General features: G+C 71.9%; 207 protein-coding genes and 2 pseudogenes (1 of these 209 cut by a window edge). 99 read left to right on the top strand and 110 right to left on the bottom strand.

Translation table 11 applies throughout. The annotated features are described in order from the left end of the window. The first annotated feature begins 136 nt into the window (after positions 1-136). Complete coding sequence (locus tag ACZ7OU_RS27010) at positions 137-955, top strand: CPBP family glutamic-type intramembrane protease (RefSeq protein ID WP_470257241.1); 819 nt, start codon at positions 137-139, stop codon at positions 953-955. Here the strand turns inward: ACZ7OU_RS27010 and ACZ7OU_RS27005 are convergent. Then, entirely contained in the window at positions 922-1818 is an 897-nt protein-coding gene (locus tag ACZ7OU_RS27005; RefSeq protein WP_470257239.1) for an SAM-dependent methyltransferase, read from the bottom strand. The genes ACZ7OU_RS27010 and ACZ7OU_RS27005 overlap by 34 nt on opposite strands. Before the next feature lie 48 nt (positions 1819-1866). On the opposite strand from ACZ7OU_RS27005, the gene ACZ7OU_RS27000 reads away from it, so the two are divergent. Then, a complete protein-coding gene (locus ACZ7OU_RS27000; protein WP_470257238.1) occupies positions 1867-2400 on the top strand; it encodes a TetR/AcrR family transcriptional regulator in 534 nt (177 codons plus the stop codon). A gap of 120 nt (positions 2401-2520) precedes the next feature. On the opposite strand, the gene ACZ7OU_RS26995 is transcribed toward ACZ7OU_RS27000, so the two are convergent. Then, positions 2521-3081 (bottom strand): TetR/AcrR family transcriptional regulator, encoded by a 561-nt coding sequence (locus ACZ7OU_RS26995; protein ID WP_470257237.1) that lies wholly within the window; start codon positions 3079-3081, stop codon positions 2521-2523. A 37-nt stretch (positions 3082-3118) separates the two neighbouring features. Here ACZ7OU_RS26995 and ACZ7OU_RS26990 point away from each other — a divergent pair, with 37 nt between their 5' ends. Then, positions 3119-4147: an epoxide hydrolase family protein gene (locus tag ACZ7OU_RS26990; protein ID WP_470257236.1), complete on the top strand. Its 1029-nt coding sequence runs from the start codon at positions 3119-3121 to the stop codon at positions 4145-4147. Positions 4148-4181: 34 nt separating this feature from the next. On the opposite strand, the pseudogene ACZ7OU_RS26985 reads toward ACZ7OU_RS26990, so the two are convergent. After that, positions 4182-5120 (bottom strand): annotated as a pseudogene (locus ACZ7OU_RS26985) (helix-turn-helix transcriptional regulator). Between ACZ7OU_RS26985 and ACZ7OU_RS26980 the strand changes: the two are divergent. Together ACZ7OU_RS26980 and ACZ7OU_RS26975 are read left to right on the top strand one after the other, a co-directional pair. After that, positions 5076-5519: a RidA family protein gene (locus tag ACZ7OU_RS26980; RefSeq protein WP_470257661.1), complete on the top strand. Its 444-nt coding sequence runs from the start codon at positions 5076-5078 to the stop codon at positions 5517-5519. The pseudogene ACZ7OU_RS26985 and the gene ACZ7OU_RS26980 sit on opposite strands and share 45 nt — an antisense overlap. Before the next feature lie 101 nt (positions 5520-5620). Next, positions 5621-6439: an IclR family transcriptional regulator gene (locus tag ACZ7OU_RS26975; protein WP_470257235.1), complete on the top strand. Its 819-nt coding sequence runs from the start codon at positions 5621-5623 to the stop codon at positions 6437-6439. A gap of 52 nt (positions 6440-6491) precedes the next feature. Here the strand turns inward: ACZ7OU_RS26975 and ACZ7OU_RS26970 are convergent, their stop codons facing one another. The 9 genes from ACZ7OU_RS26970 to ACZ7OU_RS26930 are packed head-to-tail and all read right to left on the bottom strand — an operon-like array spanning position 6492 to position 16040. Then, complete coding sequence (locus ACZ7OU_RS26970) at positions 6492-7961, bottom strand: dihydroorotase (protein ID WP_470257234.1); 1470 nt, start codon at positions 7959-7961, stop codon at positions 6492-6494. 8 nt (positions 7962-7969) lie between these two features. Further along, the gene (locus ACZ7OU_RS26965; RefSeq protein ID WP_470257233.1) at positions 7970-9349 is read right to left on the bottom strand and encodes an FAD-dependent oxidoreductase; all 1380 of its coding nucleotides are present in this window, start codon (positions 9347-9349) and stop codon (positions 7970-7972) included. Then, positions 9346-9978, bottom strand: a complete 633-nt coding sequence (locus ACZ7OU_RS26960) for an aspartate/glutamate racemase family protein (protein ID WP_470257232.1) — start codon at positions 9976-9978, stop codon at positions 9346-9348. Before ACZ7OU_RS26960 ends, ACZ7OU_RS26965 begins: the two co-directional genes overlap by 4 nt. After that, on the bottom strand, positions 9978-11327 hold the full coding sequence (locus ACZ7OU_RS26955; protein WP_470257231.1) for an MmgE/PrpD family protein: 1350 nt from the start codon (positions 11325-11327) through the stop codon (positions 9978-9980). The genes ACZ7OU_RS26960 and ACZ7OU_RS26955 overlap by 1 nt, the downstream gene beginning before the upstream one ends. Next, complete coding sequence (locus tag ACZ7OU_RS26950) at positions 11324-12025, bottom strand: ABC transporter ATP-binding protein (protein WP_470257230.1); 702 nt, start codon at positions 12023-12025, stop codon at positions 11324-11326. The genes ACZ7OU_RS26955 and ACZ7OU_RS26950 overlap by 4 nt, the downstream gene beginning before the upstream one ends. Then, positions 12012-12746 carry an ABC transporter ATP-binding protein gene (locus ACZ7OU_RS26945; protein WP_470257229.1) on the bottom strand — a complete coding sequence of 245 codons (735 nt, stop codon included), beginning with the start codon at positions 12744-12746 and terminating at the stop codon, positions 12012-12014. The genes ACZ7OU_RS26950 and ACZ7OU_RS26945 overlap by 14 nt, the downstream gene beginning before the upstream one ends. Further along, positions 12743-13789 (bottom strand): branched-chain amino acid ABC transporter permease, encoded by a 1047-nt coding sequence (locus tag ACZ7OU_RS26940; RefSeq protein ID WP_470257228.1) that lies wholly within the window; start codon positions 13787-13789, stop codon positions 12743-12745. Before ACZ7OU_RS26940 ends, ACZ7OU_RS26945 begins: the two co-directional genes overlap by 4 nt. Further along, on the bottom strand, positions 13786-14799 hold the full coding sequence (locus ACZ7OU_RS26935; protein WP_470257227.1) for a branched-chain amino acid ABC transporter permease: 1014 nt from the start codon (positions 14797-14799) through the stop codon (positions 13786-13788). Before ACZ7OU_RS26935 ends, ACZ7OU_RS26940 begins: the two co-directional genes overlap by 4 nt. Further along, the gene (locus ACZ7OU_RS26930) at positions 14796-16040 is read right to left on the bottom strand and encodes an ABC transporter substrate-binding protein (RefSeq protein WP_470257226.1); all 1245 of its coding nucleotides are present in this window, start codon (positions 16038-16040) and stop codon (positions 14796-14798) included. Before ACZ7OU_RS26930 ends, ACZ7OU_RS26935 begins: the two co-directional genes overlap by 4 nt. 262 nt (positions 16041-16302) lie before the next feature. Between ACZ7OU_RS26930 and ACZ7OU_RS26925 the strand changes: the two genes are divergently transcribed. The 5 genes from ACZ7OU_RS26925 (at position 16303) to ACZ7OU_RS26905 (ending at position 21588) form a co-directional block, all read left to right on the top strand. Continuing rightward, entirely contained in the window at positions 16303-17490 is a 1188-nt protein-coding gene (locus tag ACZ7OU_RS26925) for a CaiB/BaiF CoA transferase family protein (protein ID WP_470257225.1), read from the top strand. After that, a complete protein-coding gene (locus ACZ7OU_RS26920) occupies positions 17487-18308 on the top strand; it encodes an HpcH/HpaI aldolase/citrate lyase family protein (protein WP_470257224.1) in 822 nt (273 codons plus the stop codon). Before ACZ7OU_RS26925 ends, ACZ7OU_RS26920 begins: the two co-directional genes overlap by 4 nt. Next, positions 18305-19126: a cyclase family protein gene (locus ACZ7OU_RS26915; RefSeq protein WP_470257223.1), complete on the top strand. Its 822-nt coding sequence runs from the start codon at positions 18305-18307 to the stop codon at positions 19124-19126. Before ACZ7OU_RS26920 ends, ACZ7OU_RS26915 begins: the two co-directional genes overlap by 4 nt. Continuing rightward, positions 19123-20526, top strand: coding sequence for an MmgE/PrpD family protein (locus ACZ7OU_RS26910; RefSeq protein WP_470257222.1), 1404 nt, complete (start codon positions 19123-19125; stop codon positions 20524-20526). The genes ACZ7OU_RS26915 and ACZ7OU_RS26910 overlap by 4 nt, the downstream gene beginning before the upstream one ends. A 126-nt stretch (positions 20527-20652) precedes the next feature. Continuing rightward, the gene (locus ACZ7OU_RS26905; protein ID WP_470237312.1) at positions 20653-21588 is read left to right on the top strand and encodes an acyl-ACP desaturase; all 936 of its coding nucleotides are present in this window, start codon (positions 20653-20655) and stop codon (positions 21586-21588) included. Between the two features lie 6 nt (positions 21589-21594). Here ACZ7OU_RS26905 and ACZ7OU_RS26900 read toward each other — a convergent pair whose 3' ends face one another. After that, on the bottom strand, positions 21595-22032 hold the full coding sequence (locus ACZ7OU_RS26900) for a MarR family winged helix-turn-helix transcriptional regulator (RefSeq protein WP_470257221.1): 438 nt from the start codon (positions 22030-22032) through the stop codon (positions 21595-21597). Between the two features lie 64 nt (positions 22033-22096). Here ACZ7OU_RS26900 and ACZ7OU_RS26895 point away from each other — a divergent pair, with 64 nt between their 5' ends. The 3 genes from ACZ7OU_RS26895 (at position 22097) to ACZ7OU_RS26885 (ending at position 28573) form a co-directional block, all read left to right on the top strand. Further along, positions 22097-22822: an SDR family NAD(P)-dependent oxidoreductase gene (locus ACZ7OU_RS26895; RefSeq protein WP_470257220.1), complete on the top strand. Its 726-nt coding sequence runs from the start codon at positions 22097-22099 to the stop codon at positions 22820-22822. Between the two features lie 93 nt (positions 22823-22915). Continuing rightward, a complete protein-coding gene (locus ACZ7OU_RS26890; protein WP_470257219.1) occupies positions 22916-27598 on the top strand; it encodes a DUF6531 domain-containing protein in 4683 nt (1560 codons plus the stop codon). Between the two features lie 225 nt (positions 27599-27823). Further along, entirely contained in the window at positions 27824-28573 is a 750-nt protein-coding gene (locus tag ACZ7OU_RS26885; RefSeq protein WP_470237316.1) for an ATP-binding protein, read from the top strand. Between the two features lie 6 nt (positions 28574-28579). Here the strand turns inward: ACZ7OU_RS26885 and ACZ7OU_RS26880 are convergent, their stop codons facing one another. Further along, positions 28580-29044, bottom strand: a complete 465-nt coding sequence (locus ACZ7OU_RS26880; RefSeq protein ID WP_470257218.1) for an ATP-binding protein — start codon at positions 29042-29044, stop codon at positions 28580-28582. Between the two features lie 33 nt (positions 29045-29077). After that, complete coding sequence (locus tag ACZ7OU_RS26875) at positions 29078-29458, bottom strand: STAS domain-containing protein (RefSeq protein WP_470237318.1); 381 nt, start codon at positions 29456-29458, stop codon at positions 29078-29080. Positions 29459-29645: 187 nt separating this feature from the next. On the opposite strand from ACZ7OU_RS26875, the gene ACZ7OU_RS26870 reads away from it, so the two are divergent. Next, the gene (locus ACZ7OU_RS26870) at positions 29646-30059 is read left to right on the top strand and encodes an STAS domain-containing protein (protein WP_470237319.1); all 414 of its coding nucleotides are present in this window, start codon (positions 29646-29648) and stop codon (positions 30057-30059) included. Positions 30060-30065: 6 nt separating this feature from the next. Here the strand turns inward: ACZ7OU_RS26870 and ACZ7OU_RS26865 are convergent, their stop codons facing one another. Beyond that, the gene (locus ACZ7OU_RS26865) at positions 30066-31019 is read right to left on the bottom strand and encodes a GlxA family transcriptional regulator (protein ID WP_470237320.1); all 954 of its coding nucleotides are present in this window, start codon (positions 31017-31019) and stop codon (positions 30066-30068) included. Positions 31020-31090: 71 nt separating this feature from the next. Between ACZ7OU_RS26865 and ACZ7OU_RS26860 the strand changes: the two genes are divergently transcribed. Continuing rightward, positions 31091-31726, top strand: coding sequence for an HD domain-containing protein (locus ACZ7OU_RS26860; protein WP_470237321.1), 636 nt, complete (start codon positions 31091-31093; stop codon positions 31724-31726). On the opposite strand, the gene ACZ7OU_RS26855 is transcribed toward ACZ7OU_RS26860, so the two are convergent. The 8 genes from ACZ7OU_RS26855 to ACZ7OU_RS26820 all read right to left on the bottom strand — a co-directional run bounded on the left by ACZ7OU_RS26855 (position 31633) and on the right by ACZ7OU_RS26820 (position 41188). Next, a complete protein-coding gene (locus ACZ7OU_RS26855) occupies positions 31633-32508 on the bottom strand; it encodes a helix-turn-helix domain-containing protein (RefSeq protein ID WP_470257217.1) in 876 nt (291 codons plus the stop codon). The two genes, ACZ7OU_RS26860 and ACZ7OU_RS26855, sit on opposite strands and share 94 nt — an antisense overlap. Beyond that, positions 32501-33058: a carboxymuconolactone decarboxylase family protein gene (locus ACZ7OU_RS26850; RefSeq protein WP_470237323.1), complete on the bottom strand. Its 558-nt coding sequence runs from the start codon at positions 33056-33058 to the stop codon at positions 32501-32503. Before ACZ7OU_RS26850 ends, ACZ7OU_RS26855 begins: the two co-directional genes overlap by 8 nt. Before the next feature lie 59 nt (positions 33059-33117). Beyond that, the gene (locus ACZ7OU_RS26845; protein WP_470257216.1) at positions 33118-34827 is read right to left on the bottom strand and encodes an ABC transporter ATP-binding protein; all 1710 of its coding nucleotides are present in this window, start codon (positions 34825-34827) and stop codon (positions 33118-33120) included. Continuing rightward, positions 34824-36497, bottom strand: coding sequence for an ABC transporter substrate-binding protein (locus tag ACZ7OU_RS26840; RefSeq protein WP_470257215.1), 1674 nt, complete (start codon positions 36495-36497; stop codon positions 34824-34826). Before ACZ7OU_RS26840 ends, ACZ7OU_RS26845 begins: the two co-directional genes overlap by 4 nt. Before the next feature lie 10 nt (positions 36498-36507). After that, positions 36508-37503: an ABC transporter permease gene (locus ACZ7OU_RS26835; RefSeq protein WP_470257214.1), complete on the bottom strand. Its 996-nt coding sequence runs from the start codon at positions 37501-37503 to the stop codon at positions 36508-36510. Further along, entirely contained in the window at positions 37503-38426 is a 924-nt protein-coding gene (locus tag ACZ7OU_RS26830; RefSeq protein WP_470237327.1) for an ABC transporter permease, read from the bottom strand. Before ACZ7OU_RS26830 ends, ACZ7OU_RS26835 begins: the two co-directional genes overlap by 1 nt. Positions 38427-38717: 291 nt before the next feature. Next, positions 38718-40898, bottom strand: a complete 2181-nt coding sequence (locus ACZ7OU_RS26825; RefSeq protein ID WP_470257660.1) for a heavy metal translocating P-type ATPase — start codon at positions 40896-40898, stop codon at positions 38718-38720. 83 nt (positions 40899-40981) lie between these two features. Next, positions 40982-41188 carry a heavy-metal-associated domain-containing protein gene (locus tag ACZ7OU_RS26820; protein ID WP_470237328.1) on the bottom strand — a complete coding sequence of 69 codons (207 nt, stop codon included), beginning with the start codon at positions 41186-41188 and terminating at the stop codon, positions 40982-40984. Positions 41189-41331: 143 nt separating this feature from the next. On the opposite strand from ACZ7OU_RS26820, the gene ACZ7OU_RS26815 reads away from it, so the two are divergent. Next, the gene (locus tag ACZ7OU_RS26815) at positions 41332-41907 is read left to right on the top strand and encodes a sigma-70 family RNA polymerase sigma factor (RefSeq protein ID WP_470257213.1); all 576 of its coding nucleotides are present in this window, start codon (positions 41332-41334) and stop codon (positions 41905-41907) included. Between the two features lie 41 nt (positions 41908-41948). Continuing rightward, the gene (locus ACZ7OU_RS26810) at positions 41949-42668 is read left to right on the top strand and encodes a zf-HC2 domain-containing protein (RefSeq protein ID WP_470257212.1); all 720 of its coding nucleotides are present in this window, start codon (positions 41949-41951) and stop codon (positions 42666-42668) included. 70 nt (positions 42669-42738) lie between these two features. Here the strand turns inward: ACZ7OU_RS26810 and ACZ7OU_RS26805 are convergent, their stop codons facing one another. The 3 genes from ACZ7OU_RS26805 to ACZ7OU_RS26795 form a co-directional block, all read right to left on the bottom strand. Continuing rightward, the gene (locus tag ACZ7OU_RS26805) at positions 42739-43341 is read right to left on the bottom strand and encodes a DUF5134 domain-containing protein (protein ID WP_470257211.1); all 603 of its coding nucleotides are present in this window, start codon (positions 43339-43341) and stop codon (positions 42739-42741) included. After that, positions 43338-44657, bottom strand: a complete 1320-nt coding sequence (locus ACZ7OU_RS26800; protein ID WP_470257210.1) for a PepSY-associated TM helix domain-containing protein — start codon at positions 44655-44657, stop codon at positions 43338-43340. Before ACZ7OU_RS26800 ends, ACZ7OU_RS26805 begins: the two co-directional genes overlap by 4 nt. A gap of 200 nt (positions 44658-44857) precedes the next feature. Further along, positions 44858-45034 carry a hypothetical protein gene (locus tag ACZ7OU_RS26795; protein ID WP_470237333.1) on the bottom strand — a complete coding sequence of 59 codons (177 nt, stop codon included), beginning with the start codon at positions 45032-45034 and terminating at the stop codon, positions 44858-44860. Between the two features lie 114 nt (positions 45035-45148). On the opposite strand from ACZ7OU_RS26795, the gene ACZ7OU_RS26790 reads away from it, so the two are divergent. Continuing rightward, on the top strand, positions 45149-46120 hold the full coding sequence (locus tag ACZ7OU_RS26790; protein ID WP_470257209.1) for an LLM class flavin-dependent oxidoreductase: 972 nt from the start codon (positions 45149-45151) through the stop codon (positions 46118-46120). Continuing rightward, positions 46117-47388, top strand: coding sequence for an LLM class flavin-dependent oxidoreductase (locus ACZ7OU_RS26785; RefSeq protein ID WP_470257208.1), 1272 nt, complete (start codon positions 46117-46119; stop codon positions 47386-47388). Before ACZ7OU_RS26790 ends, ACZ7OU_RS26785 begins: the two co-directional genes overlap by 4 nt. Positions 47389-47391: 3 nt before the next feature. Here the strand turns inward: ACZ7OU_RS26785 and ACZ7OU_RS26780 are convergent, their stop codons facing one another. Continuing rightward, on the bottom strand, positions 47392-47733 hold the full coding sequence (locus ACZ7OU_RS26780; protein WP_470237336.1) for a VOC family protein: 342 nt from the start codon (positions 47731-47733) through the stop codon (positions 47392-47394). Between the two features lie 109 nt (positions 47734-47842). Here ACZ7OU_RS26780 and ACZ7OU_RS26775 point away from each other — a divergent pair, with 109 nt between their 5' ends. Then, the gene (locus ACZ7OU_RS26775; protein WP_470257207.1) at positions 47843-49258 is read left to right on the top strand and encodes an FAD-dependent monooxygenase; all 1416 of its coding nucleotides are present in this window, start codon (positions 47843-47845) and stop codon (positions 49256-49258) included. Between the two features lie 7 nt (positions 49259-49265). On the opposite strand, the gene ACZ7OU_RS26770 is transcribed toward ACZ7OU_RS26775, so the two are convergent. From ACZ7OU_RS26770 to ACZ7OU_RS26760, 3 genes are all read right to left on the bottom strand, one after another. After that, positions 49266-49541 carry a DUF3253 domain-containing protein gene (locus ACZ7OU_RS26770; RefSeq protein ID WP_470257206.1) on the bottom strand — a complete coding sequence of 92 codons (276 nt, stop codon included), beginning with the start codon at positions 49539-49541 and terminating at the stop codon, positions 49266-49268. Between the two features lie 83 nt (positions 49542-49624). After that, positions 49625-50419, bottom strand: a complete 795-nt coding sequence (locus ACZ7OU_RS26765) for an SDR family NAD(P)-dependent oxidoreductase (RefSeq protein WP_470237339.1) — start codon at positions 50417-50419, stop codon at positions 49625-49627. 4 nt (positions 50420-50423) lie between these two features. Next, a complete protein-coding gene (locus ACZ7OU_RS26760; protein ID WP_470257205.1) occupies positions 50424-51227 on the bottom strand; it encodes an alpha/beta hydrolase in 804 nt (267 codons plus the stop codon). Positions 51228-51368: 141 nt separating this feature from the next. On the opposite strand from ACZ7OU_RS26760, the gene ACZ7OU_RS26755 reads away from it, so the two are divergent. Continuing rightward, positions 51369-52328: a LysR family transcriptional regulator gene (locus ACZ7OU_RS26755; RefSeq protein WP_470257204.1), complete on the top strand. Its 960-nt coding sequence runs from the start codon at positions 51369-51371 to the stop codon at positions 52326-52328. A gap of 1 nt (position 52329) precedes the next feature. Here ACZ7OU_RS26755 and ACZ7OU_RS26750 read toward each other — a convergent pair whose 3' ends face one another. The 5 genes from ACZ7OU_RS26750 to ACZ7OU_RS26730 form a co-directional block, all read right to left on the bottom strand. Beyond that, entirely contained in the window at positions 52330-53232 is a 903-nt protein-coding gene (locus tag ACZ7OU_RS26750; RefSeq protein WP_470257203.1) for a trypsin-like serine peptidase, read from the bottom strand. Between the two features lie 14 nt (positions 53233-53246). Next, a complete protein-coding gene (locus ACZ7OU_RS26745) occupies positions 53247-53837 on the bottom strand; it encodes a LutC/YkgG family protein (RefSeq protein WP_470257202.1) in 591 nt (196 codons plus the stop codon). Next, positions 53834-55264: a lactate utilization protein B gene (locus tag ACZ7OU_RS26740; protein ID WP_470257659.1), complete on the bottom strand. Its 1431-nt coding sequence runs from the start codon at positions 55262-55264 to the stop codon at positions 53834-53836. The genes ACZ7OU_RS26745 and ACZ7OU_RS26740 overlap by 4 nt, the downstream gene beginning before the upstream one ends. Positions 55265-55281: 17 nt before the next feature. After that, on the bottom strand, positions 55282-56007 hold the full coding sequence (locus tag ACZ7OU_RS26735) for a (Fe-S)-binding protein (RefSeq protein ID WP_470257201.1): 726 nt from the start codon (positions 56005-56007) through the stop codon (positions 55282-55284). Positions 56008-56105: 98 nt separating this feature from the next. Next, complete coding sequence (locus ACZ7OU_RS26730) at positions 56106-56615, bottom strand: DUF6630 family protein (RefSeq protein WP_470257200.1); 510 nt, start codon at positions 56613-56615, stop codon at positions 56106-56108. Between the two features lie 196 nt (positions 56616-56811). On the opposite strand from ACZ7OU_RS26730, the gene ACZ7OU_RS26725 reads away from it, so the two are divergent. Continuing rightward, positions 56812-57861, top strand: a complete 1050-nt coding sequence (locus ACZ7OU_RS26725) for a glycoside hydrolase family 43 protein (protein ID WP_470257199.1) — start codon at positions 56812-56814, stop codon at positions 57859-57861. 6 nt (positions 57862-57867) lie between these two features. Here the strand turns inward: ACZ7OU_RS26725 and ACZ7OU_RS26720 are convergent, their stop codons facing one another. Beyond that, positions 57868-58404, bottom strand: a complete 537-nt coding sequence (locus ACZ7OU_RS26720; RefSeq protein ID WP_470257198.1) for a TetR/AcrR family transcriptional regulator — start codon at positions 58402-58404, stop codon at positions 57868-57870. Between the two features lie 117 nt (positions 58405-58521). On the opposite strand from ACZ7OU_RS26720, the gene ACZ7OU_RS26715 reads away from it, so the two are divergent. Further along, entirely contained in the window at positions 58522-59544 is a 1023-nt protein-coding gene (locus ACZ7OU_RS26715; protein ID WP_470257197.1) for an SDR family oxidoreductase, read from the top strand. A gap of 47 nt (positions 59545-59591) precedes the next feature. Continuing rightward, positions 59592-59948, top strand: coding sequence for a hypothetical protein (locus tag ACZ7OU_RS26710; RefSeq protein WP_470257196.1), 357 nt, complete (start codon positions 59592-59594; stop codon positions 59946-59948). 9 nt (positions 59949-59957) lie between these two features. On the opposite strand, the gene ACZ7OU_RS26705 is transcribed toward ACZ7OU_RS26710, so the two are convergent. Next, positions 59958-61037 (bottom strand): DUF5937 family protein, encoded by a 1080-nt coding sequence (locus ACZ7OU_RS26705; RefSeq protein WP_470257195.1) that lies wholly within the window; start codon positions 61035-61037, stop codon positions 59958-59960. Positions 61038-61136: 99 nt separating this feature from the next. Between ACZ7OU_RS26705 and ACZ7OU_RS26700 the strand changes: the two genes are divergently transcribed. After that, a complete protein-coding gene (locus ACZ7OU_RS26700; RefSeq protein ID WP_470257194.1) occupies positions 61137-62318 on the top strand; it encodes an MFS transporter in 1182 nt (393 codons plus the stop codon). 241 nt (positions 62319-62559) lie between these two features. Next, complete coding sequence (locus ACZ7OU_RS26695) at positions 62560-63201, top strand: GNAT family N-acetyltransferase (protein WP_470257193.1); 642 nt, start codon at positions 62560-62562, stop codon at positions 63199-63201. A 10-nt stretch (positions 63202-63211) separates the two neighbouring features. On the opposite strand, the gene ACZ7OU_RS26690 is transcribed toward ACZ7OU_RS26695, so the two are convergent. Then, positions 63212-64036, bottom strand: a complete 825-nt coding sequence (locus ACZ7OU_RS26690; protein WP_470257658.1) for a DUF72 domain-containing protein — start codon at positions 64034-64036, stop codon at positions 63212-63214. Between the two features lie 93 nt (positions 64037-64129). Here ACZ7OU_RS26690 and ACZ7OU_RS26685 point away from each other — a divergent pair, with 93 nt between their 5' ends. Both ACZ7OU_RS26685 and ACZ7OU_RS26680 read left to right on the top strand, forming a co-directional pair. Next, positions 64130-64654 carry a hypothetical protein gene (locus ACZ7OU_RS26685; protein WP_470257192.1) on the top strand — a complete coding sequence of 175 codons (525 nt, stop codon included), beginning with the start codon at positions 64130-64132 and terminating at the stop codon, positions 64652-64654. A gap of 7 nt (positions 64655-64661) precedes the next feature. Further along, positions 64662-65540: an aminoglycoside phosphotransferase family protein gene (locus tag ACZ7OU_RS26680; RefSeq protein WP_470257191.1), complete on the top strand. Its 879-nt coding sequence runs from the start codon at positions 64662-64664 to the stop codon at positions 65538-65540. Here the strand turns inward: ACZ7OU_RS26680 and ACZ7OU_RS26675 are convergent. The 5 genes from ACZ7OU_RS26675 to ACZ7OU_RS26655 form a co-directional block, all read right to left on the bottom strand. After that, entirely contained in the window at positions 65521-66744 is a 1224-nt protein-coding gene (locus tag ACZ7OU_RS26675; RefSeq protein WP_470257190.1) for a putative PEP-binding protein, read from the bottom strand. The genes ACZ7OU_RS26680 and ACZ7OU_RS26675 overlap by 20 nt on opposite strands. A 74-nt stretch (positions 66745-66818) precedes the next feature. Further along, positions 66819-68630 (bottom strand): FAD/NAD(P)-binding protein, encoded by a 1812-nt coding sequence (locus ACZ7OU_RS26670; protein WP_470257189.1) that lies wholly within the window; start codon positions 68628-68630, stop codon positions 66819-66821. Between the two features lie 108 nt (positions 68631-68738). Further along, entirely contained in the window at positions 68739-69305 is a 567-nt protein-coding gene (locus ACZ7OU_RS26665) for a hypothetical protein (protein WP_470257188.1), read from the bottom strand. Between the two features lie 338 nt (positions 69306-69643). Further along, positions 69644-71263, bottom strand: coding sequence for a beta strand repeat-containing protein (locus ACZ7OU_RS26660; RefSeq protein ID WP_470257187.1), 1620 nt, complete (start codon positions 71261-71263; stop codon positions 69644-69646). A gap of 55 nt (positions 71264-71318) precedes the next feature. Then, positions 71319-72266: a hypothetical protein gene (locus ACZ7OU_RS26655; RefSeq protein WP_470257186.1), complete on the bottom strand. Its 948-nt coding sequence runs from the start codon at positions 72264-72266 to the stop codon at positions 71319-71321. Positions 72267-72569: 303 nt separating this feature from the next. On the opposite strand from ACZ7OU_RS26655, the gene ACZ7OU_RS26650 reads away from it, so the two are divergent. Both ACZ7OU_RS26650 and ACZ7OU_RS26645 read left to right on the top strand, forming a co-directional pair. Further along, positions 72570-73532 (top strand): ferritin-like domain-containing protein, encoded by a 963-nt coding sequence (locus tag ACZ7OU_RS26650; protein WP_470257185.1) that lies wholly within the window; start codon positions 72570-72572, stop codon positions 73530-73532. Positions 73533-73634: 102 nt separating this feature from the next. Further along, positions 73635-74099, top strand: coding sequence for an ATP-binding protein (locus ACZ7OU_RS26645; protein WP_470257184.1), 465 nt, complete (start codon positions 73635-73637; stop codon positions 74097-74099). 213 nt (positions 74100-74312) lie between these two features. Here the strand turns inward: ACZ7OU_RS26645 and ACZ7OU_RS26640 are convergent, their stop codons facing one another. Next, positions 74313-74984 (bottom strand): fasciclin domain-containing protein, encoded by a 672-nt coding sequence (locus tag ACZ7OU_RS26640; RefSeq protein WP_470237361.1) that lies wholly within the window; start codon positions 74982-74984, stop codon positions 74313-74315. 113 nt (positions 74985-75097) lie between these two features. Beyond that, positions 75098-76684: a molybdopterin-dependent oxidoreductase gene (locus ACZ7OU_RS26635; RefSeq protein ID WP_470257183.1), complete on the bottom strand. Its 1587-nt coding sequence runs from the start codon at positions 76682-76684 to the stop codon at positions 75098-75100. A 206-nt stretch (positions 76685-76890) separates the two neighbouring features. Here ACZ7OU_RS26635 and sigK point away from each other — a divergent pair, with 206 nt between their 5' ends. After that, entirely contained in the window at positions 76891-77487 is a 597-nt protein-coding gene (gene sigK, locus ACZ7OU_RS26630; protein WP_470257182.1) for an ECF RNA polymerase sigma factor SigK, read from the top strand. Then, positions 77484-78158, top strand: coding sequence for an anti-sigma factor (locus ACZ7OU_RS26625; protein ID WP_470257181.1), 675 nt, complete (start codon positions 77484-77486; stop codon positions 78156-78158). Before sigK ends, ACZ7OU_RS26625 begins: the two co-directional genes overlap by 4 nt. Before the next feature lie 27 nt (positions 78159-78185). On the opposite strand, the gene ACZ7OU_RS26620 is transcribed toward ACZ7OU_RS26625, so the two are convergent. The 5 genes from ACZ7OU_RS26620 to ACZ7OU_RS26600 form a co-directional block, all read right to left on the bottom strand. Continuing rightward, entirely contained in the window at positions 78186-79397 is a 1212-nt protein-coding gene (locus ACZ7OU_RS26620) for an MFS transporter (RefSeq protein ID WP_470257180.1), read from the bottom strand. Between the two features lie 99 nt (positions 79398-79496). Further along, the gene (locus ACZ7OU_RS26615; RefSeq protein ID WP_470237366.1) at positions 79497-79895 is read right to left on the bottom strand and encodes a DUF6294 family protein; all 399 of its coding nucleotides are present in this window, start codon (positions 79893-79895) and stop codon (positions 79497-79499) included. Between the two features lie 67 nt (positions 79896-79962). Further along, positions 79963-81780, bottom strand: coding sequence for a RiPP maturation radical SAM C-methyltransferase (locus ACZ7OU_RS26610; RefSeq protein ID WP_470257179.1), 1818 nt, complete (start codon positions 81778-81780; stop codon positions 79963-79965). Further along, positions 81777-82043 (bottom strand): hypothetical protein, encoded by a 267-nt coding sequence (locus ACZ7OU_RS26605; protein WP_470257178.1) that lies wholly within the window; start codon positions 82041-82043, stop codon positions 81777-81779. The genes ACZ7OU_RS26610 and ACZ7OU_RS26605 overlap by 4 nt, the downstream gene beginning before the upstream one ends. Further along, positions 82040-84856 (bottom strand): AfsR/SARP family transcriptional regulator, encoded by a 2817-nt coding sequence (locus tag ACZ7OU_RS26600; protein WP_470257177.1) that lies wholly within the window; start codon positions 84854-84856, stop codon positions 82040-82042. The genes ACZ7OU_RS26605 and ACZ7OU_RS26600 overlap by 4 nt, the downstream gene beginning before the upstream one ends. A gap of 135 nt (positions 84857-84991) precedes the next feature. On the opposite strand from ACZ7OU_RS26600, the gene ACZ7OU_RS26595 reads away from it, so the two are divergent. Continuing rightward, positions 84992-85591 carry an RNA polymerase sigma factor gene (locus ACZ7OU_RS26595; protein ID WP_470237370.1) on the top strand — a complete coding sequence of 200 codons (600 nt, stop codon included), beginning with the start codon at positions 84992-84994 and terminating at the stop codon, positions 85589-85591. An 11-nt stretch (positions 85592-85602) separates the two neighbouring features. On the opposite strand, the gene ACZ7OU_RS26590 is transcribed toward ACZ7OU_RS26595, so the two are convergent. Genes ACZ7OU_RS26590 through ACZ7OU_RS26580 form a run of 3 tightly spaced genes read right to left on the bottom strand, consistent with a single transcriptional unit; the run spans position 85603 to position 88264 of the window. After that, complete coding sequence (locus tag ACZ7OU_RS26590) at positions 85603-86466, bottom strand: hypothetical protein (RefSeq protein WP_470257176.1); 864 nt, start codon at positions 86464-86466, stop codon at positions 85603-85605. Positions 86467-86471: 5 nt separating this feature from the next. Beyond that, positions 86472-87056, bottom strand: coding sequence for a hypothetical protein (locus ACZ7OU_RS26585; RefSeq protein ID WP_470237372.1), 585 nt, complete (start codon positions 87054-87056; stop codon positions 86472-86474). Beyond that, positions 87053-88264, bottom strand: a complete 1212-nt coding sequence (locus ACZ7OU_RS26580) for an MFS transporter (protein ID WP_470257175.1) — start codon at positions 88262-88264, stop codon at positions 87053-87055. Before ACZ7OU_RS26580 ends, ACZ7OU_RS26585 begins: the two co-directional genes overlap by 4 nt. Before the next feature lie 83 nt (positions 88265-88347). On the opposite strand from ACZ7OU_RS26580, the gene ACZ7OU_RS26575 reads away from it, so the two are divergent. Then, positions 88348-88767: a winged helix-turn-helix transcriptional regulator gene (locus tag ACZ7OU_RS26575; RefSeq protein ID WP_470257174.1), complete on the top strand. Its 420-nt coding sequence runs from the start codon at positions 88348-88350 to the stop codon at positions 88765-88767. On the opposite strand, the gene ACZ7OU_RS26570 is transcribed toward ACZ7OU_RS26575, so the two are convergent. Genes ACZ7OU_RS26570 through ACZ7OU_RS26560 form a run of 3 tightly spaced genes read right to left on the bottom strand, consistent with a single transcriptional unit; the run spans position 88753 to position 90847 of the window. Then, on the bottom strand, positions 88753-89976 hold the full coding sequence (locus ACZ7OU_RS26570) for an alpha/beta fold hydrolase (RefSeq protein ID WP_470257173.1): 1224 nt from the start codon (positions 89974-89976) through the stop codon (positions 88753-88755). The genes ACZ7OU_RS26575 and ACZ7OU_RS26570 overlap by 15 nt on opposite strands. Beyond that, the gene (locus ACZ7OU_RS26565; protein WP_470257172.1) at positions 89973-90221 is read right to left on the bottom strand and encodes a hypothetical protein; all 249 of its coding nucleotides are present in this window, start codon (positions 90219-90221) and stop codon (positions 89973-89975) included. Before ACZ7OU_RS26565 ends, ACZ7OU_RS26570 begins: the two co-directional genes overlap by 4 nt. After that, positions 90218-90847: a VOC family protein gene (locus ACZ7OU_RS26560; RefSeq protein ID WP_470237377.1), complete on the bottom strand. Its 630-nt coding sequence runs from the start codon at positions 90845-90847 to the stop codon at positions 90218-90220. Before ACZ7OU_RS26560 ends, ACZ7OU_RS26565 begins: the two co-directional genes overlap by 4 nt. Before the next feature lie 116 nt (positions 90848-90963). On the opposite strand from ACZ7OU_RS26560, the gene ACZ7OU_RS26555 reads away from it, so the two are divergent. Further along, entirely contained in the window at positions 90964-91803 is an 840-nt protein-coding gene (locus ACZ7OU_RS26555) for a hypothetical protein (RefSeq protein WP_470257171.1), read from the top strand. A gap of 46 nt (positions 91804-91849) precedes the next feature. On the opposite strand, the gene ACZ7OU_RS26550 is transcribed toward ACZ7OU_RS26555, so the two are convergent. From ACZ7OU_RS26550 to ACZ7OU_RS26535, 4 genes are read right to left on the bottom strand one after another with little or no spacing between them, the layout of a single operon-like run. Continuing rightward, a complete protein-coding gene (locus ACZ7OU_RS26550) occupies positions 91850-92563 on the bottom strand; it encodes a TetR/AcrR family transcriptional regulator (protein WP_470257170.1) in 714 nt (237 codons plus the stop codon). Next, positions 92560-93309, bottom strand: coding sequence for a maleate cis-trans isomerase family protein (locus ACZ7OU_RS26545; RefSeq protein WP_470257169.1), 750 nt, complete (start codon positions 93307-93309; stop codon positions 92560-92562). The genes ACZ7OU_RS26550 and ACZ7OU_RS26545 overlap by 4 nt, the downstream gene beginning before the upstream one ends. Next, entirely contained in the window at positions 93306-94952 is a 1647-nt protein-coding gene (locus tag ACZ7OU_RS26540; protein ID WP_470257168.1) for a (2,3-dihydroxybenzoyl)adenylate synthase, read from the bottom strand. The genes ACZ7OU_RS26545 and ACZ7OU_RS26540 overlap by 4 nt, the downstream gene beginning before the upstream one ends. Further along, entirely contained in the window at positions 94949-96424 is a 1476-nt protein-coding gene (locus ACZ7OU_RS26535) for an FAD-dependent monooxygenase (protein ID WP_470257167.1), read from the bottom strand. Before ACZ7OU_RS26535 ends, ACZ7OU_RS26540 begins: the two co-directional genes overlap by 4 nt. Positions 96425-96564: 140 nt before the next feature. Here ACZ7OU_RS26535 and ACZ7OU_RS26530 point away from each other — a divergent pair, with 140 nt between their 5' ends. After that, positions 96565-98661: a hydantoinase/oxoprolinase family protein gene (locus ACZ7OU_RS26530; RefSeq protein ID WP_470257166.1), complete on the top strand. Its 2097-nt coding sequence runs from the start codon at positions 96565-96567 to the stop codon at positions 98659-98661. Continuing rightward, the gene (locus ACZ7OU_RS26525; protein WP_470257165.1) at positions 98658-100952 is read left to right on the top strand and encodes a hydantoinase B/oxoprolinase family protein; all 2295 of its coding nucleotides are present in this window, start codon (positions 98658-98660) and stop codon (positions 100950-100952) included. Before ACZ7OU_RS26530 ends, ACZ7OU_RS26525 begins: the two co-directional genes overlap by 4 nt. On the opposite strand, the gene ACZ7OU_RS26520 is transcribed toward ACZ7OU_RS26525, so the two are convergent. The 6 genes from ACZ7OU_RS26520 to ACZ7OU_RS26495 form a co-directional block, all read right to left on the bottom strand. Beyond that, positions 100953-101552: a TetR/AcrR family transcriptional regulator gene (locus tag ACZ7OU_RS26520; protein ID WP_470237385.1), complete on the bottom strand. Its 600-nt coding sequence runs from the start codon at positions 101550-101552 to the stop codon at positions 100953-100955. 28 nt (positions 101553-101580) lie between these two features. Beyond that, entirely contained in the window at positions 101581-102615 is a 1035-nt protein-coding gene (locus ACZ7OU_RS26515) for a hypothetical protein (protein ID WP_470257164.1), read from the bottom strand. Then, entirely contained in the window at positions 102612-104051 is a 1440-nt protein-coding gene (locus tag ACZ7OU_RS26510; protein WP_470257163.1) for an FAD-dependent oxidoreductase, read from the bottom strand. Before ACZ7OU_RS26510 ends, ACZ7OU_RS26515 begins: the two co-directional genes overlap by 4 nt. A 90-nt stretch (positions 104052-104141) precedes the next feature. Next, complete coding sequence (locus ACZ7OU_RS26505) at positions 104142-105071, bottom strand: GNAT family N-acetyltransferase (RefSeq protein ID WP_470257162.1); 930 nt, start codon at positions 105069-105071, stop codon at positions 104142-104144. 20 nt (positions 105072-105091) lie between these two features. Beyond that, positions 105092-105610, bottom strand: a complete 519-nt coding sequence (locus ACZ7OU_RS26500) for a hypothetical protein (RefSeq protein WP_470237389.1) — start codon at positions 105608-105610, stop codon at positions 105092-105094. A gap of 134 nt (positions 105611-105744) precedes the next feature. Further along, positions 105745-105948 carry a hypothetical protein gene (locus ACZ7OU_RS26495; protein ID WP_470237390.1) on the bottom strand — a complete coding sequence of 68 codons (204 nt, stop codon included), beginning with the start codon at positions 105946-105948 and terminating at the stop codon, positions 105745-105747. A 320-nt stretch (positions 105949-106268) separates the two neighbouring features. Here ACZ7OU_RS26495 and pdxR point away from each other — a divergent pair, with 320 nt between their 5' ends. Continuing rightward, positions 106269-107651 (top strand): MocR-like pyridoxine biosynthesis transcription factor PdxR, encoded by a 1383-nt coding sequence (pdxR, locus tag ACZ7OU_RS26490; protein WP_470257161.1) that lies wholly within the window; start codon positions 106269-106271, stop codon positions 107649-107651. 203 nt (positions 107652-107854) lie between these two features. Here pdxR and ACZ7OU_RS26485 read toward each other — a convergent pair whose 3' ends face one another. Together ACZ7OU_RS26485 and ACZ7OU_RS26480 are read right to left on the bottom strand one after the other, a co-directional pair. Further along, entirely contained in the window at positions 107855-108706 is an 852-nt protein-coding gene (locus ACZ7OU_RS26485) for an NAD-dependent epimerase/dehydratase family protein (RefSeq protein WP_470257160.1), read from the bottom strand. Positions 108707-108708: 2 nt separating this feature from the next. Further along, a complete protein-coding gene (locus ACZ7OU_RS26480) occupies positions 108709-109110 on the bottom strand; it encodes a cupin domain-containing protein (protein ID WP_470257159.1) in 402 nt (133 codons plus the stop codon). 103 nt (positions 109111-109213) lie between these two features. On the opposite strand from ACZ7OU_RS26480, the gene ACZ7OU_RS26475 reads away from it, so the two are divergent. From ACZ7OU_RS26475 to ACZ7OU_RS26465, 3 genes are all read left to right on the top strand, one after another. Continuing rightward, the gene (locus tag ACZ7OU_RS26475; protein ID WP_470257158.1) at positions 109214-110098 is read left to right on the top strand and encodes a sigma-70 family RNA polymerase sigma factor; all 885 of its coding nucleotides are present in this window, start codon (positions 109214-109216) and stop codon (positions 110096-110098) included. A gap of 80 nt (positions 110099-110178) precedes the next feature. Then, positions 110179-110910, top strand: a complete 732-nt coding sequence (locus ACZ7OU_RS26470; RefSeq protein ID WP_470237395.1) for an SDR family oxidoreductase — start codon at positions 110179-110181, stop codon at positions 110908-110910. After that, positions 110907-111308, top strand: coding sequence for a hypothetical protein (locus ACZ7OU_RS26465; protein WP_470237396.1), 402 nt, complete (start codon positions 110907-110909; stop codon positions 111306-111308). Before ACZ7OU_RS26470 ends, ACZ7OU_RS26465 begins: the two co-directional genes overlap by 4 nt. Here the strand turns inward: ACZ7OU_RS26465 and ACZ7OU_RS26460 are convergent. Next, on the bottom strand, positions 111256-111933 hold the full coding sequence (locus tag ACZ7OU_RS26460; RefSeq protein ID WP_470257157.1) for a hypothetical protein: 678 nt from the start codon (positions 111931-111933) through the stop codon (positions 111256-111258). The two genes, ACZ7OU_RS26465 and ACZ7OU_RS26460, sit on opposite strands and share 53 nt — an antisense overlap. 113 nt (positions 111934-112046) lie before the next feature. Between ACZ7OU_RS26460 and ACZ7OU_RS26455 the strand changes: the two genes are divergently transcribed. From ACZ7OU_RS26455 to ACZ7OU_RS26430, 6 genes are all read left to right on the top strand, one after another. After that, complete coding sequence (locus ACZ7OU_RS26455; protein ID WP_470257156.1) at positions 112047-112481, top strand: type VII secretion target; 435 nt, start codon at positions 112047-112049, stop codon at positions 112479-112481. Continuing rightward, entirely contained in the window at positions 112474-113598 is a 1125-nt protein-coding gene (locus ACZ7OU_RS26450; protein ID WP_470257155.1) for a hypothetical protein, read from the top strand. Before ACZ7OU_RS26455 ends, ACZ7OU_RS26450 begins: the two co-directional genes overlap by 8 nt. A 205-nt stretch (positions 113599-113803) precedes the next feature. Beyond that, entirely contained in the window at positions 113804-116689 is a 2886-nt protein-coding gene (locus tag ACZ7OU_RS26445) for a helix-turn-helix transcriptional regulator (RefSeq protein ID WP_470257154.1), read from the top strand. A 68-nt stretch (positions 116690-116757) separates the two neighbouring features. Further along, positions 116758-119214 carry a PEP/pyruvate-binding domain-containing protein gene (locus tag ACZ7OU_RS26440; protein ID WP_470257153.1) on the top strand — a complete coding sequence of 819 codons (2457 nt, stop codon included), beginning with the start codon at positions 116758-116760 and terminating at the stop codon, positions 119212-119214. A gap of 31 nt (positions 119215-119245) precedes the next feature. Continuing rightward, complete coding sequence (locus tag ACZ7OU_RS26435; RefSeq protein WP_470257152.1) at positions 119246-119590, top strand: hypothetical protein; 345 nt, start codon at positions 119246-119248, stop codon at positions 119588-119590. A 37-nt stretch (positions 119591-119627) separates the two neighbouring features. Next, a complete protein-coding gene (locus ACZ7OU_RS26430) occupies positions 119628-120158 on the top strand; it encodes a hypothetical protein (RefSeq protein ID WP_470257151.1) in 531 nt (176 codons plus the stop codon). Between the two features lie 39 nt (positions 120159-120197). Here ACZ7OU_RS26430 and ACZ7OU_RS26425 read toward each other — a convergent pair whose 3' ends face one another. The 5 genes from ACZ7OU_RS26425 to ACZ7OU_RS26405 all read right to left on the bottom strand — a co-directional run bounded on the left by ACZ7OU_RS26425 (position 120198) and on the right by ACZ7OU_RS26405 (position 133227). Next, a complete protein-coding gene (locus ACZ7OU_RS26425; RefSeq protein ID WP_470257150.1) occupies positions 120198-122618 on the bottom strand; it encodes a beta-L-arabinofuranosidase domain-containing protein in 2421 nt (806 codons plus the stop codon). Beyond that, a complete protein-coding gene (locus tag ACZ7OU_RS26420; RefSeq protein ID WP_470257149.1) occupies positions 122615-125530 on the bottom strand; it encodes a glycosyl hydrolase in 2916 nt (971 codons plus the stop codon). Before ACZ7OU_RS26420 ends, ACZ7OU_RS26425 begins: the two co-directional genes overlap by 4 nt. Continuing rightward, a complete protein-coding gene (locus ACZ7OU_RS26415; protein WP_470257148.1) occupies positions 125527-128832 on the bottom strand; it encodes a glycosylhydrolase-like jelly roll fold domain-containing protein in 3306 nt (1101 codons plus the stop codon). Before ACZ7OU_RS26415 ends, ACZ7OU_RS26420 begins: the two co-directional genes overlap by 4 nt. 11 nt (positions 128833-128843) lie before the next feature. Further along, positions 128844-132032: a family 78 glycoside hydrolase catalytic domain gene (locus ACZ7OU_RS26410; RefSeq protein ID WP_470257147.1), complete on the bottom strand. Its 3189-nt coding sequence runs from the start codon at positions 132030-132032 to the stop codon at positions 128844-128846. Between the two features lie 334 nt (positions 132033-132366). Continuing rightward, entirely contained in the window at positions 132367-133227 is an 861-nt protein-coding gene (locus tag ACZ7OU_RS26405; RefSeq protein ID WP_470257146.1) for a LysR family transcriptional regulator, read from the bottom strand. 69 nt (positions 133228-133296) lie between these two features. On the opposite strand from ACZ7OU_RS26405, the gene ACZ7OU_RS26400 reads away from it, so the two are divergent. Then, positions 133297-134325 (top strand): nitronate monooxygenase, encoded by a 1029-nt coding sequence (locus ACZ7OU_RS26400; protein ID WP_470257145.1) that lies wholly within the window; start codon positions 133297-133299, stop codon positions 134323-134325. An 11-nt stretch (positions 134326-134336) separates the two neighbouring features. Continuing rightward, positions 134337-134837: a YybH family protein gene (locus ACZ7OU_RS26395; RefSeq protein ID WP_470257144.1), complete on the top strand. Its 501-nt coding sequence runs from the start codon at positions 134337-134339 to the stop codon at positions 134835-134837. 11 nt (positions 134838-134848) lie between these two features. Here ACZ7OU_RS26395 and ACZ7OU_RS26390 read toward each other — a convergent pair whose 3' ends face one another. The 3 genes from ACZ7OU_RS26390 to ACZ7OU_RS26380 all read right to left on the bottom strand — a co-directional run bounded on the left by ACZ7OU_RS26390 (position 134849) and on the right by ACZ7OU_RS26380 (position 137954). Further along, complete coding sequence (locus tag ACZ7OU_RS26390) at positions 134849-135859, bottom strand: phenylacetaldoxime dehydratase family protein (protein ID WP_470257143.1); 1011 nt, start codon at positions 135857-135859, stop codon at positions 134849-134851. A 4-nt stretch (positions 135860-135863) separates the two neighbouring features. Beyond that, entirely contained in the window at positions 135864-136856 is a 993-nt protein-coding gene (locus tag ACZ7OU_RS26385) for a carbon-nitrogen hydrolase family protein (protein ID WP_470237412.1), read from the bottom strand. A 141-nt stretch (positions 136857-136997) separates the two neighbouring features. Continuing rightward, complete coding sequence (locus ACZ7OU_RS26380) at positions 136998-137954, bottom strand: AraC-like ligand-binding domain-containing protein (protein ID WP_470257142.1); 957 nt, start codon at positions 137952-137954, stop codon at positions 136998-137000. Between the two features lie 171 nt (positions 137955-138125). Between ACZ7OU_RS26380 and ACZ7OU_RS26375 the strand changes: the two genes are divergently transcribed. Then, complete coding sequence (locus tag ACZ7OU_RS26375; protein WP_470257141.1) at positions 138126-139118, top strand: LuxR C-terminal-related transcriptional regulator; 993 nt, start codon at positions 138126-138128, stop codon at positions 139116-139118. Between the two features lie 4 nt (positions 139119-139122). Here ACZ7OU_RS26375 and ACZ7OU_RS26370 read toward each other — a convergent pair whose 3' ends face one another. From ACZ7OU_RS26370 to ACZ7OU_RS26355, 4 genes are all read right to left on the bottom strand, one after another. After that, positions 139123-139917 (bottom strand): alpha/beta fold hydrolase, encoded by a 795-nt coding sequence (locus tag ACZ7OU_RS26370; RefSeq protein WP_470257140.1) that lies wholly within the window; start codon positions 139915-139917, stop codon positions 139123-139125. 71 nt (positions 139918-139988) lie between these two features. After that, positions 139989-140639, bottom strand: coding sequence for an FG-GAP-like repeat-containing protein (locus ACZ7OU_RS26365; RefSeq protein WP_470257139.1), 651 nt, complete (start codon positions 140637-140639; stop codon positions 139989-139991). Between the two features lie 114 nt (positions 140640-140753). Next, the gene (locus tag ACZ7OU_RS26360; protein WP_470257138.1) at positions 140754-141521 is read right to left on the bottom strand and encodes an SDR family oxidoreductase; all 768 of its coding nucleotides are present in this window, start codon (positions 141519-141521) and stop codon (positions 140754-140756) included. Positions 141522-141584: 63 nt separating this feature from the next. After that, entirely contained in the window at positions 141585-142259 is a 675-nt protein-coding gene (locus tag ACZ7OU_RS26355; RefSeq protein WP_470257137.1) for a DUF4190 domain-containing protein, read from the bottom strand. 340 nt (positions 142260-142599) lie between these two features. Between ACZ7OU_RS26355 and ACZ7OU_RS26350 the strand changes: the two genes are divergently transcribed. After that, on the top strand, positions 142600-143334 hold the full coding sequence (locus tag ACZ7OU_RS26350) for a hypothetical protein (RefSeq protein ID WP_470257136.1): 735 nt from the start codon (positions 142600-142602) through the stop codon (positions 143332-143334). On the opposite strand, the gene ACZ7OU_RS26345 is transcribed toward ACZ7OU_RS26350, so the two are convergent. The 4 genes from ACZ7OU_RS26345 to ACZ7OU_RS26330 all read right to left on the bottom strand — a co-directional run bounded on the left by ACZ7OU_RS26345 (position 143313) and on the right by ACZ7OU_RS26330 (position 146552). After that, positions 143313-143693: an SgcJ/EcaC family oxidoreductase gene (locus ACZ7OU_RS26345; protein WP_470257135.1), complete on the bottom strand. Its 381-nt coding sequence runs from the start codon at positions 143691-143693 to the stop codon at positions 143313-143315. The two genes, ACZ7OU_RS26350 and ACZ7OU_RS26345, sit on opposite strands and share 22 nt — an antisense overlap. Beyond that, positions 143690-144139, bottom strand: coding sequence for a cupin domain-containing protein (locus ACZ7OU_RS26340; protein ID WP_470257134.1), 450 nt, complete (start codon positions 144137-144139; stop codon positions 143690-143692). The genes ACZ7OU_RS26345 and ACZ7OU_RS26340 overlap by 4 nt, the downstream gene beginning before the upstream one ends. A 13-nt stretch (positions 144140-144152) precedes the next feature. Then, a complete protein-coding gene (locus tag ACZ7OU_RS26335; protein ID WP_470257133.1) occupies positions 144153-145643 on the bottom strand; it encodes a flavin-containing monooxygenase in 1491 nt (496 codons plus the stop codon). Positions 145644-145724: 81 nt separating this feature from the next. Further along, complete coding sequence (locus ACZ7OU_RS26330) at positions 145725-146552, bottom strand: IclR family transcriptional regulator (RefSeq protein ID WP_470257132.1); 828 nt, start codon at positions 146550-146552, stop codon at positions 145725-145727. Positions 146553-146573: 21 nt separating this feature from the next. Here ACZ7OU_RS26330 and ACZ7OU_RS26325 point away from each other — a divergent pair, with 21 nt between their 5' ends. The 5 genes from ACZ7OU_RS26325 (at position 146574) to ACZ7OU_RS26305 (ending at position 150620) form a co-directional block, all read left to right on the top strand. Next, positions 146574-147365 (top strand): SDR family oxidoreductase, encoded by a 792-nt coding sequence (locus ACZ7OU_RS26325; protein ID WP_470257131.1) that lies wholly within the window; start codon positions 146574-146576, stop codon positions 147363-147365. 13 nt (positions 147366-147378) lie between these two features. Beyond that, positions 147379-147885, top strand: coding sequence for a cupin domain-containing protein (locus tag ACZ7OU_RS26320; RefSeq protein WP_470237425.1), 507 nt, complete (start codon positions 147379-147381; stop codon positions 147883-147885). Continuing rightward, positions 147882-148775: an alpha/beta fold hydrolase gene (locus tag ACZ7OU_RS26315; protein ID WP_470257130.1), complete on the top strand. Its 894-nt coding sequence runs from the start codon at positions 147882-147884 to the stop codon at positions 148773-148775. Before ACZ7OU_RS26320 ends, ACZ7OU_RS26315 begins: the two co-directional genes overlap by 4 nt. Then, complete coding sequence (locus tag ACZ7OU_RS26310; RefSeq protein WP_470257129.1) at positions 148775-149704, top strand: DODA-type extradiol aromatic ring-opening family dioxygenase; 930 nt, start codon at positions 148775-148777, stop codon at positions 149702-149704. The genes ACZ7OU_RS26315 and ACZ7OU_RS26310 overlap by 1 nt, the downstream gene beginning before the upstream one ends. A gap of 127 nt (positions 149705-149831) precedes the next feature. Further along, positions 149832-150620, top strand: coding sequence for a glycoside hydrolase family protein (locus tag ACZ7OU_RS26305; RefSeq protein WP_470257657.1), 789 nt, complete (start codon positions 149832-149834; stop codon positions 150618-150620). On the opposite strand, the gene ACZ7OU_RS26300 is transcribed toward ACZ7OU_RS26305, so the two are convergent. Genes ACZ7OU_RS26300 through ACZ7OU_RS26290 form a run of 3 tightly spaced genes read right to left on the bottom strand, consistent with a single transcriptional unit; the run spans position 150605 to position 152604 of the window. Then, complete coding sequence (locus ACZ7OU_RS26300; RefSeq protein ID WP_470237428.1) at positions 150605-151042, bottom strand: VOC family protein; 438 nt, start codon at positions 151040-151042, stop codon at positions 150605-150607. The two genes, ACZ7OU_RS26305 and ACZ7OU_RS26300, sit on opposite strands and share 16 nt — an antisense overlap. After that, on the bottom strand, positions 151026-151733 hold the full coding sequence (locus ACZ7OU_RS26295) for an SDR family oxidoreductase (RefSeq protein WP_470237429.1): 708 nt from the start codon (positions 151731-151733) through the stop codon (positions 151026-151028). The genes ACZ7OU_RS26300 and ACZ7OU_RS26295 overlap by 17 nt, the downstream gene beginning before the upstream one ends. Before the next feature lies 1 nt (position 151734). Then, positions 151735-152604 carry a DUF427 domain-containing protein gene (locus ACZ7OU_RS26290; RefSeq protein ID WP_470257128.1) on the bottom strand — a complete coding sequence of 290 codons (870 nt, stop codon included), beginning with the start codon at positions 152602-152604 and terminating at the stop codon, positions 151735-151737. 93 nt (positions 152605-152697) lie between these two features. On the opposite strand from ACZ7OU_RS26290, the gene ACZ7OU_RS26285 reads away from it, so the two are divergent. The 3 genes from ACZ7OU_RS26285 (at position 152698) to ACZ7OU_RS26275 (ending at position 158269) form a co-directional block, all read left to right on the top strand. Then, the gene (locus ACZ7OU_RS26285; protein ID WP_470257127.1) at positions 152698-153198 is read left to right on the top strand and encodes a CGNR zinc finger domain-containing protein; all 501 of its coding nucleotides are present in this window, start codon (positions 152698-152700) and stop codon (positions 153196-153198) included. 11 nt (positions 153199-153209) lie between these two features. Next, positions 153210-154886 (top strand): MOSC domain-containing protein, encoded by a 1677-nt coding sequence (locus tag ACZ7OU_RS26280; RefSeq protein WP_470257126.1) that lies wholly within the window; start codon positions 153210-153212, stop codon positions 154884-154886. A gap of 254 nt (positions 154887-155140) precedes the next feature. Continuing rightward, a complete protein-coding gene (locus ACZ7OU_RS26275) occupies positions 155141-158269 on the top strand; it encodes a helix-turn-helix transcriptional regulator (RefSeq protein WP_470257125.1) in 3129 nt (1042 codons plus the stop codon). Here ACZ7OU_RS26275 and ACZ7OU_RS26270 read toward each other — a convergent pair. The 3 genes from ACZ7OU_RS26270 to ACZ7OU_RS26260 all read right to left on the bottom strand — a co-directional run bounded on the left by ACZ7OU_RS26270 (position 158247) and on the right by ACZ7OU_RS26260 (position 160097). After that, positions 158247-158816, bottom strand: coding sequence for a GNAT family N-acetyltransferase (locus ACZ7OU_RS26270; RefSeq protein WP_470257124.1), 570 nt, complete (start codon positions 158814-158816; stop codon positions 158247-158249). The two genes, ACZ7OU_RS26275 and ACZ7OU_RS26270, sit on opposite strands and share 23 nt — an antisense overlap. A gap of 39 nt (positions 158817-158855) precedes the next feature. Continuing rightward, a complete protein-coding gene (locus ACZ7OU_RS26265; protein WP_470257656.1) occupies positions 158856-159521 on the bottom strand; it encodes a nitroreductase in 666 nt (221 codons plus the stop codon). A gap of 99 nt (positions 159522-159620) precedes the next feature. Then, positions 159621-160097, bottom strand: a complete 477-nt coding sequence (locus ACZ7OU_RS26260; RefSeq protein WP_470237435.1) for a MarR family winged helix-turn-helix transcriptional regulator — start codon at positions 160095-160097, stop codon at positions 159621-159623. Between the two features lie 484 nt (positions 160098-160581). Between ACZ7OU_RS26260 and ACZ7OU_RS26255 the strand changes: the two genes are divergently transcribed. The 3 genes from ACZ7OU_RS26255 (at position 160582) to ACZ7OU_RS26245 (ending at position 162646) form a co-directional block, all read left to right on the top strand. Further along, a complete protein-coding gene (locus ACZ7OU_RS26255; protein ID WP_364524664.1) occupies positions 160582-161019 on the top strand; it encodes a helix-turn-helix domain-containing protein in 438 nt (145 codons plus the stop codon). Beyond that, positions 161016-161522: a hypothetical protein gene (locus tag ACZ7OU_RS26250; RefSeq protein ID WP_470257123.1), complete on the top strand. Its 507-nt coding sequence runs from the start codon at positions 161016-161018 to the stop codon at positions 161520-161522. Before ACZ7OU_RS26255 ends, ACZ7OU_RS26250 begins: the two co-directional genes overlap by 4 nt. An 80-nt stretch (positions 161523-161602) precedes the next feature. Continuing rightward, positions 161603-162646: an MAB_1171c family putative transporter gene (locus ACZ7OU_RS26245; RefSeq protein WP_470257122.1), complete on the top strand. Its 1044-nt coding sequence runs from the start codon at positions 161603-161605 to the stop codon at positions 162644-162646. On the opposite strand, the gene ACZ7OU_RS26240 is transcribed toward ACZ7OU_RS26245, so the two are convergent. From ACZ7OU_RS26240 to ACZ7OU_RS26225, 4 genes are all read right to left on the bottom strand, one after another. After that, positions 162647-163603, bottom strand: coding sequence for a VOC family protein (locus ACZ7OU_RS26240; protein WP_470257121.1), 957 nt, complete (start codon positions 163601-163603; stop codon positions 162647-162649). 10 nt (positions 163604-163613) lie between these two features. Further along, positions 163614-164633 (bottom strand): 4-oxalomesaconate tautomerase, encoded by a 1020-nt coding sequence (locus tag ACZ7OU_RS26235; protein ID WP_470257120.1) that lies wholly within the window; start codon positions 164631-164633, stop codon positions 163614-163616. Then, the gene (locus ACZ7OU_RS26230; protein WP_470237441.1) at positions 164630-165334 is read right to left on the bottom strand and encodes a 4-carboxy-4-hydroxy-2-oxoadipate aldolase/oxaloacetate decarboxylase; all 705 of its coding nucleotides are present in this window, start codon (positions 165332-165334) and stop codon (positions 164630-164632) included. Before ACZ7OU_RS26230 ends, ACZ7OU_RS26235 begins: the two co-directional genes overlap by 4 nt. Positions 165335-165578: 244 nt before the next feature. After that, on the bottom strand, positions 165579-166256 hold the full coding sequence (locus ACZ7OU_RS26225; RefSeq protein WP_470237442.1) for a GntR family transcriptional regulator: 678 nt from the start codon (positions 166254-166256) through the stop codon (positions 165579-165581). A 75-nt stretch (positions 166257-166331) separates the two neighbouring features. On the opposite strand from ACZ7OU_RS26225, the gene ACZ7OU_RS26220 reads away from it, so the two are divergent. The 5 genes from ACZ7OU_RS26220 to ACZ7OU_RS26200 all read left to right on the top strand — a co-directional run bounded on the left by ACZ7OU_RS26220 (position 166332) and on the right by ACZ7OU_RS26200 (position 172010). Then, entirely contained in the window at positions 166332-167117 is a 786-nt protein-coding gene (locus ACZ7OU_RS26220; protein WP_470257119.1) for an NAD(P)-dependent oxidoreductase, read from the top strand. 74 nt (positions 167118-167191) lie between these two features. Beyond that, positions 167192-168523: an MFS transporter gene (locus ACZ7OU_RS26215; RefSeq protein ID WP_470257118.1), complete on the top strand. Its 1332-nt coding sequence runs from the start codon at positions 167192-167194 to the stop codon at positions 168521-168523. Positions 168524-168686: 163 nt separating this feature from the next. Continuing rightward, positions 168687-169712: an amidohydrolase family protein gene (locus tag ACZ7OU_RS26210; protein WP_470257117.1), complete on the top strand. Its 1026-nt coding sequence runs from the start codon at positions 168687-168689 to the stop codon at positions 169710-169712. Beyond that, the gene (locus ACZ7OU_RS26205; protein ID WP_470257116.1) at positions 169709-170623 is read left to right on the top strand and encodes an amidohydrolase family protein; all 915 of its coding nucleotides are present in this window, start codon (positions 169709-169711) and stop codon (positions 170621-170623) included. Before ACZ7OU_RS26210 ends, ACZ7OU_RS26205 begins: the two co-directional genes overlap by 4 nt. Before the next feature lie 28 nt (positions 170624-170651). Next, positions 170652-172010, top strand: coding sequence for an MFS transporter (locus tag ACZ7OU_RS26200; protein WP_470257115.1), 1359 nt, complete (start codon positions 170652-170654; stop codon positions 172008-172010). A gap of 6 nt (positions 172011-172016) precedes the next feature. On the opposite strand, the gene ACZ7OU_RS26195 is transcribed toward ACZ7OU_RS26200, so the two are convergent. Continuing rightward, the gene (locus tag ACZ7OU_RS26195) at positions 172017-172808 is read right to left on the bottom strand and encodes an HTD2 family dehydratase (RefSeq protein WP_470257114.1); all 792 of its coding nucleotides are present in this window, start codon (positions 172806-172808) and stop codon (positions 172017-172019) included. Positions 172809-173001: 193 nt separating this feature from the next. On the opposite strand from ACZ7OU_RS26195, the gene ACZ7OU_RS26190 reads away from it, so the two are divergent. From ACZ7OU_RS26190 to ACZ7OU_RS26155, 8 genes are all read left to right on the top strand, one after another. Beyond that, a complete protein-coding gene (locus ACZ7OU_RS26190; protein WP_470257113.1) occupies positions 173002-174165 on the top strand; it encodes a carbohydrate-binding protein in 1164 nt (387 codons plus the stop codon). Between the two features lie 105 nt (positions 174166-174270). Beyond that, the gene (locus tag ACZ7OU_RS26185) at positions 174271-175554 is read left to right on the top strand and encodes an extracellular solute-binding protein (RefSeq protein ID WP_470257112.1); all 1284 of its coding nucleotides are present in this window, start codon (positions 174271-174273) and stop codon (positions 175552-175554) included. Between the two features lie 70 nt (positions 175555-175624). Further along, positions 175625-176566 (top strand): carbohydrate ABC transporter permease, encoded by a 942-nt coding sequence (locus ACZ7OU_RS26180; protein ID WP_470257111.1) that lies wholly within the window; start codon positions 175625-175627, stop codon positions 176564-176566. Further along, positions 176563-177381 (top strand): carbohydrate ABC transporter permease, encoded by an 819-nt coding sequence (locus ACZ7OU_RS26175; RefSeq protein ID WP_470257110.1) that lies wholly within the window; start codon positions 176563-176565, stop codon positions 177379-177381. Before ACZ7OU_RS26180 ends, ACZ7OU_RS26175 begins: the two co-directional genes overlap by 4 nt. Continuing rightward, positions 177381-178904 (top strand): beta-N-acetylhexosaminidase, encoded by a 1524-nt coding sequence (locus tag ACZ7OU_RS26170; RefSeq protein ID WP_470257109.1) that lies wholly within the window; start codon positions 177381-177383, stop codon positions 178902-178904. The genes ACZ7OU_RS26175 and ACZ7OU_RS26170 overlap by 1 nt, the downstream gene beginning before the upstream one ends. A gap of 95 nt (positions 178905-178999) precedes the next feature. Then, positions 179000-179698: a GntR family transcriptional regulator gene (locus ACZ7OU_RS26165; RefSeq protein WP_470237454.1), complete on the top strand. Its 699-nt coding sequence runs from the start codon at positions 179000-179002 to the stop codon at positions 179696-179698. A gap of 590 nt (positions 179699-180288) precedes the next feature. Continuing rightward, a complete protein-coding gene (locus tag ACZ7OU_RS26160) occupies positions 180289-182676 on the top strand; it encodes a DUF7617 domain-containing protein (RefSeq protein ID WP_470257108.1) in 2388 nt (795 codons plus the stop codon). 61 nt (positions 182677-182737) lie between these two features. Continuing rightward, positions 182738-183124, top strand: coding sequence for an ester cyclase (locus ACZ7OU_RS26155; protein ID WP_470257107.1), 387 nt, complete (start codon positions 182738-182740; stop codon positions 183122-183124). Here the strand turns inward: ACZ7OU_RS26155 and ACZ7OU_RS26150 are convergent. Genes ACZ7OU_RS26150 through ACZ7OU_RS26135 form a run of 4 tightly spaced genes read right to left on the bottom strand, consistent with a single transcriptional unit; the run spans position 183114 to position 187563 of the window. Next, positions 183114-183887: an MHYT domain-containing protein gene (locus ACZ7OU_RS26150; protein WP_470237457.1), complete on the bottom strand. Its 774-nt coding sequence runs from the start codon at positions 183885-183887 to the stop codon at positions 183114-183116. The genes ACZ7OU_RS26155 and ACZ7OU_RS26150 overlap by 11 nt on opposite strands. 18 nt (positions 183888-183905) lie before the next feature. After that, the gene (locus tag ACZ7OU_RS26145; RefSeq protein ID WP_470237458.1) at positions 183906-184298 is read right to left on the bottom strand and encodes a DUF742 domain-containing protein; all 393 of its coding nucleotides are present in this window, start codon (positions 184296-184298) and stop codon (positions 183906-183908) included. Continuing rightward, positions 184295-184804, bottom strand: a complete 510-nt coding sequence (locus ACZ7OU_RS26140) for a roadblock/LC7 domain-containing protein (protein WP_470237459.1) — start codon at positions 184802-184804, stop codon at positions 184295-184297. Before ACZ7OU_RS26140 ends, ACZ7OU_RS26145 begins: the two co-directional genes overlap by 4 nt. Beyond that, on the bottom strand, positions 184801-187563 hold the full coding sequence (locus tag ACZ7OU_RS26135) for a sensor histidine kinase (protein ID WP_470257106.1): 2763 nt from the start codon (positions 187561-187563) through the stop codon (positions 184801-184803). Before ACZ7OU_RS26135 ends, ACZ7OU_RS26140 begins: the two co-directional genes overlap by 4 nt. Before the next feature lie 460 nt (positions 187564-188023). Here ACZ7OU_RS26135 and ACZ7OU_RS26130 point away from each other — a divergent pair, with 460 nt between their 5' ends. Then, positions 188024-189355: a low temperature requirement protein A gene (locus tag ACZ7OU_RS26130; RefSeq protein ID WP_470257105.1), complete on the top strand. Its 1332-nt coding sequence runs from the start codon at positions 188024-188026 to the stop codon at positions 189353-189355. 43 nt (positions 189356-189398) lie between these two features. Beyond that, positions 189399-190319, top strand: a complete 921-nt coding sequence (locus ACZ7OU_RS26125; RefSeq protein WP_470257104.1) for an anti-sigma factor RsbA family regulatory protein — start codon at positions 189399-189401, stop codon at positions 190317-190319. A gap of 202 nt (positions 190320-190521) precedes the next feature. Here the strand turns inward: ACZ7OU_RS26125 and ACZ7OU_RS26120 are convergent, their stop codons facing one another. Beyond that, the gene (locus ACZ7OU_RS26120) at positions 190522-191193 is read right to left on the bottom strand and encodes a TetR/AcrR family transcriptional regulator (RefSeq protein ID WP_470257103.1); all 672 of its coding nucleotides are present in this window, start codon (positions 191191-191193) and stop codon (positions 190522-190524) included. Between the two features lie 123 nt (positions 191194-191316). Here ACZ7OU_RS26120 and ACZ7OU_RS26115 point away from each other — a divergent pair, with 123 nt between their 5' ends. Continuing rightward, on the top strand, positions 191317-192243 hold the full coding sequence (locus ACZ7OU_RS26115; protein WP_470257102.1) for an NAD-dependent epimerase/dehydratase family protein: 927 nt from the start codon (positions 191317-191319) through the stop codon (positions 192241-192243). On the opposite strand, the gene ACZ7OU_RS26110 is transcribed toward ACZ7OU_RS26115, so the two are convergent. Continuing rightward, a complete protein-coding gene (locus ACZ7OU_RS26110; RefSeq protein ID WP_470237465.1) occupies positions 192240-192662 on the bottom strand; it encodes an STAS domain-containing protein in 423 nt (140 codons plus the stop codon). The genes ACZ7OU_RS26115 and ACZ7OU_RS26110 overlap by 4 nt on opposite strands. Positions 192663-192966: 304 nt before the next feature. Here ACZ7OU_RS26110 and ACZ7OU_RS26105 point away from each other — a divergent pair, with 304 nt between their 5' ends. Genes ACZ7OU_RS26105 through ACZ7OU_RS26080 form a run of 6 tightly spaced genes read left to right on the top strand, consistent with a single transcriptional unit; the run spans position 192967 to position 199210 of the window. Beyond that, the gene (locus ACZ7OU_RS26105; RefSeq protein ID WP_470257101.1) at positions 192967-194532 is read left to right on the top strand and encodes an acyl-CoA synthetase; all 1566 of its coding nucleotides are present in this window, start codon (positions 192967-192969) and stop codon (positions 194530-194532) included. Next, positions 194529-195305 carry a crotonase/enoyl-CoA hydratase family protein gene (locus tag ACZ7OU_RS26100; RefSeq protein ID WP_470237467.1) on the top strand — a complete coding sequence of 259 codons (777 nt, stop codon included), beginning with the start codon at positions 194529-194531 and terminating at the stop codon, positions 195303-195305. The genes ACZ7OU_RS26105 and ACZ7OU_RS26100 overlap by 4 nt, the downstream gene beginning before the upstream one ends. Continuing rightward, entirely contained in the window at positions 195302-197182 is a 1881-nt protein-coding gene (locus ACZ7OU_RS26095; RefSeq protein ID WP_470237468.1) for an acetoacetate--CoA ligase, read from the top strand. The genes ACZ7OU_RS26100 and ACZ7OU_RS26095 overlap by 4 nt, the downstream gene beginning before the upstream one ends. Beyond that, positions 197179-198066 carry a 3-hydroxyacyl-CoA dehydrogenase NAD-binding domain-containing protein gene (locus ACZ7OU_RS26090; protein WP_470237469.1) on the top strand — a complete coding sequence of 296 codons (888 nt, stop codon included), beginning with the start codon at positions 197179-197181 and terminating at the stop codon, positions 198064-198066. Before ACZ7OU_RS26095 ends, ACZ7OU_RS26090 begins: the two co-directional genes overlap by 4 nt. Before the next feature lie 13 nt (positions 198067-198079). Beyond that, complete coding sequence (gene couO / locus ACZ7OU_RS26085) at positions 198080-198946, top strand: 4-hydroxyphenyl-beta-ketoacyl-CoA hydrolase (RefSeq protein WP_470257100.1); 867 nt, start codon at positions 198080-198082, stop codon at positions 198944-198946. A gap of 54 nt (positions 198947-199000) precedes the next feature. Then, positions 199001-199210 carry a DUF2188 domain-containing protein gene (locus ACZ7OU_RS26080; protein WP_470237471.1) on the top strand — a complete coding sequence of 70 codons (210 nt, stop codon included), beginning with the start codon at positions 199001-199003 and terminating at the stop codon, positions 199208-199210. A gap of 69 nt (positions 199211-199279) precedes the next feature. Here ACZ7OU_RS26080 and ACZ7OU_RS26075 read toward each other — a convergent pair whose 3' ends face one another. Next, positions 199280-200029: an ATP-binding protein gene (locus ACZ7OU_RS26075; RefSeq protein WP_470257099.1), complete on the bottom strand. Its 750-nt coding sequence runs from the start codon at positions 200027-200029 to the stop codon at positions 199280-199282. A 15-nt stretch (positions 200030-200044) separates the two neighbouring features. On the opposite strand from ACZ7OU_RS26075, the gene ACZ7OU_RS26070 reads away from it, so the two are divergent. Then, positions 200045-200812, top strand: a complete 768-nt coding sequence (locus ACZ7OU_RS26070; RefSeq protein WP_470257098.1) for an HAD family hydrolase — start codon at positions 200045-200047, stop codon at positions 200810-200812. Between the two features lie 40 nt (positions 200813-200852). Here the strand turns inward: ACZ7OU_RS26070 and ACZ7OU_RS26065 are convergent, their stop codons facing one another. Together ACZ7OU_RS26065 and ACZ7OU_RS26060 are read right to left on the bottom strand one after the other, a co-directional pair. Further along, the gene (locus ACZ7OU_RS26065) at positions 200853-205832 is read right to left on the bottom strand and encodes an NACHT domain-containing protein (protein WP_470257671.1); all 4980 of its coding nucleotides are present in this window, start codon (positions 205830-205832) and stop codon (positions 200853-200855) included. 417 nt (positions 205833-206249) lie between these two features. Beyond that, a pseudogene (locus ACZ7OU_RS26060) lies at positions 206250-206459 on the bottom strand (helix-turn-helix domain-containing protein); the annotation flags it as partial. Positions 206460-206551: 92 nt separating this feature from the next. Here ACZ7OU_RS26060 and ACZ7OU_RS26055 point away from each other — a divergent pair. Continuing rightward, the gene (locus ACZ7OU_RS26055; RefSeq protein ID WP_470257097.1) at positions 206552-207130 is read left to right on the top strand and encodes a hypothetical protein; all 579 of its coding nucleotides are present in this window, start codon (positions 206552-206554) and stop codon (positions 207128-207130) included. A 113-nt stretch (positions 207131-207243) separates the two neighbouring features. Here the strand turns inward: ACZ7OU_RS26055 and ACZ7OU_RS26050 are convergent, their stop codons facing one another. Then, complete coding sequence (locus tag ACZ7OU_RS26050; protein WP_470257096.1) at positions 207244-207867, bottom strand: class I SAM-dependent methyltransferase; 624 nt, start codon at positions 207865-207867, stop codon at positions 207244-207246. A gap of 57 nt (positions 207868-207924) precedes the next feature. Further along, positions 207925-208398: a carboxymuconolactone decarboxylase family protein gene (locus ACZ7OU_RS26045; RefSeq protein WP_470257095.1), complete on the bottom strand. Its 474-nt coding sequence runs from the start codon at positions 208396-208398 to the stop codon at positions 207925-207927. 142 nt (positions 208399-208540) lie between these two features. On the opposite strand from ACZ7OU_RS26045, the gene ACZ7OU_RS26040 reads away from it, so the two are divergent. Beyond that, on the top strand, positions 208541-209419 hold the full coding sequence (locus ACZ7OU_RS26040; RefSeq protein ID WP_470257094.1) for an RNA polymerase sigma-70 factor: 879 nt from the start codon (positions 208541-208543) through the stop codon (positions 209417-209419). Between the two features lie 248 nt (positions 209420-209667). Here ACZ7OU_RS26040 and ACZ7OU_RS26035 read toward each other — a convergent pair whose 3' ends face one another. Further along, on the bottom strand, positions 209668-211008 hold the full coding sequence (locus tag ACZ7OU_RS26035; RefSeq protein WP_470237477.1) for an MFS transporter: 1341 nt from the start codon (positions 211006-211008) through the stop codon (positions 209668-209670). 100 nt (positions 211009-211108) lie between these two features. Here ACZ7OU_RS26035 and ACZ7OU_RS26030 point away from each other — a divergent pair, with 100 nt between their 5' ends. The 7 genes from ACZ7OU_RS26030 (at position 211109) to ACZ7OU_RS26000 (ending at position 217768) form a co-directional block, all read left to right on the top strand. After that, positions 211109-211591 (top strand): MarR family winged helix-turn-helix transcriptional regulator, encoded by a 483-nt coding sequence (locus ACZ7OU_RS26030; protein WP_470257093.1) that lies wholly within the window; start codon positions 211109-211111, stop codon positions 211589-211591. A gap of 71 nt (positions 211592-211662) precedes the next feature. Then, on the top strand, positions 211663-212595 hold the full coding sequence (locus tag ACZ7OU_RS26025; protein ID WP_470257092.1) for a hydroxymethylglutaryl-CoA lyase: 933 nt from the start codon (positions 211663-211665) through the stop codon (positions 212593-212595). Beyond that, a complete protein-coding gene (locus ACZ7OU_RS26020; protein WP_470257091.1) occupies positions 212592-213311 on the top strand; it encodes an enoyl-CoA hydratase/isomerase family protein in 720 nt (239 codons plus the stop codon). Before ACZ7OU_RS26025 ends, ACZ7OU_RS26020 begins: the two co-directional genes overlap by 4 nt. Further along, positions 213308-214492, top strand: a complete 1185-nt coding sequence (locus ACZ7OU_RS26015; RefSeq protein WP_470257090.1) for a CaiB/BaiF CoA transferase family protein — start codon at positions 213308-213310, stop codon at positions 214490-214492. The genes ACZ7OU_RS26020 and ACZ7OU_RS26015 overlap by 4 nt, the downstream gene beginning before the upstream one ends. After that, positions 214489-215241: an enoyl-CoA hydratase/isomerase family protein gene (locus tag ACZ7OU_RS26010; RefSeq protein ID WP_470257089.1), complete on the top strand. Its 753-nt coding sequence runs from the start codon at positions 214489-214491 to the stop codon at positions 215239-215241. The genes ACZ7OU_RS26015 and ACZ7OU_RS26010 overlap by 4 nt, the downstream gene beginning before the upstream one ends. Continuing rightward, positions 215238-216815 (top strand): AMP-binding protein, encoded by a 1578-nt coding sequence (locus ACZ7OU_RS26005; RefSeq protein WP_470257088.1) that lies wholly within the window; start codon positions 215238-215240, stop codon positions 216813-216815. The genes ACZ7OU_RS26010 and ACZ7OU_RS26005 overlap by 4 nt, the downstream gene beginning before the upstream one ends. Then, positions 216812-217768 carry an NAD(P)H-dependent flavin oxidoreductase gene (locus ACZ7OU_RS26000; protein WP_470257087.1) on the top strand — a complete coding sequence of 319 codons (957 nt, stop codon included), beginning with the start codon at positions 216812-216814 and terminating at the stop codon, positions 217766-217768. Before ACZ7OU_RS26005 ends, ACZ7OU_RS26000 begins: the two co-directional genes overlap by 4 nt. Positions 217769-217811: 43 nt before the next feature. On the opposite strand, the gene ACZ7OU_RS25995 is transcribed toward ACZ7OU_RS26000, so the two are convergent. After that, entirely contained in the window at positions 217812-218516 is a 705-nt protein-coding gene (locus ACZ7OU_RS25995) for an alpha/beta fold hydrolase (protein WP_470257086.1), read from the bottom strand. Positions 218517-218638: 122 nt separating this feature from the next. On the opposite strand from ACZ7OU_RS25995, the gene ACZ7OU_RS25990 reads away from it, so the two are divergent. The 5 genes from ACZ7OU_RS25990 to ACZ7OU_RS25970 form a co-directional block, all read left to right on the top strand. Next, positions 218639-219196, top strand: coding sequence for a TetR/AcrR family transcriptional regulator (locus ACZ7OU_RS25990; protein WP_470257085.1), 558 nt, complete (start codon positions 218639-218641; stop codon positions 219194-219196). 78 nt (positions 219197-219274) lie between these two features. After that, positions 219275-221248 (top strand): DNA ligase D, encoded by a 1974-nt coding sequence (ligD, locus tag ACZ7OU_RS25985; RefSeq protein ID WP_470237487.1) that lies wholly within the window; start codon positions 219275-219277, stop codon positions 221246-221248. A gap of 275 nt (positions 221249-221523) precedes the next feature. Continuing rightward, entirely contained in the window at positions 221524-222375 is an 852-nt protein-coding gene (locus tag ACZ7OU_RS25980) for a geranyl diphosphate 2-C-methyltransferase (RefSeq protein WP_470237488.1), read from the top strand. Positions 222376-222382: 7 nt separating this feature from the next. Further along, positions 222383-223516: a family 2 encapsulin nanocompartment cargo protein terpene cyclase gene (locus tag ACZ7OU_RS25975; protein WP_470237489.1), complete on the top strand. Its 1134-nt coding sequence runs from the start codon at positions 222383-222385 to the stop codon at positions 223514-223516. A gap of 27 nt (positions 223517-223543) precedes the next feature. Then, positions 223544-224432 carry the 5' portion of a family 2B encapsulin nanocompartment shell protein gene (locus ACZ7OU_RS25970; RefSeq protein WP_470257655.1) on the top strand. Its footprint extends 515 nt past the window's final position, so 889 of the gene's 1404 nt are visible here — the first part of the coding sequence; the start codon lies at positions 223544-223546; the stop codon falls past the right edge of the window.

Here is a 224432-nt window from a genome sequence, read left to right as displayed (position 1 = left end):
GGCCGCTCCCCCGGCAGCGGGAAAACCCTGGCGGCCACCGGGAAAACCCTCATCGCCGAACCGGAGTCAGCCCGCTACCGGCGCTCCCGTCGCGGGCGCACCGTGGACCGGAACCCACTGCCCCCAGGAGGATCCGATGTCAGCGATCACCGCGTGGACCCGCCGCCACCGCCTCACCGCGTTCTTCGGTCTCGCGTTCACCCTGTCGTGGTGGGCGTGGCCGTTCTACGCCGCCGGCATCGCTCCGACGCCGTTCTTCGCCTGCGGCCCCGTGCTCGCGGCACTCGTCGTCATCGCCGTCACCGACGGCCGGGCCGGCTACCGCGACCTGTTCGCGCGGCTGACCCGCTGGCGCGTCGGCTGGACGTGGTGGGCGGTGGCCGTCGCGCTGCCGCTCGCCGTGCTGGCCGTCGCGGTGGCGGCAAACGTGACCGTGTGGGACGCTCCCGCCCCCGACCTCGGCGCCGTCGCCTGGGCCGACGTCGGGCTGTTCGCGGCGGTGCGGTTCGTCAACCCGCTGGACGGGCCGATCGGCGAGGAGCCGGGCTGGCGGGCCTACGCCCTGCCGCGCCTGCAGGAGAAGTGGTCCCCGCTGCGCGCCGGTGTCGTCCTCGGCGTGGTGGTGGCGCTGTGGCACCTGCCGCTGGTCACCTCGGGCATGCTCGCGCCGTTCGGTCTTCCGGTGACCTTCGCGATCACCCTCGTCTACGTGTGGCTGGTCAACCGCACCGGCGGGAGTGCCCTGATGGCGGTGGTCTTCCACGTGTCGCAGGGCGCGATCAGTGCCGCCGCGCTCGGCTTCTCCGGCGCCGACGCCGATCGGCTGGGCTGGCTCACCGGCACGCTGTGGTGCCTGGTCGCGGTCGCCGTCGTGACCGCCGACCGCGCGGCTTGGCGGTCACCTCGCCCGATCCGCCGTCACTACGCGGTCTCGCCGAGAATGCCGCTGACGTAGCGCAGTTCGCCCATGCGCAGGTCGTCGTCCGGCAAGGGCGGCAAGTCGTGGGCGGCGAGCAGGTCCCGGGTGCTGACCGCGGTCAGCGTCCAGCCCCGGGCCGCCAGGTAGGGACCCGCTTCGTTGCGCTCGCCGAAGTGCCGCAGCCGCGTCATGTCGGTGTCGAAACCGTGCTCGCGCCAGAGTGCGGAGATGCTGTCGAGGCGGTGCTTCGTCTTGGTTTCGGTGCCCGGTCGCGGGTTCGGCCGGCTTTCGGTGGCGACCCGGCTCCCCGGCGCGCTGAACGCGGTGACGTTGTCCAGCAAGCGATCCTGCGCCTCGGGCGGCAGGTAACCCAGCAGGCCTTCGGCGCTCCACGCGCTCGGCCGGGCCGGGTCGAAGCCCGCGGCGCGCAGGGCGGCGGGCCAGTCGTCGCGCAGATCGACCGCCACCGCTCGCCGGTCAGCGGTCGGCTCGGCACCCAGCTCGGCCAGCGCGCGGGTCTTGAACCCGACGATCCGCGGCTGGTCGAGCTCGTACACGACGGTCCCGGCCGGCCAGGGCAGCCGGTACGCGCGGGAGTCCAGGCCCGAAGCCAGGATCACGACCTGGGTGATGCCCGCGTCCGTCGCCGCGAGGAAGAAGTCGTCGTAGAACCGGGTCCGCACCTTGGCCCCGTCGATCGCCGTCCGGTCGACGAGGTCGCCGGGCGGCAGTTCGCCGGTGGCCAGCCGGGTGAGGAGCTCGATGCCGACCGCCCGCACGAGCGGCGCGGCGAACGGGTCGTCGATGAGCGAATCCGTCCGCGTCGCGATGGCGCGGGCCATCGCCGCCATGGTCGCGGTCGCGCCGACACCGGACGCGGGGTCCCCGTTCGAAGTCATCGGCGGACCGTAACGGAGGCTCCCGGCCGGCTGGCTAAAGTGAGAGCGGTGACCGCCCGTTTGCCTCGCGACCGCATCCTCGAAGCGGCGCGCGCGGTGTTCGTCACCGAGGGCCTGACGGTCCCGGTCCGCGAGATCGCCCGGCGCGCCGAGGTCGGGCCCGCGACCGTCTACCGCCACTTCCCCACGAAGGAAACACTCGCCGCGGCGGCGTTCACCGAGCAGGCCCGGGCTTGGCAGTCCACTGTGGACGAGGGGCTCGCCGACCCCGACCCGTGGCACGGTTTCCGCAGCACGGTCCGGAAGCTTTGCGCACTGCAGGCCCGCGACCACGCCTTCACGACGGCGGTCAAGGCCACGTTCCCGCGCGCGGTGGACCTCGCGGCGATGCGCACGACGTCGCTGACCTCCGCGACCCGGCTGATCCACCGCGCCCAGGAGAGCGGCCACGTACGCCCCGAGGTGACCCTGGCCGACCTGCAGGTGGTGCTCATGGCCGGCACCGGCATCCACGGGAGTACCCCGGCGGCGAGGCGGCGGTTCGCTGCGCTCTTGACCCGGGGATTCCGCCGATCGGGGTGAGTTTCAGCCGTCGGCGAGCCGCTGGATCACCGCCGCCAGCGCGCCGGGGTCGCCGAGTCCGGAGCGCAGCCACCCCGGCCACGCCTTGAACTCGGCGGCGGCGCCCGACCGGTCTGAGCCTCATCCGTCGGCAAGCCGCTGGATCACCCCGGCCAACCACGCCTCGAGCGCACCCGGGTCACCCAACTCCGAACGCAGCACCCGGCGGCGGGTCGAGACACCGAGCACGAACGCATCGATCGCAGTGGCCCGGGCGCGCGCGTCGGCATCGGCCAGCCCGCTGTCGCGCAGGTAGCGGTGCAACGGCTCCAGCGACTTCGCGTCCAGGAACGCGGCCAGCGCCTCCGCCGCTTCCGGGCGCTCGCCCGACGCGCGTTGCAGCACCAGCAGCGGATCCTCCCCCGGATCGCCGGACCAGCGCCGGACGATGCTCGCCGCGAGCCGCGCGCCCAGCTCGGCGCGGTCGCCGTCGAAGGAGTCCTCGACCGGGATCTCGACCCGGGTCGCCGCCAGGAAAAGGCCTTCCTTGCCGCCGAAGTAGCGCGTGATCAGGTTGGGTGACACGCCGGCCGCGTCGGCCACGCCCTTGACGGTGATCGCCGTGTAGCCGTGCCGGGCGAACTGGCGCCGGGCCTGGTCGAGGATCCGCTGCCGGGTGGCCGCCGCGTCGCGCGAAGTCATGTGTACGAGCATACACATCATGTGTATCGTCGTACACATGATGGACGAACTGCGGGACAGACTCCGGCGGACCCGGCGGGTCACGACCCCCTGGAGCACCGACGGGACACGCGGCATCACCGCCACCCGGCTCGACGAGCTGCTCGAACGCTGGGCCGGCGGGTACGACTGGGACGAGCACGAGCGCCGTGTCCGCGCGCTCCCCTGGGTCACGGCGGGTGGCCTGCGCCTGATCCACCGGCGGGCCACGGACCCCGGCGCCCCGGTCGTCGTGCTGCTGCACGGCTGGCCCGACTCGGTGCTGCGGTTCGAACGCGTCCTGCCCCTGCTCACCGACGTGCACGTGGTGGTCCCCGCGCTGCCGGGCTTCCCGTTCGCGGCCCCGCTCACCACGCCCGGCGTGTCCGCCGGCCGGATCGCCGAACTCGTCGCGGACGCGCTCGCCGAACTCGGGTATCCGCGGTACATGCTGTCAGGCGGCGACGTCGGCGGCACCGTCGCGGAGGTCCTGGCGGGCCACCACCCGGACCGGGTGACGGCCCTGCACCTGACGAACGTCGCCCCACAGCGCGCACTCACGGCGGACCCGGCGACGCTCGCCCCCGACGCGGTCGCCTACGTCGGCCAGGCGGCGCGGTGGTTCCGGGCGGAGGGCGGCTACATCGCCGAGCAGTCGACGCGGCCGAACACCCTGTCCGTCGCCCTCGGCGACTCCCCCGCCGGCCTCGCGGCGTGGATCGTCGAGAAGCTCGAGTCCTGGTCGGACAAAGCGGCCTTCACCGACGACGAACTGCTCACCTGGGTCACCGTCTACTGGGCCACCGGCACGATCGGCACCTCGTTCACCACCTACACCGAACCGGTCACGCTCCCCGCCCGGATCGACACGCCGACGGTGCTGTCGGTGTTCCCGCGGGACATCAAGCCGGAGCCGCGAAGCTACGCCGAAGCGTTCCTGAACATCGTCGAGTACGAGGAACACCCGGCCGGCGGCCACTTCGCGGCGTGGGAGCAGCCCGAGGCCTACGTCCGCGACCTGCGCCGCGCGGTCGAGCTGGGCGCTTAGTCGCCGCAGCAAGGGTGGGCCGCGAAAGGCCACCTCAGTCCTCGTAGCGGGCAACGATCGCGGCAGCACGGTCACGCAAAGACTGCGGCGCCAACGCTTCCACGTGGGCGCCGAGCTGCCACAGCGCCCACTCGGCGTGCCACGCGTCCTAGTACGTCGCCTCCAGGCGCAGCCGGCCGGTGGCGTCGGGCTCGGCCGCGCGGACCGCCACCGCGGTGCGCAGCACTTCCTCCCGCCGCGCCGGGTCCACCCGGAGCTGCACCGCTATGTGGCCGCCCGCGAGGAACTGCGCGCAGCGCTCCCGCCAGACCCGGTCCAGGTCGACGCGGGCCGGTCGCCGTGCCGGTTCGGGAAGTCCTTCCGCGGCCAGCACCCGCGACAGCCGGTAGGTGCGGTCCTCGCCCGATCGGATGGCCAGCAGGTAACCCCGTTCGCGCACCGTGACCAGGCCGATCGGGTCCACCGTGCGCCACTCCGGCTGCTGGCCGGCGGCCGCGTAGTGGAGGCGCAGCCGGCGTCCGGCGAGGACCGCGCGCCGGATCTCGAGCATCGCCGGGGCGGACGCCTCCCCGGCGGCCGGACGGCGGGGAAGCAGGTCGGTCTCCGGCTCGACGAGGAACCGGCCGGCCGCGTCGCTCGTGGTGGCGCGGTGGCTTTCCGGCAGCGCGTCGAGCACCTTGCGGCGGGCCGACGCGAGCGCCGGGCCGAGGCCGAGGCCCGATCCGGTGGCGAGCAGCGCCAGCGCCTCGTCGTGGTTCAGCCCGGTCAGCTCGGTCCGGGACCCGGGCAGCAGCGCGAACCCGCCGTGCCGGCCGCGTTCGGGGTAGACCGGGACGCCGGCCGTCGACAGCGCCTCGATGTCGCGCAGCACGGTCCGCGTCGACACGGCCAGCTCGCGGGAGAGCGCGTCCGCGGTCAGCCGGCCGCGCTGCCGCAGCAGCAGTACCAGCGAGACCAGCCGGTCGGCGCGCATGGGGAACGAACGGCGGTCAACCCGACGACGTGGTCGGCGGAGCTGAGGTTCAACCAAGGGGAGCTCGTCGCCGGGCACACCCGGACCCTGTACTGCTCCGGGCAGACCGCGACGAACGCCGAGGGCAAGCCCGAGCACGACGGCGACGTGGCCGCGCAGCTGGCGCTGACCCTCGACAACCTCGAGGCCGTGCTCGCCGAGGCCGGCATGACGCTGGCGAACCTCGTCCGCCTCAACGTCTACACCACCGATGTGGACGGTCTGTTCCCGCACTACGGCGTGCTGGCGGCCCGGCTCGGCGCCGCCGGGGTGGCACCGGCGACCACGATGCTCGGGGTGACGCGGCTGGCCGTCCCCGGCCAGCTGGTCGAGCTCGAAGGCACCGCCGTCGGGCAGTGACGTATCGCTGGCCGGAACGGTTTACTCTAAGCACGGCACCAAAGTGCTATGATTCGAACCGAACCGTTCCTGTCAGCGAAACGAAGTCGAGGACCACGAGCGTGGCCGTCAACAGTACCGCCGGGCGCAAGCCCGCCGCCCCGTCGGACAACACCGGCACCGAGGCCGCCGCCCGGGTGGCCGACGTGCTGCTGCTCTTCACCGGTGGCCCCCGGTACCTGGGCGTCAGCACGATCAGCCGGGAGCTCGACCTGTCCAAGGCGGTCGTCTACCGGATCCTGCAGTCGCTCGTCTCGCGCGAGGTGCTGGCCACCGACGCCGGTGTCGCCGGCTACCGGCTCGGCCCCGCGGCCGTCGCGCTCGGGGCGAGCGCCCTGCGCCGGTTCGACGCCCGGGTCGCGGCGCTTCCCGTCCTGCGGCGGCTGCGGGACGAGACCGGCGAGACGACCACCCTCTCCGGCCTGGTCGGAGACGAACGCGTGTACCTCGACCAGTTCGAAAGCCCGCGCGAGATCAAGATGACCGTCGAGCTCGGCCGCCGGTTCCCGCTGCACGCCGGTTCTTCCGGCAAGGTGATCCTCGCGTCGCTGACCGAAGACCACCGGGAAGCCTTGCTGCACCGGGAGCTCCCCGCGCTGACCGAGCACACGATCACCACCGCCGAGCAGCTGCGCGAGGCCCTCGCCGAAGTGGCCCGTGACGGCGTCGCCGTCTCGCTCGGCGAACGCCAGCCCGGCGCGGGATCGGTCGCCGCTCCCCTGTTCGGCCCGGACGGCGAGGTCCACGGCTCCGTCAGCATCTGCGGACCGCAGTACCGCTTCACGCCCGACGCCGTGGCCCGCTACCGCGACCTCGTGCGCGACGCGGCCGCGGAGATCCGGCAGAGCTGGGCCTGGCTGCAGGAGCAGGGTGGCCGGTAGGTCGTGAGTGAGAAACAGGGTTAGAACACTGTTTCTCACTCACGACCGGCGTTCAGCGGCCGCGCTTGAGGTAGCGGCCCACCGGGTCGCCGGTGATCTTGCCGTCGGCGAACACGTGGTTCCCGCGCACGAACGTGTCGGTCACCTTCGCGGTCATGTCGAAGCCCTCGAACGGCGTGTACTCCTGAGTGGACTCCGACTCGGCCGCGCGCACGGTCCACCGGACGTCCGGGTCGACCAGCGCGAAGTCGGCGTCGAAGCCCTCGGCGATCGTGCCCTTCTTCAGCAGGCCGTAACGGCGAGCCGGGTTCTGCGACGTCAGCTGCGCGATCCGCTGCAGCGACAGACCGCGCTTCGTGCCTTCACCGACCAACCCCGGCAGCAGGTACTCGGCACCGCCGAAGCCGGACTTCGCCAGGAAGACGTCGTCGCGGTCCGAGCCGAACTTCAGCTCGTCTCGGCAGCACGCGTGGTCGCTGACCACCCAGTCGACGTCGCCGGCGAGCACGTGCCGCCACAGCGCCTCGACGTCCTCGCGCTCGCGCAGCGGCGGGTTGACCTTGCCGCCGATGCCCGACGCGGTGTCGACGTCGGCCAGCAGGTGCCCGATCGTCACCTCGCGCCGGAAGTCGATGTGCGGGAACGCCTTCCCCATCGTCAGCGCGGCCGAGAGCGCCTTCTCCGACGACAGGTGCAGCAGGTTAATGTTCGGCAGCCCGGTCTCGTGCGCCAGGTAGGACGCGATGGTGACGGCGAGGCCTTCGGAGTGCGGCGGCCGCGACGCGCTGTAGGCCCGCAGGCCCGACAGCGAGCCGTCCTGCTCGACCAGCTTCGTGTACGCCGTCATGATTTCCGCCGTCTCGCAGTGCAGCGAGAGCGACAGGTGCGGCGCGTACTCGGTCAGCACCTCGCGCGCGTGCTGGACCCCGCGCATGACGAACTCGAAGTGCGCGATGTCGTAGCGCTCGTCCGGCGGGATCATCAGGAAGTCGCTCTGGCTGGTCGAGCGCCCGTGCAGGCCGTGGCTGCCGTAGAACATGAAGATCTTGAACGACGTGACGCCGAATTCCTCGACCAGGTAAGGGATTTCGGAGATGTGCTCCGAGCTCATCGGCGCGAGGTGGAAGGCGTAGTCGACGTAGGCGTTGCCCTCGGACGCGCTCAGCACCTCGGGGAAGAAGTCGCGGTAGCTGCCGCCCTTGTTCAGGTAGTACTGGCCGGTCCGCATGTACGTCAGCGACGTCGTGACACCGCCCTGTGCGCTCGCGCGGCTCTCGGTGCGGGTGTCGGTGGCCAGTTCGTTGTAGATGCCCCAGTGCTGGTGCGCGTCGACGACACCGGGGAACGCCAGCAGCCCGCGGCCGTCGACGACCTGCGCGACGTCGTCAGTCGGCAGGTCCTTCGCGACGCGGGTGATGGTGCCGTCGTTCACGGCGATGTCCAGTAGCTCGGGCTCGGATCCGTCGGCGTCGTCGGGGCGGACGACCCGGACGTTCTTCACGAGCAGTTCCGTCGTTGCCATTTCTCTCCTCAGCTTGCGGGGTCGGGGGTGCGGCGCCGGGCGACGTCGCCGGCGGCCAGGTAGGCCAGCCCGAAGGCGGGCAGGAGTCCGTTGCCGGGCAGGTAGCCGGCGGCGCCGTGCCCGGAGATGCTCGCCGCGGCGCCACCCGCGGCGTAGAGCCCGGGGATCGGGCGGTCCTGGGTGTCGACGACGTTGGCGTGCTCGTCGACCAGCAACCCGCCCTGGGTGTGGAACAGCGCGGGCACCACGCGGACCGCGGCGAGCCGGCCGGTCAGCGGACGCTCCCAGTGGGTGCGGCCGTGTACATCGGCCTGTGAGCCGCGCGCGATGGCGGCCGCGGTGGCGAGTTCGGCTTCCAGGGCGTCCGGCGGCAGGCCGGTCGCCTTCGCGAGCGCGGCGGCGTCGTCGGCCCAGACCAGCGCGCCGGCCGACACGACGTCCCGGAAGTCCTGGAACGGCTGGCACTGCTCGAAGATCGTCTCGTCGAGCACGATCCAGCCGGTCGACCCGGGCCGCGCGGCCAGCTCGGCGGCGTACTCGGAGTAGCCGCGGGTCTCGTTGCCGAAGCGGCGGCCTTCGAGGTCGACGAGGATCGCGCCGTGGATGATCGTCGCCCAGCCGACGAGCGTGCCCGCGCTCGCGGACACCGCGCCGTGGCCCTGGTAGGCGTCGAGGAATCCGGTGGCGGCCCCGAGCTTCTCACCGATGCGCAGCGCGTCGCCGAGCGACTGGTCGCTGCCCTGGTAGAGCGAGCCCGAGATCTCCGGCAGGTGCTTCGCGACGAGGTCGGCGTCGGCGCCGAAGCCGTTAGTGGCCAGCAGGACCGCCCGGGTCGGGATCTCTTCTTCGGTCCCGTCGGGGTACCGGACGACGGCCGCCCGGACACCGTCCACATCGGACCGCACGTCGACCAGCCGGGCTGGTGCGAGCAGCTCGATGTTCTCGTGTTCGGTCACGCGCCGGGCGAGGTGGTCGATGACGCCGGAGCCGTGCCGGCCGGGGATCGTGTGGCACCGGGGCACGGCGTGACCCGGGTAGTTGAAGTCGGTGACCAGCGACAACGGCAGCCCGGCGGAGTCGGCGAGCCACTCGACCAGCGGCGCGCTGACCTCGGCGACGGTCCGGGCCAGACGCGGATCGGCCTGGCCGTGCGTCTTGGCCATGATGTCGGCGACGAACTTCTCGGGCGAGTCGTCGACGCCCTGCTCGGCCTGCCAGCGGGAGCCGGCGCCGGGGAACATGGCGGTGGACATCGAGGTGTTGTTGCCCCGCCGGAAGTGCTCGCTCGCCTCGACGACCAGAACGCTGAGGCCCAGCTCGGCCGCGCGCAAGGCCCCGGCGAGCCCGCCGCCCGCGCCGGCGACGACGAGGTCCGGTCCGTCGGTCACCGCTCCTCCACAGCCAGCAGCCGCATCGCGAGCTCCGTCGGGTCGACGATGCGCGCGGGCAGGTCGGCGGGTTCGACGTCGACGGCCGAACAGCCGTTGATCACCGCGGTGGCACCGGCTCCGGCGAGTTCGCCGACGGCCGTGCCGAGGGCGGCGTTCCACGTCTCGGTCTCGGCGATGGCGGAGAACGGCAGGTCCAGCACGCGAACGCCGACGAAGTACTCGGTGAGCCGGTAGGCGGCGATGCGCTTCGCGAACTCCTCGGCGATGGCGTCGTTGCGCACGACCGCGCCGAACCGGACGCCCTTCGCGGCGAGGTGGCTCGCGGACAGCTTGAGCAGGCCGTGCACCGGCAACGGCGGTTCGGCGACGGCGTCGGGAACGGCCGGGTCCAGCACGCAGTCCGGGAAGGCCAGGTCCCAGCCCTCACCGGCGCCCGCGATGGCCGCGGCGACTTCACGCTCGGAGGCGCGCACGGACTCGCCGGTGTCGAGGGTCTCCGGCGCGGTCGGGCCGACGTCGCGTAGCTCGATGGTCAAGCCGGGCGGGGCGAGCCGGTCGTAGCGCTCCTGCCGCCGCCGGATCTCCTCGGGCGGCAGGTGGATGGGCGTCACCGCGAGGGCACGCATCAGTTCGGCTCCTTCTCTTCGGTTCCGGCCAGCCCGCGCAGCGCCGCGCCGACGCGGGGCAGGCCGGGCAGGTCGCGGCCCAGCGCCGCCGCGCGAGCGACGACGTCCGCGGGCAGCCAGTTCGCGAGCATGCCGACCAGGTCGGGCTCGGTCAGCGGGTGGTGGTCGGCGTCCCCGACCGGGTTGGGCACCTCGCAGGTCAGCGACGTTCCGTCGTCGAACGCGACGGTCACTCGCGCCGCGCGCTCGTCCGGGAGACGGGCCGTGAGGTCCGCGGCCTCGACCACGCGCACGCGGCTCGCCAGAGAACGCACGTCCGCGTCGCAGAGCGGGCTCTCCGGCCCGACCTCGCCGCTCAACGCCGCGGTCGCCACCACGAACGGCGTCGAGAACATCGCCGAAAGCCGGTTCGACCAGTCCACCGAGGACAGTCCGGCCCCCAGGACGTGGCTCTCCACCAGGACGTGCGTGATCCCGGCAGCGCGGAACTCCGGACGGGACCGCAGTTCGAGCACCGCGTCCGCCGCCGGGTGGGTGAACGAGCACGACGCGTGCCGCTTGAAGTAGCCGCGGGTGATGTCCCAGCGGGTGCCCAGCTCCGCGGCCAGCTCCGCCGCGTCCAACGAGCCGAGCAGCGTGCCGAGGGAGAGCGCGGCGGTTCCGGTCGTGCGGGCCATCCCGGCCGCCGCCATCCGGGCCGCGGCCAGTCCCGACGTCGCCGAGGCGCCCAGCCATGCGTTGCGCACCGGGTTGCCCTGGGTCGCCGAGTCGAAGTGCCCGGCGATCACCAGGCCGGCCGCGGTGTCGATGGCCGCCGCGGCCGCGCCCGGTGGGAGGCCGAGCAGCCGCGCGCAACCCGCCGCCGCGCCGGGGACGCCCCAGCTGCCGTGCGGGTGCGCGCCCGCGCGCAAGGTGGTCGCGCGGCCGAACCGCGCCGCGACCTCGTACGCGGCCAGCAGCGCCGCCGCCGTGTCCGCGCCCGTGCTGTCCAGCTCGGCCGCCAGCGCCAGCACCGCGGGGAACCCGTGCGCCGCGGGGTGGCCCTTGGCGTACTTGTGGCCCTCGTCCAGCTCCAGCGACACCAAAGCGACCCCGTTGAGCCACGCCGCCGCGTCGGTCGTCACCAGCCGCCCGCCGCCGATCAGCGGCGCCGGGCCCGCCGGCGCGCGCCACGCGTCGGCCAAGGACCGCTGCTCCGGCAGCGAAGCACCCAAAGCGGTGACGCCGACGACGTCGAGCAGGACGAGGGAAAGCCGGTCCAGCACCGCACCCGGGACGGCCGCGATGTCCAGTTCGGACACCCAGGCTCCGAGCGAGGCTGTCGCCGCCGCCGCTTGTTCGCGTTTCACAGTCCCAAGTACGCCTTCCTGACGCGCTGATCGCCGGCCAGCTCGGCGCCGGTGCCCTGCAGCACCGTCGACCCGCTTTCCAGCACGTACGCCCGGTCGGCGATGGCCAGCGCCTGCTTCGCGTTCTGCTCGACCAGCAGCACCGCCACCCCGTTGTCCCGGATGCGCTGGACCGCTTCCAGCACCGTCCAGGTCAGTTTCGGGGACAAGCCGGTCGACGGCTCGTCGAGCATCAGCAGCCGCGGCCCGGCCATCAGCGCGCGACCGATCGCGAGCATCTGCTGCTGGCCGCCGCTGAACGTCTGGGCGAGCTGCGTCCGGCGCTCGGCGAGCACCGGGAACAGCTCGTACACCTCGTCCAGCGACGAAGCGGCCTGCTCGGACGTGCGGGTCCACGCGCCCATCCGCAGGTTCTCCTCGACGGTGAGCGTGCCGAACAGCGCCCGGTCCTCGGGCACGTGCACCAGGCCGTCGCGCACCAGCTGGTCCGGACGGCGCCCGGCGGTGGGCGCGCCGTCGAGCGTGATCGTGCCCGACAGCGGCTTCAGCTGCCCGCAGATGCTGCGCAACGTCGTGGTCTTGCCGGCGCCGTTCGCGCCGACCAGCGCGACGATCTCCCCGGCGTCGAGGTGCAGGTCGACGTCGTGCAGGATCCGCATCCGCCCGTACCCGGCGCACACCTTCTCAAGCGTCAGCATGGGTCGGCTCCTCACCGAGGTAGGCGTCGATGACGCGCGGATCGCTGGTGACCTCGGCGGGCGACCCGACGGCCAGGACGCGGCCCTGGTCGAGCACGAGGACGCGGTCGGCCAGCCGCATCACCGCGGCCATGATGTGCTCGATGAACACCAGCGTGACGCCCTCCTGCTCGCGCAGCGTGGCGAGCAGGTCGAGCACCGGTTCGCGCTCGGCCGGCACCAGCCCGGCCAGCACCTCGTCGAGCAGCAGCACCTTCGGCCGCGTCGCCAGCGCCCGCGCCAGCTCGAGGCGCTTGAGCCCGGCGGTCGGCAGGTCGGTCGCGTTGCGGTGCGCCCACGGTCCGAGCCCGACGCGGTCGACGACGTCGAGTGCGTGCTCCCGCAGGGCTTTCGCGCTCAGCCGGTGGTGCTGCGCGGCGAGGCCGACGTTCTGCGCCACCGTCATGCTCGCGAACGGCCGCATCAGCTGGAACGTGCGGACCATCCCGGCCCGCGCGATCCGGTCGGGCGCGCGCCCGGTGACGTCGTCGCCCGCCAGCCGCACCCGGCCGGTGTCCGGGGACAGCGCTCCGGAGATCACGTTGAACAGCGTGGTCTTGCCCGCGCCGTTGGGCCCGATGACGCCGAGGATCTCTCCTTCGGCGACCGCCAGGTCCACATCGGACAGTGCGTGCACGCCGCGGAACGCCTTGCCGACGCCGGTGACTTCCACGATGCTCATCGACGCCACCTCGCAGCGAGAGTTCCGACGATCCCCTTGGGCAACAGCCGCACGATCAGGATGACCAGCACCGCGTACAGCACGACGTCGAGTCCGCTGCGGCCCTGCAGGAAGCCCAGGAACTCCGGTGGCGTGCGCAGCAGCGTGGCGGTGACGTCGGTGAGCGAGCCGATGATGATCGCGCCGACCACCGGGCCCCACACCGTGCCGATGCCGCCGATCACGACGGGCACGATCGCCTGGATCGAGATGGCCGAGCCGAACCCGAGATCGGGGTTCACGAACAGGTAGTACTGCGTGTAGAAAGCGCCCGCCACGGCGGTGATCGCCGCCGACAGCGCGACCGTCAGCAGCTTGTGCCGCAACACCGGGGCGCCGAGTGACGCCGCCGCCAGCTCGTCGTCACGGATCGCCGTGACGTACCGGCCGGCGCGCGAGTGCAGGAAGACGATGCTGATCGCGACCGCCGCCCCGGCCAGGACCAGCGCCACCCAGAAGTACGCGGGCGAGTCGGCCGGGAACTGGATCAGCCACAGCGACGAGTCCTGGATCAGCGGGACGCTGAACCCGACGGACTTGTTGGCGAACGCGCTGCTCGTGACGATCAGCCGCAGCATCTCCGCGAACGCGAAGGTCGCCAGCGCGAAGTACGCGCCTTGGAGCTTGTAGCGGAAGGAGAAGTAGCCGATGACGACGGCGACCGCGGCGGCCACCGCCATCCCGGCCAGCATCCCGATCCACGGTGACACGTTGTGCTTCACCAGCAGGTACGCGCTGGTGTAGGCGCCGAGGCCGAAGTAGGCGGCGTGCCCGAAGCTGAACATCCCGCCGAAGCCGCTCATGATGTTCCAGCCGACGGCCATCAGCAGGAAGATCAGGATCCGGACGGCGACCGCGCCCTGGGCCGCCGGGAGGATCAGCGGCAGCGGGATGGCGACCAGCACGAGGATCGCGAGGATGGCCAGCTGCTTGTTCTGCGGCCGCAGCGGCGGTGCCTTGACGGCTTCCGAAAACCCCGCCGGTGCCTCGATCGTGATGCTCATGCGCGCCTCCCGAACAGGCCCTGCGGACGCAGGAACAGCACCAGCACGAACACCACGAACACGCCGAGCAGGGAGCTCTGACCGCCGAGGTAGATGGTCGTGAGCTGCTCGACCAGGCCGATCAGCAGGCCGCCGACGAGCGCGCCCACGACGTTGCCCATCCCGCCGAGCACCACGACCACGAACGCCGTGATGTTGAACTGCTCCCCCAGCGTCGGGGTCACGGTGACGAGCGGGCCGGCGAGCACCGCCGCCGCACCCGCGCACGCCGTGCCGATGGCGAAGGTCAGCGTGTGCATCCGGCGGACGTTGATGCCGACCAGCGACGCGCCGGACGCGTTCGCGGCGACCGCGCGGATCGCCGTGCCCAGCCGGGTCCGCCGCAGCAGCCAGTACAGCAGCCCGCCGAGCACGATCGCACCGAGGAACGCGTAGAGCCGAGAACCCGCGACGACCGCGCCCAGCAGCGGGAACTGGAAGTCGCCGGGCAGCGCGATCGTCTTCGGCTCGGCGCCGAAGAACATCAGCAGCCCGTTCTCCAGCAGGAGGGACAGGCCGAGCGTGATCAGCAGCTGGTTCTCCAGCGACCGGCCGCCGGCCCCGGACAGCAGCCCGCGGTGCACGGCCGCGCCCAGCAGGAACAGCGCCGGGACGGCCACGACGAGCGTCAGGTACGGGTGGAGCCCGGTCGCCTGGACCATGCCGAACGACAGGAACATGGCCACCGCGAGGAACGCGCCGTGGGCGAAGTTGACGATGTCGAGCACGCCGAAGATCAGCGTCAGGCCCATCGCGATGAGGCCGTAGAGCCCGCCGGTCAGGAGGCCGGTGACCACCGACTGCCAGACCACCAGGCCGCTGCCGGACTGCACCAGCGCGAGCACGATCGCGACGACGAGGACGGCGGCCACGATGCCGGCGCGGCCGAGGAAACCCTTGTCCGCTCTGGTCTTCCGGTCGGGTGGTGCGGTTTGGGGGACGACGGGCGCCCCGGTGTCGAGTTCGGTCATGGTCGCCACGCCACCCTGTAGTCGGGCCGGGATTCGGCTTTTTCGGGGGGATACACCTGCTGGACCCGCCCGTCCCGGACCTGCATCAGCACCGGGAAGGCGTTGCGGTTGTCGCCGTTCGGGGCGAACTGGATCTGCCCGCGCCCGACGGTCAACGGCGAAACCTGCGCGCCGGCGATCGCGTCCCGGACCTTCTCCGGGTCGGTGCTCGCGGCCTTCTCGACGCCGTGCGCGATCACCTGGACCGCGTCGTAGGACAGGACCGCGCCGGTGCGCATCGGGTCGCCGTAGCGCTTCTGGTACTTCTCGCGCAGCGCGACGGTCTCGGGGTTGGTCGCGTCGTAGTGGTAGTTGGTGCTGAAGTACAGGTTGCCGACGGCGGCGGCGTCGGTGACGAACTTCGGCTGGTCGTACGCGCCGTTCGAGACGCCCCAGACCGCGTTGAGGTCCGGCTTCACCGAGGCGATCGCCTTGGCCGCCAGCAGGCTGTCGCGGTAGTAGCCGGCGACCGCCAGCACGTCCGCGCCCGCCGCCTTGACCTGGGTGATCTGGGCGGTCAGGTCGCTGACGGTGGTGGCGTCGTAGCTGATGTTCGGGCCGACCTCGATGCCGAGCTGCTTGGCCGCCGCGGTGAAGGCGTCGGCCGCGCCGCTGCCGAAGTCGCTCTGCTCGTGCAGGAACGCGACCTTGCGGACGGGCTTGCCGGCCTGTTCGGACACCGCCTTGAGGTACTGGGCGGCGGCCGTCGCGATCGCCTTGCTGCCGGGCTGCACGCGGAAGGAGTACTTGTAGCCGTGGGAGAAGATCGCGTCGGAGGCGGTCACGTCCATGACGAACGGGACCCGGTTACGTTCGGCCACGACGGCGACGTTGGTGCTCACCGCGCTCTGGTAGGTGCCGACCAGGCTGACCGCGCCGGCCGAGATCAGCCGCTGGGCCTCGCTCTGCCCGATGTCGGCCTTGCCCTGCGTGTCCCCCGTGACCAGCTCGACCTTGCGGCCGCCGAGCGACTTGATGCCGCCGGCCGCGTTGATCGCGTCGACCGCCAGCTGCGCACCGCGGCGCATCTGCAGGCCGTCGACCGCGTTCGAGCCGCTGACCGGGTGCAGTGCCCCGATCTTGACCGGGCCCTCGTCCCGCCCCGCGGCGGCGCCCCCGGCCCCCATCGGAGCCGATCCCCCGCACCCGGTCGCGAGCAGGGCCAGCGCCCCGAGTCCCGCGACGAGCATTCGTGCGGACATGTCACCTCTTCCCACTGGAAGGCTGTGCACCCTAGAAGGACTGGCGTTCCGCTTAGCGAAACGCCAGGTTTGTTGCCGGTCATCGTGACACCCGCCCCGACTTCAGGTCAACATCTGCGCATAACTTGACGGACACGTGCGATCAGTGCGAACTTGGAAAACACCGAGAGACGCCACTACGAAACTCGGCGTTCACAAGTGTTCCCCCCGGCGAAACGGTGCTCGAACCCCGCTCGCCGGACGAGAAAGGCAGGTAAGCCCCATGACGGGCGCTTTGTCCGGGATCCGGGTGCTCGACACGGCCACCCTGTTCGCCGGCCCGCTGGCCGCGACGCTGCTGGGCGACTTCGGCGCCGAGGTGATCAAGATCGAGCACCCGAACGGCGACCCCGTCCGCAGCCACGGCGCGCAGCGCGACGGCGTCGGCCTCTGGTGGAAGATGCTCGGCCGCGGCAAGAAGGCGATCACCCTCTACCTCGGCTCCCCCGAGGGCCAGGAGATCTTCAAGAACCTCGTGGCCGACGCGGACGTCGTCGTCGAGAACTTCCGCCCCGGCACGCTGGAGCGCTGGGGTCTCGGCTACGACGTTCTGAGCGAGATCAACCCCGGCTTGGTGCTCACGCGCGTCACCGGGTTCGGGCAGATCGGCCCGTACGCCAAGCGGCCCGGCTTCGGCACGCTCGCCGAGGCGATGAGCGGGTTCGCCGCGATCACCGGCGAACCGGACGGCCCGCCGACGCTGCCGCCGTTCGGGCTCGCCGACGGGATCGCCGCGCTGACCACCGCGTACGCCGTGATGACCGCGCTGCGGGCACGCGAGCAGACCGGCCGCGGGCAGGTCGTCGACCTCGCCATCATCGAGCCGATCCTGACGCTGCTCGGGCCGCAGATCATCGCCTACGACCAGCTCGGCACGCTGCAGCCGCGCACCGGCAACCGCTCCACGAACAACGCGCCGCGCAACACCTACCGCACCCGCGACGGCAGCTGGGTCGCCATCTCCACCAGCGCCCAGTCCATCGCCGAGCGCGTGATGCGGCTGGTCGGACGCCCCGAGCTGATCGACGAGCCGTGGTTCGCCAGCGGCGCCGAACGCGCGCAGCACGCCGACCTGCTCGACGACGCCGTCGGGTCGTGGATCGCCGACCGCGACCGCGACGACGTCGTCAAGGCGTTCGAGGAGGCCCAGGCCGCGGTCGCGCCGATCTACACCGCCGCCGACGTCATGACCGACCCGCAGTTCGCGGCGCTGGGCACCATCGCCACGCTCGACGACGAGGAACTGGGCCCGGTGAAGATGCAGAACGTGCTGTTCCGGCTGTCCGAAACCCCCGGGCAGCTCACGTCGGCCGGCGCACCGCTCGGCGCGCACACCGCCGAGGTGCTCGGCCGCCTCGGCCTCGGCGAGCCGGAACTGGCTTCGCTGCGCGAAAAAGGCGTGATCAAGTGAGCGAGGTCCTGCGCAGCTGGCTCTACGTGCCCGGCGACCGGCCGGACCGGATCAAGAAGGCGCTCGACGGCGAAGCGGACGCCGTGATCATCGACCTCGAGGACGCCGTCGCCGCGGCGGCCAAGGACGAGGCACGGCGGAACGCGCAGTCCGCTTTGGACGATGGCGCGCAGGCCTTCGTCCGGATCAACGCGCCGGGCACCGACGCCGGCGAGGCCGACATCACGGCCTTGCGTGGGGCCGCGGGCGTCCGCGTACCGAAGTGCGAGGACCCGGGCGAGCTGCGCCGGGTCGCCGACGCACTCGGCGTGCCGGTGTACCCGGTGCTGGAATCCGCGCTGGGCGTGGAAAACGCCCTCGCGATCGCCACCGCGCACCCGCTCGTCGCCGGGATCTCCCTCGGCGAGGCCGACCTCGCCGCGGACCTGCGCGTCGCCGGTGGGGACGCGCTGACGTGGCCGCGGTCCCGGGTTGTCGTGGCCGCACGGGCGGCCAGGCTGCCGAGCCCGGTACAGAGCGTCTGGACCGCCGTGCGCGACCTCGACGGCTTGCGCACGAGCACCGAAGCCGGGCGGGCGGCCGGGTTCTTCGGCCGGTCGGTGATCCACCCCGCCCAGATTCCCGTGGTGCACGAGGTCTGCGCCCCCGATCCGGCCGAAACGGCCTGGGCGAGCGACCTGCTCGGCCACCTGGAAACGACCGGGTCGGCGGCCTGGATCGACCACCACGGACAGTTCGTCGACGCCGCGATCGTGGCGCGCGCCCGGTGGGTGCTCGCGCTCGCGGCGCCGGCAGAAAAGGAAGGCCAGCACTCATGACACGTCCCCAGGATCCGCTGCTGTCGGCGATCGCCGGCGGGGTCCGGCTGATCGAGCTCGGGCAGCCGTTCTTCACCGGCATGCCCTGCTCGCCGAACCACCCCGGGTTCCGGATGACCCTGATCCGCCGCCACGGCGACATGCGCCGCCCGGACGGCGGGTCGGCCGCCAACGAGATCATCGTGACCGGCGGGCACGTCGGCACCCACATCGACGCGCTCTCGCACGTCAGCCACGACGGCAAGCTGCACGGCGACGTCGATGCCGCCGAGGCCCAGCAGGGCGGCGTGTTCCGCACGCACGGCGCGGAGAACCTGCCCGGCCTGCTGCGGCGCGCGGTCCTGCTGGACGTGGCGGCCGTGCACGGCGTCCCGACGCTGGAGCCGGGGTACGGCGTCACGGCCGACGACCTCGACGCGGCCGCGAAGCGGGCCGGTACCGAGCCCGGCGACGGCGACGTCGCGCTGATCCGCACCGGCTGGGCGCGCAACTTCGACGACGCCACGACGTACATGGGCAAGGAAACCGGCGTCCCCGGCGCCACGACGTCGGCCGCGGAGTGGCTGGCGGAGCGTCGTGTCGTCGCGACCGGCGCGGACACCACCGCCTACGAGCAGATCCCGGCCGGGGCCGGGCACGCCGTGCTGCCGGTGCACCGGATCCTGCTGGTGGAGTCGGGCATCTTCATCATGGAACACCTGAACCTCGAGGCGGTGGCGGCCGAAGGCATCCACGAGTTCGTGTTCGTGCTGGCGCCGCTGCGGATCGTCGGCGGCACCGGCTCCCCCGTGCGGCCCCTCGCGGCGGTGAGCGCATGACCGCGACGATCGTCCAGCAGCTGGCCGCGTTCGCGACGTCGGTGCGGGCCAAGGGTCTGCCGCCGGAGCTGCGCGACGACGCCGCGCGGCGGGTGCTCGACGTGCTGGGCAACAGCCTGGCCGCGACCGCCGAACGACCCGCCGCGGCCGTCGGCGCGCTGGTCCAGGAGTGGGGCGGCACCGGCCGGGCGACGGCGATCGGGACCGGCGACCGCCTGCCCGAGCCGAGCGCGGCCCTGCTGAACGGGACCCTCGCGCACTCGCTCGACTTCGACGACACGCACCTGCCGTCGGTGCTGCACCCGTCGGCGTCGGTGGTGCCGGCCGCGCTGGCCGTCGCGGAGTCCCGGGGCGCGACCGGGGCCCAGCTGCTCGACGCGATCGGGGTCGGCGTCGAGATCACCGTGCGGCTCGGCATGGCCGGGTACGACGAGGAACTGGGCAACTCGGTGTTCTTCGAACGCGGTCTGCACGCGACGGCGATCTGCGGTGCCCTGGGTGCCGCGGCGGCCGCGGCGATGCTGTCCGATGTGGACGCCGAGGGGATCGCCGACGCGATCGGCATCGCGGCCAGCATGGGTTCGGGGCTCTTGGAGGCCAACCGCACCGGCGGCACGGTGAAGCGCATCCACTGCGGCTGGGCCGCTCACGCCGCGGTGACGGCGGCGGGCATGGCGCGTCACGGCATCACCGGCCCGCCGACAGTCCTGGAGGGCCGGTTCGGGCTGCTGCAGGCGTTCTGCGGCGACCAGTCCGATGTGGACGCGATCGTCGACGGCCTCGGCGAGCGCTGGGAGCTGCCGGGGATCTTCTTCAAGCCCTATCCCTGCAACCACTTCACCCACGCGGGCATCGACGCGGCCCGGCGGCTGCGGTCCCGCGGGGTCGATCCGGCGGAGATCGCCGAGATCGAGCTGGGCGCGCCGACGGCGGTCTTGCGCACGATCGGCGAGCCGCGCGAGGACAAGATCCACCCGAAGTCGGGCTATCACGCGGCGTTCTCCGGCCCCTACACGGTGGCGGCCGGGCTGCTGGGCGGCGGCGGGCTCGGCGTCTTCCACGACGACTTCACCGACGAAGCCGCCGCGGACCCCGCGCGCCTGGCGCTGGCGGCGAAGGTGCACTGCGTGCCGGACGCCCGGTGCGACGAGATCTTCCCCCACCAGTTCCCGGCGGTCCTGCGCGTGCGGCTGACCGACGGCACCGAACTGGCGGAACGCGTCGACGTGAACCGGGGCGGACCGGACAACCCGCTCTCGGCGGACGAGCTGGCGACGAAGTTCCGCCTGAACGCCGCCCGGGTCCTCCCGGCCGAGGTCAGCGCCCGGATCACGGAGCTGACGTACGGCCTCGCCGAGCTGGGCGACCTGTCGGAGCTGACCCGCTTGCTGCGCGTCTGACCGCCGGTGGTGCCGGCCGGAATTTCGTGACCGGCACCACCACGGGAACCTCTGGGGGCCACTGTCCGTTTACCCTTACCTACGGCACCGTAAGTTACGGTCGCGTAGGTACGGAAGGACGTCCCCATGCCGGTTCCGGAAAGCACGCGCCTGTTGTACGAGCTGGAAGGGACGGTCGAAGAGAACCTCAACCGGCACCTCGCCGCCGCCCAAGAGTGGATGCCGCACGAGTACGTCCCGTGGAGCCAGGGGCGCGACTTCGCCGAGCTCGGCGGGGAGGCCTGGGACCCCGAGCAGTCCCGGGTCAGCCCGATCGCGCGGACGGCACTGGAGGTCAACCTCCTCACCGAGGACAACCTGCCCAGCTACCACCGCGAGATCGAGCGCGCGTTCGGCCGCGACGGCGCGTGGGGCACCTGGGTGCACCGCTGGACGGCCGAAGAGGGCCGCCACGGCATCTGCATCCGCGACTACCTGCTGGTCACCCGCGCCGTCGACCCGGTCGAGCTGGAGCGCATGCGGATGGAGACGATGCAGGCCGGCTACGAGACCGGTGACAAGCCGCTGCTGCACGTCTGCGCGTACGTCTCGTTCCAGGAGCTGGCCACCCGGATCTCGCACCGCAACACCGGCCGCTACACCCAGGACCCGCTGGCCGAACGGCTGCTGGCCCGGGTGTCCACGGACGAGAACCTGCACATGGTGTTCTACCGGAACCTGGTCAAGGCCTCGCTGGAGATCTCCCCCGACGCCATGATGCGCGCGATCACCGACGAGGTCGTGTCGTTCGCGATGCCCGGCGCGGTGATCCCGAGCTTCGCCCGGAAGGCGGCGCTGATCGCCAAGGCGGGCATCTACGACCTGCGCATCCACCACGACGACGTCGTCCTGCCGCTGCTGCGCTACTGGAAGGTGTTCGACCTGGCCAACCTCGGCCCGGAGGGCGAACGCGCCCGCGACGAGCTGGCGACCTTCCTCAAGACGCTCGACGCCCAGGCGGCCCGCTTCGAAGAACGCCGTGACGCCGCCGAGGCCCGCCGCGCCAAGCTCAAGAACGGCTGACGGTCTTCAGGCGGGCGGCTCTCCGAAGGCCTTGAGCAGCAGGCGGTGCAGGGTTTCCCGCTCCCCCGGGCTCAGCGCGGAGAGCAGCTCGCCGGTGACGGCGGCCGAGACGTCCTCGACCTTCGCGACCGCGGCCCGGCCGGCGTCGGTCAGGGTGAGGAGGTGCCGCCGCCGGTCCTCGGTGTCGCGTTCCCGCAGCACCCAGCCCGCGGCCTCGAGCCGGTCGAGGACCTTCACCAGGTCACTGCGGTCCAGGCCCAGCCGGTCGGCGACGCGCTGCTGGGCCAGCGGCCCGAACTCGCCGACGCAGACCAGGACGTAGTAGTCGCGCAGGGCCACCCCGAAGCCGGCCAGCGCCTCGTCGATCCGGGCGACGCCGCTGCGGTGCAGGTTGCCCATCACGTACGTGGGCCAGCGCAGCAGCGCTCGGGGACGGTCCGTCATGGTCACGATCCTACGTGGAAAAAGCGGGTTGGCACAATTGTAGGAAGTCCCTACAGTAGGTCTCATGAACGAAAGCAAGGTCGCCCTCGTCACCGGCGCGAGCCGTCCGCAGGGCCTCGGTTTTGCCGTCGCCCGTGAGCTCGCCACCCGCGGCTACCACGCCGTCCTCGCCGGCCGTGACCTCGACCGGACGCGCGCGCTGGCCGGGAAGCTCGTCGCCGAAGGGCTCTCCGCGGACGCGGTGCGCCTCGACGTCACGGACCCGGCGGACGCCGCGGCCTGCGCCGAGTTCGTCCGCTCGGCCACCGGCCGGCTCGACGTGCTGGTCAACAACGCCGCCGCGATGCCCGACTTCACGACGCTGTCCGTGCTCGACGTGGACCTGAGCGAGGCCCGCACCGCCTACACCGTCGACGTCCTCGGTGCCTGGGGCCTGGTCCAGGCCTGCCTGCCGCTGCTCCGGGCCGCTCCGGCGGCGCGGATCGTCAACATCTCCAGCGCCGCCGTCACGCAGTTCACCGGGACCGCGGGGGTCCGGTCGCCCGGCTATTCCCTCGCCAAGTACGCGCTCAACGCGCTGACCTCGTCGCTGGCCGCGGAGCTGCGCGATACGGGGATCCTGGTCAACGCCGTCGACCCCGGCTCGGTGGCCACGCACCCCGAGCGCGGCGACGACGCCGACGACCGCTCGCCCGCCGAGGCCGCACTCGGCGTCGTCTGGGCGGCGACCCTGCCCGCGGACGGCCCCACCGGCGGTTTCTTCCTCGACGGCGAGCCTGTTCAGGGCTGAGTTGCCCGCCCGGCACAGTGATCGCCGGATTTTCGGGCATCTCCGGTTCACCTCCGCGACACCCGGCGTTCTCGCGCTGCTACTTTCGCGCGGGTGAGCAATCCGTTGGTCGCGGAAACCAAGGACTCCACCAAGGCGTACTCGGGGATTTCGCTGCTGGAGTCGGCGAACGACCTGAAGTCCGCGATCGAAAGCGGCGACTGGGCGTCGGTGGCGATGGGTGCCGTCGGCACCGCCCTCGACGCGCTCTCGATGGCCATGGACCCGTTCGGCGCGATCCTCGCCGCCGGCGTCGGCTGGCTCATCGAGCACGTCGGGCCGCTCAAAGAAGCTCTCAACGGACTCACCGGCAACGCCGATGAGATCGCGGCGCAGTCCGAGACCTGGAAGAACGTCGCGAACGAGCTCGGCAGCATCGGCCAGGACCTCACCGGGATGGTCAAAACCGACATCTCCTCCTGGACCGGCACCGCCGGCGACACCTACCGACAGCGCGCCCAAGACACCGTCGTGCTGCTGGAAACCGCCCAAAAGGGCTGCGAAGGCGCTTCCAGCGGCGTCAAAACCGCCGGTGAGGTCGTCGCGGCGGTGCGGGCGCTGGTCCGCGACATCATCGCCGAACTCGTCGGGCACCTGATCAGCTGGGCACTCCAGGTGATCTTCACCCTCGGCATCGGTATGACCTGGGTGGTGCCGCAGGTCATCGGTGCGGTGGCGAAGACGGCGTCGAAGATCGCGGACCTGGTCAAGCGACTCGTCACGGCGCTCAAGGCGCTGGTGCCGCTGCTCAAGCGGGCCGGTGATCTGTTCGGTGACGCGGCCAAGGCGCTCAAGAACATCAAGCCGGGCAAGGCCGCGCCGCCACCGAAGCACGCCGACATCAAGGGCAACCCCAAGGGACTCGACGGCCCCAAGGGCAAGGGCGACCCCGACGCCCCGCCACCCAAGACCGACCCGCCGCCCAAAGACGGCGACAGCACCACCGCGTCGGGCGCGAAGGGCGACCCGCCGCCGAAGAACGACCCACCGCCCAAGACCGATCCGCCACCGAAGAACGACCCGCCGGCCGACGGCCCGCCGCCTGGAGGCACCCCGAAGGGCGGGCCCGACGGCGGCGGAGGAAAGCCGATGGGCGACCCCAAGGGCGACGGCCCGCGCGACCGCGCGATGCCGGACGACAAGAAGGTCTGCGTCTCCGACCCGGTGGACGTCGCGACCGGCGAGGTCGTGCTGACCCAGGTCGACCTGACCCTGCCGGGCGACGCAGGCGAGCTGATGCTGTCCCGCACGCACCTGTCGTCCTACCGCGCCGGCCGGTGGTTCGGCCGGTCGTGGGCGTCCACTTTGGACCAGCGGCTGGAGGTCGGCCGCGACGGCGTCCGGTTCTTCGCCGAGGACGGCACGGTGCTCGTGTACCCGCTGCCCGGCGGCGACCGGCCCGTGCTGCCGATCGACGGACCGCGCCACCCGCTGCGCCGGACCGCCGGGGGCTACCGGCTGTCGACGGGCGTCCGCGACCTCGTGTTCGCCGACGGGCGCGGCGGGGTGCTGCCGCTGACGCAGATCGAGCAGGGCGGCTCCCGCACCACGATCGACCACGACGGAACCGGCATCCCGCGGCTGCTGCGCCGCGACGACGGCACCGAGATCACCATCGACTCGACGTCCGGCCGGATCGCCGCGCTCGCCGTGCCCGGCGGCGCGCCGGTCGTGCGGTACGGCTACAACCGCCTCGGCCAGCTCACCCAGATCGCCGGCTTCACCGGGCGCCCGGTGAACCTCGACTACGACGTCGACGACCGGATCGTCGGCTGGCAGGACCGGGCGGGCACCTGGTACCGGTACGTCTACGACGCCCAGGGCCGCTGCGTCCGCAGTGTCGGCGCCGAGCGCTACCTCAACGGCGCGTTCGCCTACGACACCGGCACCCGGACCACCCGGCACACCGACGCGCTGGGCCACACCTGGACCTACCGGATGAACGAGGCGGGCCAGCTCGTCGAGCGCACCGACCCGCTCGGGCACACGCGCCGGTACTCGTGGACCCGCTACGACGACCTGCTGTCGCAGTCCGACGAACTGGGCCGGATCACGTTCTACGGCTACGAGAACGACGTGCTGGCGACGGTGACGCGGCCCGACGGTTCGGTGGTGCGGCTGACGCCGACCCCGACGGGCGAGGTGGAGCTGCGGGCGGGCGACGCGCGGACCGTGACCGCGGCCGCCGACCCCTACACCGCCCTCCCGGGTGTCTCCACGCGGTTGCGCGTCGACCGCGCGGCGGACGCACTCGGCGACGAACCGGAGATCACCGCGGCGGCGCGGCCGGGCGACCGCGACCCGTTCGGCCGGCCCCGGCTGGTGCACACCGCGTCCGGCGGCCCGGCCCGGCTGGGCTGGACGGCCGAAGGGCAGCGCTCCTGGCGGATCGGCCCGCACGGCGAGCGGGAGAGCTGGCGCCACGACGCCGAAGGACGCGTCGTCGAACACCGGGACGCCGGCGGGCGGACGATCCGGCGCACGTACGGCCCGTTCGGGCTGCCGATCGAGGAGTCCGACGCCACCGGCGCGCGCACGGTGTACGGCTACGACGCCGAGCTGCGCCTGGTCGCGGTGACGAACCCGCGCGGACTGACCTGGCGCTACACCTACGACCCGGCCGGCAGGCTGGTGGAGGAAACCGACTTCGACGGGCGCCGGCTGACCTACGCCTACGACGAGGCCGGGCAGCTGCGCCGGATGACCAACGGACTCGGCGAAGTCACCGAGTACGCCTACGACGCGCTCGGCAACGTCGTCGAGCGCCGCACGGCCACCGGGGTCACCGGGTACGCCTACGACGCGCTGGGACAGCTCGAGTACGCGGTCGACAACGACTCGGTCCTGCAGATCGTGCGCGACGAGCGGGGACGCGTGCGCGAGGAGACGCTCAACGGGGTCGGCGTCCGGTGGACCTACGACGCCGCGGGCGTCCACCGCACCACCGTGTCCGGTGTGGACAGTGAGTGGCGGTACGACGGCGAGCTCGGGACGTCGCTTCGCATCGCGGGTCACGAAATCGCGTTCGAGTACGACGAAGCCGGCCGCGAGGTCCGCCGGACGGTCGACGGCGCGGAGGTCCTGCGCCAAGCCTTCGACGCCGCCGATCGGCTCGCCGAGCAGGTGATCACCGGCCTCGGCCGGCGCGCCTACACGTACACGCCGGACGGCAGGCTCGCCGCGCTCGACGACGCGCGGCCGGTCCGGTTCGGGTTCGACCCGGCCGGGCGGGTCACCGAGGCGCACGCACCCGAAGGCGTCGAACGCTTCACCTACGACGCGGCCGGCAGGCTCCTGCCGCCGGCCGGGACGCGGTACGGCCACGACCCGCAGGGCCGGGTGACCGGCCGGGTGCGCGCGACTCCCACCGGGCCGGAGGAATGGCGGTTCGTCTGGGACGAGCTGGACCGGCTGATCGCCGTCATCGCCCCGGACGAGTCGTTCTGGACCTACCTCTACGACCCGCTCGGGCGGCGGTTCGCCAAGCGGCGCTGGGTGCTCGGCGACGACGGCTCACCGCGGCAGACCGCCGAGACGTGGTTCGTCTGGAGCGGCGCCGAGCTCGTCGAGGAGATCGAGCTGACCGACGACGGCAAGTCGCGCGTGCTCACGTGGGAACGCCGTCCCGATGACGGCCGGCCCGTGGTCCAGGTCGAGCAGCGGGGCCCGGAGGTGCGGTTCCACACGGTGGTCACGTCGCCCGCCGGCACCCCGACCGAGCTGATCGGCGCGGACGGGACCCTCGGCTGGCAGGCGCGCACGAGCTTCTGGGGCGAGCTGCTGCCGTCGACGACGGGCACCGCGCCGATGCCGCTGGCCTTCCCCGGCCAGTACCGCGACGCCGAGACCGGGCTGCATTACAACGTCTACCGCTACTACGACCCGCGGACGGGGCGGTACCTGAGCCAGGACCCGCTCGGCCTGGCCGCGGCGCCCGACCCGGTGGGGTACGTGGCGCAGCCGCACCTGCAGAGCGACCTGCTCGGCCTGGTCGGCAGCCCGTGCGGCAAGACGGGCGGGTCGAAGGCCCCGGACAACCCGGCGGGCGGCGGCGACGCGGCGAAACTGCCGCCGGGCGCCAAGAAGCCGGACGGGCTGGGCGAGTTCCGCGACCCCGACGGCAAGATCCGCCCCCACAACATGACCGACGAGCAGTACGCCAAGTTCTCGAAGAAGTGGGACGAGATGATGGCGCCGGGCAAGGACAAGTCGTGGTTCTGGTCGGGCGGCCACATCAAGGACTCGGAGTTCTCCAGCGTCCCCCACTGGGGCAAGGACGTGGACTCGTCGAAGCCGAACTCGCACCTCTACGACCCCGTCACCGGCAAGAACATCACTGAGCAGAAGTACCACGGCTCGCTCGAGGACCCGGCGATCGACATGGCGAAGAAGAAGGGTGGCAACACCCTCGAAGGCATCTTGAAGGACAACGGTGTCGAGATGCCCAAGTTCGCCGACAAGCACCCGAACGGCGAGAAGGTCTGGAAGGACGCGTCGAAGGCACTGGCGCACAACGCGGAAGGCGACGTCCACATCGCCCTGCCGAACACACCGGGCAAGTCGAGCGGCTGGCCGAACATGGGTGACGAGCTGGGGTCGCGGCGGCCCAACAACGTGTTCGACATGGACGAGTTCCCGATCCTGCGCCACAACCCGAAGGTCGACAAGGTCTGGGCCCACGACGCCGACTACCCGGACGCGCCCCCGGTGCTGCTCTGGGACAAGACCAAGCGCTGACCTCAACCGGCCGGAGGTCTTCACCACGATCCTGCTCTCCGAAGACAGCTGACCACCTCCGCCCGGGTCAGGCCGCCCACCGCTCACGGCGCGAACGGCCGGTGCGCCACGATCGGATGACGGCCCAGCCGAGCACGCACGCGGGTGGCGGGCCTACCGGATCCGGCGCCTTCGTCCTAGCGTGGACCGTGCCGCATGGCACCGCGGATCGCCTGAGGAGAGACGATGCTGGGCACGCTCGACCTCGAGGTGGCGTCACAGCCGCTGTACACGCTGGTCACCGTGACCGGCGGCCTGCACCTCGGCAGCTACCGGCGCCTGCGCGACGGCCTCCTGGAGGTCGCGGCGGACGAGCCGGAAGCCGTGATCGCCGGCATCGACGGTCTCGACGTCGGCGCCGTCGCGCCGGTCGGGGTGTTCGGGGTGGTCGCGCGGCGGCTCGGGACCTGGCCCGGGATCCCGTTCGCGCTGGCCGGTGCCGCGAGCCGGACCCGGGCGCTGCGGGAGCACGGCATCCACCGTCAGGTCGCCATCGGCGAGGACGTCGGCAGTGCCGAACGCGCGTTGTGCAAACCTTCGCGCCAGCAGACCGAACTGGTCCTCCCCCGCGGCCTCGAAGCGTCGGCGATGGCGCGGGCCGCCGTGCGCGAGGCCTGCGCGCAGTGGGAAGCCCCGCAGTTCGTCTACGACGGCATCCTCGTCGCCGGCGAGCTCGCGGCCAACGCCGCCCAGCACACCAGCTCCCCGGCCACCCTGCGGCTGGACCTGCGGCGCGGGCGGCTGACCATCGCCGTGCTCGACGACGATCCCCACCCGGCCGTCCTTCTTCCCCGGCCGCGGCCGGGCGCCGCCGGGCTGGGACTGCACATCGTGGCGCGGTCGGCGGAGGCGTGGGGCTGCAGTTCGCGGTGGTCCGGCGGCAAGGTCGTCTGGGCCGTCCTCACCAGCGAGCGGCACAGCGGCGACCCGGGCTGAGCCGGTTCAGCACGGTTCCGGGTCCATCGCGATCGGCTCGGCGCGCACCGCGCACGCGGCGAGCGTCCCGGTAGCGCAGTCGATGCGCGCCCACACCGTCTTCCCGGGCTCCTCGGACCGCACGCCCCACTCCCGGGAGAGGTCCCCGACCAGCACCAGCCCGCGGCCGCGGCCGCGGCCGGCCGCCGGACCCGGGGCGACGACCTCCGGACGGCCTTCGCCGTCGTCGTGGACCTCCAGCAGCACCGAGCACGGCACGAGCGTGGCCGACGCCGTGACCGTCACCGGGCCGGCGCCGTGTTCGCAGGCGTTCGTGGCCAGTTCGGTGACGACCAGCTGCACCGCCCACAGGTGATCGGCGTCGAGCCGCGGCAGCGCGCCGGCGATCCACCGCCGAAGTGCGCTGAGCGGCGGGAGCGGGCCCCGCTCGATCGTGAACACGAGCCGCTCGCCCGTTTCCGGGGACTTCATGGGACCAGTGTGCTCCGGCGGCGCCGGGTCCGTTCACCCCGGCTCGGCCGGGTTCGCCCGCAGCGCCTCGGCCAGCGTCGGGTACAGGAACACGCGGTCGTCGTTCCAGAACGTCAGCAGCACGATCGACACGGGGTGGGCCGGCGTGACGAGGCACAACCGCCGCCCGGCGTGGCCGCGCCGCGCCGCCTGGCCCAGCGCCCGCAGGCCGGCCGCGCCGAGGAAGGTCACCCGGGACAGGTCCACCACCGTGACCGCGGCCAGGTCCTGCCACAGCGCCCGCCGCAGCAGCCCGACGGAAAGAGCGTCGATCTCCCCGGCCGCGCTGATGACCAGCAGGCCGGGACGCACGTCGTGCCGGGCGACCGAAAGGATCTTCGCCGCCGTCTGGCGCGGGCCCGGATTCGAGGACACGACCGTCCTCCTCTCGCCCGGGCCGGGCTGCGACGCGAGTACCCGGCGGAGTCCGCCCGGCCCGGTTCCAGGGTATCCACCCGAAGCCTTCCGCGTCCGGACGATTGGCCGCGCCCGGTACCGGGTAGCCGACTTCGGAACGGCTCCACGCCGGAGCCGTCCGAAGGCTGAGCGGAGCGTGGTGGCCGTGGCCGATTCCTTCCAGCCGGAACGTCTCCAGGTGGTCCGGACGCTCGGTGCCCCCGGCGTCGTCGTCCTCGCGCTTTCCGGTGAGCTCGACGCCGGCACGACCCCCAAGCTCGCGCAGGCGACGGCCCTGGTCCTGGCCGGCGAACCGCGGCCGGAGGTGCTGGTCCTGGACCTGTCCGAGCTGGCGTTCCTCTCCGTCGCCGGGATCCGGGAGGTCCGCGCCGCCCACGACCGCAGCGGCGCCGACCGCCTGCGCGTGGTGACCGGCGAACGCCCCCTCGTGCGCGACTTCCTGCACGCGACCGGTTTCGAAGCGGTCCTCGACTGCTACCGCACCCGGTTCGGGGCGATCGCCGCGGGCAGCCGCGCCGACTTCGTGAACCGCGCGGAAGCCGTCTGGAACGCCGGCTGACGGGGATCATCCGGTCGTGACGTCCGAAGCGCTCCGGTGGCGGAACAACGCCCGGTAGTCCCGCGGTGAGGTGCCGAGGTGCCGGTGGAACGCCGCCCGCACGGTGGCCGTGCCGCCCAGTCCCGTGTGCCGGCCGAGGTGTTCCACCGGGATGTCGGACGTCTCCAGCAGCTCCCGGGCCCGGTCCAGGCGCGCACTCGTGAGCCAGGCCATCGGGGACGTCCCCGTCTCCTCCCGGAACCGCCGCAGGAACGTGCGGCGCGACAGGTGGACGCGGGCGGCGAGCGTGTCGACGTCGAGCTGCCGCGTGAGGTCGCCGAGCATCCATTCGCGCAGCGGGCCGAGCTCGTCGCCCGTCGCGTCCGGGCGAAGCCGCTCGATGTACTGCGCCTGGCCGCCCGCGCGCCGCGGCGGGGCGACGAGGTCCCGCGCGCGGGAGTTGGCCGCGGCGGCTCCTTCGTCGGTGCGGATCAGGTGCAGGCAAAGGTCGAGCCCCGCCGTCACACCGGCCGAGGTCAGGATGTCGCCGTCGTCGACGTAGAGCCGGTTGGGCAGCACGCGCACGCGTGGGTAGCGGGCGCGCAGGGCGGCGGTGCGCTGCCAGTGCGTGGTCGCGGGCCGTCCGTCGAGCAGGCCGGCGGCGGCGAGCGCGAACGCGCCCGTGCAGATCGAGACGATCCTCGCGCCGCCGTCGTGGGCGGCCCGCAGCGCCGCCAGGACCTCGGCGGGCGGTGGTGTGTCGACGTCGTCGTAGCCCGGGACGATCACGGTGCCTGCCCCTTCGAGGGCCTCGAGCCCGGCCTCCGCCGTGATGGTCAGGCCGCCGCCCGACACCGGCACCGGGCCCCGCCGCGCGCACACCGTCAGCTCGTAGTGCGGGTCCGAGCCGAAGACCTGCACCGGGATCCCGACGTCCAGGGCGAGCACGCCCGGGAGAGCCAGCACCGTGACGCTCTTCATGGCACGATCCTAGCGGTGAACGACCCTCGGGCCACTGTCCCGCGGGTCCGCCGACTCCTAGCGTCGACGTCGTGACCGACTTCCTCGCACTGCCGGCCGGACCGCTCGCCGCCACGATCCTCGCCACCGTGCGGGGTTCGGAGAGCCCTTCGGTGGCCAACCACAGCATCCGCAGCTTCCTGTTCGCCCGGCTGCTCGCCGAGCACGAAGGCTGCCTGGACGACGCGGCCTACGACGACGGGCTGCTCTTCGCCGCGACCGTCCTGCACGACCTCGGCCTGGGCACGCTGGCGCCGGGCCGGACGCGCTTCGAGGTCGAGGGCGCCGACCTCGCCGCCGAACTGCTGACGAGCCACGGCGTCGGCCGTCCCGACGTCGACCGGGTCTGGGAGGCGATCGCCCTGCACACCTCGCCGGGCATCGCCGAACGCCGCGGCCTGCTCGCTTACCTGACCCGCGAAGGCGTGGGCATCGACTTCGGCCGCAACGCCCACGTCGTCGCCGACCGGCACGAGCGGATCCACGAGGAGCACCCCCGCCTGTCCATGGTCGCTTCCCTCGTCGACGCCATCGTCGAGCACGCGGGCCGCGCGGACGGGGCGGCGGCACCGCGCTATTCGATCGCGGGCGAGCTCGTGCGCGAGCGCCGGGAGGCCGGGGTCACCGAGCTGGAACGCGCCACCGCCGGCGCCCCCTGGGCGAGCTGATCCCGGACGTTCGCCCGGGTTTCGTCGTCCATCGGGTGGAAGCACTCGATGCGCAGCTCCTGCAGCGTCACGTCCTGCGGCGTGCCCAGCGTGGTCACCGTCGAGAAGAAGCCGAACCGCAGGCCGTCGCGGGCGTAGCGGATCGGGACGATCGGCAGCAGCGGGCCGGTCGCGTCGAGGGTCCGCAGCGAGGCCGGCACCCCGGGGTAGTGCAGCACCTCGTCGAGGATCCGCTGGGCGCGTTCGTCGGTCACGCCGCCGAGCGCTTCCCGGCGCACGCGGCCGACGAGGGCGCCGGCCACCTCCGGCCAGTTCGTCACGTGCGGCCGCACGCCGTCCGGGTGGAACATCCGCCGGAGCACGTTGGGCGGCCCGGGCGGCTCTCCGTCGTGTCCATTGTGGAGGAAGGCGAAGAACCGCCGCGCGGCGCCGTTGACGTGCCGGATGTCCCAGCTCCGGTCCATCACGAGCGCCGGATACGGCTCCTGCTGCGCGAGAATGGCGTCGAGCGCGTCACGCACCGCGGCCAGGGCCGGAGCGTCCAATGCGGACTCCGCGTACTCGGGCGAGAACCCGGCGCTGAGCAACAGGGCGTTGCGGTCCCGCAGCGGCACGTCGAGCACGCCGGCGAGCTTGAGCACCATGGCCCGGCTGGGTTTCGCCCGCCCGGTCTCGAGAAAGCTCAGGTGGCGCAGGGAGACGGCCGCCTCGGCGGCCAGCGCCACCTGGCTCAGCCGCCGGGCGGCGCGCCAGTGCTTCAGCAGCGGCCCGACGTCAGCCACCCGCGCTCCACGCGTGCGGTTCGACGACGGGTTCGAGCGGCGGCCGGGCGACGTTCGCGGCGTAGTTCGTCATCGCCGAGATGCCCACCCCGGTGATCACCTCGAACAGCTGCGCCTCGGTGAACCCGGCCGCGGTGAAGGCTTTGACGTCCACCTCGCCGAGGTGACCGCGCTTTTCGATGTACGCGGTCGTCAATGCGGACAGCGCCGCCATCCGCGGGTCGGCGGGCAGCTCACCCTTGCGCACGGCGTCGACGGCCTCCGGAGCGACGCCGTCGGCCAGCGCCTCCAGGGTGTGGAACGCGACCGCCCATTCACTGGCGTTCGCGACGGCGTTGGACAGCAGCAGGACCTGCCGCTCCGCCGGGGTGAACGTGCCGCCGCCGCGGAAGTGGCCGAAGGCGGAGAAGAACGAGTTCAGCAGCGGCGGCGAGCCGGCCATGACGGCCGCGGCGCCGGGCACGAACCCGAACGTCTCCCGCAGGACGGTGAGCGGCGTCTTCGCCTCGGTCGGGGCGGTGTCCACGGTGTGCATCGGATAACTGGTCATGCCGGAAGCTTGGCCCAGCCGGGTCATGGAAACAATTCCCTCGGAGGTAAGCACGCGGGTCAGCGCAGCCGCCGCCAGGCTTCGCGGCGCCGGCGCTGGGCCTCCGGGTCCGCCACCGGCGCCGCCGACAGCAGCCGCCGCGTGTACGGGTGCGCCGGTCCCGTCAGCACCTCCTTCGTCGGGCCCTGCTCGACGACGTGCCCCCGGTGCATCACCGCGACCCGGTCGGCCAGCTGCTCGATCACCGCCAGGTCGTGGCTGATGAACAGGCACGCGAACCCGAACTCGCGCCGCAGGTCGCGGAGCAGGTCGAGGACCTTCGCCTGGATGGTGACGTCGAGCGCGCTCGTCGGTTCGTCGGCCACCAGCAGGTCCGGGCGCAGCGACAGGGCCCGCGCGATGCACGCGCGCTGGCGCTGGCCGCCCGACAGCTCGTGCGGGTACCGCCCGGCCAGCGACGGCGAGAGCTGGACCGCCGACAGCAGCTCCGCCACCCGTCCGTCCACTTCGGACGAGCGCACGGCCTTGTGCAGCCGCAACGGCGTCGCGACGCTCTCCCCCACCGTCGTCCGCGGGTTGAGCGAGGACAGCGGGTCCTGGAACACCACGCCGATCCGGCGCCGCAGCGCCTTCGCCGCCCGGCCGCGCACCCGGGTGATGTCCGTGTCTCCGATGTGGACGGACCCCGCGGTGGGGGCGAGCAGCCCCGTGACGGCCCGCGCGACGGTGCTCTTGCCCGACCCGGACTCCCCGACGAGCCCGAGCACCTCCCCCGCGCCGACGTGCAGGCTCACGCCTTCGGCGGCGCGGACGGCGATCGCGCGGAACCGGCCGCGGTAGGTCACCGACAGGTCCGCCACGCGCAGCAACGGAGTCTCGGCGGGAACGTCCGGGACTGACGCCGTGGCCGGGTGTTCGGCCGCCGCGACGTGGCCCGGCCCCACCTCGATGTCCGCGGACAGCGCGCGTTCGAGCCCGGTCGTGGCCGTGCTCGACAGCGAGACGACCGAGCCGAGCAGCTGCCGCGTGTAGTCCTCGGCGGGCGCCGAGAAGATCGCGGCGGCGGTGCCCTGCTCGACGACCCGGCCGTCGTGCATCACCACCACGCGGTCGGCCAGGTCGGCGACCACGCCCATGTCGTGCGTGATGAGCAGGATCGCCGTGCCCAGCCGCGAGCGCAGGTCCCGCAGCAGCTCGAGGATCTCCGCCTGCACGGTGACGTCCAGCGCGGTGGTCGGTTCGTCGGCGATCAGCAGCTTCGGCTCGTTCACCACCGCCATCGCGATCACGACCCGCTGCAGCTGCCCGCCGGACAGCTCGTGCGGGTACGACCGGAAGCGCTCGCGCGGGTCCGGCAGCCCGACCAGGCCGAGCAGCTCGATGGCGCGGTCCCGGGCCGCGGCGGCGGTCAGCTCCCGGTGCGTGCGGATCGCCTCGACGAGCTGGTCGCCGACCGTGAACACCGGGTTCAGCGCGCTCATCGGCTCCTGGAACACCATGCCGACGTCGCCGCCGCGGACCGCGCGCAGCTCCGCCGGGGTCATGGCGTAGAGGTCCCGCCCGGCCAGCTCCGCGCGGCCCGTCACGCGGGCCGTGGGCGGGAGCAGGCCGAGCAGGGACATCGCGGTGACCGTCTTGCCGGAGCCGGACTCCCCGACCACCGCGACGACTTCCCCCGCGTCCACGGAGTAGCCGACCCCGCGGACGGCTTCGACGTCCCCGAACGAGACCGCCACGTCGTGCAGCCGCAGGAGCCCGGCTCCGGTCACTGGGCGATCCCGAACTTGCGGTAGTCGACGTAGGCCGGGAAGCGCCCGATCTGGACGTCCCCGACCTGCGACCCGCGCAGGAACGAGTTGCGGGTGTAGATCAGCGGCACGACCGGCGAGTCGGCCAGGATCTTCTTGTCCAGCGCCGCCCACTTCTTGCCGGCCTCGGCCGGGTCCACAGTGGCCTGTGCTTCGGCGATCAGCCTGTCGACCTCGGGGTTGCTGTAGCGGGACTCGTTGTACCCGCCGTTGCCGATCTCGGTCGACTGGAACAGCGGCTGGATGTTCGCGTTGGCCGACGGGATGTCGGGCTGCCACGAGGTGAGCGTCAGGTCGTAGTCCGACAGGCCCTTGGTGTCCACTTCGGACGTGTAGGTGTCCGTGTCGAGCGGCTTGATCGTCACCTTGATGTTCGCCCGCGCCAGGGACGCCTGGATCGCCGCGGCCTTCTCCGGGTAGCCGTTTTCGTTGTGCGTGGCCAGGACCAGGCCGTCGATCCCGTTCGGGAAGCCCGCCTCGGCGAGCAGCTGCTTCGCCTTCGCCGGGTCACCGGACGGCGGCGCCGGGAAGAGGTCGTACTGCTCGCGGCCCTGCAGGCCGGGCGTGATCAGCGTCGTGGCGACGTCGCCGGCCAGCTGCGCGCTGCCCGCGCTCGCGACCTGGTAGGCGGCCTTGTCCACGGCGTACTGGAACGCCTCGCGCACCTTCGGGTTGGTCAGGTTCCCGCGCTGGGTGTTGAGCGAAAGGTAGGCCAGCGCACCGGATTCCGACGTCACGAGCCGGGACTTCGCCGACGCGTTGCCCTGGATCTGGGCCAGCTGGGCGGGCGAGGCGAACGACATCCCGAAGGCGTTCCGGTCCTTGCCGGTGTCGTCGATGAGCCGCTTCGAGATGACGCTGGTGTCCTGCCCGAGCTCGAAGTCGATGGTGTCCGGGTACGCCTTGCGCGTGGTGTCCTCGTCGCGGCTCCAGTTCGGGTTGCGCACCAGCTTGGCCGACTTGCCGCGCTCGTAGCTCTGCAGCTGGTACGGCCCCGACGCGACCGGGTGGTCGTTGTAGTTCGCTTCGGCGCCCTTGCCCTTGGGCACCGGCGAGAACGCCGGCGTGCTGGCGACCCAGTTGAAGTCGCCGTACGCGCGGGCGAGGTGGAAGACGATCGTCTTCGCGTCCGGCGTCTGGATGGTGTCGAGCTCCTTTCCGCCGTCGAACGGGCCCTTGTAGGCGAGGCCCGGCGAGAGCAGGTCCTTGTGGTAGGCCAGCCCACCGGAGAAGGCAGGGGCGAACGAACGCTCGAGGCCCCACTTGACGTCTTCGCTCTTGATCGGCGTGCCGTCGGCGTACTTGAGGTTGTCCTTGAGGGTGAACGTCCAGGTCTTGCCGCCGTCGCTCGGCTTCCCGGTGTCGGTGGCCAGGTCGGGCACGATCGTGGTGTCCTTGCCCGGCGCGACGTCCCACGACGTCAGGCGCCGGTGGATCAGCCCGAGCGTGGTGACGACGAGGTTGGAGCTCTTCGCCGGGTCCCAGGTGATCGACGGCGCGTCGTTGAGCAGGACGAGGTTCCCGCCCGGCTTGACGGCACCGCCCTGGGCGGCCGGCGTGTCGTTGGCCCCGCACGCCGTCAGCAGCGTGACGGCGGCCAGCACCCCCGCGGCGAACCGCAGCTGTTTCATCGTGTCCCCTTCAGACGAGGCGGGCTCGCGGATCGAGCGCGCCGTAGCAGAGATCGACCAGGAAGTTCAGGAGCGTGACCAGCAGCGCGGAGAACAGGGTCACGCCCAGCAGCACCGGCAGGTTGAGCGACGAGATCGCGTCGACGAGCAGCCGCCCGACCCCGGCCATGCCGAAGATCCGCTCGGTGATCACGGTGCCGGCCAGCAGCGCGCCGAGGTCGACGCCGAACACGGTGATCACCGGCAGCAGGACGTTGCGCAAGGCGTGGCGCCCCACCACCTTCCGCTCGGTGAGCCCCTTGGCCCGCGCGGTGCGGATGTAGTCCTCGCCGAGGGTTTCGAGCATCTGGCCGCGCGTGAGCCGCGCGTAGATCGCCGCGTGCAGGAAGGCCAGCACGAACCACGGCAGCACGAGGTGCCACGCCCACTGCACGGGATCCTCGGTCAGCGGCACGTACCCGTTCTTCGGGACGACGTCGAGGGCGAACGCGAAGATCGTGATGCCGATCATCCCGGCCAGGTAGGCCGGCATCGACACGCCGGCCATCGCGGCGGCCATGGTGACGCGGTCGACGGCGGATCCCCGGCGTAGCGCGGAAAGCACGCCGAGCCCGACCCCGAGGACGATCCAGATCACGGCCGCGCCCAGTGCGACCGAGAAGCTGACCCCGACCCGGCTGCCGATCTCGCTCAGGACGTCGACGTTGTTCTGGAAGTCGTAGCCGAAGCACGGCGCGGCGCAGTGGATCGCGGCGGCGCCGGTGCCGAACGCGCGGCCGCCGAAGATGCCGCCGAGGAAGTCGAAGAACTGCTGGTACCACGGGCTGTTGTAGCCCATGAACTCCCGCGCCATGGCGAGGCTCTCCGGCGAGCACGGGCGGCCGCAGGCCATCCGCGCCGGGTCGGCGGGCAGGACGTAGAACACCACGAACGTCACGAAGGCGACGACGAGCAGGACCAGCAGCATCCCGGCGAAGCGGGTCGCGACGAAGCGGGCGGTGCGCATCAGGCGGTACCCCCCGACCGCGGGTCGAGGGTGTCGCGGATCGCGTCGCCGACGACGTTGAAGGCCAGGGTGACGAGGAACAGCATCAGCCCGGGGAAGACGAGGTACATCGGGTCCGTCTCGAAGAAGTCGATGGCCGCGCTGATCGTGCGGCCCCAGCTCGGGGTGGGCGGCAGGACACCGACGCCGAGGAACGAGAGCGCGGCTTCGCTGCCGATCATCGACGGGATGGACAGGCTGGCGACGACGATGATCGGCGCCCAGAGGTTGGGCAGCAGCTCCTTCGTGAGCACGTGCCACGGACCGCCGCCGACGGCCCGCGCGGCGGCGACGAAGTCGCGCTTGGCCAGCGTCAGGGCCTGGGCCCGCACGATGCGGGCGATGCGCGGCCAGCCGAAGAGCCCGAGGACCACGACGAGCGTGATCTGACGCGGGAAGTCCACCGGCAGGACCGCCCCGAGCGCGATCATGAAGATCAGGTAGGGGAAGCCGAGGATGACGTCGGCGGTCCAGGTGACCGCCCGGTCCCACCAGCCGCCGAGGTAGCCGGCGCTCACCCCGACCACGACGCCGAGCGCGGTGGCCAGCACGGTCGCGCCGAGCCCGACCAGCAGCGACGTCCGGGCACCGTGCGCGACGAGCGCGAAGAGGTCGACGCCGGTCAGCGGCTCGACGCCGAACCAGTGCGCACCGCTGACCCCGCCGAGCGTGCCCGCGGGCAGCCCGGTGGGACCGAGCGTGGCGATGTCCGGGGTGAGGCTCTGGCCTTCGACCAGGACGAACAGGTCGGCACCGGCGGCGACGAGCACGATCAGGACGGCCAGCACCGCACAGGCGGACGTCCACCGCCCGGACCGGACGGCGCGCCACACGGCGGCGGGCAGCGAGCGCGCCGCGAGTGGCGGGAGGGAGGGGGCGGACACAGCACCTCAAGTTCAGCCGATCGAGTGACGATCGGGACCTTAAGGAGTTTTTCCGTGATCGATCCACCGTCTCACCATGTGGACGGCAAGTCCCTCACGGGTGTGGGGTTTTGTCTTGTTCGCCCCGGTTTTCGGTCAGGATGCGGACGCGTCCCGCGTACGAGGTCAGCGCCGGCAGTGGCGACGGGAGTCCGGGCACCGCTCGAGTGCCGGCCCGGACCGGCAAACCGGTACCCGGTCGCCACGTCGGTGCTGAACCTGCCGGCCGCCAGGTCACGCGGAGACCTTCGGTCAGGATGCGGACGCGCTCCCCCGGAACCGGGTCAACCGCAGGCTGTTCGACACCACCAGGCAGCTCGACATCGCCATCGCCGCGCCCGCGATCATCGGGTTGAGCAAGCCCGCCGCGGCCAGTGGGAGCGCCGCCACGTTGTACGCCAGTGCCCAGAACAGGTTCGCCTTGATCGTCGCCAGCGTGCGGCGGCTCAGGCGGATCGCGTCCACCGCCGCCAGGAGGTCGCCGCGGACCAGGGTCAGGTCGCTCGCCTCGATCGCCGCGTCCGTGCCCGTGCCGATCGCCAGGCCCAGGTCCGCCGTCGCGAGCGCCGCCGCGTCGTTGACGCCGTCGCCGATCATCGCGACCACCCGGCCCTCGGCCTGCATCCCCTGGATCACTTCGACCTTCTGCTCCGGGGACACGCCCGCGATCACGTCGGTGATCCCGGCCTCGCGGCCGATCGCGCGGGCGACCGTCTCGTTGTCGCCGGTCAGCAGCACCGGGTTCAGGCCGAGCCGGCGCAGCTGGAACACCGCGGGCGCCGACGTCGGCTTGACGCTGTCCGCCACCACCAGCACCGCGTGCGCCAGCCCGTCCCAGGCGAGGATCACCGCGGTGTTCCCCTCCTGCTCGGCCCGTTCCTTCGCGCGCAGCAACGACTGCGGCAGCCGGACGTTCAACCGCCGCAACAACTCCGGGCGGCCGATGACGACGCGGTGGCCCTCGACCCGGCCCAGCACACCGAACCCGGCCACCGTGCGGAACTCCCGCACCTGGCCCACCCAGCCGAACCGCTTGACCGCCGCGGCCGTGACGGCGACCGCGATCGGGTGCTCCGACGCGTTTTCCAGCGCCCCGGCCAGCTGGAGCGCGAGGTCGCGCGGCGTGCCATCGTCGGTCCGGACGGCGGCCAGGCTCATCTTGCCCGTGGTGACGGTGCCCGTCTTGTCGAGCACGACGGTGTCGACCCGCCGCGTCGACTCGAGCATCTCCGGGCCCTTCACCAGCACGCCGAGCTGCGCGCCGCGGCCGGTGCCCACGAGCAGCGCGGTCGGCGTCGCCAGCCCGAGGGCGCACGGGCACGCGATGATCAGCACGGCGACGGCGGCGGTGAACGCGGCCGCGGTCTCCGCGCCGGAGACGAGCCAGAACACCAGCGTGGCCAGGGAAAGCGCCATCACCACCGGTACGAACACCGCCGACACGCGGTCGGCGAGCCGCTGCACGTCCGCCTTGCCGCTCTGGGCCCGCTCCACCATGGCGGCGATCCGCGCCAGCCGCGTGTCGCCGCCGACGCGGGTGGCGCGCACGACGAGCCGGCCGCTCATGTTCACCGTCGCGCCCACGACTTCAGCGCCGGCCGCGACTTCGACGGGCACCGCTTCCCCGGTGACCAGGCTCAGGTCGACCGCCGACGTCCCGTCTTCGATGACGCCGTCGGTGGCGATCTTCTCACCCGGGCGAACGACGAACCGATCGCCGACGCGCAGTTCGTCGATCGGGATCCGCTCTTCGCGGCCGTCGCGCAGCACGCAGACGGACTTCGCGCCGAGATCGAGCAACGCCCGCAACGCGGCTCCGGCGCGCCGGCGTGAGCGCGCTTCGAAGAACCGGCCGGCCAGGATGAACAGCGTGACGCCGGTGGCGACCTCGAGGTAGATCCCGTCGACGTCGTGGTCGGCGGCGAGGGTGAAGTCGAACTCGTGGCGCATCCCGATCTCACCCGCGCCGCCGAGCAGCAGCGCGTACAGCGACCAGAGGTAGGCCGCGGCGACCCCGATCGAGACGAGGGTGTCCATCGTCGCCGTCCGGTGCTTCAGGTTCGCCCACGCCGCCCGGTGCAGCGGCCCCGCGCCCCAGATCACGACGGGCGTCGCGAGCACCAGCGACACCCACTGCCAGGCCGGGAACTGCAGCACGGGCACCATCGCGAGCACGATGACCGGCACCGCGAGGACGGCCGACACGAGCAGCCGCCGCCGCACGGGATCGTGCGCCGGAATGGGAACCGCCGCCGGTTCCGGCGGGCGGGCGGTGTACCCGGCGGCTTCGATCGTCGCGACGACGTCCTCGACCGTGAGCGACGCCGGAACCGAGACGACGGCCTTCGCGGTGGCGTAGTTGACGGTCGCGCGGACGCCGTCGACGCGGTTGAGCTTGCGTTCGATCCGCGCGGCGCACGAGCCGCACGTCATGCCGCCCACCACCAGCTCCACGTCGCGCGGCGGCCGCAGCGCGGCGATGGGCGCGGTGACCGGGTCGCGCAGGTACCCGCTGGTCATCGGACGAGCTGGTAGCCCGCGACCCGGACGGCGCTCTCGACGTGCTCGAGGACCAGGGCCGATTCACTGGTGACGACGACGCGGCCGGCCGGCACGTCGACGTCGACCGCCCGGACGCCGGGCAGCTCGCCGAGCTCTTCGCGGACCGAAGCGGCGCAGTGCCCGCAAGTCATCCCTGTCACCGCGTACGTACTCTGAGTCATCATCGCGCCTTCCGGCCGTGGCCTTCCCGAGATCGGGCAGTGGCCTTGCCGTAACAAGGTCGGGCGGTGGGCTCGGATGGTTCCCGCGAATTTCGCCCAAGATCATCTTCAACCGTTCCGGCCCGGCAGCCGTATCAGCGGGTGTGAGGCCACTGCGTGCGGATGACGACGAAATCACGTCCTGGGCCCGGCTCGCCGGCCGCGGCGACCAGGTCGCGCTGGAGCACTTCGTGCGCGCGACGCAGCCGCACGTCCGGCGATTCGTGGCGAGCCTGGGCGACGCGCAGACCGCGGACGACCTGGTCCAGGAGACCTACCTGCGGGCGCTGGGCTCGTTGAGCCGCTTCAAGGGCGAGTCGTCGGCCCGCACGTGGCTGCTGTCGATCGCCCGCCGAGCGGTCGCCGACCACATCCGCGCGGCTCGCTGCCGCCCGCGCTCGGCGTCCGCGGCCGACTGGCAGACCCTGTCCGAACGCGACGAGCCGTCGACGCGGTCGCTGCTGGAGGAGCAGGTGGTCCTAGACCAGCTGGTCGGGGCGCTGGACCCCGAGCGGCGGGACGCGTTCGTGCTCACCCAGGCCCTCGGGCTGTCGTACGCGGACGCCGCCCAGGTGTGCGGGTGCCCGGTCGGCACGATCCGCTCGCGCGTCGCCCGGGCCCGCGACGACCTCCTCGCCGCGATGGCCGACGCGCCCTCCCGGCGCAGCGCCGTCGTCTGATCCGCGGGAACCGGGCCGGGCTCATGAGCGACTATCTAGGCGTGGACTGCGCACTTTTCCGGGAATCGCTGTCGGCCGCGATGGACGGCGAGACCGGCCCCCTGCCCGAGGCCGAAGTCGACCGCCACCTGCGGAGCTGCGGCGCGTGCCAGGCCTGGCGGGACCAGGCCCAGCGGTTGCGCCGCTCGATGGTGCGCCAGGCGCCCGCGGTGCCGGACCTGACGGCCGCGATCCTCGAGCGAGCACCGCTGCCGTCCCGCGAGAAGTGGGCGGCGCGGGTCGCGCTGGGTCTGGTCGGGCTCGTCCAGTCCGGCCTCGGGTTCGCCGAGTTCCTGGTCCCCGCGGACGCGCACGCGGCACACGCGGGGGCGATCCACCTGAGCAACGAGAGCGCGGCGTGGAACCTGGCCCTGGGCATCGGACTGCTGTGGGCGGCCCTCCGACCCTGGACCGCGGGGGCGCAGTTGCCGCTGGTCGCCGGTTTCGCGCTGGTGCTGGGGGTGGCGTCGGTGATCGACGTGTCCGACGGCCAGGTCGGTGCCGGGCGCCTGCTGACGCACAGTCTGCTGGTGGTGGGGCTGGTGCTGATGTTCGTGGTCCACCGCGAACACCGCCGGCAGCCGGCGCCCGCGCCGTTGAACGCCGACGCGCTGGGGACCGAGGAGGAGGTGCGGCTTCCGTCGCAGGACGCGCCGGCGCCGCTCGCTCCGGTCCGCAGCCGGTTCCCCCGCAGGCCGGCGAGCCGCCACCGCGCGGCCTGACGCCGTCAGCTTCCACCGCGGCCGGTCGTGAGTGAGAAACAGGGTTAGAACACTGTTTCTCACTCACGACCTACAGCATCGCCAGCAGCATCACGGTCGTGCCGAGGCCCATCAGGGCGTCCGCACCCCACCCGGCCGTCCGGACCGGCGGCAACGCGACGCGCACCCCGTCGATCGCCCGGGCCAGGAACGCCAACCCCGCCAAGCAGAACGCGATCGCGAGCACCACCGCGACCACCACGACGTCGACCGGCACCCCACCCCCGGCCGACGGCAGCGCCATCGCCATGCCTTCCATCCCCGGCATGTCCATCGTCGTCGCCGCGCCGCTGCCCACCATCGCGCGGGGCATCGCGAGCACCATCCACGCCATCGCCGCCATCATCACCGCGTGGTAGCCCGGGTGCCACCGGTCGCCGTGGGCGGTGCCCCGGAAGACGGCCACCGCGAACCACGCCGTGGCGACGCCGAACAGGGCCAGCTGCGGCAGCCGGGCGAAGCTCATCGTCGCCGGCCACACCATCGCGACCATGCCCGCGCACATCGCCGCGTGCAGCACGTCGCCGAAGCGGCTCGTCGCCGGTCCCTGCCGGAAACACCGGTACACGCAGAAAACCCCCGTCGCCACAAAGACAATCGTCAGGATCCACCGCAACCCCGTCGCCTCGATCACGACGCCACCTCCTGACGACGAGCCGCGACGATCAGGTCCACGACGAGCAAACCCAGCAGGGACAAGCCGAACACCGGCAGGTAGTAGCCGACGACCGCGGTCACGACCAGCACGGGCGCGAGCACCCGGCCCGGGATCCGCCGCCAGGTCCCGCGCGACGGCGGACGGCCGGCGCGCGCGTCGCCTCGGGTCGGGCGGCGCAGCCACCACATCCGGTAGCCCCAGACGATCACCGCGATCAGCCCGAGCGCCAGCGCCGTCAGCACGATCTGGTTGGCGACGCCGAACAGCAGGCCCATGTGCGCGTCGATCCCCCACCGCGCCAGCTTCGCCGCCAGCGAGTAGTCGGCGAACGGCAGCGTGTCGGTGATCCGCCCGGTCGCCGGGTCGACGGCCATCGAATCCGCCTTCGTCGGCCAGTCGCGGCCGACCTGTTGCACCACATAAGCCTTGCCCGGCGCGGACGGCGGGCGGATCTCCACCGGGTCCGCCAGCCCGGCCCGCGCCGTCGCCGCGCGCACCGCGTCCACGCCGACGTCCTGGCCCGGGGACTCAGGAAGCGCCGTGGACACCGACGGCGTCGTCCAGTCCAGCTGCGAGCGCAGCTCGCTGATGCTCGCGCCCGCGTGCTCGGACCACGTCAGCCCGGTGGCCGACAGGACCAGCAGCCCGGCCGCGATCACCAGGCCGGTCGTGCGGTGCCACGACAGCAGCCGCCCTCGCGCACTCCGTGACGACTTGCGCTTCCCCAGCCACAGCACCAGCCCGGCCAGCACGACCACCCACAGCCAGCTGGCCGCGAGCTCGCTGTACCACCGGCCGACGTCGCCCAGGTGCAGGCTGCGGTGCAGGGTGTCGACCCAGCCGCGCACCGGCATCGCCTGCCCCGAACCGTAGGTTTCCAGCTGCCCGCGCACCTCCGCGGTGTGCGGGTCGACGAAGACCGTCCAGTGGTAGCTGGCCTCGAGCCCGGGACGGTTGAAGATCACTTGCGTCGCGTCGGTAGGCGTGGGCCCGGGCCGGATGCCGGTCACGGTCCCGTCGGGCACGGCGGCCCGCGCGACGGCGGCCTGCCGCTCCAGCGGGACGACGCCGGGCGCGGCCGGGACGTGCAGTTCGTGGTCGTAGACGGCCTGCTCCAGCTGCGGCGTCCAGACGTAGGCCAGCCCCGTCACGGCGGCGACCAGCAGGAACGGCCCGATGAACACCCCGGCGTAGAAGTGCAGGCGCAGCACCAGCGGCCGGATCGCCGCCCAGGTGACCCGCGGTGGTGTCGCCGGCTCGGCCGTGCGCTCGTCGCTCTGGTCGATCGACATCGAGCTCCCTTCTCCTCGAGCGGCGCACCGCTCCAGTAGAAGGTCGGCTGGACCCGGCCATCGGTTCCCGGGAATCCCGGCGCACCACGTCAAGCCGTTCCACCCGCCGGGCGGAGGCCCGCGACGCCGCGCTCGACGGGATCGTTCACCGCTTCGAAGGTTCGGCGCCGGTCACGCCGACCCGACCGTCCTTTGTAGACTCAGCCGACGATTCGCCAGAACGCTTCCCGTTCCCGGCGCGACAACGGCACTCTCGGCACGTCCGCCGGCCGCGGGACCGGCACGGCCACGCCGGGCTCGAACGGCGGGACCGGCGGCACCAGCACCCACCCGAAGCCGGTGAACGCCCGGGTCAGCGCGTCGATCATCCGCTTCATCGTGCACCCCTTCCGCCGTCCGGACATTGTCGGCCCCGCGGGCCCGCCGGCCCAGTGCGTCCACATCCTGAAAGCAGGTGCGCCGCGGCCCGGGCACCGGATAGCTGTGGAGCCATGACTTCTCGCAGCCTGCACGTCGCGGTGGAGATCGACGGCGCCGACCCGGTCGCCGACGTCGTCACCGCCGCCGAACGCGGTGGCTTCACGTTCGTCACCTTCGACGACTCGCCCGCCGGTGGCCGGCGGGCCGAGGCGACCACCCGCGCCGCCTACGTCTCGACGCTGACCGACCGGATCGGGCTCGCGCCGGCCGCGAACGTCACCACCGCCGAGCCGTTCCACCTGGCCGCCCAGCTGGCGAGCCTCGACCACGCTTCGCACGGGCGCGCCGCCTGGGTCGTCGGCGCCGACAGCTCGGCCGAAGCGCTGGCCACCGTCGGCGGGTCGCGGCTCGACCCGGACGCACTGCACCACGAAGTCGCCGAAGTCGTCGAGGTCGTGCGGCGGCTGTGGGACTCCTGGGACGACGACGCCGTCATCAAGGACGTCGCCACCGGGCGGTACCTCGACCCGGACAAGGTGCACCACGTCGACTTCACCGGCACGCGGTTCTCGGTCAAGGGCCCGCTGATCACGCCCCGGCCGCCGCAGGGCAGGCCCGTCGTGCTGGCCGACGGCTCGCTGGCCGAAGCCGCCCGCCCGGACATCGTCCTCGTCGGCGGCACCGGCCTCGACGACGTCCGCACCCGCGCCCGGCAGGCCCGCGAGACCGGCGCTCCGCTCGTCTTCGCGGAGGTCGAGGTCGTTCTCGGCGCCGCCGAGCGCCGGCCACCCGGGGATCGCCTGCGCTACACCGGATCCGCACCCGGACTCACCGAGCTGCTCGGCTGGCTGGCCACCAGCGTCGACGGCGTCCGGCTGCACCCCGCGGACCTCGCCGCCGACCTGCCGGTGCTGACCGGCGAGGTGCTGCCCGCGCTGCGCACCGAAGGACTGCTCTGCTCACCGGAACCGGGCGCCACCTTGCGCACTTCGCTCGGCCTCGCCCGTCCGGTGAGCCTGTTCGCGACCGGCGGTGCCGCATGAGCGCGCGGCTGCACCTGGGCGTGTTCTACACCGGCGTCGGCCCGCACTACCTGTGGGACGACCCGTCGAACGCGGCGCACACCGAGATCGAGACCTACGTCTCCGTCGCGCGGACGCTCGAACGCGGCCTGTTCGACGCCTTCTTCCTCGGCGAAGGGCTGCGGGTGCGGGAGAACCGCGGCCGCGTGCACGCCCTCGACGTCGCCGGCCGCCCGGACGCGATCACCCAGCTGAGCGCGCTGGCCGGCGCGACGACCCGGATCGGGCTGGTCGCCACGCAGAACACGACGTACAACTTCCCCGCCGACCTCGCCCGCCGGCTGTCCTCTTTGGACCACCTCTCCGGCGGCCGGGCGGGCTGGAACATCGTCACCACCGACAACGCCTGGACGGGCGCCAACTTCCGGCGCGGCGGCTGGCTGGCGCACGAACGCCGCTACGAGCGCGCCGAGCAGTTCGTCGAGGCCGCGCTGGCGCTGTGGTCCGACCGCGGGCCGGTCGCGCGGCACACCGACCTGGTGAACCTGCGCGCGACGCCGACGGTGCCGCCGAGTCCCCAGGGCCGGCCGGTGCTGTTCCAGGCCGGGGACTCCCCCGGCGGCCGCGAGCTGGCGGCGAAGTACGCCGACGTCGTCTTCTCCGCGAACACCGCCTACGACAAGGCCGTCGCCTACGCCGAGGACCTGCGCGCCCGGCTCGCGCGCCACGGCCGGCCCGCCGACGCGGTGCGGATCCTGCCCGGCGCGACCGTCGTCCTGGGCGACACCCCGGCCGACGCTGCCGAGCGGGCCGAGGACATCCGGCGCCGGCAGATCACGCCCCAGCGCGCGCTGGCGTTCCTCGAGCAGTACTGGGGCGAGGACCTCTCGGCGTACGACCCGCACGGCCCACTGCCGGAAATCGAGCCGGCTGACGGGGAGCTCGACCCGTCACGCGGCACGATCTCGATCGAGGACCGGACGGGCAAGTCCGACCGGATCCGCCGGTGGCGGGAGCTGGCCGAGGCGAAGAACCTGTCGATCCACCAGCTCGTCCTCGAGGTGCAACCCCGTCAGCACGGCTTCGTCGGGACGCCGGGGCAGGTCGCCGACGAATGGGCGCGGTACGTGCGCACCCGGGCGGTGGACGGGTTCAACCTCAGCCCGCACCTGGTGCCGGCCGCGCTGGACGACGTCGTCGACCGGCTGGTGCCGGAGCTGCAGGACCGCGGCGTCTACCGGACGGAGTACGAGGGCACGACCCTGCGGGAGCACCTCGACCTGCCGTGACCGCTATTTCTCGTGGAGCTCGATCGCGTTCCCCGCGGGGTCGGCGAGGAAGGACTGGCGCGCGGCGCCGACGGGGACGGGATCGCTGACGTCGAACCCCTCGCCCCGCAGCCGCCGGACCTCCGCGTCGAGGTCGTCGACGAGCACGGCGAAGTGCTGCCCCCGCGCGGGACCCGGCTCCCCGACGACGAGGTGGACCTGCTGGCCCCCGACGTCCAGCCAGGCACCGGGGCGGAGGTTGCCGGGCCGGCCGGTGGAGAGCCGGAAGCCCAGCGCGCGGGTGTAGAAGCCGACGGCCTGGTCGAGGTCGTCGACGACGACCGCCACGTGGTGGATCGCTGGCATAGCGGGGTTTCCGTTCTTCCCGGCCGGTACTCTTTCGTGCACCATATATCGCTTGCCGGTGGACCCGGGGTACCGCAGACTGGGCGGCCGCTGAGCGAATGGGTGGTTCATGCTCGATGTGATCATTGCCGGTGGCGGGCCGACCGGTGCCATGCTGGCCGCGGAACTGCGGCTGCACGACGTGCGGGTCCTCGTCGTGGAGAAGGAGCCCGTGCCGGTTTCGTCGTTCGTCCGCGTGGTGAGCCTGCACGTGCGCAGCCTCGAGCTGATGGCGATGCGCGGACTGCTGGATCGCCTGCTCGAGCACGGAAGACAGCGTCCGGTCGGCGGTGTCTTCGCGGCCATCCCGAAACCCGCGCCCGAGGGCCTGGATTCCGCCTACCAGCTGGGCATCCCGCAGCCGGTCGTCGACCGTCTGCTCGGTGAGCACGCGCTCGACCTGGGCGCGCAGATCCGGCGCGGCAGCGCGGTGACCGGGTTCGAGCAGGACGCCGAGGGGGTGACCGTCGAGCTGGCCGACGGCGAGCGGCTGCGCGCGCGTTACCTAGTCGGCTGCGACGGCGCGCGCAGTGCGGTGCGCAAGCTCCTCGGCGTCGGCTTCCCCGGTGAGCCTTCGCGGACCGACACGCTGATGGGCGAGCTGGAAGTGGGGGCGTCGCCGGCGGAGATCGCGGCCAAGACGGCCGAAGTCCACGAGACCGACAAGATGTTCAGCCTCCGGCCTTTCGGCGAAAGGGTCTACCGCGTGGTCGTCCGCGCCGAGGGAGTCAGCAAGGAGCCGCCCACCCTCGAGGACTTCAAGCAGCAGCTGCGCGCCACCGCCGGAACAGATTTCGGCGTGCACTCCCCGCGCTGGCTGTCCCGCTTCGGCGACGCCACCCGGCTGGTCGAGCGGTACCGGACCGGGCGGGTCCTGCTGGCCGGCGACGCGGCCCACATCCACCCGCCCGCCGGCGGCCAGGGGTTGAACCTGGGTGTCCAGGACGCGGTCAACCTGGGCTGGAAGCTGGCCGCGCACATCAGCGGCCGGGCGCCGGAGGACTTGCTGGACACGTACCACGGCGAACGTCATCCGGTCGCCGAAGACGTCCTGAACAACACGCGGGCGCAGGTGGAGCTGAGCGCGACCGGGCCGGGCCCGCGGGCTGTGCGCAGGCTCCTGACCGAGCTGATGGACTTTGACGAGGTGAACCGGCACCTGATCGAGAAGATCACCGCGCTGGGCATCCGTTACGACTTCGGCCCGGGGCCCGACCTGCTCGGCCGCCGCCTGCGCGACCTCGACCTGAAACAGGGCCGGCTCTACGACCAGCTGCGCGAGGGCCGCGGACTGGTGCTGGACCGCACGGAGAGGCTGGCGGTCGAGGGCTGGTCGGACCGGGTGGACCTCATCGCGGACCCGACGGCGGCTGTGGACGTCCCGGCGGTGTTGGTCCGCCCTGACGGCTACGTCGCCTGGATCGGCGAGGACCAGGAGGGGCTGAACGGTCAGCTGGCCCGCTGGTTCGGCGAGCCTGACGGCTGATCCGCCGCTAGCCGTCCGCGGGGCGAGGCAGCCGGATCCTGATCGGTCCCCGCCACTCGCCGTCCGGGTCGAGTGGCCGGCCGCGCTGGGTCAGCTGCACCCGGCCCGCGCGGGCCAGCTCGCGAGCCACCTCCCGTGCCTCCGGCAGCAGCGGACGCCACTCCTCGGCCACCGCTCTCGCCGCGTCCGACGGGCACGTGCTGCTCTCCGCGCCGCGCCCCGTGGCCAGGGCCAGCACCGCCGCCCGCAGCCGGTCCGCGGAACTCCCCGCGGTCAGCGCCACGGCGGCCTCCTCCGCGCCCGGACCACCGCCCGCGCGGATTCGCTCCAACTCCCGTCGTGGCGCCGATCGCACAGCGTCCGACCCTAGTGCGTCTCCGTGGAATACCCGCCGTCGATCGCGAACGTCGCACCCGTGATGTTTCCCGCCACCCGGTCGCTCGCCAGGAACGCCGCCAGGTTCGCGACCTCCGACGGTTGCGTGAATCGCCCGGTGACCGCGTGCGAAGCCGCTTCCTCCGCGACCGCCTCGGGGTTCGCGCCCGTGCTCGCCGCGATCGTTTCGGCGACGCCGCCGCTGCCGAGCCACAGTCGCGTCGCCACCGGGCCCGGGTTGATCGCGTTGGCGCGGATGCCGTGCGGGCCGAACTCCTTCGACACCGACTTCGTGAAGTTGACCAGCGCCGCCTTCGCCGCGCTGTAGTCGATGACGCCGGGGTCGGGCAGGCTCGCGTTGATCGAGGCGATCGTGACGACGCTGCCGCGACCGGCCGTCACCATCGCCGGTAGCACCGCCCGCGTGGCCCGGATCGCGCTGAGGAGGTTCAACGTCAGCGACCGGGTCCATTCGTCGTCGGTGACCAGCAGGAAGCCGTTCGGCCTCGGCGTGACCGCGCCGACGTTGTTGACCAGGACGTCGATCCGGCCGAACTCGGTCAGCGCCAGCTCCGCGAGCCGGCCCGGCCCCTCGGCGGTGCCGAGGTCGACGGCCAGGGTGTGCGCCTTCCCGGCCCGGGCGAGGGCCTCCAGGTCCGGCCCCGGGTCGCGGGCGCCGGCGACGACGTGGGCTCCCTCGGCGGCCAGGGTTTCGGCGACGGCCAGGCCGATCCCCCGGCTCGCACCGGTGACGACGGCGACCGCGCCGTCCAGTCCGAGATCCACCCGCCTAGATCCCGTGCTCGCGCAGCCAGCCGAGCACGGCGTCGGCGACCTCGCGCCAGCCGTTGTCGATGGTGAGCGAGTGGCCGCGGCCCTCGAACTGCTTAAGCTCGGTGACGGCGGTGGAATCCCGGTACTGCTTGAGCGTGGAACGCGTGACGACGTCCGGGACGGTGTGGTCCGCGGTGCCGGAGATCAGCAGGAGCGGGCCGCGGTCCTCGCGGTGGGTGTCGACCTTCGCCTCGGAGTGCATCACGAAGTTGGCGGCCGCGGCCTGGAACAGCGGCCGGGCCGGCGACGGGATCGTCCAGCGCCGGAAGAGCTCCGAGGACTCCTCGTCCGACAGCGCGTTGCCGAAGCCGAACCGGAACTCCTTCTCGGTCAGCGAAACGGCCCGGTGCAGGTTGGCGGGGTTGCCCAGCGCCGGCAGCCCGGCGCGCAGCTGCGCCAGCGGCAGGGGCAGGACGCCCTTGATCTGGGCGGGGTCGATGGCGACGCCGGCCAGGCCGATGCCCTGGCCCAGCAGCTTCTCGGTGATCAGGCCACCGAACGAGTGGCCGATGATCACCGGCGGCCGGCCGAGGCCGGCGATGATCGAGGCGTAGTGGCCGGTGGCGTCGTCGATCCCGATGTCCGCGACGGCGTCGGGGTTCTCCCTGGCCTGTTCGACGGTTTCGGGCTCCTGCGGCCAGCCCGGGGCGACCGGCTCGTACCCGGCCGCCCGGAAGTGCTCGATCCAGGGCGTCCACGAGGTGGCGTGCAGCCACAGTCCGTGGATGAACACGACAGGGGTGCGGCCCGGCTCGGCCATCGGATCCTCCAGTTCGCGGGGGCTTTCCCCCAAGCCAACACGACCCGCGGCCCCCGCGTCCAAGACCTGTCGGGTCCGCATCGATAGCCGTGGTGGCATCGTTGACGCACTGCCTCACTCCCTTCGCGCCGGAAGGCCCGCATGGACCTCGACCTCAGGCTGGTGCGGTACTTCGTCACCGTCGCCGACGAGCTGCACTTCGGACGGGCCGCCACCAGGCTGTTCATCAGCCAGCCGACGCTGTCCAAGCAGATCCGCCGGCTCGAAGCCGACGTCGGCGCGCCCCTGCTGGTGCGCGACAGCCGCCACGTCGCGCTGACCCCGCGCGGCGAGCGGTTCCTGCAGCTCGCCCGGCAGCTGCTGGCCACCGCCGACCAGATGCTGCGCGAACCCGCGCCGGACCACCTGCGGGTCGCCCACATCTTCGAGCTGGACACCAGCCGGGTCGTCGCCGACGCCTTCCTCGCCGCCCACCCCGGGGTCCGGCTCGTGCAGAGCCAGATGGACAGCGCCCGCCAGCTCACCGCGCTGCTCGAGGACCACCTCGACGTCGCGATCATCCGCGTCACCACCGGCCTCAAGACCGAATACCCGGCCGGCTGGCGGCACGCCCTGCTGCGGCTCGAGCCGTTCTGGCTGGTCGGCAGGCCCGGCGACCCGAGCCGGCCGGCCGCGTCGCTGCACGAGCGGCCCCTCGAGGTCTTCGCGGACGGCCCGGGCACGGCGCTGTACAACGTGCACGGCCGGTACCTGAGCTCCTGGGAGCAGCACACCGGCGTCGCCCTGCGCTGGCTGGGCAACCCCGGCACGTTCGACAACTGCCACGCCGCCGTCAGCCGCGCGCGGGACAGCGCTTACCTGCTCGAGTTCGACAGCTACGCCCGCCGCTACGCCGACCGCGGCCTCCCGGTCCACCGGCCCCGCGAGCTGCAGCCGGTCTACCCGTGGTCGCTGGCCTGGCGGGACGGCGAGCCGCCGGAGACCGTCCGGGCCTACCTGCGGATCGCGCGGGAGACCGCCGGGCAGCGCGGCTGGCTCCACCCCGAGCACGCGGACACCGCTCCGCTGTGGGTCCCGCCGGAAGACCTCACGACCGCCTAGCTCAGAGCTCCCCCGCGCGCTCGTACAGCGCCCGCACGGGGTCGGTGAACGCGGCGCCGCTGAGGTCCGTGGTCACGCCGTCCTCGGTCATCGTTCCCCGGCTCGTGACGCTGAAGATCGTCCCCTTGCCTGTCGCGGGGTCGAAGTCCCGCAGCCACGGGCCGCCGCTGGAGCCGCCGGCGAGGTCGCAGCCGGTGTTCCACGTCGTCGTGACCGAGTTGGACTCGAGCGTGGCGGGCCGGGCGCAGGAGAACAACGCCTCGCCGCCGGCCGCCTTCGAGACCGGGTAGCCGAGCATGGTGGTGTCCACAGGGGACGGTGGCCGCTCGAACGAGACGTCCTGGGTGCCCGCGACGTCGGCGGCGTGGTGCCCGTCGACCGGGTCCAGGGCGAGCACGGCGTCGTCGTCGGTCCCGCTCGTCGGGCCCGAATAGGTGCTCGACCAGGCGAAGGCCCGGACCGGGAACACCCCGTGCGGCGCCTTCCCGTGGTCGTAGCCCGGGACGAACACGACGTTGACGATCTTGATCGGGTTGTCGAACCGGTCCAGGCCGCCGTTGACGCAGTGCCCGGCGGTCAGCGCGACGTCCTGGGTGGCGCTGGGAACCACGGTCGCGGTGCAGGACTCGTCGACGCCGGGTACGGCGGTGAAGAACAGCCGCCCGACGCCCGCCGGCACCGCCCCCGGCCATTCCCGGCCGATCTTCTCGGCCGGGGGCAGCCAGTCGGCGCCCACCCACTGCCGCATCCGCTCCGGCGTCCAGTGGGCCAGCGCGGCGGCGCGGTCCGCCGCGCTCACCCGGGTCACCACCTGGTCGCCGGCCGCGTCCACCGGCGGGGCCACCGCCGTGGCACCGATGGCGACCAGCAGGGCCAGGACGAGACGCCGCTTCGTGAAGATCATGAACGGTGGACGGTTCAGCCGGCGGCGAGGTTGCCCGCGACCACGATGACGTGCAGCGTCCGCGGCCCGTGCACGCCCTCCACCCGGGTCAGCTCGATGTCGCTGGTCGCGCTCGGACCGCTGATCCACGTCTGCGGCCGCGCCGGGTCCAGCGCGGCCACCGCTTCCGGCACCCCGGCCACGATCCGGTCTTCCGGCAGCACGCAGACGTGCACGTCCGGCACCAGGCTCAGCGCCCGCCGGCCCTGGCCGGGGCCGTGGTCGAGCACGATGGTCCCGGTCGTCGCGATGCCCAGCGCGGCCGTGGTGACGACCGCGTCGGCCTCGGTCAGCCCGGCCTGCGACGCGGCCACGCCGATGTCGAACGGAAAGCCGTCCGGCACCAGCACTTCGCGCGCCGATCCCAAGGCCGAGCGGATGGCGTCCGGCACCTCGGCGACCGTGCAGCGGGTCAGTGCCGCCCGGTAGTCGACCACGCGCTCGGCGAAGAGGTCGACGTCCGCGGCGGCGCCGGACCGGTATCCGCGCGGGACCGCCGCTTCCGTCCGGTCCGCGTCCCGCAGGGCGCCGCGGACCGCCGCCAGGATGTCCTCGCGTGCCGTCATCGCCGCCGCCACCAGGCGCGGAACGCCTCCCGCGGCGGGGCCGGGAGGTCGCGCGCGGTCGTCCACAGCGAACCGGGCCACGGCAGGCGGGACAGTCCGCGACGGCCGCCCGGCAGCACGCGGCGGCCGAAGCGGTGCGCGAGGCCGAGGCCGCGTTCGGCCAGCCCCAGCCTTCGCGCGTCGGACAGCACCCACGACGCCGATTTCATCGCCACCGCCTCGGGTTTCGGTGCTCCGCCGCGATGCGCGTCGACCACCTGGGACCGCAGGTGCACCAGGACCTCGGGGATGTCGATGCGCACCGGGCAGGCCTCGAAGCAGGCGCCGCAGAGGCTGGAGGCGTACGGCAGGGAGTCGGTCTGCTCATCGACGCCGACGCCCTTGAGCAGCGGGTTGAGGATCGCGCCGATCGGCCCGGGGTAGACCGAGCCGTAGGCGTGCCCGCCGGTCCGCTCGTACACCGGGCAGACGTTGAGGCACGCCGAGCAGCGGATGCAGCGCAGCGCCTGCCGGCCGACCTCGTCGGCGAGCGCGCGCGTGCGGCCGTTGTCGAGCAGCACGACGTGCGTCTCCCGCGGCCCGTCGCCGGGCGTGACACCCGACCACGTCGAGGTGTACGGGTTCATCCGCTCCCCCGTGCTGGAACGCGGCAGGAGCTGGAGGAACACGTCCAGGTCGGACCACGTGGGCACGACCTTTTCGATGCCCACCACCGAAACGAGCACCTCGGGCAGCGTCAGGCACATGCGGCCGTTGCCCTCGGACTCGACGACCACGAGCGTGCCGCTCTCGGCGACGGCGAAGTTCGCGCCCGAGACGGCCATCTTCGCCCGCAGGAACTTCTCCCGAAGGTGCAGCCGGGCCGCGCCGGCGAGCTCGGCCGGGTCATCGGTGAGCCCGTCGGGCGCCGGACGGCCCGCCGCGGCCATCTCACGGCGGAAGATCTCCCGGATCTCCGCGCGGTTGCGGTGGATCGCCGGCACGAGGATGTGGCTGGGCAGGTCGTCGCCGAGCTGCACGATGAGCTCGGCGAGGTCGGTTTCCCACGCGGTGACGCCGTGTTCGGCGAGGGCCTCGTTGAGCCCGATCTCCTGCGTCGCCATGGACTTGACCTTGACGACCTCGTCGACGCCGTGGTCGCGCGCGATGCGGGCGACGATGTCGCAGGCCTCCCGGGCGTCGCGGGCCCAGTGGACGGTCGCTCCCCCGGCCCGCAGGGCGGCTTCGAGCGTCAGCAGGTGCTCGTCGAGGCGGCGCAGGGTGTTGTCCTTGATCGCCGCGCCCGCCAGGCGCAGCTCCTCCCACTCGGCCACCTCGCCGACGACGGCCGCGCGCTTGGCGCGGATCGTGCCGGTGGCGTGGGCGAGGTTGCGACGCAGCTGGGTGTCGGCAAGCGCTTCCCGGGCCGCCGATGGGAACGCGGGCATGCCGACGAACGTGGCGCTCACGCGTCCCCCTCGGTCGAAGCCAGCACGTCGGCCAGGTGCAGCACGCGGACGCCGGAGCGCTGCCGCGACAGCAGGCCGCCGATGTGCAGCAGGCAGGAGTTGTCGCCGGCGACGAGCACCTCGGCGCCGGTGTCCTGGACGTGCCGCGCCTTGTCCGAGCCCATCGCGGTGGACGTCTCGGCGTTCTTGAGCGCGAAGGTGCCGCCGAAGCCGCAGCATTCGTCGGCCCGGGGCAGCTCGACCAGGTCCAGTCCGCGCACCTTTCGCAGCAGCCGCAGCGGCTTGTCGCCGACGCCGAGCATGCGCAGCGAATGGCAGGTCGGGTGGTAGGTGACGCGGTGCGGGAAGTACGCGTCCACGTCGGTCACGCCGAGGACGTCAACGAGGAACTCGCTCAGCTCGTAGACCTTCGGCCCGCTCTCGGCCAGCCGGGGATCACCGGCTCGGCGCGCGACCAGGCCGTGCTGGTGACGCGCCGAGCCCGCGCAGGAACCGGACGGCGTGACGATGTAGTCGTAGCCGGCGAACGCCCGCGCGAAGGCGCGGACCATGGGCACGGCTTCGTCGAGGTAGCCGGTGTTGACCATCGGCTGGCCGCAGCAGGTCTGCGCCTCGGGGAAGTCCGCGTCGACGCCGAGGCGGCGCAGCAACCGGAACACCGCCTTGCCCGTGTCCGGGAAGAGCGAGTCGTTGATGCAGGTGACGAGCACGGCGACCTTCATGCGTGCCCTCCGGATCGAAACGTTTCAACACCTCGTGCGGCGACGCTACTACGTGCTCGCCGGACAAGTCAACGCGCTGATTTCTACGTTTCAATAGATCACGGGCGACCGAGCACCGCGGCCGTGAACCCGGCCGCCTCGGCGAGCGCCACGAGGTCGCCGGACCGGGCGGCCGGCAGGAGCACGAGCGGGTAGCAGTCGGACTCGATGTCGAGGACGGCGAGCGCGGTGCCGGTGCCGCGCAGCCGCTCCCCCGCCTGCTCGAGGAACTCGTACGTCGGCAGGTCGCTCTCCCCCAGTGACGCCCACAGCTCGTCCGCGCCCGGCGCGGAGCGCAACGCCCGCAGCCGACCCGCGATCTCGTCGGGCGCTTCCTTCCAGTCGACCTCGGCCAGCAGGCCGTGGTCGGCGAGCGCGTCCACGAGCGCGATCCACGGCAGCCCCGGGAAGGGCTCGTCGATGCCGCGGTCGTCGAGCCGGTCGGCGTGCTCCACCAGGTAGGCGCCGGGGTCGTCGTGGGCGGCCGCCGCACGGGCGGGCACCCGCGGGGCGTCGGGCGCCAGCAGGGTGGCCACCGCCACGAGCGCGTCGCGAGCCGGTGTGGTCATCGATGTCCTCCAGGGGTGCTCGGCCGCAGGGATGATCGCACGCCGCCGAACCACCGGACCCGCTGACCGGGACCTCACCGGTTCAGACCAATTTCACCCGAGCTTGATCGAGCAAGATCCCGCGGCGCTACCGGACCGACCCGATCACGGGTGATCCTGTCGGTTCCCCGCCCCGGATCGACCGAGGGATGTGGCCATGAAGGTCTCCCGGTTCCTTTGTCTCACCGTCGTTTTCGCGCTCCTGACCGCACTCGTCGCACCGGCCGCCGAAGCGGGGCAGACCGCGTTGCGCGCGGCCGATCCCAGCGTGCTGCGGGTCGGCTCCACCTACGTCGCCGTGCAGTCGTCCGGGGGTGGGATCGTGGTGCGGCAGGCCACGTCACCCGACGGCCTGGCCGGTGCGCCCGCCCGGCGGATCTGGTCGGACAGCCGCGGCCGCGGCGAGGTGTGGGCGCCGGAGATCGTCACCGACGGCGGCCGGTTCTACGTCTACTTCTCGGCCGGAACCGGTGCGGCGCACCGGATGTACGTGATCAGCTCCGCCGTCGCCGACAGCGGCTACACGGCCGAGACCCAGCTCGCGCTGCCCGACGGCAAGTGGGCCATCGACGGCACGCTGTTCACCTTCGGCGGGCAGCGGTGGTTCGTCTGGTCGGGCTGGGCCGGCGACACCAACGTCGAGCAGAACCTCTACATCGCGCGGATGAGCTCCCCGACGACGCCGACCGGCGCACGGTACGTCATCTCCCAGCCGCGGGAGAGCTGGGAACGCGTGGTGGGCAACCCGTTCATCAACGAGGCCCCTTCGGTGATCAAGGATCCCGGCGGGCAGCTGCACATCGTCTACTCGGCCAACGGCAGCTGGAGCGACCAGTACTGCCTCGCCGAGGTCCGGCTGCGCGCCGGCGGCGACCCGACGTACGTCTGGGACTGGTACAAGTCGAACGGCTGCCTGTTCGGCTCGCATCGCGAGACGATGATGGCCGGCTGGGACCCGACGCTGTACGTCGACGGGCCGGGCAGCCACAGCTTCGTCCTGCTGAACGGCGACATCGCGACCAGCCCGCCGGCCGGGCCGAAGTTCCCGCTGATGTTCCACGCCGTCCCCAAGGGCACGCCGTACTCGTGGGCCAACCGCTACTGGTACACGGGGACGTTCTGCTGGTGGGGTTCGACGACGTACCGCCGCGCCAACGTCCCCGGCGCGAACACCGACACCGGCTGGAGCCTCAAGTTCTTCGAGTGAGCGGACTCACCGGCGCACGCTGAGGCCGTCGAGGATGAGGGCCAGCATCGACGGCGACCGGTCCTCCGGCCCCGACGCGGCCCGCCAGAGCGCGCCGGTGAGCTGCAGGAAGTCGCGGGGGTCGGCGTCGGCGCGGATGGTGCCGTCGCCCTTGCCGGCGTCGAGCAGCCGCGTGATGGCGGCGATGACCGGGCCGTAGGTCTGCTCGCTGATCGCCTGGTGCGCGCCGGGGCTGAGCGCGTCGCCGAGGCCGTGCTTCTTCCGCATGGCGACCACCAGGTCGACCGTCCACTGCCGCAGCGCCTCCAGCGGGGCCAGCTCGGCGAGCAGGTCCGGGACGGACGCGATGAGCCGGTCGACTTCGTTCTGGTAGATGGCCAGCACGAGGGCCTCACGGGTCGGGAAGTTGCGGTACAGCGTGCCGGGCCCGACGCCGGCGAGCTGCGCGATCCGGTTCATCGAGACGTCGCTGCCCTCGGCGAAAGCTTCGCGCGCGACCTCCAGGATGCGAGCCCGGTTTTCCCGCGCGTCCGAGCGAACCATGTGCCGTCCTTGCTATCCGGAGAAGTCTCCACTAACGTATGTGGAGAGCTCTCCGGAAGCTTAGACGAGCGGCGCGCGCGACGCCAACTCCCACTCCCATCCTTGTGAGGTTCAACCATGGCTGAAGTACTGGTCACCGGCGGCTCGGGCTACATCGGCAGCTGGTGCGTGCTCGCACTGCTGGCCGAAGGGCACACGGTCCGCACCACGGTGCGCGACCTGAAGAAGGAGCCCGAGGTGCGGGCGATGCTGAGCGCCGGCGGGGCGCCCGAGGACGCGAAGCTCACCGTCCTGCGGGCGGACCTGCAGCAGGACGCCGGCTGGCGCGAGGCGGTGGCAGGCTGCGACTACGTGCTGCACGTCGCCTCCCCGACGCTGACCAGCGTGCCGAAGAACGACGACGAGATGGTCGTGCCCGCCCGCGACGGCGTCCTGCGCGTGCTGCGGGCCGCGCGCGAGGCCGGGGTGAAGCGGGTCGTGCTGACCTCGGCGTTCGGGGCGATCGGCATGGGGCACCCCGAGAAGTCGCGGGTGTTCACCGAAGCCGACTGGTCCGATGTGGACGCCGGGATCCCGCCGTACCAGAAGTCCAAGACCTTGGCCGAGAAAGCGGCGTGGCAGTTCGTCGCCGAGCACGGCGGGATCGAGCTGGCCGTCGTCAACCCCGTCGGCGTGTTCGGGCCGGTGCTCGGCTCCGACTACTCGCCGTCGCTGGGCCTGATCCGGCGGATGCTGGCCGGGCAGATGCCCGCGCTGCCGAAGTTCGGCATGGGGTACGTGGACGTCCGCGACGTCGCGGACCTGCACCTGCGGGCGATGACCGACCCCGCCGCGGCGGGCGAGCGGTTCCTCGCGATCTCCGGCCACAGCCTGTGGGTGCGCGAGATCGCGGCGATCCTGCGCGACCGCCTCGGCGACCGGGCGTCGAAGGTACCCACGCGCGAACTGCCGGTGTGGACGGCGCGAGCCCTCGCGCGCATCAACCCCCGAATGCGCATCCTCGGCCCTCAGCTGGGCCGCGACTACGACGCCACGTCGGAGAAGGCCCAGCGGGTGCTGGGCTGGTCACCGCGGCCGATCGGAGACACCATCGCCGAGACCGCGGAGAGCCTGCTCGCCCTCGACGCCGCGACGGTCTGACGGCCGCGCGCCGGGCTCAGCCCGCGACCTTCGACGGGTGCACCGAAGTGCTCCTGCGGACCACCACCGGCGCGGGCGACTACGCGATGATGCGCGTGCCGGGCCTGCTGGCACGGGCCCACCTCGCCGAGGCCCGCGCCGACTCCGCCGGCGTGCTGCGCGCGCTGTACCCGCTGACCCGGCCGGCGCCGGGTGCCGGCACCGACGAGCCCGGCCACTGGCCGTGGCCGGACATGTACGCCCAGGCCCTCGTCGTGCTCGGCCGCCTCGACGAAGCCGCCGACTTCCTTGCCCCGCACGAGAAACTGGCCGTCAAACGCGACCACGTCTCGGCCCGCGCCCGGCTCGGAGCGGTCCGCTCGCGAACGGAGCTCACAGCCCGGCGCACCCCTTCGGAGGACTGACGGCGGGTCTCAGCGCAGGACGGCCGCCAGCAGGTCGGCCCCCAGCGCCGTCACGTCGGGCACGTTGAGGGTGTAGCGGACGAACCGGCCGTGCCGGCGGGTCGTGAGCAGGCCCGCGCGGCGCAGGACGGCCAGGTGGCGGGAGACCTCCGGCGGCGAGAGTTCCCAGGCGTGGGCCAGTTCGCTGGTGGTGTGCGGGCCGCGGGCCAGGGTGCGCAGCAGCCGCAGCCGGACCGGGTGCGCGAGCGCCTCCAGCCGCAGCGTGACCGTCTCCAGCGAAACCGGCTTCGGCGGGCTCGCCTCGGCGACGGGGTACTGCAGCACCGGCTGCCACCCGCGCGCGTGGACCGCCACCAGGTGCGGGCGGCCGAAGACGCTGGGCACGAAGGTGACGCCGCGGCCGGCCGTCGCGTTGTCCTGCAGCTTGTCGACGACGATGCTGGTGCCGTCGGGCGCCAGGGTCACGGCGCCGGAGACCGACGCGAGGGCCGCCCCGATGCCCTGGCGCTTCAGCAGGTCGTTCTTGAGCCGCAGGTCGGTGGCGAGCTGCCCGGCGATGCCCGTCCAAGCCGCGTCGAAGAAGGCCTCGGCGCACTGTTCGAGGGTGTCGCGCACCCGCGCCCGCACGGCGGCCGGGTCCGCGAGCAGCCGTTCTGCGAAGGCCTCCTGGAGCGCGCCGCGGGCTTGGGCGAGGTCCAGGGCTCGCTCGCGCACCGTCGCGTCGGCGAGCGGTGACGGCCCGGCGAAGTGGACCCGGTTGCTGCCGCACGTGGTGATGAGCGCGGCGGTCACGTAGGTTTCGTCGTCGATCCGGTCGACGTCGTCCAGCTCTTCGACGAGGGTCGGCCGGGGACGCGCGGGCACCAGGAAGTCGGCTCGCGAGGAACGCCAGAGGAACTCCGCCTCCTTGAGCCGCTCGGCCAGCTCCGGCCGCAGCCCGGCCCAGACGTCCCCGGCCCAGCCGGCGAGCTGCGGGTGGTGCCCGGGTTCGGCCAGCACGTGCAGCATCGCGGTCAGCTCGGCCAGCGGCGAGGCGGCGAACCGCAGCCGCCCCGGCGGCAGGCCGCCGATGTCGATCCTCAACGTCACCCCGTCATTCTCGCTGGTCGGACGGCCGATGACCGCGCCGGTTGACGGTGTCCGTCAATCGACGAGGCCAGGGCGGCGGCCGGCCGCACCGTGGACGCCATGGCAACCCTCACCAAGATCCGGCCTCGTGCCCTGGTCCGTGCCTCCGGCGGGCCCCGCTATGCCGTCGCGCTGGTCGTGGACGCGCTCGGCACCGGCATGCTGCGGCCGTTCCTGCTGCTCTACGGGGTGACGGTGCTGAGGCTGTCCCCGTCGGTGACGGGCATCGCCATGACGGCCGGCGTCGTCACGGGCCTGGTGTGCATGCCGGCGGTCGGCCGGTGGCTGGACCGGGGCGCGCGCAGCACGGTCGTGGCGGCGTCGATGCTGGTGCGGGTGCTGGGTGTGGCGCTGCTGCTGGCCGCGCCACCGGGGCACGTCTGGCTGTTCACGACGGCGGCGCTCTTCCTGGGCATCGGCAACCAGGCGTGGCCGGCCGCCCACGCGGCCCTGGTGGCCACGGTCGCCCACGGCCGCGAACGCGACGCGGCCCTCGCGGGCGGGCGAGCGTTGCGCAACGCCGGCCTGGGTGTGGGCGCGCTGATCGCGACGGCGTGCCTGGCGGGCGGCACCACGGCGTTGCAGGTGCTGGCGGCCTGCACCGGGCTGGCGTACCTGGCCGCGGCGACGTTGGCGTGGTCGGTCCACCTCCAAGCCCACCCGAGCACGACCCGGCCCGAGGACGACGGCCCCGCACCCCGGATGCGCGCGCTGCTGGCGGCCAACGTGATCTACGTGTTCTGCCTCAACGTCCCTGAAATCGCACTGCCGCTGGTCCTGCTGACCGAGCTGCACGCGTCCCCGGTGTGGGCGGCGGCGATCTTCGTGGCGAACACGGTGCTGGTGGTCACCCTGCAGGTGCCAGTCACGGTCTTGCTGTCCCGCTTTGCCCGGCGGACGGTGCTGTCGCTGGCCGGGGTGGTGATCGCGGCGTCGTATCTGGGTTTCCTGGCGGCCACGTCGTGGGGAGGCTGGGGTGCCGCGGCGGTGGCGGCGGTGTCTGTGGTGTGCACTCTTGGCGAGATCGTCTACGCGGGCAGTGCCACGGCGCTCGTCGCTGCTCTTGCTCCGGCTCCGGTCTTGGGTCGCGCTCTGGCGCGGTTTCAGCTGTCCACGGGCTTTGGTCTGGCTGTGTCTCCGGCTGTTATCACGAGTCTTGCGTCTCAGGGTTCGGTTGTTCTCTGGGGAAGTCTTGCCGCTGCGACGCTGGTGTCCGCGTCGGCCGTTGCGACCGAGAAGTGAGCGCTCGGCCCGCGATAGAACGTCAGCTGCAGGTCTTCGTCGGGTGGGCAACTCGGTATGCACCCGTCGTCGCCCGCGGCGGTCAGCGCTTGGGCGGTGCAGGCGATGAAGGCTTCGTCGACGTCCAAGTCAGCCGGGCGGCAAGAACTGCATCGCGGTACTGCGTCGCGGTGTGCCGCACATCACTCACGCCGGACAAACCAGTAGCGGACGAAAGGCCCATTGAGCAGGATCAACCCCCGTGCTCTCCGATCTGTGGCCTCAGTACGGCCTCGCCATCCTCACGCCGCGGCTCGAGCTTCGGCTCCCTCGCGACGACGAACTGGCGGACCTCGCCCACCTCGCCGCCATCGGGGTGCACGCCCCAGATGAACGTCCGTTCCTGACGCCCTGGACCGACGGCGGCCCCGACGAACGCGCACGGTTAGTGCTCCAGGGCCACTGGAGCAGGCTCGCAAACTGGACCGTCGAAGCCTGGCAACTAGGCCTGGGCGTCTTTCGCGACGGTGACCCGCTCGGCGTCGTCACGCTCCGGGCGCGCGACTTCACGGTCGTCCGGGAGGTCACGACCTCCGCGTGGCTGGGCTTGGCCCACCAGCGCAAGGGCTACGGCACCGAGGCCCGCGCCGGGCTGCTGACGCTCGCCTTCGACCACCTCCGCGCGCGGGCCGCGCTCACCGAGGTGTTCCAGGACAACCACGCGTCGCAAGGAGTATCCCGCCGGCTCGGCTACGAGCCCGACGGCATCTCCGTAGACGCCCGAGGCGACGAGGCCCTCGTCTCCGACCGGCTACGGCTCACGCGGGACACGTGGACCCGGCAGGCGCGAACCGGCACCCGGGTGGAAGGCGTGACGGCCTGCCTGCCGATGTTCGGCCTCTGACCAGCACCGCTCAGAACAGCGTCGCCGGCTCGATCGGCTCCGGCTCGGGCAGTGGGTCGAGGCCCGGTACCAGCGCTCGCACGTCCGCGTGGAAACGGCGGGCGAGCGCCGGGGCGTCGTTGTTGTCGGGGGTGTGCACGAACACCGTCGGCGATCGGCCCTCGCGCAGCCAGCCGGCCACCTCCTCCGTCCACGGCCGCCAGCCCCCGACCGTCTCCTCGACCGAATCCCGGCCCAGGTAGCGGACGATCGGCTGGTCGGTCAGTGCCCGCGTCCGCCGGGGGAGCCGCGGTTTCTTGCCCCACGCCTCCTGCTCGGCCTCGCTGGTCGGCGGGGTCCGGAAGAAGACCGTCGTGTCGAACGGCACCCACTCGGCGTCCGCGCCGGCGAGCGCCCCCTCCAGCAGCGACGTCGACGCGGCGTCGGTGAAGAACTCCGGGTGACGCACCTCCACGGCGCGCCGGCGGTCGGCGGGGAGCCGGCGCAGGAAGCGGACGAGGGCGTCGACGTCCGCGGGGCCGAACGAGCCGGGCAGCTGCGTCCACAGGACCGCGCGTTCGCCGAGCGGTTCGATCGCGTCCAGGAACGCCCGCATCTCCGTCTCGACCCCGGCGAACCGGCGCTCGTGCGTGACGACCTTGGGCACCTTGACCACGAACCGGAAGCCGGGGTCGGTCTGCTCCGCCCACGTCACGACGGTGCTCCGGGCGGGAGTCGCGTAGAAGGTGGTGTTGCCCTCGACGGCGTTGCACCAGCCGGCGTAGGCCCGCAGCCGTTCCTTGGCCGGCAGCGGCTGCGGCAGGAACCGCCCGGGCCACGCCTTGTGGGTCCACATCGCGCAGCCGACGTGAAGACGTCCCACCGGCGTCACCTCCCCTCGATCGTAAATGAAAACTACTACCCGGCCCGCGGCCTTTACCCTCGACGGGTGGACGACGCTTCGACGCGAATGGCGCTCTCGATCGCGAGAGCTGCCGAACACCGCGGTTGCTTCGCGCCCGCCGACTGGCCGGACGTCGCGGTCAGCCTGCTGCTGGAAGGCAACGACGATCCGGAGATCGCCGAACTGGCCGGCCTCAGCCGCCGGGTGAACGGGTGGGACACCGAACCGCTGGTGGCCGCCGTGTGCGAGCGGCACGGGATCTCGCCCCTCGGCGCGGACGAGGCGACCGATCTCCTCGCCCGCCTGCTGGCCGACGACCTCCGCGCCCGGCCGGCCGCGGTCACCGCACCGATGATCCGCGCGCTGGCCCGGCTCGCGCCCCCGGACTTCGCCTCGGACCTGGCCAGCCGATGCTTCGCCGCGGAGGAGTACCTGGACTGCGGCTGCGCCCAGCCCGACTTCGACCTCGAGGCGGAACTGCGACGGTCGCCGACGCTGCGACTGCCCGCCGCCGTCGTCGAGGCCCTCGCGCGACCGCTGCGCCCGACTCAACCCGCTCGCGGGCACTAGCCGACGCATGGAAGACCTGAACACGCGGCTGGTGCGTCGATTCGGTCCCGAGGCCGAAGCCTGGCTCGCCGACGTCCCGGCCCTCGCCGCGCGGCTGGCCTCGCGATGGGGACTCGTGCTCGGTGAGATGTTCGGCAGTGGGGCCTCCTCGGTCGTCTTCCGCTGTCGGCCGCCTGACGGGACGCCGGCCGTTCTCAAGCTCAGTCTCGACCGCACATTGCTGGCCAGGCAAGAAGAAATGGCACGCCTGTTCGCGCCGTCGGGGCGGGTGCCGGCCGTGTTGTGCGCCGACGCGGACGCCGGGGCGATGGTCATGGAGGAGGTCCTCCCCGGCACCGAAGCCGAAGACCTGCCACCGGCATCGCTGCCGCAGCTATGGGGCGACCTGCTCGCCGACCTGCACGCGGTCACCCCGCCCGCGCGATGGCCGTGGGATCTGCGGGGGCGGTGCGACGAGGCGTTCGCCCGGATTGGCCGGCGACTGGCCGAACCCGCCATCGGCGCGCGGATCAGCCGCGCCGACTGGCAGCGGGCGATCCGGCGCTGCGAGGCATTGCTGGACACTCAGCACAGAATCGTCCTGCTGCACGGCGATCTCCACCTCGGCAACGTCCTCGACGGCGGCCCGTCGCGGGGCCTGGTCGCGATCGATCCGAAGGCGTGCCTGGGTGATCCGTGCTTCGACGCCGTCGACTACGTCGTCGCCGGTGCCGGGCACGAGGGTGTCGACGCGCGTTGCCAGCAGGTCGCGCGCGCATGCGGGCTCGACGGGGACCGGTTGTTCGCCTGGAGCCGGGTGATCGCGCCGATGTTCGCCATCGCCCACCTCACGAACGGCGGTCCCGAAGCGACGATCGACGAACTCCTCACTCTGTCCTTCGGCTGAGGTCCGCCAGTTCGGCGGTGCACATCATGAGCGTGCGGGTCGGCAGGTGCCGGAGGTAGTGGTCCACATCGGCCCCCAGCACGAACACGTGCAGCGACAACCCGCTCTCGTGACACGACTCGACGGCCTGGCGCAGCGCGGCCAGCACCGCCGGGTGCCGGGTACGGTACGACGACGCGACGAGGTGGTTGCCGCGGTCCGCGGCGAGGTAGAACTGGATCAGGTCCTTGGTGCCGATGAACAGCTCGCTGGCTCCCGCGGCGCGGAACCCGGCCGTCGAGTGCACGGCGGCCGGGGTTTCGAGGAAGACGCCGAGGGGTGTGTCACCGGTCAGGCCGAGGTGCTGCCGCAGCCTCAGGAACTCCTCCTCGTCGTTGATGAACGGCACCGCGAAGCCGACGCGATCCGCGTCCCAGCCGAGACGGTCCTGCAGGTACGCGCGCAGTGCCCGGAACGCGCGCGGATAACGCTCCTCCGCCAGTAGCCACCGGGCGCCGTGGAGACCGAGCTCCGGGTTGGGTTCCGCCGGCACCGTCACCCCGGTCGTGATCCGGGCGGCGTCGTCCGAACGGAGGTCGAGCAGCCTCATGACCAGGCGCTGGCCGGGGAGGAGCTCCTTCACCATCGAGCACAGCTCCGAGGCGATCGCTTCGCCGTACCGCTCGGCCTCGCGATCCCCGGCCCGGAGCGCGTCGACCGGGCTCAGATCGGCGGCGAAGCAGACGAACTCCTCGCGGACGAAGAAGCAGCTCGCCTGCTCGACGCGCGGCACGAGGTCGTTCGTGGACCGGATGTCGGCGGCGTCGGCGATGACCACGCAGATCGACTCCAGGTCGTCGACGCCGGTACCCGGGACTCGCGCCGGCCGCGGCGCGACGTCGACACCGCCGAGGACGACCGACTCGCGATCGACCCGGATGGTGACTTCGCCGGCGAACACGGCCGCGTCGAACTCGTCGACGCGCAAAACGGGGATTCCCCGCGAGCGGCACAGCGACTGCATGTGGCCGGTCCGGCCGCCTCGGGCGCAGATCACGGCGGACGAGACGACGATGGCGTCGTAGCAGTCGGGGCTCAGCGTCTCGACCACCAGAATGGCGCCCTCGACCGGTTTCCCGGTGGGGTTGCAGACACCGCGAACGCTCGCTCGTGGCGAGCCGACGAGCAGGGAACCCGGTATCTCACGCAAGCCCGGCCGAGGCATCACACCAGGCTGAACGACCATCCGCCGCCGGCGCGTCTTCCCCCTTGCGGCTCCCGGTGGTCCACTGTGGACACTCAGCCGAGCGACTCCACCGGCTCGTCGAGCCCGAGCAGGCCACGGAGTTCGCGCGGGGTGACGGACAGGTCGTTGAGCTTCGTCATGGCGGCCGTGTTCACGGCGGTTCGCACGCCGCGATCGGTCCCGCCGGAGGTGTCACCCCTGAGGCTCGCCTCGAGCCGGGTCGTCAGTGCGTCCCGGTCGCGCTTGCGGCGCGCGGTCAGCCGACGCACCTCGAGCATGACCGAACGGGAGAACGGCTCCCCCGCCCCGAGGTCCTCGGCACGCTCGCCGTAGCACGATTCGAGCCGGCGCAGCACGGTCGCGGCGACGCCGACCGAATGGTTCTTGATCGCGGCGAGGTTGAACGTGAACGCGCCGATCCGGCCGTACCGGACGATCTCGTCACCCTCGCGCGGACCGCCGATCACGGAGATCGGGCCGGACGCCGCCCCGGACGGTCCGAGGAGGGCACCCGACGCGTCGACCTCCACGCCGCGCCCGGTCCGCCGGTGCCGCACGGCGATCTCCTTGCGCAGAAGGGCCGCCCAGAGCGCCGACCCGGTCCGGCCGTAGTCCGGCTCCCGCCCGAAGTTCGAGATCACGAGGTCCGCTTCGAGCGTCCGCGCCGGCGACCCGGCCACCGACACCCTCAGTGTGCCGGCCTCGGCGCCGACGATCCGGTCCACCTTCCCGGTGACGAGGGTGATCGGCCCGCCGCCGTCGATCGCAGCGTCGACGATCCCGGTCGTGTACGCGACCGCGCCGACCCGCAGGGTGGCCAGCAGCGTCCCGTACTGGTCGAGCAGGGCCCGCAGGTCGGCGGCGGGGATCCGGGCCAGCACCGCGGGCAGGTGGGGTTCCCACGCTTTCGAGACCCGTTCCGCCACGACCACCGGCGCCACCTCCGGGTGTTCGCGGACGACGCTCGCGCACGCCCGTTCCCATTCGGCCGTGACGCGCCGAAGCAGGGCTTCGCGGCCCTCGTAGCTTTCGCTGTGCAGCCGCGGGGCGGGCAGGCCGAGAACGCGGTGCCGGTGGTCCGGCGGGTAGGTCCGCAGCATCCGGCCCGACCGGGAGATCATCGCGATCTTTCCCGTGTGGCCACGCCGCAGCAGCAGCGCGGCCGAGTCGTACGCGGTGAGCAGCGTGCCGATGATGGCGACCGTGGCGTCCTTCCGGATGCCGAGAATGCGCGCGGTTCCCGCTTCGGAATAGGGGTGCCGCACGAAGGACGGGTGGTTCGTCACGTCGGTCGCGAACGGAAGGTCCCGTTCTTCGAGGCCCGTCGCGACGACGACGTGGTCGGCGCGGAGAGTCACGCGGTCGGGTTCGGTACCGTTGTGCGGCAAGGAGAACCGGTCGACGACGACGTGCGCGTCGCCGGCGCCGATCGCCACATCGACGACTTCACCGTCGGCTTCGACCAGGGTCACGCCGTCCGCCGCTTCGCGCGCGGCTTCGGCGAGGCGGCCCGCGAGGTAGTCGGCGTAGATCCGGCGCGGCGCGGGCCCGGACTCGGTGAACGTGAAGCCGCTCCACTGCGCGGGCCAGCCGGTGCGGTCGGCCTCGGTGTTCGCCCAGGACAGGAAATCGTCGACGTCCTCACGGAACATCGACATCCGGCCGGCCTGGATGTTGAAGACGTGGTGCCAGTGGTTGCCCGCCCGGTGGTAGGCCACGCCGGCGCTGCGGTACTCGGGATGCCGCTCGATCAGCAGAACCTGCAGGGGTTCTCGCGCGAACTGGAGGAGCCTGACCGCGGTGGCGGTCCCGCCCAAGCCCGCGCCGACGATGACCACCCTGCGAAAACCGTCCGAGAACCGCATCTGTGCCACTCCTGCGCTTCGACAGCGAGCGATGAGATTACCTGGTGCCGCCCCGGATACGCGGCGTCCGATCGTGTCCGCGCATTCACCCGACCGGGGGCGAATCGGTCACCGGCCGGTCGTCGCCCCGGTGGCGGACGCGATGAGGGTCATCGGCCAGCGGATATCTTCGGTCGTTTCCTGGAGAATCGACACCCCGTCCCCGTGCGAACCGGTGAACCGGCCGCCGGTGGCGAGGCAGTTGCGAACCAGGGAAAGCAGTTCGTCATTCGCGAACCCCGGTTGAAGGTCGCGCTCCCAGAGTTTCAGCGCGTGCAGCGCCGCGCGTCGCGAGACGTCCGGGTTCTCCGCGTACCAGTGCCCGCCCATTCTGCTTTGGGGCGCGTCGCCGGGCGACGGCACACGCCGGCCGAGCCGCTTCTGCCGCACGCGCGCGTTCGTGTACTGAGTGGCCTCCGCGCGCCACACCGCGCGGCTGGCCTCCAGCTCCTCCAGCGCACGCACCAGCGCCCGCTCGTGCCGCTGGTACGGCCCGGCCAGCTCCTCGAGAAAGCTCAACGTCGCCCGGTGGCCGATCGGGTGGTACAGACTCACGCACGAACACAGCGCCGCGACCCGCCGGCCGTGCGCGAGCCGTCCGTCACGCACCCTCCGCGCCCGCTCTCCGAACCCCATCAGCCGACCCTACCCACCGGCGCGCTCGAGCTACGGGCCGTCCCGATCTCCGCCGCGCCTCGACGGCCGCCCCTCGCCCTCGATGGGCTTCGGCCTGCTGCCGAAGATCGGACGCGCCGCCGAGCCGGGCGGCTCGCTCGTCGCGCTCGGCGGCGCGGTCGTGCGTCAGTGCGGCGCGCAGCAGTCCCTTCCGGGCCCGGACCCACGCGGCCCGCTCACGCTGCTGTGCCTCGAAGAGCGCGGCCGCGGGCCTCGACTACGGGGCCGCCCTCATCCCGCGACGAAGAGCGGGGGCACCGGATTTCCGGTGCCCCCGCTCCCCTGTCTCCCGCGAACCGTCAGACGGTGTGCGGGCTGTGCGCGACGGTGTTCCAGCCCGAGGCGTGGACGCCGGCGTCGCCGCCGTTGCCCGCCCAGCCGGAGTTCCCGCCGGTGGTGGTGCTGTCGTTCCCGGCGTCACCGGTCCAGCCGGTGGCACCCGTCGTGCCCGAGTCGCCCGAGGTCACCGCGGTGTGCGACTTCGTGCCACCCTGGTGCCAGCCACCGCAGTGGTGGCGGCCCGGCTGCTCGTGCCCGCGGGCCGACGTGACGGCGGTGTTGCCGCCGGTCGAGCCCGAGTCACCCGAGTTGCCGGACATGCCGCTCACCGCGTTGTCGCGGCTGGTGGCGTTCCCGGCGTCGCCGGAACTGCCACCGTTGCCGCCCTTGGCTGCGCCGGACACGGCACCCAGGACGCCCTGCTGGTGCCGGTTCCAGCTGCTGCCACCGGCGTTCGTGCCGGACGCGATCGCAGTGGCGTCGCCACCGTTGCCCGCGTTGCCGGAGTTGCCGCCGGTCGTGGTGCTCCAGTTGCCCGCGTCACCGGTCGAACCGGTGGCGCCGGTGTCACCCGAGTCGCCCGACGTCACCGTGGTGGCCGACTTCGAGCCGCTCTCGTGGTGCCAGCGGTTGCCCTGGCCACCCAGAGTCCAGACGACGGCGGTGTTGCCGCCGGTGGAACCGGAGTCGCCCGAGTCGCCGGAGTTCCCGGTCACCGCGCTGTTGTGGCTGGTGGCGTTCCCGGCGTCGCCGGAATTGCCACCGTTGCCGCCGGTGGCGGTGCCGGTGACCGAGCCCAGGACGCCCGTCTTGCCGCCCTGGTCGTGACGCTTCCAGCTGCTGCCACCGGAGTTCTTCCCGGACGCGGCCGTGGTGGCGTCGCCACCGTTGCCCGCAGTGCCGGAGTTCCCGCCGGTGGTGGTGCTGGTGTTCCAAGCGTCGCCGGTCGAACCGGTGGCGCCGGTGTTCCCGGAGTCACCCGAGGACACGGTGGTGCTGCACTGCGCCAGCACGCACAGGCCATAGGCGCTGTTGCCGCTGGTCGAACCGGAGTTCCCGGAGTCGCCCGAGTTGCCCGACACCGCGGAGTTGCCGCTGGTGGCGTTCCCGGCGTCGCCGGAATTGCCACCGGTGCCGCCCTTCGCGGTCCCGGTCACCGAGCCGAGGACGCCGCGGGCGCCCCGCGAGTCCGCGGTGTTCTTGCCCGACGCCGCCGTCGTCCCGGAGCCGCCGTGGCCGGCGTTCCCGGAGTTGCCGCCGGTGGTGGTGCTGGTGTTCGAGGCGTTCCCGGTCGACCCGGTCGCGCCCGTGTTCCCGGAGTTGCCCGAGGACACCGAGGTGCTGCACTGGGCCAGCACGCAGACGCCGTAAGCGCTGTTGCCGCCGGTCGAACCGGAGTTGCCCGAGTTGCCGGAGTTCCCGCTGACAGCGTTGTTGCCGCTGGTCGCGTTCCCGCCGGAGCCCGAGTCGCCGCCGTTACCGCCATTCGCGGTGCCGGAGACGACCGAGTGCAGCGTGGTGCCGAGCCCGCCCAGCGGGCCCTGGTTCCCGGTGTCCGCACTTGCCACCGCTGACCCCAGCAGGACGAACCCGCCGGAGATGAACGCGGCGGTCAGGCCGCGTCGCACGTACTTGTGCATGACTTCCCTTTCCTACTCTCTGTCCATTGTGGATTTTGAGGGTGGAAAGGGTTTGTCAGCTCGGATGGTCGTTGCCGTAGTACTCGAGCCAGTGCAACGACCACGCCCCGGCGGGTGGTGCCCGCCACGTGCGATCGGTACCGGGAACGGCGCTCCCGGCCGTGGTCACGGCGTACTCGCCGCCGTGCTGACCACCCGGACTCGCCGACATCGCCCCGCTCGTACCGGAGACATCGGCGGGTAGCCCGCCGCCCGAACCGGACCACGGACCGGCCACCCCGGAAATCGTCTCCCGGGTGACGTGGCGATGGTGCGCGTCCCCGTGCCCGTGCCCGGCAACGGCCGGAAGGCCCGTCACCTGGGCCGGAGAACCGGTCTCACCGGGCGCCGACGACGGTACTGGCTGCCCGGTCACCGGCGACAGCACACGGTCGGTCCCGATCGGCCGCACCACGGGTGCGGTCAGCGGAGCCGTCGCGGCCAGCACCGGCTCGGTCACCGGCGACAGCGCGTGCAGCACCGGCTCCACCGCGCGCGACACCGGCGCGACGACGGGCTCGAGCCCATCCGTCACCGGCTTCACCACCGGAGCCAAGCGCGACGTCACGGCGTGCAGCGTGCCCGCCACCGGCTCGACCACTGGAGCCACGCGCGATGCCACCGCGTGCACCGTGCCCGCCACCGGCTTCACCGCCGGAGCCAGGCTCGTTGTCACCGAATGCACCGCGCCCGCCATCGGCTCGACCACCGGAGCCACCTGCGACGTCACCACATGCACCCCGCCCACCACCGGCTCGACCGGCTTCACCACGCCATGCGCGGCGTCGCCGGCCCGATCGAGCAGGCTCGGCCGGTCCGGCGGCGGCGCTCCCGGAGAAGCGTCCGCGGCCTGCGACACGGCCAAGGCCAGCAGGGTGAACCCGAACAACGCGCCGGCCACCACGAGCACCCGCAGCAGCACCGGATGCCGGACCAGCGCGTCGTCCGTCTGGGAAGTATCCATCCATTTCACCCCCTTTCGAGTCTGGACTTCACCGTCAGTCGTGTTTCGGCGCGACAGCGATCACCGGATTGGGTCTAAATCAATGTTTTTCTTTTCACCCCAACGTGTTTACTACCTCTGAGTAGCGGGTAACTGCGTCCGTTTTCGGGTGTCCCGTCCGGACACTTCACCCACTCGGGAAATCGACCCATCCGCGGCGCGCCCGGCCCCGAACGCGCACTGTCCACGAAGGATCCGTCCCGCCGCCGGGGTCCGGCAGCGGGCAACGTCCGCCGTCCGTGCGGGCGGGTTAGGAGATCACCCGTGTTTGGCAAGCGCTATGCCGCGTCGATGATCAACCGCAGTGCCGAAAACGACCAGGACCGCCGCCGCTTCCTCAAGGCGGCCGGCATGACCGGCCTCGGGGTTGTCGGAGCGGGCGCCCTCGGCGGCCTCACCGCCGGGACCGCGTCCGCCGCCGGCGCCCGGCCCGCCGCCGCGGCAGCCGCCCCGAGCGGGGTGAGCGACGGCGCCGTCCTGAACTTCGCCCTCAACCTCGAGTACCTCGAAGCCGAGTTCTACCTGCACGCCACGACCGGCAAGGGCCTGGCCGACGCGATGACCACCGGCACCGGCACCCGCGGCGGTGTCACCGGTGGCCGCGCCGTCCGGTTCCAGACCAAGGCCGCCCGCCAGTACGCGCAGGAGATCGCCGGCGACGAGAAGGCCCACGTCCAGTTCCTGCGCACCGCGCTCGGCTCGGCCGCGGTCAGCCGCCCCGCGATCGACCTGCAGTCCAGCTTCACCGCCGCCGCCCAGGCCGCCGGCCTGGTCAAACCCGGCCAGACCTTCGACGCGTTCTCCTGCGAGGAGAACTTCCTGCTCGCCGCGTTCCTCTTCGAAGACGTCGGCGTGACGGCGTACAAGGGCGCCGCCCCGCTGATCACCAACAAGACCTACCTGGAAGCCGCGGCGGGCATCCTCGCGGTGGAGGCATACCACGCGGCCAACATCCGCAGCGCGCTCTACCAGCGTGGCGACGGCAAGGCGACCGTCAAGCTCTCGAACGCCCGCGACAGCCTCGACGGCTCGAGCGACGACGACCAGGGCGTCATCGACAGCCACGGCAACGCCAACATCGTCCCCACCGACGCCAACGGCATCGCCTACAGCCGCTCCCCCGGCCAGGTCCTCAACATCGTGTACCTGACCAACAAGGCCGCCAAGTCCGGCGGGTTCTTCCCGAAGGGCGTCAACGGCGAAGTGAACACCAGCGCCGCCAACTGACTCGGCGCTCGAACCCGGCCGGCTCGGCGATCGACCAATCCGATCGCCGGGCCGGCCCGAACCATGAACCGGGCCGGTGTCGAGGGAAGGTCGGTTTCAGCGATGGATTTCGACAACGAGCTGGCGCGGCTCACCCGCCGGGTCGCCGGGGCGGCCGAAACCACCGTCGGGCTGGGTGAGCTTCCGGACCTGCGGCACGTGCGGAACCTCGTCGCCGACGCGCTGATGTTCGGTGCGTGCCCCGGTGACCGGTTCGGCGGGGTCCTGCTCGTCATCGACGAGCTGGTCGGCAACGCCTACCGGCACGCCACCGCGGTGCGGGAACTGCACGTCACCCGCGCCGCCGGGAACCTGCTGGTCGAGGTGAGCGACCGCGATCCGGACGTCACCGCGGTGCGGGCTCTCGGCCCGGGATCGGGCCGGTTCGGCCTGCGGCTGGTGAGCCAGCTGTCCCTCGACTGGGGCATGCGCGCCGACGGCGACGGCAAGGTGGTCTGGGCACTCGTGCCGATCAGGCTCTTCCCCGCGCCTCTCGAAGGGCCGGCCGCCGCCACGACCCTGGAGTGATCCGGCGGTGGCGGCGACCGGCGGGACGCCGCCGCTGTTCGGCGTCCCCCGACGGCGGATCCCCTGCACCCCGCCGTCAGACCGGACCGCCTCCCGAGACCCGTGCAGGAAGCGGAAACACGGCCGTCGCAGCTCCCCGGGATCGAGGAACTGCGACGGCCGTTCGTTCACCGGGCCACCCGCAAGGGAAGGCTGACAGCCCGGGAGCCGGTGTTACTTGTTGGTGCCGGGGGTCAGCACCTTGTCGATCACGAAGACCGTGGCGTTCTTCGTGGGGATGTTGCCGCACAGGATCTTCGCGCCGTTGACGGTCATGTTCTCGCCCGAGCCCTCGATCTTCAGCTGACCGCCGGCGGCGTTCAGCGAGTCGAGCATGCCGGCCGACTCGAGACCCTTGGCGTCGTACCGCTTGCCGACGACGTGGTACTGCAGGATCGGCGACAGCTCGGCCGGCTTGCCCGCCAGCTCGGCGAACTTCGCGTCGCCCAGCGCGGCGAACGCCGGGTCGGCCGGCGCGAACACGGTGATCGCCGGGGCGCTGTTGAGCGTGTCGACCAGGTTGGTCGCCTTGACCGCCGCGACCAGCTTGGTCAGCAGCGGGTTCGTCGACGCCGCCGACGCGACCGGCTGCGGGCCCATCGAGTCGAGCGAACCGGGCGCGGAGCCCTGCGGCAGCTGCGAACAGGCCGGGCCGAAGACGTCGGCGTTGGTGGTCACGCCGTTGGACGCGGCGGAGTCGGCGGAAGACGACGGCGCGGCCATCGACGACGACGGAGCCGGGGCGCTGGAGCTGCCCGAGGAGGCGGTGTCGCTGCCGCTGCACGCGGTGAGGGTGAGCGCGGCGGCCGCGGTCAGGCCGATGCCGGCAATACGAAGGTTACGCACGAGAATTCACTCCAATTGATTACGCGGCTGAGGCGACCGGTTTCGGTATCCGCCTCTGTTACTGGGTATTCGGGGCTCCGAGCCGACCGGATTGGTGGATCGGAAAAGAATTTTCAGGCGGCCGTGAACGTGACGTTGTGCCAGCCGGTCGCGCCGTCGGGCACGGTGCCCGCGCGCATGTCGGTCTGGGTGTAGCCGGACTTGTCGGTGGCGCGGCAGAACACCTGGTGGACACCCGAGGGGATGTCGATTTCGGTCCACCACATCCGCCAGGTGTTCAGGTTGACCTCCTTCGACAGCGTCGTCTCCTGCCACGGACCCTGGTCCATGCGCACTTCGACCTTCTCGATCCCGGTGTGCTGCGCCCACGCGACCCCGGCGACGCGCACCTTTCCCTTTTGGACGTTCGCGAAGCCGCGGTGGGAGTCGATCCGCGACTCCGTCTTGATCGGCGCCTCGCGGGCCCAGCTGCGCTTGAGCCAGTACGCCTGGCGTGCGTCCCACGTCGTGACCTCGATGTCGACGACCCACTTCGTCGCCGACACGTACCCGTAGAGACCGGGCGTGACCAGCCGCGCCGGGAACCCGTGCTCCAGCGGCAGCGGCTCGCCGTTCATCCCGATCGCGAGCATCGCGCCGCGGGCGCGGTCCTGCCCCGCGGCGACCGGCGTGCCCGACGTCCAGCCGTCGACGCTGGTGCAGAACAGCTGCTCGGCGCCGGGTTTCACGCCGGCTTCGGCGAGCAGGTCGGCCAGGTCGACGCCGATGAAGTTCGACGTCGACACGTAGTCCCCGCCGACCTCGTTGGACACGCAGGTCATCGTGACGGTGCGTTCGACCAGGGGCCGGTTGCGGATGTCGTTGTAGCTGAAGCGGACTTCGCGGTCGACCATGCCGTGCAGGCGCAGGCTCCAGTCCTCGGTGCGCACCTGCGGCACCGACAACGCGGTGTCGACGCGGTAGAACTTGTCGTTGGGGGTCAGGAACGGCGGCGTGCCCAGCTTCGCGAAGTCCGCGTCGGCCGGGATGGTCGGCGCGGTGCGTGCCGGGACCAGCTTGCCGACCGCCGCCCGCGACGCCGTGGCGTCCCGGGACGAGCTGATCAGCTGCCCGCCCAGGCCCGCCGCGCCGGCCCCGACGACCACGCCGGCGCCCCCGAGCAGGAACGCCCGCCGTGACGTGCCGCTCTTCTCGTCGGAGTCCGCTTCCCGCCAGACGCGGGGCGCGATGCGGTGCAGCAGCAAGAACACGGCGATGCCCACGACCAGGCTGGCGATCGGGGCCAGCAGCGCGACGAGCGTCAGGTCCGGCCGCTGGGACACGGCGAACGCGCCGACGAGCCCGAACAGCGCCACGATCACCGTCCCCGGCACCGGGGACCGTCGCGAAAGGACACCCGCCAGCGCTGCGGCCAGCACCATGACCGCGGCCATGCTGCCCAGGAGCACCAGCTTGTCGTAGGTGCCGAAGGTGCGGACGGCGAAGTCCTTCAGCTCGACCGGGGTGAGGTCGATGGCGCCGTTGCCCACCGCGAGGTAGGGCGAGGCGTTGATGCTGATGAAGCCCGCCACCAGGTGCCCGGCCGCCAGCGCGGCGGCGAGTGCGAGGACTCCGGTGAACGCCGCCGCGAAGAAGCGCAGCCGCGTCGGCGTCGGCGGAGCGGGGGTGTCCGGCGGGTGAGTCACTTCGGTAGCGGCCATACCCGTTGTTCGGGCCTGAGGCGGCGCGGTATGGGTCTGTGACCGCGACGACACCCGGAACACGCCCGAACAGGTGACGGCCGGGCCGGTCCGGATATCCGGACCAATACGCGGGGCCTCGACCGACGAATCAACGGCGACAGGTCGTCCACGGCGCACTCCGTTCGCCGTGGGCGCGGCTCGGCTCCGGCCGGGAAGGATTCGCCATGGCCGCCGCGCGCGCCACGTTGACCGCTCTCCGCCCACTACCCGATGCGCCGGCGACGTCCGAGGAACTCCTCGGGCGCGTGGCACTCGGCGACGAGCACGCGTTCTCCGTTCTCTACGACCGGCTCGCCGGTCCGGTCTTCGGGACCGTGCTGCAGGTGCTGCGCTCCCGGCCGTACGCGGAGGAGGTGACGCAGGAGGTGCTGCTCGAGATCTGGCGCAAGGCCGCGCGGTTCGACCCGGCCCGCGCGAAGGTCACGACGTGGGCGCTGACCATCGCGCACCGCCGGGCCGTCGACCGGGTCCGCTCCGAGCAGTCGGCACGCGACCGCGAGGACCGCGTCGAACTGCTCGACGTGCGCCAGCCGTATGACGACGTCGTCGAGACCGCACTGTCCACAGAGGAACACCAGCAGGTCCGCGACGCCCTGTCCGCGCTGACCGAGCTGCAGCGGGAATCCCTGCTGCTCGCCTATTACCACGGACTCACCTGCCGCGAGGTCGCCGAAAAGCTCGGCGTCGCGCTCGGCACCGTCAAGACCCGCGTGCGCGACGGCATGATCCGCCTGCGGGACGCGTTGGGAGCGACCCGATGACCACGGCCGACGTCCACACCCTGACCGGCGCGTACGCCCTCGACGCGGTCACCGACGTCGAGCGGGCCGCGTTCACCCGGCACCTGGCCGAGTGCCCGGTCTGCGCGGGCGAGGTCGCCGAGTTCCGCGCGACGGCCGCGAAGCTCGGACTGGCGGTGACGGCGTCTCCCACGTCCCGGCTGCGCAGCCGGGTCCTCACCGCGGTCGCCACGACGCGGCAGATCCCGCCGTCGGTCCCCGCCAGGCGCAAGCGCGCGACGGTCGCGCTGGCCGCGGTCGCCGCCGCGGCCGCTGTGCTCCTCGGCGGGATCGGCATCGGTGCGCTCCAGTCGTCGTCCCCGACGGCTCAGGTCGCCGAGCCCGCCCCGGACGCGATCACGATCCGCGCGAGCGCGACCGCGGGCGGCGCGGCGACCGTGAGCTTCTCGCGGCAACACGGCGAAGCTGTCGTCACGGCGGAGTCGCTGCCCGAGCTCGACGCGGGTCACGCGTACCAGGTGTGGCTGATCGGGCGCCGCGGCGCACAGTCCGCCGGACTGCTGCACACCGGATCCGGCACGGTCATCGCGGCGCTGCCGGCGGACGTCGACCGCGTCGGCATCACGACAGAGCCCGCGACGGGGTCGCCGCAGCCGACGACGCCGGCGGTGGTCCGGGTGCCGATCACCTGATCCCGGGCGCGCACCGCATCGGCGGGATCAGCGAGCCGAGCAGTCCGCGTCCGCTCGGTGGGGTCTCGGGATCCATCTCCACAGCGCCCCCGCCGCCGCGAAGCCGACCAGGCCGCTCGCCACGATTCCCGCGCCGAGGCCCGCCAGTGCCGTCACCGCCGACAGCACCAGGGGGCCCACCCCCGTGCCGATGTCCGCCAGCTCGTTCCAGATCCCGATGTGCGTCGGCCGGCCCACCTTCGGGGACACGTCGGCGCCGAGGGTCATCACGATGCCCGAGCCGATTCCGTTGCCGAAGCCCATCAGCATCGCCACCACCGTCAGCAGTGCCGCGCCGCTCGCGAGGGGCATCACCAGGAACGACACGCCCAGCACCAGCGTCGCCGGCACCGCCACCCAGCGCCGGCCGTAGCGGTCCATCACCTTGCCGGCCGGGTAGAACGTCAGCGCGTCGACGGCTCCGGCGATGCCGTAGATGATCGAACTGGTCGTCGGCGACAGGCCGATGTGCGCCGCCCACAGCGGCACCACCGTCTGACGGGTCTGGCGGATCGCCGACAACAGGAGGATTCCGACGCCGAGCGTCGCGTACACCCGCCACTGCTGCTTGAGCATGCCCCGGGTCGTGACCGCGGACGCGGCCGCCCGGTCGTCGGCCGTGACCTCCAGGTCGGGCACCCGCAGCACCAGCGCACCCGCCGCGAAGATCGCGGCCAGGCTCACGTAGTACGCGCCGGGCAGCCCGGCGAACTGCATCACCGCGGCACCGGCGAACGGCCCGAGGAACACGCCGATCCGCATGCTCCCGCCCAGCGTCGACAGCGCCCGGGCCCGCATGTGCGCCGGGACGATCTCGGTCAGGTACGTCTGGCGGGCCAGGCTGTAGACCGCGGCGGCCGCCCCGATCAGCGTGACCCCGCTGCCGTAGAGCAGCAGCGACCACGGTCCGTGCCCCGCGTCGACCAGGCAGACCAGCAGGCCCACGACCATGACGGCCGCCGCCACCAGCATCGACCTGCGTTCACCGACCCGGGTCGCGAGCATGCCGGCCGGGATGTTCGCGGCCAGCGAGCCGACCCCGAGCAACGCGGCGATCAGCGCGGCCGTCGACGTGGTCGCCCCGCGGTCGATCGCGCTCAGCGCGATGACCGGCAGCACGGCTCCCTCGGACACCCCGAACAGGGCGGCCGGCCCGTACGCCGCCGCGGCGACCGAGCGCAAGCGGAACTCTTCGACCATGTCCGACCATCATGCGCGACGGCGGCGAACCGCTCGGCACGGGACCGCCGCGGAGTGATCTTCGTCGCTCGGACACGTCTCTTACCAGGGCATTCCGGACTAACAGCTCCAGTGCATCCGCAAGGAGGCGATGTCGTCCCACAGGCCGGCGTCGAAGTTCGCCCAGGCACGGAACCGGCGGTGGTCCGCGCCGCTCGGCGTGGTCCCGACGAACTTGCGCCAGTCGCCCTCGACCGGGTGCTCGGTGGCCAGCGAACCCAGGATGGTGCCGCGCGCGTCGAGCAGGTCGACGTGCCAGATCACCCAGGCGGGGCCGGGTTCGCCGGCCACGGTGCCGTCGAAGGCGGCGGTCCCGTCCGGGAAGAGCGTCCACCGGGCGCCCTCGAAGACCGTGCGGCACCCCCGCCGGAGCGGGCCCCAGGTGAAGGCCCACGGCGTCCAGCCGGCGAGCCGCTCAGCCGCGGCGTTCGCCGTCGCCACGATGACCGACGGATCCATGTCACAGCCTCTCGTCGAACTCGGCCTTGGCGAAGGACAGAGACTCCGGCGACGGCCCTGATACGCCTCAGCGGCCGGGTGTCGCGGGCAACGCGAGGGACAGGGCGAGGGTGCCGTCGAGGAACATCAGCCCGCGCTCGCCGAAACTCCGGAAAGCCTTTTCCACGGCGGAAACCGGCATCGTGAGACCGAGTTCGCGGTGCACGGCCTGAGCGGTCCGCGGCCGGTCCACACAGGCCAGGTAGACGTCGGCGAGCGTGTCGCGGAAGGTGAACGTGCCGTGGGTCTCGGGGTGCCGGCCGTCGTAGATCTGCAGGAAGCCGGGGGCGCAGCGGTACACCAGCACCGGCGGCTGCTTCGCCTCCCAGGCCGCGGTCCACGCCGACACCGCGTCCTTCAGAGGTGCGTAGACCTCGGGTGGCAGCTCGTCTTCCGGGGCGTAGTCGAAGAAGTAGGCGACCCGGTCGATGTCCACAGTGGACGGGTAGACGTGGCGGTAGCTGGACTCGGGCTCCCGCGCCCGCAGCGGGAACCGGCCGGGCTGGGTGAACAGCGGGCTGAACCGCTCGAGCCACAGCCGGTTCGCCCCGGACGGCGGCTGGAGGTGGACGAGGTGCGGGACGGCCGCCGCCTGTGCGGCGTACTCCTCGGCCGGCTCGCCCGGGAACCCGCACAGGATGTTCCAGGCGACCCCGATGCCGTAGTAGCGCGCCCAGCGCAGGAAGTTGACGTTCTGCGCGGCGCGGACGCCCTTGTCCATCAGCCGGAGCACGGCGGAGCTCAGGGATTCCACGCCGGGCTGCAGCTGCGTGACGCCGGCTGCGGCGAGGAGTTTCAGCTGCGCGCGGGTGAGGTTCGCCTTGACCTCGTAGAAGATCTGGTACTCGCGGCCCGCCTCGCTGAGCGCCGGCAGCAGCTCTTTGAGGTAGCCCGGTTCGAGGATGTTGTCGACGGCGTCGAACCGGAAGGTGCGGTAGCGGCGCGCCTGCTCGTCCAGCTCGCCGAGCACCCGGGACGCCGACTTGGCGCGGAAGCGCATGGTCGTGCCGTTGAGGCCGCAGAAGGTGCAGTGGTGCTTGGCGCCCCACCAGCACCCGCGCGCCGACTCGAACGGGAGCGCGATGTGCTCGGTCGGCAGGCCGAGCCGAGCCGCCCGCTCGAAGTACTCGCCGTAGTCCGGCACGGGCAGCTCGTCGAGCCGCTCGTGCGGCGGCTCGGCGGGGGTGGCGACGACGTCGTCACCGACCCGCCGGGCCACCCCGGGGATCGCGCCCGGATCGCCGCCGTTCGCCAGTGCGTCGAGCAGCCGCGGGAAGGCCACATCGCCCTCGCCGAGCACGGCGAAGTCGACGCAGCCCACGGACCGCACCAGTTCCCGGCCCATCTCCCCTTCGAAGTTGGCCCCGCCGAACACGGTGACGACGTCCGGATCGCGCTCCTTGAGCCGCCGGGCGAGCGCGAACGACGCCGCGTTCTGCTGGAACGTCGAGCTGAAGCAGACCACCGGAACACCGGCGAGTTCGTCGGCGACGGCGTCGAGGTACGCGGGAACGTCCTGCTCGCGGATCGCGAGCAGCCGCTCCGGACCGTCCAGGTAGGACAGTTCGGCGCCGAGCTCGTCGAGCAGCTTCCCGTCCGGGTCCGGCGCGGCGTCGCCGAAGGCTTCGACGGAGAACAGCCAGTCCCCGATCTGCCGGCCCCGGTGGTCGGCGAGCCGCCGGTAGTGGTCGAGCCCGATCCGCACGGCGAAGTCGAGGTTGGCGTGCAGGGTGCGCACGGGAAAGCCGTGCTGCCCCGCGATCGCCTTGAGCAGGCCGAGCTGAATGGACGGCCGATCGGCTTCGAGGAACGGCATGGAAACGAGCACCACCGGCGGCGCGGTCATGGAAGTGTCGACCGGATGAAGCGAAGGTGAGGAGTCAGGACCACCCCTACCTGCGGCGGGGAGTAGGACAGGATCAACTCGGCCTGTTCCGGCGAAAACGACCGGTCGAACTCGGTTGCGAGTGGGTCACCGTCCTGGCTGGCGACCCACGCGAGCCCGACGATGTTCTTCATCAACTGCTGCCCCTTGGGCGACAAGCAGGATATGAAGTTCTCGAGCATCTGGTTGAATCCGTCGAGATCCAACTCTTCTTCTGCGGTCATGGAGTGCCTCCCGTTTCCTCACTACCACTGTCTACTTCGGACAATCGCTTCCTCACCTCGTCGGCATCGGGATGAGCCAGCCGGGTCAGGATGTCGTGGGCTCGCTGCCACCCGGACCGGGCCGACTCGATGTCGCCCATTTCGCGGTGCAGGTTCGCGAGTTCGATGTGCACCCGTGCCTCCGTGACCAGGTTCCCGTTACGGTGCACCAGTTCCAGCGCTTTCTCGTAGCAGGCGATCGCCCGCACGTGATCACCGAGCTGCTTGTGCGCGTAACCGATGCTGTGCCAGCTCTGCGTCGCGCCCATGAGATCGCCGAGCTGGGTCTGCAAGTCGAGAGCCTGCTGGCAGTGCTCGATCGCCGACTCGTGTTTGCCGAGCAGGGTGTGGAACCAGCCGACCGCGTTGAGGGCCGTTGCCTGCCCAGCCTGGTGCTCGGCCGCGCGGAACAGCTCCAGTGCCTGCTCCGCGTGCGTGAGCGCGTCGGCAATCTCCCCCTGCCGATCGAGCAGCCACGCGAACTGGCGGTGCGCGTACGCCTGGCCGACGACGTCGTCACTCGCGCTGTACAAGCTCAGCGCGGCCTGGAGGTCCTCGCCGGCTTCGGCGTGCCTGCCGAAGCGGACGTGCGTGCCGCCCAGGTGCAGGTGGGCGAACGCCTGCTTGCGCCGGTCGCCCAAGCGGCGCGCGCCGGCCAGAGCCGTCGTCAGGACGTCGCTCTCGTCGTGCCAGTGCCCGCGCATCGCCAGGAACCGCTGGATCGCCCAGGCCAGCTCCCACACCCGCGCGTCGAACGCGGCATCGACGTCGACCGCCTGCAGCAGCACCCGGTGCTCCGTCTCGAACCACGCCAGCGCCCGCCGGTGGTCGACGATCCGCTCCGCCTCCGCCCCCTCCGGCAACGGAGTCAACGCGGGCGGGACCTCCAGGCGGGGATCGAGGAACCCGTCCGCGTGGTAAGCCGTGTGGGCGTAGTGGCCGAGCAGCCGGTGGACCGCCGCCGTCCGCTCAAGGGCGGTGTCGGACTCCTGGACCAGCTCGTCGGCGTACGCGCGCAGCAGGTCGTGCATCGTGTAGCGGCCGGGTGCGTGCTCCGCGACCAGGTGCGCGTTCGCGAGCTCGGCCAGCAGCGGCCGCACCCGGGCGGCGGGCAGGCCGGCCAGGCTCGCCGCCGCGCGGGTGCCGATGTCCGGGCCGCGGTGGAGACCCAGGAACCGGAACAGCCGGGCGGCCGCGGGGTCCAGCCACCGGTACGACCAGGAGAACACCGCGCGGGGGTCGGTCGCCGGGTCGGCGCCGGCGAACTCGTCGAGGCCGCCGCGCGCGTCGCGCAGCTGGCCGGCCAGCGCGGCCAGGCTGAACGCGGGGTACGTCGCCGCGCGCGCCGCCACCACGGCCAGCGCCAGCGGGAGGTGCGCGCACAGGCCGATGATCTCCTCGGCCGCGCCCGCGTCGGCCGCCAGCCGGTCGGCACCGATCCGGCGGCGCAGCACGGCGTGCGCCTCGGCGTCGTCGAGGAGGTCGACGACGAACGGGTGCGCTCCCTCCGTGACCAGGCCGGCGAGCTGGTCGCGGCTGGTCACCACGACCACGCAGGCCCGCGCGCCGGGCAGCAGCGGCCGCACCTGCCCGGCGTCGCGGGCGTTGTCCAGCACGATCAGGACCCGCCGGTTCGCCAGCAGCGTCCGGTACAGGCCGACCTGCGCGTCCAAGGTGGACGGGATCCGCTCCGCCGGCACTTCGAGCGCTTCGAGGAACCCGCGCACCGCCGCGGCCGGCGTCATCGGCGACCCGGCGGGGTCGAAGCCGCGCAGGTTGACGTACAGCTGGCCATCCGGGAAGTCACCGGCGACCGAGTGTGCCCAGTGGACGGCCAGCGTGGTCTTGCCGACCCCGGCGGTCCCCGAGAGGACGACGGTCCGCGCGGCCGGCGACGGTCCGCCGGTCACCTCGCCGAGCCGGCGCAACGCGTTCTCGCGGCCCGCGAACCCCGGGGTGTCCGGCGGCAGCTGGGCCGGCGACGACGACGTCACGACCGGCACCACGGGAGCCGCTGGAGCCGCCGCCGGCAGCTCGCCCCGCAGGATCGCTTCGTGCAGCGCGCGCAGCTCGGGGCCCGGGTCGGTGCCGAGCGCCTCGGCGAGCCGCTGCCGCACGACGGCGTAGCGGTCGACGGCTTCGGCGTCGCGCCCGGCCTCGTGCAAGGCGCGCATGAGCAGGACTTCCAGGGGTTCCGTGAGCGGGTACTCCGCGGCGAGGTCGGCCATCGCGGCGATCACCGCGTCGGGCCGGTGCAGCCGGAGCTCGAGCTCGCCCCAGCGCACGGCCGCGTCGAGCCGTCGCCGGTGCCACGTCGCGCGGACCCCGTCGGCCCAGTCGCCCCGCAGGCCGGCCAGCGGCGCGCCCCGCCAGAGGAGCAGCGCTTCGCGCACCGCGGCGGCCCGGTTCTCCTCGGTTTCGGAGACGTCATTTCCGCGTTCGACCAAATGTGCGAACCGGTTCAGATCAACCGCGCCGGGATCGATTTCCAGCACGTATCCCGCGTGGCGCCGGGCGACCTCGGTCTTTGTCCCGGTCAGCTCGGTGACCTCGGTGAGCAGCTGCCGAATTCGGCTCAGGTGGGAATACACCACATTGCGCGCTTCACCCGGCGGGTCGTCACCCCAGACGCGGTCGATGAGTGTCTCGATCGACACCGGGCGTCCGGCGTCGATCACGAGCGCCGCCAGGACGGCCTGCCGCCGCGGCGTCCCGACGTCCAGCGGCTCTCCCGCGACGCGGAGCTGCACCTCCCCGAACAGCAGGAACTCCATGCGGCGGACTCCCCGTGCTCGACGCGCCCCGACCGGCCCCGTCGATGCTGCTCGCCCCGCAAGGTCTCTGCAAGGTCGGCGAGCAGGGCGTGGCGAAATCGTGAACCCGGGAACATCCCAGTCCGAGGAGGGGCCATGCACGACTCGCCGGTGACATTGCTGGAAAATGCCGCTCGAGGTGCCGAATGGGCTTGGCGGGATATCGTCGAACGATATTCTTCGCTGATCTCGTCGGTGTGCGCGCAGTACCGGATCGGCAATGCCGACACCCAGGACATCAGTGGCGCGGTGTGGCTGCGGCTGCTGGTGAACCTGCCGAAGCTCCGGGAACCCGAAGCGCTGCCCGGCTGGCTGCGCACCACGACCCGGCACGAATGCCTGCGGCTGCTGCGCCACCGCAACCGGCAGATCCCGACCGACGACCCGCTGCTCGGCGAGCTGACCGAGCCGGCGTTCGACGCCGGGCTGATCGGTGCCGAACGCCGGGCCGCCGCCCGCCGCGCGTGCGCCCGGCTGCCCGAGCGGGACCGGGAGCTGCTCGCGCTGCTGTTCTGCGACCCGCCCAAGTCCTACCAGGAGATCAGCGCGACGCTCGGCATCCCGGTCGGCTCGATCGGCCCGTCGCGGGCGCGGTGCCTGGACCGGGTGCGGCGCACGCCGGCGATCGCGGCGCTGCTGGCCGACGAGCCGCACTCCGGTGGTCATGGTCTCCGGAGCGGGCAGCGGGCCGCTTGATACACCGGGGTTCACGGGTGCTGGTTCTGGAACTGGAACTGCACGCGCACCGAGCCGTCGAGCGGGACGACGACCGTCGCGCCGCTCGCCGACCACCGGTCGGCCACCAGGAACATCCGGTCCTTCCCGTGGATCAGCAGGCGCAGGTTCCGGTAGCGGTAGTGGAAGGCCTGTCCGTCGGAGGCCGGCGGCAGCAGGGTCTCCTGGATGCCGGGGCTCCGGAGGAACAGGCTTTCCTTGGTGTCGAGGATGACGCTGGGCAGCTTGTCCAGGCGGCTCGCCTCGTACATCGCGAGTCCGCGGCCGGACCACTGCGCCACGGTCGCGGTCAGCCAGAACGCGCTGACGGCGATCGCGACGTAGCCGAGGACCGCCGAGATCCGGCGCGGCGGCGTCGGGTCCGCCGGCGGGAGGGCCTGCCGCCGGACGAACGAGCCATACCGGAACAGCGTGCCGCCGACGGCGATCAGCAGCGGGGTCACGAGCCCGTACAGCCGCCAGTCACGCAGGAACGCGTACCCGGACAGCAGCAGGAGCCCGGCGGCCAGTGCGGCCAGGCCCAGCACCTGGCCGCAGCGGCCCAGCCGGGCCGCGGCACGGGTCCGCCGCCGGACGACGGCGTGCACCGCGACCGAGCCGGCACCGACCGCGGCGAACACCAGCAGCGGCGTGAGCAACGGCTGCGGGCTGCGCATGATGTAGTCCTGCGTCCCCAGCCCGATCGTGTCGACGTCGACGCCGAAGTACTCGTACTGCGCCCGAGCGGAGACGTAGCCGAAGTAGAACAACAGCGCGCTGAGCAGGGTCAGCGGCGGGATGACGGCCTTGCCCGCCTCGACGAAGCGCTCGAACCGGCCGGGCCCCTCCTCCGCCACCGGTGTCACCCGGTCGTGGCGGTGGTTTCGGGCGTCGACGGCCCGGGGAGCTCGTCCGGCTGGGTCAGGCCGATGGAGCCCGGGCGCACCCGGTCCCGCAGGTCCCGGCACGCGCTCGCCGACGCGCAGGTCGCCTTGCCGCCGATGGTCAGCCGGGCGCTGCCGCCGGTCCCGCGCGCTTTCACCGCGACCGAACAGCTGTCGCCGTTCGCGTGGAAGGTGAACGACGAGCAGGCGTCCGTCCCGCCGCAGCCGCCGCCCACGCTGAACGCACCCGCGGGCGAGAGCCGGATTCCGGTCACCTTCACGCCCTGGCCGGGCAGGTCGCCGGCCTGCAGCCAGCTGACGGTGACGCACTGCTCTTCGGCGGTCGAATCGTCGGAGCCACCACCGATCGGCAGCTGCGCGATCGAGATCGCGACACCGTCGTCGGCGGATCTCGCGGTCTGCGGGCCGGTCGGCTCGGTGCCCGGAGCCGGCATCGACGACTCCGTGGTGGTGGAGCCGGTGTCGCCGGGAACGGCCGGGTCGGCGCAGCCGGCGGCGAGCACGGCGACAAGGACGAGACTGCTGGTGCGGAACAAGGTCATCGCGGTACCTCCTCGGCGTTCAGAGCCGCGGGAGAGCACGGTGATACGCCGTCCGGTCCGAGAACGCGGGTTCGCGTCGTGAACCAGACGGCCAGGGCGCCGAAAGCCAGCGCCGCGCCCAGGATCGCCGAGCGCGCCCAGCCCGCCGCGGCGAACACCATCGTGGTCGCCGTGGCCCCGAACGCCGAACCCAGCGAGTAGAACACCATGTACGCGCCGATCGTGGTGCTCGTACGGCCGGCGGACGCGGTCGTCAGGATGTGCTGGTTGCCCACGTGCACGACCTGGACCGCGAAGTCCAGCACCAGCACGCCGGCGGCCAAGAACACCAGCGACCAGCCCAGCTGCCCGATCAGCGCCCACGACCCGAGCAGCAGTGCCAGCGCGATGCCGGTGGCCCGTCCCTGATGACCGGCGTCGCCCCAGCGGCCGGATCCCGCCGCCCCCAGGGCGCCCGCGAGGCCGGCGATGCCGAACAGCCCGATCTGCGTCTCGCTCAGGTGCCACGGCTCACCGGCCAGCGGGAGCGCCAGGCCGCTCCACAGTGTGCCGAACGAGGCGAACAGGAAGAACGCGATCAGGCCGCGGCCGAGCACCAGGGGCCGGGCGAACATCCCGGCGAACGACCGGAGGATCTGCCCGTACGGCTCGGTGCCGGTCCGGACGTCGGCCGGCAGCGCGACGAGACACAGCACGCACAGCACCGAAGCCAGCGCGGCCAAGGCGAAGTAGCTGCCGCGCCAGCCCCACAGGTCCGACAGCGCGCCCGTGCCGGCCCGGGCGCCGAGGATGCCGACCACCACGCCGGACGTCACGATGCCGAGGTTGCGTCCCCTTTCGGGAGGCGGCGAGAGCGACGCCGTGTACGCGACCGTCGTCTGCACCACCACCGCGAACACCCCCGCGACCGCGAGGCCGCCGAACGCGATCCCGGCGGTCGGCGCGGCCGCCGTGACCGCCAGGCCCACCGCCACCAGACCCAGGTGCGCGGCGATCAGCCGGCGGCGGTCGAGCCGGTCACCCAAGGGCACCAGCAGCACCAGCCCGGCCAGGTAACCCAGCTGGCCCACGGCCACGAACCAGCCGAGCGACTCGCGGGGAACCCCCAGCTCGTCGCCCATCGGGCCGAGGACCGGCTGGCCGGCGTAGACACCGGCGACCGCGACCCCGCACACGACCGCCAGCAGCAGTCTCGTCCCGCGTCCCACCACACCTCCCCGATTGGTTGCGATTTGCAACTCTTCGGAGAGTAGGTCAGAATGGTTTCATTACGCAACTCAGTGGAGCAGCAATGTGGACGGACCCGACCTGCCCGGTCGCGCGGGCGGTGGACCTGATCGGCGATCGGTGGAGCCTGCTGATCGTCCGGGACGCGATGGACGGCGCCCGCTCGTTCACCGACTTCCAGCAGCGCACGGGCATCGCCCGCAACATCCTCGCCGACCGGCTCCGCAAGCTGGTCGCCCACGGCCTCGTCGAGCAAGTCGAGGCACCGTCGGGGAAACGCCTCCAGTACACGCTCACCGCGGCCGGCAAGGACCTCTTCGCCGTGATCGTGACCCTGCGGCAATGGGGTGAGCGGCACGCCTTCGACGACGGCGAGCCACATTCGGTCCTGGTCGACGAGCACGGCGCCGTCGTCCCGCCGGTGGTTCCCGCGGGCCCGGACGGATCACCCCTGACCAGCGAGACGACCTCAGTGCGGAAGTGAGCCGAAGCGCTTGCCCAGCCACTCGGTGATCTCGGCGGCGGCCAGCTCGTTGCCCGTGGGCTCGCCCTCGGCGATGGCGCCGCCGAAGTGGAGGCCGCGAACCGTCGCCGTCGTCAGGTCCGAGGCGCCGAGGGCGTTGATCATGCGCCGGGAGTCCGCCGGGAACGCCGCCTGGTCGCCGGTCAGCTCGATGAACAGCGTCGGGACCGTGACACCCGGTGCGCAGCGGACGAAGTCGGCGCGGGAGCTGAGGCCGGACCACGTCGACAGCCACGCTTCGGGCGTGGCGAGCCGGCCGAAGCCGACCAGGCCGTAGTCGATCAGGTCGGGGCGCTTGCCGAACAACGAGCCGTACGGGCGCTCGCTGGGGTCCAGCGTGAGGTCGACCGTGCGCGGGTCGGCGTCGGTGCGGAACACCGTGATGACCCGCGGTGCCAGCGCACGGCGGCGGTCTTCGGCCCGGCCGCCGGCCTTGAACGCCGTGCGCGCGGCCGCGGTGCCGGCCAGGTGCGAGCGGGCGACGGCGTCGATGCGGGCGACCCGGTCGCGTTGCGCCGCGCGGTAGCGGTCGAGGAATTCCGTGGTGTAGGAAGATTTTCCGGGCGGCTCGGCGAAGCCGTTGGCCGGGGAGAACGGGTCGAGCTCCGGGACCACGGACAGCGGGTCCGTCTCGTCGGCCACCGACGGGTCGATGCAGGCGAGCAGCAGCTTGCCCTGACCGGGGTGCGGCGCCAGGAAGACGACGCCGTCCGGCACCGGCATCTCCGCTTCGGCCAGCCGGGTCGGCCGTCCGCCCGGAGTCGTCGCGACGCGATCGGAAGAGGCGGCCTGCTCGCAGTAGTACGCGAAGAGCGTGCCGCCGCCCGAATGACCCAGCAGCACCCGCGAGTCGAAACCCTGCTGCCGCAGGAAGACCTGGCCGGCGGCGACGTCGTGCAGCGCCTGCTCGTGGACCAGGTTGAGGTCGTTGTTCACCGAGCGGGTGTGCTGGGTCCACACCGCGACGCCGGCCCGCAGCAGCAGGGGGACGAGCGGGTGGTGCGCCAGGTCCTGACGCGGGTGCATCAGGGTCACGACCGTCCGCGCACCGGCCACAGTGGACAGTATGCCGCGCACGGCCGCGCCGTCCGCGGTGGTCAGCTCGTGCAGCGTGGACGGCGGCCGCTCCCCCGCCGCGAGGTACCGGCCGGCGCCGAGCCGCTCGCTCACACCGGCTCCACGCGCAGCGCGTTCTTGTCGTGCTGGGTGATCCGGCTGTCGCGGGCCACCCCGGCGATGCACGAGTACCAGACCGCGTGGCGGCAGCCGGTCGCGCGCCGGTCGACCACGATCGCACCCGGCGCGCCGATCTCGAAGTACGGCCCGATCCGGCCGACCGTGACGGCGGGGTCTTCGTCGGCGATCTTGGCCACCGCCGTGTTCTCCGGGACGTCGAGGACGTACAACGTCGTCATCGCGCGGGCTCCCAGTCCGCCGCCCGCTCGACGATCAGCTCCGCCTTGCGCGCCAGCAGCTTCCCGAACGTCGGCTCCGGCTCGCCGACGACGTCGAGCAGCGCGTCGATGGTCAGGTTCGCGTCCAGGTCCTCCTGGGGCGTCACCGGCCGCATCGCGCGGGTGATCTCGAACATGTAGCCGTTCGGGTCGTGGGTGTAGATCGACTCGATGGTCTCGTGCTGGATCTGCATTTCGACCGGCCACGCGCTCGCGTCGAGCCGGCGCCGGTACTCCAGCAGGTCCGCCTCGTCGTTCACGTGGATCGCCAGGTGCCGCGACCGCACGAAGTACTCCGGGACGTCGGCCCCGAACCGCGCGTAGACGTCGCCCTGGACGCCGGGGGCGCCGCCGACCGCCGGCTCGGTGCCGAAGTAGTAGAAGAACGCGATCCGGTCGTCGTTGCCGATGTCGAAGAAGAAGTGGATGAAGTCGGGGTGGTCCTCCGGGCCCCAGCCCGCCGCGCAGATCGAGTGCACGACCGGGAACCCGAGCACGTCCCGGTAGAAGCGCACCGTGGCGGCGGGGTCGAAGGTGGGGAAAGCGACGTGGTCGACGCCCCGCACCCGGTGGTCCAGCTCGGTCATGACTGCCTCCCGCGTGGTCTCGTGAAGTTCACGGTACGCGAGAGTCGACGGAGGCGTCAATATTCTGACGCCTGTGCTGAATGCCACTCGGACGTCGAGGATGTGCAGGCGTCACGATGCCTACTCGTGTTCGCTGCCAGGATGACGACCGCCAAACGCGTACCGTCCACGCTGGACTTCCCCACCGCCTTCTGCGCGTCGCCGAGATCGAGGCGGGCAACGCGGCCAAATCCGTTCTGCACCACCTGCGGCTGCCGGCGCTGGCGTATCCACCCGAGGCGATGATCGACACCGGCCTCGATCCGGACGGGTGGCCGGGCCTGTCGACCTTCCCCGTAGCCCGGTCGCTGCTGGAAGCCGCAGCGCTGTCGAGCTGGTCGCTGACACCGGACAAAGCCGAGCGGCTTCGCCGATGCGCCCAGCTTCAGATTTGGTCGGCGAACGAGGGCCGCAAGAGCGACGTCGGCCTTGTTCAAGGGGAGGCACGCTCAGTGGAAGTGGTCCGCAAGAACGTCGAAGCCGCCGGTTTCGAGGTCCGGGAGCTCGGCCGCCACCAGGACCTCGGCGTAGTCGTGAACGGCGACGTGAAAGCCTTCTACATCTCTGGCGTGATCTCCGCCGGCCTCGGCGAGACAGGCCGACGGCTCTATCGCTCATGGAGCGGGCTCGCCCATCACGTCTCGTGGGCCGTCTCCCCGTGGACCACGCTGGACCTGCGTGACGACAAGGCCGGGATGTACCTGCCCGCCTCGAACTTCGAGGACAAGCACCTGGAACTCGCCGCCGATGTCGCCGCCATCGTCCTCGCCGCCGGCCGGTCAGTGGCAAACTTCTACGGCCGCGACCGGCAAGCTTTCGACAGGCCCTGTCAGCAGGTGGAGACCAGGCTCAAGAGCATGATCCCGATTACCCGGAACGCCCTCGGCCGGCCCGACGGCGATCCCACCCAGCGCTGAACCGGACCCGCGCTCAGGCCCGGCAGCCGTTCGAGAACGGCACGTGTCAGACGTCGAGGATGCGCTCCAGGTGGTCGAGGTCCTGACGCAGCATCTTCAACGCCGCGGCCGGCCCCTCCCCATCGAGAACGTGCTGGTCAGGACGCTGCAGCGCACCCACAGCCATGTCGGCGAGCTGCTCGACGACGACGTCCGCCGTGTCCCGTCCGCCGGGGTGGAACCACCACGCCACCCAGTTGCACATGCCGAGGACGCCCAGCGCCGCGACGCGGGCGTCGACCGGCCGGAACCGGCCCGCGCGCACGCCCTCGTCGATGACCCCGGCGATCGTCTTGAGCACCGCGCGGCGGCCCTCGTCGTAGGCCTCGGTGAGCGCGGCGGGCAGCTCGGCCTCCGACCGGATGAGCAGCCGGAACCGCTCGGGCTGCCGGACGCGGCGGCCGACGATGATCTCCACGATGCCGCGCAGCTTCGCCACCGGGTCGAGATCGCGCGCCACCAGCTCGGTGAGCTCTTCCAGGGGGCCGTTGGTGACCTCGGTGACGAGCTTGGCGAGCAGCTCTTCCTTGCTCTTGACGTAGTAGTAGAGCGCGGGCCGCGTGATGCCGAGCGCGTCGGCGATGTCCTGCAGGCTCGTGCCGGCGAAGCCGCGCTCGGCGAAGAGCCGGGTGGCGTGCTCGTAGAGCTCGTTCTCCACCAGTTCCCGCCGCGCGGTGGTCCCCTTTTCGCGGGACCCGCCCCGCGGTGTGCTGCCGCTCATCCCTGTGATGGTAGAGGTCCCGCGAGCAGCCGACCGGCTCCCGGCAGCCGCGGCGCGAGGTTCAGGCCCCGCAGGAGCGCGTACGCGCCGGCGGTGGCGGCCGACAGCACCGGCAGCCCGAACTCGGTTTCCGCGGGCTCGACCAGGTCCAGCGAGGGCATCTGGACGCAGGCGGAGATGACCAGCGCGTCGGCCTCGGCCAGGTCCAGCCCCCGCGCGGCGGCGAGGACCCGGTCGCCGGGGATGCACCCGACTTCGGCGTTGTCCGCGACTTCGAGCGCGACCCAGTCCACGACGTCGAAGCCCTCGGCCCGCAGATAGGCCACCACTTCTTCGGCCAGCGGCCGCAGGTACGGCGTCACGAGGGCGATGCGACGCGCATCGAGCGCACGCAGCCCTTCGACGAGCGCCCCGGCACTCGACAACACAGCCGGGTGCGCGTCACGGGCCGCCAGCTGCCCGGTGACGGCCTTCTCCGTGCGCTCGTGCTCGCCCGGGCCCTGCGCCATCACCGCGACCAGGCACGCGTAGAGCAGCGCGTCGACACCCGCGTCGGCCAGCTCGTCGACGCAGCGTTCGCGCTGGGCGTTCATCGCGCGCAGTTCCTCGGGCGACACCTGGTGCATGCGCATCCGGCTGCTGTGGAAGGAAAACGCGGCGGGGTGCCGCGCGAGCAGCGCCGGGATCTCCGTCTCGACGGTGACGTTCGAGCTGGGGACGACGAGACCGATCCGGTGCGGGGTCACGGGGTTTCTCCTTGTTCGGTGGCGACCTTCGCGGCGATCTCCGCCTGCAGCCGCTTCTTGTCCAGTTTTCCGACGAGGGTGCGCGGGATTTCGGGGACGACTTCGACGCGTTCGGGCCACTTGAACTTCGCCACGCCCTGCTCGGCGAAGTGCCGCCGGACTTCGGGCAGGTCCAGCGGCCCGCCGGCGACGAACGCGCAGGTGCGCTCGCCCAGCCGCGGGTCGGGCATGGCCACCACGGCGGCCGCGGTGACGAGCGGGTGGCGCAGCAGGAGCAGCTCGACCTCTTCGGCGTTGATCTTCTCGCCGCCGCGGTTGATGACGTCCTTGATCCGGCCCTCGATCGACACGTACCGCACGCCGTCGAACACGCGCACCGCGGCGAGGTCGCCGGTGCGGTAGAAGCCGTCGGCGGTGAACGCGCGCGCATTGTGCTCTTCGGCGTCGAAGTAGCCGCGCAGCGTGTACGGGCCGCGGCAGCAGAGTTCGCCGATCTCGCCGTCCGGGACTTCTTCATCCGTCCCGGGTTCGAGGACGCGCACTTCGTCCATTTCGGACAGTGGCGTACCGACGGTCGTGGCCCGCGCGGCCCGGGGTGCGCCCGGCCGCGTCGTCAAGAACAGGCCCTCCCCCATGCCGAACAGCTGCGCCGACCACAGCCCGCGCCGCTCGAGGTCGTCGAACAGCGCGGGCGGGACCTTGCTGCCCGACAGGACGACCTGGGTCAGCGCGGCCGCCGCGGCGGCGAACTCCGGGTGCCCGGCGGCCCGGAAGTGGCCGTGCCCCAGCAGGACGTGCGTGGCCGCTTCGCGCGCCAGCAACGGGAGCGACGCGTCGAGGTCGGCGGTGCCGAGGATCAGCGAAGCGCCGACGCTGTGCGAGGCGTGCAGCGCGCAGACGATCCCGGCGTTGTGGACGATCGGGATCAGGTGGGCGACGCGGGTTTCCGGGGTCCAGCCCCAGGATTGCGCGTAGGCGAGGGCGTTGTACCAGTACTCGGCGTGCAGCCGCGGGATCACCTTGGGTACGCCGGTGGTGCCGCCGGAGAGCTGGAACACCGCGACCTCGTCCGGGCCGATCCGCGCCTGGATCTCCTCGACGGTCTTGCGCGCGGCCCCCGCGTCGACGTCCTGCCCGAGCCGGGAGACGGCGATCCCGCGTGGATCGTCGCCGAGCACCAGGACGTGCCGCAGGGTCGGGTGATCGCGACCTTGCTCGAGCGCGAAGCCGACGAGGTCGAACCCGCCGGTCTCGACGAGGTGCGCGACCGCGCCCACCCGGCGGCTGATCTCGCCGATCTCGTGCCCGCGATGGGCCGCCAGGGTGCACACCGGCACCAGGCCCGCCTTGAGCACGCCGTACCAGGCGAGCACCGTGGCCAGCCGGTTGCCGGCCTGGAAGAGCACGGGGTCGCCGGATTCGAGGCCGAGCCCGGCGAGCCCCGCGGCCAGCAGGTCGGTGCGTTCGTCCAGCTCGCGGTAGGTGACGCGGCCGTCGAGCGCGACGACGGCGTCGCGGTCCGGGTGGGCCAGCGCGATCCGGTGCAGCTGGTCGGCGATCGTGCGGGTGCCCCACAGGCCGCCGTCGCGGTAGGCGCGCACGGCGTCCGCCGGGTACGCGACGACCTTGTCACCCCAGCTCATGCGGTCTCCTCGATCAGGTCGGTGCGGGCGCTGACCAGGCCGGCGGCCAGGTCGTCCCGCAGCGCCGCCGGTCCTTCCACCAGCACGATCCCACCGGCTTCGAGCCGGACGCGCTCGGCGAGGTCCAGCCGGGTGAGCAGGGCGCCACGGTCACCCGGTCCGGTGAACCGGAATCCCGCCGCGCCGCGCTCCCGGGCTTCCCGAGCGCGCGCCACGACCGCGTCACCGGCCGCGTCCCACGGGTCGGTGACGACGTCGTCGACCGTGACGAGACCGTCGGGCGGGGCGGGCGGCTGGTCGAGCACCCAGTCGACGAGCCCGTCCGCCGGGGGTGGCGTCCCGGCGTACTGGGTCAGCGCCGTGGCGACGAGGTCCGGGCTGGTGGCCGCGAAGCGGTCGAGGGGGACGTTCCCGGCGCGGGTCATGTAGGCGACCATCAGCCGTTCCACCGGCAGGTCCAGCCGGGACGGGAACGACTCCCACCACAGGCGGCTCCGGCGGGCCAGTTCCTGCAGCCGTTCGACGGCCGGCCGCCGGTCCGCCTCGTACCGGGCGAAGGCTTCGGCGGTGTCATCCGCGTCCCGAAGGGCGTCGACCAGGCCGATCGCGTCCTCCATGGCCAGTTTCGTGCCGGAGCCGATGGAGAAGTGCGCGGTGTGCGCGGCGTCGCCCAGCAGGACGGTGTTCCCCGCCGACCACCGGACACAGTGGACGGTCCGGAACCGCAGCCAGCGCGTGCGGTTGCCGATCAGCCGGTGCCCCCGCAGCGGCTCGGCGAACACGTCTTGCAGGTATCGCAGGGAGACCTCGTCGGAATCCCCGTCGTCGACGGCGTGGTCAAAACGGGCTCGCCGCCAGGTGGCTTCGTCGGTCTCGATGAGGAACGTGCTGTTACCCGTGCCGTACGGATAGGCGTGCGTGACGAAGACGCCGTGCTCGGTCCGCACCGGCTCGAACAGGGCGTCGTCCAGCGCGAAATCGGCTCCGCACCAGAGGTACAGGCCCCGCCCGGTGCCGATCCGCGCCCCGAAGTCCCCCTGCTCGCGGGTCGCGCTGCCGACGCCGTCGGCGGCGACCACCAGATCGGCGTCGAGGTCGGCGGCCGACCGGCGGGTCCCGAAGTTCAGCTCCACCCCGGCCTTCTCCGCGTGACGCTGCAGGATGGCCAGCAGCTCGGTGCGGGCGACGCCGACCAGGCGGTCGTTGCGGACCCGGGCGACCCGGCCGCCGACGCGCAGGGTCATGTCGTGCCGGCAGCCCGCGGCGACCAGGTCGCGCAGCGTGTCGGGGTCGGCGGCGGCCAGCTTGCGCTGGGTGCCCGCGGCCAGCCCGACGCCGAACCCGAAGGTCGTGTCCGGCTCCCCCTGCTCGTGCACGGCGACTTCGCAGGACGGAAACGCGAGCTTGAGCAGTCGCGCGGCGTAGAGCCCGCCAGGCCCTCCACCCAGCACCGCGACTCGGCGTGGCTGCATCCCGACCTCCTTGTTTGACGATTACGTCGACTATTTGACGTCAAGGACCACAGCTCGTCAAGAGGGTTGACTCTTGTCACATGCGTTGAATAGTCTACGCCTCAGTTAGCAGATCTTCTCCGCGCAAAGGAGCGTGAGTCATGGCCTATGTCATCGGCGTGGACGTGGGCGGCACGTTCACCGACGCCGTTCTCGACGACGACGCCGGGACCGTGCTCGCCGCGAAGTCCCCCTCGACCCCGCCCGACTACTCGCAGGGCGTGCTCGACGTGCTCGGGCTGCTGGCCGAGCAGCTCGGCCGGTCGCTGCCGGAGATGCTGGCCGACACCCACCACATCGCCCACGGGACGACGTCGTCGCTCAACGCGCTGGTGACCGGGAACGTGCCGCCGGTCGGCTTCCTCACCACGAAGGGCCACCGCGACTCGATCTTCATCATGAACGTCGAGGGCCGCTACCTCGGGCGCTCGCCGCACGAGCTGCAGAACGTGCTGCGGCAGAAGAAGGACCACGGCCTGCTGCCGAAGCGGCTCGCGCTCGAAGTGACCGAGCGGATCGACCGCGACGGCGCGGTCGTCGTCCGGCTCGACGAGGACGAAACCCGCGCGAAGATCCGCGAGCTGCTGGCCACCGGCGTCCGCGCGATCGCCGTCTCGCTGCTGTGGTCGTTCCGCAACCCGGCGCACGAACAGCGGATCCGCGAACTGATCCGCGAAGCGGACCCGGACGTCTTCGTCGCCCTGTCGTCCGAAGTGAGCCCGCGCATCCGCGAGTTCGCCCGCAACGCCACCACGATCATGAGCACGCAGATCGGCCCCGGCCTGCGCGACTACCTCACCACGCTCGAAGACACGCTGCGCGAGAACCGGCTTTCCGGACCGCTGCTGGTGATGCAGAGCAACGGCGGCGCGGTGGCCGCCCAGGAGGCGCCGGCCGCGGCGATCAGCACCGTCGGGTCCGTCCTCACCGGCGGCGTGATCGGCTCGGTCGCACTGGGCCGCCAGCTCGGCCACCGGAACATCATCTCGACCGACGTCGGCGGCACGACGTTCCTGGCCGGCCTGGTGGTCGATGGCGAACCGGTGCGCGACACCACGACCGTCATCAACCACCACCCGATCAACGTCCCCACGCTGCGGGTCGACGCGATCGGCTCCGGCGGCGGCGCGATCGCCTGGCTCGACGCCGGCGGCAACCTGCGGATCGGCCCGCACAGCGCCCAGGCCGTGCCCGGTCCCGCGTGCTACGGCAACGGCGGCACCGAGCCGACCAACACCGACGCCAACCTGGTGCTCGGCATCCTGCCCGAGCGCGGGCTGCTCGGCGGCCGCAAGCCGCTCTCGCTCGAGCTGGCGCGCGAAGCGATCGACACACACATCGCCAAGCCGCTCGGCCTCACCGTCGAGGAGGCCGCGGCCGCGATCTACACCGTGCAGAACGCGCAGACCGGCGACCTGCTGCGCAAGACCGTCGTCGAAGCCGGGCACGACCCGCGCGGGTTCGTGCTCTACGCGTTCGGCGGCGCCGGCCCGGCGCACTGCGCGGGCTACGCGGCTGAAGTCGGGTGCACCGAAGTCGTCGTCCCGCTCGGGCCGGTCGCGTCGGCGTTCTCGGCGTTCGGGCTCGCGTCGTCGGACATCGTGCTGGCGGCCGAACTGTCCGACCCGCTGAACGTCCCCTTCGACCCGCGGCGCGCCGAACGCAACTTCGACCGGCTGGAACAGCGCGTCCGCGAAGGGCTCGACCGGCAGGGCCTGAAGTTCGAAAAGGTCGAGCTGTACCGGGAAATCGACATGCGGTACTCGATGCAGCTGGCCGAGGTCACGACTCCCGTCGTCGAGGGACCGCTGGACATGGCGGCGATCGAGGAAGCCGCCACCGGGTTCGAAGAGCGGTACGCCACGCTGTACGGCAAGGACGCCGGGTTCCGCGAAGCCGGGATCCAGGCCATCACGTTCCGGGTCCGCGGGGTCGGCGTCCTGCCGTTCAGCCCGCGGCTGCCCGACGTGCCGGCCGCGGACTCGGCCGCCGCGCCGGCCGGCACCCGGCCCGTGTGCCTCGACGCCGCCTCGGGCTACGTCGACACCGCCGTCTACGACTACCGCGAGCTGCGCAGCGGCCACGTGCTGACCGGCCCGGCCATCGTCGAGGTCCCGACGACGACGGTCGTGGTCCCCGCCGGCTCCACCGGAACCGTCGACCACCTCGGCAACCTCACGATCAGGAGCGCCGCATGAGCATGCCCATCCCGGGTTCGGAGCAGTTCTCCAGCCGTCCCGTCGACCTCGGCGAGCTGCGGCGCTCGCTGCCGTCCTCTTTGGACGTCCACAGTGTCACCCAGGACCAGGTCGACGCCCTCGACCCGCTGACCTACGAGGTCATCCGGCACCGGCTGTGGTCGGTCACCGACGAGATGGGCGAGGCGCTCAAGCGCATGTCCGGCTCGCCGATCGTCACCGACGCCAACGACTTCGACTTCGCCATCTCCGACGAGCTCGGCCAGGAGGTGCAGGTCGGCCTCTACAACACGATGCTCGTCGGCGCGGTCGACCTCGCCATCTACTGGACGCTGCGCAACCGCGCCGCGAACCCGGGCATCGAAGCCGGCGACATGTTCCTGTGCAACGACCCCTGGGTCGGCGGCGGGCTGCACCAGAACGACGTCATCGTCTACCAGCCGGTGTTCCACGACGGCAAGCTGTTCGCCTGGACCAGCGCCATCGCCCACCAGCCGGACCTCGGCGGCGTCGGGCTCGGCTCCTTCTCCCCCGCCGCCGAGGACGTCTTCTCCGAGTCCCTGCCGACGCCGCCGGTGAAGGTCGTCCGCGACGGGCGGCTGCAGCGCGACGTCGCCGACCTGTGGGTGCGCCGCTCGCGCGTGCCGATGCTCGTCGGGCTCGACCTGCGCGCGAAGATCGGCGCGAACAACGTCGGCGCCGAACGCCTGCACGCGCTGATCGAGCAGTACGGCCCCGACACCGTCAAGGCCGTCATGAAGCGGATGATGTCCGACGCCGAAAGCCGGTTGCGGGACAAGCTTTCCGCGTTGCCCGACGGCTCCTGGTCGGCGACCGGCTACCAGGACCAGTCGCACGAGGGCGACCGCGGCCTGCACAAGATCACGGTCAAGACCACCAAGACCGGCGACCACCTCACGTTCGACTTCACCGGCACCGACCCGCAGGCCGGCGTCATCAACTGCACGTACGCCGGCATGCGCGGCGGTGTGATGCTCGCGCTGCTGCCGATCCTGGCCGGCGACATCCCGTGGTCGGCGGGCGGGCTGATGCGCTGCTTCGACCTCGTGACCGAGGAAGGGACGCTCAACAACGCGACGTTCCCGGCGGCGGTCGGCCGCGGCCCGATCGGCCCGGCCTGGCTCACCGGCAACCTCATCGCCGAGTGTCTCGCGCAGATGCTCGACCGGGACCTCGAGCTCGGCAAGAGCGTCCAGGCGACGTGCTGCGGCACCTGGGACACCGCGGTGATCGCCGGCCTCGACGAACGCGGCGAGGCGCCCGCGCCGTTCCTCAGCATCATCATGGAACCGATGGCCGGCGGCTACGGCGCGCGCCCGGACGCCGACGGCATCGACACCGGCGGCCTGTTCTGCATCCCGATGGGCCGCGTTCCCGACGTCGAGATGACGGAGTTCCTCTACCCCGTACTGACGTTGTGGCGGCGCGAGGTCCCCGACTCCGGCGGGCCGGGACGGCACCGCGGCGGGCTCGGCGCGTCGATCGCGATGACCCCGCACGGCACCAGCATCCCGATGGGACTCGTGCTGGCGTCGGCGGGCAAGGCGATCGCGCAGAACGGCGGGCTCGCCGGCGGGCACCCGGGCAACAGCGGACTGGACGTCGTGGCGAGGCAGAGCCCGGTCGCTTCCCTGCTGGCGTCCGGCCGGATTCCGTCCACTATGGACGAGCTCGGCGACGCGCTGGAGCCGGGGCAGAACTACGCGTCGAGCTACCTCGCACCCGGCGAGGTGTTCGCGATGACGTGGCAGGGTGGCGGCGGCTACGGCGACCCGTTGCTGCGCGACCCCGCCGCCGTGGCGCGCGACCTGCGTGAAGCCAAGATCACCCCGTCGGCGGCCACCGACGTCTACGGCGTCGTCGTCCACGACGGCGTGGTGGACGCGGCCGCGACCGAAGCCGAACGTGCGCGGCAGCGTTCAGCACGGCACTCACGCTCGGCGTTGTCAGGGCCGTCCCTCGGCAAGACGAGCCTGTCCGGCGCCCGCCGGCTCGACGACAACCTGGTCGAGCCCGCGGACGGCGGCCTGGCCTGCGGCCACTGCGGCGAGCACCTCCGCACAGCGGACGGCGAACCGGCGGTGGCGGTGTACGAGGGACCGCCCACGGAGGCGGGCCCCCAGATCATCGCGACGGCGGCCGACTACGTGGACGCGTCGGTGGTGTTCCGGCAGTACTGCTGCCCGTCCTGCTGGACGGCGGTGTACTCGGGCGTCGTCCCGGTGGACCACCCGAACTCCCTGCGGGCCCTCGGTCACCTCGTCGGGTGATCACCCGCGTAGGGCGGGTCCGATCCACCGCCGGACGAGGGCCCGGATCCCGTCGTCGGTGAGCGGCGGGGTCGAGGGGTACTGCAGGAAGGACAGGAACAGGCGCATCAGGAGCTCCGCGAGGCCCTGGAGGTCGTCGTCGGTGGTGACGCCGACGGCGGCCCAGTCCACCGGGACGTTGCGGAGAATCCTCGCGCCGTAGGAGAAAGCCAGCGGCGAAATGACGCCGACCGTGAAGAAGTCGGCTTCGCCCGCCTGCAGGAGCAGGCCCAGGTGCGGTTCGCCGGGCAGCGTCCGGGCCGCGAACACCACCGACTCCACGGCGACTTCGGTGGCGCTGCCGAACGTGGCGAGGTGGCGTTCCATCCGCCCGGCGAACTCCTCGACGCCGGCCAGGGCGACCGCGCGCAGGATGTCGTTCAGGCTCGGGAAGTAGCGGTAGACGGTCTGCCGCGTCACCCCGGCCTCGGCGGCGACGTCGGACAGGCTGGTCTTCGCGAGCCCGGCCCGGTCGAGGCACGCCGTCGCCGCGTCGACGATCCGGCGGCGGGCCTCGTCTTCCGTGCCGGGCGGGTTGCCCCGCCATCCGTGGTGCCCCATGCGCCCCATCTTCCCCGACCGGGCCGGCTCAGACCGGAGCAGGTGCCCGCGCCTTGCGGTACAGCGCGACGAGCACCAGGCCGGCCGCGGCGAAGCAGGCGAGCGTGTAAGGCACGCTCCCGGGCGGGCCGTCGCCGTCCGCGGCGAGCCAGAACACCGCCAGCGCCCCCAAGTAGACGGCGGGGTAGATCCGCGCGAAGGCCGACGGCGGCGGCCGGTCCGCCCGGTTCGTCCCGATGATCCACGCGCCCGCCACCCAGACCAGGGCCAGTTCGACGCCGAGGATCCACGCTTGGACGGCGGTGTGGCCGTCGAAGAGGCTCGACGGGATGCCGGCGACCGCCATCGCCGGCGGGGTGAGCACCCCGGCGACCAGCGTCCGCCAGGTCAGCGACCACCCGCGGCGCGGACCGTGCGCGAGCCGCACCACCAGGTAGGTCAGCGCCCCGAACGAGACGGACGCGAACAGCAGCATGCTCGTCATCGGCACCGACGCCAGCGCCGGGTGGTTGACGATCCGGTTGCCCGGGTTCCACGCCCACCACGTCAGCCGCGGGCCGAGCTGGTCGAAGACCTCGTAGAACACCTGGCAGACGAAGGCGACGGCCACCGAACCGGCGAACGGGCCCCTCCCCCGGAAGATCCCGAGCGACCGCACGACCTCGTAGGCGAGCTGGCTGAACGCCGGGTAGAACGCCACGATGTAGAGCGGCAGCCGATCCGCCATGAACTGCACCGTGAACTGGTTGTGGGCGAAGATGAACCCGTAGACGCGGTCGAGCCCGAACCACTCCGGGAAGTACAGCGGCGGCTCGGTGACGAAGAGGTAGACCAGCGACGCCCACCACAGCGCCAGGTTGACCGGATCGCCCGCGCGGTACCGCTTCACGGCGTGCACCAGCGCGAAGACGGCCCCGCCGACGATGAGCAGTTCGAGCAGCGGCATGGTCCAGTGCGCGAGCGTCCAGGGGAAGCGCACCGAGACGACCGGGGCGACGTCGTGGCAGTCGAAGCCGAGCCCGCGGGTGAGGGCGTCGGCCTCCGGCCCGCACGCCACGCTCATCGCGCGGTCGCCGTCGAATAGTCCGTGGCGGGCGGTTCGGCCTGGGCGTCGAACCCGAAGGGCACCCGGTGCCGGCCGAGCGCCGCGCGGACGCGGTAGCGCACGATCCCCGCGATGACCCGGGGGTTGCGCAGCATGTCGCCCAGCGACTCGTCGAGGTTGAACACCTTGGCGAAGTGCTCGTCGACGACCTCGTCCTCCCGGGCGGCCCCGACGATGAGGCTGAACGCGGGCGCGGAGACGGCCGCGAGGAGCCGGCGTTTCCACTCGCGAGGCTTCTCGGTGCCTTCCGCGCACTCGTAGCCCTGATCGCGGGCCATCGCCAGGCTCCACGGCACGGCGAGCAGCTTGCGTTGCGCGGCAAGGAACTTCGCGGAGAACCGCGCGTCGAGCCGCTTCGCGCGAGCGAGGTGGTCGCGCAGCAGCAGGGCCGAGCCGGCCGCGGAGCTGATGCCCTGGGCGTAGAACGGGTTGAACGCGCAGATCGCGTCGCCGACGAAGACCAGCCGCTCCGGCGGGGTGCGCAGGCGGTCGTAGCGGCGCCACTTGTTGCCGGTCGAGCGGGTCAGGTGGACTTCCGAGGTGGGTTCGCAGTGGTCCATCGCGGCCGCGAACATCGGCGTCCGGACGCGGCGGGCCGTCTCGACGAACGCGTCGGTCGTGCGCGGCATCTCCAGGCCCCACGAACCCATGCAGGCGATGACCCGGTTGCCCTCGACCGGGAAGAAGTTGACCAGGTAGTCGTGTTCGTCGGGGTGCTCGCCCTTGTCCGGCGTCGGCATGATCACCAGGTGCTGCCACCACCAGGTCGCGGGCCGCGACGCGGGGAGGTCGTACCAGCGCGAGGTGTAGGTGACCTTGGCGTCGAGCGTCTTGACCTCGGGCTCGGGCCAGCCCGCCGCCACCAGCCAGCTGCCGACGGACGAGCCGCGGCCCATCGCGTCCACGACGAGGTCGGCCTCGATGTGCCCGCCGTCGGTGTCGACGCCGGTGATCGCGCCGTCCCGCGTGGTCAGGCCGGTGACGGCGGTGCCTTCGCGGATGAGGACGTTCGGCAGCTCGCGCACCTTGTCGCGCAGGACGCGCTCGATGAGGATCCGCGAGCTGTAGATCATCGTCATCGCGCTGCGCTTGCGGGCCGACCAGCCTTCGCCGTCGAGGTAGGCGGCGTCCATGGACGGCATCAGGTGCAGCCCGCCGGCGGCGATGAGGTCGTCCTCGAAGCCGTCGAACAGCGCCCCGATCGCGCGGCGGCCCGAGTTGAGGAGGAAGTGCGGGTGCTTGCTCTGCGGAACGCCCCGCCGGTGCTCGGCCTCGGCGGGGAGCTCGTCGCGTTCCAGCACGACAACCTGGTCGAAGTACCGGGCGAGCGCACCGGCGGAACACAGGCCGGCGGCGCTGCCCCCGAGGACGACGGCGGTCTTGCCGAGCCGCATGCGGATCAACTCCCCACGTCGAATCATACAAAGTGACGACGAATGTATGAATGAGCGGGCGCGAGTGTCAAGGCTCCGATCGGGCGCTGACTAGGGAGCGGGCGAGCTCACCCGGAGCACGGTGCCGTCCGGATCGAGCAGGCGCATCTCGTACATCCCCCACGGCCGGACGAACGGCGGCTCGGCGATGTCCACCCCACGCCCGCGCCACTCCCGGAACAGCCGGTCGACCTGCCCTGCCGAATGGACGTCGAGGTGCAGGCGGGTCGAGTGCGGGCCGGCGACCTGGGTCAGCATGAGCTGGACGGCGTCGCGCCCGACCAGTGCCGTTCCCGGCTCGTGCGGCTCGTCGTCGGTCAGGAACCGGGCCTGCCGGTCGGACCAGCGCCAGCCGATCCGGAACCCCAGCGAGCCGGCGTAGAAGTCGAGCGTCGCGGCGAGGTCGTTGACCAGGAGGTTGGGCCGGCAGGCGAAGATCGCCGGCGCGGTGGCCGGCCGGTGCTCCGCCAGCAGGCCGAACAGGAGGTCGTCGGTCCACTCCCCCTTGAGCCAGGTGTGCCGGCGGCGATGGCCCTCCAGGCCGAACCCCAGCCGCTCCAGCAGCCGCGCCGACGCCGTGTTCCGCGCGTCGCACTCCGCGGACACCCGGCGCACGCCGGCGGCGAACACCCGGTCCAGGACGCACCGCACGGCCTCGGCCGCGTAGCCGTTGCCCTGGTGCGCCCGGGCGATCGTGAAGCCCACCTCGGCTTGCATCCGGTTGCCGTCGAGGCAGATCCCGACGTCACCGACCAGGACGCCGTCGCACTCGACGGCGTACTGGAACCACCCGGGCGTGCCCTGTCGGGCGGCCGCGAACTCGGTGACGAGCCGCCGGGCGGCCTTTTCCGGCACCGGCGCGTCCCACCCCTGGTAGCGGGCCACCTCGGGATCGGAGCGGTAGGCGGCGAACGCGGCCACGTCCCCCGCGGCGAACCGCCGCACGACCAGCCGCTCGGTCCGAACCGGCAGTTCGCTCATGACCCCAGGCTAATGCGCTCTCAGCGAGCGGAACCGTGCGAGCCGCGGATGCGCAGCCCGTCGGACTCGATGATCAGCTCGGGCGGGTAGCCGTTGACCCCGACGCCCGCGAACCGGATCGGCTCGCGACCGGCGCCGACGAGCGTGGTGGTGCCGTTCTTCTCTTCGAGCCGGACCGTGCGGGGACCCGTCCGGGTGTCGAACACCTGCAGGCTGCCGAAGGACGCCTCGAGGTCCGGCCAGGTCGCCTGGCGGGGACCGCCGTCGAGGACGAGGGACGGCAGCGGCTGCGGCTCCCCGTCGAGGAAGACCTCCATCTTGCCGGACTCGCCCGTGTCGATCCGCAGGCCCGTGCGTTCCTCGCTGTCGACCGTGAGCTCGACGTATCCGCCGCGCGGAGCCGTCTCGCGGATCTCGAGCTCACCACCCGGCCGGACCAGGAACTCCGCCGGATACCGGGCCACGACCGCCAGCAGCGGATGGCGCAAGCCGTTGACGATGCGGATCGACTTGACCCGCTGCACTGTCGATTCGGTCAACGGACAAACCCTTCGGAGGAGCTGGGAACCGGCAGATCGTACCTCCGCCGTCCGGCGCTTCCGCGCAACCCTAGGGGTGTCCTTAGGGGATGGTCCGGACCGGTGCGGAGGACGCAACAGCCCGGCGGCCGGCCTCAGTGGCGGCCGCGGCGTCCGGACGGGTCGTGGGCCGCCCGGCCGCGCTGGCGCGGGGCGGGTTCGGGCGCGTCGTCGGAGGGCGCCGCCGGGGTGTACACCGGCTGCCGGAAGAGATTCCCGTACCGGTCGTCCTGGGGCGCGGTGAACGCGTCGGAGCGGGGTTCTTCGGCGACGGGGTGGCTGAACAGCGAACTGTCCACTGTGGAAGAAGTGATCGGGTGATCCTTTCGTGGGCGCCACGTGGTGTGGCGTGCTTCGGGTTTGACACGAGTACGTGATCAGGCTGTGAAGACCAGCCGGATGGGGGCCGAGGACGGCGCGGACTTTTGATCACTCGCGCTCGAAATGCTCTCGGACACCACTCAGCGTACACCACTCCCTCGCGGAATGTGCACGAGACCCGTCCCCGGGGGGCCGCGCACCTCCGGGAGTCCTTTCCGGACAGTCCACATCGGAGGGGAAAGCGGTTTCTTTCCGGTACCGCGCACCGCGGAGGGCCGGGTACCGCAGAATGGACCCCGTGGACAAGCTGGGCATCGACCTGCACCTCGACGTCGGCGAACCGCGGGCGCGGGCGATCGAATCGGCGTTGCGCGAGGCGGTGACGACGGGCCGGCTGCCGGCCGGGACCCGCCTGCCCGGCACCCGCGGCCTCGCCGACGACCTCGGGATCGCCCGCGGCACCGTCGTCGCGGCGTACGCCCAGCTGGTCGCCGAGGGGTGGCTGGTCAGCGCGACCGGGTCGGGCACGCGGGTCGCCGACGTCACGCTTCCGGCCGCCGGCGGCCCGCGCGACGCCCCGGTGCGCGGGGTCATCGACCTGCGCCCCGGCCGCCCGGACCTGAGCCTGTTCCCGCACGGCCGGTGGGCGGCCGCGGTCAAGCGGTCACTGGCCGCGGCGGGCACCGCGAGCATGGACTACGGCGACCCGGCGGGCACGCGGGCGCTGCGCGAGGCGGTCGCGACGTACGTCTCCCGGGCGCGCGGCGTGCGTGCCGAAGCCGGGGCCGTGGTGATCACGAGCGGCTTCACCCACGGCCTCGCGGTGCTGGCCCGGGCGCTGCCGGGGGCGAAGGCGATCGCCACGGAGGACCCCGGGCTGGCGCACCACCGGCGGCTGATCCACGGCGCCGGGCTGGCGACGGCACCGTTGCGCGTCGGCCCGGCCGGCGCCGACCCGGCGGACATCCCCGAGCGGGCCGGCGCGGTGCTGCTGACCCCCGCCCACCAGCACCCGCGCGGGGTGGTGCTGGGCCGCGAGGCGCGTGCCGGGTTCGTCACGTGGGCGCGCGAAAGCGACGGGTACGTCATCGAGGACGACTACGACGGCGAGTTCCGCTACGACCGGCACACGGTCGGCGCGCTGCAGGCCCTGGACCCCGACCGGGTGGTCTTCGCGGGCAGCACGAGCAAGGCGCTGGCGCCCGGGCTGCGTCTCGGCTGGCTGATCCTGCCGCCCCGGTTGCGCATCCCGGTCTTGGACGCACTGGCGGCAACGGGCGCGACGGTGGGTGTGCCGGGCCAGCTGGCCCTGGCCGACCTCCTCGACCGCGGCGACTACGACCGGCACGTCCGCCGAGCCCGGCAGATCTACCGTCGGCGACGCACCGAGCTGGCCGGCCGGTTGGCGTCGTTGACGGAGGTACCTCTGGATGGCGTCCCGGCCGGGTTGCACGCGCTCTTGCCGTTGGCGTCGGCGTCGGAGGAGCGCCGGCTCGTCGAGGCGGGGTTGGCGGCCGGCCTCCAGCTCGCGGGCCTGCACGCGGCGGGGTATTGGCACGGCGCGGAGAGGGCGAAGGCGGGGCTGATCATCGGGTATGGGACGCCACCGCAGCACGCTTGGCACCCGGCGTTGGATGCGCTGGCCGAGGTATTGCGCGGGGCTGCGATCGAGCCTTGGTGACGCTGCGCGGCCCCGGCCGGCTTCCCGCGCCCAGTGGGGATCCGCGCCGCGGCGCGGCCGGTGCGACCCGGCGAAGCGCGCCCGCCACAACACCGGCTCCTCGCGCACCCGGGCGCTGTCCGCGCCGCGGGCGCAGCCAACTTCCCGCGCCTAGCCGGGGTCCGCGCCCGCGGCGCGACCGTCCTCCGCGCGAGGCGCGGCCGTCACAAGCCCGCGAACCCCTCCCGCCACGAAACGAAACCCGGCACCCAACCCAACTCCCCACGCGCCAGGGTGTTGTCCGCGCCGCGGGCCCAGCCCGTGCGCTCGCCCTCCACCCGGGCCGGCCCCGGCACCCCGACCGCGGTGCAAAACTCCGGCACCCACTCGTATCCCGCCGCGGGCTCGTCGTCGCAAATATTGACCGCTCCCGACCGCCACTCCAACGCCCCAACCGCCGCCGAGGCCGCATCATCGACATGCACGAAGCTCGTCACGTCGGCGTTCGCCGGCAGGTCTCCGGACTGGGCCAGCCGCGCCATCAAAGCGTCGCGGTCGTACCACGTCCCCGGGCCGTACAACGTTCCGTAACGCAGCACCACCCACTCCGGCAGCTCCGCCACCGCCGTCTCCAACGCCTCGATCCCTCCTACCGTCGCCACCCGGTCGGGCGCGCCGTGCAGGTCGAGCGGGGTTTCCTCCCGCGCCGGTGAGACGCCCGGCTCGTACGCCCACGCAATGCTCTGGGCGACGATCCGGCGCACCCCGGCCGCCTTCGCCGCGTCGACCACGTTGCGCGTCCCCACCACGCGGACCTTCGCGTTGGCCGCCCGGTCGCCGGTGGCGAGGTCGGTGAGCTGGTGCATGATCACGTCCGGCCGCGCCGCCGACACCACCTCCGCGAGCGCGGCCGCGTCGTACACGTCACCGAGTACCGCCGTCGCTCCCCGCTCCTCGATGCTCACCGCCGAGGCCGGGTTCCGGGTCAGGCCGACCACTTCGTGCCCTTGGGCCACCAGCGCCGGGACCACTCGGCGGCCGACGGCGCCGGACGCGCCGGCGAGGAAGATCCGCATGGTCACTCCCTCCCGACACGGCGGCCGGCGCGCGCGGCCAGCTCTTCCGGGCCGACGAACGTCAGCATCTCCTGCCCCGGCGCGCAGATCATCACGACGACGAACCGGCTCCACGCTCCGGGCAGGTTGTTGGCCGCCTGGTAGTGGATCACGTCGCCGCCGGGCTCCCAGAACGCCTCGCCGGCCTTGATCACCCGTTCGGGTTCGCCTTCGAGCTCGAAGATCATCTCGCCTTCGAGCATGTACCCGAAGACGGGCCCGGAGTGCCGGTGCGGCGGCGTGCCCGCGTCGCCCGGCGGGAGCTCGATCGTGGCCGTCATCACGTGCGCACCGTCCGGAATGGACGGACTCTGCGAGGCCAGCATGGTGAGGACGGAGTTCGTCCTCGGTTGTGCGTCGGTCATGGGTCCACGCTAGGCAGCACGCGCCGCGGCCGGCTGGTCCACTTCCGGCCCGGTGCGGTGGACCGGTTCGCCGCCGTACCATGCCCGGGATGAGGAGCACGACGTGACGACCGGCGACCTCGACGGGGCGGTCGCGGCCTTCGAAGCGACGCGTCCCAAGCTGTTCGGCATCGCCTACCGGGTGCTGGGCACCGCCGCCGACGCCGAAGACGTCGTCCAGGACACCTGGATCCGCTGGCAGGGCACCGATCGCACCGAGGTCCGGAACCCCGAAGCGTTCCTGGTCACCACGGCGAGCCGCCTGGCGCTGACCGCGGCCGGGACAGCGCGGGCGCGCCGCGAGCTCTACGCCGGCCCGTGGCTGCCGGAGCCGGTCCCGTCCGGGGACGACACCCCGGGCGCGCTCGACCGGGGCGAAGCCCTCGAGCTGGCGATCCTCCTGCTGCTCGAACGGCTCGAGCCGGCGGAACGCGCCGTCTACGTGCTGCGCGAGGCCTTCGACTACCCGTACCGCGAGATCGCCGGCTTCCTCGGCATCAGCGAGGAGCTCGCGCGCCAGAAGGGACACCGGGCGCGGACGCACGTCGCCCGCGAGCGCGCGGGACGCGTCGCTCCGGCGGAGCGTGACCGGCTGCTCACGGCGTTCCTCGCCGCGGCCCAGCGCGGGGACCTCGATGCCCTGCGGACCATGCTGGCCGCCGACGCGGTGTCCTCTTCGGACGGTGGCGGCGTCGTGACGGCGGCGCGCAAGCCCGTCGTGGGCCGGGATCGGGTGGCTCAGTTCCTGCTGCGCACCATCGCGATCTACGGTCAGGACGCCGAAGCCGAGATCGTCGAGGCCAACGGGCAGTCCATCGCGCTGATCTTCCGTGGGGACACGCCGCTCGCGGCCTGCTGGGTGGACGCCTCCGCCGACGGTATCGACCAGGTCAGCCTGCTGGTCAACCCCGAAAAGCTCGCGGCGTTGTGGGCGGCCGCCCGCCCGTGAGTGTGACGGGCGACTCACGGTGTCACGTTGCGGGGAGGCCACCCGGTCTGGTGGGTGACTGACACCGGAAGGGGACAACGATGCGAGTGGCCGTCGCCGGCGGGACCGGCATGATCGGCAGGCTGGTGGTCCGGGAGCTGGCCGGAGCCGGGCACGAACCGGTCGTCCTGGCGCGCTCGCGCGGGGTCGACCTCAGCACCGGTGAAGGGCTGGCCGACGCGCTGGCCGGCTGCGCGGAGATCATCGACGTGACGAACGTCGTCACGCTCCGGAAGAAGCGGGCGATCGACTTCTTCGGCCGGGTGGCGCGCCACCTCGCCGGCGCCGACGTGCGCCAGGTCGTCACGCTGTCGATCGTCGGGATCGACGACATCGACCTCGGGTACTACCTCGGCAAACGCGAGCAGGAGCGCGTCGCCCGGGAAGGCCCGGCGCCGTGGACGATCCTGCGGGCGACGCAGTTCCAGGAGTTCCCCGAGCCGCTGCTCGACGGCGCGCGCGGTCCCTTCGTGGCGGTGCCGCGCCAGCTGTCCCAGCCGGTAGCCGCGATCGACGTGGCCCGCGCACTGACGGCCCGGGTCGGGCAGGCGCCGGCCGGCTACCTGCCCCCGCTGGCCGGGCCCGAGCGGCTGCGGATGGTGGACATGGCGCGGCAGCTGGTCAAGGCCCGCGGGGAGCGCAAGATCGTCGTCCCGGTGCGGGTGCCCGGCGCGGTCGGCAAGGCGATGGCGGGCGGCGGGTTGCTGCCGCCGGACGACCACGTCGAAGGCACTCGCACGTTCGCCGAATACCTCCGCCAGGTGACGCGATGAACACTCTCGCGATCCGCCTGGCCCTGGTGATCCCGTTCGGCGAGCAGCTGGTGGTGGGCGGCTGGAACCAGCTGTTCCCGCGCAGCTTCTACGACGACTTCCCGACGGTGGACCTGAACCCGCCGTTCAGCGACCACTTCGCCCACGACTTCGGCAGCGCGACCCTCGGCATCGCCCTGCTGCTCGGCATCGCTTTGGTGAAGCCGAAAACGCACTACGTCGTGCCGGCGTCGCTGGCGTATTCGGTGTGGTCGGTGCCGCACTTCTTCTTCCACTTGTTTAACATGGAAGCGGCGAGCCCCGGGCAGAAGGTGTTCTTGACGGTCGCCAACGCGCTGGTGGCGCTCATCGGCCTGGCCCCGATCGCCCTGGCTCTGCTGCGGGACCGCCGGCGGTGACGGCGTCGCGGAGGGACACGTGCAGCATGGCGGACGGGTTCCGCCGGTGGTGCGGCTTCCACGGCCCCAGCCCGATTTCCGCGCAGCGGTGGGTTCCCGCGACCAGGTGTGCCGGGCCGTCTTCGGCCAGGGCCCGCACGTCTTCGGCGGCGAGTTCGTAGGCGCGCCGGCTGCCGATGAGGAACAGGGTGTCCGCGGCGAAGGCGTACCGCAGGTGGTCCAGGAAGTCCTCGTGGTGGAACCGCTCGTGGTCGGCACGCCCGAAGGCGGGGAACGGCCGGGGCGGCAGGGTCACGGTGGACATCGCCGGCGGGGACAGCCGTGTCCGGAGCCGCTTCCAGCTCGACACCCGGAACCCGAGGCTGTGGTGCAGCAGGACCAGGTCGAGCGGCCCGCCCGCGCGCAGCGGGAGGTGGATGAGGCTGTGCGGCGAACGCGCGGCCAGCCACCACGCGACGGCGAGGTCGACGGCCTCGGCCGTGCCGATCGCCAGTTCCGCCCCGAAGCGGTGCTCCTCCAGGGCGGCGTTCCGGAGCGGACGTAACGGACGGACCACCCGGTAGCCGACGCCGTCGAGCCGGGCCGTGCCGACCGTCGCGCGCCACCGCACCCCGGCGAGCCGCATCGCTTCCTCCTCGTTTCGGCTGACGGCGAAACCATAGGCGGCGGGGAACGCCCGCGGCCATCGGATTGTCGGATCTCGTAGCGTGGCGAAAGATCTTCGGAGGGAGTCCTGTGGTGGCGGAATGGCGAGTGGTGTCCGAACCCACCCCCGGGGTGACCCCGCCACCGCCGTCGCCCGGCGACCACGACGCGAAACCCGAGCCCACGCCGTCGCCCTCCCCCGGACCGTCGCCGAAGCCCGCGCCGCCGTGGGGAGAGCCGGACATCGGCGTGACGCCGTCCTGGCTGCGGCAGCGCGCCGATGCCTGTGACGAGACCGCCGTCGCCGTGAACGCCTTGCGTGGCGCCGCCGACGACACCTTCGGCCCGCTGGCGCACGCCGCGCCGGGCTGGGACTTCGTCGGCAGCATCGACGACATGCAGTCCCGCTGGGACGGCCTCAACGACCTCCTGCACCGCCGGCTCACCGACGGCGCGGAGAACTTCCGGCTGAGCGCCGACGCCTACACCAAGACCGACGCGGCGGGCGGGGAGCGGATCGGTGGTTGACTTCAAGCAGCTGACGGAGCTCGACGTCGCCGGGCTGGAGACGTTCGCCGGGCAGTGGGCGCAGGTCCACGAGAAGCTCCACCGGATCCGCGACGCCTACGAATCCGCCGTCGTGACTCCGCTGGAAGACGGCGGCTGGGCCGGTAAAGGCGGCGACGCGGCGACCCGGTACTGCGCCCGGATCCGCTGGGACTTCGACGCCGTCGACGCCGAAGTCAAGGCACTGCGGAAGTACATCGACGTCGAAGCCGACGGCAGCGAGGGCACCGCGGGGCTCAAGGGCCTCGAAGGCCACCAGCGTGCCGTGCTCGACCTGCAGCGGCAGGCGCGCGAACAGGGCATGACGGTCACCGCCGCGGGCAAGGTCACCTGGGACGACACGCCGGGCGTGTCGCCGGGGTACTTCGACGCCCTCGGCGAGCAGGCCGCCATCGCCGACGGCCTGGAAAAACAGATCCAGGCGCATCTCAAGCAGGCCACCGAGATCGACGAGGAACTCGCCCGCAACCTCAAGGTCGTCTTCGGCACGCAGGACAACTTCGAGACCGAGGACCGCCGGTACGGCGTCCTCCCGCCCACCGAACACGACCGCCGGGTCTGGAACCAGCTGCACAACGTCGTCCTGCTGGGTCTGGTGAAACAGGGCAACGACCACGCGGCCTGGCTGCTTCAGCACTACCTCGACGGCGACGGCAAGACGGTCGAAGCGCCGGTGCAGGACATGCTCGACGACATGCCGTCCTTCCGGGAGCAGGTCGACAAGTCCGTCGCCGAGGCGGGAAAGGGCCCGGACGGCCCGTTCACGACCGGCTGGACGACGACCGCGCCGGACCTCGCCCGCGACGGCAAGGGCGGCCAGGACTGGTACTACTCGTTCAACCACTTCCAGTACCGGCTGGTCGGCGAGAAGCACGGCGATCAGATCGACTACCACGTCGAAATCCAGAAGCGGTACGACTGGGGCATCCCGAGCGAGCACCGGCGCGACCTCGAGAAGGATTCCCCGGTCCTGGACGTCGACTTCGAGCAGGCCGACATCGCGCACCTCAACACGACCGGCAAGGCGCGCGACTTCGACGTCGTCGGCAGCTCGGGCCAGAAGACCGCGCGCGTCTAGCGGCTGTCCCGCCGCGCAATCCCGAAACAGGCCGCGCGAGAAAGCGCACCTCACGGCGCCCGGAAATCGGCCCGCTCGTCCGACCAGGGGAATTGCGACGGCGATTCGCCGGAATCGGCACACCGGTGTGTGATCGTGTTACCGCCCGGATTTCCGAGGGGAGCACGATGCCGTGCGGTTCCGGGTGTGAGGGAGGCGAATCGCCGTGGCCGTCACCGTGCACGCGGATGTTCCGCTCATCGGCCGGGATCGGGAACTGCGACGGCTCGTCGAATGCGCCGGCCGGGTGCGGACCGGCGGGGCCGCCGTGGTGGTCGTCGAGGGCGAGGCCGGGATCGGGAAGTCGCGGCTGGCGACGGCGGCGCTGGACTGGGCGTGCGCGGACGGCTTCACCGGGCTGAGTGCCGGCGGGGCGCCGCTGCAGCGCGACCTGTCCTACGCCGTGGTGGTCGAGGCCCTGCGGCCGCTGGTGCACGGGCCGGCGGCCGGCGTCGCCGCGCTCGTCGACGGACTGGGCGACCTGGCCCGGCTGTTCGACGGTCTTCCCATCGCCCGCCCCGCGCCGCTCGGCGACCCGGGGCTGGAGCGCACGCGGCTGTTCGAAGCGGTGTGCGGCCTGGTGCGCCGGGCGAGTGCGCGGGGGCCGCTGGCCGTGCTGGTCGACGACCTGCAGTGGGCCGACGCCGAATCCCTCGCCGTTCTCCACTACCTGGTCCGGGGGCTGGCCGATCGCCCGATCCTGTTCCTCTTCACCTGCCGGTCCGGTGAGGCGCCGCGGGAGGTCCGGGAGCTGTTCACCGCGTTGCGGCGCGGCGACCTGCTGACCGAGATCAGTGTGCGGCCGCTGGGGCAGGGCGCGGTCGGCGCCCTGGCCCGGGCGCTGCTGGGCGACGAGCCGCCCGTCGCGCTGCTGCGGGCGCTGACCGGCCGGGCCGGCGGGGTGCCGCTGTTCGTCACGGAACTGGTCGGCGCGCTGGTCGGCAGTGGCGCGCTGGTGCGCTCCGGCGACCGGTGGGTGCTCGGTGCCGGCGACCTCGCCCCGATGCCCCGCGTCGTCGGCGACCTGCTGCGCGGGCGCATCGAAAGCCTGCCGGCCGCCGCCCGGCCGGTGCTGGACGCCCTGGCCGTGTTCGGTGGGCAGGTCACGCACGCGGTGCTGCGCGAGGTCGTGGCCGACGACGTCCCGCTGCTCGACGGGATCGCCCGGTTGCGGGCCGCGCACCTGGTCGACGAGCAGGTGCCGGCGGGCGTGGTGGTGTACCGGGTCACGCACCCGCTGCTCGGTGAGGTGGCTTACGACCTGCTCCCCGCGGCCGCCCGCGGCGAGCGGCACGCGGCGGCCGCCCGTGCCCTCCTGCGCACCGCGCCCGGCGACCTGCGCGCACTGGCGTTCCACGTCCGCGCCGCCGGCGACGTCCTGCCGGCGGCGCAGTCCTTCGACATCCTGGACCGCGCGGTCCAGGAAGCGATCGCGGCGAAACGGGGCGAGGAGGCCGCGGCGAACGCGCGCGCCGCCCTCGCCGCGGCGACCCGGCTCGGCCGCACCGACGTGCTCGGCGAGCTGACCCGGACGCTGGCCGAAGCCAGCCAGCTCGCCGGCCGGCCGGAGGACGCCCGGACCGCCTGGCTGGCCGCGGCGGACCTGGCCGGCGACGACGTCCGGACCCGGGCGCGGTGCGTGGCCAGCGCGGCCATGGCGGAGTGGGAACGCGGCCACGTCGACGCCGCCGAGAAGCACCTGGCGCTGGCCGCCGAAGCTCTCGCCGGCGTGCCGCCCGGCCCGGAGCACCTGACCGTCACCGAGGCCCGTGTGCGGGCCGCCGGACGCCGTGGCGACACCGTCGCCGAGCGGCGCCTGATCGCCGAACTGGACGATCTCGCCGAAGCGACGGGATCGCGGCGCGGCCGGGTGAGCGCGGACGTCCACCGGGTCGCGGCGGCGTTCACCGTCGGCGACTTCCGCACCGGCCTGGCCGGGGTGGACACCTTGGTGCGCAAGACCGACGAGCTCCAGGACCCGGTGATGACGGAGCTGGCCACCCGGTCGGTCTTCATGCTCCTGCTCAACGGCGGTGACCTCGCGCTGGCCCGGGCCCACGCGACCCGGGCGCTCGGCGGGGCCCGGCGGGCCGGGGTGCCGACGCTGGAGGTCGTCCCGCTGCTCCTGCTCGGCTTCGCGGACCTGTTCCGGGGCCGTTGGGACGACGCGATGGCTCGCTCCTTCGACGTCCTCGAGCTGGCGCAGCGGGTCGGTATGGCCCGCGGCGTGGCGTTCGGGCTCGCGCTGCAGGGCCTGCTGCTCGCCCGGCGCGGCCGGTTCGACGACGCCGAAAGCCGGGTCGCGGAGGCCCGCGCGGGTTACGGGGACCGGCCGGACGTCGACCGGCGGGTCTCGACCGTCCTCGACCACGTGAGCGTGGAGGTCGTCCTCGGCCGCGACGGCGCGGCGGCCGCACTGGGCCCGGCCGCCGCCCTGGTCGCCGGCCGGCCCGTCCTCCTGCCGGTCGCACTGGCCATGCTCGGGCACGCCGCGCTGGACACCGAAGACCTGGTGACCGCGGAAAAGGCGGCGGACCGGCTCGAGGCGCTGGGCGACGAGGTGCGGTACCCGGCCGCGCTCGCCCGGTGGCTGCGGGGCCGGATCACCCGCGACCCGGCGCCGCTCGACGCGGCCGTCGACAGTCTCGCCACCGCGGGAATGGTCTACGACGAGGTCGTCGCCCGGCTGGACCGCGCGGAGCTGCGAGCGGACGGGCCCGGGCTCGCGGCCGACCTCACCCGGTGCGTCGAGGTGCTCGACGGGCTGCGCGCGCGGCCGCAGGCGGACCGGGCGAGGCAGCTGCTGCGCCGGCTGGGGCAGCCCCCGGTGCCGCGGCCGGCGCGGGCCCGGCCGAGCGAGCTGAGCGACCGCGAAGAACAGGTCGCCCGGCTCGTCGCGCAGGGCCTGTCCAACGCCGAAGTCGCCGGACGGCTGTTCATCAGCAAGCGGACCGTCACCACCCACCTGCAGAACATCTACGGCCGGCTCGGCCTCGGCTCCCGCACGGCGCTCACCCGCTACGTACTCGAGCGGCTGCCCGGAAATACGTAGTCCGGCCGATGCCGCGCCCCCGGCGTAGTCGGCGACGGTGGACTCACCCGATTCGCGAGGAGTCCACGATGACGACGTCCCAGGCTGTCCTGCTTCCGTTGGCGCGGGCCACCGACCGGCACCTCGCCGGCACCAAGGCCGCCACGCTCGCGGCGCTGGCGGCGCACGGGTTGCCGGTGCCCCCGGGCGTGGTGATCCCGGCCGGGGTGTTCGCCCGGTCGGTGGCCGCGGCGCGCGAGCCGCCGGCCACCCCGCTCGCCGTGCCCGGCGACGTGCTCGCCGCGCTCGCCGAGGCGGTCCGGCCGTGGGGTGACGTCGCGCTCGCCGTCCGCTCCTCCGCGGTCGACGAGGACCTGGCCGGGTCGTCCTTCGCCGGCCAGTACTCCACGGTGCTCCGCGTGCGGGGCGCGGACGCGCTGCGGGCGGCCGTGCTGCGGTGCTGGACCTCCGCTTCCGGGGACCGGGTCGCCGCCTACTCGAGGGGGGTGGGCGGCGACCCGGCGATGGCGGTCCTGGTGCAGCCGATGGTGCCCGCGACCGCCGCGGGAGTGGCGTTCACCGCGGACCCGGTCACCGGCGAGCGGGACGTCGTGGTGATCGACGCCGTACCGGGCCTGGCCGAGCGGATGGTCTCGGGCGAGGTGACGCCGGAGCGGTGGACGGTCCGAGCCGGCGTGGCCCGCCGCGAACCGGGGACCGGGGCCGCGCTCGATCCCGGCTCGGCGCTCGCCGTCGCCGAACTCGCCCGCGCGGCCGCCCGGCTGCGGGGCGCGCCCCAGGACGTCGAGTGGGCGGTCGCGGACGGCGAAGTGGTGCTCCTGCAGTCGCGACCGGTGACCGCGCTGCCCGTCGCTCCGGTTCCGCTGCCGGTCGAAGTCCCGGCCGGCTACTGGATCCGGGAGAGCAGCCACGCGCCCCTGCCGTGGACGCGGCTGACCCACGTGGCCTACCAGCCGCGGAAGACGGTGATCCGGACCGCGGTCGGCGAGCTGGGCCTGCTCGTCGACGGGGTGGAGCTGCGCGACATCGGCGGCCTGGAGTACCTGCGGGTCGTCCCGCTCGGCGGCCGGGACCCGGTCCGGCTACCGGACTGGGCCGTGCCGCTCGCCTTCCGGCTGGTTCCGGCGCTGCGGCGGCGGGTGCGCCGGTGCGTGGCCGCGATCCGGGCCGACCTCCCCATGCGCCACCTCGAGCTGTGGCCCGGCGAGTGGCGGCCGCGCCTCGAAACCTGCGCCGCCACCCTGCGGGACATCGACCTCGCCCTGCTCGACGACGACGCGCTCGGCCGGCACGTCGAGTCGACGCTGCGGCTGTTCGAGACCGGCCTGTCGATCCACTTCCGGCTGCACCTGGCGCTGGCGATGGTGCTCCACGAGTTCGCGCTCGCCTGCCGGGACCTGCTCGGCTGGGACGACCAGGCCTGGCTGCGGCTGGTCGCCGGCACCTCGGTGCGCTCCACCGAACCGGCCCGCGCGCTGGCGGAGCTCGCCGCTCACGTCGCCGCCCGCCCCCGGCTGCGCGCGCTCGTCGACGACCCGGCGGCGGACGCCCTCGCCGAAGACGCCGACTTCGCCGCGCGGTTCGCCGGCTACCTGCACCGGTACTGCTGCCGCACCTTGAGCTACGAGCTCGCCGAGCCCGCCATCGACGAGCGGCCCGACCTGGTCCTCGCGCTGCTGCGCCACCAGCTGGCCGCCGGCTTCGACCCCCGGGCGCGGGAGGCGGAGCTGGCCGGGCGGCGGGCCGCGGCCGCCGCCGAAGCTCGGGCCGCACTCGACGCCGCCGGCCGGGAGCGGTTCGAAACGGCGCTGACCCGGGCCCTCGCGGCCTACCCGGTGCGCGAGGACAACGAGTTCCACACGATCAGCGCCCCGGGCGCGCTGGTGCGCCGCGCGGTCCTGGAGCTCGGCGGCCGGTTGACGCGCCGCGGCCTGCTCCCCGGTCCCGCGGCCGCCTTCCACCTGCGCCCGCCCGAGTTGCTGGCGGCGTTGCGGGACGGCGACGACCTGCACGCGACGGCCGCGCGCCGGGCCGGCGAGCGGAGCTGGGCCATGGCCCACCCCGGTCCCGCCGCTTACGGCACCCCACCGCCACCTCCGCCGTCGATGGCTTCCCTGCCCGCGGAAGCGCGGTTCGCCAACCAGGCGTTCCTGTGGACCCTCGACCGGATCCTGCCCCCGGCGCCGGAGCAGGACACCGACGAGCACGTAGTGCGCGGGATCGCCGCGTCACCCGGCCGCCACACCGGCGTGGTCCGCGTGATCCACGACGAGACCGGGCTCGGCCGGCTGCGCCCCGGCGAGGTCCTGGTGTGCCCGATGACCTCGCCCGTCTGGTCGGTGGTGTTCCCGAGCGTCGGCGCGCTGGTCACCGACACCGGCGGGACGCTGTCCCACCCGGCGATCATCGCGCGGGAGTACGCCGTGCCGGCCGTCGTGGCCACCGGCGACGCCACGACGCGGCTGCGCGACGGCCAGGTCGTCACCGTGGACGGCACGCGAGGCCGGGTCCGGATCGTCCGGTGACCTGCTCGCCGGATCAGGGAAGAAGGTAGTCATGGGACCGTTCCTGCAAGTCGGCGGCCGCTGGGAAATGGTGCAGCGCAACGGGTTCCGGGTGCTGGTGGACATCGACCAGGACCAGGACCGGCTGAACGCGTTCGCCTCGCACTCCCAGGGTTCCGTGCAGAGCCTGGAGGCCACCGGATTCGTCCGGGGACCGAACTTCGAAATCGTCATCACCTGGAACAACGGCACGAAAGGGAAGTACACGGGGGTCCTGTCGCACGGTCCGTTCACGCCGCCGCCCATCGGTTTCCTCAAGGGCGACACCGTGGATCTCGACCACCCGGCGAGCACGTCCACGTGGGAAAGCGAAGGGCGGGTCTTCCAGGTGGCCTGACCCCGGAAACCGTTGCACCACCGAGGAGGGAATCATCATGCGAAACCAGAAGCCCGCACGCCGCCGTCTGGCTCACCTGCTCGCGACGGCCGCGGTGGCCGTCGCGGTACTCCAGCCGGGCGCGGCCTCCGCCGCGGGCGAGCACCCGCGATCCGAGGCGGCACCGGCCGCCGCGTGGTCGCTGCTCGCCACGCTCGACCCGGTCCACGTGCAGGCGCCGAGAAGCGAGCTGGTGCTCTACGGCGTGTACGCGTTCACCCCGATCCTGGTGAACTTCAACCCGCACGTGCTGGATCCGTCCATCAACCAGAGCGCGGTGCCGATGTACGCGGTCCCGGACGCCGCGCCCCACACCTACAAGGTGGTCTTCCACCTCACCACCGACGTCACCACGACCACGCGCTACCGGTTCGGCGACCGCCTGCCGGTCACCGTCGCCGGCGGCGACGCGGACGTGGAGTTCACCGACGTCGTCCAGGCCCGGGGCTGGCGCTCGTGGGCCCTGCGCAACGCGGACAACGACCATTGGCTGTTCTACTCGGCCAAGATCTACGAGCTGATCGGCTGACCCGGCGGGCGCGTTCCCCGGACGCGGGGAAGGCGCCCTTCAGCCGGCCGCCAAGGCCCGCACCTCCGCCTCCCCCAGCGCCCGGCCGTACAGGCGGAAGTCCGCGACCGCGCCCTTCAGGTACGGGTGCTTGACGTTCTGGGAACGTCCCAGATAGTTCAGCTGGGTGGCGCCCAGCAGGAGCGGGCTCATCAAGGGCGCCGGGTTCGCCCCGGTCAGCTCGCCGCCGAAGTACAGCCGCAGCGCGGGTCCCGCCGTGACCGCCACGTGCGTCCACACCCCCGCCGGGAGCGCGATCGCCGCGTCCACGAAGTCCTCCGTCGCCATGCCGCCCAGCTTCATCGCGCAGCGGGCGACGCCAAGGCCCGTGCGCGGCGTCAGGAACAGGTACGACTGCGCGTTGAAGCCGAGGTCGAACACCCGCGCCGAGTTGACGATCGTGTCCGACCGGACCCACATCGACACCGTCAGCTCGGTCAGGTTCGCCGGCAACCCGGACGCCAGCCGCACGTGCCCACTGACGCCGTCGAGCTCGATGCCCCGCTCCCCCGCGACCGCGCCACCGGCGAGCACCGCGGCCGGCCAGCGGTGCGTCGACTCCGCCAGGTTCGCGCCGAGCGGGTACACCGCCACGGTCTTCGGCGCGGGCCGGTCCGGTGGGGCGGCGAGGTAGACGCTGTAGTGCTCGTGCTGCACGTCGAGGAACGGGCTCAGCCGCAGCCGCTCGGCCCCCGCCCGCACGCTGAACTCCACCCGTCCGGGCTCGCGGCGCAGCGTGCGCGGGTCGATCGTCGGGATGACCGGGGGCGTCGACGACCCGTGCCGGGCGGCCAGCACCAGCGGCCCGTACGTCAGCGCCGACACCGCGGGGTTGTCCGGCGCGGGCAGCCACTTCGGCGTCATCGGCAGGTGCAGCTCGACGACGTCGCCCCGGCGCCACCGCCGCCGGATCGTCGCGAAGCGTCCCGGTGTCGCGGCCACGGGGGCGTGGTTGACGGTCAGGCGCGGGTGGGCGACCCACGACGGGATCCGGACGCGCACGGCGAACGTACCGGAGCCGTCGACGCGCAGCCGGACCGTCTCGTCGTACGGGTATTCCGTCTCCAGCCGCACACGCGTGCCGCGAAAGTCCACAGTGGACGGGATGAACAGGTTGACGGACAGCGTGTCACCGTCGGCGAAGTAGATGTTCTCCGCGTACTTGACGTGCGTCTCCAGGCCGGTGCCGTGGTCGCAGGTGAAGTTGCCGTAGTCGCTGCTGTACGTGCCGGGGTCGGACGCGACCCCCTGCTTGCCCTGCCGCTGCGTCCCCGGCGTCAGCCCGGTGTAGTAGGTGACGAACCCGTGCGCCGAGTCCGGGTCCTGCTCGCCCAGCAGCTGGTTGAGCAGCGTCCACTCGTAGTGGTCGAGGTACTCGGTGCGGCTCGGGTCCTGCAGGAACAGCAGCCGGCCGAGCTTGAGCATGTTGTAGCTGTTGCAGTTCTCGCAGGTGTTCTCGCCGAGCTGGCTGACGATCTGGTCCGGCGGCCCGAAGAACTCGGCGTTGGCGTTGCCGCCGATGACGTAGCTGTGGTGGTGCACGACCTGGTCCCAGAAGTACGTCGCGATCGTGCGGTAGCGCTGCTCGCCCGTGACGTCGTACTCCGCGGCCGCGCCGACGATCTTCGCGATGTCGGTGTTGGCGTGGCGCCCGGCGAGGGTGTCCTGCCGCGCCGAGAGCGGCGTGAAGATCTCGTCGTGGTCGAAGCGGCGGGCCAGCGTGAGGTGCAGCGGGTCTTTCGTGATCGCGTACAGGTTGGCCAGTGCCTCGTTCATCCCGCCGAACTCGGTGTGCAGGACCTTCTGCATGGCGTCGTGGGACAGCGGTGCCGTGCGCCCGTCGATCCAGCGCGCGATGCCGCGGGCGACGTCGAGCGCTCCCGCGGTGCCGAGCAGCCGGTGCTGGTCGATCAGCCCGGCGAGGATCTTGTGGATCGTGTAGTACGGCGCCCACACGGACTTCCCGGCTTCGAGATTGACGAAGTCCGACTCCGGGAACGCCGACAGGTAGCCGGACGGCGCCTGGCACTTCGCCAGCTCGGCCACCAGCCGGGCGCCCTTCGCGGCCAGCTCGGCGTCCCCGGTGTTCGCGGCGGCGAGCGCCAAGCCGGACAGCAGGTGCCCGGTGGTGTGGCCGCGCAGCTGGATGTCCGGGGCTTCCCAGCCGCCACAGGGCTCGGCCGAGGTGGGCAGGCCGGCCGTCAGCCGGAAGGTGTGCAGCAGCCGGTCCAGGTCGACGAACTTGAGGTACGCCACGGTCCGGCGCATGTTCGCCAGGTACCGGCTCTCCAGCAGCCGGACCCCGCCGAGCGCGACGGGCTTCACCGAGACCTCCGGAGAAGCCGCTGCCTCCCAAGGGACCACTGCCGCCAAGCCGAGTGCCGCTCCGAGGCTGAGCGCGGTGCGCCGGGTGACCGTCATCGGATCTCCTCCTGCCGGTAGGGCACCAGGCGGACCGGGCCGACCAGGCCGTACGCCTGCCGTGCCGCGATCGCGAACACTTCGGGACGGCTCACCCGGAGCCGGTTGGTGAGCGTGGTGGCGACTTCCACCTCGATGCTGTTGCGCCCGGACCGCAGCCACGGCCCGACGTCGACGACCGTGTCGAGCACGTCGGACGGCGGCAGCGCGGTGCCGTTGACCCGCACGCGGTAGGTGTCGAACACCTCCCCGAGGTCCAGGTAGGCGCCGAGCCCGCGGTCCCAGCGGCCGAGGTCGACGGTGGTCCGGTAGCGCCCGACCCCCGAGACGTCCTCGAGTCCGGGAATCGACGGCCATGCCGCCAGCGCGGTCAGCGAAAGCCGCCGCTTCGGCTTGAGCGTGGACGTCGGCGTCGCACCCGGCTGCCAGTCTTCGACTTCGAGGTCCCAAGTGGACAAAGCGATCGGCGCGGGCGGGGCGGTCACCGGAGTGCGGGCGACCCGGCCGTTCGACAGGGTCGTCGAGTACGTGCCCGCGGCCGACGACCGCACGACGAGCTTGCCGTCGAGGTACCGCACCTCGGGCGCGTCCGTCGCCACCGCGCTCGGACCACGGTCGCCCCGGCCGAGCGCGATGATCACCGGCTGCCCCGGGTTCAGCGACACCGAGACGCGGATCTTGTTGCCGGAGCGGGAAAAGATACCCAGCCGTTCGGTCTCGCCGGTCCACGCGTCGAGCACGAACGGCTGCGCGTCGCGGCTCTGGGCGGTCAGCCACACGTCCTGCGTGACGGCGGTGATCTTGCGGTTCTCCGCGTGCCGAGCGTTGCAGAGGTAGTAGTAGTCGGTGTCGCCGTCGATGCGGTGCACGCTCATCACGGTCGACGGGTCGTGCTCCACATCGCGCGTGACACCCAGCTCGGCGAGGGCGGCCGGGATCCCGGTGGCGTCGGCGACCACCCGCACCGAAGGCAGCGCGACCAACGCCGTGACCAGAGCCCGCAACCGGTCGTTCTCTCCCGGCTGAGCGATGCCCTCGGCGTGGACATCGGCGGTCCAGGTGCCGATGACGACCGTCGGCAGGCCCGCCCGCGCGAAGTCCAGGAGCTTCTGGGCCGCGGACACCGACAGGGTGTGCTCGCTGCCGTGGAACTGGTCGCCGCCGAGGATCATCGCCTTGTACGCGGGCCCGTCCGGCGCCAGCCTGCCGTGCCGGACGACGGCGCTGGGCAGCTCCAGGACCGCTTCGCTGAGGAAGCCGTGGGTCCAGCCGGCGGGGATGCCGTCGTTGGTCGCCCACGGCGCGCCGATGCCGGTGGACGTCCAGCCCTTCTGGCGGAAGAACGCGATGTCGACCTGGGGCTTTCCGGTGCGCAGCACCAGCTGCGTGCGGGCGAACCAGCCGGCGATGTCCGGCACGTGGCCCCACGTCGGCTGCCGCGGTCCCCACGCCTCGGCGTACCCGATGCCGTTGCCGTTGTACGGGGAGAAGGCCGCGAACCCGGGCCACTGCGCGCCGGGTGCCATCGCGTAGGCGAAGCCGTGCAGGACGGCCTGGTTGACGCCGCCCGCGAAGACGCTGCCCATCGTCTGCAGCACCTTGTCCCAGGTGGTGTTGTACGCGCCGTTCGCATACGCCGCGGACTCGCACGACAGCAGCTTCCGCCCGCCCATGTCCCGGCCGGACGCGAGCACGCGGTAGTCGTCGAGGTTCTTGAACCCCAGCGACTCGCTCTCCGGCACGTCCAGCAGCGCCGCGCTGCGGATGGCGTCGGTCTGCAGGCCGTACGGCTGGACGCGCAGGGTCATGCCGAGGCGGTGCGCGAAGTCCCGGACCGGGATCAGGTGGTTCTCGTGGTAGAGGTCCGAGAGCACCTGGTTGTAGTCGTCGCGCACGTGGTTCGAGGTGTCGGAGTCGAACGCGAACAGGTACTTGCCTTTGCGCTGCACGACGACCGGCAGGTACGGCAGGAGGTCGTAGCCCGCGCGCTCGCGGAACTCGGCGAGGAACGCGGGTGTCCAGATGGTCGCGTCGGTCTCGATCTCCAGGGAGTCCTCGAACAGGTCGCCGCCGACATCCTTCAGCAGGCCGCGGATGGCGCGGGTGAGGATCGTCGAGTTCCACTCGTCCAGCACGACCTTCGTGCCCGCCGCGCTGAAGTGGTCGACGACGTAGGCGAGCGGCGTGGTGTGCGGGCCGGCTTCCGGCTGCTGCGCCGAGCCGCGGGCCCAGTACGCGAACAGCATCCACGTGCCCGCGGGCGCGGTCCAGTCGATCTGTCCGTTGTGGACGTCCACGGTCCGGACCGACGCCGGGTCCAGTGTCACCGTGGCGGCGGTCGGTGAACCGACCACCAAAGCGGCTTGGACGGCGATCAGGTCCTGCTTGCCCACCACGGATTCGGCGGGCACCACCGCGGCCGGCGGCGGTCCGCTGTAGCTGCCCTGGACCGTGACGACGCCGTGCGCCAGTTCCTTGCTCGCCGCGACGTCGTCGGGCGTGATGGTCGGGACCGCGGTGGGCCAGCACGGGCCCATCGCGAGGTCCACGGTCAGGCCACGCGCCTTGGCGCGCCGCAGCGCCGTCTCGACCGCGGCGAGCCACGCGGGTGTTCCCCAGCCGTGGTGCTCCGGATCCATCACGGTCTGGACGCTGTGGTGGACGTCCTGGATCTCGACACCGCCGAACCCGGCGTCGGCGATCTGGTCGACCTCGCGGGCGATCTCGCCGAGGTCGACCAAGCCGTGCGGCCACCACCAGCGGAACTTGGCGGCCGTGGATGCGTCCGGCTTCGCGAATTGGCGTGCGAAGGACTTCCCGGGCGAGGCGAGGGCGGGCGGCGCCCACGAGAGGGTCGCGCCCACGCCGAGCGCGGCACCGACGGTGAGGACCGTGCGTCTGCTGACTGTCATCGGGTGGCCTCCAGCCGGGCGGTGACGGCGGCCCGCGGGCGCAGCGCGACCGGGCCGGCGAGGCCCGACGGCAGGATCTTGTTGCGCTCGTTGGCCAGGGTGTTGGTGACGCGGACGCTGATCGTGTTGACGCCCGGGTGCAGCGCGGTCGTGGCGTCCACGGTGTACGGGTGCCAGAGCGCGGCGGGCAGCGCGGTGCCGTTCACCGTCGCCGTGGCGAGGTCGTGCACCTCGCCGAGGTCGAGCACGAGCGTGCGCTTCGCGAGGTCGGCGGCCGTGAGCGTCACCGTCGTGGTGTAGACGGCGCTGCCGGAGAACGTCGGCGCGAAGGTGGTCCAGGAGCCGAGCGGGCGTTCGGTGGCGACGGCGCCGTCCTGCTCCAGCCGGACGGTCCACGGCCCGTCCAGCGCGATCGGCGTCAGCGGATCGGTGACCTGCACCGTGCCGCGGTAGGTGCGGCCGTCCGCCTGGCCGGTGAGCGCGTACGTGCCGGGCGTCGTCGCGGTGACGGCGGCCTGGAGGTCCCGCCCGCTCGGCGAGACCGAGGTGGCGGGCAGGGTGCCGTCGGTGAGGTGCGCGGTGTCGCGGACGCCCTTGCGGAACACCACGCCGAGGGTCTCGTACGGCTGGAGCGTGATCGGGACGCCGGTGGTGGCCCGGCCGGCCGAGTACGCCGTGGCGACCTTCGCCGTGCCGGTGCGCGGATCCCAGATCTCCGGGGTGCCGTCGACCGGGAACGTCGCGGTGGTGGTCACGACCGCGACGCTCTCGTTGTTCAGCAGGAACGCGGTGTCCGCGCCGCGGCCGGTGCGTGCCACCCGGACGGCGTCGGCCGCGGGCTGCAGCCGGGCCGCCCCGACCCCGGCGTTCTGCGCCAGGCCCGCGATCGCGTTGACGTCGGAGACGAGGGTGACCGCGCCGGACAGGGTCCGCAGCTCTCGGGCCAGGTCGGCGTCGCGGCCGGTCGCCTCCCTCGTCGGCAGCGGACCGACCGCGATCAGGCGCCCGCCGCTCCGCACGAACTTCACCAGGGTGCGCGCGGTCTCGAGGTCGAGCACCGGCGTCCGCGGCAGCACCGCGAGCCGGTAGCTCGCCTCGCCGACCCGCAGGGTTCCCCCGCGGACCTGAGCTTGGAAGCGCGCGGCCGGGTCCCCGGACAGCGACGAGTCGCTCAGCAAGTCGAAGTCGACCTGCCCGCGTTCCAGCGCGTACGCCGTGTCGGAGAAGTCCTTGTCCAGCTGGTGACTCGCATCGGACATGCGGGTCTGCTCGGCGGCCCGCTGCGGCTGGACCAGGGCGGTCTTCGCGAGGTTCTCGCCCCGGCCCAGCTCCATCACGCGGCCGATCCACGCGTCGACGTCCGGCATGTCCTCCCAGAACGTGCTGCGCGGCCCGAACGGCGGCGCGAACGTCACCGACGTCTCGTCGGTGTACATCGCGTGCAGGAAGGTGAGGTTGACGCCGCGGGTGGCCAGCGCGCCGACGGTGGCGTGCATGTAGTCCGGCGCGACCTGCCAGCCCGCGTTGCCGAACGTCTCCATCAGCGTCCGCGGCGCGCCGCTCTGGTGCGCGGCCGAGGAAGCGTTGCGCCCCAGCGTGGTCTGCTGACCGGCGGTGTAGTCGGTGGTGATCATGTCGCTGCCGGGCACCTGCGCCCACTGGTTGTCCTTGGACAGGTCACCGGTCGAGTTCATCCGCTGCTGCGGGCTCTGCTCGTCGAGCAGCGGGTTGGAGATCAGCTTCAGGCCGTGCTGGGCCATCCAGTCGGCTTCGCGCTTGTAGTAGCTGGTCGAGAAGAGGTTGTCGACGGCTCGCCAGTACGTCCCGGCGGCCTGGTCGGCGACCGCGTCGAGGCCGTCCGCGGCCGCGGTGTAGGCGACGCCGGGGGTGCCGCCGGCCGCGCGGACCGCGTCGGCGAGCCCGGGCGAGGACGGCAGGCGCTTGAACGGGTGTGGCTGGGCGGAGGCGATGAACGGCTCGTCGTCCCAGAACCCGGGCACGACCGTGCCCATCGCCCACGGGAAGCGGCGCGCGTACTCCTGGGGCGCGATGCTCAGGAACGCGTCGGTCGCCTTCGGGTCGAGCAGGTCGAGGTAGCCGCGGACGTACCCGCTGGAGTCGTCACGCAGGAGGACCTGCGCGTAGACGTCGACTTGCCAGCGGCCCGCCGGCACCTGCCAGGTCGTGCCCTTGAGCTCGACGGCGTCGTTCGTGCCGACCGGCCGGGCGGCCGCCGCCGTCACGCCCGCCAGGGTGACGCGGTTCTGGGCGAAGTCCGCGAGCGCGGTGGCGTTGTCGAAGGTCGACGTCCACAGCTTGGTGCCGTCCGGGGCGGTCACGGTGAGGTCGTCCCACAGCGAGCGCTGCGTGCCTTCGGCCGACACCGCCGCGGCACCCGTCGGGTAGCTCGCGTCGGTGGCCGCGGGCTGCACCGTGTTGTTGATCTTCGGGGTGATCGTGTTCCCGGAGACCGTGAGGGTGATCGTCTGCACGTGGGTCGGGGTGAAGCCGGGTGTGTTGACGCCGGTGGTCAGCCGCGTCCGGTTCGCACCGTCCACTTTGTACACACTGGCCGCGCCCTTGGCGTCGACGTCCACGAGGTAGCCGTGGGTGCCGTCGGAGCGCACCGCCAGCTGGACGCCACCCGCGGTCAGCGTGACCTTGCCGCTCACGGTGTAGTCGCTCCAGCCGGCGCCGGGCGTGAGCGGTGCGGCGCCCGGCGCGGTGGCCGGGTCGACGACCAGCTTGCCGGTGTCCACGCTGAGCCCCGACGTCTCGGCGAGGGGCAGCGTCGTGGGCCCGTCGACGATCCGCGTCGAGCGCAGCAGGCCCTTCAGCCGCAGGTCGGGGCGGGCGGGGATGGTGCGGGTGCCGAGGGTGCCGCCGTTGACGACGTAGTTCGCGCCGCGGCCGCTCGGGAAGTTGTTGTCGTTGAACAGCCACATCTTCATGCCGGTGCGCTGCGCCTCGCGCAGCACGTGCCCGACGAGCGTGAACCAGTCCTCGCTGAGGAACACCGGCTTCATCGAGTCGCCGCCGAGCGGGAAGATCACCGCCTCGTACACGCCCTTGGCGCGCATCTCGGCCATCTGCCTGTCGGTGATGTCACTGGTGATCGTGTTGTTCCAGTACCAGTAGATCGCCGGGCGGCTGTCCTTCGGCGGGTTCGCGAAGGCGGCCGGGTCGAAGTGGGCGAGCGTGGTCGTTTCGGCCGGGCCCCGGTCGTGGCCGGCGGCCGCCGGGGTCGTCAGGCTCACGGCGGTCGCCGCCGCGAGCACGAGGGACGTCACTGTCCTGCGCATGGGATTTCCCTTCAGCCGCGCGGAATGGGTTGCCGGAAGGTGTGGGTGCCCGAGCCGACGGGGAAGACCTCGTCACCCCGCGGCAGGTGCACTTCGGCGGTGCTGCCCGGCGGGACCGTGACGGTCAGCCGGTACTCGCGGTCGGACTTCGTCCACGCCGTGCTGACGCGGCCGTTCGGGGTCTCGTAGCTGCCGGACGCCGACGTCAGGTCGCCGACCACGGCCGGGTCGATCACGAGGTCCCGGAAGCCCGCGGAGCTCGCCGCCTGCCCGATGCCGGTCAGCCGCGTGGTGAGCCAGCCGTCCATCGCGCCGAGCATGAAGTGGTCCTGCGACTGGCCGCTGCCGCCGTCCCAGGTCTCCCCCAGCGCGGTCAGCCCGGCCACCACCTGGTGGCCCAGGCTGGGGCTGGTGGTCTGCGTGGCGATCCGGTAGACGACGTCGTCGCGGCCGGAGGCCGACAGCACCCGCAGCACCGACGGGAACGAGATCTCCCCCATCACCAGGTGCCAGCCGGCGGCCTCGATCGTGTCGACCAGGTGCTGCGTCTGGCCGGCCCGCAGGTCGGCGGGCACCGCGCCCATGTCGAGCGCGAGGGCCGTCGCGCCCTGACCGCCGCCGCCGAACAGGCCGGTGGCGGGGTTGTAGTACTTGGCCCACACGGCTTTCGCGAGCGCGTCGGCCTGGGCGCGGTAGGCCGAGGCGTCCTGGCCGAGCACCGTCGCGACCTTCGCGAGCCCGTCCTCGACCGCCCAGACGCCGAAGCTGCTGGGGATCGCGCGCGGCATCGCCGGGGACTCGGTGGTGATCCAGTCGCCGAGGCCGTAGTCGTAGACGCCGTCGACCCACCGCGCGGTCTGCCCCCGCAGGTACGCGAAGTAGCGCTGCATCGCCGGGTAGTACTGGCTCAGGAGTTCCTTGTCGCCGTAGGTCTGGTACGCCTTCAGCGGCACCTGGACCAGCGCGCCGCCCCAGTTCGGGTCGTCGCGGTAGGAGCCGGCGAGCGTCACGTGGTCCGGCACGGTGCTGGGCACCAGGCCGCTCGTCTCCTGGCCGTCGGCCATGTCCCCGACGATCTTGCCGAGGTAGGCCTCGACGTCGTAGTTGCGCGCGATCGCGTCGAACGCGAGGTGGTCCTGCTCCAGCCAGCCGAGCTTCTCGCGGCTCGGGCAGTCGGTGAGGATGCTCTGCATGTTGTTCTCGACCGCGGCGCGGGTGAGCCGGTGGATGCCGTCGAGGGTGGCGTCGGAGGAGTCGAAGTCGCCGGCGGAGTCGTTGTCCGCCATCGTGCGCAGGCCGGCGACCGCGAGCTGCGCGTCCTCCGGGACGCCGACGACCTCGAGGTAGCGGAAGCCGTGGTAGCCGAAGTCGGGGTGCCAGGTCTGCTTCCCGCCCTTGCTCGTGAAGCTGTCCCAGATCGGCGTCCCGACGTTGCTGATGGACTGGTCGACGTGCCCGTCGCGCAACGCTTCGGCGGGATAGATCCGCACGGACGTGCCCTTCGGCGCGGTGAGCGTCACCTGCGGCAGGCCGGCGATGGTGCGGCCGACGTCGTAGACGCGCACGCCGGGTGCCGGACGTGAGATTTCCTTGCCGGGCAGCTGTTCCACGACCCGGACGGGCTCACTCCGGCGAGATGTCAGCTTCGCCGGGCTCGACGCGGGCACCACCGGCGACCAGCTCCGGCGGTCGGCACCGGGCTTGTCCCAGCCCGGGATCTCGCGGCGGGCGTCGTAGTCCTCGCCGCCGTACCACTGGGAGACGGTGGTGGCGCCCAGCGTGGTGCGCCAGCTCGCGTCGGTGGCGATCCGCTGCACGGTACCGTCCGCCAGCGTCACCTCCAGCTGCGCGATGACCTGCGGATCGCTCGCCGTGCGCGCGAACTTGCGGTAGCGGCCGGAGGTGTGCAGCGCGTCCGCGGTGCCGTTGCCGACCGCGATGCCGATCGTGTTCGCCCCGCCCCGGACCTGGTTCGTGACGTCGTAAGCGGCGTAGGTGACCCGGTCGGCGTAGTCGCTGTCGCCGGGCTCCAGCACGGCGTCGCCGACGCGGTTCCCGTTGAGGCTGGGTACGTAGACGCCGAGGCCGCTGACGTACAGGCGGGCGCTCGCGACGCGGCCGTGCACCGAGAAGTCCTTGGCGAACACCGGCAACGCGGGCGGCAGCCAGGTGGCGGGCGTCGGCTGGTCCGTCACGGTTTTGGCGACGGTGAACGGCCCGGCGGCGGCGGTCGCGGTCTGCACGGTGTAGTCGACGGGGAAGTTCGCGGTCCGGCCGTCGGCGGTGAGGGTGTCGGTGCGCGGGTACAGCACGACCTGGTCGAAGGTGTGCGCGGCGCCGAGATCGACGGTGAGCCAGACGTCGGCGTCCGCACTCGTGTGCGCCGCGCTCTGGTAACCGGCGTTGCCGGCGTCCTCGGGGTTGGACGTCGTGAGGCCGTCGGCGACCAGGCCGGGCTCCCACTCCTTGCGCACGGTCTGGGTTTCCGAGGCGGTGACGTACTTCTGGCGGCCGTCGGCGAAGTTGACGCCGGGGTCCGCCGAGGCGCGCACCTGCAGTTCGGCCAGCTGCAGCCGGTGGGTCAGGTCGGGGAAGCGGCGGGTGTCGCCGGTGGTGACCATGCGGTTCTGGCTGTCGAGCGGCTGCTCGGCCAGGGGCAGGCCCAGCTTGGTGACGTCGAGCTTCACGAACTGCGCGGTCTGCGCGGGCAGGGAGACGACCACGGGCTGGGCGGGTTTGGCGCCGAGCTGCCACTGGCTGTTCGTGACCCACCCGGCCGACCAGTCCTTCGGTGCGGTCAGCCCGGTTTCGAACCAGGTCGGCCGGCTCCAGGCCGAGGGCGAGTTCCCGGCCCAGACCCGGACCCGCCAGTAGACGCGTTGACGGTTGCCGATCGCGCGGCCGGCGTAGTCGAGATCGGACGTGGGGCCGGCGACGCGGCCGGTGTCCCAGAGGTCGGGGCGCGCCAGCCGCGCTTCCGAGGTGGCGGCCTGGACTTCGTAGGCGGTCTGGTCGCGGGCGGTGGTCCGCCAGCTCAGCTCGGGGGTGGTGTCGTCCGTCCCCAGTGGCCGGTCGAGGTGGTTCGCGCGGAGGTCGGTGGCGGCGAAGTCGCGGCTGCCGGCATCGGCTGCGGCGGGCGTGGCGGTGCCGAGGACGAGCAACGGGACGAGGGCGAGGAGACGGCGGGATCGGTGGCGCACGGCAGCTCCTGGGACGGCCGGTGGGGACGGCCTGGATTCGACGGTGAATCGTTTCAAGTGAGCGTGAACATTGAGCGGCATCAACGAGGAGGAACGGATCTGGATTCAGCCGGGACAACGCGGTCTCAGCGGGGCACGCGCTCTCGAACTGGCGGGTAACAACGCTGCCGATCGAAATGGGAGAGCAGAAGGGACTCGGGGCCCAGCCTCTGTCGCTGCATCGCGATCTCCGTATTGAAAGGTTTCATAAGCCCGACGCCGAGACGCTACCTTGCGGCCGAAGAGGAAGTCAATGACGAGCGGACCCGCGCGGCGACGGGTTCGGGGTGACGCTTCATCCGGCGTCCACCGCGATCTCCACGAACTGGCGCAGGAGCGCCTCGTGGACGTGCGGGAGGAACACCAGCGTCACCGGGCTCGGCGGGGCGCCGCGCAGCGGGATGAACCGCACCGCCGGGTGGATGTTGCGCCGCATCGCCACCTCCGGCCCGACGCCGATCCCCCGGTCCGCCGCGACGCTCTCGATCCACTCGTCGAAGTTCGCCGTCTCCACGATCGTCTTCGGGCGCTCCTCCGGCGGCCACGACCACGGGCCGGTCGTGCCGCTCACGATGTTCACCACCAGCGGCCACCGCGGCACCTCGTGCCAGTCCAGCTCCGCCCGGCCGGCCAGCGCCGACCGCACCGAACACGCCGCGACCCTGGCCTCGTCGAACAGGTGCACCACGCGCAGCGCGGACGACCGCACCGGCCCGCGCACCACGGCGAGCTCGACCTTGCCCTGCTGCAGCGCGGCGAGCGGGTCGTCGGTGCGCACCAGGTCGACGGTCCGCCCGGTCTCCCGCTCGAACCGCGTGACCGTCCGCTGCGCCCACGGGTCCGGCAGCAGCCAGCTGAACCCCAGCCGGACGCTCGACTCCCGGCGGACGGCGCCGAACCCGCGTGCCAGCTCCGCGAAGGCCCGTTCGACGTGGGCCAGCAGGGTCGCCCCCGCGGCCGTCAGCTCGACGTGCCGGGTGTCGCGGTCGAACAGCGTCACGCCCAAGGCGTCCTCGAGCTGCCGGACCGTGCGGCTCAGCGCGGGCTGGGTGATCGCGAGGTCGGCCGCCGCCCCGGTGAACGACCGCAGCCGCGCCACCGCTTCGAAGGCGCGCAGGTGCCGCAGCTCCACCCGGCCGAACGACCACTCGCTCATGCCTGAGCAGCATAGCTGCAGCCCAGCAGGCATTTCCCCGCCGGCCGCGCGCTGCCTAGCCTCGATTTCATGCACACCACGCTGGACGCGCTCGGTCTCTCGGCGCCGATCCTCGCCGCGCCGATGGCGGGCGGCCCGACGACACCCCGGCTCGTCACGGCCGCGGCGTCGGCCGGTGGGGCCGGGCTGCTGGCCGGCGGTTACCAGACGCCCGAGGCGCTCGCGCGGCAGATCTCCGAGGTGCGCGCCGCGGCCGTCCCGTTCGGGGTGAACCTGTTCGCGCCGAACCCGGTGCCGATCGACGCCGCCACCTACGCCGCCTACGCCCGGACGCTGCGGCCCGAGGCCGACCGCTACGACCTCGACCTGGCCGGCATCCCCCGCACCGAGGACGACGACGGCTGGCGCGACAAGATCGACCTGCTGCTCGACGCGCCGGTCCCGGTGGTCACCTTCACCTTCGGCCTCCCGGAGCCGGCGGTGCGCGAGGCGCTCCGCCGGGCGGGCACGCTCGTCGGCCAGACGGTCACCTCGCCCGACGAAGCACGTCGCGCCGCCGACGCCGACTTCCTCGTCGTGCAGGCGTCCGCGGCCGGCGGGCATTCGGGCACGCTCACCCCCGGCTGGACGCCCGCGGACATCCCGGTCACCGACCTCCTCCGCGCCGTCGCCCGGGTGAGCGCGCTCCCCCTCGTCGCGGCCGGCGGGATCGCGACCGCCGACGCGGTGGCCGGCGCGCTCCGGGCCGGCGCCGAGGCCGTGCTGGTCGGCACCGTGCTCCTGCGCTCCGACGAGAGCGGCGCGTCGAAGACGCACCAGGCCGCGCTCGCGGATCCTCCCGGCGCGCACCGGACCGTCGTCACCCGCGCGTTCACCGGCCGGCCCGCCCGCGCGCTGGCCAACGCCTTCACCGGCCGCTACGACCGGCTCGCGCCGGCCGGCTACCCGGCGATCCACCACCTCACCCGGCCGCTGCGTCAGGCGGCCGCCGCCGCGGGCGACGCGGACCGGCTCCACCTGTGGGCGGGCACCGGGTTCCGGCACGCCTCCGCCGAACCCGCGGCGCGCATCCTCGGCCGGCTCGTCGCGAACCTCTGAACCAGGAAGGCATGCCGATGATCGAACTCGTCGACTACCAGTTCGGCCCGCAGGCGCGGGCGCGGCTGGACGAGGCACGCGAGCTGAGCCGGGCCGGCGCGGTCGCGGCGCTGGAAAGCTTCTACCACGCCCTCAACCGCCGCGACCTCGACGTGCTGTCCGCCGTGTGGTCCCAGGACGAGCTGGCCCAGCTGAACAACCCGGTGGGCGGCATCCTCCGGTCCGGCGCGGCGGTCACCGGCCTCTACCGCCGCATCTTCGCCGGCGACCTCGGCCTGACGGTCACGTTCGCCGACGCCGTCACCTACTGGTGGGCGGACGCGGTCGTGTTCGCCGGCCGCGAGCTCGGCCAGTACCACGACCGCGACGGCGCCACGGTCCCGCTGACGATCCGGACCTCCCGCGTGTTCGGGTACGACCGCGAGGCCGGCCGCTGGCTGCAGGTCCACCACCACGGCAGCATCGACCACCCGGAGGAGCTCGCCGCGTATCAGAACGCCGTGCGCGGCTAAAACCCCTACGGTCACGGGGAAACCGCGCCGAGCAGGCCGGTGCCGGGGTGGCAGCCGACGTACTCGAAGTACTGCTCGCCGGCCGCCGCCACCGTCACCTCGTGGTAGAGGCGCAACCGGGCCGCGGGACCGAGCGTGGACAGGTACTTCATCGCCTGGCCGAAGATCGCCTTGTGGGTCGGGTGGTCCTTCGCCCACCGGTCGAGGTCGGCGAGGCTGCGCCACCAGCTCATCCCGAAGCTCTTGTCGAGCGGGCTCCCGCCGGCGTCGACCACCCGGAGGTACCGGTTGGCGTAGCAGCCGATCGCGCGCCCGTGGTCGCGCAGGAAGTCCATGCCCGCGCGCAGGACCGGTTCGACCTCGTCGAGGTACATCCGGCGTTCGTCGCCGTCGGTGTCGGACCAGTCCTGGCCCGAGCGGATGAGGCACAGGTTGTGCCGGCCCCGCACCACCCGGCGCACGCCGTCGTCGACGATCGCGGGCGGCTCGCCGGGATCGAGCCGGTCGTACTGGCCGATCGGGAGGCGGTCCCGGGCGCCGCCCCAGTACGCGTGCTCGCGGACCTCTCCGCTGAGGGTGTCCGCCAGGTGCGCGGCGCCCTCGATCCGGTCGTTCGAGAACAGCGTCTCGAACCGGGCCGTCGACGGACGCACGACTTCGACGAAGAACCCGTTGCCGCGCAACCACAGTGGCCGGGCGGCGGCGAACCAGCGGTCGTGCCGGGCGGGGTCGGTCCAGTAGGCGATGGTGACGACGGTCCGGTAACCGGCCTCGTCGACGTACGCGGCCCGATCGACCTGACCGGGTCCGTCCGCGTCCGCGCAGGCCGCGTCGAGGTCGGCCAGCGCGGCCGTGGGTTCGTTCCCGGGGCGGTACTGCACGCCGAAGTAGGCCATCGCCACCTGCGTCACCGAAGGCGCGAACCGGGCGACGAAGGACGGGTAGGGCGGCTGCCAGTCCGGACGGGGCCCGGGCGCCGCCGTCCGGTCGGCCACCAGGTGCGCGGGGATCGCCGATTCCACGGGTTCAGCCGACCGGCGCGAATTCGGGGGCGGCGGGCTGCGCCTCCGCGGGTGTCTCGACGACCGCGGGCGCGGGGTTGCGGTTGACGAGCAGCCGCAGCACGTCGGGGCGGGAGTAGTGGCCGACCGGGTCCGCGGCCGACTTGGCGATCGCGATCAGGTCCGGGTCGAGGTCGCCGTAGAGGATGCCTTCCTCCGTCTCGGGCAGCGGTTCGGCGAGCGGCGTGCCCTCGGGGCCGTAGATGCGGGCGAACCCGCCGCCCGGCAGGAGCAGCTGCCGCTTCAGGTCGGTGTCGCAGAACAGCTCGAGCGCGGCCGGCCCGACCACACCGCAGGGGGCGACGACGAACGTCCCGCCCTCGACGGCGTACATCAGGCTGGCGGCCGTGTTGACCTCCGGTCCCAGCGCCCGCGCGGCACCGCGGTAGACGGAGAAGGCGGGCCAGGCCGCGACGTGGATTTCCTCGCCCTGGCTGTACATCGCGTACTTGGTCAGCGGTTGCAGGTGTTCCCAGCAGTTCAGCGCGCCGAGGCGGCCGAGCGCGGTGTCGTGGACCTGCAGGTCGCTCCCGTCGCCCTCGCCGAACACCGCGCGCTCGACGTGGGTCGGCTTGAGCTTGCGCCGCACGGAGATGAGCTCACCGGTGTCGGCGACGAACGCTTGCGCCATGTAGAGGCTGCCGCCGGCGCGTTCGCTGAAGCCGAAGACGACGTGGATCCGGTGCTCGGCGGCGGCCCGGCGGACGCGGTCCATCTCGGCGCCGTCGCGGGTCATCGAGTGCGCGGCGTACCGCGGGACGAACGCCATCCCGGCGGCGGGCGAGTCGAGCCAGATCCACCACGGGTAGCCGGGGAGGAAGGTCTCGGGGAACGTCACGAGCCGGGCCCCGCCCGCGGCGGCCGCCCCGATCAGGCCGACGACCTTGTCGACACCGGCGGCCAGATCCAGCCAGGCCGACTCGGCCTGGACGGCCGCCACACGCACGGTTTCCTGCATTGCCGGGCTCCTTCGCTGGGGGGGTTCCCAGAGTGCGCCCGGGCTGTGGTGTCCGGCTGACCGATCGTGCCGGGGTTTGTGACCCGGCGTGCCACTCACGGCACTCGCCCGGCACCCGACCGGCGACCGACCACGCCACCGTCACTTAGCCTGCGCGCCCCCGCGGCGGTACTCCCCCGGCGACTTACCGCTCACCGCGCGGAAAGCGCGGTGAAACCCAGACTCACTGTCGAATCCGCACGCCGCGGCGATGGATCCGATCGGCCGTCCGGGGTCGGCGACGAGGAGGGCCTGGGCCTGCTCGATCCGCATCCGGCGCAGCCGTGCGGCGATCCCCTCGTCGCCGGCGATGCGGTACAGCGTGCGGCGCGAGACGCGGCATGCGCGGGCGACCGCCTCCGCGTCCAGTCCGGGGTCGGCGAGGTTGCGGCGCAGGAAGGCCAGCACGCGCTCCCGTGCCACCGCTTCCGCGGCCTGCGGGCCCGGCCGGGCGTCGCCGGCGAACGACGCCGTCGCCGAGAGCAGGCCGAGCGCGTGCGGGAGCAGCACCGCGGACTGGTCCGGCGCCGACCGGGCCGTCTCCGCCAGCGACGTGAAGAAGGTCGAGACGACGGCGCCCGGGGTGCCGCGGCCGCACGCCCGCGCGGTCAGCCCGCGGGTGTCGCGCACCGCCAGCTCCCGCTTCGGGACCTGGACGACGAGCTGGTGGAACGGGTCGTCGAAGTGCAGGGTGTAGGGCCGGGTGCTGTCGTAGAACGCCAGGTCACCGGGCGAAAGCAGCGCCGCCCGGCCGTCCTGTTCGACGCGGCCCCGCCCGCGCACCTGGATGCTCGCGAGCAGGTACTCCTCGTCGCCGCGCGCGACCAGCGACCGGGTGCGCCGCACGTGCTGGCCGCCGGCCACGACGGTCGACAGCTCGAGATCCCCGACCGGGACGTGCTCGATCCGGCCGCTGAACCCGGCGCCGGGCACCGGCTCGGCCACCAGCCGGACGAACGTCGCGCAGATCATCTCCCGCCAGTAGGCGAACGCCTCCTGCGCCGACACCATCGAGGTCGTCAGCTCGGCGTAGGCACCTCTGTCCAAAGTGGCGGACACGCACTGAGTATCACCAGGTCACGGGGGCGCTGTCCAGCGGTCGCGCATGGGTCTCCATCGAACTCCTCCGGTCGTCGCGGCAGCTCGTCGACGTCCACGGTCGCAGCACGACGGCCGGCGCTCCATCGCTCGCGGAGTGACGGAACCGGCCCGGGGCCTCATCATGGACCGGTGCGCTCCGACGACGACTCGGGTAGACCGCCCCGGCTCCGGGTCGACGCCGAGACGACGCTGATCCTGCGCGAGGCGTTCCACAAGATCGACGCGAACTACCGCAACGACCACTACGGCCTCTACGACTACGCCCGCGCCGTGATGAGCAAGATCGTTCCCCTGGACCACTTCTACATCGGGTTCTTCCACGGCGCGAACCGCGTCCGCTACCCCTACGGCTACGACGGCGGCATGTACACCGACCCCGCGTCGCACATCTACGGGCCGCACGGCCAGGCGGCCTGGCTCCTCAAGCACCGCCAGACCTACCGGATGCAGTACGACAACGGCGCCGCACTCAACGCCGGCGTCGCTTCCGGGGACACGAGCCGCGCTTCCGCCGACGCCGTCACCACTCCGCTGTTCCGCCGCGGCCGTGACGGCGAACCGGTGTTCGGCATGATGTCCATGCAGAGCTACGAACCCGGCGTCTTCGACGACAACGCGGTGCGCGCCTTCGAATGGCTGGCCGATCTGGTGGCCCGCGTGCTGACGACCGAAGCCGAAGACGTCGACGCGCTCCGCCGCCTGCCGGCCGACGTCGACGACGCGCCGCCGCTGGTCACCGCCGACCACATCGTCGAGCTCCTCTCCTCCCGCGTGGCGGACGTCCGGCAGCGGGCCCAGGACGCCCTCGCGCTCCCCGACGCGGGTGCGCTGCGCGAGGCCCTGCAACGCATCGTCACCGACTGCCAGCAGCTCCAGTCGGACCTCGTCGAGCTCACCCTCGACATCGACAACGGCCCCGAGGAACGCTTCCGCTCGCTCACCGCCGCCGAGCAGGGGGTCGCGGTGCTCCTCGCGAGCGACCTGCGCAACGAGCAGATCGCCGGCGAGCTGGGCATCAGCCTCAACACCGTCAAGACGCACGTCCGCGGCATCCTGGCCAAGTACGGGATGAGCGGACGCGCCGGGGTGGCCGAGGACGTCCGGAAGCACCTCGCCCGGTGACCGGTCAGGCCGCCGGGCGCACCCGGGCGACGAGACCGCGCACGGTGGCGAGGGTTTCGCCGGGGTGGTCGAGGTGCACGCTGTGCGTCGCACCCGGCCAGCACACGACCTCACCGCCGAACGCGGCCGCGAGCCTGGTGTGGCCACGCCGCATCGCGGTGCCCGGCTCGCGGTCCGCGGTCACCACCACCGACGGCACGCGCGGCAGGTCGGCTTCGCGCAGGCCGCGGGACAGTTCGGTGATGCCCGTGACCGCCCGGGCCAGCACCGGGAGGTCGAGGTCCGCCATCCGCAGGTAGGCGGCCTCGCAGTCCGGCCGCAGCCCCTGGCGTCGCGCGGATCGGACGATCGAGGCGCGGACGAGCCGGGGAACCACCGAGCGGATCCCGGGCAAGGCCGCGACCGTCCCGAGGGCGCGCGTCATGCGTTCCAGCCCCGCGCAGGTGCGCGCGTCGTTGATCACCGTCGGGTCGAGCAGGACGAGACCCGCGACCTGGTCCGGGTGGTCGCGGGCCAGCAGCACGCCCACGGCACCGCCGAGGCTCTGCCCGACGACGACCACCGGACCGCACCCCAGCCGCGTGATCAGACCGCTTAGGTGCTCGGCGGCGCCGGCGAGCGTCCCGTCTGCGGCGGTGCCGGTGCCGGGCCGGTCGTGCACGATCACCCGGCACCCCGGATCGGCGACGAGCCCTTCGACGAGGCCCGGGAAGAAGCCCTCACACGCTTCGGCACCGCCGGGCAGCAACAGCACCGGCGGCCCCGATTCGCCGTGCACCCGGACCCCGTCGATTTCCATGCGCGCTCCTCGCCACCTACGTCGTCCCGCGGATTGTTGCACAATCTGAGGGCAGACCGTAGGCCAATGACTCACGCGCAGCCGGCGGAATCGGCGTCGAGCACCGGGTCCGTCGCCGGTCGGCCGCTGAACGGGACCGTGTCGTGGACACTCAAGGCGCCGTCGCGCAGGGTGTAGACGGTGCGAGTGCCCGAGTACGTGAACTGGTCGACCGGGCGGCCGACGTCGTCGCTCTCCGCCGCGACGATCGCGAAGGCACGGCCTCCGTCGAGCGGCGTGCACTGGTAACCCAGGTGAGCGGCGACGCCCCCACCCTCGGCGACGGAGAACGGCTGGTCGTCGGCCCCGACGACCTGACCGAGGTTGCGTCCGTCGAAGTGCAGCACCGAGAAGAACGTCGTGTTCGCGCCGATCGACCGGGCGACGAGCAGCTCGGCCCGGCCGTCCCCGTTGAGGTCGGCCACGCGCGGCGCCTGGATCCCGAACCGACTGTCGGCCGGCAGGTGGATCGACGTGTACGTCCCGTCGACCGTGGCCGAGATCAGCTGGTCACTCTCCCCGACCAGGTGGACGTTGACGGTCTCGATCTCCCCGTCGCCGTTCAGGTCGGCGACCGCGGTGACCGGGTCCGCGGCGGCCATCGCCGGCGCGGCGACGGCCAGCCCCAGGGCCGCGGCCAGGCCGGTGATGGTGGCGGTGCGGACGATTCCGGTGCGGTTCATGAGATCTCCCTCCCATTCGGTGATCTTTTCACCGAACGTGCTCCCATGAAGAAAGACGACCACGATCACGACGCGTGCAGCGGGAGTGCGATGTGCCACCCGAACGCAACCGCGTCAGCCTTGGCGGGCCGGGCGGATGGTCAGGTCCCCGATCTCGACGTCGTCGGGCTGGTCGATCGCGAACGCGATCGCCCTCGCCACCGCCTCGGGGTCGATGCCGAGCTCGGCCATCGTGCGCTGGGCCTGCTCGCGCACGGCCGGGTCGTCGACGGCGTGGTCGATGAGCTCGGTGCGGACGTAGCCGGGCGAGATCGACGTCGTCCGCGGGACGCCGTCGGTGCTCTCCTGCCGCAACCCCTCCAGGAGCGTGCGGACCGCGTTCTTCGTCCCCGCGTACACCGCCTGAGTCGGGACGATCTTCAGGCCGGAGGTCGAAACGACGGTGACCAGGTGCCCGCTGCCCTGCCGGCGGAACACCGGGAGCGCCGCGGCGATGCCGTGCAGGATGCCCTTGACGTTCACGTCGACCATCGCCGACCAGCCTTCGACGTCCAGGTCGGCGACCGTGCTGATCCGGCTGACCCCGGCGTTGCCCACCAGGACGTCCAGCCAGCCGAAGCGCTCGACGGCCGTGGCGACGAGCGCGTGGAGGTCGCCGGGGTCGGTGACGTCCACGCGTACGGCGGCCGCCCTTCCGCCGCCGGCTTCGATCTCGGCGACGAGCCGGTCCAGGCGATCGGTGCGCCGGGCCCCGAGGACGACGGCCGCGCCGTGCGAGGCGAGGTGACGGGCGGTCGCCGCACCGATGCCGCTGCTGGCACCGGTGATGGCGACGACCTTGCCGTGAATGGTCACGATTGATTCCCCGATCGAAGTGGACATGTGTCCGATTAGCTTAGTGGACACATGTCCGCTTCTGTCAAGCGCGCTCCGCCGAGCCCGCGTTCAGGGCTGGTAGGTGCAGAAGGCGCCGACGCTGTTGTGCTGCTCGACGACGGTCTTGCCGTCGACGGTGATCTTGCAGGTGTTGTCCTTGGCGCCCAGCTTGAAGTCGACCGGGGTGACGGAGACCGTGGTGAACGCCAGGTCGTCCATCGACAGGGTCTGGCTCCAGGTCTTGCCCTTCTCCAGGACGTCCTGCGAGTTCGCGGTGAACCCGCTGTTCCACTGCACGTTCGACTTCGCCGCCGTCGTGACCTCGAGGACGATGGTGTGCTTGGCCGACGCCGCCGCGCTCGGGGCCGCCGCGGCGGGCGCGGATCCCGCGTCCGCGACCGCGGCCGGCGCCGCCGCGGCGGGCAGGCCGTTCGCGGTGTCGTTGACGGCCTTGCCGAAGGCAGCCGCCCAGACGACGCAGATGACCAGGCCGAGCACCGAAAGCACGACCGCGGCGATGGCCAGCCCCTTGTTGCTCGCCTGGCCGCGGTTCGCGCGCAGCGTCCCGACGATGCCGAAGACGAGCCCGAGGATCACCATCGGCCACGCGATGACGCCGATGATCGGGATGAACGCGAAGATCAGGCCGACCAGGCCGAGGACGAACCCGGCGGTGCCGAGGCCGTTCTTGTATCGGACCGGAGCGGACAGGGGTGGCACGGGCGACATCGGGGCGTAGGACACGGTTGCCTCTTTCAGTGCAGCGGCGGCAGGACCGAATGCGGTCACGCTCTGCGCCATCCGTCGTCACGCGGGCTTCGCGCGTAACAGGGCCCGGAAGCCACTCCCGGTAACGAACGAGACTCGGTCACGTCGGCCCTCGATCATTTCCGCAGTTGAACGCGGTTGGCGACTGACTCACTGCCGTTACCCAGGGTGAGAAATTGAAGCTCTGAGTTCACTCGTACGGATTACATGAGCGGACTCGGGAGACATCTCGCGTCAGGCCGTAACGGATCACCCGTCCGGTCGATATCCCGATCGTGTCCGGATCATCCGGACCTTCACGAGGGGTCTTCACATCATGCTTCGTCACCACCTGGGAGCACTCATCGCCGGCGGGGCCGTCGCGGCCCTGATCTGCACCGGCTGCTCGAGCACCGCCGGGACGCCGTCGCCGGCCGCCGGCTCGTCCACCGGCGCCCCGACTTCCGCCAGCGTCGCGGCCGCCTCGCTCGACGGCGCGAAGGCCGGCTCGGCCGTCGCCGCCGCCGCGAAGCAGGCCAAGTCCGTCCACGTCCGCGGCACGGTCACCGAGGGGAATGTCAACCTCGACCTGCAGCTCAACCCGGACAGCGCCAGCGGCACCGTGGTGCAGGACGGGCTCGAGATCCCGGTCCTGCGCGTCGGGGACAAGTACTTCTTCCGGTTCAGCCAGTCGCTGATCGACAAGGCCGGGATCCCGGCGTCGGTGGGCAAGCTGCTCAAGGACAAGTGGGTGCCTTCGACGTCGCAGATCGGCGCGGGGATCGGCGAGTCGTTCAAGCAGTTCCTCGACTACAAGACCTTCACCGACAACACCGTCGGCCAGCTGGACTCGGAGCCGTTCAAGGCCGGCGGGGAGACCACCACCGGCGGCGTCCCGGCGCTGACGTTCACCAGCGCCGACGGCACCGCGACGGTCGCCGCCGCCGAGCCGCACTACCTGCTGCGCATGCAGGAGGCCAAGAGCGGCACGCTGGAGTTCTCCGACTGGGACAAGCCGACCACGGTCACCGCTCCCCCGGCGTCGGAGATCTACTCGGGTCCCGGCGCCTGACCGAGGGCCGGCGTGATGTCCATGTGGACGCGGTAGTCGGTCACGCGGTCGCCCGCCAGCCGCATCACCGTCACGCACGGGAGGGCCAGCTGTTCGCCGTCCGGAGCCGCCGTTTCGATCGTGAAGCGGCAGAACAGCTGGTCCTCCCCCACTTCCGCGACCTGGTCGACGACGTGGCGGACCCACGGCAACACGCCCGCCGCGCCGGCCGTCGCCGCGGTGATCGCCGCGCGGCCGGTCAGCGGCTCGTCGTTCGCGAACACGTACGTCGCGTCGTCGGCGAACCACGCGGCGAACGCCGGAGCGTCGCCCGCGTCGACCGCCGCGCACATCGCGCGGACCATCCGCTCACGGCTCACTTCCGCAGTTCCAGCCCGTAGCGGGTCATCACTTCCGCGACGAGCTTCATGTCCCGGCCGGGCGGCAGCCGGGACAGCTCCCGGTAGTAGTTCTCCAGCCCGGGCGGCGAAACCACCGCGATGACGCGGGTCTCCTCGTCGAACGGGTTGCGGAACACGTGCGGCACCCCGCGCGGCATCAGCAGCGAGTCGCCCTGGCCGAGGACGTGCCGCTCGCCGTCGAGCTCCACCTCGACGCGGCCCTGGACGCACGTGAACAGCTCGTCCTCGCGGGTGTGGACGTGGGTCGGCGGCCCGCCGAGGCCCGGCGGCACGACGTACTCGAACAGCGAGTACGCGCCGTTCGTGTCGGCGCCGGTCAGGCGGGCGTGGATGCCGAGCCCGATCGCGCCGAGGTTGGTGCCGTCGCCGGGGTGGATGACGTGGTGGCCGGTCGCGGTGCTCATCGGAACTCCTTTGCTACAGCGGGCTTTTCGCGGGTTCGGGGGCGTCCTTCAGCCGGGTCAGCACGGCCGGCGTGAGCGAGCGGTAGGCCGCGGGGACCACCGGGTTCAGCCAGTGCGTGAAGCGGGTGAAGCGGCCGATCTGCACGCCGAGGTCGCCGAGCACCTCGTCGACGTTGTGGATGGAGAACGGGATGATCTTGGTGCCGCGGCAGTGGTGCGCGCCGGTCGCGGTGTCCAGGAAGGCGAGCTGTGCGACGACGTCCGCGCGCCGGGCCGCCTCGTCGGGCAGAGTGAGCGCGCCCGCGAGGTCGGCCGCGATCCACACCGCCGCCATCTCGGCGTTGAGCGGGCTGAAGAACGACGAGTTGTACCCGTTGAAGTAAAGACCCGGTGCGTCCAGGGGCTGGATCTGCCGGTACAGCAGGAAGTTCCCGCGCTCGTCGAAGAGTCCCTTGTGGATGGTCTCGGGCAGGAACGGGACGCCCTGGGTGAACCCGGTCGCGCAGACGACCAGGTCGGCCGGCAGCACCGTGCCGTCGGCCAGCTCGGCCTTTGGGCCGTCGGCGGAGGCGAACAGCCGCGTGATCACCTGGTCGCGGCGGACGCGGATCGAGCCGTCGGCCACGCCTTCGAAGAACCCCTCGGTGGCCAGGCCGATCGCGTTCTTGACGATGTCCTCCATCCGCCCGCGCGGCACGAGGTCGTGCTTCGCGAGCCCGAACTGCCGCACCGACACGCTGCCGATGGAGTTCAGCATCGAGCGTCGCAGCCGGTTTCCCGGGCCGTGCAGGAACTTCTCGAACCCGCGCAGCCACCGGTAGCGGAACAGCGCCTCCCCCAGCCGGGTCAGCAGGAGCATCTTGAAGTTGAGCACGCCCGCGATCTTGCGCGGGACCTTCCACAGCAGCTGGCGGGCGATGACGTCGGTCGTCCCGGCGACGTCGCTGATCGCCACGGTCACGTCGCACGCGGACTTGCCGTACCCGACGACGAGCACGTGCTTGCCCCGCGCGTCTTCGACGTCGTGGAAGTCCGAGCCGGCCAGCAGCCGGCCGCCCGCCGCCTCGAACTCCGCGCGTCCCGGGTAGTCCGGCAGCGCCGGCTCGCAGAACACGCCGTTGGCGACGACGACGCGGTCGACCACCGAGGCCCCCTGCGCCCCGGTGGTCACCGCCCACCGCGCACCGTCGGGGACCACCGACTCGACGGTGGTCCCGAGCCGCAGGTGAGGCGTGACGCCGAACTCGTCGGCGTAGCCGGCGAGGTACTCCTGGATCTGGGCGCCGGTCGGCCACTCCGGGAAGTGCTTCGGCATCGGGAAGTCCGAAAAGGAGTACTGGGCCTTGGGGCTCTGCGTGGTCAGCCCCGGGTAGCGCCGGATCCGGCTCCACACCCCGCCGACGTCCGGGGCCTTGTCGAAGACCTCGACGTCGTGCCCGGCCTGCAGCAGCACCTTGGCCGTGGTCAGCCCGGCCAGTCCGGCCCCGATGATCGCGACGCGCATGCCTGGTCCTCCTCGTCGAGGCATTCGTTGTGCGCCACAGCGTGGATCAGCCGCGGGCCGCGACCCAACCGCGAGTCCTGGTCACTGGGACGGCAGCTCCGGCCGGGGCACCGCCCACCGCCGGGCGGAGTACGCGCGGCTCGCCGCCGCGGCCGCCATCCGCACGGCCGGGCCGATCCGCTCGGGCTGCACGGCGGCGCTGGGCCCGGTGACCGACAGCGCGGCGGTCACGGTGCCGGTGAAGTCGAAGATCGGGGCCGCGACGCAGCTGATGCCGGGGTTGCCCTCCTCGCGGTCGTAGGCCCAGCCCTGCTCGTGCACGACGGCGAGCGCGCGCTCCAGCGCGTCGGCGTTCGTGATGGTGCGCGGGGTGCGGCGCGTGAGGCCGGCCGCCACCACCGCCGCGACGACGTCGGCGCCGGACCAGGCGAGGATCGCCCGGCCGAGCCCGGAGCAGTGCGCCGGGATGAACCCGCCGACCTGGTCGAGCATCGGCAGCTGGCGGTGCCCGCTGATCTTCTCGACGACGAGCACCCGGGTGCCTTCGAGAACGCCGAGCTGCACGGTCGTCTTGGCCGCCGCGTAGAGGTCCTGCAGGTACGGCAGCACGGCCTCGCGCAGCTCGTGGCGCACCGGCACCAGGCCGGACAGCTCGAACAGGCGGTTGCCGATCCGGTACTTCTCGCCGGGCTTGTCCAGCCAGCCGAGCTCGATCATCCGCGCCGCGGTCCGGTGCACGGTCGAACGCGGCAATCCGCTGCGCTCGACGAGCCGGGACAGCGTCAGCTCGCGATGAGCCGCGTCGAAGGCGTCGAGCAGCGCGGCGGCGCGTTCGAGTGCCCCGGTGACGTCTGGGGCGCTTTCGGGGTCCCGGGCAGTGGGACCCGGCTTTGGCCGGCCGGCGGTCATGGGCCGAATGTAGGTCACATCATGGAGAGCAACCAGTCCTACGCGAAGCGCCGTCGCGTCGCCCTCGTCGGCGGCGGTGCCGGCGGCATCGGCTCGGCCTGCGCGGCCGCGCTGCTGGCGACCGGCCACCGCGTGGTCCTCGCCGGCCGCACGGAGTCGACCCTGGCCGAGACCGCGTCGAACCTCGGCGACGACGTCGGGCACGTCGTGTGCGACCTCGCCGATCCGGCCGCGGCGGCCGACGCCGTGACCCGGGTGCGCGAGCGCCACGGCTCGCTCGACGTCCTCGTGGTCAACGCCGGCGGGCCGGCACCCGGCCGCGTGCTCGACGTCCCGGCCGGCCAGTGGCACCACGACCTCGATCTGCTGGTCCTCGGTCCGCTGTCGCTCATGCGCGCCGCACTGCCCGCGATGGCCGAACGTGGCTTCGGCCGCATCGTCGTGATCAGCTCGACGGCGGTCCGGCAGCCGCAGCCCGGGCTCGCCGCGTCCACGGTGCTGCGCTCGGCGACGACGTCGGCGGCGAAGCTGGCCGCCCTCGAGTACGCCGACCGCGGCGTCACCGTCAACTGCGTCGCGGTCGGCGCCACGCTCACCGCGCGACGGCTGGAGATCGTGCGCGGCCGGGCCGGTGCGGCGGGCGTCGACGTCGCGACCGCGATGGCCGAGGACCTCGCCGCCATCCCCGCCGGGCGGGCCGCCGCGCCGCGCGAGGTCGCGGCCGCGGTGGCGTTCCTGGCCTCGCCCGAAGCAGGCTATGTCAACGGAACCGTGCTGACCGTCGACGGCGGCCGCACGGAATGTCCCGCCTGAGCGGAAGGTGCGCATGACCACGACCGGACCCGGCTTCGCCATGACCGACTTCCTCGCGAGCATCAGCCACACCGTCCGCCCCGACGGGCGGCGGCCCCTCGTCGTGCACGACGGCGACCTCGAAGAGATCCCGCCGGGCGCCGTCCCGAACCCGACGTCGCTGCGGATCGCCGGCACGCTGCCGACCGCGACGTTCGAGCTCTTCCGGCAGGTCATCCCGGCCGGCGAGAGCTCGGACATGCAGCGGCACCACCACGAGACCGTCCACTTCGTCCTGTCCGGCGACGGCCACAGCGAGATCGAGGACGAGACCGTGAGCTGGACGACGGGGTCGTTCGTCTACACCCCGCCGTGGACCTGGCACCGCCACCACAACGACTCGGCCGGCCACCCGGTCGAGTTCCTGACCATCGAGAACTCGCGGCTGCTCGGCCCGCTCGGGCTGAACCGCCGCCAAAGCGCGGGGATGGCGAGCCTCGCCGAGGCCCGCGCCCGCTTCGACCACCGGGAGGACCAGTGACCAAGCCGATCCCCGAGCACGTCGGCATCTGGGGCGAGCTGGGCGAGCTCGAACACACCCTGCGCTACGTCGACGTGCCGCTGGACGGACGTCCCGTGCGGACGCGGGTGCTGCAGGCCGGCGCCGGACCCGACCTGGTCCTGCTGCACGGGACCGGCGGGCACCTCGAGGCCTACGCCCGCGACCTGGCCGGGCTCGCCCGCGACTTCCGCGTCACGGCCTACGACATGGTCGGCCACGGCTGGTCGGACCTGCCCGACCGGCCGTACACGATCGACGTCCTGTCCGCGCACCTCGTGTCCCTTTTGGACGTTCTCGGCATCGGGCGGGCCCACCTGTCCGGCGAGTCGCTCGGCGGCTGGGTGGTCGCCTGGACCGCCGCCCACCACCCCGACCGCGTCGAGAAGCTCGTGCTCAACACCCCGGGCAACATCGCCAACAAGCCCGAGGTGATGGCGCGGATGCGGGACAGCACGATGGCCGCGGTGCTCGACCCGAGCGACGAGACCGTGCGCCGCCGCGTCGAGTTCCTGTTCCACCACAAGGAGATGGTGACCGACGAGCTGGTGAACCTGCGCCGCCGCGTCTACTCCCGGCCGGGGTTCGTCCGGGCGATCGGCAACACGCTCGTGCTGCAGGACCCCGAGATCCGCAAGGACTTCGCGTGGGACCCGGCGTGGGTGTCGAAGGTCAAGGCGCCGACGCTGCTGCTGTGGACCAGCCACGACCCCACCGGCGGGCTCGACGAGGCCGAGCTGCTGCTCGGCTGGCTGCCCGACGCGCTGCTGCACGTCATCGACGACGCCGGGCACTGGCCGCAGTGGGAGAAGGTGCCGGAGTTCCTCGACGTCCACCGCACCTGGCTGCTGACCGGAGAGGACCCGTCCTGATGGCCGGCCTCGCCGGGTTCGCCGGCATGTCCCACAGCCCGTTCGCGACGCTCCTGCCGCCACCGGCCGAGGGCGGCCCGGGCGCGAAGTTCCTCGCCGACGCCTCGCGGGCGCGGTCCGCGGTGGCGGCGCTGGCGCCGGACGCGATCGTCGTGATCGGGCCCGACCACTTCCACGGCAACTTCTACGACGTGATGCCGCCGTTCGTCCTGGGCGTCGAACACGCGGTGGGGTTCGGAGACTTCGGCAGCACCGAAGGTCCGCTGCCGGTCGCCGGGGACCTGGCCTGGTCCGTCCACAACGGACTGACCGACGCCGGCTTCGACGTGTCGCTGTCGTACTCCCTGACCGTCGACCACGGCATCGTGCAGACCTACGAGATGCTCACCGGCGGCGCCGCGCTGCCCATGGTGCCGATCGTCGTCAACACGGCCGCGCCGCCGTTGCCCACCTTGCGGCGGTGTGTCGCGTTGGGCGAGGCGCTGGGGGCGGCGCTGCGTTCGGCGAGCTTCCCCGGCCGGGTCCTGGTGGCGGCGAGCGGCGGGCTGTCGCACTGGCTGCCGTCGAACGACCCCCGCGAGGTGGCCGGCGAACGCCGCGAGTCGCTGATCCACGGCCGTGCGGACGTCCGCGCCTTCGCGGCGGCCCGCGAGCCCCGCGTCCGCGCCATGGGCGGCGACCCGGGCGCGCGGGTGAACACCGAGTGGGACCGGTGGTTCCTGGACCGCCTTCGCACCGGCGACGCGGGTTCGGTGGCCGACCTGGGCCACGAGACGCTCGAAGCCATGGCGGGCAGCGGCGGCCACGAGATCCGCTGCTGGCTGATCGGCCAGGTCGCCGCCGGGGCGCCGCTCGTCTGGACCAGCTACGAGCCGGTCCCGGAGTGGATCACCGGCATGGGCATCGGCACCACGTTCCCGGTGGCCTGATCTCGCGGGCAAGGACGGTACCTGTTCGCACCCTCGGCGTCACCGCGATCTTGCCGCGAGCCTCGGCGGTGCGTTACGCCGGTAGCGGACCAGCGCGACTTCCGCCGAGGAGCAGCTCGTGAAGAAAATGCTCGCCGTCATGGCCGTCGTTCTTCTCGCTCTCGGCGGTTTCGCCTCGCCCGCCGCCGGCGCGAGCGCCAAGAAAGGCGTCAGCGCCAACCCGTACTCGGGCGCCGCGACCGCGTTGAAGGACGTCGGGGCGAAGTGGTTCTACACGTGGGCGCCCGATCCCCAGGGCATCGCCGTGCCCGCCGGGACCGAGTTCGTGCCGATGATCTGGGGACGGGACTCCGTCACGCAGGACCAGCTCGACCGGGCGAAGGCGAACGGCCGCGCCCTGCTGGGCTTCAACGAACCGGACCTGGCGGGCCAGGCGAGCATGCCCGTCGAGACCGCGCTGGACCTCTGGCCGCGGCTGCAGTCCACCGGGCTGCGGCTCGGCGCGCCGGCCGTGGCCTACGGCGGTGACGTCGCGGGCGGGTGGCTCGACCGGTTCATGAGCGGCGCGAAGGCCCGCGGTTACCGCGTCGACTTCATCCCGCTGCACTGGTACGGCGGCGACTTCTCCAGTGCCGCGAGCGGGCAGCTGCAGTCGTACCTGCAGAAGGTCCACGACCGCTACCACCTCCCGATCTGGCTGACCGAATACGCCCTCATCGACTTCTCCGGTTCGACGCCCCGCTACCCGTCTTCGGCCCAGCAGGTCGACTTCGTCAAGCGGTCCACCGCGATGCTCGACGGGCAGTCGTACGTCGAGCGGTACGCGTGGTTCTCGCTGTCGACGGCGACGTCCCCGACCGGCCTCTACGCCGGCACGACCCCGAACGCGAGCGGCGTCGCCTACCGCGCGGTGTAGCCGCGTTCCTGGACGATCCACGTATTGCCGTCCGGGTCGGCGAAGTCGAAGAAGCTCGCGTAGTCACGGCGGTCCGGGTCAGCACCCGGTGCGTAGTCCCCTTGCCAGTCCGCGGACTTCTTGTGGCGTAGCGCGCTGACCGGCACGTCGCGGCCGGCCAGTTCCCGGTGTGCCGCCTCGATGTCGGTCACCACCAGGTAGTGGTCCCGGGCCGAACCCGGGGCCGCGCCGGTCAGGCCGACCCCGAGCTGGATGGACGCCGCCGACCCGGGCGGGGTCAGCTGGACGACCCGGAAACCGTCGTTCGGCGCGTAGTCGACGTCGAGAACGAACCCGAGGGCGCGGTAGAACCGGACCGCCCGGTCGACGTCGGTGACCGGCAGCGTGAGGACCTCGATGCTGAACTCAGACAAGGGGTTCACCGCCGTCGACGTTGAGGGAGACACCGGTCAGGAAGCCGCTGCCCAGCGCGAAGACGACGGCTTCGGCGATCTCTTCGGGACGGCCGACGCGACGCGCCGGGCTGGTGGCCGCGCGGGCGGCGAACAGCGCGGCCTTCTTCTCCTCGCCGAGCGCGTCGTAGGCCCCGGTGTCGATCGTGCCCGGCGAGACCGCGTTCACCCGGATCGGGGCCAGCTCCACCGCGAGACCCCGGGTCAGCGCGTCCACCGCGGCGTTGGTCGCGCCGACGGCGAGCATGCCGGCGGCGGGCTTGCGCGCCGACGATCCCGAGAAGAAGACGAACGAGCCGTCTTCGGGCATGCGGGGCGCGAAGTGCTTCGCCAGCAGCAGCGGGCCGAGCACCTTGACGTCGAACGACCTCAGCACGACGTCGTGGGCGAGCTCCCCGACCGTGCCGCGGGCCCGGGCCGACGCCGTCGACACGACGTGGTCGACCCGGCCGAGCCGTTCGGCCAGGGCGGCGACGGAGGCTTCGTCGGTGAGGTCGACCGACGCGGTGGTGACGTCCGGATCGTCGTAGACGAGGGACTTTTCGTCGCGCCCGGCGACCACGACCGTCGCCCCGGCCGCGCGGACGGCGAGCGTCACCGCGCGAGCGATGCCGCTGCCGCGGCCGATCACGAGGACCGTGCGGTCCTTCAAGGAAGTCATCTCAGTTTCCCTTCGAGGCAAGGAGTTCGTCGGGGTCCAGGCCCCGGTCGATGCCGTGCGGGGTGACGGTCTGGCCCGGTTCGAGGGACAGCTTGCGGCCGTCGAGGGTCACGTCGACGACGTCCGGTTCGAACGACACGAACCCGGACACCCGCTCGACCTCGGGCCACGCCTCGGGGTACGACCACGCGGCGCGCTTGCCGGACCCGATGTCAAAGTAGCCGGCCAGCCCCTTGTACGGGCAGAAGGTCTCGCCCTCGACCGGCGTCAGCGCGTCCAGGTCGATGTCCTCGCGCGGCACGTACCAGCGCGGCGCGAAGCCCGACTCGTACAGCACGACCGGGCGCCGGGTCTCGGCGACGACGCGGTCGCCGTCGCGCACGACGAGGTGGCGCGAGGTCTGCCGGATGTCGACGCGGTGGTACGGATCGGCCGCGTGGCCGACGATCCGCTCGTCCTCCTCGTAGAACGCGTCCATCGCCCGCCAGGCGAACGCGACGCGGTCGCGCAGGACGTCGGCGTGGCCCGGGAGGCCGCTGTGGCGCCAGGCGGCGCGCGGGGCCTGCTTGTCGGCCGTCCAGACCGCGTACCACTCGGTCGGCCCGAGGTCGCGGTGCGTCGTCGTCCGGTTCTCGGCGACGAGCACGTCGTCACGGACGTCGGCGAGCGGGAAGTACGCCACCGGGTAGCGGCCGGGCTCGTGCAGCAGGACGACGTCCTCGCTGTCGGCCACCCACTCCCCGCCGAACCGCACGCGCATCCGCCGCCGCAGCGGCTCGGCGAACAGCAGCCGCTCGGGCAGCGGCTGCTCGACCAGGAAGTGCCCCACCGCCCGCGTCGCCAGTGGTCCTTGCTGCCAGGCCAGTCCCATGACCTCCTCCTAACCTTTTAAACTTTGTTTGATGGTTAGACATGGAAGCACCGGTACTGTAACCTGTCAAGTGTGAGTTTGGAGGTTAGGCCGATGAAGACCGACGAGACACTGCTCCTGGACCTGCTGAACACCACCCCGGTGCGTGACGGCGTCCCCGGTGATGACCTCGCCGACGAGGCGGCGGCCCGGCGGTGGCTCGCCGGCCACGGGCAGCCGGCCACCGGCGACGAGCACCGCGCGCTGCTCGAGGCGCGGTCCGTGCTGCAAGGGATCGTCCGCGGTCACGAGGCGCCCACCGCCGCCGCGCGGTTCGTCGACGACGTCACCTACCGGGCATCCTTCGGCAACGACGGCGTCGAGTGGGTCCTCGACGTGCCGGCCGGGCGGTCGGCCGCCGCGCGGGCGGTGCTCGCCTGGGACGCGCTCGCCAAGTCGAGCCCCGGCCGGCTGCGCCCGTGCGCCAACCCGGAGTGCCGGCTGTTCCTGATCGACCACAGCAAGCCCAACAGCGCCCGCTGGTGTTCGATGGCCGTCTGCGGCAACCGCATGAAGGCCCGGCGGCACTACCAGCGTTCCCGCTCGGCGGAATGAAGGAGACGACCATGGCGCGCTTGGTGTCGCTGAACGTCGGGATGCCGAAGGACGTGCCCTGGGAGGGGCGGACCGTCCACACGGGAATCTTCAAGTACCCCGTCGGCGGCAGGCTGATGGTCCGCCGCCTGAACGTCGACGGCGACGGCCAGGGCGACCTGGGCGGCCACGGCGGCGAGAACCGCGCGGTGCTCGTCTACCAGCGCCAGTCCTACGAGCACTGGCGGCGGTTCCTCGGCCGCGATGACCTCGAAGACGGCCAGTTCGGCGAAAACTTCACCGTCGACGGCCTGCCCGACGACGAGGTGCACATCGGCGACCGCTACCGGATCGGCGAGGCCGAGTTCGAGGTCACCCAGCCCCGCGTCACGTGCTTCCGCGTCGGGATGCGCCTGGGCGAGCCGCGGATGCCGTCCCTGCTGGTCGCGCACCACCGGCCCGGCTTCTACCTGCGCGTCATCACCGAAGGCCACGTCGAAGCCGGCGACGAGATCGTCCGCACCCGGACCGGCCGCCACGAGATGAGCGTCGCGGACATCGACGCGCTCCTCTACCTGCCGGGCCGCGACGCCGACGCGCTCCGCAAGGCCGTCGACATCCCCGCGCTCAGCCCCGGCTGGCAGGGGTCGTTCCGCGACCTCCTGGCCGCGGCGCCGGCCCCCGCGCCGGCCGGCTGGCGCGGCTTCCGCCGGCTGCGCGTCGCCCGGGTGGTGCCCGAGAGCACGACCGTGTCGTCGATCCACCTGGCCGCCGACGACGGCGCGCCGCTCCCCCGGCCCGAACCCGGCCAGTACCTCACGCTGCGCGTCCCCGGCGCCGGCGACCCCGCGCCGGTGCGCAGCTATTCGCTGTCGGCGGCGCCGTCGGACCACGAATACCGCATCAGCGTCAAGCGGGACGGGGTGGTCAGCGGCTACCTCACCACCCGGCTCGCCCCCGGCGCGCTGGTGGACGTCGCCGCGCCCCGGGGCGACTTCGTCCTGGCCGACGACGACCGTCCCGTGGTGCTGGTGTCCGCGGGCATCGGCGTGACGCCGGTGCTGGCGATGCTGCACGCGCTGGCCGCGCGCCGGACGTCCCGGGAAGTCCGCTGGGTGCACACCACCCGGACGGCCGCCGAGCAGGCGTTCACGGCCGAGGCGCACCGGCTCGTGGCGAGCCTCCCCCACGGCCGTGAACACCTCCACTACACGGCCGAGAGCGGCCGGCTGACCCTCGCCGAGTTGTCCACTTTGGACCTCCCGACCGACGCGACCGCGTACCTCTGCGGCCCGGACGCGTTCATGACGGCGATGCGGAAAGCCCTGGTGTCACTGGGCTTCGACGCTGCCCGCGTCCACAGTGAACTCTTCGGCGGCGTGTCCGCGGTCAACCCCGGGCTGACCGGCGTCGTCCGGAAGACCCCGCACGTCCCCGCGGGCGCGGCCGGAACCGGCCCGGCGGTGACGTTCGCGCGCAGCGGCCTCACGGTGCCGTGGAGCGAGGAGTACCCCAGCCTGCTCGAGTTCGCGGAGGCGTGCGACGTGCCGACGCGCTGGTCGTGCCGGACCGGGGTCTGCCACACGTGCGTGACACCGCTGCTTTCGGGCCGCGTGGAGTACGACCCCGACCCCCTCGAACCGCCCGCCGACGGCGAGGCGCTCGTCTGCTGCGCCCGGCCCCGGGAGGACGTCGTCCTGGACCTCTGAAAGCCTCGTCAGAGGAGCAGGCTGGTGAGAAAGCCCAGCAGCAGGCACACCCCGCAGATCTTGACGATCGAAATCGGCGTGAAGAGGATTTTCATGGTCGTCACTTTCCTTTCCGGAGATCCCCTCCCAGCGTGGACGGCATCCGGCGGGCCTCGCACAGATCTCGAAGAACCGAACGATTCGCGCGCCGGGGATAACCTGGACGGGCCCGGCGCGCGTTCGCCGGTGGTCCTGGTTCCGGGGCGGAGGCGGAAATGGCCCAGGCTGATCCCGACGACCGCGTCCGGCGCCGGTTGCGGACCCTGCAGCGCGCGGTCGGCGGTCCGAGCGACGCCGCGCTGGCGCGGCGCAGCGGGATGTCGGCGGCCACGTTCTCCGAGGTGATGTCGGGGAAACGGAGCCCGCGCGAGGAGTTCGTCGGCAAGGTGGTCGCCGGGTGCGTCGTGTCGGCCCGGGTGAACGGCCAGGCCCCGATGGACGTGCGGCGGGTGCTGCACGCGTTGCGGCTGCCGGGGCACACCGCGTCCGACAGCGGGCTCCTGGAGCGCGACGACGACCTCGACCGCTGCTCGGCGGTGCTGGAGGCGGTCCGGGACCGGGTCGGCGCGACGGTGCTGATCGAGGGCCCGGCCGGGATCGGCAAGTCGCAGCTCATGGCCCAGGTGTGCACGGAGGCGGCGGTGCGCGGGATCGTGCCGCTGGCCGTGCGGGGCAACCAGCGGGACCAGACGATGGCGTTCGGCGCGGCCCGCACCCTGCTGGCCCGCTGGGTCGCCGGCCGCGGCGAACGGGAGCGGCGCGCGCTGTTCGCCGGGGCGGCCGACTTCGCGCGCGTGCCGCTCGGGGTACCCCAGGCCCGGCACCGCGGCCCGGACTCGATGATCGGGCTGACGGAGGCGTTGTACTGGCTGGTGGTGAACGCGACGTCCCTGCTCGCCGCCGGCGGAGACGAGGAAGGCCTGCTCCTCGCGGTCGACGACGCGCACTGGCTCGACGAGGAGTCGTTGCGCTGGCTGGAGTTCCTCGCCGACCGGCTCACCGGGCTGCCCGTCGTGCTGCTGCTGGCGCACCGGCCGCACGAACGGGCCGCGCTCGCCCGCATCGGGGTGCGGGCGACGGAGGTCGTGCGGCCGCGCCCCCTCGGCCTGGCGGCGGTCCGGACGCTGGTCCGCGGCGGCCCGCTTCCGGCCCGGGTGCGCGGCGGCGAACCCGACGACCGGTTCTGCGCGGCGCTGCTCGACCGCAGCGGCGGCAACCCGTTCTACCTGCGGTGGATGCTCGACATGGCGCGGGAACGCGACCTCAAGCCCACGGCGTCCGACGCGGAGCTGGTCGGCACGCTCACGCCGCGCCACGTGGTGGCGTACCTGTCCGAACGGCTCGCCCACCTCGGCCCGGACGCGCGACGGCTGGCCCACGCCATCGCCGTGCTGGGCCCGGGACACCCGCTCGGCGACACCGCCCGGCTGGCCGGGCTGGCGGCGGCCGAGGCGAAACGCGAGTACGACCGGCTCTGCGACGAGGCGATCCTCGCCCCCGGGCCGACGGTGGAGTTCCGCCACCCGATCATCCACAGCGCCGTCCACGACGCCATCGACCCGTCCCGCCGCAGCGATCTCCACCTGGCCGCCGCCAAGCTGCTGCACGACCGGGACGCCGCGCCCGACGCCGTCGCGGCGCACCTGCTCGACGTCCACGCCGCCGGTGACCCGTGGGTCGTCGACCTGATGACCACGGCCGCCGAGGACGCGCTCGGGTCGGGGCTCGCCGCCACCGCGGCGCGCTACTTCCGGCGGGCGATCGAAGAACCGCCGCCGGCGGCCCGCCACAGCCGGGTGCGGCTGCGGCACGGCCAGGCCCTCGCGTTGGAGCAGGTGGCGGCCGCGCTGCCCGAACTGCGCGCGGCCTACGGACTGGCACCCGACGACCCGCAGCGCACCGACGCGGCCGTGGCGCTCGCGAAGACCCACGGTTACGCCGACCAGGTCGGCGACGCCGTGCGCCTGCTCGACGTCGCGCTCGGCCGCTGCCCCGACGATCGGCAGCGGCAACGGCTGCTCGCCGAGCAGCTGCTCTGGGCCGCCTGGTGGTCCGACGATCCGCTCCGCGCCGACCGGATGGCCCTGCTGGACCGGATCGCGCCCCCGCTGCCCGGCGGCACCGACGTCGAACGGCTGCTGATCGTGCTGCACGCGTGGAGCCTCGTGCTGCGCGGCCGGCCGCGTGCCGAGGCGCTCGCGGCGGTCGAGCGGGTCGTCCGGGCCGGCGTGGTCTTCGCCGACGTCGACCGGGGCATGGAGATCGCCACCATGTCCGGCTTCGTGCACCTCTACTCGGGCGCCGCGGACGTCTCGCACGACCGGTTCGACCAGGCGGTCGACGAGTTCGAGCGCAACGGCTGGCGGGGCACGCACCTCGCGTTCGCCTACGCCAACCGCGGGCACTCGGCGTTGCGGCTCGGCCGGCTCCCCGACGCCGTCGCCGACACGGACATCGCCCTGCGGCTGGCCGTCCGCAGCGGGACCGGCACGCCGGCCGAGTGGTTCGCCACCGGCACGCTCGTGCAGACCTTGCTGGCACGCGGGGAAACCGGCCCGGCGGCGGCGATCTGCGCGGAGCGGGGCTACGGCGACCGCCGTCCGGACGCGGTCGTCATGCCGGTGCCCGCGGCGGTGGCCGGAGAGCTGCTCCTCGCACAGGGCGACCACGTCCGGGCTGCCGCGGCCCTGCGCGATGCGGGCCGCCGGCTCGACGCCGCCCCGATGCGCAACCCCGCGGTGTGCGGGTGGCGCTTCGACCTGGTCGAGGCGGTGCGGCGGCAGGCACCGGACAAGGCCCGCGAGGTGGCGGCCGAGGCGGCGCGCCTGGCCGACGTGTTCGCCGACCCGGCCACCCGCGGCCGCGCACTCCGGACGCTCGCGACCGTAGGCGCGGATCGCCTGCCCCTGCTGGAGGAATCCGCCCGGGTGCTGCGGAACGCGCCGAACCGGTGGGAGTACCTGCGCACCCTCGCGCACCTGGGCACGGCCTTCGCCGGCGCCGGGCACACCGAAGACGGCCGGCGCACGTTCACCGAGGCCGTCGCGCTGGCCGACGAGTGCGGCGCGCCCGCCCTGCGGAAGGACCTCGAAGCGGAGCTCGGCGCTCTGGGCGTCACCGCCGGCCGGCCACCGAGGGTCAACGCCTTGGCGCCGCGCTCACGACGGGTCGCGGAGCTCGCCGCGGCCGGGCACTCGGAGGCCGAGATCGCGCACAAGACGGTGCTGACCCTCGACACCGTCCGGAAGCTCGAGTCCGGCGTCCACGAGCTGCTCGGCACCGAGTCGCGGGCCGGGCTCCGCCGCGTCCTGAACGAACCGGTCAGCGAAGGTCGAGACGCATGAGCCAGCGGACCCGGCGATCGGCCCGCGCGTCGGTCGGCCGGATCCGCACGAACCCGGCCGCTTCGAACAGCGACGTCGTGCCGACGTGGGCGGCACTCGAGCTGATGCGCGCGCCTTCGGTGTCGACGGGGTAGCCCTCCACCGCCGGGGCACCGCAGGAGCGCGCGTGGTCGACCGCGCCGGCGAGCAGCGCCGCGGAAACCCCCTTGCGGCGGTGCGATGAGCGAATCACGAAGCACACGACGCTCCACACGGGCAGGTCGTCGACCGGCGGCATGGTCCGCGAGCGTTTCAGCCGTTCCATGCTCGACCGCGGCGAGACACCACACCACCCGACCGGCTCGTCCCCGTCGTAGGCGAGCACGCCGGGCGCGGGCTTGTCCTCGCAGAGGCCGCGGACCCGCTCGGCACGCGCGTCGCCGCGCAGTGCGCTGTACTCGGCCGAGGTGATGCGGTAGGCGAGGCACCAGCAGGCGCGGTCGTTCCCGCTGGGGTTGAGGATCGCGGCGACGTCTTCGAAGTGTGCCGCCGGGCGGATCTGGACCATGGGGTCACCGTAGATTCGGATGCCCGGCAAAGCCACCGGCTATCCCTCGACGAACGTGACCGTCTCGCCGAGCGCGGCCCGGCCGATGCGGGAGCGGTCGGCCGCGGCGTTCTCGAACCCGATCGACAGGCCGCAGAAGAGGAGCAGCCGGTCCGGCGGCGCCACGATCTCCGAGACGGTCCGGTGGAACTTCGCCCACGCCATCTGCGGGCAGCTGTGCAGCCCTTCGGCGCGCAGGAGCAGCATGACGGTCTGCAGGTACATGCCGGCGTCGGACCACTGGGGCCGGCCCAGGTCGCGGTCCAGGTAGCAGAACAACGCGGCGGGCGCGCCGAAGCAGTCCCAGTTCGCGGAAGCGGCTCGCTGCCGCGCTTCCACGTCTTCGCGCGGGATGCCGAGCGCGCCGTAGCGTTGCTCGCCGAAGGCGGACCGGCGTTCGCGGTACGGGGACTCCAGAACCTGCGGGTACATCTCGTACTCCGGCTCGTCCCACGGGTCGCGCGCGGCCAGGCGCTCGCCGGCGCGTTTCTTGAGCTCGGCCAGCGGCGCGCCGGTGAGCACGAAAGCGTGCCACGGCTGGAGGTTCGACCCGGACGGCGCCCAGGCCGCCGCGGCCAGCACGCGCTCCAGCACTTCCTTCGGGACCGGCCGGTCGTCGAAGTCCCGCACCGCCCGGCGGCTCGTGACCGCTTCGTAGACGTCCATCATCGGGGATCACCTCGCAGACTTCGTTACGAACGAGAACGTATCATTCGATACAGTTTCTCGGCCACACGAATGTCGGCGAGGTCTCACCGGAAACCCCTACGCGCCTTCGGGATGCGCGAGCCGGGTCAGCAGATCCGTCAGCCGGGCGGTTTCTTCGGCGTCGAGGTCCGCGACCAGCCGTTCGGCCACCGGCACGGCCTCGACGTGAGCCGCGTCGAAGAGCTCGGCGCCGCGCGGGGTGATCTCGACCGCCCGCACCCGGCGGTCGCCCGGCACGGACTTGCGCACGGCCAGCCCCAGCCGTTCGAGATCGTCCACGACCCGCATGATCCCGGCCTTGTCGGAGCCGGCCGCGTCCGCCAGGTCCCGCTGCATGGTGGGCCCGCGATCGGCCAGCACGATCAGCACGGCGAAGTGCCGCAGCTCGATGCCGAGCGGCCGCAGCGCCTCGGTCATCACCGCGGCGGCGCGCCAGTGCGCCCGGCGCAGCAGCAGCCCGAGCGCGAACGGCGAGACGTCCCCCGGACGGTCGGTCGCCCGCGAGGCGCCGGTCTTGCGGGGAACGTCGGCCACCGGCCCACCGTATCGTCCGGCTCGGCTAGCGGCCGGTTCCGGCACACCGGGCGTCCGACGGCCCCGCCTGCCAGACGGGGACGATGCGCGTCAGCGGCACCGGAACCGGCGGACCGGACGCGGTGAGCAGCGTCGTATAGACCGTTATACGAGTCAGCTGGACGAGCGGTGTCGTCTCACAGCTCGACGTCGCGACGAGCACCACATCGGGTGAAGCGTCTTCGCTTCAGGTTCGCTGCCCCGCAGGGCAGCCGGCGCCTCCGATGCAGTGGGCGTAGAGCAGTCCGGCGGCGCCCACCACGGCCAGCCGTCCCGGAATCGTCCTCGCGTTCCTGCGGAAAATGTGAACCGCCCCCTCGCCCATTCACATCAGTTGGTGAATCCCGGGCCGATCGTAAACTGACGTGGCCGACGCGGTCAACTGAGGTGGACCGGTGACCACGAACCCGCCTCACCGCAGCTGGCGGCGCGGTAGACTCGCGCCATGCCGGAGGAGATCGCGGCGGGGACCCTCTCCGCGAAGCTGAACCACCTGTTCGGCGTCGTGCGTCCCGCCGACGGCGACGAGTACACCTTCGACGAGGTCGCCGAGTCGATCCGGACCCAGGGCGGCCCGACGATTTCCGCGACCTACCTGTGGCAGCTGCGCAAGGGCCTGCGCGACAACCCGACCAAGCGGCACCTCGAAGCGCTCGCGGGGTTTTTCGGCGTGCCCCCCGCGTACTTCTTCGACGACGCGGAAGCCGAGCGCATCGACGCCGAGCTGACGCTGCTCAGCGCGTTCCGCGACGCGCCGGTCCGGCAGATCGCGCTCCGCGCGCGCGGGTTGTCGGCGAAGAGCCTCGAAGCGATCAGCGACATGGTCGACCGCGTCCGCGAGCTCGAGGGCCTGCCCGAACCGGCGAGCGACGCCGAACGATGAGCTCCCGCGGGCGGCGGCAGCTGCGTCACCGGTTCGCCGCGGTGCTGCGGGACCTGGACCTGCCGGCCTCGTTCGACGTACCGGCGCTGTGCGCGGCGCTGGGCGAGCGACGCGGCCGCCCGATCCGGCTGCTGCCGCTGCCGGGTCTGTCCGAGGTGTGCGGGCTGTGGATCGCGACGGACAAGACCGACCTGATCGCGTACGAGAGCAACACGAGCGCACCGCACCAGGACCACATAGTGCTGCACGAGATCGGCCACATGCTGTGCGACCACTACCCGGCAACCCTCACCCCGGCCGAGCAGATGCGGTTGTTGCTGCCCAGCCTGGACCCGGCAATGGTCCGCCGGGTGTTGGGGCGCGCGGGGTATTCGAGCGTGGAGGAGCGCGAGGCGGAGTTCTTCGCGACGATGCTGGGCCAGCACACGGGATTGGCGCACCGCGGCGATTCGGTGGCGGACCGCTTGCGCTCGGCGTTGGAGGACGGCGGCGACCGTGGGTGACGTGAACGGCGGCGCTCTCGCCACGCCGGCGAGCGCCCGCGACCGCACTCCCCAAACCCGGCCGGCGAGCGGCGGCGACCGTGGGTGAAGTCATCCGCCGTTACGGCCCGGCGGCCCTCGCCTGGATCCTGCTGCTCTTCCTCCGCCCCGGCCCCGCCCCCGGCCGCCGGCTCGTGCGGTTCTGCGTACTGGGCCTCGCCATCTCCCAAACCGCCCTCACCCCGGCCGTCCGCGGCTTCACCCGGGAGGTCGGCGCCGCCAGTGTCGAACTGCTCGTCGCCCACCTCGCCATGCTCGGCGCGGTCTGGGCCGGCGCCCAGCTCCTCCTCCGGCTGCACGGACTCACCGCGAGCGCCCGCCGTCACACCGCGTGGGCCCTCTTCGGTGGCGCCGCGATGGCCGTCACCTTCGGACTGGCCCCCGATGTGCTGCCGCAGTCGCCGTTCGTCATGGAGTACTGCATCGCCTACGCCGTCGCGCTGCTGCCCGAGTTCGCGGTCATCGCCCGGCTCTGCCTGCAGGACGCGCGCCGCGCGCCGGACCGGATTCTGCGGGCCGGGCTCGGCCTGGTCGTCGCCGGGGTCGTCGCCGCGGCCGGGTACATGGTGGTCCGGACGCTCGTCGCGATGACCTCGCGACTCCCCTTCGACTTCGACTACGGCCGGGGTTTCCTGCTCAGCAAAGCACTTCCCACCACCGCGCACCTGCTCGTGCTCGTCGGCGTCGGCGCGCCCGCGGCGGCCGGTTGGCTGCGCCGCCACCGGCAGTACCGCCGGCTCGGCCCGCTCTGGCTGGCCCTCTACCGGGCCGAACCCGCGATCGCGCTGGAACCCCCGCGCACCACCGTGTTCCCGACGCGGCTGCAGCTCTACCGGCGCGTCATCGAGATCCGCGACGGCCTGCTCGTCATCCGCCCGTACCGCACCGGGTCCGGCACCGGGGAACAGCAGGAGGCCGCCAAGATCCTGGCCGCCCTGCGCGCCCGCGAAGCCGGCCTGGCGCCGCTCGGACCCGAGACGACCGTCCAAGGTGGACAGGACCTCGGCAGCGACACCGACTACCTCTGCCGCGTCGCCGACGCCTTCCGCGAGCTCAGCCGGCGGCCCACCGCGGACGTGTCCTGATCACGCCACCGGCGGCGTGCCGTGCGTGTGGAACGACTCGATCGTCTTCAACCCCCACGCCTGCCCCTTGGCCCGCTCGGCCTCGGTCCACGTGACCGGCTCCCAGTCCGGTGCGAAGATCAGCCGTCCGGTCGGGTTGCACAGCTCGATGCGGTTGCCGCCCGGTTCGTAGAGGTAGAGGAAGAACGTCTGCTGGATCGCGTGCTTGTGCGGCCCGGTCTCGATGTGGACGTCGTTGTCGAGCGCGATGTCGGCCGCCCGCAGGATGTCCTCGCGCGTGTCGGTCGCGAACGCGATGTGGTGCAGGCGCCCGTTCGACTTCGTCCAGTCGGTCGTGTAGACGATGTCGTACGACTTCTGCGCGAAGTGCGTCCACTGCCCCGAAATCACACCGCTGTCGAGCTGGATCTGCTCGGTGACCCGGCCGCCCAGCGCGTCGCAGATGAACCGGCCGTTGACCTCGGCCTCGCGCGCCAGGTAGTTGACGTGGTCGAGGCGCCGGACGCCGACCCCGCGCCCCGGATACGCCTGCGCCTGGTTCTTCAGCGCCGGCCGCAGGTGCTCCGGCGGCTGGTAGCGCTCGGTTTCCCAGTAGACCTCGAGCTCGTGGCCGTCCGGGTCGCGGAACAGGTAGGTGGGGCCGATCCCGGTGTCGCCGTCGACCCAGCCGACGCCGAGCCCGCGTTCCTCCAGCCCGACCACGCGCCGTTTGAGGGCTTCTTCGCTGGACGCGCGCACCGCCGTCCGCCCGACCCCGGACGTCTTCGCCGCGGTGAGCTTCAGGCTGTGGTGCTCGTAGTCGTCCCAGGTGCGCAGGTAGACGGAGTCGCCTTCGGTGCCGTTCTCGGTCAGCCCGAGCACGCGGACGAAGAAGTCCAGGCTCTTCTCCGGTTCCGGGGTGAACAGCTCGACGTGACCGAGGTGCGCGATCTCGTGGCGGGGCGAGGGCTGGGGCATCGGGGTCTCCTCAGGGACGGGGGAAGACGGTGCCGTCGAACAGCTTCCGCGCGGTGCGGATCACCGTCGACCGGCGGACGCGGGATCCGTCGAACTCGATCGCCACCGCGAGCTTGCCGCTCGGGTGCTCGATCTCGACGGGCTCACCCTCGGCCGGGGCTTCCAGCAGTTCGCTTCCGACGGCGCCGTCGAGCAGCAACGCCGTCACGACGCTGACCCCGCCGAGCACGCCGATCGACGGGTGCTGCTTGACCGGGATGAACGTGCGGGTGGCGATGGCGCCGCCGGCGCGGGGCGCGGAGACGAGCGTCGTCTTGGGGACCGACGAGCCGCGGACGTCGCCGAGGCCCATCAGCTTCCCGGCTTCGATGCGCAGGGCGTCGATCCGGTCGGCGAGCCCCGGTTCCTCGCCGAGGTCCTCGGCGCGGGCGACGACGACCGGCATCCCGTTGTCCACGCAGGTGACCTTGATGCCGCCGATGTCGTCGCGGACGTTGCCGGTGGGCAGGAGGCTGCCGCAGACCGACCCTTCGGTCTCGGTGAAGTCGAGCTCGACCGGGGCGGCCGTGCCGGGGACGCCGGAGATGGCCGTGTCGCCGCTGTAGTCGACTTCGCCGCAGGGGGTGGCGAAGGTCGAGACGGCGATGGTGCCGGTGTTGACCAGCCGCACGCGCACGGTGGTGCGCTCGTCCCCGGCGGGCACGAGTCCCCGTTCGACGGCGAACTGCCCGACGCCGGCCAGGAGGTTGCCGCAGGTCTGCCGGTCGGAGACGGTGGGTTCTTCGACGCCGAGCTGCAGGAACAGGTAGTCGATGTCGTGGTCTTGCCCGTCCGCCTTGGACACGATGGCGACCTTGCTGGTGACCGGCTGCGCGCCACCGACGCCGTCGATCTGACGCGGGTCGGGGGTGCCCATGATCCGCATCAGGAGGTCGTCGCGGGTCTTCGGGTCGGCGGGGAGGTCCTCGGCGAGGAAGTAGGCGCCCTTGGAGGTGCCCCCGCGCAGGAGCATGCAGCGCACGCCGGTCATGCCTGCTCCTTCTCGTACTCCTCGGCGCTCAGGTAGCGGACGCCGAGGGTTTCGAGCTTCTCGCGCAGGCCGTAGCGGTCGAGGCCGAGCTGCCCCTGGGCGAACGCTTCCCGTGCGGCGGCTTCCTTTTCGAGGCGAGCCTGGGAGGCTTCGAGTCCGATTTGGACATCTTCGCGGCGGACGCGCATGACGCCGTCGTCGTCGGCGAGGATGGCGTCGCCAGGGCGGATCACCTGGCCCCCGATGACGACGGGGACGTTGACGGCACCGGCGGTCGCCTTGACGGTGCCCTGCGCGCTGACGTCGGCCGACCACACGGGAAAGCCGAGCGCGCGCAGGTCGGTGACGTCGCGGACGCCGGTGGTGGTGACCAGGCCCTTGACGCCGCGGTAGCGCAGCGCGGTGGCGAAGAGTTCGCCGAAGAGCCCGTCGCGGCACGGCGAAGTGGTGGTGACGACGAGGACATCGCCTTCGCGGCACTGCTCGACGGCCGCGTGGATCATGAGGTTGTCACCGGGCCAGCAGAGCGCGGTGACGGCGGTACCGCCCATGCGCGCGCCGTCCTGGATCGGGCGCAGGTCCGGGCCGAGCAGCCCGGAGCGCCCGAGAGCCTCATGAACGGTGGCGACGCCGTAGTCGGCCAAGCGGGCGACTTGCTCCAGGTCGGCACGCGGCGGATCGGTGACGATGACGGGCTTCATACGGCCCACGGTACGGTTCGGTTGACGAAATTGTCAACAATTTTGGCGAGCAGCCGTGGCGAGCGAGGAGCGACCCGATGTGGGGCACTGTGTACCGCCGGTTCAGCGGCGCAGGCGCGAGACCTCCGCGGCATCGGCCGCCAAAGGGCCAGGCGGCACACCGCCGACAACCCGGCGCCATCAACCTCCGCTCAGGAGCGCAGGTGCGAACTGGCCGCCGCATCAGCCAGCCCCGAGTGGCCACTCACGGGCGCAGGTGCGAGACCTCCGCAGCGTCGGCCGCCTTCAAGGCCTCGATCACACTCCCCAGGTGCGCCCGCGCCGCGTCCGCCGCGCGGTCCGGGCGGTGTGCGCAGATCGCGTCGATGATCGCCAGGTGCTCCGGGAGCGACACCTGGGGCCGGCCCGGGCGCATCGCCAGCCGGAACTGGTGGCGCACGCTCTGCCCGCGCAGCCGCTCCAGCACCTGCGCCGCCGTGCGCTGGCCGCTGATCTCGCGAACCCGGCGGTGCAGCCGCTGGTTGAGACCCGAATACCCGACCACGTCACCGGCCGCCACGGCCTGTTGCATCAGCTCGCCGAGCTCCTCCAGCTCATTGATCTCCGCGTCGGAAATGCGCTCCGCCGCCTTCGCCGCGCACAGCGACTCCAGCATCATGCGAACCTCGGAAATCTCGACGGCCTCTTCCAGCGAAACCGCGCGCACCCGGGCGCCGCGGTTCTGCACGCGCTCGACGAGCCCTTCGTTGGTCAGCTCGATCAGCGCGGCACGCACCGTCGCCCGGCTCGCGGCGAACTGGCTGGAAAGGTCCGCCTCCACCAGCCGCTGGTTGGGCACGAACTCGCCGCGGACGATGGCGTCCCGGATGGCCGCCACCACGGAACGCTCCCCCGGCTGCCCGTCCGCAGCACTCTCGGTCATCCTGCAACTCCGTTTGTTGACAATTTTGTCGAGAACATCGTGTACTCGATCGTAGCTTGTAGAGAGGATTCTGCTATGACCGGAACCATCGCGGTACTGGGACTCGGCGAAGCGGGCAGCGCGCTCGCCCGCGACCTGGTCGCCGCCGGCGCCGTCGTGCGCGGGTACGATCCGGCCGTCCCCGCCGCCGAGGGCGTCGTCTCGACCGGCTCCGAGGCCGAAGCCGCCGACGGCGCCGACCTGGTGCTCAGCGTGAACAGCGCGTCCGCGGCCGTCGACGCGCTCGAAGCCGGCCTCGCCGGCCTGAAGACCGGCGCCGCCTGGGCCGACCTGAACACCGCCTCCCCCGGCACCAAGCGCAGGCTGGCCGCCATCGCCGCCGAGCACGGCGTGCCGTTCGCCGACATCGCCATCATGGCGCCGGTGCCGGGCCGCGGCCTGCGCGTCCCGATGCTCGCCACCGGCGCCGCCGCCGAAACCGCCGCCGGAACCCTGAACACGTTCGGCGCCGCGGTCGAGGTCATGACCGGCGACGCCGGGCTCGCCGCCGAGCGCAAGCTGCTGCGCAGCGTCTTCTTCAAGGGCATGTCGGCCGCCGTCGTCGAAGCGCTGACCGCCGCGCGCGCCGCGGGCTGCGAAGACTGGCTCCGGAAGATCATCGTCGACGAGCTCACCGCGGCGAACGCGGCGACCGTCGACCGGCTCGTCGACGGCTCGATCAAGCACGCCGTCCGCCGGACCGCCGAGATGGCGGCCGCCGCGGAGATGCTCGGCGAGCTGGACGTGCGCGCGGACGTCGCGAGCGCGGCCTGCGACCAGCTCGCGCACATAGCTGATTCACAGGATTGTCAACAATCTTGACGTAACTCTTGTGTTCAATATCTCATCGGATGTAGCTTCGGACTCCTTCGCCGGCCCGGACGAAAGGGACGAAGATGTCCGCACGAGAACTCGGCGGCACGGCCGCCGCCACGGTCCGGCTCTCCATCCGAGTGACCGCGTTGTGCTGGGTCCTCGTGTTGCTGGACGGGCTGGACCTGTTCGTCTACGGGGCGACCCTCCCGGGCGTGCTGGCCGACAAGAGCTTCGGCCTGACCCCGGTCAGCGGCGGGAACATCGGCAGCCTGACAACGTTCGGGATGATGCTCGGCGCGCTCGGGGCCGGCATCCTCACCGACCGCGTCGGCCGCCGGAAGATCATCATCACCGGCGTCGTGGTCTTCTCGCTGGCCGCGGCCGCCTGCGCCGCCGCGCCGACGGTCGCGCTCTTCGGCGCGGCGCGGTTCGTCGCCGGGATCGGGCTCGGCGGGCTGCTGCCGTCGGCGATCGCGATGGTCATGGAGTACGCGCCGGCGTGGCGGCGCAACCTCGCCGTCACCACCGTGATGACGGCCCACCAGGCCGGCGGCGCGCTGGCCGGCGCGCTGGGGATGACGCTCGTCCAGTCGCTGGGGTGGCGCTCGGCGTACTGGATCGGCGCGCTGCTGCTCATCGTGGTGCTGCCGGTGGTCTTCTTCCTGCTGCCGGAGTCGATGACCTTCCTGCTGGCCAAGGGGAAGACCGCGCGGGCGCAAGCGATCGCGGACAAGTTCGCGGTCTCGCTCGACACGTTCGCACCCGAACCGGCCGAAGACCGGCGCGGCGGGCTGCGCGGCCTCTTCACGCCGTCGGTGCGGATGACGACGCTGCTGTTCTGGATCGCCTCGTTCGCCGGGCTGCTGCTGGTGTACGGCGTGAACACCTGGCTGCCGACGATGATGCGCGGCAGCGGCTACAACCTCGGCTCCGCGATCAGCTTCCTGCTGGTGATCAACCTCGGCGGGATCGCGGGCATGCTCGTCGCCGGACGGCTCGCGGACCGGTTCGGGGCCCGGCCGGTCGCGATCATCTGGTTCGCGCTGACCGCGTGCGGGGTCGGGCTGCTGGCCGTGCACATGCCGCTGGTCGTGACGTACGTGGTCGTGTTCCTCACCGGCGCCTGGCTGTTCAGCGCGCAGACGCTCATCTACGCGGCGGTCGGCGCCTACTACCCCGCCGACAGCCGCGCGACGGCACTCGGCTGGGTGTCCGGCGTGGGCCGGACGGGCGCGGTGTTCGGGCCGTGGCTGGGTGGCATCCTGGTCGCCGGCGGGCTGAACTCCCTCGGCTTCGTCGTCTTCGCGATCGCCGGCCTGCTCGGCGCGGTGATGGTGGCGCTGGTTCGGCGCAACGGCGCCTACGCGACGAAGTCCGGGCAGCCCGAACCGGCTTCGGCGCAGAACGCCTGACCCTCCCGGACGCCCGCTGCCCCGCTCTGGCCCACCGGAGCGGGGCAGCTGCGCGTCCGTCACCAACCGACTTCAGCGGGTCAATCTCGTCGTAGATATTGTCAACAATTTCATCGACGATTAGTGTGCGAGTATCAAGCATGCGGAGCGACGAGGAAACGCCTTGATCATCGACTGCCACGGCCACTACACGACCGCGCCACCCGCCCTCGCGGCGTGGCGCGACCAGCAGATCGCGTCGCTGGATGACCCCGGCGTCGCCCCTTCGCGCGCCGACCTGCGGATCAGCGACGACGAGCTGCGCGAGACGATCGAGCCGAACCAGCTCCGGCTCATGGACGAACGCGGCATCGACCTGACGATCTTCTCGCCGCGCGCCTCGTTCATGGCCCACCACGTCGGCGGCTTCTCGACGTCAGCGCAGTGGGCCTCGATCTGCAACGAGCTCTGCCACCGCGTCAGCGCGCTCTACCCGGAGCGGTTCGCGCCGGCCGCGATGCTCCCGCAGTCCCCGGGCGTCGACCCGGCCACCTGCGTTCCCGAGCTGATCCGCTGCGTCGAGGAGTACGGCGCCGTCGCGCTGAACCTCAACCCCGACCCCAGCGGCGGGCACTGGACGGCCCCGCCGCTCACCGACCGGTCGTGGTACCCGATCTACGAGAAGATGGTGGAGTACGACGTCCCGGCGATGGTGCACGTCAGCACGAGCGTCAACCCGGCGTTCCACACCACCGGCGCGCACTACCTCAACGCCGACACGACCGCGTTCATGCAGCTCGTGCAGGGCGACCTGTTCACCGACTTCCCCACCCTGCGGCTGGTCATCCCGCACGGCGGCGGCGCGGTCCCGTACCACTGGGGCCGGTTCCGCGGCCTCGCCATGGCGCTGGGCAAGCCGGAGCTCGAGGAGCACGTGCTGGGCAACGTCTTCTTCGACACCTGCGTCTACCACCAGCCGGGTTCGGACCTGCTCTTCGACGTCATCCCCGCGCGCAACATCCTGTTCGCCTCGGAGATGATCGGCGCCGTCCGCAGCGTCGACCCGCGGACCGGCCACCACTTCGACGACACGCGCCGGTACGCCGAAGCCGCGAAACTGTCCGAAGAGGACTGGGCCGCGATCCGGGAGCACAACGTCCGCGCCGTCTACCCGCGCCTGGACGCACTCCTGAAGGGACAAGGCCGGTGACCGAACCCAAAACACCCGGCTGGCTCGACTGGTACGCGGGTCCGTCCACACCGGACTTCGCACTGCCGCCGGGCACCGTCGACGCCCACTGCCACGTGTTCGGCCCGCAGGCGGAGTTCCCGTTCGCGCCCGAACGCAAGTACACGCCCTGCGACGCGAGCAAGGACCAGCTGTTCGCGCTGCGGGACCACCTGGGCGTCACACGCAACGTCATCGTGCAGGCCACCTGCCACGGCGCGGACAACTCCGCCATGCTCGACGCCGTCCGCGCGGCGGAGGGCCGGGCCCGAGGGATCGCCACGGTGCGTCCCGACATCGGCGACCAGGAGCTGCGCGAGCTCGACGCGGCCGGCGTGCGCGGAGTGCGGTTCAACTTCGTGAAGCGGCTCGTCGACGCCTCGCCAAAGGAAGATCTGAGCACGATCGCGAAGAAGATCGCCCCGCTCGGCTGGCACGTCGTGCTCTACTTCGAAGCCGCCGACCTGCCCGAGCTCGAGGACTTCTTCGGTGCGCTGCCCGCGCCGCTCGTGATCGACCACTTGGGACGCCCCGACGTCACGAAACCCGTGGACGGCCCGGAGTTCGCGCGGTTCCTCGGCTTCGTCGACGAGAACGACGTCTTCGTGAAGGTCAGCTGCCCGGAGCGCCTCACCGTCACCGGCCCGCCCGCCCTCGACGGCGAACGGCACGCCTACACCGACGTCGTCCCGTTCGCCCGGCGCGTCGTCACGGAGTTCCCGGACCGGGTGCTGTGGGGCACCGACTGGCCGCACCCGAACCTGAAGAACCACATGCCCGACGACGGGCTGCTCGTCGACCACGTCCCGCGGATCGCCGAAACGGCCGAGCTGCGGCGGAAGCTCCTGGTCGACAACCCCCTGCGTCTCTACTGGCCCGGCGAAACCGCCTGAAACCCCTGAAACCCCCGAAGGGCATGCAATGCAGCACGCCAACGCGTTCAACCGGCTGAACCGCCTGCCGATCTCGCGGTTCCACAAGGTCACCCTGCTCGCCGTCTCGTTCGCCTACTTCTTCGAGTTCGCGGACATCAACAGCTTCGCCACCACCGCGCCCAAGCTGATCAAGCTGTGGGGCGTGACCGTCAACCAGGTCGCCTACGTGACCTCGCTGTCGTTCGTCGGCATGTTCTTCGGGTCGATCATCGCGAGCAAGCTCGCCGACCGCTGGGGCCGGAAGAACGCTCTCATGTGGACGACCGTGTGGTTCGGCGTCTTCTCCTTCGCCGCGGTGTTCTCCTGGGACATCGTGTCGCTCGGCGTGTTCCGCATCCTGACGTCGGCGGGCCTTTCGGCGATGACGGTCGTCGCGGTCATCTACGTCAGCGAGCTGTACCCGGCGGCGAGCCGCGGCAAGTACCAGGCCTACGCGATCGTGATCGGCATCTGCGGCACGCCGGTGACCAACCTGATCGCGAGCGCCGTGGTGCCGATCAACTCCTGGTCGTGGCGGCTCGTGTACCTGTGGGGCGCGCTCGGCGTGCTGCTGGTGCTGTTCACGCGGCAGCTGAAGGAGTCGCCGCGCTGGTACGAGAGCCGGGGCGAGCACGCCAAGGCGGACGCGGTGCTGCGGGAGATCGAGGAGCGCGTCGCGGCGGAGAAGGGCCCGCTGCCGGAGCCGGCGCCGCCGATCGAGGAGGCCACGGTCGCCAAGGCGCCGCTGCGGTTGCTGCTGCAGAAGAAGTACCTGATGCCGACGTTGCTGCTGACGGTCCTGTGGGTGACGCAGACGATCGGCTTCTTCGGCTACTCGAGCTGGGCGCCGACGCTGCTGGCCAAGGAGGGCTTCAGCGTCGAGAAGTCGGTGTTCTACGTGGCTTTGACGACGGTCGGCGCGCCGCTGGGGTCCTACCTCGCGGCGCTGGTGACGGACCGGTTCGAGCGCAAGTGGTGCCTGGTCGCGTTCGGCGCGGTCATCGCGCTGTGCGGCCTGTTCTACGGGCTCACGTTCAACCCGATCCTCATCGTGGTGTTCGGCTTCCTGGTGAACCTGTTCGAGCGCGGGTACACGGCCCTGGGGTACGCCTACTCGCCCGAGCTGTTCGACACGCGGGGCCGGTCGCTGGGCACGGGCGTGTCCTACGGGCTCGGCCGGCTGTCCAACGCGGTGGGGCCGTTGATCGTCGCCGCGCTGTACAACGGAAGCGGCTACCGGAGCGTGTTCTTCTTCATCGCGGGGACGTGGCTGGTCGGCGCGCTGGTGCTGGCGGCGTTCGGCCCCCGGACGCGGGCGGCGCGGCTCGCCCAGACGGCTCCGGAGGTGAAGCCGGCCGGGGTTTGAATGGCCTCACCCTCGCGGCTTGCGCAGGGTGCCGATCGCCGTCCGCCGACCGTGCCGGTCGCGGGCGGCGGTCGTCGTCTCCTCCCCCGGCGCGGTGGAGACGATCAGGCCCTGGTGGTCGAACAGCGGCGCCACCAGCCGGTACTCGAACTCCAGCGCGCCGTCCACGCCGCGGGCCCGGGCGGCTTCCGCCATCGCGACCGCCTGCAGCGGGCCGTGCGTCAGCAGCCCCGGGTACCCCTCCACGTCGCGGCTGTAGTCGCGGTCGTAGTGGATGCGGTGGGCGTTGTAGGTCAACGCAGAGAAGCGGAACAGCAGCGTCGGGGTCACGTCGATCGACCACTCGTCTGGCGACGGCGGCACCTCGGGGCCGTCGTCCGGGAGGGTGTCGAGCGCGGAACCGGCGCGGTAGACGAGGTCCTGCTCCTCGTCGACCACGAGCCGGCCCGCCTGGGTGATCCGGTGCGCCACCGTGACGAACGTGAGCGGCCCCGACCGGCCCTCCTTCTCGCGCACCGCGAGGACTTCCGACCGCCGGGTGGCGGGCTCGCCGAAGCGCAGCGCACCGGGCGTGCGGACGCGCCCACCGGCCCACATGCGCCGCCGTCCCGGGCCCGGCGTCGCGCCTCGGACCGGGTGGCCGTCCGGGCCGAGGTCGGCCTGGGCCGGGCGGTCGAGCAGGTAGAACCAGTGCCACAGCAGCGGCAGGGCGTCGTCCGGCACGGGGACGTCGAGCAGGGACGCGAAGGCGTGCGCGGGCCCGGGCAGGATCGGCTCGGTGACATCGGACGTCGTCATGGTCACCCCGTTCCCGGTTCGTCGGCTGCGTTCGATTCCTACCATCCGGGCCGGCACCTGCGAAAATTACCAAAGGTAAGTTCTGTGGCGGTCTTGACATGACCAATGGTCAGGAGGAAAGTCCTCGCCACCTGATTCGTCTAGACCAATCAGGGAGCTCTCCCGGCGGACGGCCATCCTCAGGAGGAGACCCATGTCCCGCAGAATCCGGACCACCACAGCAGCACTGACGAGCGTCGCGACCGTGGCGGCGACGGCCCTGATCCTTTCCGGTGGGGCCGCCGCCAGCCCGCCGGCCGCGGCGGCCGCCGACTGCGGTGTGCTGTTCGACGACTTCCACTACGCCTCCCCCACCGACTCCGCGTTCGGCGGCGCCGGCTGGACCACCCGCAACGACGTCGGCAGTCCCGGTGTGGCCGGCGCGCGCTGGCTCACCAGCAACGTCAGCTTCCCGACGGTGAACGGCGAGCGCGTCGCCCAGCTCGCCGCCAGCACCGACGGCAGCGCGGCCGGCACGACGCACTCCGAGATGTACCAGAACCGGCTGCGGTTCTTCGAAGGCACGTACGCGAGCCGGGTCCGCTTCACCGACGCGCCGGACAGCGGCACCGACGGCGACCACGTCAACGAAACGTACTTCACGATCTCGCCGCTGCGGTACGACCGCGACCCGCTCTACAGCGAGCTGGACTTCTCGGAGTACCTGCCCAACGGCGGCTGGGGCGGCTCCACCGCGAACTACCAGACCAGCTGGTACACCTACTGGAACAACCCCACGTGGGACGGCCTGCGCACGTCCACCGCGCAGAACCGCAGCTTCGCCGGCTGGCACGACATCGTGACGCAGGTGTCGGGCGGGCACGTCAAGTACTACATCGACGGCCAGCTCACCGCGGACCACACGACCGACGCCCAGGGCGACCCGGTGACCCCGCGGACGCCGATGTCGATCAACTACAACATGTGGTTCATCGACACGGCCGGGCACACGAGCGGCAACAGCGTCTACACCGAGCAGGTCGACTGGACGTACTACGCGGGCAACCAGGTGGTGTCGCCGTCGGACGCCGTCGCCCGCGCGGGTTCGTACCGAACCGCCGGAACGTCCCATGTGGACACGGTGAACGGATGCACGACGCCGGCGACCACGACGCCCACCACCCCGACCACGCCCACGACACCCACCACGCCGTCCCAGCCCGCCAACTGCTCGACGGCGGCGGAATGGGACTGGGGCACGGTGTACCTCGGCGGCCAGCGGGTCAAGCACAACGCCCACCTCTGGCAGGCGAACTGGTGGACCCAGGGCTCCGAGCCCGGGCTCACCGCGCAGTGGGCCGACCTCGGCCACTGCTGACCCCCGGCACCACACAGATCCGGCCGCGGCCCGGGTTCCAGGGACCAGCCCGGGCCGCGGCCACCCCACGCAATCTTCCGCGCTACCTCACTCCCGGGAACTTCCATGCGCAGACGCACCTTCGCCGCCGCACTGGCCGTCGCCGCCGTGACCGCCAGTGCCGCCTGCGGCACCGACACCCCCGCCGCCCCCGCCGCTCAAGGGGGCGGGCAGCTGACCGTCTGGCTGATGAACGGCGACCTGTCCGACAAGGCCACCGCGGCGATCAACGCCGCGTTCGAGAAGGCCACCGGCGCGAAGGTCACCGTGCAGATCCAGGAGTGGGACAACATCAACACCAAGATCAGCACCGCCCTGGCGCAGGACAACACGCCCGACGTCATCGAGATCGGCAACACGAACGTCCCGCTCTTCGCCGCCAACGGCGCGCTCACCGACCTCACCCCGCACCGCGACGAGCTCTCGGCCGGGCAGCACTGGCTGGAAGGACTCGCCGGACCGGCCACAGTGGACGGAAACCTCTACGGCGCGCCCCTGTTCGCGGGCAACCGCTCGGTGATCTACGACAAGCAGGTCTGGGCCGACGCCGGGATCACCGCGCCGCCGAAGACCTTCACGGAACTCACCCAGGACCTCGACAAGATCAAGGCCAAGCACCCCGCCGCCGACTACTCCGCCTTCCACTTCCCCGGCAAGTACTGGTACGGCGCGCTGCAGTTCGTCTGGGACGCCGGCGGTCAGCTCGCCACGCAGAAGGACGGGAAGTGGACCGGGGCACTGGAAAGCCCCGAGGCGCAGAAGGGCCTGCAGGCCTGGAAGGACTTCCAGAACGCCTACTCCTCCCCCGCGTCCCGCAACGTCGACACCAAGGCCCCCGACCAGGCCGCGATCTTCTCCGCCGGCGGCGCCGGGGCGATCCTCGACACGAGCGTCAACACCGTCGTGAAGAACAAGCCGGAGCTGAAGGACCACCTCGGCACCTTCCCCTTCCCCAGCGCCACCCCCGGGAAGACGCAGCCGGTGTTCCTCGGCGGGTCCGACCTCGTCGTCGCGGCCAAGAGCCACAACCAGGACCTCGCGCTGGCCTACCTCAAGGCCGCGACGAGCCCCGACGTGCAGCGCCAGGCGATCGTCGGCATCGACGGCTGGACGCCCGTCTCCACCGAGCTGATCGACGAGATCACGCCCACCCTGCCGCCGGTCAACGCCGCCTTCGCCACCGCGGCCAAGACCAGCGTCGCGACCCCGGCCGCACCGGGCTGGGCGACGATCGAGAGTGACAAGTCGATCAACACCTTCTTCGCCGACATCGCCACCGGACGCCGGCCGATCGCCGACGCCGCCAAGGACTTCGACGCTCACCTGACCGAGGCCCTGAGCGCCCGCTGACCGGCGGGGTGGCCCGGCCGACTGCCGTCCCCAACCGGGCCGCCCCGCCCCTTTCCGCGAAGGAGTCCTCGTGCTGCTGGTGAAAGCACCGCCTGAAGCCCCGCCGAGACCGGCGACGCCGCGCCGGCGACGGTCCCTGCTGCCCTACGGCCTGCTCCTGCCCGCGACCGTCCTGCTCGGGCTCGTCCTGGGCTATCCGCTGGTGCGCCTGGTCGTCATCTCGACGCAGAAGTACGGCCTGCGGTCGCTGTTCACCGGCACGACGACGTTCGCGGGCTTCGACAACTACGCCGCCGTCCTCGGCGACGACCAGCTCCTCCCGGTCCTCGCCCGCAGCGTCGGGTTCTGCGCGGCGCTGGTCCTCGGCACACTCGTCATCGGCTTCGGCGTCGCGCTGCTGCTGCAACGCCTGGGCCGGGGCATGCGCACCGCCGTCACGCTCTGCCTGATCGCGGCGTGGGCGCTGCCGAACGTGGCGTCCACCCTGGTCTGGCAATGGCTCTTCCAGCCCGGCTACGGCGTGGTCAACTGGCTGCTCACGCAGGCCGGCTTCGGCGACCTCACCCAGCACGACTGGACGACGTCGCCGACCTCGGCGTTCACGCTGGTCTGGCTGCTGGTCGTATGGCAGTCCGTGCCGTTCGTTGCGCTCACGCTCTACGCGGGCCTGTCGCAGATCCCGCGCTCCTACTACGAAGCCGCGGCGCTGGACGGCGCCGGGCCGTGGCGGGTGCACCGCACCATCACGTTCCCGTTCCTGCAGCCGATCCTCGGCCTGGTCACCATCCTCTCGGTGATCTGGGACTTCACGGTGTTCAACCAGATCTGGATCCTCACCCAGGGCGGGCCGAACGACGGCACGACAACGCTGGGCATCTGGACGTTCACCCGGGCCTTCAGCCGCAACGACTTCGGCCAGGGCGCCGCGATCGCCGTCGTCTCGGTCGCGCTGCTCGTCGGCATGACCGCCGTGTACGTGCGCCGGCTCGTCCGCTCCGGGGAGGACCTGTGATCCGCCGGATCGGCCGCAACGCCGTCGCCACCGTCTTCTGCCTCGTGTGGATCTTCCCGGTGTACTGGATGGTGCTCACGGCGTTCAAGCCCGCGGGCAAGATCCTCCAGCCCACGCCGCAGTTCCTGCCGATCGACGTCACGCTGGACAACTTCGCCGACGCCCTCGCCAAACCGGGTTTCGTGCGGGACCTCGCCAACAGCGCGGTGGTCGTCGTCGCGGTCGTCGCCCTGTCCATCGTGGTCGCCTTCCTGGCCGCGACGGCGTTGACGCGCTTCCGGTTCTTCGGCCGCCGCAGCTTCCTGATCGGCGTGCTGGTGCTGCAGATGGTGCCGGTGCCCGCCCTGGTCATCCCGCTGTTCCTCGGCCTGAAGAGCGCGCACCTGCTCGACACGCTGTTCGGGCTGATCCTGACGTACGTGGCACTCGTGCTGCCGTTCACGATCTGGACGTTGCGCGGCTTCCTGCACGGGATCCCGGTCGAACTCGAGGAGGCGGCGATGGTCGACGGCGCGACGCGCGCACGGGTGATGCGCTCGGTCCTGCTGCCCCTGGTGCTGCCCGGCCTGATCGCGACCAGCGTGTTCGCGTTCATCACGGCGTGGAACGACTTCCTGTTCGCGTACGTGATCATGAAGGACAGCTCCGGCTACACGCTGCCGGTGTGGCTGGTCTCGTTCAGCACCAGCACCGGCACCGACTACGGCGGCCTGATCGCCGCGTCGACGCTGTTCGCGCTGCCGGTCGTCATCTTCTTCGCGCTGGTGCAGCGCCACCTGGTCGAAGGCATGACCGCGGGCGCGGTGAAAGGCTGATGATCATCCCCCGCCCCGCGCGGCTGACCCGCCGCGCCGGAACCTTCGCGCCCGCCGGCGGACTGCGCGTCCTCGCGAGCCACGGCGCCGAGCGCGCGGCCCGCCTCCTCGCCGGCTACCTGCCCCGGCCGACGATCCACCACGGCCCGTCGATCCGCCTCGACCTCGTCCCGGAGGCGAAGCTCGGGCTCGAGGGGTACGAACTCGACGTCACGCCGGTGGACGCGCTGCTCACCGCGTCGACCGAGGCGGGCCTGCGCAACGGCGTGCAGACCCTCCGGCAGCTGGTGCCGCTGCACGGGCCGCCGCGGCTGCCGTGCCTGCACGTCCGCGACACGCCCCGGCTGCCCTGGCGCGGCGTGCTGCTGGACGTCGCCCGGCACTTCCTGCCGCTGGAGTTCCTCCGCGAGTTCGTCGACGTCCTGGCCCTGCACAAGTACAACGTCCTGCACCTGCACCTCACCGACGACCAGGGCTGGCGGATCGAAATCGACGGGCGGCCGCGGCTCACCGAGATCGGCGCGTGGCGCACCGAGTCGATGGTCGGGGCGGCGGGCAGCGGCGTCTACGACGGCGTCCCCCACGGCGGCTTCTACACCCAGCGCGAGCTGCGCGACCTCGTCGCGTTCGCGGCCGACCGCGGCGTGCGGATCGTGCCGGAGATCGACCTGCCCGGGCACGTGCGCTCGGCGCTGGCAGCCTACCCCGAGCTGGGCAACCGGCCGGACGTCACGCTCCCGGTGTGGACGGCGTGGGGCATCAGCCCGGACATCCTCGGCGTCCACGACGGCGCGTTCGCCTTCTGCCGGGAGGTGCTCACGCAGGTCGCGGACGTCTTCCCGGCGCGGCACCTGCACATCGGCGGCGACGAGTGCCCGACCACGCAGTGGGCGTCGAACCCGGTCGCGCTGGCGAAAGCGGCGCAGCTGGGGCTGACCGACACCGCCGAGCTGCACCCGTGGTTCCTGGGCGAGCTGCACGCGCTGCTGGCGGATCTCGGCCGGCAGGCGGTCTGCTGGGACGAGACCGGCCACGCCGCGGGCCGGCTGCCGCCCGAGCTGGTCGTCACGGCCTGGCGCGACGCCGCGCACGGCGCCCTCGCCGTCGCCCGCGGCCACCAGGTGATCATGGCACCGCACACGTCGACGTACTTCGACTACCGCCAGAGCGAGGAGCCCGGCGAGCCGCCGCGCCAGGACGTCACGACACTCCAGGACGTCTACCGCTTCGACCCCCTGGAGGGCGGGCTGCCGGTCAGCGACGGGACCCGGCCCGGGGTGCTCGGCACGCAGGCCCAGCTGTGGACCGAACACGCGCCGACCCCCGACCACGTCCGCCACCTCGCGTTCCCGCGGCTGTGCGCGCTGGCCGAGCGCGCGTGGTCGCCGCCGGACCGCCGTTATCCTGACTTCCAGGAGCGCCTGACCGGTCACCTCGAACGGCTGCGCGCCCTGGACGCCCTGCCCAAGGAGCGCGTCCGGTTCGCCGGCGCGGTCCCCGTATCCGGGAAGACGGTGCCTTGACCGCTGTGCCATCCGGGCCTTCGCCCCGGGCCGGGGCCTCCGCCACTCGGAGCCCCCGGAAAGAAGAGGACGAGCCGGCGGACCGCCCGCCCACGGTGAAACGCGACCGCGTCCGGCGGCACCTGCTGAAGGTGATCGAGAACGCCGGCCCCGGCACCGGGCTGGCGTCCGAACGCGACCTCGCCGCGGAGCTGGGCGTGTCCCGCCCGACCGTCCGGGCGGCCATCGACGAGCTGACCCGCACCGGGCTGCTGGTGCGCCAGCGCGGGCGGGGAACGTTCACCAGCCCGCAGAAGGTGACCCAGGAACTGGCGACGGGACTCGCCGTCCCACCCGCGGAGGGACACTGGACCAGCCGGGTGGTCGCGTTCGGGATCTCCGCCGCGACGCGGTCCCTGGCGGCCGACCTGGAGCGCGAGCCGGGGGCGCCGGTCCTGCGCGTCACGCGCGTGCGCCACGTCGACGACGAGCCGATCGCGATCGAGCGGCTGGCGCTCCCGGCGTCCCTGGTCCCGGGTCTGTCCCCGGCGGACCTGGAATCGGGCAACTTCTACCGGCTGCTGCGGGAGCGGTTCGGGATCGTGGTGCAGGACGCGGTGCAGACGATCGAGCCGGCGGTGACCAACCCGGAGCAGGCCGAGCTGCTCGAGATCGCGGTGTACGCGCCGATCCTGCACATCGAGCGGCTCACGCGCGACACGACGGGGCAGGTGGTCGAGCTGACCCGCTCGGTGTACCGCGGCGACCGGTACCGCATCACGTCGAAACTGCGCTTCGACGCCGAATCGGGCTGAGGCGCCCGGCCTGATCTCGGTCCGCTCCCCCGGCGCGTGACCGTCGAAGCGGAGCAGGTGCGCCGGCTGGTGGGCGCCCGGTTCCGCTCGCGCAGGGGCGTCCCGGCGCGAGCTACCCGTTCGCGTGGTCGATCCACGCGTGGCTCGACGGTTCGCCGGCTCGCGTGGACGCGATCGCCGACCCGGTCCGGTTCGCGCTCGATCCGGCCGGGTTCGTGACCGCCCTGCGGAGCGTCGTGCGACCCGGCCATCGCCTGGACGGTGCCGACCGCGGACAGCCGGCGGGATCCGCACCGAATACGTTTTCGGAAAATAATTCTTCGCAACCGCCGGAAACGAGAGTTCTTAGCGTCCACTCGTTACCCGAACGAGTGACGCTCCAGGTGCATCCGGGTGACCCTCGGCCGGAAACTCCCTCGCCTCACCAGGTCCACACCATTTCGCATCGGTAACGAACTGAGCTGTTGGCTTCGCCTTTCTGGCGCCCGGGTGAGTGCGCTTCAACGCACTCCCGGTCCGGCATACGATTTTCCTTCGGCCAGGAAACCGTTTCTGGGACCAACCGTTTGCGAAAGAATCGAGGACCATTCATGCGAAGACGCATGCTGGGAGCAGTGCTGCCCCTGGTGCTCGTCGCGGCCGCCGCCGTCGCGCTCCCCACCACCGCCGAGGCCGCTGCCGTCTCGGGGCTCACGAAGTCCGTGCAGGGCACCGGATCCCCCGCCGCCCACGGGGCCACCGCCGACTGGGTCATCGGCTACGACGACCAGGCCACCGGGTCCGGCGCCGCCACCATCACCGACGCCGTCGGCGCGGGCCAGGCGTTCCAGCCCGGCTCGCTGCACGCGCCGCCCGGGTGGACGCCGTCGTGGTCCACCGACGGCAGCACCTTCACCGGCACCGAACCCGCGTCCGGCGTCACCGCCGTGCGGGCGACGAACCCGGACGCCGGGCCCGACGCGACGTCGTTGTCCGCCGCGCTCACCCCGCCCGTGCAGGCGGTGACGACCGCGACCGGCGGCGACGGCTTCACGCCGATCCTCTACCGCACCCCGGGCGGCGTCCTGCAGGCCTGGAACATCTACCACCACCTCGGCGCGACGTCGCCGAAGGTCGTGTGCACCGACCTCGCCACCGGGCAGCGCTGTCCGGGCGGCCCGTGGCCGAAGGTGCTCAACACCGCGCCCGGCCCGCTCGGCACCCTCGGCGCCGGGGACATCGCGAGCACGATGGTCGAGCAGTACGTGCGCGACCCCGCGGCGCCCGCGAAGGTCTACTACCCGGCTGTCACGGCGGGCTCGGTCGGCGTCGGCTGCCTCGACATGGCGGCCTCGGCCAACTGCGGGTACTGGGCGCTGTCCCCCACCGGTGGGTCGCCGCCGGTCACCAGCATCACCGGGCTGCTGCAGAGCGGCGGCAACCTCTACGGCCTCGTCAGCAGCGGCGCGGTCGTCTGCTGGACCATCGCCACGCAGAGCGCCTGCGGCGGCCAGCCGTACGCGCCGATCGTCCCGGCCGCCAACCAGCCGTACGTCTACGGCGCGCTGACCCTGGTGGCGGGCAAGGTGTTCGCGTCGACGTCCAGCCCGAACACCGCGCAGCAGCCGTCACTGGGCTGCTTCGACCCGGCGACGGCCACGGCGTGCGCCGGCTGGGCCTCGTCGCGCCCGACGGGACCGGCGGGCAACTACACCTACAACGCGTACACGGCGTTCAGCACGACCGGTGTCCCGGTGGGCGCGTGCTCGTCGACGAGCGTCAACACGACCGTGACGACGTGTTACGCGCTCGACGGGTCGGTGCTGCCGGCCCCGCCGATCACGGCGTTGCCCGCGGGGGTGATCTTCTTCAACCCCGAGGTCGTCACGGATCCGAACGGCCACGTGCGCAGCTACGTGCCGATCTGGGGCGGGCCGTACGCCGGCGCGACGCTGTGCCACGACTGGGCGACGGGGGCGGCGTGCGCGGGCTTGCCCGGGCCGATCACGCACCCGTCGGCGAACGGCGGGGTGACGCGGGACTACGGCTACACGTACGACCCGCCGTCGGGCTGCCTGATCGGCCTCGGCGACGCGGGCGTGCTGTTCTCGATGGACCCGGCGACGGGAGCGACGCCGTGCGTCCGTTCGGGCGGCCAGGTGACGCTGCGACCGGGCGATTTCTACTGCGACGGAGGCTCACACGTCCAGGGGTACACGGCGGCGCGGCTGACGGGCGTCGACCCGGCGAACGTCGACTTCGCGGCGTCCCGGGTGACGGTGGTCGACCAGGGCGGAGCGACGGTGCCGACCCCGGGCTTCGCCCCGGACGGCTCGGTCGACCTGACCGGTGTGTCGGTGGCGGCGCACCCGTCGATCACCGTGACGACGACGTTGGTGCTGCACAACGGAACGGGCTTCAGCGGCCGGTTGGTGGTCGACTACGCGGGCGACGCGCCCCAGCTGTGTTTCCGCACGACGATCGCGACAGACTGCGCGGTTGCGTCGGTGGCGAACACGGCGACGGGCACGGACTCGACGGGCTCGTTCACGTCGAACACGGTGACGCTCCCGGTGGCCCCGGGCGCGTCGTGCACGCCGAACGTCAAGGTGGAGAAGGAGATCTGCACGTCGTCGACGGCTTCGAAATGCAGCCCGGGTGGCGTGGGACCGTGGGCGAAGCAGGCGGGGGTCGGTCTCCTGGGCCTGCTGAACGCGACGGCGTACTGGCGGATCACGGTGACGAACCTCGGCCCGGTCGGGATCACGTCGGCGCAGGTGGTGGACACCGTGGAGCCGTCGTGCCAGACGGGCCCGTTCACCCTGGCGGCGGGGGCGTCGAAGCAGGTGTACTGCTCGACGTACGCGTTGCTGAACCTGTTCCCGATCACGAACCAGGCGAAGGTGAGTTACGTGCCGGCGAACGTTCCCCCGGGGACACCGCCGTCACACACGGGCTGGTCATCGGCGAAGGCGTGTTCGCTGCTCTGCATCCTTTAGGGGGTTGAGGTGAGCGGCCCGCGGGGTGGGTTCCCCGCGGGCCGTTTGCCAGACTGGCTTCATGCCCGATCTCGAAGCTCGCTACCGCGCCTACCTCACCTGCCTGAACGAACGGCGCTTCGCCGACCTCACGGACTTCGCTCACAACCCCGTCGTCCACAACGGACGGACGCTGACCATCGAAGACTTCCAAGCCCTCCTGCGGCAGGACGCCGCCGAGATTCCCGATCTGCACTACGCGATCGAAGGATTCGTCGTCCAGGACGACCAGGTCGCCTGCCGCATCCGGTTCGACTGCACTCCCGTCGACGACTTCCGCGGCCTACCCACCGCCGGCAAGGCGATCTCCTTCGCCGAGCACGTCTTCTACCGCTACGAAGACGGCAAGATCGCCGAGATCTGGTCCCTCATCGACACCGACGCCATCCGCGACCAGCTCACACCGTGACCGCTTCATCCTTCGAGACCGAAGCAGCCGCAGCAGCCTCAGGCGTGATCGCCGGCGCCATCAACACCGCGCACAACGGCACCGCCATCGCGACCGCCGCCAGCACGAACACCGGGAACAGGAACGAGAACACCTCCACCCCAGCCGGATCGGCCGCGTTCATGTCCATGTTCATCCGGACCGCCGCCATGCCCGTGTAGTGCATGCCCGTCACCGCCGCCCCCATCACGAAACCCGCCAGCAGCCGCAGGGACAGTCGGTCCAGGAACACCGCGAACCACAGCGCCGCCGTGGCCGCCACCACCGCGATCACCACCGACAGCGCCACCAGGCCGCCTTCGTACGTGAAATCGCCCTTCACGCGCAGGGCCGACATTCCCGTGTAGTGCATGACGTTCACCGCCAGGCCCGTGATCACGCCGCCGAGGGCGAGGCGCCACCAGCCGAACTTCGCGCGGCCGCCCACCACCACGAGGCCGGCGAACACCGCCGACACCGAAAGGATCGCCGACAGCACCGTGCGGAAGACGTCGTAGCGGACCGGCATTCCCGGGGTGCTGAACCCGAGCATCGCCACGAAGTGCATCAGCCAGATGCCGACGCCGCCGATCGAGATCGCCGCCAGCACCAGCCAGCGCATGCGGTGCCGGGAGGTCGCCGCGTGGCGGGCCTGGACCGCGCACGCCAGCCCGAGCGCGCAACCCACCACGGACGTCAGGTACGCCAGCACCAGCAGCCAGTGCCCGAGCGCGAAGTGTTCCATGATCAGCCTTTCCCGGTGCTAAAGATCGCGCAGCCCGTGCAGCACGCGTTCCATCAAGTCGTGGCGCTCGTCCCAGGTCGACGTGTCCGACAGCGTGTCGCGGACGATCACCAGGTTGTCCTGCATCAGGTCCGACACGAGCACGCGGACCACGCCGAGCGGCAGCGACAGCAGCGCGGCGATCTCCATCAGCGACCTCGGCCGGGCGCAGATCTCGGTGACCTCCGCCAGCGCGCTCGACGACAGGTACGCCGCCTCGGCCCGGCCGGCCGCCGTGGTCTCGACCAGCGCTTCGACGGCGATCTCGACCGTCGGCGCCGTCCGGCCTTCCGTCCAGGCGTACGGGCGGGCCAGCGACGGGCTGCGCCGCGGCTCCTCCCCGTACGGCCCGGGCGGCGGGTCGTCGATCACCGGTGGTCCTGGGCCACCGGTATCTCGCGCGCGGGCACGTCGACCTTCTGCCCCACTCGCTCGACCAGCATCGTCATCTCGTAGCCGACCAGGCCGATGTCGCAGCCGGTCGACGCGAGCACGACCAGGTTGGAGCCGTCGCCCACGCTCATCAGCAGCAGGAACCCCTGCTCCATCTCGATCACCGACTGCACCACCCGCCCGGCGGTGAACAGCTCCGCCGTGCCCAGCGACAGGCTGGACAGGCCGGCCGCGATCGCCGCCAGCTGGTCGGCGCGCTCACGGGGCAGGGCCTCGTCGGCGGCCACGAGCAGGCCGTCGGCGGAGACCAGCACGGCGTGCGCGACGCCCAGTACGTCCTGGACGAACCCGTTGACCAGCCAGTTCAGCGTCGCCGTCCGTTCGGGCGGCGCGGCCGGACCGGGGAAGCCCAGTGTCCCGCTGAGGGACCGGGCCGACGGTTCGGCGCCGGACCGTCGCGGCTGCACGTCGGGAAGTTCGGTCATCGCGGATCCACTTCGTCCTTTCCGGATTCTTCGGCGCGGGCCGCGGTCTCCTGCCGGGCCGCGCGCATCCCCTGGTAGTGCCGGGAGAGGCTGCTGCGGACGGCGGTGGGGTCGCGGAACCCCGTCCCGCCGGTCTGCTCGCGCACGCGCGGGACGACCGCGCCGGGCGCGAGCTGGGCACCGGGCCGCCGGGTCGGCAGGCCGGCGTCGGTGAGCCGCTGCGCGCTCGCGGGCTTGAGAGCGCTTTCGGCGGCCTGGCGCGTGCGGTCGGCCGGGGTGTCCCACTCCCCCACCGCCGCGCCGGCCGGTTCGGGGCGGGCCACCGGCTTGTCGACCGAGGTGGGCCACTCCGCCGCCGGGAGCTCGGCTGGTGGCGTCGCAGGTTCGGCCGAGGGGACTCGGTGCGCCGCGGTGGTTCCGTTCCGCTCGGCCGCTGGCTTCTCGGCCGGGGGCGGCCATTCCGCCGGGTCGGCCCGGTGCGCCGCCGTGCTCCCATTCCGCTCGCCGGTCGGCTTCTCGGGCCACTCCGCCGGGTCGGCCCGGTGCGCCGCCGTGCTCCCGTTCCGCTCGGCCGCCGGCTTCTCGGCCGGCGGCGGCCACTCCACCGGCGCGTCCTCGGCCGGGTCGGCGCGGTCCGCCTTCGACCCGGGCCAGGTCCCCCGGCCGGCCGCGGGTGCCTCGGCCGCGGGCGGCCACTCCACCGGCGCGTCCCGCCGGTTCAGCGGCTTCACCACCGGCTCGGTGAACCAGCTCGTGACGACCTGCTCGAAGATCGGCGTCGACGCCTGCGTCGGCACGACCGGCGGCCGGGTGTGGCCGTTGCGGCCACCGGCGGCGGCTCCGGCCGTCGCGAGCCGGCCGGCCCCGATCGGACGGGCCAGGTCGGCGATGACGAGCGCGCCCGGGACGTGCACGCTGGCCGTCACCCCGGCGTTCCGCGCGCCCGCGCCGGTCGCGCGCAGCCGGACCGTGACGCCGTGCAGCGCGGCGAGCCTGCCGACCACGAACAACCCCATCCGGCGGGTCGTCTCCGGGCCGACGGTCCCCGCCGCCGCGAGGCGCTCGTTCACCGACACCAGCTCCGCCGGGGTCATCCCGAGGCCCTGGTCGACGACCTCGATGAGCAGCCCGCCGTCGGCGCCGCGGTCGGCCGTCAGCGCGACCTTGTGCTCGGGCGGGGAAAACCGCGTCGCGTTCTCCAGCAGCTCGGCGAGGATGTGCACGACGTCCGCGGCCGCTTCGGGCTGCACCGAGCTGCGGGGCGCGTTGCCCATCGCCACCCGCCGGTAGTCCTTGACCTCCGACGTCGCGGCGCGCAGCAGGTCGCGCGTGGGCACCGGCTCCCGGCCGTGCCGGACCGGCCGGCCACCGGCCAGGACGTGCAGGTTCTCGCCGTTGCGGCGCAGCCGGGTCGCGATGTGGTCGATCCGGAACAGCTCGTCGAGCCGGCGGGGGTTCTGCTCCCCCGACTCGAGGTCTTCGATGATCGACAGCTGCTGCTCGACCAGCGACTGGCTCCGCCGCGAGAGCGTCATGAACATCTCGCTGACCTGCTTGCGCAGCTCGGCCTGTTCGACGGCGAGCCGGACCGCCTGGCGGTGCATGTCGTCGAAGGCGCGGGCCAGCTGCCCGATCTCCTCCTCGGTCTTGACCCCGGAGTCGGGCACCGAGCGCCAGTCGACGTCGTGGCCTTCGCGGACCTGCCGGACGGTCTCCGGGAGCTGTTCGTTCGCCGCGCGGAGAGCGGCCGCGCGCAGCCGGCGCACCGGCGTGACGAGCGAGCGCACCACCAGCAGGGCGATCGCGAGCGCGCCGAGCAGCGCACCGAGGACCAGCGCCGTGTCGCGCAGCGAGTCCGAGCGGGCGCGGTCGGCCGCGTCCGACACGTCGGAGGACAGCTTCGCCGCGACGTCGGTGAGCACGGCCGTCACGCCGGTCGTCTCGGCGGCGATCGTGGGGGCGAACGACGCGAGCGTCTCGCCGCCGGTCCTGCTCGGGTCCTGCAGGGCGTCGAGCCGGCCCGCGGCGGAGCTCGTCGCCGCCTCGAAGCGGTTCAGCTGGGCACCCGAGAGCTGGTGGGCGGCCTGCTCGGCGAGCACCTCCTGCTCGGCGGCGGCCTGCACGACGGCCGGGCGCAGCGAAGCGTCGTCCGGGCTGTTCTGCGCCGCCCGCGCGTAGGTCTCCTCGGTGGCCAGCTCGCCACGCAGGTGCACCAGCAGCCGGGCGGTTTCCGCGCCGACGGCGGTCTCGCTGCCGGCGTCGGCCGGGGCGAACGTGGGCACGAGGTCACCGAGGGTCGAGATGATGTCGTTGTAGCCGGCGGCCTTCGTGCGGACGTCGCCGCCGCCCGTGCCGGCCGCGCGGATGCCGGCGAGCTTGCCCAGCGCGGTGTTCAGCGCCCGGCCGGTGTCCGCGGCCAGCGGCGCGAAGCCGGTGTCGCGCTGGACCGCGGCGACCTTCGCGTCGACGGCGGCGGTCAGCGTGTCGGGTGCCCCGCCCGGGACCGCGACGGCCGCGACCATCTCCTGGCCCAGCGACGCCGTCAGGTCGATCGTGTCCCGCAGCACCGGCAGCCGGTCGCGCGCGGCGCTGAGCGCGGTCGCCCGGTCGAGCTCGCCCTGGATCCGGACCTCCGCGAGCGCCACGGCGACCAGGACCGGCAGCAGCAGGACGACGCTGATCTTGGTGCGCACGCTCCAGTGCGCGGGCCACCACGCGGCGTCCGCCGAACGGCGGAGGGTGGATCTGCTTTCGTGCATGGTGGAACCGCTCGATTCCCAGCCGCGCGGACGGCTGACGTCGAACTCGGACAGGACGGGGGCCCCAGGGCCGACCACGGACGTCCCGAGTGGACCGGAATCCCGGCTCCCGGACCGGAGCAGACGTGGCGTTGATCGAGCCGACCAGCAGAGAACATCACGTCCGGCATCCTTGTCAACCCTAAGGACCGGCGATTCGGAAGTGGGCAATAAATTAGTTCGGATTCGCTCCGACAGTTCACGCATTGTGTCCCGGCGGTCGCTGCTTGTACACCGTACAAGCACTGTTCGCCCAGCTCCGAGGCCTGACACGGCGTAAATAGTCGACCTGTTCGCACTGGCGGCAGAATTACCCACAAGTGCCATCGCGACGAATTCGGCTATTGCCGTAATGGTGTGTTATTAATTCCCGCGGCGCCCGGGTGGGAGGCACGGACGAAGACCCGGCAGAATCGCCGCCGTGACCGATGTGGACGACGACGGCGCCGCCGCGGGCCCCGGCAAGCGGGTCGGCTGGGTCGAGCTGTACTTCGACCTGGTGTTCGTGTTCGCGGTGGGCCAGGTGGCGCACGGCGTGGTCGCGGACCCGCACTGGATGCGCGCCGCCGCCGCGCTCGGCCTGTTCGCGACGCTGTGGTGGACGTGGATCGGCTTCGCCGTGCTCTACAACCGCCGCGGCGACGACCGCCGCACCACCGACCGGCTGTTCGTGCTGGCCGGGACCATCCCCTGCGGGATCGCCGCCACCCAGGCCCACCACGTCTTCGAGGGGCACCCGGCGGTCTTCGCGGCGGCCATGGCCGGGGTCCGCCTGATCCTGGCGGCGGCGCACCGGTGGCCGGCGCGGCCCGGTCTGGACCAGAGGCGGATCAGCTGGGGCTACACGTTTTCGGCGGTCCTGTTCGGCGTTTCGGCGGTCCTCCCGCACACCTGGGCGCTGTGGGCACTGTGGGCGTTCGCGCTGCTGCAGGAGGCCGGGTTCCTGCTGCTCGGCGACCGCCACGAACGGCGCCGCGGCGAGCCCCGGCAGCGGCCGTCGCGGGCGGAGCGGCTACATCCGGGGCCGGGGGCTCCGTCACCCGGAACCCCCGAAGAGCAGTGGCGGATGCTGCTGAAGCCGCCGAGCGACCCGAACCTGGCGGTCGACTCCGCCCATCTCGCCGAACGCTTCGGGCTGTTCATGATCCTGCTCCTCGGCGAGCTCGTGATCACGGTCGGCACGGCCGCGCTGGAGCGCCCGGCCGACGACGTCGCCTACTGGGCGTCGCTGGTCGCCGGCCTGGTGATGGCGGGTGCGCTGTGGTGGCTGTACTTCTCCTCGGCCGCGCGGATCTACGAGCGCTTGCTCGACCTCTCCGGCGGAAACCCCGCGCTCGCCTACTCGCTGTACGCGGTCGGCCACCTCTTCCCGGCCTTCGCGCTGCTGCTCATCGCCGCCGGGGTGAACCTGTCGCTGCACGAGTCCCCGCCCCAGGCGGCGGCGTGGTTCACGACGGCGGGCCTGACGATGTACCTGGCCGGCACCCGTGTGTTCTCGGTGCCCGGACGCCCACGCTGGTACGCGAGCGTGGCCCGGATCGCGGCCCTGGCGGCCACGGCGTGCCTCGCGCTGCTGAGCCTGGTCCTGCCGGCGCCCGCGGTGGTCGTGGTGATCGCGGCGTGGGCGGTGGTCGCCACGATCGTCTCGGCGGGCATCCGCCACCGCGCGCGCGACCGCATGGGCGACGACCCGGTGGCGTTCCTGCGCGGCATCCAGGAGGAGCGGCTGAGGCGGGCCGGGCAGAAAGGCTGAAGCCGGCCGCGCATACTGGACGCCCTCGGCCCAGGGAGGCGATGTGAGCGCGGACCCTTTCGCGCACCCGGCGTTGTTCTACCGCGACGACGCCGAGTACCTGGCCGGAACCGTCCCGTTCGTGTGGGGCGGGCTCGCCGCGGGTGAGCCGGTCGCCGTCGCCGTGCCCGGGCGGAACCTCGGCCTGCTGCGCCGGGAGCTCGGCGCGGACGCCGAAAAGGTCCGCCTGCTGGACATGACCGACGCCGGGCGCAACCCGGGGCGGATCATCCCCCGCGTGCTGCGGGCGTTCGCCGACGCCCACCCGGACGGCCCGGTGCGGATCATCGGCGAACCGATCTGGGCGGAGCGGTCGGCCGTCGAATACCCGGCGTGCGTGCAGCACGAGGCACTCATCAACCGGGCCTTCACCGGCCGGGAGGTGACGATCCTGTGCCCGTACGACGCCGCGGGTCTCGACCCGGCCGCACTCGCCGACGCGGAAGCCACCCACCCGGTCCTGATCGACGGCACCGGCCACCGCCCGAGCACGGCGTACGCCCCCGACGACGTCCTCGCCCGCTACAACCGGCCGCTACCGCCGGCGCCGGATCGCGTGGCCGAGCTAGCGGACACGACGGACCTCGCGGCGGCCCGCGCACTGGCCCACGTCCAGGCGGCCGCCGCCGGGCTGAGCGCCGACCAGGTCGCCGACGTCGAGGTGGTGGTCACGGAGCTGCTGTCGAACTGCGTCGAGCACGGCGGCGGCACCGGCACCGTCCGGCTGTGGAGCGACGAGGGCGAGTTCGTCTGCGAGGTCCACGACGGCGGCGGCACGCTCGCCGACCCACTGGCCGGCCGCCACCCCGCGACGCCGGAGCAGCCCCGGGGGCGCGGGCTGCTGCTGGTCAACTACGTGGCCGACCTGGTCCGCCAGCACACCGGCGACCACGGCACGACGTTCCGGGCGTACTTCCGCGTTTGAGCGACAGTCGCTCGGAAGCCTCCTCAGGGAAGCCCGCTGCACCGGCCAGGACCGACGGCGAGCGGGGCGGGGCCACTGCCGGCGGTGCGTGCCCGGCCGTTTGGAAGCCGGCTCAGGGCAGCCCGCTGCACCCGGCCAGGACCGACGGCGAGCGGAGCGGGGCCACTGTCGGCGGTGCGTGCCCGGCCGCCCGAAAGCCGGCTCAGGGCAGCCCGGCGAGGTCGGCCAGCAAGGCCATGTGGTGCTCGAAGTACTCCGCGCGGGCCTGGACCATGTCGTCGAGGCGGTGGAACACCTCGAAGTTGACCTGGCCGAACAAATGCGTCCACGCGAGCAGCGCCCGGTCCAGCCGCTCCTCGGACAGGCCACCGCCCTGCTCGTCGATCAGCTTGCGCAAGTCAGTGCGCACCGATCCCGGCACCGGGCGTCCCGGCACTTCCGGGGCCTCGCCGACGATCGCCGCCAACAGCAGGATCACCTTCGAGGCCGGGACCACCGTCTCCGGTGGTGCCGCGTAGCCCGGCACGGGGTTGCCGTAGAGCAGGCCGTACTCGGCCGGGTGGGCCAGCGCCCAGGACCGCACCGCGTGGCACGCCGCGAGCCACCGGCCGCGCAGGTCCTCGCGCGGGATCGCCGCCTCCGCCTCGGCCGCCGCCGCGCCCAGGCCCTCGTACGCGTCGATGATCAACGCCGTCAGCAGCGCGTCGCGACTCGGGAAGTACCGGTACAGCGCCGACGCCACGATGCCCAGGTCGCGGCCGACGGCGCGCAGCGACAGGTTCGCGCCCTCCGTGGCGAGGCGGCGGCGGGCGACTTCCTTGATCTCCTGGTGCATCTCCGAGCGGACCCGGGCACGCAGCGACGAGGCGGACACGGTCCCAGTGTCGCACATCCCGAGAACACCCGAACTCGACGAGAACACTGTTCTTGACGCGCGGCCACGCCGAGCCGTACGGTGTTCTTGTTCGAGAACACCGTTCTCTCCTGGGGGGTTTCCATGGCTCTGCACGTCATCGTCGGCGCCGGTCCGGTCGGCACGGCCACCGCACGCCTGCTCGCCGCCCGCGGCGACGAAGTCCGCCTGATCACCCGTCGCGGCGGCGGGCCGTCGCTGAAGGGCGTCCAGCTGGTCGCCGCGGACGCCTCCGACGCCGCCACACTCGCGCGGCACACGGCCGGCGCGGCCGCGCTGTACAGCTGCGCGGGACCGGCCTACCACCGCTGGCCCACCGACTGGCCGCCGCTCGGCGCCGCACTCCTGCACGCGGCCGAGAGCAGCGGCGCGGTGCTCGTCACGACCGGCAACCTCTACGCGTACGGCACCGTCGACGGCCCGATGACCGAAGAACTGCCGGCGCGGCCGAACTCGGTCAAGGGCGAGGTGCGGGCGAAGCTCTGGGCCGACGCCCTCGCGGCGCACGACGCCGGGCGGATCCGCACCACCGAGGTCCGCGGCTCGGACTACCTCGGCGCGGGCACGCAGTCGGCGTTCACGGCCTTGGTGCTGCCGAAGGTCCTGGCCGGCAAGCGCGCTTCGGCCCCGGCCGACCTCGACGCCCCGCACAGCTGGACCTACACCGGCGACGTGGCCCGCACGCTGGTCGCCGCCGCAGCCGACGAACGGGCGTGGGGACGGCCGTGGCACGTGCCGACGGCGCCGGCGGTGTCGCTGCGCCGGCTGGCGACCCGCGCGGCGGAGCTGTCCGGGGCACCGGCGGCCCGCGTCACGACGATGCCCGCCGTCGCCCTGCGCCTGGCCGGGCTCTTCAACCCGGCGGCGCGAGAGATGGTGGAGATGCAGTACCAGCTGCGGGGCCCGTTCGTCCTGGACTCCTCGGCGGCGACGGCGACCTTCGGCATCGAGCCGACCCCCACCGACGACGCCCTGCGGGAGACGATCGGCGCGATGCCGGGAGCCGGCTAGTTCGGGATCTCCGTCGCCCGCTCCCAGCCGGAGGGCAGCGGGCTCAGGTTCAGCGCGTGGTCGAGGCCGCTGCCGGCCAGCGCCCGGCGCACGACCCGGTTGTCGCCGGTGACGATCCGGAGGGTGGTGCTCTCGCGGACCGTCCGGACGTGGATCTCCGCGAGCACCGCGAGGCCGGCCGAGTCCAGGAAGTCGACCTCGGACAGGTCGAGCACCAGGGTCGGGAACCGCCGGTGCGCCCAGGTGCTCAGGACCGAGCCGAGCTCGGCGGCGCTGTCCTCGTCGAGCGCGCCGCGGATCCGGACCATGACCGCGCCGAAGTACGGGCGGATCACCTGGATGTCGAACGGGCTTCGTTCCGTGAGGGGGGACGGCGACATCATGGGGATCGCCGTCGCGGGGTGCTGCACGACCAACATCTTCTTACGCCTTCAGTCGCGGATGGCGCGCCGAGTGGTGTCCAGTGCCCGCTCGGACGCCGGCAAGTCAGGGGAGGGGCGGCTGGTGCTGAACCGCACCTACGCAGCCTAACCCTTGATCCAAACGGCGCAACCCCGCCAACGGCCGAAATCCCGCTCCCCCGCTGTCCGCCGAAAGCGCGCCTTCCCGGCGTACGTACCAAAAACGGGCCCGCGGGCCGCTCACCCTTGACAGCCCGTGCGGGTGACAGTCATGCTCGACGGCGTCTCAGGGTTCCTGATATAGCGCACGGAGGTGCCCGGCGTGACCCGATCGCCGCTCGGTCCGGCCGACTTCGGCCTCGGCAGCTGGCCCGCGCGCCGGGCCCGGATCTCCCCCGGCCGCACCGCGCTGGTGCAGCCCGGCCGCACGCGCACCTACGCCGGGCTCGCCGGCCGCGTCGACCGGCTGGCCGGCGCGCTCGCCCGGCTGGGCGTGCGCCCGGGCGACCGCGTGGCCTACCTCGGCGTCAACGACGTCACGGTCTTCGAGACGCTCTTCGCCACCGCCCGCCTCGGCGCGCTCTTCGTGCCGCTCAACTACCGGCTCTCCCCCGCCGAAATCCGCTACATGCTCGAGGACAGCGGCGCTTCGGTGCTGGTGCACAGCCCGGACACCGACGCCCTGCTGGCCGGCCCGCTGCCGGAGACCCTCCGGCACGTCGTCGCGACGGACCCCGCGTCGTGCCCGGCGGGCGGCCTGGACTTCGAGGCCGAGCTGGCCGCCGCCGGCGACGTGCCGCCCACCGGGGTCGGGCTCGACGACCCCTGTCTGCTGCTCTACACCTCCGGCACCACCGGCCGGCCGAAGGCGGCGGTCCTCACCCACGGGAACCTCACCTGGAACACCGTCAACCAGCTCGCACACCTCGACGTCCTGGGCACCGACCGGGCGCTGTGCATCGCGCCGCTGTTCCACTGCGTCGGGCTGGGCCAGATCACGCTGCCGACGCTGTTCAAGGGCGGCAGCGTGGAACCGGTGGCGAAGTTCGACCCCGGCGCGATCCTCGGCCGGATCGGCGAGGGCGGGATCACGAGCTTCTCCGCGGTCCCCACGATGCTGGAGATGCTGTGCCGCCACGAGGACTGGGGCCGCACGGACCTGAGCTCGCTGACGTGCGTGCTCTACGGCGGTTCGCCGGTCGCCGAACGCGTCGCCCGCGCGTGGCTCGACCGCGGTGTGCAGCTCCTGCAGGGCTACGGCATGACCGAAGCGTCGCCGGGCGTCTCGATGGCCACCCACGAGGGCACGCCCGGCCACCCCGTCGCCGCGGGCGTGCCGCACTTCTTCACCGACGTGGCCGGCCTCGGGCCCGAGCTGACACCCGAACCGCTCGGCGAGACTCCCGCCGAGCTGCTGGTGCGCGGCCCGCACGTGTTCGGCGGCTACTGGAACCGGCCCGAGGAGTCGAAGGCGAGCTTCGTCGAGGACGACTGGTTCCGCACCGGCGACGTCGTCCGCGTCGACGACGACGGCTGGGCCCACGTCGTCGACCGCGTCAAGGACCTGATCATCTCGGGCGGCGAGAACGTCTACCCCGCCGAGATCGAGGCCGTCGCGGTCCGGCTCGACGAGGTCGACGCGTGCGCCGTCGTCGGCGTGACCGACGAACGCTGGGGCGAGGCCGGCGTCGCCTTCGTCGTCCGCCGGGCCGGAGCCGAACTCGGCGAAGCCGCCTTCCGCGCCCACCTCGAAGCGCACCTCGCGCGCTACAAAGTGCCCAAATACGTGCAGTTCACCGAAGCACTGCCGGTCAACGCCACCGGCAAGATCCGCCGCGTCGAGCTCCGCGCGCGAGCCGCCGCATCCTTCCCGAACGGACCCGCATGACGATCCCGCTCCTGCCCTCCTCACTGCGCCTGGAACTGCTCGGCGACGTCGCCGTGCTGCGGCTGGCCCGCCCCGAGAAGCGCAACGCCCTCGACGACGCCACCGTGCTCGGCCTCGAAACGTTCTTCGGCTCGCCGCCGCGCGGGGTCAAGGCCGTCGTGCTCGACGCCGTGGGCGAGCACTTCTCCGCCGGGCTCGACCTTTCCGAGCTCACCGAGCGCGACGCGTTCGAAGGCCTGGAGCACTCGATGATGTGGCACCGCGCCTTCGAGCGGATCGAACGCGGGCAGGTCCCGGTCGTCGCCGTGCTCCGTGGCGCGGTCGTCGGCGGCGGCCTGGAGCTCGCGGCGGCCGCGCACATCCGCGTCGCCGAGCCCTCGGCGTTCTACGCGCTGCCGGAGGGCCAGCGCGGCCTGTTCGTCGGCGGCGGCGCGTCGGTGCGGGTGCCGCGGCTGATCGGCGCGAGCCGGATGGCCGACATGATGCTCACCGGCCGCGTCCTCGACGCCGACGAGGGGCAGGCCGCCGGGCTGTCGCACTACCGCGTCGACGACGGCTTCGAGCACGCGCTCGGCCTCGCCCGCAAGATCGCCACGAACTCGCCGATCACGAACTTCGCCGTGCTGCAGGCACTTCCCCGCATCGCCGAGGCCAACCCGGCCGAGGGCTATTTCATGGAGTCGCTGATGGCGGCCGTCGCGACCGGCAGCGCCGAAGCCAAGGAGCGGATGCAGGCGTTCCTGGACAAGCGCGCCGGGAAGGTCGGCCGATGACCGAGATCGGCCGGTACCTCGAGTGGCTGGCCGAGCGCGGCCACGCCTTCGACGGCTACGCCGCGCTGCACCGCTGGTCGGTGACCGACCTCGACGGCTTCTGGTCGTCGATCAAGGACTTCTTCGGCGTCCGCTTCCACTCCCCCGCTTCGAGCGTCGTGCCGGACCGGCGGATGCCCGGCACCGAGTGGTTCCCCGGCGCGACCCTCAACTACGCCGAGCACGCGCTCGGCGGCCCGTCGGACGGCATCGCCGTCATCGCGTACTCCCAGACCCGCGACCGCACCGAGCTGACGTGGGGCGAGCTGCGCGACCAGGTCGCCCGGGCCCGCGCGGGCCTCGCCCGGCTCGGCGTCGGGCGCGGCGACCGCGTGGTGGCGTACCTGCCGAACATCCCCGAAACCGTGGTCGCCTACCTCGCCGTCGCGAGCCTGGGCGCGGTCTGGGCGTCCTGCGCGCCCGAGTTCGGCGCCCGTTCGGTGGTCGACCGCTTCGGCCAGATCGAGCCGCGGGTCCTGCTGACCGTGGCCGGCTACCGCTACGGCGCCAAGGACGTCGACCGCCGCGCCGAAGTCGCCGAGATCCGCGCCGGCCTGCCGACCGTCGAGCACGTCGTCCACGTCCCCTACGGCGGCCACGACCTCCCGGACACCCTGGGTTGGAGTGCGCTCCTCACCGAGAGCGCGCCCGGGTTCGAACCGGTCGGCTTCGCACACCCGCTGTGCGTCTTGTTCTCCTCCGGCACCACCGGCAAGCCGAAGGCGATCGTGCACGGTCACGGCGGGATCCTGCTGGAACACCTCAAGAACCACGGCCTCAGCTGGGACCTGCACCCCGGCGACCGGATCCTCTGGTTCTCCACCACCGCCTGGATGATGTGGAACGCGCTGGTGTCGGGGCTGCTCACCGGCGCGTCGATCGTGCTGGTCGACGGCAACCCGCTGCACCCCGACCTGGCGTGGCAGTGGCGCCTGGCCGCCGAGACCCGCGCGACGCTGATGGGCGCGAGCCCGGGCTTCCTGATGGCGTGCCGGAAGGCGGGCCTCGACCCGGCCGCGGAGTACGACCTGAGCGCGCTGCGGCAGCTCGGCGCGGCGGGCAGCCCGCTGCCGGCCGAGGGCTACCACTGGGTGCGGGACGTCTTCGGACCGGACGTGCTGCTCAACGTCGGCAGCGGTGGCACCGACGTCTGCAGCGGGATCGTCCAGGGCGGCCCACTGCAGCCGGTGCTCGCCGGCGAGATCTCCGGACCGTGCCTCGGGGTCGACGCGAAGGCGTTCGACGAGCACGGCTTTCCGGTAGTGGGCAAGCTCGGCGAACTCGTGATCACCGCGCCGATGCCGTCCATGCCGGTCGGGTTCTGGGGCGACGACACGGGTTCGCGCTACCGCGAGACGTACTTCTCGACCTACCCCGGCGTCTGGCGCCACGGCGACTGGATCCGGTTCTCCCCCGAGGGGAGCTGCGTCATCGCCGGACGCTCCGACGCGACGCTCAACCGCGGCGGCGTCCGGCTCGGCACCGCCGAGTTCTACGCCGTCGTCGAGGAGCTGCCGGAGGTCGACGACTCCCTCGTCGTGCACCTCGAAGACCCGGCGGGCGGCAACGGCGACCTCCGCCTCTACGTCGTGCTCCGGGACGGCGCCCTGGACACGCCGCTGCGCGAGAAGATCACGACGGCGTTGAAGAGCGCGCTGTCGCCGCGGCACGTGCCGGACACGATCACCGCCGTCCCGGTGATCCCCCGCAACCGCACCGGGAAGAAGCTGGAGCTGCCCGTGAAGAAACTCCTGCTCGGCGCCCGCGTCGACGACGTCGTGGGCCGGGACGTCCTGGCCGACCCCACCGCCCTCGACGCCTTCCGGGCCCGCGCATGAGCACCATCGCGGTCGTCGGCACCGGCGTGATCGGCGCGAGCTGGGCGGGGCTCTTCCTCGCCCACGGCCACGACGTCGTCGCCACCGATCCGGCGCCCGGCGCCGAAGAGCGGCTGCGAGAGGCACTCGAAGACACGGATCGGCTGCGGTTCGTCGCCGACGCCGGCGAAGCGGCCGCGGCGGCGGATTTCGTGCAGGAGAACGGTCCTGAGCGCGAAGACGTCAAGCACGCGCTGTTCGCCGTCCTCGACGAGGCCGCGCGGCCGGACGTGGTCCTGGCGAGCAGCTCGTCCGGGCTGCTGCCCAGCGTCATCGCCCGCGGCTGCCCGCGCCATCCCGAGCGGGTCGTCGTCGGGCACCCGTTCAACCCGCCGCACCTGATCCCGCTCGTCGAGGTCGTGCCCGGCCACGACACCGCGCCCGAGATCGTCGACCGGGCCGTGGCGTTCTACGCCTCGCTCGGCAAGCGGCCGATCCGGCTGGCCCGGGAAGTGCCCGGCCACGTCGCGAACCGGCTGCAGGCCGCGCTGTGGCAGGAGGCGTACTCGCTCGTGGAACGCGGCATCGCGACGGTCGCCGACATCGACACGGCGATCGCGTACGGCCCCGGGCTGCGCTGGGCCGTGCTCGGCCCCTTCCTCAACCAGCACCTCTCCGGCGGCGCGGGCGGGCTCGCGCACGTCCTGGCGCACCTCGGCCCGCCCACCGAAGAGTGGTGGCGCGACCTCGGCCGCGTCCACCTGACCCCGGAGCTGGCCGAGACGCTCGTCGCCGGGGTCGATGCGGAACTCGACGGCATCGGCGACGATCAGCTCGTCGCCGCCCGCGACGCCGTCCTGAACCGTCTGCTGGCCGCCAAGGCCGCGCAGCCCGACCTGCCCTGAACCTGGAGCTTCCGTGGACCTTTCCGCACTGACCGCCATCGACGTCCACACCCACGTCGAGCAGGACGGGCACGGCTGTTTCGCCCTCGACCAGGAGCTGCTGGACGCGTCGGAGAAGTACTTCCGCGCCGGCCAGGACCGGACGCCGACGGTGGCCGCGATCGCCGAGCACTACCGGGCGCGGAACATGGCCGCCGTCGTGTTCACGGTCGAGGCGCCGGCCGCGACCGGGCACCCCGCGCTGTCCAGCGAGGAGATCGCGGACGCGGCCGCCGAGCACGCGGACGTGCTCATCCCGTTCGGCTCGGTCGACCCGCACGCCGGCAAGGCCGCCATGCACCGCGCGCGCCGGCTGGTCACCGACCACGGCGTCCGCGGCTTCAAGTTCCACCCGAGCCTGCAGGCGTTCGAGCCGAACGACGTCCGGTACTACCCGCTGTACGAAGCCATCCAGGAGCTGGGCGTCCCGGCGCTGTTCCACACCGGGCAGACGGGGATCGGCGCCGGGCTGCCGGGCGGGCACGGCATCAAGCTGCGCTACTCGAACCCGATGCTGCTCGACGACGTCGCCGCGGACTTCCCGGAGCTGACGATCATCCTGGCGCACCCGTCGGTGCCGTGGCAGGACGAGGCGATCTCGGTCGCGACGCACAAGGCGAACGTCTACATCGACCTGTCCGGCTGGTCGCCGAAGTACTTCCCCCCGCAGCTGGTCCGCGCGGCGAACTCGCTGCTCAAGCGCAAGGTGCTGTTCGGCTCGGACTTCCCGGTGATCACCCCGGACCGCTGGCTCGCCGACTTCGCGGCCCTCGACATCAAGGACGAGGTGCGGCCGCTGATCCTCAAGGACAACGCCGTCCGGGTGCTCGGCCTGGCCTGAACGTTTGCCCGGTCCGTCCCCGGGCACCCCCCGGGGACTCCGGGAGGTGGCGACATGGCCGAAGGTGACGTGCACACGTATTTCGAAGACGGGCTGTGGAAGAACCGGCTGGAAGGCGGGATCCGGGCGTCCAACACATCGCCGCGCCGGACCGACGCCGTGCTCGCCGGCCGGCTGATCGCGAAGAAGCGGCGGGTCGGGCACGTGGTCCACACGCCGGAGGGCGACGTCGAGGACGAACGCGACTACCGGCGTCCACAGTAGACGAAGACCCGCCCCCGCCCGGCGAAGGCTGGGGGTGTACCTGCGAGCGGAGGCGGGAGCCTGTATCCGTTACAACGCAGGGGAAACGCCGGTGTTCCCGGACGTGACGCGGACCTCAGCGCCGAGGCAGCACGGCCCACACGGTCTTGCCGCCGGAGCGGCACCGGCTGCTCCCCACGTCTTCGCGACCTTGGCGACCATCCGCAGCCCGAGCCCCGTCTCGGTCGGGTCCAGCCCTTCGCGCACGACGGCCGGGCGCGCACTCTCGTCGTCGGCCACCGCGACGGCCAGCCGTCGGCGGCGCAGCTCCATCCGCAGCCGGGGCACCGAATCCGTGTGCCGCAAGGCGTTCTCGACGAGCTCGTTCGCGACCAGCTCGGCGTCCTCGGCCAGCTCGGGCACCCGCCACTCGGCACAGGTCCGCCGGACGAACTCGCGAGCGCACGCCGAGGTGCGCGCCGACCGGATCAGCACCCGCCGGGCCCGCTTCCGCGCCGGGCACACCAGCGCGGCCTCGGCCGCCGCGACATCGGCGTACACGCTTTGGCCGGCCAGCATCGCACGCTGCTCGGGCCGCCCGGTCACGAGCGCGAAGGGAACGGCCGGCCAGTCGCCGACCCGCAGGGCGACGAGCGAGAACACCTTGACCAGCTCGGCATCGCGCAGTTCGAGACGCTCGAGGTCGACGAGCACACCGTTCTCGGCGTCGGCGGCGAACTCGAGCAGGCCGTCGCGGAGCTGGAGATAGGTCGTCTCGTCGAGGACTCCCACGACGGACGTCGCGGTCATGGAGCTGTGCCGGGGAACCAACCGGAGCACCGGAACCACCTCCCGGTGAACCGGATAGCCGGTCTGGAGGCGCTCAAACGGCAGGTTTGCCGGTCCGGCCACCCTGGGTACCCGAGCCGTTTCAGACAACCTGAGGAGCCCACCATCGCCACCGCGGTCCTGTTCGACGTCGACGGCACGCTCGTCGACTCCAACTACCTCCACGTCCACGCCTGGCGGCGGGCGTTCCACGAGCTCGACCGCCCGGTCGACTCCTGGCGCGTGCACCGCGCGCTCGGCAAGGGGTCCGGCAAGCTGCTGAGCACCCTGCTGGGCGACGAGGACGCCGAGCGCGTCGGGGACGAGGTCAAGGACCTGCACAGCCGGTTCTACCGGGAGACGGCCGAGTTGCTGCGGCCGTTCGACCACGCCCGGGACCTGATCCGGGCGCTGACGGCGAAGGGCGTGCGGGTGGTCCTGGCGACGTCGGCGGGTCCGGACGAGCTGGACGAGCTGCGTCGCGTGCTCGACGTCGACGACGTGGTGAAGGACATCGTCGCCGGCCACGACGTCGAGGCGACGAAACCGGACCCGGAACCGGTGCGGGTGGCACTGGAGAAGGCCGGCACGGCCCCGGAAGACACGATCTTCGTCGGCGACGCGGTCTGGGACGTGCGAGCGGCCACGAAGGCCGGCGTGCGCACGATCGGCGTGCTGTCGGGCGGAGTCGGCGCGGCGGAGTTGACGGAAGCGGGAGCGATCGCGACCTACGACGACGTCGCCGCCCTGCTGGCCGACCTGGAGACGAGCCCGCTGGCGAAGCTGTTCAGCTGATGCCGGCTACAAGCATAAACAGCAGTAATTCGAATCAACTTCATTCAACCGACTCCATGAATCTAACCAAATCAGCATCGAGCGGCGATGTCCGCACAACAAACGCGCCGACATCGATTCCAGAATTTATAGATATGCGCATGAGGAACGATGCAGCACGATGACGGACATGCATTGACACACTACCGTCGCCGACAATACTTCTCATTTTCAAGGCAACTTCGCTCGCAGTGTCGCGTCGAAGTTGAACCATCGCGCGACCCGCCCGCCAACGATCAGTTGCCGAAGCAGTGACATCCTCTAAAGTAGCACGCAACATTGCAATCGCTTCATCGCAGTAAGCACGACTAATCGAACCGAGACTCGAACATGCGCTCGATCGATGCAAAGACGACACTCCTGATGAGCTCGCGACCACACGAAGTACCTGAACGACAACATCGAGAGCCCTAGGAGCAACTGCAATTAGCGCAGTCGCTGCCGCGATACGCGCGCCGTCGGGCATCGCAGGGTCCGACATGATCTTCCGCAAGTTGCGCTCAGCCAACGGTCGATAGCGCTCACCAAGATCCAAGAGACATTCAGCTATTCGCCACCGCGCAGCAGGCGATGCGACTTCGCCGCCGGCAAAACTGTCGAGCATTTCCACTACGGAGGCGCGGTCCGATGGGGATGTATCGAATAGAGCGACTGCTGCACGCTGACGCAGAAGTGGCGCAAGGTCGTCATCGAAGACCGCACTCCTGACGAAATTAAGAACATCTCGACTATCGATCCCCCGAATACGCGTCAGGATTGTCGCCGCCTCGATCCGATCCCTATCACTCGTCGAGGCATCTACAAGCATTTCGCGGAGCATCCCAATAACATCTGCCGTCAAATCCCCTAAGGCAGCAATAGCACGCGCCGCAGCAAAACGCTGGCGCCGACTCCGACATTGATCGGTCAAAATCTCGCCTGCCGCCGCCAGCGCGACGAGCCGATTCTTCGAATCCAATTCACCCAGCTTGACCAGCACCTTTAAGATGAAGTTTGGATATTGCCCATCTCTTAGCGCCACACCCTTCAGGGTTCTGCCGGATACCCCTCGAAGCGTAGCCGAAAATTCACCGTACATTACTATTGCATCAAGCTTCTCGTCGACAGTGAATTCGTTGCCACAGATAACATCCCTCAAAGATTGCAACTTCTCTTCTGCCAGAGGCGCGTATGCAATATGAACACTTGATCGACTCGCCACACGATCCCGCAAAGGAACGAACAGGTCATCGACAAGGTCACGCTCAAGCTCAACGGCCGTTGCGTTCTGCCCATACTCGCGCCGAGTCAACCGCTCGACAGCACGCCCACGATCACGTCCGCTCGCACGAGGGTCCTGCGCCACGGAGACGATGGCATTGACCCGCCCGTCTCGACTTATCGAATTTATCTCCACAAGCAAGTCAGTTATCAATATTTTGTCCCCAGGCCCCGTGAACGGCATGACCAGGAGATCACCGAAGAATTCAACCATCTGCCGCCAGGTGGACGACGCCAGGCACATGAGATGCCTGGCCGCCGCACATCGGTCCACTATCGACGCGACTGCACCGAACACTATCTCAGCCAAGATGCGTTCCGCTTCCAATCGGTACGACTCATCAGCTCTGGCCAGGTGCCAGATTGCAGCAACACGTCCCCGAATGGAGCCGCCGCCGTCGATAACGATCTGTCGAAGAATCTCTGCAGCCTTCTCACGAAACCTACCGCACAACTCTATTGGCAGCGCGGAGAGCGGCACGCGCAGCTCAATTGCATCACGTGATTCCGCCATTAAAGTCAGCAGTTTACCAACAACTTGTTCCACATAAAGAGAGTCTAACTCGATCAAGTCTCTGGCAACCGCACTTCGCAACCAAGGCTCAGTTTCCGGATGGTCAAGAATAAAGAACAAAACAACCTCGCAATCGCGTCGAAGCTCAGGAGCAAGAGGGATGAGCTCCGACGCGACTTGCCTCCGAAAGGACGGATCGGCAGAGGAGTCGAAGAGCATTCGACTTAGGCCGCCGACAGCTTCGGACTGATACTCGCGACCAAGACCCGCCAGTGCCGCCAAAGCCTCGAAACGCCTATCAAACTCAAAGTTATCATTTTTTGATATTAAACGAAGAAAGGCTGCAATTTCGATGCGACGCTCAAGGCTTAGCATCCCCGCAGCTCGCGAGATAAGGCTGTATCGGAAATACTCCTTTGACTGCGACCAAAGCAGTATAGACAGCCCTGCAGCTACATCTTCTTGATAGCCTCGTCCCAGGTTCGCCAACGTTTCAGCTGCATCGACACGGCATCGCCAATCAGCGGAGATATCCAACAGAATACTATGCAAAATACTCGCAGACTCAGTTCGGTAAAGCGATCCGAGGTCGGCAAGTTTCTGTGTCGCAGCCAGGCTAGCCGACGTTTCAAGCGCCCCGCTTCTCGAGACCACAGACCTCATTACGCCAACTGCTGCTGCATGAAATTCAGCATCCAACTGCGCTAGCTTTGCCGCCGCGACAACTCTACCTTCGTCATCGACAGCCGGATCGACAACGATGGCGCGTAGGATAGAATCACATTCGCCGTGTAGTTCAGTGCTCAAGTCGACGAGATTGCCCACTGCCCGAACGCGCGTTTCTAGGTCGATCCTACGGTCGTTTGCGCGCTCACGGAGTAATTGCACGGCCAAGGCGCGGCATGAACCTCCCAGATTCGCAAGTGCGGCAGCCGCTTCACAGCCATGCCAGTCACGCGCGCGGGGACTAATCGCGATGCGATGCAGCTCACCCGCAGCTTCGTCGTGATATTGCGGACCCAGTTCCGCTAGGCCCTTTGCTGCCCAAAATTGCGGATTAACTCCGAAACCAGGATCCGAAAGAACACGACGAAGGTGAGTAGCGGCATCTGCGTGACGCCCCGGAGCAACTTTCGCCAAAGCCGTCGCAGCCTGCCAGCTCTCCTGAGGGCGAATAAGCGGCTCAGCCAATACCGCGAGTACGTGACCTGCGGCTCGAGAGACATACTCTGGCCCAAGTTGCGCGAGCGCTTCAGCGAAGTAGAAGCGACACCACCTACCCTCACTTCGGTCAACAATAAACCTCTCGAACAAGTCTGCTGCCGATTGTATGTATATCGACCTCAATTCACCAAGAGCCCTCACCGCCTCAATTCGACGGTAGTACTGGGCTCCGATATCAGCAGCAAGTAAGCGGAAGACCGACGCCGCCTCCTCATGAAACTCCGGCCCGATCTCCGCCAAACCGATCGCAGCATGAAGCCGGTGCGGAGGTGACATCAGAGGATCTCTCGCCGCACCTCGCAAAATTTCAATGACTTCCGCTTGGTATTCAGATCCAGCATCTGACAGCGCAACGGCCGCGCCTCGCAGTGCGTAACTGGTAATACCATTATCCGCAAGAACGGAACGGAGACCTTCCACGGCAGCATCGTGTTGATCTAGTCCGAGCTGAGCGAGCCCTTCCGCCGCCGCGAATCGCTCATCGATATCGATATTCGGGTCGGTTATGACATGGCGCAGGAGACTTACGGCGTCGTCAGCACCATCGCGAAGTCGAGTGCACAGCACAGTGGCCGCCTCGATCCGACATCCCCACGTAACCTTGGACTCATGGATAAGCTCACCGAGCCAGTCACCAAGGCGTGGATAATGGGTTGCGCGAGTAGCTTGTCGAAAGATCGGAAAGCCACCTATGGTCATTGCCCATTTACGTGCCGTTTCGAGAAATAATTCCAGAACTTCCGCACTTGCCGGCGCATGCCGCGACAACAGCTCAGCAGCAACCAATTGCAGATCAGAGGAGCTTTCGTGCAGCCACGAGATCAGGCCATCAGTGTCTTCAGGATACAGGTGACTGTAGTGCAGAAGCACCGCACGCGCATGTTCTTTAGTCAATCCATACTGTGCCTCATGGATGAGTTGAGACCAAGCTGCGTCGCCCGCAGCAAAGGGCGAGGTTAGCCTCCGAGCGTCCGCCGTAGCGGCTAAATGCTCAGCAAAAGTGTGGTGCAAGAATTGAACGTCATCACCATTCACTACGAGTGGCCCAATGATCGGCAAAAGACCGGCGAGTTCGACCTTCCACCCCGCCGGACGCTGTCGAGGTGTGGTGAGTTCGAGAATCCGGCGCTGCGCCGCTGCGACGAGGGAACCGTCACCGTGGAACCGCGTCGCCCCCAGGTGCTCCAGCAAGTCAGTCCGCAGGTCACGGACAATCAGGGCAAAAGGTCCGCACTCGTCCGGCCACCGGCGAGCCGAAGCGAGATAGGTCAAGTACTCCTCGTAGAGATCGAACTGGTTGTCGGGCAGAGGACGGTCGCCGTGCTGCTCGAAGATAATTGCGGCAATGGTGGCCAGTAGCGGGACTCGGACAAGTTCTTCGAGATGCGCCTTCCGAACCTGACTCAGAAAGCGTCGCCCGTCACTCTGCTCGCCGAACCAGTGGCCGACGAATCTCCGCAGGGTCTCGGCATCGAAGGCCTGCAACTCATAGCGGGCGACGCCTCGTTGCAGTGGTGCAAGCCCCCCACTCTCCAATGGCCGACTGGTCACGACCAGTCGGTACGGTTGATCCGGCGATTGAGAGATCCACTGGGACAGAATCCTCACAAATCGAGTTCGAACGTCCGAATCGGCGATTTCATCCAGAGCATCGATTAGCAGCAGCCACCGACAGCCCGCCACTCGATCGACTAGAAAATTGGAATCAACAGGCGCAGTCAATAATGATCCGTACTCACTTGAGATGGCGAGCGCCAAAGCCTCGGGCATGGGCAGACCTATTCGTGCTGCAAGTATCTTGGCCGGCAAACGCAAGGGGACCACCGGTTCATCGAGTGGCGGATCACCTTCGGTGACAGTCTCACTGCCGTCGTCCCGCCCCTGCCACAGCCTGGCGATATCGGCGGCAAGCCGCAGTGTAAGCGTCGATTTTCCCTGCCCAGGCCCCCCGGTTATAAGCACGTGATCGTCACCGTCGAGCACATCACGGACCGGACGAGACGGCGACCGCATTACCAACCTCGGGGCTGTGGACACGGTTCCCCGCACTTCCTTCCCGTCGTGCGGCCTTGCCGCGCCGTCAATGATCGTGGTATTTCGCGCGGACGACCCCGGCATCCGCCAGTCTGCCTGGGCGTCATCGAATCCACGGCCTAGCTCTTGACGGACATAGACAGTAGTCAAGGTCGCCTTGCGTGCGCCCGGGAGGCGGTAGGGCAGCTCTTCGGCCATCCGAGTTTGAGCCGCGATTAAGGACATCAACTCCGCGGGCAGGGCCGGAAGCCGGTCCCAACCGAGAATCGGAAGCGCGGCGCGGTCCAGACGAGCTCGTTGTTGACGCTGATACCGGCCGTCGCGGGCATCCTGCCAGAGCCGGAGTGCCCGGTACTGATCGAGACCCAAGGCCTCTACCAGGAGATCCAACGTCTCGCGAGTGGGAAGGTACCGTCCGCTGCACACTTCCGACACCTTGCTTCTCGATAGTCCGATTCGACGACCTACCCAATCCTGGCTGACCTTCGCCACGGCACGCGCCCGGTCGACCTCTGCGGCGAACAATCGTTCTTGATGGGAAAGTTCACCTCTTCGCTCAGCGTCAGAACTCGTCACCTGCGCGCCCCTCCGTCGATACGTCCTACCCAGATTCCCGGCTTTGTCCCCTCCCTTACAGGACACCTGGGAGTCAGTTCAAGCTGTGCAGCATGATCGTTGACAAGCTTGCACACCGCGCCATCGTCGCCGTCGACATAGAGAGCTCTACGACCCGGACGAACTCGATCAAGGCTTCGCTGCGAAAATCGATGTACGAGGCGTTCAACGCCGCTCTGCGAGCCGCTGCGATCACCGAACACGAGCGGGATCCTCTAGTTGATCTAGGCGACGGCATCTTGGCGCTCGTTCACCCGGCCGACGACATCCCGAAGACGGAACTGCTCAGCACGGTGATGAGGTGTCTGGCCACGCAGCTTACCGATCGGGCCTACGATTCCGGTCACGCACGGTTACGATTGCGCGCCGTCGTACATTCGGGTGAAGTTCACTACGATGAGCGAGGGTGCTTCGGCGAATCACTCGATATCGCCTTTAGACTACTCAACGCTCCTGAAGTTAAAGATCATCTCCGGCGATCGACAACATCGCTCAGCATTGTCGTATCCGACGAGATATACCGATCAACTGGGCGACATGGCTACCGAGGCCTTCCGTCAAGCCACTTCAAACGGATTACGCGCGTCCGAGTCGGCGGACGTATCCACCACGGATGGATTTATGCGCCGTAATTCCGGCCACTTTCGCGAGGAGGCAGGTCTGCGTCCCACCGTTCTTGGTCAAGTACCAAAGTCGCGGCGCGACCTGCGGCTGGACCACCTTCGAAGAAGCGGGCCCATCGCCGTCACGAGGTTTTGACCTTCCGGGCCACCAGCCGCTCGACGAGGCCCAGCTTGAACCGCTCCTGACGGTCGATCGGTAACCCGAGCCCCTCGACCAGCTTCAGCGGGCGCCGCCGGAAGTGCTCGCCCGCCAAGGGGACGCTCGCCAGCTCCACCAGCCACTGCATCCCCCGCACCACCCACGACGACGACGCCACGTGGTCGACCAGGATCAGCCGCCCGCCCGGACGCAGGACCCGGGTCATCTCGGCCACCGCCGTCGCCGGGTCCGGGATCGCGCAGAGGCCGAACGTGCACACCACCGTGTCGAACGACGCCTCCGCGAACGGCAGCTCGTGCGCGCTGCCCTGCTGAAAAGTGACCTCGCGGCCGAGGTCGCGGGCTCGTGCCCGCGCGAGGTCGAGCATCCCGGCGCTCAGGTCGAGCCCGGTGAGCGTCACCCCGCCGGGGTACCAGGCCAGGTTGAGCCCGGTCCCGACGGCGACTTCCAGCACCTCGCCGGTGGCCTGCCCGCAGGCCCACTCGCGCGAGTCGCCGAAGAGGCGGCGGTCCCAGACGCCCATCTCCGCGTCGTAGCTCGCCGACTTGCGGTCCCAGTACCGGTTCCACCGCTCCGCCTTCGTCATGCCCCCCAGCGAAGCACGAACCGGCCCGGGATCGGGTGATCCCGGGCCGGAAACCCGTCAGCCGAACATGCCGGGCTCGTACGAGCCGCCCTTCTGGTGCAGGATCACCGCGAGCCGGTTGGCCGAGTTCATCTGGGCCACCAGCGCCACGAGCGCGGCGGTCCGGTCGTCGTCGTAGTGCTTGCGCACGCTGTCCCACGTGTCGTCGGAGACGCCGGGGGCGGCGTCGGCGATCCGGGTGCCCTCCTCGGCCAGTGCCAGCGCGGCCTGCTCGGCCTCGCTGAACACCGTGGCCTCGCGCCAGGCGGCGACCAGGTTGATCCGCACCGCGGTCTCGCCGGCGGCCGCCAGCTCCCGGGTGTGGATGTCGACGCACCAGCCGCAGCCGTTGATCTGGCTGACGCGCAGCGACACCAGCTCCTGCGTGATCTTCGGCAGCGGCGACTGGATGATCGCCAGGCTCGCGGTGCCGAACCGCTTGACGAACTTGGCGCCGATCTCGTTGTCGGTCAGGCTGAATCGGGGTTCCATGGTTCCTCTTCCGTGGTCGTGAACCGGACGACCACGAGATGCCGCACCACCCCGGTCCCGTGACAGTGACGACGGTCACGGTCACAAACCGGCTCCGAAGAGCATCTGGTGGGAAACTCCGCGAGACGAAAGAGGAGCCACCATGGCCGATCCCGCCACCGACGCGTTCCTCGCCCACCGGAACCTGCTGTTCACCGTCGCCTACCAGATGCTCGGCTCGGCGGCCGACGCCGAGGACGTCCTGCAGGAGACCTGGCTGCGCTGGGTGGGCGTGAACCTCGCCGCCGTGCGCGACGAGCGCGCGTACCTGGTCCGGATCACCACGCGCCAGGCCCTGATGCGGCTGCGGACGCTCGGCCGGCGCAAGGAGTCCTACGTCGGCCCGTGGCTGCCCGAGCCGCTGCTGACCGCGCCCGACGTCGCCGAGGACGTCGAGCTGGCCGACAGCGTCTCGATGGCGATGCTGCTGGTGCTGGAGACGCTGACGCCGGCCGAGCGGGCGGTGTTCGTGCTGCGCGAGGTGTTCGACCTGGGCTACGACGAGATCGCCGAAGCCGTCGGCAAGACCCCGGCCGCGGTCCGCCAGATCGCCCACCGAGCGCGTTCCCACGTGGCCGCCCGCCGCCCCCGCGGCGACGTCTCCCCCACGACGTCCCGCGACGCACTGGCGGCGTTCCAGCGCGCGGTTCAGACGGGCGACCTGCAGCACCTGCTGGACGTCCTCGCCCCGAACGTGGTGTTCCTGGGCGACGGCGGCGGGGTCGTCCAGGCGGTGCTGGAGCCGGTCGTGGGGGCACCGGACGTGGCCCGCCTGCTGGCGGCCGGACTCGGCAACTTCGCGACGGGGTCCCTGGCGACGGCCCAGGTCAACGGCTACCCGGCGCTGCTCCTGCGCCGCGACGGCGAGGTCGACACGGTACTGGCGGTCCGCATCGACGACGGGCTCATCACGGGCCTGTACGCGGTGCGCAACCCGGCGAAGCTGTCGCGTTTGGACGAAGAGACGACGCTGCGGCGTTGACCGCGCGCTCGCCCCGGGCCTGACCGAAGCGCAAACCGCCAAGACCAGGACCACCCACGAGGCCGTGGTGCAGTCGCGTCGCCTCGATCCAGGTCTTCCCGTCGAGCGGTTCGCGTTGGCACTGCGCGATCTCCACCGTCAGGCGGGCCGGCCGGGGCTGCACGCCGACCACCGAGATGCGCGACTGGGCAGGACAGTCCGCTGCTGCGTAGGGCAGTTCGAGCAGCTGTGGCTCGAATCCCGCCCTCTCAGCGGTGTTTCTCGTTGAGGTCCTTCGCTTTGACACCAACCAAAAGCACCACCACCGCCACCAGCACGATCCCCGAGCTGATCACCAGCCCCAGCGACAGGCTCCCGGTCGACGCCTGGATGAACCCCAGCAACGATGGCGATGCCGCCGCCGCGAAGGAGCCCATCGACGTCACCACCGCGATGCCCGTCGCCGCCGCGCTTTCGCTCAGGTAGATCGACGGGATCGAGTAGAACACCGTCAAACCCGAGTAGTGCGCCGCCGCCATCACCGCGAGCAGGATGACCACCACCAGGACGCTTCCGCCCGAGAACGCGAGCGCCAGCATCGCCGCGGCCGCCACCAGCCAGCTCACCGCCGCGTGCCAGCGGCGCTCGAGCGTCCGGTCGGAATGGCGGCCGACCACCAGCATCACGACGATGCCGAGCAGCGGCGGGATCGCCGAGAAGAACCCGAGGTTCAGCACGTCGCCGACGCCGGCCTCGGCGATGATCCGCGGCGTCCAGTACGAGACGGCGTTGGCGAGCGTGTACGCCCCGCACGCGCACAGCCCGAGGATCCAGACCTTCGGGTCGCGCAACGCCGAAAGCATGCCGCCGTGCCGAGCCGACGACTCCCCCTTCGAGCTCCGCTCGGCCTCCAAATCGGCCCGCACCAACGCCTTCTGCGCCGGGCTGAGCCACTTCGCCTGCTCCGGCTCGTCGACGAGGAAGAACGCGACCAGCACGGCGAGCAGGATCGGCGGGATACCTTCGATGAGGAACAGCCACTGCCAGTCGGCCAGGCCGGCGACGCCGCCGAGCGCGTGCATGATCCAGCCGGAGACCAGCGACCCGAGTACACCCGACACCGGGACGCCGATGAAGAACACCGCGGTCATCCGCGTCCGGCGCGCGGACGGGAACCACCGCGACAGCAGGTAGAGCGCCCCGGGGAAGAAGCCCGCTTCGGCGACGCCGAGCAGGAACCGGGCGATGTAGAACGTCGTTTCGTCGCGCACGAACAGCGTCACGATCGTGACGACGCCCCAGGTCGCCATGATCCGGACGAGCGTCTTGCGGGCGCCGATCTTCGCCAGCAGGGCGTTGCTGGGGACCTCGAAGAGGATGAACCCGACGAAGAACAGCGTGACGCCGAGCCCGTAGACCGCCGAGCCGAAGCCGAGGTCGCGCTTGAGGCCCTGCTGCGCGATGCCGATGTTCGTGCGGTCGATGAAGCTGACGACGTAGCAGACCACGAGCAGCGGCATGACCCGCAGGGCGATGGTCCGGTAGGTGGACGCGCGGTCGGCGCCGCCGATCGCGGGCGGCCGTCCGGTGACGGCGGGGTGTTCGGCCACGGCTACTCGACTCCTTCGTCAGGCGGGGCGTGCGGCGCCAGTCTCGACATCTGGTGTTGTGTTTGTCAACACCGGATCGGCAACGGCTACGATGACCGCCATGGCGGAACGCGCGGACGGCCGAGACCTGGTGCCCATCTCCGGACTCCTCTCCTACCGGCTCTCCCGCACGTCCTCGGCGATGTCGCGCAGCGCCGCCCTGCGCTACCGGCGGGAGTTCGACGTCAGCCTCGGCGAATGGCGCGCGATCTCGCTCATCGCCGCCGACCCCACCCTGACACTCAACCGCCTCGCCCGCCGGGCCGGCCTGGACAAAGCGCAGATGAGCCGGGTGGTCAGCCGCCTGACCGAGCGCGGGCTGGTCGACCGGACGGCCGGCTCGGGCCGCACCTCGCAGCTCGCGCTGACCGGCGAGGGCACCCGCGTCTACCGGGGCCTGATCGCCGCGGCGAACGAGCGCGACGCGGAGTTCCTGGCCGCGCTGACCGCCGAGGAGGCGGCGACCCTGAGCGGCGCGCTGGACAAGCTGGCCGACCTGGCACTGGCCGTCGAGGAACGTGAGCGCGCCCACTCCGACGATTAGCACCGCCGAGTTGTGTTGACTTTATCAACAGAGCCGCGTAGTTCTGGAGCCACCGAACAGGAGGTGGCCCGATGCCCGACGCCGTCACGATCTGCGAGTGCTTCGCCCGCGACGGGCTGCAGCACGAGCCGGAGTTCGTGCCGACCGCGACGAAGGTCGCGCTGCTGGACGCCTTCGCGGACGCGGGGTTCCGGCGGATCGAGGCGACCAGCTACAGCCACCCCGAGCGCGTTCCCGGCTTCTCGGACGCCTCCGAGGTCCTGACGAAGATCCGGCGCCGCCCCGGCGTCGCGTTCAAGGCGACCTGCCCGAACCCGCGCGCGGTGCGCCGTGCCCTCGACGACCTCGACGCCGGCCACGGCGCCGAGGAGCTGAGCCTGCTCGTCTCGGCCAGCGAAAGCCACACCGAGCGCAACCTGCGCACGTCGAGAGCCGGGCAGTGGGAGCGCGTCGAGGAGATGGTCCGGCTGGCCGACGGCCGGTTCACGCTGGTCGGCGTCGTCTCCGTGGCGTTCGGCTGCCCGTTCGAAGGCGAGGTCGACCCCGGCCGCGTCGCCGAGGACGTCGCCCGCTTCGCCGACCTGGGCGCCAGCCTGGTCACCTTGGGCGACACCACCGGCGTCGCCACTCCCCCGTCCGTCCGGGCGCTGGTCAAGCGGCTCGAGCCGCTGAAGGTGCCCGTGGTCGCGCACTTCCACAACACCCGCGGCACCGGCATCGCCAACGCCGTCGCGGCCCTCGACGCCGGCTGCCGGAACTTCGACACCGCGATGGGCGGCGTCGGCGGCCACCCGTCGGCGATCCGGTACGGCGCCGGGCTGACCGGCAACGTCTGCACCGAGGACCTGGTCAGCCTGTTCGACGCGATGGGCGTCGAGACCGGGATCGACCTCGACCTGCTCGCGAAGGCCTCGGCCGCCTGCGAAGACGCGCTCGGCCGTCCCCTGCACAGCATGGTGGCCCGCGCCGGCTTCACCCCGACCCCGAACCAGGAGAACCCGTGACCGTCATCGCCGAGGACCACGGCGCCGTCCGCGTCCTGACGCTGAACCGGCCCGACAAGCTCAACGCCCTCGACACGGCCCTCACCCGCGCCCTGAGCGACGCCTTCACCGCGGCCGACGCCGACCACGACGTCCGCGCACTGGTGCTCACCGGCGCCGGACGCGGCTTCTGCGCGGGCGCCGACCTCGGCGAGTTCTCCTCGCTGACGCCCGCCCACGCCGACGCCGTCCTGGAACGCGCCGCGCTGACCGCGAAACTGCAGGTCCAGGCCCGGCAGCTGCGGATCCCGCTCGTCGCGGCCGTGCGCGGCGCCGCGGTCGGCGGCGGCGCGGGCCTGGCGATCGGCGCGGACATGGTCGTCGCCGGGACCGACCTGAAGTTCGGCTACCCCGAGCTGAAGCACTCGATCGTTCCTGCGCTGGTGATGACCGGGCTCGTCCAGCACCTCGGCCGCAAGCTCGCGTTCGAGCTGGTCAGCACCGGCCGCCTGCTCACCGCGGCCGAAGCGTTCGAGCACGGCCTGGTCAACCGCGTCGTCGACCCTTCCGAAATCCTGCCGGCCGCACTGGAGATCGCCGAGCACTGGGCCAAGGTCGAGCCGCGGGCGATCGCCGCCGCGAAGGACCTCTTCTACCGCGTCGCCGACCTGCCGACGGACGCCGCGATGCGCGCCGGGCAGGACGTCAACGCGCTGATGCGGGGGTTCCGCGCATGACCGGCCCGCTGTCCGGGATCACCATCCTGGACTTCTCCCGCGTCCTCGCCGCTCCCCTGGCGACGCAGATCCTCGCCGAGCTGGGCGCCACCGTGATCAAGGTCGAGCGACCCGGTTCCGGCGACGAGACCCGCGGGTTCGAACCCCGCCTCCCCCACGGCGAGAGCGCGTACTTCTTCGCCTTCAACCGGGGCAAGAAGTCCGTGACGCTCGACCTCAAGGACCCGCGCGGCCAGGCCCTCGCCCGGAAACTCGCCGAGCGCGCCGACGTCGTCGTCGAGAACTTCCTGCCCGGCGCGATGGACCGCATGGGCCTCGGCTACGCGGACCTGGCTCGGCCGGACCTGGTCTACGTCTCCGCCACCGGCTTCGGGCAGACCGGCCCGGACCGCGACCGCAAGGGCTACGACACGGTCTTCCAGGCACTGTCCGGCGTGATGGCGATGACCGGCGAACCCGACGGGCCGCCGTCGAAGACCGGGATCCCGGTGGCGGACCTGACGTCCGGGCTCTGGGTGGTCATCGCGGTGCTGTCCGGGCTGGCCGGGCGGGCCTCCTCGGGCCGCGGGCGCCACCTCGACGTGTCCATGATGGACGTCCAGCTCAGCCTGCACGCGCTCAACGCGGCCCGGCTCTTCGCGCTCGGCGAGGACCCGGTGCGGACCGGCACCGAGCACCCCGGCCGGGTGCCGTCGGCGGCGTTCCAGGCGGGTGACGGCGAATGGCTGCACATCAGCGGCAGCGACCAACACTGGGGTCCACTGTGTACGGTCCTCGGGCTCGACGACCTCGCCGCGGATCCCCTGCTGCGGCACAACTCCGGCCGCGTCGAGCAGCGCGCCCGCGTCATGAAGGCCCTGCGCGGCGCGATCGCGCAGCACGACCGGGATCCGCTGGTGAAGGAGCTGCGCGCGGCCGACGTCCCGGCGGGTGCGGTCCGCTCGGTCCGGGAAGCCCTGGCCGACCCGCACGCAGTCGCCCGCGGGGTCGTCGGCGAGTTCACCCACCCTTCCGAGGGGACGTTCCCGGCGTTGCGGACGCCGTTGCGCGAGACTGCCGGAGACGCCCCGGTGCCGGGCGTGCCACCGCTGCTCGGCGCCGACACCGACGACGTCCTGGCCGAGCTGGGGCTCTCCCCGGCCGAGATCGAGGACCTGCGCACCGAGGGGGTGACCCGATGACCGAGCGCGTGTGTGTCGAGGTGACCGACGGGATCGCGCGCGTCGAGCTCGCGCGTCCGGAGGCCCGCAACGCCCTCGACCTGCCGATGTGCCACGAACTGCGGGAGGCGTTCGAGTCCCTGGACGACGACGTCCGGGTCGTGCTGCTGAGCGGGCGCGGGCCGGTGTTCTGCGCGGGCGCCGACCTCAAGGAGCGCACCGGCAAGGACGCCGCCTGGGTGCGACGCCGACGTCTCGCCTCCTTCGCCGCGTACGCCGCCATCGAGCAGTGCCGGGTGCCGGTCGTCGCCCTGGTGCAGGGCGCCGTCGTCGGCTCGGGCGGCGAGATCACCCTCGCCGCCGACTTCGCGCTGGCCGCTTCGGGAACGGTCTTCCGGTTCCCCGAGCCGCACTGGGGTACCGTCGGCGCGACCCAGCGCCTGCAGCGCGCCATCGGCAAGCGCCGGGCCAAGGAGCTGCTGTTCACCAACCGCGCGCTCGACGCGGAAGAGGCCGCCGACCTCGGGATCGTCACCCGCGTCGTCCCGCCGGACTCGCTCGCCGCGGCCGGTGACGAGACGGCCGCGAGCATCGCCAAGGCGCCGCCACTGGCCATCTCGCTGACCAAGCGCGCGGTCGACCTCGGCTCGGAAACCGACCTGGACCGCGGGATCCGGATCGAACTGGCCGCCATCGAACAGTGCCTCGCCGACGGCGGCTGGCGCGACGGCGTCGCCCGCTTCACCGCCGGGAACGGAGAACCGCGATGACCGAGCTGCGCACCGCCTGCCCGGTGACGACCCACGAGGTGCTCGCCCGCGCGGCGATGCTCGCACCGGACGTCGAAGCCGTCGTCACCGCTTCGGAACGCATCACCTACGGGGAGCTTTTGACCCGCGTGGAGCGGATCCGGGCCGGGCTCGCCGCCGCCGGAATCGGCCGCGGCGACCGCGTCGGGATCTGCCTCGGCAACGACCCGGACTGGGTGGCGCTGTTCCACGCGATCGGCGCGGCGGGCGCGGTCGCCGTGCCGGTCAACACGCGGTTCACCGCCGACGAGGTCCGCTATACCCTCGAGCACGCGCGGGTGCGGACGCTGTTCGTCGCTTCGCGGGTGCTCAATGTGGACTTCGCCGCGATGCTGCGGGAGATCGGCGTCGAGACGCTTCCCGCTCTCGAGAAGGTCGTCGTGCTGGGCGACGACGTTCCTTCGTTCGCCACTTCGTGGACCGGCTTCTTCGCCGACGGCGTCGTTCCGCCTCCCGCCGCGTCGCCGGACGACGTCCTGCTCGTGCAGTACACCTCCGGGACGACGTCGCGGCCGAAGGGCGTCCTGCTCACCCACCGCAGCATGTGCGCGGACGCGTTCTTCTCCGGCGCGCGGATGGGCCTGCGCCCGGGCGACCGGTTCCACTCGGCGCGGCCGTTCTTCCACGTCGCCGGCAGCACGCTGTCGGTGCTCGCGTCGGCCCAGCACGCGACGACGCTGGTGACGATGCCGAAGTTCGAGCCGGAGGAGGCGTTGCGGCTGCTGGAAGCCGAGCGCTGCACGCACTTCTCCGGCAACGACACGATCGCGCTGCTGCTGCTCAACCACCCCACGCGCACACAGCGGCGGCTGGTCCTGCGCGGCGCGTGGGTGGCGGCGTCGCCGACCGTGATCGGGCGCGTCATCGACGAGCTGGGCGCGCACGAATGCGTTGCGGGGTATGGGCTTTCCGAGGCGTCGCCGAACGTCGCGCAGTCGGCGTGGTGGGAGCCCGCGGACATCCGCGCGTCCGGGGCGATGGCCGTCCAGCCGGGGGTCGAGGTGCGGATCCGCGCGTTCGAGGGCGACCGCGACTGCGGCCCCGGCGAGCCGGGCGCGGTGCTGGTGCGCGGCTGGAACGTGATGGTCGGCTACCTCGACGACCCGGTGAAGACGGCCGAGACGATCGACGCGGACGGCTGGCTGTCCACCGGCGACGTCGGCCTGCTCGACGAATCCGAGCGGTTCCACTTCACCGGCCGGACGAAGGACATCATCCGCGTCGGCGGCGAGAACGTGGCGCCGGCGGACATCGAGGACACCCTGCACCGGCACCCGCTGGTCCGGCAGGCGGCGGTCGTCGGCGTCCCGGACGCGCGGCTGGTGGAGGTGCCGTTCGCGTTCGTCGTGCTGACGTCGCCGGAGGTCACCGAGGCCGAGCTGCTGGGCTGGGCGCGTGACCGCATGGCGGGGTTCAAGGTGCCGCGGCACCTGCGGATCGTCGAGGGTTTCGAGGGCATCGGGATGACGGCGAGCTCGAAGGTGCAGAAGAACCGGCTGGCCGCCCACGCGCGTTCCCTGCTGGAGGAGGCGTGACGCGCATCGACACGCCGGTGACCCGGCTGCTGGGGATCGACCTGCCGATCGTGCAGGCCGGGATGTCATGGGCGTCGTCGAGCTCGGCGCTGCCCCTGGCGGTGTCGAACGCGGGCGGTCTCGGCGTGGTGGCGGCGGGCCCGATGCGGCTGCCCGACCTGTCCCGCGTGCTGGAAGAGATGGCGGCGGGAACGGACCGGCCGTGGGCGGTGAACCTCCCGCTGTACCGCGCGGGCGTCGACGAGGTGATCGACCTGGTCCTGCGCCACCGGCCACCGGTGTTGATCGCTTCGCAGGGCGGGCCGAAGCGGTACCTGTCCCGGTTTCACGACGTCGGGACGCGATGCCTGCACGTGGTGGCCGGGGTGCCGCACGCTCTCAAGGCCGCCTCGGCCGGCGTGGACGGCCTGGTGGTCGTCGGCGCCGAGGCCGGCGGGCACCCGCCGCCCGCGATGGTGGCGACGTCGGTGCTGGTGCGGGCGGTGGCGCGGGCCGTCTCGGTGCCGCTGATCGCTTCGGGCGGCGTCGCGGACGGCTACGGCCTGGCGGCAATGCTCGCCCTGGGCGCGGGCGCGGCCCAGTTCGGCACGCGGTTCCTGGCGAGTACCGAGGCGTCGGTGCATCCGGCGTACAAGGACGCGGTGCTCTCGGCCGGTGTGGACGGCACGCGAACGGTCGGCGCCGGACTCGGCGTCATCCGGGTCTTGGACAACGACTTCACCGCGCGGATGCTCTCCCTGGAGGCTTCGGGCGCGGAGGAGTCGTTGCGGCGCAAGACTTTCTCTTCGTCGTCGTTGAAGGACGCCGCCCTGCACGGCGACGTGACGGAGGGGAAGGTGGAGGCCGGTCAGTCCGCGGGGCTCGTGGACGCGGTGCTGCCGGCGGCCGAGATCGTGGCGCGGATCGTGCGGGAGTACGGCGAAGCGCGCGCCGGCCTCCCACCGGTCGGCTAGGTCACCCGGGGCGGACCGGGACGGCCCGGTCCGCCCCGGTGACTCACTCCGTGGCGTCGGCCGCCGCCGTGATCACCTCGGCCACCACTGCCGGCTGGGACACCGCCACTGCGTGCGACGCGTCGATCCGGCGGACCGTCGACGACGCGCGCTCGGCCATGAACTCCTGGGCCGCGGCGGGGATCGCGTTGTCCTGGTTGGCGATCAGCGTCCACGACGGGAGCTTCGTCCACGCCGGTGTGCCCTCGAACGGTGCCGCCAGCGCCGCCTGTGCGACCGGGCGCTGGGTCACCGCCAGGATCGCCGCGGTCTCCGCCGGGACGTCGCCCGCGAAGACCTCCGCGAAGTCCGCCGGCTTGATCGACAGCTCCGGCGCGCCGTCGTGGACCAGGACGTTCGTCGTCTCCGGGCCGAGCTTGGCGCCCGGGTAACGGCCGGACAGCTCGAACACGCTCTCGCCCGCGTCCGGCTGGAACGCGGCGATGTAGACCAGCGCGCGGACGTTCGGCGTCTCGGTCGCCGCGCGGGTGATCAGCGCGCCGCCGTACGAGTGGCCGGCGAGGACCACCGGGCCTTCGACCCCCTTGACGACGTCCGCCACGTACGCCGCGTCGGACTCGACGCCGCGCAGCGGGTTCGCCACCGCCACGACCGGGAAGCCCTGCTCCCGCAGCTTCGCGACGACGCCCGTCCAGCTCGACGAGTCGGCGAAAGCGCCGTGGACCAGGACGATGGTGGGCTTGCTCATGACTGGCTCCTCAGGGAGAACGACTGGTCTTTCTGTCTCTCTACTCTGGCCGCCCGGGGACGCCGTGGCAATGTGACGTAGCCGATCTGGCAGAACGACCAGTCTTTCTCTATGCTGGCCGGATGAAGTCTGCCGAGGTGCACCCGAAGGACCGGCTGCTGGCGACCGCGTCGCGGCTGTTCTACGCGGAGGGCATCCACGCGGTCGGCGTGGAACGCCTGGTCGGCGAGGCGTCCGTGACGCGGGCGACGTTCTACCGGCACTACCCCACCAAGGACGACCTGGTGGCGGCGTACCTCGCGGAGACGAGCCGCCAGATCCGCGCGGCGGTCGACGCGGCCCGCGCGGGCAAGCCACCTCGCGAAGCGCTCGCCGCGGCGCTGGCGGTGGTCGGCGACGCGACGTGCGGCGAGGACTTCCGCGGCTGCCAGTTCCTCAACGCGGCGGCGGAGTACCCCGACGCCGACTCCCAGGTCCGCCGGGTGATCGACGACCACCGCCAGTGGTTCTTCGAGGTGCTCCGCAGCGAAGCGGCGGCGCTGGGCCACCCGGAACCGAGCCACGCGGCACGGGTCCTGGTCCTCCTCCGCGACGGCGCCCTACACGGCGGAGAGCTGGACGACGCGGAGACGGTGCGAGCCACCCTCCGGCGCGCGGTCGAGGACTTCTTCCCGGCCTGATACACCGCCAACCTGCGGAAACCCAGCAGAACTAGGCCGAACGGGTTACCGTCTGCACAGCACAGACGGAGGTCCGGCATGGCTGCTCACGACGCGTCCCGCGTCCCCGCGTGGGTCGAGCCGATGCTGGCCAAGGCCGACGGCGGCCGGCTGCGCAGCGGCGCCGAATGGGCCTACGAGTACAAACTGGACGGCTACCGCGCCGCCATGCGGATCGCCCCCGACGGCACCACCGTCCTCACCAGCCGCAACAACATCGACTTCACCGCGGAGTTCCGGGAGCTCGCCGGGGTGCTCGACCTCGGGCAGGCCGCCTGCCTCGACGGCGAGATCGTCGTCTACGGCGACGACGGCCGGATCGACTTCGAGCTCATGCAGGAACGCCGCGGCCGCTGGGTCCGGCACCAGAGCGCACCCAAGGGCATGACGTTCGACGACGTCCCGGTCCGTTTCCTCGCCTTCGACCTGCTGCGCCTGGGCGACCGTGACCTGACCAAAGAACCGTACGACGAACGCCGCCGCCTGCTGGCCGGCCTGCCGATGCCCGATCCCTACCGCGTCTCGGTGGTCCGCGCCGTCACCTTCGACGAGCTCGCCGCCGACCGCCGCACGCCGGCGGACTTCCTCGCCCACGCCGCGTCCGCCGGCTACGAAGGCGTCGTCGCGAAGCTGCGCAGCTCCGCCTACGCGCCCGGGCAGCGGCCGGACTCCTGGCTCAAGCACCCGCTGATCCGCACGCAGGAGGTCATCGTCTGCGGCTGGCGCCCCGGGCAGCGCAGCTTCACCGGCACCCTCGGCGGCCTCCTGCTCGGCGCCCACGACCCCGCCACCGGCGACCTCGTCTACATCGGCGACGTCGGCACCGGCTTCAGCCAGGCCGCCCGCGCCGACCTCATGGCCCAGCTGCAGCCGCTCGAGCGGCGCACCCACCCGTTCGTGACGACCCCGCCGCGCGAGGACACCGTCCGCGCCCGCTGGGTCGAACCCCGGCTCGTCGGCGAGATCGTCTACCGGCAGTTCACGCGCGCCGGCCGCGTCCGCCACACCGCCTGGCGCGGCCTGCGGGCGGACAAGAAGCCCGACGACGTCCTGGCCCCGCGCGCCGCCCCACCGGAACCACCCGCGCCGCCAGCACCCGAGCCGGTGAGCCGGAAGATCACCGTGCAGGCCGGAAACCGGCAGCTCACACTGTCCAATCTGGACAAGGTGCTGTACCCGGCGGACGGCTTCACCAAGGGCGAGGTGATCAACTACTACTCGCGGATCGCCGCCGTCCTGCTGCCGCACCTCGCCGGCCGGCCGGTGACGTTCATCCGCTACCCCGACGGGGTCGGCGGCGAGCAGTGGTTCGGCAAGAACGTCCCAAAGGGCGCCCCGTCGTGGCTGCGCACGGTCCGGTTGGCCGGCACGGGTTCCCGCGGCGGCGGCGACATCATCGAGTACCCGCTCCTCGACGACCTCCCCGCGCTGGTCTGGGCGGCGAACATCGCGGCCCTCGAACTGCACGTTCCCCAGTGGACGGTCACGGCGGACGCGACGCGGCGGCCGCCCGACCGGCTGGTGTTCGACCTGGACCCCGGGCCGGGGACGTCGATCGTCGACTGCGCCCGCGTCGCCGAACGCCTCCACGACGTCCTCGTCGCCGACGGACTGACCCCGTACGCGAAGACGTCCGGCTCCAAGGGGATGCAGCTGTACTGTGGCATCCGGACCGACGACCCCGCGGCGCCGTCGGCCTACGCCAAGCGGCTCGCGCAGCAGCTCGCGCGGGAGACGCCGGACGCGGTGACCGCGGTGATGGCCAAGGCGCAGCGCGGCGGACGGGTGTTCATCGACTGGAGCCAGAACAACCCGGCCAAGACGACGGTCGCGCCGTACTCCCTGCGCGGCCGCGACCGGCCGACGGTGTCGACACCGGTCACGTGGGCCGAGGTCCGCGCGTGCCGGCACGTGCACCACCTGACGTTCACCGCCGACGACGTCCTCGACCGCGTCGCCGGGCGCGGTGATCTGCTCGCCGGGCTCGACGAGAACCGCGCGCCACTCCCCTAGAACACCGACGGTCGCGCCGCGTCATCCCAACGAGTCGCCGCCGGTCCCGAAAGAGGCTGTCGAGCGCGTCGCGGACCACCGCGCGCAGGGGTGCCGCTGGGCCAAGCGGGCAAGGCGCGGCCGGCGGGAGTGAAGCTCCTTGTCCGCGTGAATCGTTCCTCGCTAGCGTCGGTGGGGAGGGGACAATGCCGGGCGCCCGGCGCTTTCCCTTGGCTGACAGGGCCTTGCCCGCCAAGGCTTTGCCCCTTCCCGGAAAACGAACGAGGAGTTTCTCGATGACGGCTATCGACCAGCCCGTGACCCGCACCGCGTACCAGCAGTCGGTCGCCGACTACTGGAACGCGGAAAAGGACCCGGTGAACCTCCGGCTGGGCGACGTCGACGGTCTCTACCACCACCACTACGGCCTCGGCGACTACGACCCGGCCGTCCTCGACGCCCCCGAAGACCGGCGCGACCAGGCGATCATCGCCGAGATGCACCGGCTCGAGACCGCGCAGGCCGACGTCCTCCTCGACCACCTCGGGCCGATCGGGCCGCACGACCGGCTGCTCGACGCCGGCTGCGGCCGGGGCGGCTCGAGCGTCATGGCCCACCAGCGCTTCGGCTGTCAGGTCGACGGGATCTCCATCTCCGAGCAGCAGGTCGGGTTCGCCAACGAGCACGTGCGCCGGCGCGGGATCGACGGTTCGGTGCGCTACCACCTGAAGAACATGCTCGACACCGGGTTCGAGTCCGGCGTGTTCCAGGGCATCTGGAACAACGAGAGCACGATGTACGTCGACCTGCACGACCTGTTCGCCGAGCACGCGCGGCAGCTCAAGCCCGGCGGCCGGTACGTCACGATCACCGGGTGCTACAACGACGTCACCGGCGGCCGGTCGCGGGCGGTGAGCCAGATCGACCAGCACTACATCTGCAACATCCACGCCCGCGGCGACTACTTCAAGGCGTTGTCGGACAACGGGTTCGTCCCGATCAACGTCGTCGACCTGACGGCCGCGACGATCCCGTACTGGGAGCTGCGGGAGCGGTCCTCGGTCGCCACCGGGGTCGAGAAGCCGTTCCTGACCGCGTACCGCGAAGGCAGCTTCCACTACCTGCTCATCGCCGCCGACCGCGTCTGAGGCGGGCGTGCCGAGGGAGAGCACCATGACGACCGGGACCGCGTGTCCACAGTGGACGAACGGGGGTGCCGCGAGCCTGCTCGCGGGCCCGTTCGGCCTCGGCACGGCCGCGGCGCGGATCGCGACCCAGTTCGCGCCCGCGCCCGGGCAGGATCCGGCGTACGCCCACCTGCCGTGGGGTGACGGCAGCGCGACACCGCTGTACTGCCCGGTCGTGGGCCGCGTCGACGACACCCTCGCCGGGGAGGTCGACCGGCGGCTGGTCGCGTGGGCCGGGGACTGCGGCTTCACCGGCGAAGGCCTCGACCAGATCGCCCACGCCGGGTTCGGCCGGCTGGTGATGCTCGCCCACCCCGACTGCGACGACCCGGACCGGCTGCTCGTCGCGGCGCAGCTCAACGCGGTCTGGTGGGCGGCCGACGACTTCTACGCCGACGACAGCGCGCTGGGCGCGGCGCCGACCGAACTGCCGCCACGCCTGGCGCTCGTCATGGCGGCCATGGACCCGGTCGCGCCGGCCGGGGAGTTCTCGGCGCCCCTCGAAGAAGCACTGCGGGCGGACCCGATCCTCGTCGGGCTGCACTCGGCGATCGACCACCTGGGCCGGCACGGCTCCCCCGTGCTGGTCCAGCGGGTCTGCTACTCGACGTTCGCGATGTTCGTCAGCTGGGACGCCTACGCGGCGTGGCGCCACACCGGCCGCTACCCACCCGCGTGGGAGTACCTGGCGGCCCGCCAGCACGACAGCTTCTACACGTCGATGACCCTGGTCGACGCCGTCGGCGGCTACGAGCTGGCCGCGCCCTTCTATTACGACCCGCGCGTGCGGGAGGCGATGATGCGGGCCGGGACGGCGTCGGTGCTGGTCAACGACCTGCACTCGGTGGCGAAGGACGCCGCCGACGAGAAGCCGGTCTGCAACATGGTCCTGCAGATCGCCGCGGACCGGGGCTGTTCGGTCGAGGAGGCGGTCGAGGCCACCGTCGAGCTGCACAACAAGATCGTCCACGAGTTCGAGGACGGCCACCGGGAGCTGATGGCGGTGCCGTCGCCGGAGCTGCAGCGGTTCCTCGTGGGTGTCCGTTCCTGGATGGGCGGCGGCTTCACCTGGCACGCCACCAATCCCCGTTACCAGTCTTGACCTTCGAATGATTGGGTGGTTCTCGTTGTGACTGTCACCGACCCGGTGGACACCGACCAGGCACCGCAGAGCCTCGGACGGGCCGCGGCCCGCACCCTGGCCACCACGACCAAGTCGGTCCCGCAGATGCAGGGCATCTCCTCCCGCTGGCTCCTCAAACTCCTGCCCTGGGTCGAGGTCTCCGGCGGCGCCTACCGCGTCAACCGCCGCCTCTCCTACTCCGTCGGCGACGGACGAGTCACCTTCACCACCACCGGCGCCGAAGTCCGCGTCATCCCACCCGAACTCGGCGAACTCGCCCCCCTGCGCGGCTACGACGACGAAGACGTCCTCGCCGAACTCGCCTCCCGGTTCTCCCAGCACGAATACGTCCCCGGCGACACCCTCGTCGAGTTCGGGTCCCGCGCCGACCAGGTGTTCCTCATCGCCCACGGCAAGATCACCAAGGTCGGCACCGGCGCCTACGGCGACCAGACCGTGCTCGGCACGATGGCCGACGGCGACTACTTCGGCGAAACCGCCCTCATCCGCGACGACGGGATCTGGGAGTTCACCGCCAAAGCCGTCACCACCTGCACCGTCCTCTCCCTGCCCCGCGACGTCTTCGAAGACGTACGGTCCCGGTCAGAAACCCTCCAAGCCCATCTCGAGGCGTTCGTCGCCGGCGGCGCCTCGGCCCGCAACGACCACGGCGAAGCCGAAATCTCCCTCGCCTCCGGCCACGACGGGGAGCCGATGCTGCCCGGGACGTTCGTCGACTACGACGCCCAACCGCGGGAGTACGAGCTGTCGGTCGCCCAGACGGTGCTGCGGGTGCATTCGCGGGTGGCGGATCTCTACAACCAGCCGATGAACCAGATCGAACAACAGCTCCGGCTGACCATCGAGGCGCTGCGGGAACGCCAGGAACACGAAC

It is taken from the genome of Amycolatopsis sp. NPDC114505 (assembly GCF_055633615.1).
Note: the sequence above shows the minus strand (reverse complement) of the source record. Positions and strands in the feature narration are given on the sequence as shown.

Excerpts from the sequence above, each read along its gene's own strand:
- ACZ7OU_RS26615 (WP_470237366.1), bottom strand. The coding sequence starts at position 79,895 with ATGGATCCGTCGGTCATCGTGGCGACGGCGAACGCCGCGGCTGAGCGG.
- ACZ7OU_RS26255 (WP_364524664.1), top strand. The coding sequence starts at position 160,582 with ATGCCGGAGGAGATCGCGGCGGGGACCCTCTCCGCGAAGCTGAACCAC.
- ACZ7OU_RS26790 (WP_470257209.1), top strand. The coding sequence starts at position 45,149 with ATGACTTCTCGCAGCCTGCACGTCGCGGTGGAGATCGACGGCGCCGAC.
- ACZ7OU_RS26160 (WP_470257108.1), top strand. The coding sequence starts at position 180,289 with ATGCGAAGACGCATGCTGGGAGCAGTGCTGCCCCTGGTGCTCGTCGCG.
- ACZ7OU_RS26110 (WP_470237465.1), bottom strand. The coding sequence starts at position 192,662 with ATGTTGGTCGTGCAGCACCCCGCGACGGCGATCCCCATGATGTCGCCG.
- ACZ7OU_RS26265 (WP_470257656.1), bottom strand. The coding sequence starts at position 159,521 with ATGGACGTCTACGAAGCGGTCACGAGCCGCCGGGCGGTGCGGGACTTC.
- ACZ7OU_RS26800 (WP_470257210.1), bottom strand. The coding sequence starts at position 44,657 with ATGTCGATCGACCAGAGCGACGAGCGCACGGCCGAGCCGGCGACACCA.
- ACZ7OU_RS26535 (WP_470257167.1), bottom strand. The coding sequence starts at position 96,424 with ATGCAGCCACGCCGAGTCGCGGTGCTGGGTGGAGGGCCTGGCGGGCTC.
- ACZ7OU_RS26785 (WP_470257208.1), top strand. The coding sequence starts at position 46,117 with ATGAGCGCGCGGCTGCACCTGGGCGTGTTCTACACCGGCGTCGGCCCG.
- ACZ7OU_RS26935 (WP_470257227.1), bottom strand. The coding sequence starts at position 14,799 with ATGACCGAACTCGACACCGGGGCGCCCGTCGTCCCCCAAACCGCACCA.
- ACZ7OU_RS27005 (WP_470257239.1), bottom strand. The coding sequence starts at position 1,818 with ATGACTTCGAACGGGGACCCCGCGTCCGGTGTCGGCGCGACCGCGACC.
- ACZ7OU_RS26635 (WP_470257183.1), bottom strand. The coding sequence starts at position 76,684 with ATGGCCGCTACCGAAGTGACTCACCCGCCGGACACCCCCGCTCCGCCG.
- ACZ7OU_RS26510 (WP_470257163.1), bottom strand. The coding sequence starts at position 104,051 with ATGCGGCTCGGCAAGACCGCCGTCGTCCTCGGGGGCAGCGCCGCCGGC.
- ACZ7OU_RS26840 (WP_470257215.1), bottom strand. The coding sequence starts at position 36,497 with ATGAAACAGCTGCGGTTCGCCGCGGGGGTGCTGGCCGCCGTCACGCTG.
- sigK (WP_470257182.1), top strand. The coding sequence starts at position 76,891 with ATGGCCGCCGCGCGCGCCACGTTGACCGCTCTCCGCCCACTACCCGAT.
- ACZ7OU_RS26470 (WP_470237395.1), top strand. The coding sequence starts at position 110,179 with ATGCGAGTGGCCGTCGCCGGCGGGACCGGCATGATCGGCAGGCTGGTG.
- ACZ7OU_RS26040 (WP_470257094.1), top strand. The coding sequence starts at position 208,541 with ATGGCCGATCCCGCCACCGACGCGTTCCTCGCCCACCGGAACCTGCTG.
- ACZ7OU_RS26645 (WP_470257184.1), top strand. The coding sequence starts at position 73,635 with ATGGATTTCGACAACGAGCTGGCGCGGCTCACCCGCCGGGTCGCCGGG.
- ACZ7OU_RS26240 (WP_470257121.1), bottom strand. The coding sequence starts at position 163,603 with ATGCCCCAGCCCTCGCCCCGCCACGAGATCGCGCACCTCGGTCACGTC.
- ACZ7OU_RS26575 (WP_470257174.1), top strand. The coding sequence starts at position 88,348 with ATGTGGACGGACCCGACCTGCCCGGTCGCGCGGGCGGTGGACCTGATC.
- ACZ7OU_RS25990 (WP_470257085.1), top strand. The coding sequence starts at position 218,639 with ATGAAGTCTGCCGAGGTGCACCCGAAGGACCGGCTGCTGGCGACCGCG.
- ACZ7OU_RS26990 (WP_470257236.1), top strand. The coding sequence starts at position 3,119 with ATGATGGACGAACTGCGGGACAGACTCCGGCGGACCCGGCGGGTCACG.
- ACZ7OU_RS26900 (WP_470257221.1), bottom strand. The coding sequence starts at position 22,032 with ATGACGGACCGTCCCCGAGCGCTGCTGCGCTGGCCCACGTACGTGATG.
- ACZ7OU_RS26740 (WP_470257659.1), bottom strand. The coding sequence starts at position 55,264 with ATGCCCGCGTTCCCATCGGCGGCCCGGGAAGCGCTTGCCGACACCCAG.
- ACZ7OU_RS26285 (WP_470257127.1), top strand. The coding sequence starts at position 152,698 with ATGAAGACCGACGAGACACTGCTCCTGGACCTGCTGAACACCACCCCG.
- ACZ7OU_RS26080 (WP_470237471.1), top strand. The coding sequence starts at position 199,001 with ATGGCCGAAGGTGACGTGCACACGTATTTCGAAGACGGGCTGTGGAAG.
- ACZ7OU_RS26325 (WP_470257131.1), top strand. The coding sequence starts at position 146,574 with ATGGAGAGCAACCAGTCCTACGCGAAGCGCCGTCGCGTCGCCCTCGTC.
- ACZ7OU_RS26045 (WP_470257095.1), bottom strand. The coding sequence starts at position 208,398 with ATGGAACCCCGATTCAGCCTGACCGACAACGAGATCGGCGCCAAGTTC.
- ACZ7OU_RS26515 (WP_470257164.1), bottom strand. The coding sequence starts at position 102,615 with ATGAGCGTGGCGTGCGGGCCGGAGGCCGACGCCCTCACCCGCGGGCTC.
- ACZ7OU_RS26915 (WP_470257223.1), top strand. The coding sequence starts at position 18,305 with ATGACACGTCCCCAGGATCCGCTGCTGTCGGCGATCGCCGGCGGGGTC.
- ACZ7OU_RS27010 (WP_470257241.1), top strand. The coding sequence starts at position 137 with ATGTCAGCGATCACCGCGTGGACCCGCCGCCACCGCCTCACCGCGTTC.
- ACZ7OU_RS26485 (WP_470257160.1), bottom strand. The coding sequence starts at position 108,706 with ATGCGGATCTTCCTCGCCGGCGCGTCCGGCGCCGTCGGCCGCCGAGTG.
- ACZ7OU_RS26090 (WP_470237469.1), top strand. The coding sequence starts at position 197,179 with ATGAGCACCATCGCGGTCGTCGGCACCGGCGTGATCGGCGCGAGCTGG.
- ACZ7OU_RS26185 (WP_470257112.1), top strand. The coding sequence starts at position 174,271 with ATGCGCAGACGCACCTTCGCCGCCGCACTGGCCGTCGCCGCCGTGACC.
- ACZ7OU_RS26415 (WP_470257148.1), bottom strand. The coding sequence starts at position 128,832 with ATGCGCAGGACAGTGACGTCCCTCGTGCTCGCGGCGGCGACCGCCGTG.
- ACZ7OU_RS26945 (WP_470257229.1), bottom strand. The coding sequence starts at position 12,746 with ATGAGCATCGTGGAAGTCACCGGCGTCGGCAAGGCGTTCCGCGGCGTG.
- ACZ7OU_RS26880 (WP_470257218.1), bottom strand. The coding sequence starts at position 29,044 with ATGAAGTCCCCGGAAACGGGCGAGCGGCTCGTGTTCACGATCGAGCGG.
- ACZ7OU_RS26155 (WP_470257107.1), top strand. The coding sequence starts at position 182,738 with ATGCCCGATCTCGAAGCTCGCTACCGCGCCTACCTCACCTGCCTGAAC.
- ACZ7OU_RS26795 (WP_470237333.1), bottom strand. The coding sequence starts at position 45,034 with ATGAAGCGGATGATCGACGCGCTGACCCGGGCGTTCACCGGCTTCGGG.
- ACZ7OU_RS26825 (WP_470257660.1), bottom strand. The coding sequence starts at position 40,898 with ATGACGTGCGGCTCGTGCGCCGCGCGGATCGAACGCAAGCTCAACCGC.
- ACZ7OU_RS26275 (WP_470257125.1), top strand. The coding sequence starts at position 155,141 with ATGGCCCAGGCTGATCCCGACGACCGCGTCCGGCGCCGGTTGCGGACC.
- ACZ7OU_RS26660 (WP_470257187.1), bottom strand. The coding sequence starts at position 71,263 with ATGCACAAGTACGTGCGACGCGGCCTGACCGCCGCGTTCATCTCCGGC.
- ACZ7OU_RS26670 (WP_470257189.1), bottom strand. The coding sequence starts at position 68,630 with ATGCGGTTCTCGGACGGTTTTCGCAGGGTGGTCATCGTCGGCGCGGGC.
- ACZ7OU_RS26340 (WP_470257134.1), bottom strand. The coding sequence starts at position 144,139 with ATGAGCACCGCGACCGGCCACCACGTCATCCACCCCGGCGACGGCACC.
- ACZ7OU_RS26195 (WP_470257114.1), bottom strand. The coding sequence starts at position 172,808 with ATGACGACGTCCGATGTCACCGAGCCGATCCTGCCCGGGCCCGCGCAC.
- ACZ7OU_RS26215 (WP_470257118.1), top strand. The coding sequence starts at position 167,192 with ATGTCCGCACGAGAACTCGGCGGCACGGCCGCCGCCACGGTCCGGCTC.
- ACZ7OU_RS26230 (WP_470237441.1), bottom strand. The coding sequence starts at position 165,334 with ATGAAGCCCGTCATCGTCACCGATCCGCCGCGTGCCGACCTGGAGCAA.
- ACZ7OU_RS26225 (WP_470237442.1), bottom strand. The coding sequence starts at position 166,256 with ATGACCGAGAGTGCTGCGGACGGGCAGCCGGGGGAGCGTTCCGTGGTG.
- ACZ7OU_RS26150 (WP_470237457.1), bottom strand. The coding sequence starts at position 183,887 with ATGGAACACTTCGCGCTCGGGCACTGGCTGCTGGTGCTGGCGTACCTG.
- ACZ7OU_RS26725 (WP_470257199.1), top strand. The coding sequence starts at position 56,812 with ATGAAGGTCTCCCGGTTCCTTTGTCTCACCGTCGTTTTCGCGCTCCTG.
- ACZ7OU_RS26435 (WP_470257152.1), top strand. The coding sequence starts at position 119,246 with ATGGGACCGTTCCTGCAAGTCGGCGGCCGCTGGGAAATGGTGCAGCGC.
- ACZ7OU_RS26540 (WP_470257168.1), bottom strand. The coding sequence starts at position 94,952 with ATGAGCTGGGGTGACAAGGTCGTCGCGTACCCGGCGGACGCCGTGCGC.
- ACZ7OU_RS26010 (WP_470257089.1), top strand. The coding sequence starts at position 214,489 with ATGACCGAGCGCGTGTGTGTCGAGGTGACCGACGGGATCGCGCGCGTC.
- ACZ7OU_RS26600 (WP_470257177.1), bottom strand. The coding sequence starts at position 84,856 with ATGGAGTTCCTGCTGTTCGGGGAGGTGCAGCTCCGCGTCGCGGGAGAG.
- ACZ7OU_RS26925 (WP_470257225.1), top strand. The coding sequence starts at position 16,303 with ATGACGGGCGCTTTGTCCGGGATCCGGGTGCTCGACACGGCCACCCTG.
- ACZ7OU_RS26905 (WP_470237312.1), top strand. The coding sequence starts at position 20,653 with ATGCCGGTTCCGGAAAGCACGCGCCTGTTGTACGAGCTGGAAGGGACG.
- ACZ7OU_RS26940 (WP_470257228.1), bottom strand. The coding sequence starts at position 13,789 with ATGAGCATCACGATCGAGGCACCGGCGGGGTTTTCGGAAGCCGTCAAG.
- ACZ7OU_RS26050 (WP_470257096.1), bottom strand. The coding sequence starts at position 207,867 with ATGACGAAGGCGGAGCGGTGGAACCGGTACTGGGACCGCAAGTCGGCG.
- ACZ7OU_RS26885 (WP_470237316.1), top strand. The coding sequence starts at position 27,824 with ATGCTGGGCACGCTCGACCTCGAGGTGGCGTCACAGCCGCTGTACACG.
- ACZ7OU_RS26095 (WP_470237468.1), top strand. The coding sequence starts at position 195,302 with ATGACCGAGATCGGCCGGTACCTCGAGTGGCTGGCCGAGCGCGGCCAC.
- ACZ7OU_RS26405 (WP_470257146.1), bottom strand. The coding sequence starts at position 133,227 with ATGAGCGAGTGGTCGTTCGGCCGGGTGGAGCTGCGGCACCTGCGCGCC.
- ACZ7OU_RS26865 (WP_470237320.1), bottom strand. The coding sequence starts at position 31,019 with ATGAAGAGCGTCACGGTGCTGGCTCTCCCGGGCGTGCTCGCCCTGGAC.
- ACZ7OU_RS26310 (WP_470257129.1), top strand. The coding sequence starts at position 148,775 with ATGGCCGGCCTCGCCGGGTTCGCCGGCATGTCCCACAGCCCGTTCGCG.
- ACZ7OU_RS26745 (WP_470257202.1), bottom strand. The coding sequence starts at position 53,837 with ATGACGGCACGCGAGGACATCCTGGCGGCGGTCCGCGGCGCCCTGCGG.
- ACZ7OU_RS26560 (WP_470237377.1), bottom strand. The coding sequence starts at position 90,847 with ATGACCGAGCTGGACCACCGGGTGCGGGGCGTCGACCACGTCGCTTTC.
- ACZ7OU_RS26320 (WP_470237425.1), top strand. The coding sequence starts at position 147,379 with ATGACCACGACCGGACCCGGCTTCGCCATGACCGACTTCCTCGCGAGC.
- ACZ7OU_RS26820 (WP_470237328.1), bottom strand. The coding sequence starts at position 41,188 with ATGACTCAGAGTACGTACGCGGTGACAGGGATGACTTGCGGGCACTGC.
- ACZ7OU_RS26680 (WP_470257191.1), top strand. The coding sequence starts at position 64,662 with ATGGAAGACCTGAACACGCGGCTGGTGCGTCGATTCGGTCCCGAGGCC.
- ACZ7OU_RS26350 (WP_470257136.1), top strand. The coding sequence starts at position 142,600 with ATGCTTCGTCACCACCTGGGAGCACTCATCGCCGGCGGGGCCGTCGCG.
- ACZ7OU_RS26910 (WP_470257222.1), top strand. The coding sequence starts at position 19,123 with ATGACCGCGACGATCGTCCAGCAGCTGGCCGCGTTCGCGACGTCGGTG.
- ACZ7OU_RS26950 (WP_470257230.1), bottom strand. The coding sequence starts at position 12,025 with ATGCTGACGCTTGAGAAGGTGTGCGCCGGGTACGGGCGGATGCGGATC.
- ACZ7OU_RS26170 (WP_470257109.1), top strand. The coding sequence starts at position 177,381 with ATGATCATCCCCCGCCCCGCGCGGCTGACCCGCCGCGCCGGAACCTTC.
- ACZ7OU_RS26690 (WP_470257658.1), bottom strand. The coding sequence starts at position 64,036 with ATGTGGACCCACAAGGCGTGGCCCGGGCGGTTCCTGCCGCAGCCGCTG.
- ACZ7OU_RS26530 (WP_470257166.1), top strand. The coding sequence starts at position 96,565 with ATGGCCTATGTCATCGGCGTGGACGTGGGCGGCACGTTCACCGACGCC.
- ACZ7OU_RS26610 (WP_470257179.1), bottom strand. The coding sequence starts at position 81,780 with ATGACCGCGCCGCCGGTGGTGCTCGTTTCCATGCCGTTCCTCGAAGCC.
- ACZ7OU_RS26715 (WP_470257197.1), top strand. The coding sequence starts at position 58,522 with ATGGCTGAAGTACTGGTCACCGGCGGCTCGGGCTACATCGGCAGCTGG.
- ACZ7OU_RS26290 (WP_470257128.1), bottom strand. The coding sequence starts at position 152,604 with ATGGGACTGGCCTGGCAGCAAGGACCACTGGCGACGCGGGCGGTGGGG.
- ACZ7OU_RS26520 (WP_470237385.1), bottom strand. The coding sequence starts at position 101,552 with ATGGGGCACCACGGATGGCGGGGCAACCCGCCCGGCACGGAAGACGAG.
- ACZ7OU_RS26760 (WP_470257205.1), bottom strand. The coding sequence starts at position 51,227 with ATGGCCGAGCCGGGCCGCACCCCTGTCGTGTTCATCCACGGACTGTGG.
- ACZ7OU_RS26895 (WP_470257220.1), top strand. The coding sequence starts at position 22,097 with ATGAACGAAAGCAAGGTCGCCCTCGTCACCGGCGCGAGCCGTCCGCAG.
- ACZ7OU_RS26280 (WP_470257126.1), top strand. The coding sequence starts at position 153,210 with ATGGCGCGCTTGGTGTCGCTGAACGTCGGGATGCCGAAGGACGTGCCC.
- ACZ7OU_RS26700 (WP_470257194.1), top strand. The coding sequence starts at position 61,137 with ATGGCAACCCTCACCAAGATCCGGCCTCGTGCCCTGGTCCGTGCCTCC.
- ACZ7OU_RS26625 (WP_470257181.1), top strand. The coding sequence starts at position 77,484 with ATGACCACGGCCGACGTCCACACCCTGACCGGCGCGTACGCCCTCGAC.
- ACZ7OU_RS26420 (WP_470257149.1), bottom strand. The coding sequence starts at position 125,530 with ATGACAGTCAGCAGACGCACGGTCCTCACCGTCGGTGCCGCGCTCGGC.
- ACZ7OU_RS26995 (WP_470257237.1), bottom strand. The coding sequence starts at position 3,081 with ATGACTTCGCGCGACGCGGCGGCCACCCGGCAGCGGATCCTCGACCAG.
- ACZ7OU_RS26220 (WP_470257119.1), top strand. The coding sequence starts at position 166,332 with ATGACCGGAACCATCGCGGTACTGGGACTCGGCGAAGCGGGCAGCGCG.
- ACZ7OU_RS26605 (WP_470257178.1), bottom strand. The coding sequence starts at position 82,043 with ATGACCGCAGAAGAAGAGTTGGATCTCGACGGATTCAACCAGATGCTC.
- ACZ7OU_RS26850 (WP_470237323.1), bottom strand. The coding sequence starts at position 33,058 with ATGACCAGTTATCCGATGCACACCGTGGACACCGCCCCGACCGAGGCG.
- ACZ7OU_RS26835 (WP_470257214.1), bottom strand. The coding sequence starts at position 37,503 with ATGCGCACCGCCCGCTTCGTCGCGACCCGCTTCGCCGGGATGCTGCTG.
- ACZ7OU_RS26960 (WP_470257232.1), bottom strand. The coding sequence starts at position 9,978 with ATGCGTGCCCTCGCGGTGACGCCCATCCACCTGCCGCCCGAGGAGATC.
- ACZ7OU_RS26720 (WP_470257198.1), bottom strand. The coding sequence starts at position 58,404 with ATGGTTCGCTCGGACGCGCGGGAAAACCGGGCTCGCATCCTGGAGGTC.
- ACZ7OU_RS25980 (WP_470237488.1), top strand. The coding sequence starts at position 221,524 with ATGACGGCTATCGACCAGCCCGTGACCCGCACCGCGTACCAGCAGTCG.
- ACZ7OU_RS26200 (WP_470257115.1), top strand. The coding sequence starts at position 170,652 with ATGCAGCACGCCAACGCGTTCAACCGGCTGAACCGCCTGCCGATCTCG.
- ACZ7OU_RS26005 (WP_470257088.1), top strand. The coding sequence starts at position 215,238 with ATGACCGAGCTGCGCACCGCCTGCCCGGTGACGACCCACGAGGTGCTC.
- ACZ7OU_RS26295 (WP_470237429.1), bottom strand. The coding sequence starts at position 151,733 with ATGACTTCCTTGAAGGACCGCACGGTCCTCGTGATCGGCCGCGGCAGC.
- ACZ7OU_RS26730 (WP_470257200.1), bottom strand. The coding sequence starts at position 56,615 with ATGACCACACCGGCTCGCGACGCGCTCGTGGCGGTGGCCACCCTGCTG.
- ACZ7OU_RS26425 (WP_470257150.1), bottom strand. The coding sequence starts at position 122,618 with ATGACGGTCACCCGGCGCACCGCGCTCAGCCTCGGAGCGGCACTCGGC.
- ACZ7OU_RS26655 (WP_470257186.1), bottom strand. The coding sequence starts at position 72,266 with ATGGATACTTCCCAGACGGACGACGCGCTGGTCCGGCATCCGGTGCTG.
- ACZ7OU_RS25995 (WP_470257086.1), bottom strand. The coding sequence starts at position 218,516 with ATGAGCAAGCCCACCATCGTCCTGGTCCACGGCGCTTTCGCCGACTCG.
- ACZ7OU_RS26525 (WP_470257165.1), top strand. The coding sequence starts at position 98,658 with ATGAGCATGCCCATCCCGGGTTCGGAGCAGTTCTCCAGCCGTCCCGTC.
- ACZ7OU_RS26430 (WP_470257151.1), top strand. The coding sequence starts at position 119,628 with ATGCGAAACCAGAAGCCCGCACGCCGCCGTCTGGCTCACCTGCTCGCG.
- ACZ7OU_RS26395 (WP_470257144.1), top strand. The coding sequence starts at position 134,337 with ATGCCGATGATCGAACTCGTCGACTACCAGTTCGGCCCGCAGGCGCGG.
- ACZ7OU_RS26250 (WP_470257123.1), top strand. The coding sequence starts at position 161,016 with ATGAGCTCCCGCGGGCGGCGGCAGCTGCGTCACCGGTTCGCCGCGGTG.
- ACZ7OU_RS26360 (WP_470257138.1), bottom strand. The coding sequence starts at position 141,521 with ATGTCCACTTCGATCGGGGAATCAATCGTGACCATTCACGGCAAGGTC.
- ACZ7OU_RS26930 (WP_470257226.1), bottom strand. The coding sequence starts at position 16,040 with ATGTCCGCACGAATGCTCGTCGCGGGACTCGGGGCGCTGGCCCTGCTC.
- ACZ7OU_RS26480 (WP_470257159.1), bottom strand. The coding sequence starts at position 109,110 with ATGACCGACGCACAACCGAGGACGAACTCCGTCCTCACCATGCTGGCC.
- ACZ7OU_RS26190 (WP_470257113.1), top strand. The coding sequence starts at position 173,002 with ATGTCCCGCAGAATCCGGACCACCACAGCAGCACTGACGAGCGTCGCG.
- ACZ7OU_RS26025 (WP_470257092.1), top strand. The coding sequence starts at position 211,663 with ATGCCCGACGCCGTCACGATCTGCGAGTGCTTCGCCCGCGACGGGCTG.
- ACZ7OU_RS26335 (WP_470257133.1), bottom strand. The coding sequence starts at position 145,643 with ATGCGCGTCGCGATCATCGGGGCCGGACTGGCCGGGCTGACCACGGCC.
- ACZ7OU_RS26055 (WP_470257097.1), top strand. The coding sequence starts at position 206,552 with ATGATCGTTGACAAGCTTGCACACCGCGCCATCGTCGCCGTCGACATA.
- ACZ7OU_RS26135 (WP_470257106.1), bottom strand. The coding sequence starts at position 187,563 with ATGCACGAAAGCAGATCCACCCTCCGCCGTTCGGCGGACGCCGCGTGG.
- ACZ7OU_RS26595 (WP_470237370.1), top strand. The coding sequence starts at position 84,992 with ATGCACGACTCGCCGGTGACATTGCTGGAAAATGCCGCTCGAGGTGCC.
- ACZ7OU_RS26015 (WP_470257090.1), top strand. The coding sequence starts at position 213,308 with ATGACCGGCCCGCTGTCCGGGATCACCATCCTGGACTTCTCCCGCGTC.
- ACZ7OU_RS26365 (WP_470257139.1), bottom strand. The coding sequence starts at position 140,639 with ATGAACCGCACCGGAATCGTCCGCACCGCCACCATCACCGGCCTGGCC.
- ACZ7OU_RS26235 (WP_470257120.1), bottom strand. The coding sequence starts at position 164,633 with ATGACCGGCGTGCGCTGCATGCTCCTGCGCGGGGGCACCTCCAAGGGC.
- ACZ7OU_RS26100 (WP_470237467.1), top strand. The coding sequence starts at position 194,529 with ATGACGATCCCGCTCCTGCCCTCCTCACTGCGCCTGGAACTGCTCGGC.
- ACZ7OU_RS26400 (WP_470257145.1), top strand. The coding sequence starts at position 133,297 with ATGCACACCACGCTGGACGCGCTCGGTCTCTCGGCGCCGATCCTCGCC.
- ACZ7OU_RS26305 (WP_470257657.1), top strand. The coding sequence starts at position 149,832 with ATGCTCGCCGTCATGGCCGTCGTTCTTCTCGCTCTCGGCGGTTTCGCC.
- ACZ7OU_RS26270 (WP_470257124.1), bottom strand. The coding sequence starts at position 158,816 with ATGGTCCAGATCCGCCCGGCGGCACACTTCGAAGACGTCGCCGCGATC.
- ACZ7OU_RS26555 (WP_470257171.1), top strand. The coding sequence starts at position 90,964 with ATGCCTACTCGTGTTCGCTGCCAGGATGACGACCGCCAAACGCGTACC.
- ligD (WP_470237487.1), top strand. The coding sequence starts at position 219,275 with ATGGCTGCTCACGACGCGTCCCGCGTCCCCGCGTGGGTCGAGCCGATG.
- ACZ7OU_RS26970 (WP_470257234.1), bottom strand. The coding sequence starts at position 7,961 with ATGGCAACGACGGAACTGCTCGTGAAGAACGTCCGGGTCGTCCGCCCC.
- ACZ7OU_RS26440 (WP_470257153.1), top strand. The coding sequence starts at position 116,758 with ATGACGACGTCCCAGGCTGTCCTGCTTCCGTTGGCGCGGGCCACCGAC.
- ACZ7OU_RS26505 (WP_470257162.1), bottom strand. The coding sequence starts at position 105,071 with ATGAGCGAACTGCCGGTTCGGACCGAGCGGCTGGTCGTGCGGCGGTTC.
- ACZ7OU_RS26385 (WP_470237412.1), bottom strand. The coding sequence starts at position 136,856 with ATGCAGGAAACCGTGCGTGTGGCGGCCGTCCAGGCCGAGTCGGCCTGG.
- ACZ7OU_RS26735 (WP_470257201.1), bottom strand. The coding sequence starts at position 56,007 with ATGAAGGTCGCCGTGCTCGTCACCTGCATCAACGACTCGCTCTTCCCG.
- ACZ7OU_RS26115 (WP_470257102.1), top strand. The coding sequence starts at position 191,317 with ATGGCTCTGCACGTCATCGTCGGCGCCGGTCCGGTCGGCACGGCCACC.
- ACZ7OU_RS26550 (WP_470257170.1), bottom strand. The coding sequence starts at position 92,563 with ATGAGCGGCAGCACACCGCGGGGCGGGTCCCGCGAAAAGGGGACCACC.
- ACZ7OU_RS26665 (WP_470257188.1), bottom strand. The coding sequence starts at position 69,305 with ATGGGGTTCGGAGAGCGGGCGCGGAGGGTGCGTGACGGACGGCTCGCG.
- ACZ7OU_RS26750 (WP_470257203.1), bottom strand. The coding sequence starts at position 53,232 with ATGATCTTCACGAAGCGGCGTCTCGTCCTGGCCCTGCTGGTCGCCATC.
- ACZ7OU_RS26030 (WP_470257093.1), top strand. The coding sequence starts at position 211,109 with ATGGCGGAACGCGCGGACGGCCGAGACCTGGTGCCCATCTCCGGACTC.
- ACZ7OU_RS26780 (WP_470237336.1), bottom strand. The coding sequence starts at position 47,733 with ATGCCAGCGATCCACCACGTGGCGGTCGTCGTCGACGACCTCGACCAG.
- ACZ7OU_RS26465 (WP_470237396.1), top strand. The coding sequence starts at position 110,907 with ATGAACACTCTCGCGATCCGCCTGGCCCTGGTGATCCCGTTCGGCGAG.
- ACZ7OU_RS26565 (WP_470257172.1), bottom strand. The coding sequence starts at position 90,221 with ATGACGACGTTGTACGTCCTCGACGTCCCGGAGAACACGGCGGTGGCC.
- ACZ7OU_RS26755 (WP_470257204.1), top strand. The coding sequence starts at position 51,369 with ATGGACCTCGACCTCAGGCTGGTGCGGTACTTCGTCACCGTCGCCGAC.
- ACZ7OU_RS26330 (WP_470257132.1), bottom strand. The coding sequence starts at position 146,552 with ATGACCGCCGGCCGGCCAAAGCCGGGTCCCACTGCCCGGGACCCCGAA.
- ACZ7OU_RS26460 (WP_470257157.1), bottom strand. The coding sequence starts at position 111,933 with ATGCGGCTCGCCGGGGTGCGGTGGCGCGCGACGGTCGGCACGGCCCGG.
- ACZ7OU_RS26620 (WP_470257180.1), bottom strand. The coding sequence starts at position 79,397 with ATGGTCGAAGAGTTCCGCTTGCGCTCGGTCGCCGCGGCGGCGTACGGG.
- ACZ7OU_RS26140 (WP_470237459.1), bottom strand. The coding sequence starts at position 184,804 with ATGACCGAACTTCCCGACGTGCAGCCGCGACGGTCCGGCGCCGAACCG.
- ACZ7OU_RS26775 (WP_470257207.1), top strand. The coding sequence starts at position 47,843 with ATGCTCGATGTGATCATTGCCGGTGGCGGGCCGACCGGTGCCATGCTG.
- ACZ7OU_RS26585 (WP_470237372.1), bottom strand. The coding sequence starts at position 87,056 with ATGACCTTGTTCCGCACCAGCAGTCTCGTCCTTGTCGCCGTGCTCGCC.
- ACZ7OU_RS26675 (WP_470257190.1), bottom strand. The coding sequence starts at position 66,744 with ATGCCTCGGCCGGGCTTGCGTGAGATACCGGGTTCCCTGCTCGTCGGC.
- ACZ7OU_RS26370 (WP_470257140.1), bottom strand. The coding sequence starts at position 139,917 with ATGGAAATCGACGGGGTCCGGGTGCACGGCGAATCGGGGCCGCCGGTG.